This is a genomic window from Streptomyces sp. NPDC050439, assembly GCF_040655335.1.
In the GTDB taxonomy this organism is placed as follows: Bacteria; Actinomycetota; Actinomycetes; order Streptomycetales; family Streptomycetaceae; genus Streptomyces.
Map to the genome: position 1 here is coordinate 267270 of NZ_JBFAJT010000006.1, position 228106 is coordinate 495375.

The window sequence follows — 228106 nt, forward strand, 5'->3', positions numbered from 1 at the left end:
TGTCTCGGTTTGTCTTCCCATTATTTTTTTGTGTACATGTTGTTGTTGTTGTTTTTGGTGTTGTTGGGGGGGGGGGGGGGGGGCCGGGGCCGCCCCCCCCCCCCCCCCCCCCCCACCGGTTCACAGACCCTGCAAAACCCCTACAAGGGCAGCCCGCGCCACCCCTCCGGGTCCACGCCACCCGGCACAGGAGCCCCCGCCTCGTACGGCTCCCGGGTGAAGAAGAACGAACCGAGGTCGAGATGGCTCACCGTCCCGTCGGGCCGCCGCACCGCCCGCAACTGCTCCCCGGCGAAGTAGCCGTCGAGTCCGGTCCAGGTCCCGTCACCGTTCGGCCGGAACCCCGATCCGCGGCCCCGGCCCGCAAGGGGCGCCAGCTCGAGCGCGCCGTCGCCCTTGGGCCGCAGCACGAAGGTGTTCGTTCCCCAGTACCAGGGCCCCGCCAGCTCCAGCAGGCCCTTGTCCAACGCGGGCAGGGGGCGCCACGCCTCCGGGATACGAGGCTCGGCCTCGGCCACGATCTTCAGGAGGTCGAAGGCCAAAGCCGTCACAGCGGGGCCCGAGGTGCAGTTGGTCAGCGTGACCGCCACCAGGCCGTCCTCCGCGCTCGCCCACAGTCCGGCCATGAAGCCCGGCAGCGACCCGCCGTGCCCGACCAGGGTGCGGCCGTCCCCGCGGATCAGCTGCGTCCCCAGGCCGTACGTCACGTCCCAGTCCCCCGGCGGCAGGGGCGACGCGGGCTCCCGCATCTCCCGCACCGAGTCGGCGGACAGCACCCGGTCGTCGCCCTCCAGGAGGAAGGCGGCAAAGCGCCCCAGGTCCGCCGTCGTGGACCACAGCTGCCCGGCCGGAGCCATGAGGCCCAGGTCCTCGGCGGGTTCGGGCATCATCACGTCCGCCCACGGGTGAACGGCCCAGCCACCCGCGTGCGGGGCCTGCGGCTGCGCGCTCGTACGGTCCAGGCTCAGCGGCTCCAGGATCTCGCGGCGCAACACGGCTTCCCAGGGCTCTCCCCGCAGCGCCTCGATCAGCGAACCGAGCAGCGTGTAGCCGGGGTTGGAGTAGTGGAACCGTCGCCCGGTGGGGTGCTTGAAGGGCTGCTCACCCAGCACGTCCCCGAGCTCGGGGCGCTGCGAACCGGGCGTACGCTCCCACCATTCGCCCGGGGTCTCCGCCGCCAACCCGCTGGTGTGCGCGAGAAGTTCCGCGATGGTCACGTCGCCCGCGTCCGTTCCCGGAAGGTGCTTCTCCAAGGGGTCGGAGAGGTCGAGGGCGCCCTCGTCGCGCAGCCGCATCACCAGCACGGCGGTGAAGGTCTTGGTGATCGAGCCGATGCGGTACTGGGTGTTCTCGTCCGGCGCGTGCCCCTCGACGCAGGTGCGGCCCTCGGTCAACACCAACTCACCGTCCCTGAGTACTGAGGCGACGAGCGAGGGCGCCCTCCCCTCCGCCTGAGCAGTGGCGACGCGGTGCAACAAGGCTCGACGGGTGGTGGGCAACAACTCTTCACGCGGTGATGTCATGGCCCTAGTCCACCTGCGGAGAAGCCACACGTCGAGCCAATTCCGCTGTCGGCTACACGGGACGCGTACCCGTCGCCTTGAAGAACGTGTAGTGGAAGGTCCCGCCGTCGTCCGCGGTCCTGCGCAGGTCGGCCATCCCGCGGTCCCAGTCGGCCTCGGTGATGAGGGCCGAGGCCAGCGCGTCGTCCCTGACGGATTCGATCATGGCGATGAACGTGCTGCGGGTGAAGCCTTCGACGAGCTCGGGGCGGGTGCGGTCCGCGTAGACGGTGCGGGGCCGCACCCGGACGCGGTCGTAGCCGGCCTCCGCGAGGAGCGGTTGCAACTGTCGCCCGACCAGAGCGTTCCCCCCGCCGTCGGCCTGGAGCCGGACCAGGCAGTCGATCGCCGCGCGGGCGTAGGCGCTGTCGGGATGGAAGAACGCCGACCCGTGGTCCCCTTCGATCACGGTGATGGTCCCGCCCGGTCGCAGCAGCCGCCGCAGTCCGGCGAGCGCCTGCCGGGCAGCGGCCAGATGCTCCAGGACGAAGCAGACGAAGATGTGGTCGAACTCGGCATCCGGGAAGGGAAGGGCGAAGAGGTCGGCACGATGCCACCGCACATGCGCTTCGGGCGCGTGTGCCGTCACGCGGGCACGAGCCTTCGCCAGCGAATCCGCCGACCGGTCGACGGCCACGAAGTGGGCTCCGGGACTGGAGTCGATCAGGTGGACGGTCTGGGCTCCGACCCCGCATCCGACCTCCAGGACGCGGCTTCCCGCGGGATACACCGTGCCGTCGTGCAGCAGCGCGGCGAGGGTGTCGGCCTGGTCCCCCAGCCTGCGTGCCTCGCGGCGTGAGTATCCGTGGACGTAGTCAACTGCCGGGCGGGCCGCGGGATCCAGTGACGTGGCGAGGGCGCCGGCGGATGCGGCTGCTGCTGTCTGCATGGCTTCACCCTGCTGCCACTATGGCCCGGTGAACAGGTCCAATGACCCCGCCATCGACCGGTCCATAAAGCACGAGCACATACCGGGTGCGCCCAAACCGCGTGAGCCTGTACCGCGTGCCTCCGAACCGCGTGAGCCCACACCGCGCGGGACCGGATCCTCGGCGCAGGGAGACCCCGGGCACGCGCCTGCGGTCGGCACCGACTTCCTCCAGCTGAACGTCGCCGACGCCCCTGTGGGCGGCCGGGCGGACTGGCTGGCGCGCAGCCTGCGCCTGGCGATAGCGGACGGCCGCCTGCCGGTCGGCAGCAGACTCCCGGCGACCCGCGTCCTGGCGGCCGAACTCCGCGTGTCCCGCGGCGTGGTCACCGAGGCCTACCAGCGCCTGAGCGAGGACGGACACGTCGCCGGCCGCGGGCGGAACGGCACCGTGGTGGTAGCTGCGCCGACGACAGCCCGGCCCGGCCCGGCGGCGAAATCCCGGCCCGGCGCACCGTCGAAGGCCTGGCCCAGCGCACCGGCAACAGCCCGGCCCGCCACTGCCGAGGGCCCTTCTCCCTCGCCGCCGAGCGCCCTGTTCGGCGCCCCGCCCGGCACGGACATCTACGACGCGCTGCGAGCCGCCTCTGCCCGGATCGACCTCTCGCCCGGCATGCCCGACCTCGCCGCCTTCCCCCGCACCGCGTGGCTGCGCGCCGAACGCGCCGTACTCAAAGAGCTCCCGGCGTCCGCCTTCGGGTACGGAGACCCACGCGGGGCCCCGTCGCTGCGGGCCGCCGTCGCCGACTGGCTGGCCCGCAACCGGGGCATCCGCGCCGACCCGGATGAGCTCGTCATCGCCGCGGGGACGGCCCAGACCCTCACCCTGCTCGGCCAAGTGCTGCACGGCGACGGCATCCGTACGGTGGCCGTGGAGGACCCGGGCTCACTCGGCGCCCGCCAGCATCTGCGCCACGGCGGCCTCGACACCCCGCCGGTCCCGGTCGACGCCGACGGCATCCGCGTGGAGGAGCTGCGTGCCACGAACGCCCCCGCGGTGCTGCTGACTCCGGCACACCAGTTCCCGACCGGCGTGGTGCTCGGCGGTGAACGGCGACGGGACCTGATGCGCTGGGCCACCGAGCGCGACGGCCTGATCATCGAGGACGACTACGACGCCGAGCACCGTTACGACCGCTCGCCGGTCCCCGCCCTGCGTTCCCTGCTCGCCGAGCACGTCTGCTATGCCGGGAGCGTGTCCAAGCTGCTCGCTCCGGCGCTGCGCATCGGCTGGGTCCTCGCGCCGCCGAGGTACCGGGAAGCGCTGGTCGCCGCCAAACGCTTCGCCGATCTCGGCAACGCCGTACTGCCCCAGCTCGTCCTGGCCCAGCTGATGGAATCGGGCGCCCTGGAACGCCAGTTGCGCCTCCTGCGCGGGCGCCACCGCCGCCACCGGGACGCGATGATCGCCGCGGTCAGGACGCATCTGCCCCAGGCCGTCGTGCACGGCGCCGCGGCGGGCCTGCACCTGACGATCACCTTCGACGCAGACTTCCGCGACACCGAGCTCGCCGCCGCGGCCCTGGCTCGCGGTGTGAAGGTCCAGCCCCTGTCCTGGCACAGCCAGCGGCCGCACCGCCCCGGTCTGGTCCTCGGCTACGCCGCCCCCACCGCCACCGACATCGCCGAGGGCCTGGCCACCCTCGGCGATGCCTTGCGCCGCCTGACCTGACGTATCGCCAGAACCCCTTGCCGACCGCCGGAAACCCTGCCCGGCACGGCTCACAGGTCACCTCACGCGACGGCAGTGCCCTCCAGTTCGACCATCTGGCCGGGGATCGCCAGCCGCGTCACCCCGAGCATCGTCGTGGTCGGCGCCACCCCTGCAACGCCCAGGCGCGATGCCAGCACGCCGTAGTGCGGGAACAACAGGTCGACGTCGGTGGTGTACACGTTGAGCCGAACCAGGTTCGCGAGGGACATGTCCGCCTCGCCGAGCACGGCCTCCAGGTTGTCGAGGCTCAGCGCCAACTGGGCAGCCATGTCGCCCTCATGCTGTGGCTTGCCGTCATCGCTCATCGCGGTCTGCCCGGAGCAGTACAGGGTCCGGGTGTGCCCGGAGACGACCTCGCCCTGGTTGAATCCCATCTCCACCGACCACGTCACCGGGTTGACTGCCGTTCGTTCCATTGCCACATCAGCTCCATTCGATTCATGACGAGCACGTACGTCCGTCGGCGCACTGAAGGCCATCGGTGACGTCGGTGCTCAGGAGCCTCGCAACAATTCACGACATCCTCGGTCATGTATTTGAGAGGGTTCTCGTATGCGCGCCGACCGACTCGTCTCGCTGGTGCTGTTGTTGCGTCAGCGCGGCCGGCTGACCGCGGACACGCTGGCTCGCGAGCTCGAGGTGTCCACCCGCACCGTGCTGCGGGACATCGAGGCGCTGTCCGCGGCAGGCGTCCCGGTCTACGCCGAACGCGGACGGCACGGCGGTTTCGCCCTGCTGCCCGGCTTCCGGACCGAGCTCACCGGCCTGAATCACGACGAGGCCCTCGCCTTGCTGACCGCCGGAACGGGCCGCGGCGAGCAGACGTTCGGTCTCGGCTCGGCGCTCGCCTCGGCCATGCGCAAGGTGGTCGACGCGCTGCCCGAGAGTCACCAAGCCTCCGCGAGCGACGCGGCCCGGCGGATCCTGGTCGAGCCGGAGACCGACCTGCTCTCACGGCGGCCCGTCACTGAGGAAGTGCCCGACACCACCATGATCGAGGTCCGGCGTGCGGTGCTCGCCGGACACAGGCTGCGCATCCACTACGCGGCCACGGACCAGCCGCCCCGGTGGCGCACGGTGGACCCGATCGGCCTGGTCACCGTGCGCGACCGGGGATACCTCCTGGCCAGGAGATCCGGCGAGGACCGCACCTACCGGCTGTCGCGCATACTGGCCGCCGATGAGCTCCCCGAACCGGCACGGCGACCGAACAGGGTCGATCTGGAGCAGGCGTGGCGGGAACGCTGTGCGCGGTTTCTGTCCGACGGCCATATCGCCGTGCTGGTGCGGGTGAGCCCGGAGCGGCGCGAGGATCTGCTGAGCACCGCGCTGGCGGTCCGCGCCGAAGAGCCCGAGGCGGACGAATGGTTGCGGCTTGAGGTGACGTTCCAGGATGCGCGACATGCCGAATGGGCGCTGTGGCAGCTCAGCACGGACGCGGAAGTCCTGTCCCCGAAGTCGTTGCGCACCGCCCTGCGCGACCGCGCCACCACCATCGCCGCCCGCTACGACGAGTGAGCGGAACCGCTACGTCTGCGCCATGTCCACGAAGCGCGAGTAGTGACCCTGGAAGGCCACCGTGATCGTCGCCGTCGGGCCGTTACGGTGCTTGCCCACGATGATGTCCGCCTCGCCCGCGCGCGGCGACTCCTTCTCGTACGCGTCCTCGCGGTGCAGCAGGATCACCATGTCCGCGTCCTGCTCGATGGAGCCGGATTCACGCAGGTCGGAGACCTGGGGCTTCTTGTCCGTGCGCTGCTCGGGACCACGGTTCAGCTGCGAGAGCGCGATGACCGGGACCTCGAGCTCCTTGGCGAGCAGCTTCAGGTTTCGCGACATGTCCGAGACCTCTTGCTGACGGCTCTCGGCGCGTTTGGAACCACCGGACTGCATCAGCTGCAGATAGTCGATGATCACCATCTTGATGTCGGCGCGCTGCTTGAGACGGCGGCACTTCGCGCGGATCTCCATCATCGACAGGTTCGGGGAGTCGTCGATGTAGAGCGGGGCCGCCGAGACCTCGGGCATCCGGCGCGCGAGCCGGGTCCAGTCCTCGTCCGTCATCGTGCCGGAGCGCATGTGGTGCAGCGCCACCCTGGCTTCCGCGGACAGCAGGCGCATCGCGATCTCGTTGCGCCCCATTTCCAGGGAGAAGATGACGCTGGGCAGGTTGTGCTTGATGGACGCGGCGCGCGCGAAGTCGAGGGCCAGCGTGGACTTACCCATGGCGGGCCGGGCCGCGATGACGATCATCTGGCCCGGGTGCAGGCCGTTGGTCAGCGAGTCGAAGTCGGTGAAGCCCGTCGGCACACCGGTCATCTCGCCGCTGCGCGAACCGATCGCCTCGATCTCGTCGAGCGCGCCCTCCATGATGTCGCCGAGCGGCAGATAGTCCTCGCTGGTGCGCTGCTCGGTGACCGCGTAGATCTCGGCCTGGGCGCTGTTGACGATCTCGTCGACGTCGCCGTCGGCCGCGTATCCCATCTGTGTGATGCGCGTGCCCGCCTCGACGAGGCGACGCAGGACCGCCCGCTCGTGGACGATCTCCGCGTAGTACTCGGCGTTCGCCGCGGTCGGCACCGTCTGCACCAGCGTGTGCAGATACGAGGCCCCGCCGACCTTGGTGATCTCACCTCGCTTGGTGAGCTCGGCCGCCGCGGTGATCGGGTCGGCCGGCTCCCCCTTGGCGTACAGGTCGAGGATCGCCGTGTAGATCGTCTCGTGCGCGGGCCGGTAGAAGTCGTGGCCCTTGAGCACCTCGACGACGTCGGCGATGGCGTCCTTGGAGAGCAGCATGCCGCCGAGCACCGACTGCTCGGCGTCGAGATCCTGCGGCGGTACGCGCTCGAAGGCGGTGCCACCGCCGTCCCAGCCACCGCTTTCGCGGCCGCGCTCGTGCTGCTCGTCGCGGCCTCTGCCTCCGTCGCGGCGCTGTCGGGAGGCGGGCAGACGGTCACTGGGACCGCTGTCGGCCCAGGGGTCGTCCAAGGGCTCGGAAATACTCACCGGGCCACCTCCCTCACGTCCGCCGCGCGGACCTCGCCGTGCCCTTCTTTCTTACGGCACGACACTGACAAATAAGCGGCCCGACTCCGGTTCTGACGCGTCGGTTTTACGGGCTTTCCGAGGCCGGATCACGAGGGGGGCGCCGCCCCACGGTAGGCCCGTGGGCACCGTCAGCCAATCTGGTTATCCACAGGCGGTGTGGATGACGGGCGCGTTGCTGTGGAGAACCCCGCCAAACCTGTGTACGGCTCGGTGGACAGCCCTGTGAACAAGCACTCAGCGTTCTCCAGAAACCATCCCTGACCTGCACCTTTCCCATCCACCGGCTGTGCAGAAGAAAAACTTCCCCAGTCGGACCAAGTTCCTGCCGAACAGCGCGCCGAAGAGTGTCCGACTCGAGACCAGGTAAGGGTCTTAAGGGCATTGCATCTCTTACCTGTGGAAGATTAGATTGGTGCCCATGACACAGGCTCCCGCGGCGCCCAAGGCCGCTCGGCGACAGCATGACCGAGAGATCATCGCCCTCGCCGTTCCCGCCTTCGGCGCGCTCGTCGCCGAGCCGCTCTTCGTGATGGTCGACAGCGCCGTCGTGGGCCATCTCGGCACCGCCCAACTGGCCGGGCTCGGCGTCGCCTCGGCGCTCCTCACCACCGCCGTGAGCGTCTTCGTCTTCCTCGCCTATGCGACCACGGCCGCCGTCGCCCGCCGGGTGGGCGCCGGAGATCTCCAGGCCGCCATCCGCCAGGGCATGGACGGCATCTGGCTCGCCCTCCTGCTCGGCGCCGCAGTCATCGCCGTCGTCCTTCCCACCGCGCCCGCGCTCGTGGAGCTCTTCGGTGCATCCGACACCGCGGCGCCGTACGCGATCACGTATCTCCGCATCTCCTCGCTCGGCATCCCCGCCATGCTCGTCGTACTGGCCTCCACCGGTGTCCTGCGCGGGCTCCAGGACACCAAGACCCCGCTGTACGTGGCGATCGGCGGCTTCATCGCCAACGGCGTTCTCAACGTCGCCCTCGTCTACGGCGCCGGCCTGGGCATCGCCGGCTCCGCCTGGGGCACCGTCATCGCCCAGTGCGCGATGGCCGCCGTGTATCTCTTCGTCGTCGTCCGCGGGGCCAGACGCCACGGCGCCTCCCTGCGTCCCGACGCCGCGGGCATCCGGGCCTGCGCCCAAGCAGGCGCCCCGCTTCTCGTCCGTACGCTCTCACTGCGGGCGATCCTCATGATCGCGACCGCGGTGGCGGCCCGCCTCGGTGACGCCGATGTGGCCGCCCACCAGATCATCCTGTCCCTGTGGAGCCTTCTGGCCTTCGCACTCGACGCCATCGCCATCGCAGGCCAGGCCATCATCGGACGCTACCTCGGCGCGAACGATCCCCAGGGAGCGCGCGACGTCTGCCGTCGCATGGTGCAGTGGGGCATCGCCTCGGGCGTCGCCCTCGGTGTGCTGGTCGTCGTGGCCCGGCCACTGTTCGTCCCGCTCTTCTCCAGCGACTCCGTCGTCCAGGACGCGGCCCTGCCCGCACTCGTGGTGGTGGCGATCTCCCAGCCCATCTGCGGCATCGTCTACGTCCTCGACGGCGTCCTGATGGGTGCCGGAGACGGCCCGTATCTGGCGTGGGCCATGCTCGCCACCCTGGCGGTCTTCGCTCCGGTGGCACTCCTCGTGCCCACCCTCGGGGGCGGACTGACCGCCGTCTGGGGAGCGATGACCCTGATGATGGCGGTCCGCATGGTGACCCTCTGGCTGCGTACGCGGTCCGGCCACTGGATCGTCACCGGCGCCACCCGCTGACGCTCGTCCCGCTCCCTCATCCCGCTGTTTCACGTGAAACAACGCGTCTGCAGAACAGCACGCCCGTGAAACACGTTGGGCCGCACCCTGAGGGTGCGGCCCAACGGTTTGCTTCAGCCCTGCCAAGCGCAGTGCTTAGGCGGAGACGACCTCGATGTTGACCTGAGCGGCAACCTCGGGGTGCAGACGCACGGACGTCGCGTGGGCGCCCAGCGTCTTGATCGGCGAGCCCAGCTCGACGCGGCGCTTGTCGATCTTCGGGCCACCAGCAGCCTCGATCGCCGAAGCGACGTCAGCCGGGGTGACGGAACCGAAGAGACGACCGGCGTCGCCGGAGCGGACGGCCAGACGGACCTTGACGCCCTCGAGCTTGGCCTTGACCTCGTTGGCCTGCTCGATGGTCGCGATCTCGTGGATCTTGCGAGCACGACGGATCTGCTCGACGTCCTTTTCGCCACCCTTGGTCCAGCGGATCGCAAAGTTCCGCGGGATCAGGTAGTTGCGGGCGTAGCCGTCCTTGACGTCTACGACCTCGCCGGCGGCACCGAGGCCGGAGACCTCGTGGGTGAGGATGATCTTCATTTGTCGGTCACCCTTCCCTTATCGCGCGGTGGACGTGTAGGGCAGCAGCGCCATCTCACGGCTGTTCTTCACGGCCGTGGCGACGTCACGCTGGTGCTGCGTGCAGTTGCCGGTCACGCGGCGGGCACGGATCTTGCCGCGGTCGGAAATGAACTTCCGCAGCATGTTCGTGTCCTTGTAGTCCACGTACGTGACCTTGTCCTTGCAGAATGCGCAGACCTTCTTCTTAGGCTTGCGCACAGGCGGCTTCGCCATGTGTTCTCTCCTGTTTGATCAAGAAGTGTGGGAACGGCCCACCCTTGGCCCTGAGGGCTAGAAGGGGGGCTCGTCCGAGTAGCCGCCGCCAGAGCCGCCGGAGCCGCCGGAGCTTCCGCCCCAGCCACCGCCGCCGCCCTGCTGGCCGCCGCCGGCCGGCGCACCGGTCGCCCAGGGGTCGTCGGCGGGAGCACCGCCGCCGCCCTGCTGCTGACCGCCGCCACCGGGGCCGCCGCCCCAGTTGCCGCCGCCCTGCTGCTGGCCGCCACCGCCACCGCCGCCGTAACCGCCCTGGCCGCCTCGACCGGTGGTCTTGGTGACCTTGGCCGTGGCGTTCTTCAAGCTGGCGCCCACTTCCTCGACGTCCAGCTCGTAGACCGTGCGCTTGACGCCCTCACGGTCCTCGTAGGACCGCTGCTTCAGCCGGCCCTGCACGACTACGCGCATGCCTCGCTGAAGCGACTCCGCGACGTTCTCCGCCGCCTGACGCCAGACCGAGCAGGTGAGGAAGAGGCTCTCGCCGTCCTTCCACTCATTGGTCTGACGGTCGAAGGTGCGGGGAGTGGACGCGACACGGAACTTCGCGACCGCCGCACCGGACGGGGTGAAGCGCAGCTCGGGGTCATCGACAAGATTGCCGACGACCGTGATGACGGTCTCGCCTGCCATGGGGGAACCTCTCGGCGGGTTTGCTGCTGGCTGCTTTTGCTGCTGCTACTCGGATCCCGAATACCGCTGAGCTAGGAAGCTCAGTGGGTCTCGGGACGGAGGACCTTGGTCCGGAGGACCGACTCGTTCAGGTTCATCTGGCGGTCGAGCTCCTTGACGACCGCAGGCTCGGCCTGCAGGTCGATGACCGAGTAGATGCCCTCGGGCTTCTTCTTGATCTCGTACGAGAGACGACGACGGCCCCAGGTGTCGACCTTCTCGACCTTTCCGTTGCCCTCACGGACGACGGAAAGGAAGTTCTCGATCAACGGGGAGACAGCGCGCTCCTCGAGATCGGGGTCGAGGATGACCATCACTTCGTAGTGACGCATGTGGAACCCACCTCCTTTGGACTCAGCGGCCACGGTCGTTCCGTGGCAGGAGGGTCGTGATGCGTACGCAACGGTATCGGCAGCCACTGACAATCGGGCTCCCCGATCATTAGGCCGATCGAGAGTCCCTGCCATGGCCTGGGCAGACACCGGTGCAGACGGTACAGAGTACCCGCACCTAGGCTTCCGGTTGAAATCCGGCCGCGGACGGGCAGAATCTGTACACATCGGGTGTGTATGGCGCTACGATGCGCCGCCTTCCGCAGGAGGTGCCTTATGGCACAGACATTGCGACCGAATACCGCGGGCTCTCTCTTTGCCACGGACGGCAAGGCCCATCCCATGCAGGACGCGCTCCTCGGCGTGACCCTGGTCCTGGGTGCCATCGCCTTCGTCTCGGCGATGTTCCACAACCTCCACCTGCTCAGCTCATGGGCCGGTCTCGTGGGGATCGCCACGGGTGCGTGGGGCCAGTTCATCTCCGAGACGACCCGCGAGCGCTTCGGCCTGATCCTCGGCCTGGGAGCCTCGGCAGTCGGATTCTTCCTGGGTATGGCCCACGGCGGACTCTTCGGCGGGCTCTGGTAGCCACCCTCGAAGGCCCCCGCCGCACCTGGGCCGGGGGCCAAGGTTCCGTACGCCCAGACGGGGCGCTCTCGGGGCACAGTAGGCTTCGGCGCGAGAGCCGGAGCCCCTGTACCCATGGGGACACACCAGCCCGAGGAGCGCCCCGAATGAGTCTGACCCTGAGGACCATCAGTCGCGAGCAGCATCTGGCGTATATCCAGAGCCTGCCGTCGGCAAGTCATTGCCAGGTCCCGGCATGGGCGGATGTGAAGAGTGAATGGCGTTCGGAGAACCTGGGCTGGTTCGACGACCGGACCGGCGAACTCGTCGGTGCGGGCCTGGTGCTCTACCGACAGCTGCCCAAGGTGAAGCGCTACCTCGCCTACCTTCCCGAGGGCCCGGTCATCAATTGGTACGCGCCGAACCTGGACGACTGGCTGCAGCCGATGCTCGCGCATCTGAAGCGGCAGGGCGCCTTCTCCGTGAAGATGGGCCCGCCGGTCGTCATCCGGCGCTGGGACGCTCCCGCGATCAAGTCGGGCATCCAGAACCCTGACGTGAAGCGCCTGCGGGACGTCGAGGCCTCGCACATCGAGCCGCGTGCCTTCGAAGTCTCGGACCGGCTGCGGAAGATGGGCTGGCAGCAGGGCGAGGACGGCGGCGCCGGCTTCGGTGACGTACAGCCGCGATACGTCTTCCAAGTGCCGCTGGCCAACCGCTCCTTGGACGAGGTCCTCAAGGGCTTCAACCAGCTGTGGCGACGCAACATCAAGAAGGCCGAGAAGGCCGGCGTCGAGGTCGTCCAGGGTGGTTACGAGGACCTCGCCGAATGGCAGCGCCTCTACGAGATCACCGCGATCCGAGACAAGTTCCGTCCGCGGCCGCTGGGTTACTTCCAGCAGATGTGGCGGGCCCTCAACTCCGAGGACCCCAACCGCATGCGGCTGTACTTCGCACGGCACAACGGCGTGAACCTGTCCGCGGCGACGATGCTCGTCGTCGGTGGGCACGTCTGGTACTCCTACGGCGCCTCGGACAACATCGGCCGTGAGGTCAGGCCCTCGAACGCGATGCAGTGGCGGATGCTCCGGGACGCCTACGCGCTCGGCGCCACCGTCTACGACTTGCGGGGCATCTCCGACTCTCTGGACGAGACGGACCACCTCTTCGGACTTATCCAGTTCAAGGTGGGCACGGGTGGAGAGGCTGTCGAGTACATCGGCGAGTGGGACTTCCCGCTCAACAAGCTGCTCCACAAGGCACTCGACATCTACATGTCGCGCCGCTGACCGCATCGCCCCGGCACAATTCGCGTAACCCCGAATAGTCTTCATACCTCTGATACACCGCAGCCACGAGAAAGGTTCCGGGATCCGGCCATGGCGCTCACGCTCTATGTCGACACCGCGCGCTGGCGGGCACACCACAAGCACGTGCTGGAGCAGTTTCCGGGAATCGTCCCGGTCTGCAAGGGCAACGGCTACGGCTTCGGTCATGAGCGCCTCGCGGAAGAAGCGACCCGCTTCGGCTCCGACGTCCTCGCCGTCGGCACCACGTACGAAGCCGCCCGGATCAAGGACTGGTTCAGCGGCGATCTGCTGGTCCTGACCCCGTTCCGGCGGGGCGAGGAGCCCGTGCCGCTGCCCGACCGCGTCATCCGCTCCGTGTCGTCCCTGGACGGCGTACACGGCCTCGTGGGCGCCCGCGTCGTCATCGAGGTCATGTCCTCGATGAAGCGGCACGGCGTGAGCGAGCAGGAGCTCTCACAGCTGCACGCGGCCATCGAGGACGTACGGCTCGAGGGCTTCGCGATCCACCTGCCGCTGGACCGCACCGACGGCTCGGACGCCGTCGAGGAGGTCATCGGCTGGATGGACCGGCTGCGTGCCGCACGTCTTCCGCTGCACACGATGTTCGTCAGCCACCTCAAGGCCAACGAACTCGCCCGCCTGCAGCAGCAGTTCCCGCAGACGCGTTTCCGCGCCCGCATCGGCACGCATCTGTGGCTGGGGGACCACGAGGCCACCCAGTACCGCGGCGCCGTCCTGGACGTCACGCAGGTGACCAAGGGCGACCGCTTCGGCTACCGCCAGCAGAAGGTCGCGTCCGACGGCTGGCTGGTCGTCGTCGCGGGCGGCACCTCGCACGGCGTCGGCCTGGAGGCGCCGAAGGCGCTGCACGGCATGGTGCCGCGGGCGAAGGGCGTGGCCCGCGCGGGCCTCGCGACCGTCAACCGCAACCTCTCGCCGTTCGTCTGGGGCGGCAAGCAGCGCTGGTTCGCGGAGCCGCCGCACATGCAGGTCTCCATCCTCTTCGTGCCCTCGGACGCGCCCGAGCCGAAGGTGGGCGAGGAGCTGGTGGCCCATCTGCGGCACACCACCACGCAGTTCGACCGCATCGTCGACCGCTGATCACGGGCGGACCGACCACAGACTGAAGGGCCGGGAGCGACGATGGTCGCTCCCGGCCCTTCAGTCGTTCCCGGCCACCTCTGCGGCCTGTTCGCTCAGGGCGAAACGTCGGTCGGCTTCGCTCCCCATCGCACGTGGGGCCCCTCGGTGATGTGCACCGCGTGCCTCGGCGGGTGGGCCGCCTGACCGAGGACGAAGACGTCCGGCGCACCGTCCAGGACGCCCCCTGAGGGGTCGTCGTCGCCGGACCGCCGCACCGGGTCCCTCTCCGGCATGAGGATGTCGCGCACGATCACGGCACACAGGTACAGCGTCCCCAGCAGGTGGACCACGATGGCGAGTTGATAGCCCTCGGTCGGCAGGCCCTTATGGGCGTCTCCGCTTGTCGTGTACGCGAGGTACAGCCAGATCCCCAGGAAATACGCGACCTCGCACGCCTGCCAGATCAGGAAGTCACGCCACCGCGGGCGGGCCAGCGCGGCGAGAGGGATCAGCCACAGTACGTACTGCGGTGAGTAGACCTTGTTGGTGAGGATGAACGCGGCGACGACCAGGAAGGCGAGCTGCGCGAAGCGCGGGCGGCGCGGCGCGGTCAGGCCCAGCGCGCCGACCCCTAGGCAGGACAGGAGCATCAGCGCCGTCGCCAGGGTGTTGACCGTGTCCGTGGACAGCGGGTCGTCCATGCGCTGCGAGAGGATCAGCCAGAACGATCCGAAGTCGACGCCCCGTTCCTGGCTGAAGGTGTAGAACTTCGCCCAGCCCTCGCGGATGTGGAAGCCCGTCGCGTCGTGCGTGATCATCACGGGCAGGTTCACCACCAGCCAGGCACCGACCGCGGCCCCGGCCGTCACCCAGAAGGCCCGCCAGCGCCCCGCTCGCCAGCACAGGATGAGCAGCGGACCCAGGAGAAGGGCCGGGTAGAGCTTCGCTGCTGTCGCCAGGCCCAGCAGGACGCCCGCGGAGAGCACCCCGCCCCGCGCCCACATCAGCATCGCGGCGGCCGTGAGAGCGACGGCGAACAGGTCCCAGTTGATGGTGGCCGTCAACGCGAAGGCGGGCGCCAGGGCGACCATCAGGCCGTCCCAGGGGCGGCGCCTGTGGGTGCGGGCGACACAGACGGCGATGACCGCCGTACAGGCCATCAGCATCCCGGCGTTGACCATCCAGTAGAACTTCTCCTGGTGCTGGATACTGCCGCTGCCCGGGGTCAGCCAGGAGGCCACCTCCATGAACACGCCGGTCAGCACCGGGTATTCGAGGTACTCCATGTCGCCGGGCAGTTTGTCGAAGTAGGGGACCAGCCCGTCGGCGAATCCGCGCCCCTGGTAGAGGTGCGGGATGTCGGAGTAGCAGGCGTGCGTGTACTGCGAACTCGCACCCTGGAACCAGGCGCCGTCGTAGCAGGGCATCTTCTGCACCATGCCGAGCGCGAACATCCCGATGGCCACGAGCGCGATGACGCGTACCGGAGTCCACCATGTCGCCGCGTACAGCACTCTGCGGCCGATGGGTCCGCCGATCAGCTCGCTGCCGGCCGCTGCGACCTCATCCTCCCGGGTCGGCCGTACGGGCTCCGGCTCTTGTGCACTAGTGGTCTTGTGCACGCTCGTGCGCGTCGTCTCTGCACTGGGCATGCCGCACATCCTGCCGTATGCACCTGAGAACACGGCGAGGGCCGCCACACCAGTGCGGTGTGGCGGCCCTCGTCAGCGCTCGGTAGCGCATGTTTCACGTGAAACAGTGCGTTTCACGTGAAACACACTCACAGGGATCGGTCAGTCTCCCGGGCCCCCTAGCCAGCCTCCGTTGCCGCTCCCGTTGTTGCCTCCACCGCCGGTCGGTTCATCCGTGGTCGGTGGCGACTCCCCGCCAGTGCCGCCCTCGGTGTCCCCGCCTTCCGACGTACCGCCGTTGTTGTTGCACTGCCAGTCCCAGTCGGCACAGGACTCATCGGGATCAGGGGTGTCCGACGGGGTGGGAGACGGGCTGGTCTCCGACTGCGTCGGCGAGGGAGTCTCCTCCGGCTCCTCGGTCTTCGAGGGGGTCGGGCTCGGGGCCGGGGGCGGAGTCTCGCCGACGACCCTACCGATCGGTGCCGGGACCGGGAAGTTCATCACGCGCTCGCCCTTCAGGGCCTGCTCCATGTAGCTCTTCCAGATCTGCGCGGGGAACGAGGCGCCGTGAATCTTCTCCTCGCCGCCCGTGCCGAACATCTCCAGGAACTCGCGCTTCTTGTTGCTCTCGTTGTCGTCGAGGCGGTACATGCTGATCGCTGTCGAGAGCTGCGGGGTGTACCCGACGAACCAGGCGGACTTGTTGCCGTCGGTCGTACCGGTCTTGCCCGCCACCTGACGGCCGCTCAGCTGTGCCGCGCTGCCCGTGCCCTTGTCGACAACGGTCCGGAGCACGTCAGTGACGTTGTCGGCGACCTCATCATCGAAGGCCCGCTTGGGCTGCGCTTCATGCTGGTAGACGGTGTTGCCCTTGTACTCGACTTCCTTCACCGAGTACGGATCGTTCTGCTTGCCGCTGGCCGCGAAGGTGGAGTACGCGCCGGCCATACGGATCGCACTGGGAGAGGACGTGCCGAGCGAGAAGGAGGGGTAGTTGGCGCTGGCCAGGCTGTTCTCCTTGATGCCGGAGGCGATGGCCGCCTCCTTCACCTTGTCCAGGCCGACATCCATGCCCAGCTGCACATAGGCCGAGTTCACCGACTCCCGCATCGCCTCTCGGAGGTCGATCTGGTAGGTCGGCGCGTTGTACGACGCGTCACCGTCGTTCGTCTGCAGCCACTCCTTTCCTTCGCGGTCCTTCCAGACGGAGCCGTCGAAGTTCTGGATCTTGAGCTTGTTCTTGCCACTGTAGAGGCTCTTGGGGTTGACGATGGTGCGCTGGTCCTCGCCCTGCTCCGCCACCCCGTCCGGGTCTCGCGTTCCGTCCTTGAAAGCCGCTGCCAGCACGAAGGGCTTGAACGTCGAGCCGACCTGCGCACCGGTCTGGTCCGCGTTGTTGGTGAAGTGCTTGGTCGCGTCCACACCGCCGTAGATGGCTTCGATCGCCCCGTCCTTGGGATTCACGGACGCGCCACCGAACTGGACGTGGGTGTCCTTGTCCGGCCGCTGCTTGGGCTTGATCTTCGCCTTGCGGACCTTCTCCACGGACTTCTCGAGCTTCAGCACCTTGCTCTTGTCGAAGGTCGTGTGGATCTCGTAGCCGCCCTGCTGAAGATCAGTGGCCGTGATCTCACCATTGCTGTTGTTGATCACATAGGCCTTGGCCAGGTCGACCAGATAACCGATCTGACCGCCCAGCTGAGCGTTGGAACGGGGGTTCTCCAGCCTCGGGAAGTCCTTGTACTTGTCCCGGACTTCTGCGGTCAGGTGACCGTCCTTGACCTCTTCGTCGAGGATCCAGCTCCAGCGCTTCTTGGCTCGCGCTGTGTTGGCGTCCCGAGAAGCCGCAGGGTCGACCTCAGGAGAGCCCGCCGGGTCGTAGTACGTGGCGCCCTTGAGCACCGTTGCCAGGAGAGCGCACTGGCTCGGGTTCAGGTCTTGGGCGTCCTTGCCGAAGTAAGCACGGGCGGCGGCCTGGATGCCGTAGGCGCCACGACCGTAGTAGGCGGTGTTGAGATACCCCGCCATGATCTTCTCCTTGGACTCCGTCCGGCCCACCTTTATGGAGATGAAGAGCTCTTTGAACTTACGCGTGAACGTCTGCGACTGGTCGCCCAGGCGCGCGTTCTTCACGTACTGCTGGGTGATGGTCGAGCCACCCTGGGTCTCGCCGCCCTTGGCCATGTTGACCACGGCCCGCGCGATGCCCATGGGGTCGACGCCCTTGTCGTCCTCGAACGTCTTGTTCTCGGCCGAGATGACGGCCGTGCGCATCGCTTCGGGGATCTTGTCGTAGTCGATGATCTGGCGGTTCGTCTCACCGCCGGTCGCGACCATCTGCTTGCCGTTGGCCCAGTAGTAGACGTTGTTCTGCGCCTTGGCCGCTTCGTCGACCTTCGGCACCTCCACCAAGGCGTACGCGATCCCGGTGACCGCCATCAGGCCACCGAGGAACCCGACGAACAGGCCGGTGACAAGACGCCAGGACGGAACCCAGCGGCGCAGACCGTCCTTGTCCGCGCGCGGGTAGTTGATCAAGCGCTTCTTGCCGGGCTCATGGCCGCCACGGCCTCGGCCTCGGCCGGGTCCGTTCGGGCCACCGCCACCACGTCGGCCGCCGCCTCCGGCGCCTCCGCGCCCGGCGCCGGCTCCGTCGGCCGCTCTGCGGCGGCCTCCACCCGAGCCGACAGCGCCACTGCGCTGCGCGGCACGGCGGGCCTCGGCACGGCCGCCGTAGGAACGGTCCCCGTCATCGGGGGCCCCCGCTCCGTGCGAGCCGGTTGAGGAAGTGGGCGATCCAGTGGCGCCACGCGGTGCCGCGCGGCGACCCGAAGACGCGCCTGGGACGCCGCGTCTGGCCGCGGCGCGTCCGCCGCCCTGCGGCTGCGGCGGTTTGCGACGGTGCTCGCTCATCGAACGATTACTCCTCGGGCAGGCGCAGGTATCCGCGCCTGGAAACGGCGGCTGGTTTCCGGTCCCCCCGAAGTACGGATGCGCCGTCGTCGGCACTCATCCGCACTACACCAGGGTCAACGACGCCCTCATGCGTCACTTGGTTCCCGGCGGTCTGCATGGCGCACAGACTACGCACCGTCAAAACCCTCTTAGCGCAGAAGTTCACCCCAAATCAGGCAAGTTACTTCCTACGAATCGGTGATGTGACGCCGTTCACCGATTCCCCTCTTGTCTCAACAGGCGGGCCGTTCTATCGTCTCGATGTATCGAGTCGATACATCAGCTCGGCATAAAGACCGTGTCGACAGACGCTGGCAGGCAGGAGGCGAAGATGAGCAGACGCTCCGGCATCCTCGAGTTCGCCGTCCTCGGCCTGCTGCGCGAGTCCCCGATGCACGGCTATGAGCTGCGTAAACGGCTCAATACTTCGCTTGGAGTGTTCCGCGCCTTCAGCTACGGGACGCTCTACCCCTGCCTCAAGACGCTGGTCGCCAACGGCTGGTTGATCGAGGAAACGGGTGGCACCCCCGAGGAGGCCCTTACGGCGCCTCTCTCCGGGCGTCGCGCCAAGATCGTCTATCGGCTGACGGCGGAAGGTAAGGAGCACTTCGAGGAGCTGCTCTCCCAGACCGGCCCCGACGCGTACGAGGACGAACACTTCGCCGCCCGCTTCGCCTTCTTCGGGCAGACCTCGCGGGACGTGCGCATGCGGGTGCTCGAGGGGCGGCGCAGCCGCCTCGAGGAACGTCTGGAGAAGATGCGCGCCTCCCTGGCCCGTACCCGGGAGCGCCTGGACGACTACACGCTTGAGCTGCAGCGGCACGGAATGGAGTCCGTGGAGCGCGAAGTGCGCTGGCTGAACGAGCTCATCGAGAGCGAGCGCGCGGGGCGGGACCAGCAACGGTCCGCCCCGGACGACTCCGCTCAGCACGACAGCACATCTGGGGAGTCGGGCGGCCTGCCCCGGCGGCGGGACACGAACCCGCCGCCGGATCCGTCCGATGACACCGCCAAGTGAGGTCCCGCGGTCCGCGGGGTCTCATCCGGAATACACAGATCACACAGGGAGCAACCGGAATGGGTTCGGTTCGCGTAGCCATCGTCGGCGTGGGCAACTGCGCCGCCTCGCTGGTCCAGGGCGTCGAGTACTACAAGGACGCAGACCCGGACGCCAAGGTCCCGGGCCTGATGCACGTCCAGTTCGGCGAGTACCACGTCGGCGATGTCGAGTTCGTCGCCGCGTTTGACGTCGACGCCAAGAAGGTCGGGCTCGACCTCTCGGACGCCATCGGCGCCAGCGAGAACAACACCATCAAGATCTGCGACGTGCCGAGCGCGGGCGTCACCGTCCAGCGCGGCCACACCCACGACGGCCTGGGCAAGTACTACCGCCAGACCATCGAGGAGTCCACCGAGACCCCCGTCGACGTCGTCCAGATCCTCAAGGACAAGCAGGTCGACGTTCTCGTCTGCTACCTGCCGGTGGGTTCCGAGGACGCCGCGAAGTTCTACGCGCAGTGCGCCATCGACGCCAAGGTCGCCTTCGTCAACGCCCTCCCGGTCTTCATCGCCGGCACCAAGGAGTGGGCCGACAAGTTCACCGAGGCGGGCGTCCCGATCGTCGGCGACGACATCAAGTCCCAGGTCGGCGCCACCATCACGCACCGCGTGATGGCGAAGCTGTTCGAGGACCGCGGTGTCCGTCTCGAGCGCACCATGCAGCTCAACGTCGGCGGCAACATGGACTTCAAGAACATGTTGGAGCGCGACCGCCTCGAGTCCAAGAAGATCTCGAAGACGCAGGCCGTCACCTCGCAGATCCGTGACCGTGAGCTGGGCGAGAACAACGTCCACATCGGCCCCTCGGACTACGTGGCGTGGCTCGACGACCGCAAGTGGGCGTACGTCCGCCTCGAGGGCCGTGCCTTCGGTGACGTCCCGCTGAACCTGGAGTACAAGCTCGAGGTCTGGGACTCCCCGAACTCGGCCGGTGTCATCATCGACGCCCTGCGCGCCGCGAAGATCGCCAAGGACCGCGGCATCGGCGGCCCGATCCTCTCCGCGTCCTCGTACTTCATGAAGTCCCCGCCGGTGCAGTACTTCGACGACGAGGCCTACGAGAACGTCGAGAAGTTCATCAAGGGCGAGGTCGAGCGCTAAAGCTCGCCCCTTGAACGGCTGTTGAGGGTCCCCGGGCAATCCGCCCGGGGACCCTCCTCGTATGTGAGGCTGGGGATCATGGCTGTCGTCGGTGACCTGCGCGTACTGCTGCGCCTGCGGGACTTCCGGCGGTTGCTCGCCGTGCGGCTGCTCTCCCAGGGCGCGGACGGCGTCTATCAGGTGGCCCTCGCCACGTATGTCGTCTTCTCGCCGGAGAAGCAGACCTCGCCGGGAGCGATCGCCTCCGCGATGGCGGTGCTGCTCCTTCCGTACTCACTGATCGGCCCCTTCGCCGGCGTGCTCCTCGACCGCTGGCCACGCCGTCAGGTTTTTCTGTACGGCAACCTGCTGCGGACCGCTCTCGCCTCGCTGACCGCGGTGCTGATGCTGAGCGGTGTGCCGGACTGGCTGTTCTTCGCCTCCGCGCTCTGTGTCACGGCCGTGAACCGTTTCGTCCTCGCCGGGCTCTCCGCGGCACTGCCGCGTGTGGTCGACGCCGAGCGCCTGGTGATGGCCAATTCCCTCTCGCCGACCGCGGGGACGCTGGCCGCCACCGTGGGCGGTGGTCTCGCGTTCGTCGTGCGCCTGGTGGGCTTCGACTCGGACGCGGCGGTCGTCCTACTCGGGGCCGCCCTGTATCTGTGCGCGGCACTCGCCTCACTCCGGATGGCGCGCGAACTGCTGGGCCCGGACCCGGAGGTGGTGCAGCCTCGCCTCGTCGTGGCGCTCTCCGGTACGGCGCGGGATCTGGTGGCCGGGGTGAGGCATCTGTCGCAGAGGCGCCCGGCCGCTCGTGCGCTGCTGGCGATGACGTTCATGCGGTTCTGTTACGGCGCCCTGTCGGTCATGGTCCTGATGCTCTGCCGGTACGCCTGGTCGTCCTCGGAGTCCGACGGCCTTGCCCTGCTCGGGCTCGCCGTGGGGGTTTCGGGGGCGGGCTTCTTCGCTGCGGCCGTGCTGACTCCCTGGGCGGTGAGCCGCCTGACGGCCGCCGGTTGGATCGTCACCTGCGCGGGCGCCGCGGCGGTCCTGGAACCGGCGCTCGCCCTCCCCTTCACCCCGGCCCCGCTGCTCATTGCCGCGTTCCTGCTGGGGCTGACGACGCAGGGCGCGAAGATCGCCACGGACACGGTGGTTCAGTCGTCGGTGGACGACAGATTCCGTGGCCGGATCTTCTCGGTCTACGACGTCCTGTTCAACGTCGCTTTCGTCGCCGCGGCCGGAGTGGCCGCACTGATGCTGCCGCCTGACGGCCGATCGGTTCCCCTGGTGGTCACGGTGGCCGTTATCTACGCAGCGATTGCTGCCGCTATGGCCAGGTTTGGCGCGCAGTAAGTGTCACATCAGTGACACAGAGCACCTCTGGACTTCAGAGATGTCCCTGCCTCCCGATAACTTACGGACGTCGTATCCGCGCCATCGCGCTTTCGTTCGAGGGGGACCCCCAAAGTGACTACTCCGCCCCAGGGCCAGAATCCGTACGGCCAGGGCGTGCAGCCGCACCCCGGGCAGCCGGGCCAGCCCGGCCAGCCCACCGCGCCGCAGCCCTACCCGCCGTACAACCAGGGGGCGCCGGTCCCTCCTCCGGCCGCTCCGAGTGGGGGCCGCGGCAAGAAGCTCATGCTGCGCATCGGCGGCTTCATAGTCGTCGCCGTCCTCATCGCCGCCGGCAAGTGGTACTTCGGCCAGAGCGACGCCGAGACGACGGCTGTCGGTGACTGCCTGCACAACAAGGGCACGCAGTCCGCGCCGGACCTCAAGAACACCGACTGCTCCTCGAGCGACGCCGAGTTCGAGGTCATCGAGAAGTTCGACAACACCAGCAGCGTCAGCAAGTGCGAAGCGGTCAAGGGGACCGAGGTCTCCTACTACCAGACCGGCAGCGGCCACGACGTGGTGCTTTGCCTGAAGAACAAGTAGCGGCACATGCGAAGAGGGCACTGTTTCACGTGAAACAGTGCCCTCTTCGCATGTCCGGATCGGGCGCGTTGTTTCACGTGAAACAACGCGCCTCGCTCGGTCTCACTCCTGCGCGGCCCACCACTCCTTGAGCGCCGCGACCGCCGCGTCGCGCTCCATCGGACCGTTCTCCAGGCGCAGCTCCAGCAGGAACTTGTAGGCCTGGCCGATCGCCGGGCCCGGCCGTACGTCCAGGATCTCCATGATCTCGTTGCCGTCGAGGTCGGGGCGGATTGAGTCCAGCTCCTCCTGCTCCTGGAGCCGCGCGATGCGCTCCTCCAGGCCGTCGTACGCGCGCGACAGCGCATTGGCCTTTCGCTTGTTGCGCGTCGTGCAGTCGGACCGGGTCAGCTTGTGCAGCCGGTCGAGGAGAGGGCCCGCGTCGCGTACGTAGCGGCGCACGGCGGAGTCCGTCCACTCGCCCGTCCCGTAACCGTGGAAGCGCAGGTGCAGCTCCACCAGGCGCGAGACGTCCTTCACGAGCTCGTTGGAGTACTTGAGCTCCGTCATCCGCTTCTTGGTCATCTTGGCGCCCACCACCTCGTGGTGGTGGAAGGAGACGCGGCCGTCGTCCTCGAAGCGCCGCGTCCGCGGCTTCCCGATGTCGTGCAGCAGCGCCGCGATCCGCAGCGTGAGGTCCGGACCGTCCTCCTCCAGCGCCATCGCCTGCTCCAGGACGATCAGCGAGTGGTCGTAGACGTCCTTGTGACGGTGGTGCTCGTCACTCTCCAGACGCAGCGCCGGAAGCTCCGGCAGCACGCGGTCGGCGATGCCTGTGTCGACAAGTAGAGCCAGTCCCTTCGCCGGGTACGGCGAGAGGATCAGTTTGTTCAATTCGTCACGCACACGCTCTGCGGAGACGATGTCGATGCGATCGGCCATCGCCTTCATCGCGGCGACGACCTCCGGAGCCACCTCGAAGTCGAGCTGCGCGGCGAACCGGGCGGCCCGCATCATCCGCAGCGGGTCGTCGGAGAAGGAGTCCTCCGGGGTGCCAGGGGTACGCAGGGCGCGCTCCGCCAGGTCCTCAAGGCCTCCGTGCGGGTCGATGAACTCCTTCTCCGGGAGAGCGACGGCCATCGCGTTGACGGTGAAGTCGCGACGCACGAGGTCTTCCTCGATGGAGTCGCCGTACGACACCTCGGGCTTGCGCGAGGTCCTGTCGTAGGCCTCGGACCGATATGTCGTGACTTCGATCTGGTAGCCGTCCTTCTGGCTCCCGACCGTGCCGAAGGCGATCCCGACCTCCCAGACCGAATCCGCCCACGGCCTGACGATCTTCAATACGTCCTCGGGGCGGGCATCTGTCGTGAAGTCCAGGTCATTGCCGAGTCGGCCAAGGAGCGCGTCTCTGACCGATCCGCCGACCAGGGCGAGAGAGAACCCGGCCTCCTGGAAACGGCGGGCAAGGTCGTCCGCGACAGGGGACACCCGCAGCAGTTCACTGACCGCGCGGCGCTGCACCTGGCTCAGTGCGCTGGGATTTTCTTCATTGGCGTTCGGCACAACAGAAAAGGGTACGTGCCCCGGACGCCCCCAGCCGCCCCGTTTTCGGCGGGGCCTCCAGGGCCGCGCGCCCCTCTCCGGCCAGGTCTTCCGATCATGTGGAGCAGTCCGCGGCACTTCGTCACAGCGCACCTCGTTACCATGCGTGGACGCACAACCGACGACCACTGACGACGACGAGGACGGGCAACGCGTGGCCGAGGCGGCAGACTTCCCGGGGACCAGTCCCTCACCTGCCCGCCGGTGGCTGCGGCGTACGGCAGCGTTGCTGGCTGGGGCCCCATTGCTGGCCGGCATGCTGCAGCTGTCGGCCGGGCCGACCGCGCACGCCGCGACGCCGAGCGCGCCGGCAGACGCCACCGGTTCGAGCACCGTCGACGTCTCCCTGAACAAACTCACACCCACCGCGCCGACGGACGGCGACACGCTCACGATCTCCGGCACCGTCACCAACGACAGCAAGCAGCCGGTGACAGGAGCCGAGGTCGGGCTGCGCCTGGGGCCGGTCCTGAACGGCCGGAGCCAGATCGACTCCGCCGCCAAGCGCACCGGCTACCGGCCGGGAGCCGACGGCACCGAGGTGGGCGGCAAATACGTCAAGAAGTTCTCCAAGCTCGCCCCCGGCATCCGCCAGGACTTCAGCATCTCCGTCCCGGTCAAGGCCCTGGACCTCGGCGCCGACGGCGTCTACCAGCTGGGCGTCTCACTCACCGGCCGGACCTCAGCCCAGCCGTGGACCCAGGTACTCGGCTTCGAGCGGACCTTCCTGCCGTGGCAGTCGGGCGCCGCCGACACCAAGACCAAGACGACCTACCTGTGGCCGCTCATCTCCACCTCGCACCTCACGGCGGAGACCGGCTCGGACGAGCAGCAGACTCCCGTCTTCACGGACGACGACCTGGCCAAGGAGCTCGCTCCGGGCGGTCGCCTGGAACAGATGCTGTCCCTGGGCCGCCAGCTCGACGTGACCTGGGTCGTCGACCCCGACCTGCTGGCCTCGGTCGACCACATGACGCGGAACTACCGGGTGCAGACCGCCGACGGCAAGGGCACCACGGCGGGCAAGAACCAGGCGCTCGCCAAGGACTGGCTGAACAAGCTCGAGCAGACCGTAAAGAACAAGAAGGTCGTCGCGCTGCCCTTCGCCGATCCCGACCTGGCTTCGCTCGCCCATAACGGCAGGACCGTCACCGGCTCCCTGGGCCAGCTGAAGGACGCCACCGACGCGGGGGCGATGGCCGTGGATTCCATCCTCCACGTCAAGCCGCAGTCGGACTTCGCGTGGCCCGTGGACGGCGCTCTCGACCCGTCGATCGTCGACGTCTCCACCTCGGCGGGCGCCCACACGGTGATCGCCCGGAGCGACAGCCTGCGTGAGGGCAACGCGCTGCCGTACACGCCCAACGCCGCCCGGCCCATCGGCGGCGGCACGACGGCCGTGGTGGCCGACGCACGCCTCTCCACGGCCTTCCAGGGCGACATGACGGGGGCCGAGGACTCCACGCTCGCCGTGCAGCAGTTCCTCGCCCAGAGCCTGATGGTCACGCTGCAGGATCCGGACAAGCAGCGGAGCATCGTGGTGGCCCCGCAGCGCATGCCGTCCGCCAGCCAGGCCCAGTCGATGGCCAAGGCCCTGACCGCTCTCTCGGAAGAGCGCTGGTCCGAGCCGCAGGATCTCTCGGCTGCGGCCAAGGCGAAGCCGGACCCGGCGGCCACGACCCAGGTTCCGTCGGCCAGGTCCTACCCGGCGGCGCTGCGCAAGCAGGAGCTGCCGAAGTCGGCCTTCACGTCGATCCAGGGCACCCAGAACAAGCTCAACCGTTTCCAGACGATCCTCACCGAGCCCGACCGCGTCATCACGCCCTTCGGGCGGGCCATAGACCGCGAGATGTCGACGTCCTGGCGGGGCAGGGCCGCCGAGGCAGCCACATTCCGCCAGGGCGTGGCGGAATACCTGACCACGCTCGTCGAGCAAGTGGCGCTGATCGACAAGTCCGACGCGAAGCTCTCGGGCCGCAGCGCGACGATCCCCGTGACTGTGCAGAACAACCTGGTCCAGGGCGTCGACCACATGGTTCTGCGCCTGACGTCGGAGAATCCCACCCGTCTGAAGATCGGTGGCAAGTCCTACTACGAACAGCCGGTCAAGATCTCGGGCGGGCACGCCCAGTCGGTGAAGTTCACCACCACGGCCAACGCCAACGGCCCGGTCCCGGTCTACGCCCAGCTCTACACCGAGGACGGGCAGCCGTACGGCAAGAGGGTCCAGTTCGATGTGAACGTCACCGAGATCACCCTCACGGTGATGCTGGTCATCGCGGGCGGCGTACTGCTCCTCGTCCTCGCCGGATTCCGGATGTACACCCAGCGCAAGCGGGCCGCCCGCAAGCAGGCGGAGGAGGGCCCGGAGGACGGGCCGGAAGACGGACCGGACGGCGAGTCCGGCACAGAGCCCGGGGAGGACGACCCCGAGCAGCCGAGTGACCCGACACCGGACACCGCTCCGGAAAGCACCGACCCGTCGGACACGGGTGAGAGAGTGGACCGTTGAGCGATGTCGTGGCCGGTGGGCCCGGGGACGATGAGGTGGGGTAATCCATGAACGCGCCGTACGACGGTGACCGTGGCCAGGGCGCGGGCGGTTCCGGTCCTCCGGAGGACGGGCAGGTGCCACCCCAGCCTGCGCCGGACGTGTACCTCCAGGATGCCTACGACCAGGACCCCTACCGGGCACAGGACCTCGCCGCCCAGGACCCGGTGACCGAGGCGCTGTACGACCGCGCCGCGCACCCCCCGCCGCCGCCCGGCTATTACCAGGACCCTCAGCCGCTCTACGCCCAGCCGCCCTCCCCTCAGCACGCCCCGGATCCTCGCGTATGGGCGCAGACCCCGGCTCCCGAACCCGAAGGTCCGACCCGGCACCTCCCGTACGGCGACGACGCCCGAACGACGCAGTTCGTGGGCGTCGACGACCTGGTCACCCAGGCCGGCGAGGAACGCCACGAGCCGGACGCCTTCGCCCATCTCTTCCGGGACCAGCAGCCCGGCGGCTACCGCGAGCAGTCCGGCGGCTACCAACAGGACGGCTACCCCCAGAGCAACGGCTACCCCCAGGGCAACGGCTACCCGCAGAGTCCTGGCTATCCCCAGGGCGACGGCTATCAGCAGCAGGGCGGCTACCAGCCTGCCGAGCCCCCGATGGTCCCGGCACCGGCAGCTCCCCCGGCCCCCGCACCGGCCCCGAAGTCGGGCGGCGGCGGACGGGCCTCGAGCCTGCTGAAGTCGAGCGCGGTGATGGCCGCGGGCACGATGGTCTCCCGCCTCACCGGCTTCGTGCGCACCATGGTGATCACCGCGGCTCTCGGCGCCGCGACACTCGGTGACGCCTGGACGGTCGCGTACACGCTGCCGACGATGATCTACATCCTGTCCGTCGGCGGCGGCCTCAACTCGGTGTTCGTGCCGCAGCTGGTGCGCGCCATGAAGGACGACAAGGACGGCGGCGAGGCCTACGCCAACCGTCTGCTGACCCTTGTCATGGTCGCCCTCGGCCTCATCGTCGCCCTGGCCGTCTTCGCGGCGCCACTGCTGGTCAAGCTGATGTCGACCCCCATCGCGAACGACGAGGCGGCCAACAACGTCGCTGTCACCTTCGCCCGCTACTGCCTGCCCACCATCTTCTTCATGGGCGTGCACGTGGTGATGGGGCAGATCCTCAACGCCCGCGGCAAGTTCGGCGCGATGATGTGGACCCCGGTCCTCAACAACATCGTCATGATCTTCACGTTCGGCCTGTTCATCTGGGTCTACGGGACATCCGGCGACTCCGGCATGGACGTGCATACGATCCCGGCGGACGGCGTACGTCTCCTCGGCATCGGCACTCTGCTCGGCCTCGCGGTCCAGGCACTGGCGATGATCCCGTACCTGCGCGAGACGGGTTTCCGGTTCCGGCCGCGCTTCGACTGGAAGGGCCACGGCCTCGGCAAGGCGGTCAAGCTCGCCAAGTGGACGGTGCTCTTCGTCCTCGCCAACCAGGCCGGCGTGCTCGTCGTCACCCAGCTGGCCACCGCCGCGGGCAAGGCCTCCGGCAAGGACGGCTCGGGCATCATGGCCTACTCCAACGCCCAGCTGATCTGGGGCATGCCGCAGGCCATCATCACCGTCTCCGTCATGGCGGCCATGCTGCCCCGCATCTCGCGGTCGGCCCACGACAACGACGCCGGCGCGGTGCGCGACGACATCTCGCAGGGGCTGCGCACCTCCGCGGTGGCGATCGTCCCGGTCGCCTTCTCGTTCGTCGCCCTTGGCGTCCCGATGTGCACCCTGCTCTTCGCCTCCAGCGGCAGCCAGGCCGCCCAGTCCATGGGCTTCGTCCTGATGGCGTTCGGCCTGGGGCTGATCCCGTACTCGGTGCAGTACGTCGTCCTGCGCGGCTTCTACGCCTACGAGGACACCCGGACGCCCTTCTACAACACGGTCATCGTGGCTGCCGTCAACGCGGCGGCGAGCGTCCTGGCCTACGTCCTCCTGCCCGCGGAGTGGGCCGTGGTCGGCATGGCCGCCTCGTACGGCCTCGCTTACGCGGTCGGCGTCGGTGTCGCCTGGCGCAGGCTGCGCAACCGCCTCGGCGGCGATCTGGACGGCACCCAAGTCCTGCGTACGTACGCCCGGCTCGCCATGGCGTGCATCCCCGCGGCCCTTCTCGGCGGCGCCGCGGGTTACGGAATCCTCAAAACTCTGGGCGACGGTGCGGGGGGTTCGCTGATCGCTCTGGTGGTCGGTGGAGTCATTCTCGGTGGTGTCTTCTTCGTGGCCGCCCGAAAGATGCGGATTGCGGAGCTCAATTCGATGGTCGGGATGGTGCGCGGCCGTCTCGGACGGTGAGATACAGGGGTTCGCACAACCATCACCGGCCACCGCGTGTCGTGCATAGCGCCGGACTGTGGGCACAATTGGCTTTGGCGTCTGACGAAGCGCGATGGATGGGGAGGCAGGAACGACGGTGGCGGAACGGAGCACGGCTGCCGTCGACGTGGCAGACAACAGCGGCGATGAGCCGCTGACCGCGAAGGCGGACGAGGCCACGGCCGACGGGGTGGCCCAGACCCGGGAGCGGGAAACGGCAGAAGAAGGCGCAGCGGAGATTGATGAGCCCATGGGCGCGGGGGCGGCATCACCCCCCGAGCTGCACAGTGGCCACAAGCTCGCCAGACGCTACCGACTCGAAGAATGCGTCACCCGTCTGGACGGTTTCAGCAGCTGGCGTGCGGTGGACGAGAAGCTCCGCCGGGCTGTCGGCGTGCACCTGCTGCCCGCCGACCATCCGCGCGCACGATCAGTGCTCGCCGCGGCCCGTTCGTCGGCGTTGCTCGGCGATCCTCGATTCGTCCATGTCCTGGACGCCGTCGAGGAGAACGACCTCGTCTACGTGGTTCACGAGTGGCTGCCGGACGCCACGGAGCTGACCGCGCTGCTCGCCGCGGGCCCTCTTGAGGCGCACGACGCGTATCAACTCGTCAGCCAGGTCGCCCAAGCCATGGCGGCCGCTCACCGCGAAGGGCTCGCCCACCTGCGGCTGACCCCGAGCGCGGTGCTGCGGACGTCCTCCGGCCAGTACCGCATCCGCGGCCTCGCCGTGAACGCGGCGCTGCGCGGCATCAGCTCGGACACCCCGCAGCGCACGGACACTGAAGCGGTCGGTGCGCTCCTGTACGCCTCGCTGACCCAGCGCTGGCCGTACGAGGACGACGCGTACGGCCTCTCCGGGCTCCCCAAGGGCGTCGGCCTCATCGCTCCCGACCAGGTGCGCGCAGGCGTGCACAGGGGCCTCTCCGAGCTCGCCATGCGCGCGCTCGTCAACGAGGGTGCGACGGCCTCCCGCCAGGAGCCCCCGTGCACGACCCCCGAGGAGCTGGTGAAGGCGATCGGTGAGATGCCGCGCATCCGCCCGCCGGAGCCCGCCTTCACCGCACCGCCCGAGTACCAGCGAACGACCTACCAGCAGGGCACCTACGGCCGCACCACGCCCCGCCCCGGTGTCACCCAGGCCGTCCCCACCCCGCCACCCCCGCTGCAGAGCCGTACCGGCAAGGCCCTCAAGTGGGCCGTGTCCGCACTGCTCATCGCGGCTCTTGGTCTCGGCAGCTGGCAGCTCGCGGACGCGTTGATGGACCGAGGGAACTCCGAGGACCCGGGCAGCGCCGACACGTCAGACGAGGGCGACAAGAGCGAGCCGAAGACCGCGCATCCGATCAAGATCGTGAACGGCGAGGAGTACGTGCTCAAGGGCGGACCGCAGGATCTCGCGGGCGTCCCCAACACGTACGACGGCGACGCCTCTACGTACTGGCGCTCCAAGAGCTTCATAGAGGGCCCGAAGCTGGCCCCGTACAAGCCCGGCGTCGGTATCGTCTACGACCTCGGCAAGGAAGAGGACGTATCGGCCGCGTCGCTCGGGCTCCGCTACGGCGGCGACCACACGACGGTCGAGCTGTACGCCGCGAACTCGATGTCCTCCTCCACGCCCCCGAGCTCCATGAAGAAGATCGGGACCGTCACGACCACCGGACAGACCGCGAAGATCAAGGCGAAGAAGCCGGTCGCCACGCGGTACGTACTGGTCTGGCTCACCGACGTACCGCAGTCACCACGTGACGAGTTCAGCGGCGCCGGGTACAAGCAGGCCATCACGGACGTGAAGTTCACGGGCTGACCGAAGCTCATCGGGGGAGGGGGTTCGACGGTGGACGACACCACGCACGGCGAGATGAGCGACAAGGACCTCCTGGCCCGCCACGTGGCGGGGGACAAGGACGCCTTCGGCGAGCTTGTCCGGCGCCATCGCGACCGTCTGTGGGCAGTGGCCCTGCGCACACTGGGCGACCGCGAGGAAGCTGCTGACGCCGTCCAGGACGCCCTGGTGTCCGCCTACCGCGCCGCCCACACGTTCCGCGGGCAGTCGGCCGTCACCACGTGGCTGCACCGGATCACCGTGAACGCCTGCCTCGACCGGGCCCGCAAGGCTGCTTCCCGTAAGACCTCCCCCATCGACGACACCGAACGGCTCGAGCAGCTCCTCGAACCGCACGAGTCGGCCGAAGCACCCGTCGAGCGCGGCGATCTCCACCGCGAGGTCATCGAAGCTCTGGGCACCCTGCCGCACGACCAGCGCGCCGCCCTCGTCCTCGTGGACATGCATGGCTACCCGGTGGCCGAGGCCGCCAGCGTGCTCGAGGTACCCACCGGCACCGTGAAGAGCCGCTGCGCTCGCGGCAGAGCCAGACTGCTGCCGCTGCTCACCCACCTGCGCACGGAACCCCGTAAGCAGAGCGGAGACGGCGGCGAGGACGACGAGGAAGGAAAGAAGACTGGCCCGGGAAGGAACCGGACGCAGGGGACATCCGTCCCACCTGCAGCGGGACCACGGGACGCGGGACCAAGCGATTCAGCTGCTGTGAAGGGCGGAGGTGGGCGAGCGTGACAACCACGACCGATTCGGCCGGGCACCCAGAAGTCGCCGAGATCTCCGACCTCACGGAGGGGCTGCTGCCTCCGTCCCGCACCGTCGATGTCCGGCAGCACCTGGACGACTGCGAGCTCTGCGCCGATGTCTACGACTCCTTGGAGGAGATCCGGGGGATTCTCGGCACTCTGCCGGGGCCGCCACGGATGCCGGCCGATGTCGCAGGACGGATCGACGCCGCGCTGGCGGCCGAAGCGCTCCTTGACTCCGTCGCACCCGGATCCGTCGAAGCGATCGATCCGGATCCAGCACCGGAGCCGACGGCTGCCGCACGTGTTTCACGTGAAACATCGCCCCCTTCCGTGCAACGCGGCGAGCCCGCCAACCGTCCCGCGGGTCACTCCCGCGCTGCGACTGGGCCTGGACGACGCAGCCGCTTGCGGAGCGGCCGTCGGCGCAACGTAGTACTCGGTGCCGTTTTCACGGCGGCCGCCATCGGCCTGGGCTCCTTGTTGCTGCAGAACGTGGGCAGTGACTCTGACGGTTCGGGCGAGACTGCTTCGGGGCACAGCGATTCCGCACATGCCTTCTCCGAGGACAAGCTCAAGGGCCAGGTGACGGACCTGCTCGCCAAGGCGCCCACCACGAGCCCCGAGTCGGGCAGCGACAAGCCGTCCTTCGACGTGCGGTCCAGCCCGGAGTCCCCGAAGGAACAGAAGAAGATGCGCGAGTCCACGGTCACCGTCCCGTCGTGCATCCAGCTCGGCATCGGCGACAAGGCACCGCTGGCTGCCGAGAAGGGCACCTACAAGGGGAAGGACGCCTACCTCGTCGTGGCGTCCCATGACTCCGACACGGCGAAGGTCTCCGCGTACGTGGTCGACGCGTCGTGCGTCGACAAGGCGTCGTCGGCCTCCGCTGCGGGCAAGGTGCTGCTGACCAACTCCTACGCGCGGCCCTGACCTTCTGGCCGCTGCGGCGGGAGACTCGGCTCAGCGTGGCATCCTGGCGTCCCCTGACATGCTTCCGTGCGCTCGGACACGTCGGGAATGCATGCCCCGTAGGATCCGTTGGGTGGGATGAGAGACCTGATACAGGCACCCACCAGCAGTACGCAGCAGTCTCCAGAGACGAGGAATCAAGCCGTGACCGACGTCCGTAACGTGATCATCATCGGCTCCGGGCCCGCCGGCTACACGGCGGCGCTCTACACCGCGCGAGCGTCGCTGAAGCCCCTGGTGTTCGAGGGCGCCGTCACCGCAGGCGGTGCGCTGATGAACACCACCGAGGTGGAGAACTTCCCCGGCTTCCAGGACGGCGTCATGGGCCCCGAGCTCATGGACAACATGCGGGCCCAGGCCGAGCGCTTCGGCGCCGAGCTGGTGCCGGACGACGTCATCTCCGTCGACCTCACCGGTGAGATCAAGACCGTGACGGACACGGCGGGCACCGTGCACCGCGCGAAGACCGTCATTGTCACGACGGGCTCCCAGCACCGCAAGCTCGGTCTGCCGAACGAGGACGCGCTCTCCGGCCGTGGCGTCTCCTGGTGCGCGACCTGCGACGGCTTCTTCTTCAAGGACCAGGACATCGCCGTGATCGGCGGCGGCGACACCGCGATGGAGGAGGCCACCTTCCTCTCGCGCTTCGCCAAGTCCGTGACGATCGTGCACCGTCGCGACAGCCTGCGTGCGTCCAAGGCGATGCAGGAGCGCGCGATGGCCGACCCGAAGATCAGCTTCGTCTGGGACAGCGAGGTCGCCGAGATCAAGGGCGAGCAGAAGCTCTCCGGTCTGACGCTGCGCAACCTGAAGACGGGTGAGACCTCCGAGCTGCCCGTGACCGGCCTCTTCATCGCGATCGGCCACGACCCGCGCACAGAGCTCTTCAAGGGCCAGCTCACCCTGGACGACGAGGGCTACCTGAAGGTGGACGCCCCCTCGACCCGGACGAACGTGCCCGGCGTCTTCGGCGCCGGCGACGTCGTCGACCACACGTACCGCCAGGCGATCACAGCGGCCGGCACCGGCTGCTCCGCCGCCCTGGACTCCGAGCGGTTCCTCGCTGCCCTCGTGGACAGCGAGACGGCCGCCGCCGCCGTCTGACATCCCATCCTCCCCACCGCATCACCGAGTTAAGGAGCCCGCCGTGGCCGGCACTCTGAAGAACGTGACTGACGCCTCCTTCGAGGAAGACGTCCTGAAGAACGACAAGCCCGTCCTGGTGGACTTCTGGGCCGCTTGGTGCGGACCGTGCCGCCAGATCGCGCCGTCCCTCGAGGCGATCGCGGCCGAGCACGGCGACAAGATCGAGATCGTCAAGCTCAACATCGACGAGAACCCGGGCATCGCGGCCAGGTACGGCGTCATGTCCATCCCGACCCTGAACGTGTACCAGGGTGGCGAGGTGGCCAAGACGATCGTCGGCGCCAAGCCGAAGGCGGCCCTGGAGCGCGACCTCGCGGACTTCATCGCCGAGTAACGAGCGACGCCATCAGGCGACGCGTTGTTTCACGTGAAACACGAATGGGCCAGCCCACCAGGGCTGGCCCATTCGCATGAGAAGGGTGAGTCGACGCCGCCCAGGATCAGAGCGGCCGGAGCACCGGCTCCTTCTGTACCGCCCCCAGCAACCGGTCGAGCGCCATCTCGACGTCTTCCTTCCAGGAGAGCGTCGTCCGCAGCTCAAGCCTCAGCCGTGGATATGAGGGATGCGGGCGGACCGTCTTGAAGCCCACCGCCAGCAGGTGATCGGCGGGCAGCACACAGGCGGGCTTCTCCCACCGGGCATCGCCGAAAGCTTCGATCGCCTTGAATCCCCGTCGCAGCAGATCCTTCGCGACTGTCTGGACGATGACACGGCCGATCCCCTGGCCCTGGTAGCCCGGCATGATCCAGGCGGTCATCAGCTGCACGGCATCGGGGGACACCGGGCTCGTCGGAAAGGCGGTGGCTCGAGGCACATACGCCGGCGGGGCGTACAGCACGAAGCCCACCGGAAGATCATCGACGTAGACGACCCGACCGCAGGATCCCCACTCGAGCAGGACCGCGGAGATCCACGCCTCTTTCTCGAGCTCCGGCGTACCGGCCTTTACCGCGGCCTGGCCGCTGACCGGGTCCAGCTCCCAGAAGACACACGTCCGGCAACGCTGGGGAAGGTCCGGAAGGTTGTCCAGCGTGAGCGGTACGAGCCGACGCCCCATGAAGGCTGTTCCTCACTTCCTTCGCCCGCCGCATCACGGGCGGCGGTCAGAGCGCTCCGTTCCTTCAGCAGGCTGCCGACGAATCCGCCGACAGCTCCCAGCCCAAGGCCCGCAGTCATCAATCCGGTCCGGCTCACCGATCGCATGGCCCTCCCCTCCCCAATGAGGTGCCGCCAGCTGGATGTGCCATACCCAATCGCATCGTATCCACGATGCGATTGCACCGAAACCGTAGGAAAGCAAAGAGCGAGCCGTGTTCCGGTACACACCGGACACGGCCCGCTCTCGGCGGACTGGCTGAAGAGGCTCAGGCCTCTTCGCCCTCGGTCGTGTCGTCCTCGGCGGAGTCCTCGGCGAGCCCGTTCTTCAGGACCGGCCCCTCGCCCGGAGCGAGCGTCGCGAGGATGCGCTCAAGGTCCTCCAGCGAGGCGAAGTCGACGACGATCTTGCCCTTCTTCTGCCCCAGGTCCACCCTCACCCGGGTTTCGAACCGGTCGGAGAGACGCGTGGCAAGGCTGGTCAGCGACGGCGACACCCGAGCACCCGCACGCGGCCCCTTGGCCCGCGGAGTGCTCTGCGGCCGCGAACCCATGAGGGTCACGATCTCCTCTACGGCTCGCACCGAAAGCCCCTCGGCCACGATCCGGTGCGCCAGGCGGTCCTGCTCCTCCGAGTCCTCGACGGACAGCAGAGCGCGAGCGTGGCCCGCGGAGAGCACCCCGGCGGCAACCCTGCGCTGAACCGCCGGCGACAGCTTCAGCAGCCGCAGCGTGTTCGAGACCTGCGGGCGCGAACGCCCGATCCGATCCGCGAGCTGGTCGTGCGTGCAGTTGAAGTCCCTGAGCAGCTGGTCGTAGGCGGCAGCCTCTTCCAGCGGGTTCAGCTGTGCACGGTGCAGGTTCTCCAGGAGTGCGTCCAGGAGGAGCTTCTCGTCGTCCGTGGCACGGACGATCGACGGGATGCGCTCGAGTCCTGCCTCACGGCAAGCCCGCCAGCGCCGCTCACCCATGATGAGCTCGTAGCGCGAGGGCCCGACCTGCCGCACGACGACAGGCTGGAGAAGTCCGACCTCCTTGATGGAGGTCACCAGCTCGGCGAGGGCGTCCTCATCGAAGACCTCACGGGGCTGCCTCGGGTTGGGCGTGATGAAGTCGAGAGGCAGCTCGGCGAAGTGCGCACCGACCGGGCTCTCCTCGATCTCCACCGTCTCGTGCGGCGCCTGCTCCGTTTCATGTGAAACAGGGCTCTGCGGGAGCGCAGCCACCTTCGCGGCCGCCACACCCCGCTCGGCCGTAAGCACTGGTACGGCACTCGGCGAAGCCGAAGCTCCGTTCATGGCCTGGGCGGTCGACTTCTCCGTCGGGGCCGCAGGGATCAGGGCGCCGAGGCCACGGCCCAGCCCTCTACGTCGCTCGCTCACTGCATCCCCTCCGTCGTGCTGTGCTGATCATTCTGAGCGCCCAGGTGGGCGTGCTGTACGTCGTAGCGAATGCCGACGCCACGGAGCGCGATCTCCCGCGCCGCCTCGAAGTACGAGAGGGCACCGCTCGACCCCGGATCGTAGGTGAGCACGGTCTGGCCGTAGCTCGGCGCCTCGGAGATACGGACCGAGCGGGGAATGCTCGTCCGCAGGACCTCCTCGCCGAAGTGGGTGCGCACCTCGTCCGCCACCTGTGAAGCGAGCCGGGTGCGGCCGTCGTACATGGTGAGCAAGATCGTCGAGACGTGCAGATGAGGGTTGAGGTGCCCTCGGACCAGGTCGACGTTGCGCAGGAGCTGACCGAGGCCCTCCAGTGCGTAGTACTCGCACTGAATGGGGATCAACACCTCCGCGCCGGCAACCAGGGCGTTGACCGTAAGGAGGCCGAGCGAGGGCGGGCAGTCGATGAGGACGTAGTCCAGCGGCTGCTCGTACGCCTGGATCGCCCGCTGCAGTCGGCTCTCCCGCGCCACCAGCGACACCAACTCGATCTCCGCACCGGCGAGATCGATGGTGGCCGGGGCACAGAAAAGTCCTTCGACATCGGGGACCGGCTGCACGACTTCGGAAAGCGGCTTGCTGTCGATCAGCACGTCGTAGATGGACGGCACTTCCGCGTGGTGGTCGATACCCAGCGCCGTGGAGGCGTTGCCCTGCGGGTCGAGGTCGATGACCAGGACGCGCGCGCCGTGCAGAGCAAGTGAAGCGGCGAGGTTGACGGTTGTCGTCGTCTTGCCCACTCCACCCTTCTGGTTGGCAACCACCATGACGCGGGTCTGCTCGGGTCGTGGCAGGCCCTCGCCTGCTCGGCCCAGGGCTTCCACCGCCAGTTGGGCAGCACGACCGATGGGGGTGTCGTCCATCGGGGGCGGTGTTTCACGTGAAACATCCTCCCCCGCCGACTCGGTACGGGGACCGGGGACCGGATCGGTCATCGGTCCCGCGATGTTGGCGTCGGACCGCAAGGATTCACTCTCCTCGACTTCAGGCTCGCAATGAACAGAGCCTCCCATGCTTTGAGGGTCGTGAACCAGCGAGGCCCGGTCTTCTGTGGACGAATCCACCTCTGTGGACAACTCCGTTCCCTTATCGAGGGAACCGAGTGGCCGACGCTCGCGAGGTTCCGCAGCGCGGCCGCGACTGATGATGCCATGCAGCAGTGAGCGACGTTTCACGTGAAACACGATGCACGGCAGCCGGGGTGCCGCATGCGCGACACCCCGGTATGCGTACGTTTGGCAGCTTGTGTGGAGTACGGCTCGTCGTCAGGACGGATCAACGACGAGGGCGGGACTGCTCAGCGACGACGCCTGGTACGACCAGTCCGAGCAGCCTTCGCGCGCTTGGCCGCGAAACGCACACCGCCGGGGCTCTCCCCGACCTCGACCCGCACGACCGTGGACAGCGGATCCACCACGCCCTCACCGACATGCAACACGGAGGTCGTCACGGCGCCGAGCTTGCTCAGTGCAGCCCCGGCGGCCTTGACCTCTTCCTCAGCCGTGTCCCCCTTGAGCAGAAGCATCTCCCCGTAGGGACGCAAGAGCGGCACGCCCCAGGCCGCGAGGCGGTCCAGTGGTGCCACGGCCCGCGCGGTCACCACGTGGACGGGAGGCAGCTTGCCAAGGACCTCCTCGGCGCGCCCCCGCACGACCGTCACATGGTCGAGCCCGAGCAGCTCGACCACTTCGGTGAGGAAGTTGGTCCGCCGCAGCAGAGGTTCAAGCAGCGTGATCTTGAGATCCGGGCGGACGAGAGCCAGCGGAATACCCGGCAGGCCCGCCCCCGAGCCGACGTCGCACACCATCACGTTCTCGGGCACGACCTCGGAGAGGACCGCGCAGTTCAGCAGGTGCCGCTCCCACAGCCGGGGCACTTCGCGGGGGCCGATCAGGCCGCGCTGCACTCCCGCGTCGGCCAGCAACTCCGCGTACCGGACCGCGTCCGAGAAGCGCTCACCGAATACCGCCCGGGCCTGCTCGGGCGCCGAGGGGAGCTCCGCTGCCTCCGTCACGGGGACCGTCCTTCCGTACCGCACTGGGGTGGCTGACTATCAGGCTGACAAAGACCGGCCCCGCCTGCGAACAGACGGGGCCGGGGAAACGGCGTGCGATCAGGCGGGAAGCACGACGACGAAGCGCTGCGGCTCCTCGCCCTCGGACTCGCTGCGCAGACCGGCGGCCTTGACCGCATCATGCACGACCTTGCGCTCGAAGGGCGTCATCGGCTTGAGGTTGACCGGCTCACCCGAGCTCTTCACCTCGGCCGCGGCCTTGGCACCCAGCTCGGAGAGTTCCTCGCGCTTCTTGGCGCGGTAACCCGCGATGTCCAGCATGAGGCGGCTGCGGTCGCCGGTCTCGCGGTGCACGGCGAGACGGGTCAGCTCCTGGAGCGCCTCCAGGACCTCACCGTCACGGCCGACGAGCTTCTGCAGGTCGCGGCTGTGCGAGTCGCTGATGATCGAGACAGCGGCGCGGTCGGCCTCGACGTCCATGTCGATGTCGCCGTCGAGATCGGCGATGTCCAGCAGACCCTCGAGGTAGTCCGCCGCGATCTCACCCTCCTGCTCAAGGCGGGTGAGGGTGTCGCCGGCCTCGACCTCGGCCTCGGCGGGGGCGGTGGTGCCTTCCGTCACGGGATGGACTCCTTCTACTTCTTGGACGGGTGCTTGGGCCGCTGCTGGCCCTTGCGCTGCCCCGACTTGGCTTGGCGTGCGTTACCTGACCCGGACTTGCCGCCCGCGGGCTTGCCCTGGGGAGCGGCGTCCTCAGGCTCGTCCTGAGTCTTCTCCAGTGACGTCTTCGCGTCCGAAGGGGCCTCTGTGTCGCTCTCCGCCTTGCCGTGTGTGGCGGCGGACTGGCGCTGCGACTTGCTCTGGCGCTTGGGCTGCTGCCGCTTCGGGGTGGCACCGGCTGCGGGAGTGCCGTCCTCGGTCTCCGTGGCGACAGCGGAGTCGCTCGGCGCGACGGAGCCGTCGGTCTGGGCCACGAGACCCGCCTTGCTCAGGCCATTGATGAACTTGCGCTCGAACTCGTTGCGGTCACGTCCCTTGGCGACGATCGCCTTCATGACGTTCACGTTGCCGCGGCCCCGCACCTTCTTGTGGTGCGTGATCTGCTTCTGCAGACGCTCGAGGTACGCGGCCTGAGCCTTGGAGCCCGGAGTCGGGTTACGGCGGATGACGAACATCTGCTGACCCATGGTCCACACGTTGGTGGTCAGCCAGTAGACGAGAACACCGACCGGGAAGTTGATGCCGAACACGGCGAACATGATCGGGAAGACGTACATCAGCATCTTCTGCTGCTGCATGAACGGCGTCTTGACCGTCGTGTCCACGTTCTTCGTCATCAGCTGGCGCTGCGTGAAGAACTGCGACGCCGACATCAGGATGATCATGATCGCGGTGACAACGCGGACGTCGGTCAGCGAGGCGTGGAGCGCCTCGACCTTCTCCTGGCTGTCCATGAACTTCGCGGCGAGCGGGGCGCCGAAGATGTGCGCCTTCTGCGCGCTCTCGAGCAGCGGCTTGTCGATGACGCCGATGGTGTCGTTCGACGCGATGCCGGAGAGCACGTGGTAGAGCGCGAAGAAGAACGGCGACTGCGCCAGGATGGGAAGGCACGAGGAGAGCGGGTTCGTACCCGACTCCTTGTACAGCTTCATCATCTCTTCGGACTGACGCTGCTTGTCGCTCTTGTAGCGTTCCTGGATCTTCTTCATCTCGGGCTGCAGCGTCTGCATCGCCCGGGTCGCCTTGATCTGCTTCACGAAGAGCGGGATCAGGCAGATACGGATCAAGATCACCAGGGACACGATGGACAAGCCCCAGGCCCAGCCCGTGTCAGGACCGAAAATGGCCCCGTACAGCGAGTGGAACTGGACGATGACCCAGGAAACGGGTGTCGTGATGAAGCTGAACAGACTGGCAATCGTGTCCACTAATCAGGCTCCTTGAGCATGGGACGGGGTCTCGGCGGCCGGGCTCGGGGTATCCGGGGACATCTCCTCGGAGGGCACGCCAGCGGCGGAGGGCCCGCCCTTGCGCTCGCGCCACATGGCGCGCAGCATCTCGTGCCACCGCGGACGCTTGCGCGGCGGGACATGGTCGACACCACCGAGCGACCACGGATTGCACCGCAGGATGCGCCAGGCCGTCAGCGCCGTTCCCTTGATCGCACCGTGCCGGTCGATGGCCAGGTAGCCGTAGCGGGAGCACGACGGGTAGTACTTGCACACCGGACCAAGCAGCGGACTGATCGTCCACTGATACAGCTTGATCAGAGCCAGCAGTGGGTACTTCATCGAGCGCCCCCTCCCAGCAGCCGCTGAAGAGCGGCGTCCAGGTCTTGGGCCAGCTGTGCATGGGCGGCGTCACCCGATCCGGGCAACGCTCGTACGACTACCAGGCTACCGGGGGGCAGCTGGCCCACCCGGTCGCGCATCAGATGGCGAAGCCTGCGCTTCACCGTATTGCGTACGACTGCTCCGCCAACGGCCTTGCTCACGACGAAACCCGCACGCGTCGGGGGAACGCTCTCCCCAGGCGCGTGCGGGTCCGTTGCACCGCTACGAAGATGGACGACGAGAAGCGGGCGTCCGGCCCGTCGTCCTCGGCGTACCGCGGTCGCGAAGTCTTCGCGCCGCCTCAGCCGATGCTCGGTAGGCAGCACGACGTCATGACCTAAACGATTAGGCGGAAAGGCTGGCGCGACCCTTGCCACGACGGTTCGCGAGGATCGCGCGGCCGGCACGGGTGCGCATCCGCAGGCGGAAGCCGTGGGTCTTGGCGCGGCGACGGTTGTTCGGCTGGAAGGTGCGCTTGCTCACTCGGGGGCTCCAGAAATGATTGTGTGGTGGCGGGACATCGCCTGGCTGTCACCGTGCGCCCACGAGAAGCTCGCGAATACGCACCGAGTGCACCGCTTCACAATCACAGATCGTGATCTTTGCCCATCGGAGGCAGGCGGCAGCAGCCATCGACAACTCGACCTGGTCACGGTACGCGGGGCTACGCCATCCGGTCAAACCGACCGTCAGGGAGAGACACTGTGCACAGCCTGTGGACAACAACTTGAACCGCAGCCGTTGCCCTGACTACCGTGGCCAAACTCCGATTCATTCCCTTCTCCCTGCCCATCCCGATTTCCGTCCCAAGAACCACACCTTCGTGGGACCCCGTGAGAGAGCGTGCCTTGTGGCTGACGTACCTGCCGATCTTGCCGCAGTGTGGCCACGAGTTCTGGAGCAGCTGCTGGGTGAGGGGCGGGGACACGGAGTAGACGCGAAGGACGAGCGCTGGATCAAGCGCTGCCAGCCGCTGGCACTCGTCGCCGACACCGCCCTGCTGGCCGTGCCGAACGAGTTCGCCAAGGGCGTGCTCGAGGGCCGCCTCGCCCCCATCGTCAGCGAGTCGCTGAGCCGCGAGTGCGGCCGCCCGATCCGTATCGCCATCACGGTGGACGACTCGGTCGGCGACCCCATGGACCGGCCCGGCCCCACGGCGCCGCCATACCAGCAGCAGCCCGGCCAGCAACAGCAGCAACGTTACGAGGAGCCGGAGCAGCACCCGGGCCCCAATCAGGGACATGAGCAGTACGACGGTTACGGCCGCCGCACCTCGGACGACCATGCACCGGGCCACGGGCCCGACCAGCTGCCGACCGCCCGCCCCGCGTACCCCGACTATCAGCGCCCCGCGCCCGGCGCCTGGCCGCAGCAGCAGCCGCCCCAGCAGGACGACTACGGCTGGCAGCAGCAGCGGCTGGGCTTTCCCGAGCGGGACCCGTACGCGAGCCCCCAGCAGCAGCCCCAGCACGACTACCGGTCGCAGCCCCCGCAGGGGCACTCCCCGTATGAACAGCACCGCCAGGACCGGCAGGACCAGCAGGACCGCCACGACCGGCACGACCGCCACGACAGACGTGAGCGTCACGACCAGTCGCAGGGATCCGGCGGACACGACCCCCGGGGCGGCGGCCACGGCAACGGCCACGGTGTCCACGGCAGCGGCACCCCCGGCCCGCTGGCCGCTCAGCCGGCCCCGGCGTCGGCGCCCGGCGAGCCCACCGCGCGTCTCAACCCGAAGTATCTTTTCGACACCTTCGTGATCGGCGCTTCCAACCGCTTCGCGCACGCCGCGGCCGTCGCCGTGGCCGAGGCGCCCGCCAAGGCGTACAACCCCCTCTTCATCTACGGAGAGTCCGGGCTCGGCAAAACGCACCTGCTGCACGCCATCGGTCACTACGCCCGAAGCCTCTATCCCGGCACGCGCGTGCGCTACGTGAGCTCCGAGGAGTTCACGAACGAGTTCATCAACTCCATCCGCGACGGCAAGGGCGACACTTTCCGCAAGCGGTACCGCGAGATGGACATCCTGCTCGTCGACGACATCCAGTTCCTCGCGAGCAAGGAGTCGACGCAGGAGGAGTTCTTCCACACCTTCAATACGCTTCACAACGCGAACAAACAGATCGTGCTCTCCAGCGACCGGCCGCCCAAACAGCTGGTGACGCTGGAGGACCGGCTGCGCAACCGCTTCGAGTGGGGACTGATCACCGACGTCCAGCCGCCGGAGCTCGAGACGCGTATCGCCATCCTTCGTAAGAAGGCGGTGCAGGAGCAGCTCAACGCCCCGCCGGAGGTCCTTGAGTTCATCGCGTCCCGCATCTCACGCAACATCCGTGAGCTCGAGGGCGCGCTGATCCGGGTCACGGCCTTCGCCTCGCTCAACAGGCAGCCGGTGGACCTGGGTCTGACGGAGATCGTCCTGAAGGACCTGATCCCGGGCGGCGAGGACGCCTCTCCGGAGATCACGGCTCCGGCCATCATGGCCGCGACCGCGGACTACTTCGGTCTGACGGTGGACGACCTCTGCGGATCCTCGCGCAGCCGCGTCCTGGTGACGGCCCGCCAGATCGCGATGTACCTCTGCCGCGAGCTGACGGACCTCTCCCTGCCCAAGATCGGCGCGCAGTTCGGCGGCCGCGACCACACGACGGTCATGCACGCGGACCGCAAGATCCGGGCCCTGATGGCCGAGCGGCGCTCGATCTACAACCAGGTCACCGAGCTCACCAACCGCATCAAGAACGGCTGACAGAGGCCGGCAAACACCTCCGAAGGGCGCCCCGGGACAACTTCCGGGGCGCCCTTCGGCGTTGTGCACGCGCGCGTGGAGCCCGTCAACGCCTCCCGACTGTTCGATTTCCCCAGCTGAGAGGCCTGTTCTCCACAGATGTGCGCACTTTTTCCCCTCCACACCCTGGGGACCGAGAAGTTGTCCAGACGCTGTCCACAGGGGACCCTGCTGAAGGATCATCAAGCCAGGTCAAGTGGTTGTGGATTGGTGGACGACGGTCCTCCACAGGCTGTGGAGGAAAATCTCGTCCACAGGGTGTGCATGAACTTGTCCACCGGCAACCCACAGGCTCGGGCCGGTTGTCCCCAGCTTTCCCCAGCTTCTCCACACGGCTGTCCACTGTTCGGCAACGCAACGCGCCCCGTCACCGTGCCGAGTGAAAGGCGTCACACCAAGGTGGTCGGTTGGCCTGTGGGGAAGGTGGGTAAAACTGGGGACAGCGTTGGGGAGAAGTACCCCCTGCCTGTGCATCGGGTGTGCAGAACTTTCGCCCGTCCACAGAAACCACCGGTTGTCCACCGCCTCCGCCCACAGGCGCGGTGGATAAAAAACCGGCACTGACCTGCGCATACGCGGTTATCCACGGTTTCCACAGGCCCTACTACTACTGCCCCCTAGAGTCACCGGGGAATTGGCTTCGAAGAGGGGCCTGTGCACAACTCGCGCTCCGGACCTCAGGCGCCGCTCGTCACGACTTGACCCCGACGGGCACCCACTGTCAGTGCGGTGCGTCAGACTGGTCCCCAGTGCCAGCAACAGCAGGAGGGCGGCTAAGTGAAGATCCGGGTGGAACGCGACGTACTCGCGGAGGCAGTGGCGTGGGCGGCGCGCAGTCTCCCGGCCCGGCCACCGGCACCTGTCCTCGCGGGCCTGCTGCTGAAGGCCGAGGAAGGCGCACTCAGCCTTTCCAGCTTCGACTACGAGGTCTCGGCGCGTGTCTCCGTGGACGCCGAGATCGACGACGAGGGCACGGTCCTCGTCTCCGGCCGGCTGCTCGCCGACATCTGCCGCGCCCTTCCCAACCGTCCGGTGGAGATCTCCACAGACGGTGTGCGGGCCACGGTGGTCTGCGGCTCCTCGCGATTCACACTCCACACACTCCCTGTGGAGGAGTACCCCGCGCTGCCGCAGATGCCCACCGCGACCGGCACGGTCCCCGGTGAGGTCTTCGCCTCGGCCGCCGCGCAGGTGGCCATCGCCGCGGGCCGCGACGACACGCTCCCCGTCCTGACCGGCGTACGCATCGAGATCGAGGGCGACACGGTCACGCTGGCCTCCACCGACCGCTACCGCTTCGCGGTCCGCGAGTTCCTGTGGAAGCCGGAGAACCCCGAGGCGTCCGCGGTCGCCCTGGTGCCCGCCAAGACGCTCCTGGACACCGCCAAGGCGCTCACGAGCGGCGACACGGTCACCCTGGCGCTGTCCGGCTCCGGTGCCGGTGAGGGCCTGATCGGTTTCGAGGGCGCCGGTCGGCGTACGACCACGCGTCTCCTCGAGGGCGACCTGCCGAAGTACAAGACGCTCTTCCCCACGGAGTTCAACTCGATCGCGGTCATCGAGACCGCCCCGTTCGTCGAGGCCGTGAAGCGCGTGGCCCTGGTGGCCGAGCGGAACACCCCGGTGCGGCTCAGCTTCGAGCAGGGCGTGCTGATCCTGGAGGCCGGCTCCAGCGACGACGCACAGGCTGTGGAAAGGGTCGACGCCCAGCTCGAGGGCGACGACGTCTCGATCGCCTTCAACCCGACGTTCCTGCTCGACGGCCTGAGCGCGATCGACTCCCCGGTCGCCCAGCTGTCGTTCACGACGTCGACGAAGCCGGCGCTCCTGAGCGGCAGGCCGGCCGTGGACGCGGAGGCCGACGAGGCCTACAAGTACCTGATCATGCCCGTACGTCTGAGCGGCTGAGCCCACAGGTGTGAGCGGGCGTCCGGGCGTAGGCTCGGACGCGGGTACGAAGGTGCCTCCACGCCACATCGCTACTTAAGGAACCACTGATGGAGCTCGGTCTCGTCGGCCTCGGCAAGATGGGCGGCAACATGCGCGAGCGCATCCGCCGCGCAGGCCACACCGTCATCGGATACGACCGCAACCAGGACGTCGCGGATGTCCACAGCCTCGAAGAGCTTGTGGGCAAACTCAAGGGTCCGCGCGTCGTCTGGGTGATGGTTCCGGCCGGAGCCGCGACCCAGTCCACCGTCGACGAGCTCGCCGAGCTGCTCCAGCCCGGCGACGTCGTCGTGGACGGCGGCAACTCCCGCTGGACGGACGACGAGAAGCACGCCGAGGAGCTCGCCGCCAAGGGCATCGGCTTCGTCGACTGCGGCGTCTCCGGCGGCGTCTGGGGCCTCAAGAACGGCTACGCGCTGATGTACGGCGGCGACGCCAAGGACATCGAGAAGGTCCAGCCGATCTTCGACGCGCTCAAGCCCGAGGGCGACTTCGGCTCCGTGCACGCCGGCAAGGTCGGAGCGGGCCACTTCTCGAAGATGGTCCACAACGGCATCGAGTACGCCATGATGCAGGCCTACGCCGAGGGCTGGGAGCTCCTGGAGAAGGTCGACTCCGTCACGGACGTACGCGAGGTCTTCCGCTCCTGGCAGGAGGGCACGGTCATCCGTTCCTGGCTGCTCGACCTCGCGGTCAATGCCCTGGACGACGACGAGCACCTGGCGAAGCTGCGCGGCTTCGCGCAGGACTCCGGCGAGGGCCGGTGGACGGTGGAAGCCGCCATCGACAACGCCGTGCCGCTGCCCGCGATCACGGCCTCGCTCTTCGCCCGGTTCGCCTCGCGGCAGGACGACTCCCCGCAGATGAAGATGATCGCGGCGCTGCGCAACCAGTTCGGTGGCCACGCGGTCGAGTCCAAGAGCGAGAACTGATCCACAGCCTGTGGGGAACATCAGCTGTTTCCCACAGGCCTCTCAGCAAGAGAAGCAAGCCGGGGGAGGTCGGCGCACACCATGCACGTCACGCATCTGTCGCTGGCCGACTTCCGCTCGTACGCCCGGGTCGAGGTCCCTCTCGATCCGGGCGTCACCGCGTTCGTGGGCCCCAACGGCCAGGGCAAGACGAACCTCGTGGAGGCCGTCGGCTATCTCGCCACGCTCGGCAGCCACCGGGTCTCCTCGGACGCCCCACTGGTGCGCATGGGCGCCGAGCGCGCCGTCGTCCGGGCCGCGGTCCGCCAGGGCGAGCGCCAGCAGCTGGTCGAGCTCGAACTCAATCCGGGCAAGGCCAATCGCGCCCGCATCAACAGGTCCTCGCAGGTCAAGCCCCGTGACGTGCTGGGAATCGTGCGTACGGTGCTGTTCGCTCCCGAGGATCTGGCGCTGATCAAGGGCGACCCGGGTGAGCGCCGACGGTTCCTGGACGAGCTGATCACGGCCCGCTCCCCGCGCATGGCGGGCGTGCGCTCCGACTACGACCGGGTGCTGAAGCAGCGCAACACCCTCCTGAAGTCGGCGGCCCTGGCACGGCGGCACGGCGGGCGTTCCATGGACCTGTCCACACTCGACGTCTGGGACCAGCACCTCGCCCGCGCGGGCGCCGAACTGCTCACCCAGCGGCTGGACCTGATCGCCTCGCTGCAGCCGCTCGCCGACAAGGCGTACGAACAGCTGGCGCCCGGCGGCGGACCCGTCACCCTTGAGTACAAGCCCTCCGCGCCGGGCGACGGCCATACGCGCGAGGCTCTGTTCGAGCAGCTGATCGCCGCCCTCGAAGAGGCCCGCAAGCAGGAGATCGAGCGTGGGGTGACGCTGGTCGGCCCGCACCGCGACGACCTGCTCCTCAAGCTGGGCCAGCTCCCCGCCAAGGGGTACGCGAGCCACGGCGAGTCCTGGTCGTACGCCCTGTCGCTGCGCCTCGCCTCGTACGACCTCCTGCGTGCCGAGGGGAACGAACCCGTGCTCGTCCTGGACGACGTGTTCGCGGAGCTCGACGCGCGCCGCCGGGAGCGGCTCGCGGAGCTGGTGGCGCCGGGCGAGCAGGTCCTGGTCACGGCCGCGGTGGAGGACGACGTGCCGGGCGTGCTCGCCGGGACGCGGTTCGCGGTGTCGGACGGCGCGGTGGAGCGCGTATGAGCGGCGAAGAGTCCGCCAAGGGTGCTCCTCAGGACGCCCCCAAGGAGAGCCCGAAGACGCCCGAGCCCTCCGGTGTCGACCTCGCCCGGGTCGCCCTGCGTGCCGCCAAGGAACAGGCACGCGCGCGTGGAGACGCCGCCCAGCAGAAGAAGCAGGCCCGTAGAGGCGGTCTTCGCTCCGGCGCGCGCGCCGACGGGCGTGACCCGCAACCGCTCGGCTCCGCCATCAACCGCCTGATCACCGAGCGCGGCTGGGAGACACCGGCCGCGGTCGGCGGTGTGATGGGCCGCTGGCCGCAGATCGTCGGCGAGGACCTGGCCAAGCACTGCGTGCCCCAGAGGTACGACGAGAACGAGCGCGTCCTGACCGTCCAGTGCGATTCCACGGCCTGGGCGACGAATCTGCGCCTCCTGGCCCCGCAGCTGGTCGCGCGCCTCAACGAGGACCTCGGCCACGGCACCGTGCGCCTCATCAAAGTCCTTGGTCCCAGCGGCCCCACGCGGCGCTTCGGACCCCTGCGCGCACCGGGCAGCACGGGCCCCGGGGACACCTACGGCTGAGGCCGTACCGGTTGGTAGCTCAAGGTTGACACCCCGAAGCGCTGAGTGCCGCTGTGAGCCTCTTAGAGCCCCGGGCCGCATATGGGGAGTCGGATGATGCCGGTTCAGGACGGCACATGCGGACTCAGGTACCGGCAAACCCCCATCACTGTCGGCGCTACCGGTAGACTGGAAGCTAATCCCGCCCCACTTGTGGGTCGCACCGAGCAACGCTGACTATCGCTGAACGACGCAGCCGCTCCGGCCACCGCCGGGTGCTTGGCTTGTGCTGTGCCAGAAAGGGCGCTTCGTGGCCGATTCCGGCAACCCCAACGAGAACATCCCGTCCACCGCCGCCGGCGAGAACGGCGAGGTCACAGCCTCGTACGACGCCAGCGCGATCACCGTCCTCGAGGGTCTGGACGCGGTCCGCAAGCGACCTGGCATGTACATCGGGTCGACCGGTGAGCGTGGCCTGCACCACCTCGTGCAAGAGGTTGTCGACAACTCCGTCGACGAAGCCCTCGCGGGGCACGCGGACACCATCGACGTGACGATCCTCGCCGACGGTGGCGTACGCGTCATCGACAACGGCCGTGGCATCCCGGTGGGCATCCACCCCGTCGAGAAGAAGCCGGCCGTCGAGGTCGTGCTCACCGTGCTGCACGCGGGCGGCAAGTTCGGCGGCGGCGGGTACGCCGTCTCCGGTGGTCTGCACGGCGTCGGTGTCTCCGTCGTGAACGCCCTGTCCACCAAGCTCGCCGTCGACATCAAGACCGACGGCTACCGCTGGACGCAGGACTACAAGACGGGTGCCCCGACCGCCCCCCTGGAGCGGCACGAGGCGACCGAGGAGACCGGCACCACGGTCACCTTCTGGGCCGACCCGGACGTCTTCGAGACGACCGTGTACTCCTTCGAGACGCTCGCACGGCGCTTCCAGGAGATGGCGTTCCTCAACAAGGGACTGACCATCAAGCTCACCGACGAGCGCGAGTCGGCGAAGGCGACGGCGGGTGCGGACTCCACCGAGGCCACCGACGACGAGGCGGCCCCCGAGGCCCGCACGGTGACGTACCACTACGAAGGCGGCATCGTCGACTTCGTGAAGTACCTCAACTCCCGCAAGGGCGAGGTCATTCACCCGACCGTCATCGACGTCGAGGCCGAGGACAAGGAGCGCATGCTCTCGGCCGAGATCGCGATGCAGTGGAACTCGCAGTACACCGAAGGTGTCTACTCCTTCGCGAACACGATCCACACGCACGAGGGCGGCACGCACGAAGAGGGCTTCAGGGCCGCTCTGACGGGCCTGGTCAACCGGTACGCGCGCGAGAAGAAGCTGCTGCGCGAGAAGGACGACAACCTCACGGGCGAGGACATCCGCGAGGGTCTGACGGCGATCATCTCGGTGAAGCTCGGGGAGCCCCAGTTCGAGGGCCAGACCAAGACCAAGCTGGGCAACACCGAGGCGAAGACCTTCGTACAGAAGGTCGTGCACGAGCACCTCACGGACTGGTTCGACCGGAATCCGAACGAGGCCGCGGACATCATCCGCAAGAGCATCCAGGCCGCCACGGCCCGCGTCGCCGCCCGCAAGGCACGCGACCTGACCCGCCGCAAGGGCCTGCTCGAATCGGCCTCGCTGCCCGGAAAGCTCTCCGACTGCCAGTCGAACGACCCGACGAAGTGCGAGATCTTCATCGTCGAGGGTGACTCCGCCGGTGGTTCGGCGAAGTCCGGCCGTGACCCGATGTACCAGGCCATCCTGCCCATCCGAGGCAAGATCCTGAACGTCGAGAAGGCGCGGATCGACAAGATCCTGCACAACCAGGAGGTCCAGGCCCTCATCTCGGCCTTCGGCACGGGAGTGCACGAGGACTTCGACATCGAGAAGCTCCGCTATCACAAGATCATCTTGATGGCGGACGCCGACGTCGACGGTCAGCACATCAACACCCTGCTCCTGACGTTCCTGTTCCGCTTCATGCGGCCGCTCGTCGAGTCGGGCCACGTGTACCTCTCGCGCCCGCCGCTCTACAAGATCAAGTGGAGCCGGGACGACTTCCAGTACGCGTACTCGGACCGCGAGCGCGACGCCCTCATCGAGATCGGCCGCCAGGCCGGCAAGCGCGTCAGGGACGACTCGGTCCAGCGCTTCAAGGGTCTCGGCGAGATGAACGCCGAGGAGCTGCGCGTCACGACGATGGACCAGGATCACCGCGTTCTCGGCCAGGTCACCCTGGACGACGCGGCACAGGCCGACGACCTCTTCTCGGTGCTGATGGGAGAGGACGTCGAGGCACGGCGCTCGTTCATTCAGCGCAACGCCAAGGACGTCCGTTTCCTCGACATCTGAGTCGGCCCGTACAAGCCGCACCTCGAAAGGACTTTGACCAGCGATGGCCGACGAGAACACCCCTGTGATGCCCGAAGAGGAGCCCGCCGTTCCCGGCGTGGGCATGCGTGTCGAGCCCGTCGGGCTCGAGACGGAGATGCAGCGCTCCTACCTCGACTACGCGATGTCCGTCATCGTGTCGCGTGCGCTGCCCGACGTACGGGACGGCCTGAAGCCCGTGCACCGCCGCGTCCTGTACGCGATGTACGACGGCGGATACCGCCCCGAGAAGGGCTTCTACAAGTGCGCCCGCGTCGTCGGCGACGTCATGGGCACCTACCACCCGCACGGCGACTCCTCCATCTACGACGCCCTGGTCCGCCTGGCCCAGCCGTGGTCGATGCGGATGCCCCTGGTGGACTCCAACGGCAACTTCGGCTCTCCGGGCAACGACCCGGCGGCCGCCATGCGGTACACCGAGTGCAAGATGGCGCCGCTGGCCATGGAGATGGTCCGTGACATCGACGAGGACACCGTCGACTTCACGGACAACTACGACGGCCGCAACCAGGAGCCGACGGTCCTGCCGGCGCGCTTCCCGAACCTGCTCATCAACGGCTCGGCGGGCATCGCGGTCGGCATGGCCACCAACATCCCGCCGCACAACCTCCGCGAGGTCGCGGCAGGCGCGCAGTGGGCCCTGGAGCACCCGGACGCCTCGCACGAGGAGCTGCTCGACGCCCTCATCGAGCGCATCAAGGGCCCCGATTTCCCCACCGGCGCACTAGTAGTGGGCCGAAAGGGCATCGAGGAGGCGTACCGCACGGGCCGTGGCTCCATCACCATGCGCGCGGTCGTCGCGGTCGAGGAGATCCAGAACCGCCAGTGCCTGGTGGTCACCGAGCTCCCCTACCAGACCAACCCCGACAACCTCGCGCAGAAGATCGCCGACCTGGTCAAGGACGGCAGGGTCGGCGGCATCGCCGACGTCCGCGACGAGACGTCCTCGCGCACCGGACAGCGCCTCGTCGTCGTCCTGAAGCGGGACGCGGTCGCCAAGGTCGTCCTGAACAACCTCTACAAGCACACCGACCTCCAGTCGAATTTCAGCGCCAACATGCTGGCCCTGGTCGACGGCGTGCCGCGCACCCTCTCCCTGGACGCGTTCATCCGCCACTGGGTGACGCACCAGGTCGAGGTCATCGTCCGGCGCACGAAGTTCCGGCTGCGCAAGGCCGAGGAGCGGGCCCACATCCTGCGTGGCCTGCTCAAGGCCCTGGACGCCATCGACGAGGTCATCGCCCTCATCCGGGCCAGCCAGACCGTCGACGTCGCGCGTGAGGGCCTGATGGGCCTGCTCTCGATCGACGAGATCCAGGCCAACGCCATCCTCGAGATGCAGCTGCGCCGCCTCGCCGCCCTGGAGCGCCAGAAGATCGTCGCCGAGCACGACGAACTGCAGGCGAAGATCAACGAGTACAACGCGATCCTGGCCTCGCCCGAGCGGCAGCGCCAGATCATCAGCGAGGAGCTCGCGGCGATCGTCGACAAGTTCGGCGAGGACCGTCGATCGGCGCTCGTCCCCTTCGACGGCGACATGTCCATGGAGGACCTGATCGCCGAAGAGGACATCGTCGTCACGATCACGCGCGGTGGCTACATCAAGCGCACCAAGACGGAGGACTACCGCTCGCAGAAGCGCGGCGGCAAGGGCGTGCGCGGCACGAAGCTGAAGCAGGACGACATCGTCGACCACTTCTTCGTGTCGACGACGCACCACTGGCTGCTGTTCTTCACGAACAAGGGCCGCGTCTACCGCGCGAAGGCGTACGAGCTGCCCGACGCCGGCCGCGAGGCCCGCGGCCAGCACGTGGCGAACCTGCTCGCCTTCCAGCCGGACGAGCAGATCGCCGAGATCCTCGCGATCCGTGACTACGAAGCGGTGCCCTACCTGGTTCTCGCCACCAAGGGCGGCCTCGTGAAGAAGACGCCGCTCAAGGACTACGACTCGCCTCGTTCCGGTGGCGTCATCGCCATCAACCTGCGCGAGACGGACGACGGCAAGGACGACGAGCTGATCGGCGCCGAGCTGGTCTCCTCCGAGGACGACCTGCTGCTCATCAGCAAGAAGGCGCAGTCGATCAGGTTCACCGCGACGGACGAGGCGCTGCGTCCCATGGGCCGCGCGACGTCGGGCGTCAAGGGAATGAGTTTCCGCGGTGGCGACGAACTGCTCTCGATGAATGTCGTCAGGCCGGGTACTTTCGTCTTCACCGCAACCGACGGCGGTTACGCGAAGCGGACCAACGTCGACGAGTACCGCGTCCAGGGTCGTGGTGGCCTCGGAATCAAGGCCGCCAAGATCGTGGAGGACCGCGGCGAACTCGTGGGGGCGCTGGTGACGGAGGAGACCGACGAGATCCTCGCCATCACCCTCAGCGGCGGTGTGATTCGTACGCGAGTCAACGAGGTCAGGGAGACGGGCCGTGACACCATGGGCGTCCAACTGATCAACCTGGGCAAGCGCGATGCCGTGGTCGGTATCGCTCGTAACGCCGAGGCCGGGCGCGAGGCTGAGGAAGTCGACGGAGACATCGTCGTCGAATCGGCCGACGGCGAGCCGGCCGTCGGTACGGACGAGGGCACGGAGTCCGCGGCCGAGTAGCGCGAGGAGAGAGTCATCGTGAGTGGAGCCACGGGCGCCGGGGCAAGTGGAACCGGCCCAGCCGGTACAGACGGTGTCCGTGGCTCCGCCACTGATTCTCCCGACTCGCATGAGTCCCGTGGATCCCAGGGGGGAACCGTGACCGACACCCGAGGGCCGCAGCCGGCTCAGTCAGCGCAGTACGCAGACGGGTCCCAGGGGGGCCAAGGGTCCCCGAACGCCACCGGTGCTCTGCCCGGTGAGCGCCAGCCCCAGCAGCAGGGGTCGCAGCCGTACCACCCGCCGCAGGCCTATCAGCAGAACTCCCAGACGGGTTCCGTGCGCAGGCCGCGGACGGGGGCGCGCACGACGCCTCGTACGCGCAAGGCGCGGCTGCGGGTGGCCAAGGCCGACCCGTGGTCAGTGATGAAGGTCAGCTTCCTGCTCTCCATCGCGCTCGGCATCTGCACGATCGTCGCGGCCGCCGTGCTGTGGATGGTCATGGACGCCATGGGCGTCTTCTCCACGGTGGGCGGCACGATCTCGGAGGCGACGGGCTCGAACGAGTCCAACGGCTTCGACCTGCAGTCCTTCCTGTCGCTGCCGCGCGTCCTGATGTTCACGACGATCATCGCGGTCATCGACGTGGTCCTCGCCACGGCGCTCGCGACGCTCGGCGCCTTCATCTACAACCTCTCCGCGGGCTTCGTGGGCGGCGTCGAGCTGACGCTGGCCGAGGACGAGTAATCCTTTCTTTGGGTCTCTTCTTGTAGCCGCCGGTTCGTAGCCAGCGGTTCCTTCGAGTCCGCGGCGGTTTCCTTTTGGCTCCACCGGCCCTCCGGCGCCCAGCGCCGGAGGGCTTTCGCGGTCAGGGCCCCGCCCGATCAGGGCGGGGCCCTGACGTGTGCATCGGCCTGTGCGGTGCCCACGGAGGTATCGATTTTGGGACTGGCCCGCACGTGCGCTAATCTTCAGAGGTCAGCGCGCGGGACACACCGCAGCGCGGCGGGGCTATAGCTCAGTTGGTTAGAGCGCATCCCTGATAAGGATGAGGCCACAGGTTCAAATCCTGTTAGCCCCACAGACACGAAGAAGACCCCCAGCCGATACGGGCTGGGGGTCTTCTTCGTGTCTGTGGGGCTTGTGTCTGTGGGGGTCCCTGGGGGACGGCGGCCTGGGGGGCCGGGGTGTGACTACGGCTCCGCGGCGAGCCCGCCCGGATGGGCCTCGGCCTCAACGGCCGTCTCCGTGTCGTCCGTGGGGAGGTGGCGGCAGCTGGGGGACGATCCGTGGGCCTCTGCGCGGATGCGCTGCTTCATCGTGGGCGGCAGGGACCGTTCGTACGCTGCTGCCCAGTAGGCCGCGAGTGGGGCCGTCATGGTCGGCGCGCTCTTGCACGTTTCCGTGGTCTGCTGCGCCGGCGTGGCCGCCGTTGCCGTCGTGGTGAATCCCAGCGTGGCGAAGAGTGCGAGGAAGGCGGTGATGAGCGTGGTCCACAGCTTCATGGCCTTGGAGCCGGTCATGGCTTCTCACTTTCGGGTTGGGCGATTTGCGTACTTTCCTCATCATGTGTATGTCGAGCCGAGAGTGGGGGACCAACGCTCGTGGCGCGTCGATGTTCAGATGAACACCACCCGTATGGCCGTAAATGGCCTCTGGAGGGCCTGGGAGAGGCCCGGGTGGGGTCGGGAGCGGTGAATGGCGCGGCGAGCCGTGAGGCGGCGGAGAGCGGCGGCGCCCGATTCGACTGCTGTGATCGGGGCGGGAGTTGGGGTGGATCCAGGTCACCGATCGGTATCGATCGGTGTGTATAGTCGGGCGCCAGAGGTCCCTTACGTCAAGAAAGACGAGGTCGCGCGGTGAAGAAGCTTCTCCTGGTCGCACTGGCCGCCATCGGCGGGCTCCTCGTGTACCGCCAGATCCAGGCGGATCGCGCCGAGCAGGATCTGTGGACGGAGGCGACTGACTCCGTGCCCACGGGTTCGTGAGTACCGACAACAGTCTCTTAACAGGGCCCCGGCCGCTTCTGCGGCCGGGGCCCTGTGCTGTCCGGGCTGTCCGGCTGTCCGAATCTTTTGGGTCGCCTGTCGCTCGGGTTTGCGTGCGCAAGCCCTCACCTTGCGTGAGCAAAGGTTGTCGTGTTCTCGCGTGGGCATAGTGCGCGGGACGACTGGGGCTCAGGGGGAGGGGTGGCACGTGATGGGGCGGCTGCGCGGAGGCCGGGCGATGCCGGGGGCGGCGCTGTGTGTGGTGCTGTGTGCGGTGTTGTGCGCGGTTCCGGTGTCTTCGGGAGTGGCGGTGGCTGCCGTGGAGGGGCCGTCGGACCCGGCACCTGGCCCGTACGTCTTCTCCGAGCGGGCCGTGGCGGTCGACGGTGCGCGGACCAGCGTGAACAGCGCGCGACTTACGCCCGGATCGACGTACAAGAGCTCTCTCGCACGCGGCGCAAAGCTCTACTACCAGCTGCAATTGGACGCCCGCGAGACCGTGTACGTGTCCGCCACCGCCGTCCCGGGGCTCGACGCCAAGGTCGCCTACGGGGACGGCCTAGAGGTGTCCTTGCAGGACGCGAACGGCAACAACTGCAACTCCGGAGACGCCCGGTTCGGTACGTCGCAGAGCCCGCGGCCCATCTCCGCCTCGGCGGTACGAGCGGTCGGCCCGACTGACAACCGGTGCAAAGTGGCCGGAACGTACTACGTGGTGGTCGAGCGGTACAGCGACCCGGGCTCCAGTACGGAGACGTGGGACACGGAGCTTCGCGTCGTGTCGGAGCCCGGCGTGGACAAGAGTGCCCCCACGGCGCCGCCCGGAGCGTGGAACTCCGCCTCGCCCACGCCGCCCGGTGGCACGCGCAAGGAGCGCAGGGGCGGCACGGGCTTCAACGACGCACGGGCGCTGCGGACAGGCGTCTGGGGCGACCGGATCAAGCCCGGCCAGACCCTCTTCTACCGGGTGCCGGTCGACTGGGGGCAACAGATCTCGGCCAGCGCCGAGCTGGGCAGTGCGAGCGGGGAAGGGGGCGAGTACGTGACGTCGGCGCTCGTGATGTCTCTGGCCAATCCGGTGCGCGAACGCATTGATGACGCCACCACGGCCTACGACGGCCGGCAGAAGACGACGGCGCTCGACCCGCTGCCGCCCGTGGCCCACGAGAACCGTTACTCCCCGATCGACGGCGTGGCCGGAACACGGTTCGCCGGGTGGTACTACCTCTCGGTCCATCTGAATCCGCAGGTCACCCGGGAGTTCGGCGACGGACCGCTGGACCTGACGCTGCGGGTGAACGTCGACGGCGCGGCCAAGGCGGGGCCCGCGTACGTGGGGACGGCGCGGCCCGCCGATGAGTTCAGCGTCTCGGGTGAGGACAAGGACGCGGCGTTGCGGGGGGAGACGGGTGCCGGGGGCGAGAGCGGGGGCGGGGCCGGTCACCGTGACGGCGGCAGCGACGTCATGAAGGTGGTCGCCGCCGGTGGGTTCGGGGCCGGGACCGTGCTGCTGATGGTCCTTGGCGCGTGGACGCTCATCGGGCGGCGGAGGGCGGCTTCGTCATAACGGGCTCTCTGGCTGGTGCCGCCTCCGGTGTGGGTCAGATCTGAGTCAGGGCCCAGATGCCCACCGCGAAGCACGCCAGAGCCGCCAGCAGCATCGGGATTGCCACCTTCGCGGGCGGCCCAGGTCGCTTCTGCCGGTGCGCGATCGGCCGGCGCTGGAGTGGAACCTGCGGGGCTTGAGCGGTGTATGGATAAGTAGGGGCGGAAGCGTGGTGCGCTGTCGCCATTACGGACGGTGAGGCTGCGTACGCCGGGAGTTGTGCCGGGTGGTGCTGCGCCGGAACGTGAATAGGGGCCGGAGCGGGGACTGGAGCCGGGGCTGGCGCCGGAGCCGGTGCCGGAGATGAAATCGGGTGGGGGGAAGGGACATGAGGGGACTGAGCAGGGGGCGAAGGGGGCGGTGGTGGCGTCGCGGGCTGCTGCTCCTGCGCGGGTGTCGCCTGCGCAGGCGTCCCATGCGAGGGAGTGGCCTGCGATGGCATGGCCCGCGGGGGCGTCGGCGGCTGTGGCGGTGGGGTCAGCGGGAAGCTGCCGGTCTGGGGCGCCGAGCGGGGCTGGGGTGGAACGGGAGGCGGAGCCGAGGGCTGGCCCGAGGGTGGAGCGAAGCCAGGCTGTGGCAGGGCCGTGAGGGGCCCGTCGGGTCCGAAACCCTGGGGCAGCGGCCCCAGTTGATCGAAGATCTCCACGATCTCGTCGTCGGGCCCCGGCTCGGGGAGCAGCTCGACGGCGGAGTTCAGCGCCTTGCGCGCTCCCGTGGCGGTGCGGAACCGCGCCTGTGGATCCGGCTGCAGAAGCGTGGCGACGACCTGCCACAGCGGCTCCGGAACACCCCGTGGCGCCCCAGGTGTGCCGTGCGAGGCGAAGCGCTCGATCAGGGCCTTGGCATCCGGCTTGGCGCCTTGCAGCAGATAGAGGGCGACGAGGCCCACGGCGAAGAGATCGGCGGTGAAGTCCGGCTCGGCGCCCAGCATTTGCTCGGGCGCGAAGTAGCCGGGCGTCCCCACGACATAGTTGGTCTCGGTCAGTCGCGGCTCGCCCATCCGCATCGAGATGCCGAAGTCGGAGAGCCGCAGATGCGGGCGCGCGGTGCCGGTGGCCTCGAGCAGGATGTTGGCGGGCTTGATGTCGCGGTGCACGACCCCCTCGGCGTGCACCGCGGCGAGCCCGGAGAGCAGCTGGTCCAGGAGCGTGCAGACCAGGCGGGGCGGCAGCGGGCCGTAATCCCCGATCACATGGGCCAGCGAGCCGCCGGCGACCAAGGCCATGGTGAACAGGACCTTGTCGTCGTCGGCGGCCCAGCTGGCCGGCGCGAGCACATGCGGGTGGTCGATCCGAAGCGCCTGCTCCCGCACGAAGCGCAGCAGTGCGTGCGCGTCGCTCTGTTGCAGGACCTTGGCCGCCACATACCGCCGTCGCCGGTGGTCCCAGGCGCGCCAGACCGCTCCGACTCCCCCACGGCCGACCGGGTCGACCAGTTCGTAGCGGCCTGCGAAGACCTCACCCATGGTCGCGCACTGCTCCCCCTCCGGGCCGCCCGGTGGCCCGGCCGACGGCTCAGTTCTGGTGCGCCTCGTAGTGGGCGACCGCGTCCGCGGTGCGTCCGGCGCCGTATACCCGGAGGAACTCTGCCAGTTCCGGGTGGGTCGGGGCGAGGGAGTCCGCCGCATCGATGATGTCGCCCGCCGCAGCGACGGAGCGCAGCAGCGACTGGATTTCGCGCACCACGCGCTTCACCGTGGGAGCACCCGAACTCGTCGTCGACTGCGAGGTGTTGGTCAGGACGGAGCCGCCCTGGGACTTCTTGATCTCGTCCATGCGGTCGGTGGCCTCGGCGGCGCTCACACTGCCGTCGGCGACCTGGCCCGCCAGCTCCTGGAGGAGCTGGACGCGCTGGACGACCGCGGGGTTGCCGATCTTGGCGCGCTGCCCGCTCATCAGCTGCGACAGCATGGGCGCGGACAGACCGAGCACGCCGGCGAGGCGTGCCTGGTTGAGGCCCAGATCATCGATGAGACGACGGAAGAGCGCCCCCAGCGGCTCCCCGTACCAGTTCCGCTGGAGCTCTCGTGCTCTCGCGGTCGTCTCTTGTTGTGCGGCGTCCATTGCGTCTCCCCATCGCTTCCCCAAAAACCGTGGTTCGCTGCCGCGAACCACGCCGAGCATCTTACGGAGCGTGGTCGTTCACCGGGACCCCCAATCCTTTTGCGAGATCCGGGGGGAGACCCGGTACTCTGGTCTCGCGTTGCCCACCGGAGCGAGATCCTTCCGGCTGGGTGCACCGTTTTCGGGGCCTTAGCTCAGTTGGTAGAGCGCTGCCTTTGCAAGGCAGATGTCAGGAGTTCGAATCTCCTAGGCTCCACAGAAACGCCGTAGGGCGGGTCCACCTCAACTGAGGTGGACCCGCCCTACGGCGTTCTACGGGTGTTGCGGTGGCGTCAGCGCAGCTCGTCGCCGTTCGCGGCCTCGGACTCGGCCTGCTTGGCCTGGACCTCGGGGTCGAGGGAGGCCTGACCGCTGCCGTCGACCGAGGTCAGCGGCGCGCTGTCGGGGACCTCCGTCGCCGCCGGCGGCTCGACGAGCCAGTCCGGGTTGGCCTGCTTGTCCCACCACTTCCAGGCGGCGACCGCGCCGCCGGCCAGGACGCCCAGGACCACGAGGCCCTTGGCGAGACGACCGGCGCGGGCCCGGCGGTTGTGCTTGCGGGCCAGCCGCTGGATCTCCTTGGGAGAGACCTCGCCGCGCAGTGCGGAGATCGCCGCGGAACCGCGGGACGCCGCCTCCTCACGGACGGGCTGGGCCGCGGCCATGGCCTGCTCGATCCGCGGCTTCGAGTAGTCGGCGGCCTGCTGAGCTGCCTTGCGGGTCTGCTTGGCTGCCTTACGGGTGCGGACAGCGGCCTCGTGTGCGGCATGGTCGACCTTCGGCGGCACATGCGCACGGGCCTGCTCGATGCGCGGGCCGACATGAGCGCCGTACTGCACACGGGCTTGCTCGGCGGCCTGCGACACCTTGGGCGCGAGGCGTGCACGGCTTTCGTGCGCGTAATGAACGGCCTGCTCCTTGGCCGTTCCGGCGTAAGGGGCCACCGCCTCCGCGGCATGCCGCACGCTGTCCTTAGCCGAACCGGTCGCGGCGCGCACGCTGTCGATGCGGGTCACAGGATCCTCCTCCTCGGTGGCTTATAGGTATGTCACCTTTCCACCCTTTCAAGGATCATGCCTTCCGGATGGCTCCGAGGCATGACGCAGCCGGGCATCCGGGTGCGATCATTCTGATCAAATCGGTACAAGGAGAGTGCTTTGCCGACAATGCCACGGATCGTCGCGGCGCGCGCCCACTCGGTGACTACTCGTCGGAATCCGGTCCGTGCGAGGATCGGCACGTCATAGAAGACAACGGAAGGCAGACCGTGGCCGAGCAGCTTTACGCCACCCTGAAGACCAACCGAGGCGACATCGAGGTGCTGCTGCACCCCAACCACACGCCGAAGACGGTCAAGAACTTCGTCGAGCTCGCCCAGGGCGAGCGCGAATGGGTTCACCCGGAGACCGGAAAGAAGACGACGGACCGGCTCTACGACGGCACGGTCTTCCACCGCGTCATCAGCGGCTTCATGATCCAGGGCGGCGACCCGCTGGGCAACGGCACGGGCGGCCCGGGCTACGAGTTCGAGGACGAGTTCCACCCCGACCTCGCCTTCGACAAGCCCTACCTGCTCGCCATGGCCAACGCGGGCCCGGGCACCAACGGCTCCCAGTTCTTCGTGACGGTTTCCCCGACTGCCTGGCTCACGCGCAAGCACACCATCTTCGGCGAGGTCACGAACCCGGCGAGCCAGAAGGTCGTCGACGAGATCGCCGCCACGCAGACCAACCCGCGCACCGACCGCCCCGTGAACGACGTGGTCATCGAGTCCGTCGTGATCGAGACCCGCACCGCCTGACACCGGCGCACCCCGCGAGGGAACCAAACCGCCCCGCCCATCCGTAAGGAAGGGCGGGGCGGTGCGTTCGCCACGCGCGCGTAGCTGTGCCTTCGTACGGACATTGAGGGGACCCCATGGACCAGGCACCAGGAAGCCCGCAGGGGCCACAGGACGCAGCGAACCTGCCCGGCTGTTACCGGCATCCGGATCGCGGGACCGGCATCAGCTGCACCCGCTGCGAACGGCCGATCTGCCCGGAGTGCATGATCAGCGCTTCGGTCGGCTTCCAGTGCCCCGAATGTGTGCGCGAGGGCTCGGGCACGGGGCACTCGCCCGCGGCGAACCAGCCGCGCACCATCGCCGGTGGCTCGATCGCCACGGATCCGCGTCTTGTCACCAAGATCCTGCTCGGCCTCAATGTCGCGGTGTTCATCGCCGTGCTCGCCATGGGCGACCGCCTGGTCAATGAGCTCTTTTTGCTCGGGGCCTGGCCGCCCGAGCCCTGGGTGCCGACGGAAGGCGTCGCGGGAGGCCAGTGGTACCGCCTGGTCACGTCGATGTTCACGCACCAGGAGATCTGGCACATCGCGTTCAACATGCTCGGCCTGTGGTGGCTCGGCGGGCCCCTGGAGGCGGCGCTCGGCCGCGCCCGCTATCTCGCGCTGTACTTGCTGTCCGGCCTGGCGGGCGGCGCATTGACCTACGTCATCGACTCCCCGAGCCAGGCCTCGCTCGGGGCATCCGGCGCGATCTTCGGCCTGCTCGGCGCGACCGCGGTCCTGATGCGGCGCCTGAACTACGACATGCGCCCCGTCATCGCGCTGCTCGCGCTGAACATGCTCTTCACCTTCACCTGGAACGGCATCGCCTGGGAGGCGCACGTCGGCGGTCTGGTCGCCGGTGTCGCGATCGCGTACGGGATGGTGCACGCGCCCCGCGAGCGGCGGGCACTCGTGCAGTGGGGGACCTGCGCGGTGGTGCTTGTCGTGGTCCTCGCGGCTGTGCTCATCAGGACCGCCCAGCTCGTCTGACGGTCGCATATGACGGGCGTTGGCCGAGGTTGTCCACAGCGTGTGCTCGCGCTTGTGCATTCCGTGGGGAACAACAGTGCCCCTTGTCGCTGACCTGGGTTTCCCCAGGAGGGACAAGGGGCCTGTGAGGGCGTGCGGGCGATCAGCCAGTCATACCGGCGTCAACACCATGAGAGTTATCCACAGATCGTCTTTCTTTTCCCCAGACAGCGCCGGGATGTGGATAGCGCTGTGGATAACTCAGGGCAAGGCTTGCGTTCAGCCCTGCGGGAGGGGCGCTACTTCCACTGTGTGGAGACGCCGAACCCCGCAGCGATGAAGCCGAAGCCGACCACGATGTTCCAGTTGCCCAGCGGGTCGATCGGCAGCTTGCCGTCGGTGACGTAGAAGACGACGATCCAGGCGAGTCCGATGAGGAACATCGCGAGCATCACCGGAGCCACCCAGCTGCGACTGGTCAGCTTGATGTTCGTCGCCTTCTTCGCGGGCGGCGTGTAATCGTCGGCCTTCTTGCGGATCCGTGACTTCGGCACGAGGGTCTCTCCTGTCGATACGGGGAGCTGAGCCCTCCCCCGGGCGTCCGTTAGCGTAGTGCTTCCGCGGCGCTGAAGGAGATAAGGGTACGTTGAGCAATTCCGCCGACTCCCCCGCAGGTCCGGGTCGCCGTCCTCGCTGGCGGCCGGTCCGGTTGCTGACGGCCGCCGTTTTCGCGCTCGCGGGCCTCCTCTTCTTCACCAGCTTCAACACGGCCAAGGGCACGAACATCCGCACCGACGCCTCGCTGCTGAAGCTCTCCGACCTGATCGAGGAGCGCAGCCACAAGAACGGCAAGCTGGACGAGTCCAACGGCACGCTGCGCGACGACGTCGAATCCCTGGCCGAGCGCGACAACGGCGGCACGAAGGCCGACGACGCGCGGCTCAAGGCCCTGGAGAAGAACGCGGGCACCAAGAAACTCAGCGGTGAGGCGGTCTCCGTCACCCTCGCCGACGCCCCGCCGAACGCCACCGCCAAGCTCCCCGGCTACCCCGAGCCCCAGCCCAACGACCTGGTCATCCACCAGCAGGACCTCCAGGCCGTGGTCAACGCGCTCTGGCAGGGCGGCGCCAAAGGCATCAAGGTCATGGACCAGCGGCTCATCTCCACCAGCGCCGTCCGCTGCGTGGGGAACACCCTGATCCTCCAGGGCCGCGTCTACTCGCCCCCGTACAAGGTGACCGCGGTAGGCGACCCGGAGAAGCTCAAGACGGCGCTCGCCGCGTCCCCGGAGATCCAGAACTACATGCTGTACGTGAACGCGTACGGCCTCGGCTGGAAAGTCGACGACGACGGGGCGATGACTCTTCCCGGCTACTCGGGCACAGTGGATCTCCACTACGCGAAGCCCGTGGAATAACCCGTGGAGTAAGCCGCTGGGGGAGCCTGTGTCGGTGCGAGTGCTCGTCAGGACGTTCAGCGAACTGTGCATCACCGTCGGCACGTTGATCGTGCTCTTCGTGGTGTACGTCCTGTTCTGGACCGGCGTGAAGGCCGACAACGCCATGGACAGCCAGATCGACACGCTGCAGGACCAGTGGGCGCAAGGGTCGGTGCCGGCGCACACGGACGACGCGCCCTCGAAGGCGACGTCCCCGAAGAAGCCCGCCCCCTACGAGGACGGCAAGCCCTTCGCCGTCATGTACATCCCGCGGCTTGGTTTCACGTGGAACAAGCCGGTGCTCCAGGGCACCGGCACCGAGACCCTCAAGAAGGGCCTCGGCCACTACGGGGACACCGCGCAGCTCGGCCAGCGGGGCAACTTCTCGGTGGCGGGCCATCGCCGCACGTACGGAGACCCGTTCAAGGACTTCCCGAAGCTGCGGCCGAACGACGCCGTGGTCCTGACCGACGGCACCACGTGGTTCACGTACCGCATCGACAACAAGCCCTACAAGACGCTGCCGGGCGACACGGGGGTCATCGACGCGGTCCCCCGCAAGTCCGGATACGACGGGCCGGGCCGTTACCTCACCCTTACGACCTGTGAACCAGAGTGGGGACACAGCCACCGGTTGATCGTCTGGGCGCACCTCGATGCCACCCAGCCCGTAGAGGCCGGGAAACCGGAGGCACTACGCCGTTAGTCTGGTGCCGTACGGCTACGGAAGGGACGGCATGTACGGCTGGATCTGGCGGCATCTGCCGGGAAACGCATGGGTAAGGGCGCTGCTTTCGCTGGTGCTCGTCTTCGCTGTGGTCTACGTGCTCTTCCAGTACGTCTTCCCCTGGGCCGAGCCGCTGCTTCCCTTCAACGACGTGACGGTGGACGGCCAGTGAGCATCGACGCACGGCCGGGCCGCATCCTCGTCGTCGACAACTACGACAGCTTCGTCTTCAACCTCGTCCAGTACCTCTACCAGCTCGGCGCCGAGTGCGAGGTCCTGCGCAACGACGAGGTCGAGCTGCGCCACGCGCAGGACGGCTTCGACGGCGTCCTGCTCTCGCCCGGCCCCGGCACGCCCGAGCAGGCGGGTGTCTGCGTCGACATGGTGCGGCACTGCGCCGACACCGGAGTGCCCGTGTTCGGCGTCTGCCTCGGCATGCAGTCGATGGCGGTGGCGTACGGCGGAGTGGTGGACCGTGCGCCGGAGCTGCTGCACGGCAAGACCTCTCCCGTGGTCCACGAGGGCAAGGGTGTCTTCGCGGGACTGCCGTCGCCGTTCATCGCGACGCGCTACCACTCGCTCGCCGCCGAGCCGGCCACCGTCCCCGCGGAGCTGGAAGTCACCGCGCGCACGGAGGACGGCATCATCATGGGTCTGCGCCACCGTGAACTGCCGGTCGAAGGCGTGCAGTTCCACCCCGAGTCGGTGCTCACCGAGCACGGCCACCGCATGCTCGCCAACTGGCTGGTGGAGTGCGGGGACGCGGGGGCCATCGGCAGGTCGAGTGGGCTGGCCCCGGTGGTGGGCAGGGCCACGGCGTGACCGCGGTGCGTCCCGAGCGCGATTCCTCCGGAGTTCCGTACGACGAGCAGTACGCGTCGTACGGGGAGCCTGGGGCGTTTGAGGAGCCCGGGGCGTTCGAGGCGGCTGTCGATCACCTTGCCGATCCGCTGACGGACCCGTTGCCGGGCCAGCCGGGCCAGCGGGGTCAGCATCCTTCGCCGTGGTTCCGCAGCGGGCCCACCGAGCCGGAGCCGCAGCCCGCGCCCGAGCCCGTGCCGCAGCCCGTGCCCGAGCCCGTACGGGAGCAGCCCCAGGAGCAGGAGTGGTACGACCCCGAGGGGTACGCCCGCGATTGGTACGGGCCGCGGGAGCCGACGTACGAGGAGCTGTACGGGGCGTACGCCCCCCAGCAGCCTCAGCCTCAGCAACCCCAGCCCCCGGTGGACGACGAAACCGTAGGCCTGCGCACCGCGGACACGCGCCGAATAGCCGAGCCGGAACCGACCACCCCCGCTTCCCACGACGGACCACCGGAAGGCGGAGGCCGGGCCGCCCGCCGCAAGGCCGCCAAGAAGGGCCCCGCGCGCACCGCGAGCACCTCCAGCGCCTCGGCAGGATCAGCCGCCCCCCTGTCCCGCGTGGAGGCCCGTCGCGCCGAGCGGGCCCGCAAGCCCTCAGCGGGCGCCGTGGCGAGCCGAGGCATCGGTGAACTGTTCATCACGGTCGGCGTCCTGATGCTGCTGTTCGTGACCTACCAGCTGTGGTGGACGAACATCCGCGCCCACCAGCAGGCCAACGGCGCCGCCAGCGACCTCCAGGAGAAGTGGGCCAAGGGCAAGGGCAAGCCCGGCGCCTTCGAGCCCGGACAGGGCTTCGCGCTCCTGCACATCCCGCGCCTGGACGTGGTCGTGCCGATCGCCGAGGGCATCGACAAGTCGAAGGTCCTGGACCGCGGCATGGTCGGCCACTACAACGAGGGCGGCACCAAGACGCCCATGCCGGACGCCAAGACGGGCAACTTCGCGGTCGCCGGGCATCGCAACACCCATGGCGAGCCGTTCCGTTACATCAATCAGCTCGAACCGGGCGATCCCATCATCGTGGAGACGCAGGACAAGTACTTCGTCTACAAGATGGCGAGCATCCTGCCGCAGACCCAGCCCAGCAACACCGCGGTGATCGGACCCGTACCGCCGGGGTCGGGCTTCACCAAACCGGGCCGGTACATCACACTGACCACCTGCACCCCGGAATTCACGAGTAAGTATCGAATGATCGTCTGGGGCAAGATGGTCGAGGAACGAGCGCGCAGCAAGGGCAAACCGAGCGCACTCGTCAACTAGCACGGTGAGAACGGGGCAGATCCAGTGGCAGCCACGACCGACCACGACGAGGAGCAGGCGGAGGAGCAGGCCGAGGCGCCCGCGCCCGCGCGCACACCACGGCCACGGGGGCGAGGTCCTGTCGCCACGGCGGTCAGCGTCTTCGGTGAACTCCTCATCACCGCGGGCCTGGTGCTTGGCCTCTTCGTCGTCTACTCGCTGTGGTGGACGAACGTCGTCGCGGACCGCGAGGCGCACCAGCAGGGCGACAAGGTGCGCGACCGCTGGGCGGGCGGCCCGGGGAACCTGAACACCAAGGACGGCATCGGCTTCCTGCACGTGCCCGCGATGGGCAACGGCGACATCCTGGTCACGAAGGGCACCAGCAGCAAGGTGCTCAACCACGGTGTCGCGGGCTACTACGAGGACCCCATCAAGTCGGCTCTCCCCCAGGACAAGGAAGGCAACTTCACGCTGGCCGCGCACCGCGACGGCCACGGCGCGAAGTTCCACAAGATCGACAAGATCAAGAAGGGCGACGCGATCGTCTTCGAGTCCCGGGACAAGTGGTACGTGTACAAGGTGTACTCGACCCTCCCCGAGACGTCGAAGTACAACGTGAAGGCCCTGAACCCCATCCCGAAGGAATCCGGCGCGAAGAAGCCCGGCCGCTACATCACCCTTACGACGTGCACGCCGGTCTATACGTCGAACTACCGCTACGTGGTATGGGGCGAGCTGGAACGCATCGAGAAGGTCGACAACAAGAGGACGCCCCCGGCGGAACTGCGCGACTAACCGCCGCAGGAGAGAACCGAAGGGTCCGCTCAGGCCCGCTCATCGCCCCGGCCGAGGCGATGAGCGGACGAGGAGACCCTCAGGTCACGGCCTTGTAGCTCCGGAACGGCATAAAGCCGTCCTTGATCTTCACGCCCCAGTTCATCGACGCGACAGAGCCCTTGCAGTTGGGCTTGCTGTAGACGTTGATCATGTGCGGAGTGTGGTTGTTGACCGACCGCACCTTGAAGTGGGTCTCCCGCACGCACACCCCCTTGGGCGCGATGCCGCCAAAGCTCCGGCCCTTGTAGTTCTCCTTCGACCAGCCGCAGATCTTGTTCTTCTCGCAGAATCCGCTCGCCGCCTGCGCGGGCGCGGCGAAGGTCGTGACACTGACGCACGTGGCGGCGATGGCCACGCCGATGGTGAGAGCTCTGCTCCTGTACGAGCGCATAGGTGTTCCCCCAGCTCGGGTATGTAAAAGATCTTGGTCGAGATCGATCTTAGTGCTGGGCCGCAGCTGAGCTGCCGGGAGGTCATCCAGGTACGACGTTCCCGGGTACGACGGAGCCTGGATACGACAAAGCCCCGGACCGCGTCTCTGCGGTCCGGGGCTCCGTCGTACATACGGCCGGGTCAGTCCTCGCTGTTGCGGGAGAACCCTGCGTTGCCTCCGAGGAAGCCACCGCCGTCCCCGCCGCCTCCGTTGTCGCCGCCTCCGTTGTCGCCCGGGTTGCCGCCTGCCGTGGTCAGGTTGATCGCGGTGTCGGGTGCGACCTGCTGGCCTGCCGGCGGGTCCGAGAAGACGACGAGGGCTCCGTCGTCCTGCGGGCCGGTGATGGTGCCGACCGTGAGGCCGGCATCCTCGATGGCCTTGCGGGCGTCCTTGAGCTTTTGGCCGGTGAGGGCCGGAACGGATGTCTGCTCGGGCTTCTTGGCGACCTTCAGGGTCACGGTCGAGCCGGGGTCGGCCTGGCTCTGCGCGGGGAGGCTCTGCGAGATGACCTTGCCGGCCTCCACGGAGTCGCTCTCCTCTTCCTCGCACGTGCCGACGAGGTCGTTGGTCTTCAGCTGGGCCTTGGCCTCTTCGCAGGTCTTGCCGCTGACATCGGGGACCGTGGTCTTCTCGGCCGCCTTGGCGACCTCAAGGGTGATCTTGCTGCCCTTTTCCACCTCGGTGCCGGCGAACGGGTCCTGGTCGAGAACCTCACCCGGGGTGCCCGAGGACTCCACGGGCTTGGTGTCGACCTCGAACTGGTACTTGTCGCCCTCGAGCTTCTTCGTGGCGGCGTCGACGTTCAGGCCGATGACCTTCGGGACCGCCACCTTCCGCGCGCCCGTGGAAACGACCACCGAGATCGTGTCGCCCTTGTTCACCGTCGCGTTCGCGCCCGGGTCCTGGGAGCAGATCTCGCCCGCGGGGAACTTGTCGCAGGGCTTCTTCTCGGAGGCGTCGAGGACGAGGTCCACGTTCTTGGCGGACTTCTTCGCGTCCGCGAGCTTCTCGCCGACGAAGTTCGGCGCCTTGATCGAGTCGTCGCCGCCACCGCCCCCGGTGAACGCCCACTTGCCGATCAGGATCGCGCCCACCAGGACGAGGAGCCCCGCCAGGACCAGCAGGATCGTCGAGGTGTTGCTCTTCTTCTGGCGGCGCCGCGAGTGATCGTCGTAACCGTCGTCAGGGCCGCCGACCGGCGGCATCATCGAGGTCTGGCCGCCGCCGTTCTGCGGGCGCAGCATCGCCGTCTGCTGGTCGTCCGGGTGGCCGCCGTAACCGACCGCCCCCATGGCCGCGGTGGCCTGGACGGGCTGGCCGTCGAGGCAGGCCTCGATGTCGGCGCGCATCTCGTCGGCCGACTGGTAGCGGTAGTCCGGGTCCTTGGTGAGGGCCTTCAGGACGATCGCGTCCATCTCCGGCGTGATCTCGCCGTCGAAGACGCTCGGGGCCTGCGGCTCTTCCCGTACGTGCTGGTAGGCGACCGCCACCGGGGAGTCCCCGACGAAGGGCGGGCGCACCGTGAGGAGCTCGTAGAGCAGACAGCCCGTGGAGTAGAGGTCGGAGCGCGCGTCGACCTGCTCGCCCTTGGCCTGCTCCGGCGAGAGGTACTGCGCGGTGCCGATGACCGCCGCGGTCTGCGTCATCGTCATGCCGGAGTCACCCATGGCGCGGGCGATGCCGAAGTCCATGACCTTGACCTGGCCGTTGCGCGTCAGCATGACGTTCGCGGGCTTGATGTCGCGGTGGACGATGCCGTTGCGGTGGGAGTACTCAAGGGCCTGGAGGATGCCGATGGTCATCTCCATGGCGCGCTCGGGCAGCAGCTTGCGCCCGGAGTGCAGCAGCTCACGCAGGGTGGAGCCGTCGACGTACTCCATCACGATGTACGGGATGGAGACCCCGTCCACGTAGTCCTCGCCGGTGTCGTAGACCGCGACGATCGCAGGATGGTTGAGCGAGGCGGCCGACTGGGCCTCGCGGCGGAACCGGGCCTGGAATGACGGGTCGCGCGCGAGGTCAACGCGCAGCGTCTTCACCGCCACGGTGCGTCCGAGGCGGGTGTCGTGCGCGAGGTAAACCTCCGCCATCCCGCCTCGGCCGAGCACCTGGCCCAGCTCGTACCGCCCGCCGAGGCGACGCGGCTCTTCCATAGCTAATCCAGCCCTCTCCGTCAGTCCCGACCGCACCCTTGTGTGGTCCGGCGGTGTGCTGTCCGGGCATACCGTACCCGGCCCGCCTTACGTGACCCGGCCACGACCGTCACCCGATACAGGACCGGTATCGCAACGTGCACTGATGTGGAGAGGCCGTGACGGGGGTCACTTCTTGCTGTCGAGCACCGCCTGCATCACGTCCTTGGCGATGGGGGCGGCCAGACCACCACCGGAGATGTCGTCGCGGCTGGCCTTGCTGTCCTCGACGACCACGGCGACCGCCACCGGCGAACCGTTGTCGGTCTTGGCGTAGCTGATGAACCAGGCGTAGGGGTTCTCGCTGTTGTCGACACCGTGCTGGGCCGTACCGGTCTTGCCGCCGACGGTGACACCGGGGATCTTGGCGTTCGTGCCGGTGCCCTCGTTGATCACCGTCTCCATGATGTCCTGGAGCTTCTGCGCGTTCTCCTCGGACAGCGGACGGCTCATCTCCTTGGGCGCGTGCTTCTCGATCACGTCCAGGTTCGGGGCCTGCAGCTCGCTGACCATGTACGGCTCCATCAGCTTGCCGTCGTTGGCGATGGCCGAGGCGACCATGGCCATCTGCAGCGGCGTCGCGGCCGTCTCGAACTGGCCGATGGAGGAGAGCGCGGTCTGCGGCCGGTCCATCTTCTCGGGGAAGACGGAGGCGTTAGAACGGACCGGCACGAACTGCTCTTCGTTGAAGCCGAACTTCTCGGCCGTCTCGAGCATCTTGTCCTTGCCGAGGTCCGAGCCGATCTTGCCGAAGACGGTGTTGCAGGACACCCGCAGCGCCTCGCGCAGCGTGGCGTTCTTGCAGGGGATGTTGCCCTCGTTCTTCAGCGGCGTCTGGGTGTCGGGCATCGTCCAGGGCAGCGGCGACTTGGTCGGCGCGTCGACGTCGGTGACGAGCTCGTGCTCCAGGGCCGCCGCTGCCGTCACCGCCTTGAAGGTGGAGCCCGGCGGATACGTCTCGCGCAGCGCGCGGTTGAGCATCGGCTGGTCTTTGTCCTTGTCCAGCTTCCCGAACTGCTCGGCCTCCTCGTTCGTGTTGCCCGCGAAGGTCGAGGGGTCGTACGAAGGAGCCGACGCCAGCGCCAGGATCGCGCCCGTGGACGGGTCGATCGCGGCGACGGCACCCTTGCCGCGGCCCTTGAGACCGTCGTACGCGGCCTTCTGGGCGGCCGCGTTCAGGGTCGTGACGGCGTTGCCGCCCTCCTTCTTCTTGCCCGTGATCATGTCCAGGCTGCGGGTGAAGAAGAGCCGGTCGTCGTTGCCGGTGAGGATGCCGTCCTCGATGGACTCGATCTGCGTGGCGCCGATGCGCTGCGAGGCGAAGCCGGTGACGGGGGACCACATGGGCCCGTTCTTGTACGTCCTCTTGTACTTGTAGTCACCGCTGCCGGCCTCTTTGGACCCGGTGATGGCCTTGCCGTCGACGATGATGTCGCCGCGCGGCTGGGCGTACCGCTCGATGGAGACGCGGCGGTTCTTGTCGTGCTCGGCCAGCGTGTCGGCCTGTACGTACTGAAGCCAGTTGTCCCTGGCGAGCAGGGCGAGGACGAGCAGCCCGCAGAAGACCGCGATCCGGCGCAGGGGCTTGTTCACGGTCGGACCACCTGCGTCATTTCGGCGTCGGGGTTGGGGGCGGGAGCCGGCGCCGGGCGGCGCGCGGTGTCACTGATGCGGATGAGGATGCCGATGAGGGCCCAGTTGGCGATCACGGAGGAACCGCCGTTCGCGAGGAACGGCATGGTCATACCGGTCAGCGGGATCAGGCCCATGACGCCGCCGGAGACGACGAACACCTGGATGGCGAAGGCACCGGACAGGCCGATCGCCAGGAGCTTGCCGAACGGGTCGCGGGCGGCCAGCGCCGTACGCACACCGCGCTCCACGATCAGCCCGTAGATCAGCAGGATCGCCATGACGCCGGCCAGACCGAGCTCCTCGCCGAAGGTGGCGAGGATGAAGTCGGAGTTGGCGGCGAAGCCGATCAGGTCGGAGTGACCCTGGCCGAGGCCGGTGCCGAGCACGCCGCCCGAGCCGAACGCCATCAGGGACTGGGCGATCTGGTCGCTGCCCGTGGAGGCGATGACGGCGTCGGAGAACGGGTTCAGCCAGGCGTCCACACGCTCCTGCACGTGCGGCTCGAACGTGGCCACACCGACGGCGCCGACCGAGGACATCACCAGACCGAACACGATCCAGCTGGTGCGCTCCGTGGCGACGTACAGCATCACGACGAACATGCCGAAGAACAGCAGCGACGTACCGAGGTCGGTCTCGAAGACCAGGATCAGGATGGACATCGCCCAGACCACGATGATCGGACCGAGGTCACGGCCACGCGGCAGGTAGAGCCCCATGAAGCGGCGGCTGGCCAGGGCGAGCGCGTCGCGTTTCACCATGAGATAACCGGCGAAGAAGATCGCGATGACGATCTTCGCGAACTCACCCGGCTGGATGGAGAATCCGCCGACGCTGATCCAGATCCTGGCGCCGAAGACGTTCATGCCCAGACCCGGCACGAGCGGCAGGAGCAGCAGGACGAGCGCGGCCACCATGGAGATGTACGTGTAGCGCTGCAGGACGCGGTGGTCCTTGAGCAGCAGCAGCACGCCCACGAAGAGCGCGATACCGATGGCCGAGTACATCAGCTGCTTGGGCGCGGACGCGCTGAAGGAGCCCGTCGCCGCCTTGGCGAGGTTCTGCAGCTTCTCCGACTGGTCCAGACGCCAGATGACCACCAGACCGAGGCCGTTGAGCAGCGTCGCGAGCGGCAGCAGCAGCGGGTCCGCGTAGGGCGCGAACCGGCGCACCACGATGTGGCCGACGGCCGCGAGCAGCCCGATGCCACAGCCGTAGCCGAGCATGCCGGGCGGCAGCTTGCCGTCGAGCGCGAGGCCCACGTTGATGTAGGCGAACAGCGGGATGACGACGGCGAACGCGAGGAGCGCGAGCTCGGTGTTGCGCCTGCTCGGCGCCCCGATCGCGCCGATGGTCGACGTGTGTGTAGTGCTACTGCTCATGGCGTGCAAAGGCCCCCAACGGCTGCTTACTGCTTACCGCACAGCGGGACCAGCTTCTCCTCGTCCTCGGAGAGGCTGGGGCCGGGTGTGGGAGTCGGTGCGGTCTTGGACTTGTTCTTGTCGGTCGAGCTGTTCTTGTCGTTCGTGTCGTTCTTGTCCGTCGGATCCGTCGGATCATCGGTGGGAGCCTTGGCCGACAGGCCGGTCGTGCCGCCCGCCTCACCCTCACCGGGCTTGGCGTTCTCGCGCTCGGCCTCGCGGCGCTTGGCGTCCTTCTCGCAGGCCGAGGCCTGCATGCTGAGCTCCTCGATCTTGCTCTTGGCGTCGTCGAGATTGCCCTCGGGAATGGTCCCCTCGACCTGCTTGCGCTGATACGGCGGCAAGTACTTGAGTTCGATCTTGGGGTAGTCCTCCTCGACCTTCGACAGGCTGACCCACGCCAGATCCTGGTCGATGCCGCGGTACAGGGCGACGTTCTTGTCGTTCGTGCCCACGTAGTACTGAGTCTGCGTCCAGCGGTAGCCGCCGTACAGGCCGCCGCCGATGACCGCCAGGGCGAGCACCGTGTAGAGCGATCTCTTCAGCCACTTGCGGCCACCGCCGGGCTTGACGAAGTCCTCGTCGCTGTACGCCCCGAAGTTCCCCTCGGGCACGTACCCCGTCGTGTCACCGCTCCCGGGCGGCCCGAAGCCGCCCCCGGAGGGCTGCGGCGGCACCGGACGGCCCAGGCCCGACGCGCGGCCCGCAGGCGTCTGCATGGCGCCGTCGTCCTGCGCCTGGAGCTGGTTCTCGGCGACAGCGCCGACGACCACGGGGGTGTCGGAGAGCTGACCGGCGAGGGTGTCACCGCTGTCGATGTCCAGGACATCGGCGACGATCACCGTGATGTTGTCGGGGCCACCACCGCGCAGCGCGAGCTGAATGAGCTCCTGCACGGTCTCCTGAGGGCCCTGGTAGCTCGCGAGGGTGTCTTCCATCGTCTGGTGCGAGACGACGCCGGAGAGACCGTCCGAGCAGATCAAGTAGCGGTCGCCGGCGCGGACTTCACGGATGGAGAGATCCGGCTCGACATGCTCACCACTGCCCAGCGCGCGCATCAGCAAGGAGCGCTGCGGGTGAGTGGTGGCCTCCTCTTCGGTGATCCGGCCCTCGTCGACCAGACGCTGCACCCACGTGTGGTCCTGGGTGATCTGCGTCAGGACACCGTCCCGCAGGAGATAGGCGCGCGAGTCGCCCACGTGTACGAGACCGAGGCGCTGCCCCGTCCACAGCAGGGCCGTCAGGGTCGTCCCCATGCCCTCGAGCTGGGGGTCCTCCTCGACCATCAGGCGCAACTGGTCGTTGGCGCGCTGCACGGCGGTGCCGAGCGACGTGAGGATGTCCGAACCCGGCACATCGTCGTCGAGAGTGACGAGCGTCGAGATCACCTCGGAGCTCGCCACCTCACCCGCGGCCTGGCCCCCCATGCCGTCGGCGATCGCGAGGAGCCGCGGACCGGCATAACCCGAGTCCTCGTTCCCCTCCCTGATCATGCCTTTGTGCGATCCGGCGGCGAAGCGCAAAGACAGACTCATGCGCACCTCGCCCGTCGGCTCCGGGTACATCCGCACGGTGCCCACCCTCCGGTCGGGAGCGCGCTGGCGTCCAGTGTGTGGACCGCGTCGGCTCGCTCGCTCCGCTCGCTCATTTTCGTACTACTTCCGCAGCTCGATGACGGTCTTGCCGATGCGGATCGGCGCGCCCAGCGGAACAGGCGTCGGGGTGGTGAGTCGGGTCCGGTCCAGATACGTGCCGTTGGTGGACCCGAGATCCTCGACGATCCACTGGCCGTCACGGTCCGGGTAGATCCTGGCATGCCTGCTGGACGCGTAGTCGTCGTCCAGCACGATCGTCGAATCGTGCGCCCGGCCCAGCGTGATCGTCTGGCCCTGCAGGGCGACCGTCGTGCCCGCGAGGATCCCTTCGGACACGACCAGCTTGCTGGGGGCGCCACGGCGCTGCCGCCCGCCGCCCTGCTGCTGGCGCTGGGGAGGTGGTGTGGCCGCCTGCTGTTGCTGGCGGGCGGCCTGCTGCGGTCGCGCGTTCTCACGGCGCGAACCGCGCTGTGTGACACGTGTTCCGAACAGGTCGCTACGGATGACCTGGACGGCCACGATCACGAACAGCCACAGAACGGCTAGGAAACCCAGCCGCATGACCGTCAGGGTCAGCTCTGACATTGCCCCCGCTTCACCCTTCGGCTTGCCGGTAAACGATGGTGGTTTGGCCCACGACGATCCGCGAGCCGTCGCGGAGCGTAGCGCGGGTGGTGTGCTGCCCGTCTACCACGATGCCGTTGGTAGACCCGAGATCCTGGATCGTCGAGGGCGTTCCGGTCCGGATCTCACAGTGCCGGCGCGATACGCCGGGGTCGTCGATCCGCACATCGGCGTCGGTGCTGCGTCCCAGCACCAGCGTCGGGCGGGAGATCTGATGGCGATTGCCGTTGATCTCGATCCAGCGCCGCACCTGCGCACCCGGAAGAGGTCCGGCGCCGGGCCCCTGAGGACGGTTCGGCACCGGTGCGGGTCCGCCCGGACGGCCGCCGGGAGGCGGCGCGGCGGGCATGGGAGGAGGGCTGGAGGGCTGAGCGGGCTGTGGGTAGCCATAGCCGCCACCCGCGCCGCCCGCAGGGGGCCTGGCGGGGCTGTGACCGGCGCCCGCGGGGCCCGAGGGGCCGGCCGGGGCGCTGTCGGGACTCTGGGAGGTGCTGGACGCGAGCGTGCGGCTGCGCACCCGGTACAGGCCCGTGTCGAGGTCCTCGGCCTTCTCCAGGTGCACCTTGATGGGGCCCATGAAGCTGTACCGCTGCTGCTTGGCGTACTCCCGCACCATCCCGGACAGCTCGTCGCCGAGCTGCCCCGAGTAGGGGCTCAGGCGCTCGAAGTCGGGCGCGCTGAGCTCCACGATGAAGTCATTGGGGACAACGGTCCGATCGCGGTTCCAGATCGTCGCGTTGTTGTCGCACTCGCGCTGCAGGGCGCCGGCGATCTCGACGGGCTGGACCTCGGACTTGAACACCTTGGCGAAGGTGCCGTTGACGAGACCTTCGAGTCGCTGCTCGAACTTCTTCATGACTCCCATGGGGCACCTCCTCCGTCGTAGTCATCCTGGTACTGCTTACTGATCGTATCCACGCGCCGGGAAATCGGCTGGTTCCCCCTGTCCGCCCAGTCGATGAGTGTCGCCTCTCACAAGGCATGCCCGCACCAGGGTTCCGGGATCCGTCCGGGCTCCTCTCAGGCTCCTCTACCAGGGATCGTAGAGGGGGCCTCAAACCAGTGTCGCGCACCCGACTGCGGAGCTTCGCCGGGTACGGCGCAAGTCGGTCGGTCGGACGGTCGGCCTCACCCGGTTCTCTCCGGATCAACAGGGCAGGTGCCCCCGAATAGGGATGTGAATCCACCCCTGCCAGCGTGCTAATCTTCTGGATGTCGGAAGGCGCTCGCACCAAACAGTGTTCGCACACAGTGTTCACACCAGACGGTGAGAGACCCAGGACAACACCCATGCGCGGGTGGCGGAATAGGCAGACGCGCTGGATTCAGGTTCCAGTGCCCGAAAGGGCGTGGGGGTTCAACTCCCCCCTCGCGCACCATGTGGAGCGGGTCTCCACCAGGACGAGAGTCCTGGTGGGGGCCCGCTTCTCGTTGTGCTCCAAGTTGCGTTCCGGGGCAAGGGTCCTGGCCGACTGCTGGGTGATGATCATGGTGATCTATGTCACCGGCCGCCGGGTCGGTGCGCCGAGTTGTCCACAGCTCGTGGGTTGTCCACAGGCTCTGCCGCCGCCCGGCACCCGGCGGTACCTTCATGCCAGGTGAGCCCGCGGGGGGCGCCCGGACGGTGGGGGTGAACATGACGGAGTTCAAAGGTGCGCGACTGCCGTACGTGGAGGGGTTCGCGCGGTGGCCCTCACAGCGAGGCGAGGCGCGTGCGGCGACCTCGGAGGGTGCGGCTGCTTCGGAGGGTGTGACTGCTTCGCAGGGTGCCGCCGGGGTGGCGGTCTCGCCGAAACGGGAGGGCAAGGCGTTGCGGGCGAGCGTCAGCCGTGCCTCGCACGAGTGGTTCGTCGAGGACGACGGCCGCCCCGATCCGGTCGACGCCGTGCAGGAGACCAACCGCAGCAGACTCCCGGAGCTCACACCGATCCGGACGGGCAGGATGACCGCCTCGCCCTTCGCCTTCCTGCGCGGAGCAGCCGGACTGATGGCGTACGACCTCGCGCGGACACCCGTGACGGGGATCGGCGCCCAGATATGCGGCGACGCCCACGCGGCGAACTTCGGCCTGTACGGGGACGCGCGGGGCGGGCTCGTCATGGACCTGAACGACTTCGACGAGACGGGACACGGCCCCTGGGAATGGGACGTGAAACGGCTCGCGGCCTCCCTCGTGCTCGCCGGGCGTGAGGCCGGTGCGAGCGACGACATCTGCAAGGAAGCGGCGTTCGACGCGGTGGGGGCGTACCGGCGCACGATGCGGCTGCTCGCGAAGCTCCCCGCGCTCGACGCGTGGAACGCCATCGCGGACGAGGAGCTGGTCTCCCACACGGACGCGAAAGACCTGCTCGGCACCCTGGAGAGCGTCTCCGAGAAGGCACGGCACAACACGAGCGCCCGGTTCGCCGCCAAGTCCACCGAGCGCACCGAGGACGAGTCCGGCTTCACGGGCCGCCGCTTCGTCGACGCCCCACCGGTGCTCCGCCGAATACCGGACGCGGAAGCGGCCGAGGTCGCGGCCGCCCTCGCGGACTACGTCGGCACGCTGCCCGAGGACCGGCTGCCGCTCCTCGCGCGGTACGCCGTCCAGGACGTGGCCTTCCGCGTCGTGGGCACCGGCAGCGTGGGCCTGCGGTCGTATGTGGTGCTGCTGCTCGACCACCGGGGCGAGCCGCTGGTGCTCCAGGTCAAGGAGGCAAGGCCCTCCGCTCTGCTGCCGCATCTGCCCACGGTCGGCTTCACGGTGCCCGAGGTCGCGCACGAAGGGCACCGGGTGGTGCTCGGGCAGAAGCGGATGCAGGTGGTCAGCGACTTCCTCCTGGGATGGACGACCGTGGCCGGGCGGGCCTTCCAGGTGCGGCAGTTCAGGAACCGCAAGGGCAGCGTGGACCCGGCGGCACTGGCCGCCGACCAGATCGACGACTACGGCCGCATGACCGGAGCCCTGCTGGCCCGCGCGCACGCCCACAGCGCCGACCCACGGCTCATCGCCGGCTACGTCGGCAAGAACGACGAGCTGGACACGGCGATGGCGGCGTTCGCGGTGACGTACGCGAACCGCACGGAGGCGGACCACGCGGAGCTGGTGCGTGCGGTTAAGGAGGGGCGGGTGGGGGCTGAGGTGGGGGTTTGAGGGTGAGGGGGGTGGGTTGAGGGGGTGGGGGAGGGAGGGGGTGGGGGAGGCCCCCTCCCTCCCCTCCCCTTCGATTGCGGGAAGTGTGGGGAGAGGGTTCGGCAGGCTCCTGCAAGGCCTCCTGCAAGGCCTCCTGGGCAAGGCCTGGCTGCCGCTCCGTCGGGGTGGGGGCACGGTGGCCTAGGCTGGTCGGGTGACGACCCCGGAAGCCGAGCCTACGCAGCCTCAGACGCCCGATCCCGAGCCCGATCCCGTGACCGCTGGTCGCGAGGGGCCTGACGGGGCGGCGGGGCAGGGCGGCGGCGCCGCGCGGCCGGAGGACCGGCTGGAGAAGGCCGTACGGGCGGCGGAGCAGGCGCTGATCGAGTACGAGATCGCCGTCGAGACGTTCCGGGTCGAGGTGGAGAACTTCTCCCGGCTGCACCACCAGAAGCTCGGCCCGATGTACGCGCGCCTCGACGAGCTGGACGCCGAGATCGCCGAGGCCCTGGCCGCCCGCAGCGGTGACCCCGAGGACCGGCGCAAGGCGGACGAGGCGCGGGCGCGGGTCATGCCGATGCCGGGGGTCGAGGAGCTGTTCCACGGCTGGATGGACGGTGAGGGCCTCTATCCGGAGGCCGCCGCGATGCTGACCGATCAGTCGGTGCGGCCGCCGCAGCGGGTGCGGCCCAGTGACGAGGCCCGCAAGCTCTACCGCGAGCTCGTCCGCAAGTCCCACCCCGACCTCGCTCAGGACGACCAGGAGCGTGGCCGCCGCGAGGAGTTCATCACGCGGGTGAACGCCGCGTACGCGCGTGGCGACGTCCCCTTGCTGCGGGAGCTGTCCGAGGAGTGGGCCGCGGGCCCGGTGCCCGAGCAGCAGTGGCCGAGCAAGAGCGAGGAGCTCTACGCCCGTCTTGAGTGGCTCTCCCAGCGCAAGGAGCTGCTCTCCGTGGTCGCGCGGGAGCTGGAGGAGGGTGCGATCGGCGCGATGCTGCGGATGGCGCCGGACGATCCGGATCAGCTCCTGGAGGAGATCGCCGAGCAGTTGCTCGCGCAGGTCACCGAGCGTGAGGCGGAGCTGGCGCGGCTGACCGCCTAGCGGGTCGGGTAGCGTCGGACGCATGGCTTTCGGATCTCATGTGCCCACGGTCGGTGTCGACGACCTCGCGAGCGGCGACTTTCTCCTTGACGTCCGTGAGGACGAGGAGTGGCAGGCGGGTCATGCCGCGGGTGCGCTGCACATCCCGATGAGCGAGTTCGTCTCCCGTTACGGCGAGTTGACCGAGGCCGCCCCGCAGGACGGCAAGGTCAATGTCATCTGCCGGGTCGGCGGTCGTTCGGCGCAGGTCGCCATGTATCTCGTCCAGCAGGGGGTCGACGCGGTGAACGTCGACGGTGGCATGCAGAGCTGGGAGGCCGCGGGCCGGCCCGTCGTGGACGACAAGGGCCAGCCGGGCGTCGTGATCTAGTTTCAGCCGAGGGGGTGGGCGGCCAGTAGGTCGCCGAGGGCCTCTTCGTGTGCTGCTGCCGGGCCGAGGGACAGCTCCAGTTGCTTGGCCCACGCGTGGTAGCGGTGCAGGGGGTAGTCGGTGTCGGAGCCGAAGCCGCCGTGCAGGTGCTGGGCTGTCTGCACCACCCTTCGTACGCCGTCGGCTGCCCAGATCTTGGCGACGGCGACGTCTCCCGTGGCGGGCAGGGCGCCGCTCGCGCCGGTGCTGATGCGCCAGGCGGCCTGCCAGAGGGTGACCTCCATGGCGCGCAGGTCGATGTAACGGTCGGCGGCCTGTACCGCCACTGCCTGGAAAGTGGCGACGGGGAAGCCGAACTGCTCGCGTTTGCCGGTGTATTCGGCGGTCATGCTGAGCACGCTCTCGCCGAGGCCGAGTGCGAGGGCGCAGGTTCCGGTGGTGAGCAGGTCGCGCAGCCCGTCCCAGGCTCCGTCGGTCTCGATGACGTCGGTGGCGTCGATCCGTACGCCTTGGAGGCTGATCTCGCCGAGGTGTTCGCCGCTCGTGGACACCTGCTCGGCGAGGGTGAGGCCGTCGTGTTCGCGGGGGATCAGGGCGAGGACGGTGCGGCCTGCGGATGTGTGGGCGGGCACCACGATGAGGTCGGCGTTCTGTGCCCAGGGGACGGCGGTCTGTGTGCCGTCGAGCTGCCAAATGTCGCCGTCCTGGCGTGCGGTGACGGCCAGTTCGGCGGGGTCGTGCCCGCTGCGGCCGTTCGCCGCGACGGTGAGGACGAGCTCGCCGCGGCCTGCCTTGGGCAGGATGCGCTGCTTCAGGTCCTTGCTGCCGTGGGTCTGCACGGCGTATGCGGCGGCGCTGCTCTCCAGGAGCGGCACTCGGGCGAGTTTTTTCGCGGACTCGCGCAGGATCAGGCAGAGGGCGATGGCGTCCAGGCCCGCGCCGCCGTGTTCGGGGTCGAGGAGCAGGCTGAGCAGGTCGGCTGCGGCGAGCTTGGCCCACAGGGGGCGGTCGAAGTCGTCGGCGACGGCGCCTGGTACGAGGGCGGGGCTTGGTACGCCGTCGGGTGTGACGGAGGCGAAGAGCGCCTTCGCCGCTTCGACGGCGGCCTGCTGTTCCTCGGTGAAGGTGAAGTCCACTGCTTGTCCTCCCGCGCACCGGCCCGACGGTTCTGTGTCTGCCACGCCCGCCGTTTCTGACGGGTCGTCAAGATAGAACAGGTTCTACGGGAAGGGAACAGCGAAGGCCGCAGTCGAAGGGGCGGGGCAGCCCCTCTCAGCGGTCGAAGTCCAACTCCACTGTGTCGGTGGCCGGGTGGGACTGGCACGCGAGCACGTATCCCGCCTCGGTCTCCTCCGGCTCCAGGGCGAAGTTGCGGTCCATCCGCACCTCGCCCGAGACCCGGAAGGCCCGGCAGGTCCCGCACACCCCGCCCTTGCAGGCGTACGGCGCGTCCGCGCGGTTGCGCAGCACGGTGTCGAGGAGGGATTCCCCGTCCTGCACCGGCCAGGTGCCGGAGCGCCCGTCGAGCGTCACCGTCACGGTGCTGTGCGCGGGGGCTGCTGTCGTGGTGGTGGGCGTGGGGGTGGCGAGGACGCCGTCCACGTGGAATATCTCCTGGTGGATGAGCTGACGTGGCACGCCGAGGCCGCGCAGTGTCTTCTCCGCGCCCTGTACCAGACCGAGCGGCCCGCACAGGAACCAGCCCGCGATCTCCTGGACGGGCAGCAGTGCCGGCAGCAGTCGGCCGAGCCGCTCCTCGTCGAGCCTTCCGGAGTCGAGCCCCGACTGCTGATCCTCCCGGGAGAGCACGGTGACCAGCTGGAATCGGTCCGGCCAGCGGTCCTTGAGGTCGGCAACCTCCTCCAGGAACATCGTCGACGCGGCGGTGCGATCGCTCCGTATCAGGCAGAACGTGGCGTGTGGTTCGCGTTCGAGGAGGGTCGTGACGATGGAGAGCACCGGGGTGATGCCGCTGCCGCCGACCACGGCGGCATAGCGGCCGGGTGCCGGTTCCAGCGTGAAGCGCCCGGCCGGGGTCATCACCTCGAGAAGGTCGCCGACGGCGATTTCCTTCAGGGCGTACGTCGAGAAGGCACCGCCTTCGACGAAGCGCACCCCGACCCGCAGCGTCCGCGGCTCCGAGGGGCTTTCGGGGTGGGGCGCGGGTGCGCAGATCGAGTACGTGCGCCGGATCTCGGTGCCGTCGGCGAAGCGGCGGAGGGCGAGATGCTGGCCCGGCACGAAGCGGTACTCCTCGCGCAGGGCGGGGGGCACCTCGAAGGTCAGTGTCACGGAGTCGTCGGTGAGCCGCTCGACCGCCGCTACCCGGAGCTGGTGGAAGCGGGCCATCACAACTCCTTGAAGTGGTCGAAGGGTTCGCGGCAGTCGACGCATCGGCGCAGGGCCTTGCAGGCCGTCGACGAGAAGCGGCTGAGCAGTTCGGTGTCGGTCGAGCCGCAGTGCGGGCAGCGGACGGAGAGGGTGAGGGGTATCGGACCGCCGGCGCTGTGCGGGCGCGGGGGTGCGATGCCGAACTCCGCGAGTTTGCGGCGGCCCTCGGCGCTGATGTCGTCCGTCGACCAGGCGGGGGAGAGCACGGTGCGCACGGAGATCTCCGCCATGCCGCGCTCGCGCAGGACCTGCTCGATGTCGGCGGTCATGGTCTCTATGGCCGGGCAGCCGGTGTACGTGGGGGTCAGCTCGACGTCGACCTTGCCGATGCCGCGGACGTGCACGCCGCGCAGCACTCCGAGCTCGGCCAGGGTGATGACCGGCAGCTCCGGGTCGGGCACGGAGCCGGCCAGGGCGAGGAGCTCCTCTTCGAGGGCGGTGGTCACCATGACGCCCCCGGGTGGCTGCGATGCAGGTGCTGCATCTCGGCGAGCATCCGTCCGAAGGATTCGGTGTGCAGGCCCTGGCGGCCCGCGCCGGCCGCCCAGGCGCCTTCCTGGGGGCCGGTGGGCACGATCAGGGTCGCTTTCTCGATGACGGTGGTCACCGAGGCCGTCCAAGTCGTGCGCAGCGCCGGCCAGTCGACGCCTGCCGAGCCGGCCGTCGTGCCGTCGAGGCCTTCCACCGGTCGGAACATCTCGCCGGTGAACCGCCAGAGTGCGTCGAGTCCGCGCTGCATCCGCTCATGGCTCTCCGCGGTGCCGTCTCCGAGCCGCAGCGTCCACTGCTCCGCGTGGTCCTGGTGGTAGGCGACTTCCTTGACCGCTTTCGCGGCGAGGGGGGCGAACGTGCTGTCGCCGCTCGCCAACGCGCCGTACAGCAGCGTTTGGTACGTGGAGAAGTACAGCTGGCGGGCGATGGTGTGGGCGAAGTCGCCGTTCGGCTGCTCGACCAGCTGGAGGTTGCGGAAGGCGCGTTCCTCGCGGAGGTAGGCCAGTTCGTCCTCGTCCCCGGCGAGGGAGAGCAGGACGCGTGCCTGGCCGAGCAGGTCGAGGGCGATGTTCGCGAGGGCGACCTCTTCTTCGAGGACGGGCGCGTGGCCCGCCCACTCCCCCAGCCGGTGCGAGAGCACCAGGGCGTCGTCGCCCAGGGCGAGGGCGGTGGCGGTGGCCGTCGGGGCCAGGGGCGCGGTCACAGGTGCTTCACCCCGTCCGGGATGTCGTAGAAGGTCGGGTGGCGGTAGGGCTTGTCGCCCGCCGGTTCGAAGAAGGAGTCCTTCTCGTCGGGCGATGAAGCGGTGATCTGGGTGGACGGCACGACCCAGATCGAGACGCCTTCGCTTCTGCGGGTGTATAGGTCGCGGGCATTGCGAAGAGCCATTTCCGCGTCCGGCGCGTGCAGGCTGCCGGCGTGGGTGTGGGAGAGCCCGCGGCGGGAGCGCACGAACACCTCCCACAGCGGCCATTCGGTCGAGCTGCTCATGCCTTCGCCTCCCCGTGCTTGGCGGCGAACGCCGCTGCTGCCTCGCGCACCCACGCGCCGTCTTCATGTGCGCTCTTGCGCTGCGTGATCCGCTGGTCGTTGCACGGGCCGTTGCCCTTGAGGACCGCCCAGAACTCCGTCCAGTCGATCGGGCCGAAGTCGTGATGTCCCCGCTCCTCGTTCCACACGAGGTCCGGGTCGGGGAGCGTGAGGCCGAGGGACTCGGCCTGGGGGACGCAGATGTCGACGAAGCGCTGGCGCAGCTCGTCGTTCGAGTGGCGCTTGATCTTCCAGGTCATCGACTGTTCCGAGTGGGACGACTCGTCGTCGGGAGGGCCGAACATCATCAGGGAGGGCCACCACCAGCGGTCCACCGCGTCCTGTGCCATGGCGTGCTGGGCTTCGGTGCCCTGGCTGAGGGCGAGCAGGGATTCATACCCCTGGCGCTGGTGGAACGACTCCTCCTTGCAGACGCGGACCATCGCGCGGGCATAGGGGCCGTACGAACAGCGGCAGAGCGGGACTTGGTTGGTGATCGCGGCGCCGTCCACCAGCCAGCCGATCGCGCCGACGTCGGCCCAGGTCAGCGTGGGGTAGTTGAAGATCGACGAGTACTTCTGGCGGCCCGAGTGCAGTTTGTCGAGGAGCTCGTCGCGGCTGGTGCCCAGGGTTTCGGCCGCGCTGTAGAGATACAGGCCGTGGCCGGCTTCGTCCTGGACCTTGGCCATCAGGATCGCCTTGCGCCGCAGGGACGGGGCGCGGGTGATCCAGTTGGCCTCCGGCTGCATGCCGATGATCTCGGAGTGGGCGTGCTGTGCGATCTGCCTGACGAGTGAGGCGCGATAGGCGTCGGGCATCCAGTCCCGGGGCTCGATGCGCTCGTCGGCCGCGACCGCGGCGTCGAATGCCGCTTCGTGCGCCGCGGTGCGTGCGGCGTCGGCCGCTGCCTGGTCCGGCCCGGACCGGGCCGTCTGGTGCTCGGCTGCTGTCGCCATCGCGGTCCCCCTCGACCTTTAGCTAGCTACCGACCGATCGTTCGGTTCGTGGAATTCAATGGTGCGGCTCAGCGCCATAAGGTGTCAACCCTGTGGATAACTTCACGGAAGCTGTGCCTGGCGCGCAGGCATGAGTACCGTTCCGCTGCGACGGGCGGTAGAGAGCCGTGTGACGGGCGGCCGACGGGCGCATCACCGTGCGGGATCGGAATCGGGGCCAAATGGACGCGAACGACAACAACGCGCACGAGTCGCCGTCCCCACCCGTCGACGTCGTCGACGCCGTCCCCTCGCCCGACGAGGGCGCCCCCGCCGCCCCGCCCGAGCCCCGTACCGGCATCGCAGCCCTCTCCCCGCGCTACCAGGCGGTGGCCGCGCTCGCGCTCGCGCTCATCGCCGTCACGGCCTGTGTGCACGTCGGGATGCTGTTCCTGCATGTCGCCCCCGCGAACACCATGACCAAGCAGCACGGGCAGGCCGTCGACGACTGGATCTATCCCGAGTTCGAGCAGAACTGGAAGCTCTTCGCGCCCAACCCGATGCAGCAGAACATCGCGGTGCAGGCCCGCGCCGAGATCCGTACGGCCGACGGCTCAACCCGGACCACCGGCTGGTACGACCTCTCGGCCCGCGACGGCGCCGCCATCGACGGCAATCTGCTGCCCAGCCACACGCAGCAGAACGAACTGCGCAGGGCCTGGGACTTCTACGTGGGCGCGCACGACGCGCAGAATCGTCCCCGCGGCCTGCGCGGGCAGCTCTCGGAGCGCTACGTCCGCCGCATCGTGGTGATGCGGGTCGAGCGTGAGGAAGCCCTGGGCCGGGGCGCGGGCATAGAGCGCATCCAGGTCCGCTCCAGGACCACGAACGTGCCGCCCCCCGAGTGGAGCGACGAGAAGGTCTCGACGAAACCGGTGATCCGCCAGCTGCCGTGGTGGTCCGTGACACCCGACGACATGCCCCTGGGCAAGGCCCGGGAATCTGAGGTGGACGCCCGATGAACCACTTCGTCTCCCTGCTCGGGCGCGGCATCGAGCGGGTCACCGCATCCGCTCTCGGCCCCTACCAGACCGCCGTGATCCGCATCGGGTTCGCCGCCACCTGGCTGCTCTTCCTGCTGCGCGAACTCCCCCACCGCCGGGAGCTCTATGGCCCCGACGGCCCGTGGAGCTGGGACATGGCCCAGCAGCTCATCGCGGAGAACGACGCCTTCACGGCCCTGATGTGGTCCGACGGGCGCGTCTGGTTCGAGGTCGTCTACGCGCTCGCCGTCCTCAGCAGCGCCCTGCTGATGCTCGGCTGGCGCACGCGCACGATGTCCGTGCTCTTCATGATCGGCGTGCTCTCGCTGCAGAACCGCTCCATCTTCATGGGCGACGGCGGCGACAACGTCATCCACCTCATGGCCACCTACCTGGTGTTCACGCGCTGCGGCCAGGTCTGGTCGCTCGACGCCCGCCGAGCGGCACGCGCGCGTGCCGCGTCCGTAGAGCCGGGGAAGACACCGGTCGACCTGTCGAAGACGGCCCAGCCCACCGACAAGACCGGGCCCGTCCTGTGGTGGGTCCTCGGGCTCGGGCTCTCCGTGGTCACGTTCATGGGGGAGCTCAGCGGGGGCTGGCTGCTGGTCTTCTGGGGGCTGTGGTGCGCGCACGCCTTGTGGTGGGCCGTCGGACGGCGCGCGCCCGACGGTGAGGCGCGCAAGCTGCTCGACGTCATCGTCAGGCTCGCGCACAACGCCGCACTCTTTGTGATCATGGTCGAGGCGTGTCTGATCTACGCGACGGCCGGCTGGTACAAGATCCAGGGCAGCCGTTGGCAGGACGGCACGGCCGTCTACTACCCGCTGCGTCTCGACTACTTCTCCCCCTGGCCGGCGCTCTCCGACCTGCTCGTCTCGCACGGCCTGATGGTGATGCTGGTGACATACGGGACGGTCGCCGTGCAGGTCGCCTTCCCCTTCACCCTCTTCAACAGGCGGGTCAAGAACGTCCTCCTCGCCGCGATGATCTTCGAGCACGCGGTCATCGCGGTCCTTCTCGGCCTGCCGTTCTTCTCGCTCGCGATGATCGCGGCCGACGCGGTGTTCCTTCCGACGTCGTTCCTGCGCCGCGTCGGTGGGTGGGTGGCACGCGCGCGTGGAGCGCTGTTCTCGCGCCTGCCGCGCCCCGGCGCGGTGCCGGGGCAGCGCGGGACGGGCGAGGAATCGGCCCCGGAATCCACCGAGCACGCGCGCGTAGGCTTTCCCTCATGAACGGGACGTACGGGGGATGAGCGGGACGCACCAGCGTGATCCGGACGGTGCCGTGCGGGCCTGGCGGGAGATCGCCGAGACGTCCGTGCTGCTCGACGGCTTCCACGCCATCAAGCACGCGCTGCGCTTCGAGGCGCTCGTCCCCGCGGCGCTGACCAGTGACAGGGCGGCCGTTCTCGCCCTCGCCGACGAACTCGCGCCTGACGTGCGGGACGCCCTCGACGCGCTTCTCGTCCAGGTCCCGGACAGCACCCTGCGCGCCCTTGTGCCGCGTCTGCATCCCACGGGAGTGGCGGCTCTGGCGGTACGCCCTTCCCGCACGGCCAACCTCGACGCGCTGGCCCGCATGCCGAGAAGCACGCCGGTCGTCGTCCTCGACGATCCCCGCAATCTGGGCAACGCCGGGGCCGTGATCCGGCTCGCCGCGGGGTTCGGGGCGACGGGAGTCGTCACCACCGGCACGCTCGACCCCTGGCATCCCACGGTCGTACGCGGTGGCGCGGGCCTGCACTTCGCCACGGCCGTCGAGCGGATGGACGTCGCCGCACTGCCGCCGGGGCCGGTGTTCGCGCTCGACGCGGAGGGCGAGGACATCCGCGGTCTCAAGCTGCCGGACGACGCCGTGCTGGCCTTCGGGTCCGAGCGCAGCGGTCTGTCGGCGCCGCTGCGGGAGCGCGCCGATCACTTGGTGTCCCTGCCGATGCGGCCCCAGGTCTCCAGCTACAACCTGGCCACCAGCGTCGGCATGACGCTCTTCCACTGGTCGGCGGGCAGGCCTCCGGGCGCGGAGGCCTGAACCCGCCGCCGGGCGTCAGGCGTCCCTGCGGATCTCCACCACACGGAAGCGGTTGGCCACGAACGCGCCGTCACACAGGGCGGCGTTCGCGGCGGGGTTGCCGCCCGAACCGTGGAAGTCCGAGAAGGCCGCCGTCTGGTTCACATAGACGCCGCCCGTGAGGTTCAAGGAGAGCTGGGCGCACTCCTCCAGGCAGGTCTCCTCCACGGCGCCGGACACCTCGTCCGAGGTCGTGTACGCGCCGACCGTCATCGCGCCCTTGTCGCGCACCGTGCGGCGCAGCAGCTCCACGGCGTCCGCGGACGAGTCGACCGCGACGGCGAAGGAGACCGGGCCGAAGCACTCGTCCAGATAGACCGCCTCGGCGTCCGGCTTCGCGCCGTCCAGCTTGACGATGACCGGGGTGCGGACCACGGCGTCAGGAAACTCGGGGTTGCTGATCTCCCGTGAGGGGAGGGCCACTTCGCCGAGTCCGGTTGCCGCCTCCAGGCGGGCCTTCACGTCCGGGTTGACCAGGGCGCCGAGGATGCCGTTCGCCCGGGCGTCGTCGCCGAGCAAGCCGTTCACCGACGCGGCCAGGTCGGACACCACGTCGTCGTACGACTTCGCTCCGGCGTCCGTCGTGATGCCGTCCCGGGGGATCAGGAGGTTCTGCGGCGTCGTGCACATCTGGCCGCTGTAGAGCGACAGGGAGAAGGCCAGGTTGGACAGCATCCCCTTGTAGTTGTCCGTCGAGTCGACGACGACCGTGTTCACGCCGGCCTTTTCCGTGTAGACCTGCGCCTGGCGGGCGTTGGCCTCCAGCCAGTCACCGAAGGCGGTCGACCCCGTGTAGTCGATGATCTTGATCTCGGGGCGGACGGCGAGGGTCTTGGCGATGCCCTCGCCCGGCCGTTCGGCGGCCAGGCACACCAGGTTCGGGTCGAAGCCCGCGTCGGCGAGGGCCTCGCGCGCGATGCGCACCGTCAGCGCGAGCGGGAGCACCGCGCGCGGGTGGGGCTTGACCAGGACGGGGTTGCCGGTGGCCAGCGAGGCGAACAGGCCCGGATAGCCGTTCCACGTCGGGAAGGTGTTGCAGCCGATCAGGAGCGCGATGCCGCGGGCCACGGGCGTGAAGCGCTTCTCCAGGCCGATCGGGTCCCGCTTGCCCTGCGGCTTGGACCACTCCGCGTTGTCGGGGGTGCGGGCCTGCTCGACGTACGCGTACGCCACCGCTTCGAGGCCGCGGTCCTGGGCGTGCGGGCCGCCTGCCTGGAAGGCCATCATGAAGGCCTGGCCGCTGGTGTGCATGACCGCGTGCGCCATCTCGTGCGTGCGGGCGCTGATGCGCGACAGGATCTCCAGGCAGACCATCGCGCGCACTTCCGCGCCCGCCTCGCGCCAGGCGCGCATCCCGGTGCGCATCGCGGGCAGCAGCGTGTCGATGTCCGGGTGGGGGTACGTGATGCCCAGCTCGGGCCCGTACGGAGAGACTTCCGCGCCTGTCCAGTCGTCCGTGCCCGGTTGGTCGAGCTCGAAGCGGCTGCCCAGGAGGGCGTCGAAGGCGGCTTTGCCGTCGGGCAGGCTCAGGCTGCCGTTCTCCCCGTACGCCTTGGGGTGTTCGGGGTGCGGCGACCAGTACGCGCGCGTGCGGATCGTCTCCAGCGCCTGGTCGAGCGTGGGCCGGTGCGTGGCGATCAGCTGGTGCGCGGTGAGTTCGGCGGCCATATCGGACCAACTCCTCGTCGAGCCGGCTCTTCGTCGAGCCGGCGAGCTGGGCAGGGCAGGGCAGTGCGGGAACGCACGGACAGAGCTAGAGTAACCGAACGATCGGTCGGGACAAGGGGGTCCGCCGAACCTGTGGACAACTTCTCGCCGGGCACCCCCGCACCCTCCGGCGGACACCTCGTGCGGGAGGATCGCGAGCATGACAGCACTCGAGCTCAGCAGCCCCGTTGCCGTCGTCGGCACCGGAACCATGGGCCAGGGCATCGCCCAGGTCGCCCTGCTGGCGGGCCACCCCGTGCGGCTGTACGACGCCGTGGAGGGCCGGGCGAAAACCGCGGCCGCCGCCATCGCCGCACGCCTTGACCGGCTCGTCGAGAAGGGCAGGCTCACGGCGGAGGACCGGTCAGCCGCGGGGGACCGGCTCGCACCGGTCGCCGGTCTCGCCGAGCTCACCGGGTGCGGACTCGTCATCGAGGCCATCCTGGAACAACTGCCGGTCAAGCAGCGCCTCTTCGAGGAGCTGGAAGAGATTGTCGACGAGAACTGTCTCCTCGCCACGAACACGTCCTCCCTCTCCGTCACCGCCATCGCGGGCAGCCTCAAGAAGCCCGGCCGCTTCGTCGGCCTGCACTTCTTCAACCCCGCGCCGCTGCTCCCCCTCGTCGAGGTCGTCAGCGGCTCCGCGACCGACGAAACGGCCGCCACGCGCGCGTACGGGACGGCGCGGGCCTGGGGCAAGACACCGGTGCGCAGCGCGGACACCCCCGGCTTCATCGTCAACCGCGTCGCCCGCCCCTTCTACGCCGAGGCGCTGCGCCTGCACGAGGAGCGGGCCGCCGACCCGGCCACCATCGACGCCGTCCTGCGCGAGTGCGGCGGCTTCAAGATGGGCCCCTTCGAGCTCACCGACCTCATCGGCCAGGACGTGAACGAGGCCGTCACCCGCTCCGTGTGGGAGTCCTTCTTCCAGGACCCCAGGTTCACGCCGTCACTCGCCCAGCGCCGCCTCGTGGAATCGCGCCGCCTGGGCCGCAAGTCGGGTCAGGGCTGGTACGCGTACGGAGACGACGCCCCGCGCCCCGAGCCGCACACCGCGGCGCCCGCACCGGCCCCGGCGTCCGTCGCGGTGCACGGGAGGCTGTTCCAGGCGCACGACCTCATCGAGCTGATGACCGGCGCCGGGATCGACGTCGCGTACGAGGAGCCCATCGACCCCGACCACCCCGGCTGGATCGAACTGCCCGCCGGTGGAAAGCTCTTCCTCGCCGACGGCTCCGCCGCGGACGACGCCGATGTACCGGTCATCCACTTCGATCTCGCGCTGGACTACAGGTCGGCCACCAGGATGGCCCTGGCGCCCGCCGCGAAGGTGAGCGACGACCAGCTCCGCGAGGCCGTGGGCCTCTTCCAGGCGCTGGGCAAGCAGGTCAGCGTCGTCGCCGACGTCCCGGGGCTGATCGTGGCCCGTACCGTCGCCATGCTCGTCGACTTCGCCCAGGACGCCGTCGCGCGCGGAGTCGCCGACAAGGAGGACGTCGACACGGCGATGCGGCTCGGCGTGAACTACCCGCGCGGGCCGCTCGCTTGGGGCGAGGAGCTCGGCGCGGGCTGGGTCCGCGAAACGCTGGAGAGCCTGCACCTGGAGTACCCCACCGGCCGCTACGCGCCCTCCCAGGCGCTGCGCCGCGCGGCAGCGCGAGAGGACCACCGTTCATGACCACCACCAGGCGCGACACGTACACCCCGGAGACCCTCCTGACGGTGGCGGTCCGGGTCTTCAACGAGCGCGGTTACGACGGCACGTCCATGGAGCACCTCTCCAAGGCCGCCGGCATCTCCAAGTCCTCGATCTACCACCACGTGTCCGGCAAGGAAGAGCTGCTGCGCCGCGCGGTGAGCCGCGCGCTCGACGGGCTCTTCGGGATCCTCGCCGAGGACCACGCGCGCGTGGGCACCGCGGTGCAGCGCCTGGAGCACGTCACGCGGCGCACCGTCGAGGTGCTCATCGCGGAACTGCCCTACGTGACGCTGCTGCTGCGCGTGCGCGGCAACACCGACACCGAGCGGTGGGCCATGGAGCGGCGCAGGGAGTTCGACCAGCAGGTCGCCGACCTGCTCAAGGAAGCCGTGGCCGACGGCGACCTGCGCTCGGACGTCGAGCTGCGCCTCGCCACCCGGCTGCTCTTCGGGATGATCAACTCCATCGTGGAGTGGTACCGCCCGGACGCCCGTGGGGCCTCGTCGGGCGAGCAGGTCGCCGACGCCGTCGTCCAGATGGCCTTCGCGGGGCTGCGCAGCGGCGGCTGACGGGCCCGGCTCGCAGGCCCGGTCAGCCAGGCCGTTCCGGTCAGTTCTCCGGCTCCAGGTCGTCCTCCTCGAAGACCAGCAACGTACGCGTGCTGAGCACTTCGGGGATGGACTGCAGCCGGGTCAGGACCAGCTCGCGCAGCGCCCGGTTGTCCGGCGTGTGCACCAGGAGCAGTACGTCGAAGTCGCCGCTGACCAGCGCGATGTGCGAGGCGCCCGGCAGCGTGCGCAGATGTTCGCGGACCGTGCGCCAGGTGTTCTGGACGATCTTGAGCGTGATGTAGGCGGAAGCGCCCTGGCCCGCCCGCTCGTGGTCGATCCGGGCGCCGAAGCCGCGGATGACGCCGTCGTCGATCAGCCGGTTGATGCGCGCGTACGCGTTGGCCCGTGACACATGGACGCGCTCGGCCACGGCGCGTATCGACGCGCGACCGTCCGTGTGCAGGATCTGCAGGATGTCGCGGTCGATCGAGTCCAGCGGACGGGGCAGGGGTTCCTGGCGGCCGCCTGCCGGGTCCCTCGGGCGGGGCAAGCTCTCCTGCCGGTCGCCGGGGCGGCCTTCCGGACGATCACCGTCGCGTCCGTCGGCCATTCGTTCAGATGCCATGTCCCCCCGCCTCCCTACCATGGACGTACTGCATCCATCCCAGGCTGTGCAGAACCGTTTGTCCACAGCCTGGAGGTGCCTGTAGCCAAAATGTGCCGACGACCGAACAATCGGTAGGTGAGGCGCCTCACATTCTTCGCGCCTCCTTTGCCGCTCCCACGAGGAGACCGCTTCCACATGGAGGTGCCGACATGACGGTCATGGAGCAGCGGGGCGCCTACCGGCCCACCCCGCCACCCGCATGGCAGCTCAGGACCGATCCCGCGCCCCTGCTGCCCGACGCCGAGCCGTACCGCGTCCTGGGCACGGATGCCGCCGGCAAGGCCGACGAGGAGCTCCTGGCCCGTCTGTACGCCCAGCTGGTGCGCGGACGGCGGTACAACACGCAGGCGACCGCCCTGACGAAGCAGGGCCGACTCGCCGTCTACCCCTCCAGCACCGGTCAGGAGGCGTGCGAGGTGGCCGCCGCGCTCGTTCTCGAGGAGCGGGACTGGCTCTTCCCGAGCTACCGGGACACGCTCGCCGCGGTCGCCCGCGGCCTCGACCCCGTCCAGGCGCTGACCCTGCTGCGCGGCGACTGGCACACCGGTTACGACCCGCGCGAGCACCGCATAGCCCCCCTGTGCACCCCTCTCGCGACCCAGCTCCCGCATGCCGTGGGGCTCGCGCACGCCGCACGCCTCAAGGGCGACGACGTGGTCGCGCTCGCCATGGTCGGCGACGGCGGCACCAGCGAGGGCGACTTCCACGAGGCGCTGAACTTCGCCGCCGTCTGGCAGGCGCCCGTCGTCTTCCTGGTGCAGAACAACGGCTTCGCGATCTCCGTACCGCTCGACAAGCAGACGGCGGCCCCGTCCCTGGCCCACAAGGCCGTCGGGTACGGAATGCCGGGACGCCTGGTGGACGGCAACGACGCCGCCGCGATGCACGAGGTGCTGAGCGAAGCGGTCTCCCGCGCGCGGGAAGGCGGCGGACCCACGCTCGTCGAGGCCGTGACCTACCGCATCGACGCCCACACGAACGCCGACGACGCCACGCGCTACCGCGGGGACGCCGAGGTCGAGGCCTGGCGTGCGCACGACCCGATCCTGCTCCTGGAACGGGAGTTGACCGAGCGCGGTCTCCTCGACGAGGACCGGGTGCGGGCGGTCCGCGACGATGCCGAGGCCATGGCCGCCGACCTGCGAGAACGCATGAACCAGGACCCTGAGCCGAACCCCATGGACCTCTTCGGCCATGTGTACGCCGAGCAGACCACGCAACTGCGCGAGCAGGCAGCACAGTTGCGGGCCGAGCTGGAGGCTTCGGACGAAGACCGCGAGGAGAACGCGCGATGAGTACGGTCGCGGCCGAACGGGCCACCAAGAAGGCAGCCAAACCGGCCACCATGGCGCAGGCGCTCGGACGCGCGCTGCGTGACTCCCTGGCCGAAGACCCGGCCGTGCACGTCCTCGGAGAGGACGTCGGGGCGCTCGGCGGGGTCTTCCGGGTCACCGACGGACTCACCAAGGAGTTCGGCGAGGACCGCTGCACGGACACACCGCTCGCCGAGGCGGGCATCCTGGGCACGGCCGTCGGCATGGCGATGTACGGGCTGCGGCCCGTCGTCGAGATGCAGTTCGACGCGTTCGCCTACCCCGCCTTCGAACAGCTCATCTCCCACGTGGCGAAGATGCGCAACCGCACCCGGGGCGCGATGCCGCTGCCCATCACGGTCCGCGTGCCCTACGGCGGTGGCATCGGCGGAGTCGAGCACCACAGCGACTCCTCCGAGGCGTACTACATGGCGACCCCGGGGCTGCATGTCGTCACGCCCGCCACGGTCGCCGACGCCTACGGCCTGTTGCGTGCCTCCATCGCCTCCGACGACCCGGTCGTCTTCCTGGAGCCCAAGCGCCTCTACTGGTCCAAGGCCGACTGGAACCCGGAAGCGCCGCAGGCCGTTGAACCCATAGGCAAAGCCGTGGTGCGACGCCCCGGGCGCAGCGCCACGCTCCTCACGTACGGGCCGTCCGTCCCGGTCTGTCTTGAGGCCGCCGAGGCCGCGGTAGCCGAGGGGTGGGACCTCGAAGTGGTCGACCTGCGCTCCCTCGTCCCCTTCGACGACGAGACGGTGGCCGCCTCCGTGCGCCGGACCGGGCGCGCTGTCGTCGTGCACGAGTCGAACGGATTCGGCGGACCCGGCGGGGAGATCGCCGCTCGTGTCACCGAGCGGTGCTTCCATCACCTGGAGGCGCCGGTCCTGCGCGTCGCCGGGTTCGACATCCCGTATCCGCCGCCGATGCTGGAGCGGCATCACCTGCCGGGCGTGGACCGGATCCTGGACGCGGTCGCGCGGTTGCAGTGGGAGGCGGGCAGCTGATGGCGCCGGGTCTGAACGTGAACAGCCTTGAGTTCAAGCTGCCGGATCTCGGCGAGGGGCTCACGGAGGCGGAAATCGTCCGCTGGCTGGTGCAGGTCGGCGACTTCGTCGCGGTGGACCAGCCCGTCGTCGAGGTCGAGACGGCCAAGGCCATGGTCGAGGTGCCTTGCCCGTACGAGGGCGTGGTGACGGCCCGCTTCGGCGAGGAGGGCGTGGAACTGCCGGTGGGAGCGCCCTTGTTGACGGTCGCCGTCGGCGCCCCGGCCGGAGCGGCGGACACGTCCGCGGCCCCGGAGGAACCCGCGGAGCGGGCCCTTCAGGTGGCTGCCGCCGAGGAGTCGTCCGGCAACGTACTGGTGGGGTACGGCACGGCGGCGGCGCCCGCGCGGCGCAGGCGGGTGCGATCGGTCGGGTTCGGCACGAAGACCGCACCGAGGCCTGCCGCACAGCGGCCTTCACCGCGGACCGTCCCACGGGACGAGCCCACCACGGCCAGCACGGTCAGCACGGCCACCACGGCCCCGGGCACCCTTCCGCGCCCCGACGGCCCGATACCGGTGATCTCGCCGCTCGTGCGCAAGCTGGCCCGTGAGAACGGCGTGGAGCTGCGGGAGCTGACGGGCACCGGGCCGGACGGGCTGATCATGCGGGCCGACGTGGAGAGCGCCATCGCGGCGGAGCGGACGGCCGCGGACACGGCACCGATCACGCGCACGCCGGTGGGGCCGGCGAGCGAGGCGACGCATGGCGCGTCTGTGGGGGCGCAGGAGCGCTATCCGCTGACCGGCATCCGCGGCCTCGTCGCGGACAAGATGTCCCGCAGCAGGCGCGAGATACCGGAAGCCACCTGCTGGGTCGACGCCGACGCGACCGAACTGCTCGCGGCGCGCGCCGCGATGAACGCCGCGGTGAAGGACGGCGCCGGCAAGGAAGGCGCCGGCCAGAAGATCTCGCTGCTCGCCCTGTTCGCCCGCATCAGCGTGGCCGCACTGGCCCGGTACCCGATGCTCAACTCCACCGTGGACATGGAGGCGCGCGAGGTGGTCCGGCTCGCCGACGTCCACCTCGGTTTCGCCGCGCAGACCGACCGCGGCCTGGTCGTCCCCGTGGTGCGCGACGCCGGCACGCGGACCACCGAATCGGTCAACGCCGAGCTGATCCGTCTCACGGAGTCGGCGAGGGACGGAAAGCTGACGCCGGGGGAACTCACGGGCGGCACGTTCACGTTGAACAACTACGGGGTGTTCGGGGTCGACGGCTCCACGCCGATCATCAACCACCCCGAGGCGGCCATGCTCGGCGTCGGCCGGATCGTGCCCAAGCCATGGGTGCACCAAGGGGAGTTGGCCGTGCGGCACGTCGTGCAGCTCTCGCTCACCTTCGACCACCGGGTGTGCGACGGAGGCACGGCGGGCGGGTTCCTGCGGTTCGTGGCGGACTGCGTGGAGCAGCCCGCGATGCTGCTGAGGTCGGTGTGAGAACGGCCGGGGCGGCGGTGCGGGCGGCGGCGCCGTGATGTGAGTCTGCGTACAGAGGTGATGTGAGACCCCGTATGAGGGGTGGCATTGATCCTTCGTGCGCCCATACTCGGGGCATGACCGCGCAGAGGGCTCCGGGCGGCGCCGATTCCGCCGCCTCGGACGCCGCCCCGAACGATCTTCGGCATGCCGACCCGCCCGATCCTCGGCATGCCGCCGCCCCGACCGCCACCGCGTACGACGCACAGAACACCTCCCCGAGCGCCGCCCCGGACACCTCCCCGAGCGCCCTTCCGTACGACGCCGTGGTGCTCGCGGGCGGCGGCGCCAGGCGGCTCGGCGGTGCGGACAAGCCGGGGCTGCGGGTGGGCGGCCGCACTCTGCTCGACCGGGTGCTCGGCGCGTGTTCCGGCGCGAGGACGACCGTGGTGGTCGCCGCGCCCCGCCCGACCGTCCGCCCCGTGCAGTGGGCGCGCGAGGAACCCGTCGGGGCGGGACCGCTCGCCGCGCTCGACGCGGGGCTGCGGTGTACGCAGGCGGAGCAGGTGATGGTGCTCTCCGCAGATCTGCCGTTCCTGGAGGAGCGGACGGTGGGCGGCCTCCTCGCCGAGCTGCGGGAGAGCGGCGCCGACGGCGCGGTCCTGACAGATCCCGGCGGCCGGGACCAGCCGCTGGTCGCCGCCTATCGCAGTGCCGCGCTGAGACGTGAGATCGCGCGGCTCGCCGCCGAGCACGACGGTCTGACGGGACTTCCGCTGCGGTCACTCACCGCGCGGCTCGAACTCACCCGGGTCACCGACGCGGTGGCGTCCTTCGACTGCGACACCTGGGACGACATCGCGGCCGCTCGGGCCCGCATCAGGGAGCATGGGCACGTGTTGGATGAATGGATTTTCGCAGTCAAGGACGAACTGGGCATCGAGCTCGACGTCGACACCAGCTTGCTGCTCGACCTCGCGCGTGACGCCGCACACGGCGTGGCCAGGCCTGCGGCTCCGCTGACCACCTTCCTGGTGGGGTACGCGGCGGCGCGGGCCGCGCAGGGCGGCGGGCCCGAAGCAGTGGCCGACGCGGCCCGCAAGGCGGCGGCGCTGGCCACGCGGTGGGCGCAGGAGGGCGGCTCCGACGCGGGGCCCGGCGGAGCGCCTGCTGTGGCACCGGAGGCGGTCCCCGGCGAAAAGCCGGCCACCGCGCCCGACGCCGCCCGGCAGCCCGCGAGCCCCACCCCCAATCGGCAGCCCGCGAGCCCCGCCCCCAACCGGCAGCCCGCGAGCCCCGCCCCCACCCAGCCCGACGCCACGCCTCAGGACGCCCGCCCCGACCCGGGGCAGGGCGCGAGGGACGACATGCGGCCGGACGCCGGATGAGTGGGCAGCCCGCGCCGGACGCCGAGCTCGACGAGGCTCTCGCCCTGGTGAACGACGACCACGACCGCAGGACCGCCAGGCGCGCCGACGCCGGGCCCGCAGGCGGCGACCCCCGGAGCGCCCGGAACACCTCGGGCGACCTGGGTGAACCGGTTGAGCCTGGCGACCAGCGCGGCCCCGGGCACGCCACCGTGCCCCAGCCCCCCACCGCGGCTGCGCCCACCTCCACCCCCACCACATCCACCCACCCCCAGCACCACGACATCACCCCCTGGCCCGCAGCCCGCACCGCTGCCGAGCGTGCCCCCCGGCCCATGCCCTCCGCCGCCGTGCCCGCCACCGTCCCCCTGGGACAAGCGCTCGGCCTCGTTCTGGCCGCGCCCCTGGTCGCCCTCACCGATCTGCCCTCCTTCGACACCTCGGCGATGGACGGCTGGGTCGTCGCGGGCCCCGGCCCCTGGGATGTCCGGGCCGAGGGGATCCTCGCCGGGCACGGACGGCCCGAGCCGCTCTCCGACGGGGAAGCCGTGCGGATCGCGACCGGGGCGCGGATCCCGCAGGAGGCCACCGCCGTCATCCGCAGCGAGCACGGCCTCACCGACGACAAGGGGCGGCTGCACCCCCGGCGCGATGTCACCCAAGGGCAGGACATCCGGCCCCGGGGCCAGGAATGCCGCTCCGGTGACCACCTCCTGCCGAGCGGCTCCATGGTGACCCCGGCGGTGCTCGGTCTCGCGGCAGCCGCCGGGTACGACGAACTGCCCGTGATCCCCCGGCCCCGCGCCGAAGTGCTGATCCTGGGCGATGAGTTGCTGACCGAGGGGCTCCCCCACGAGGGGCTCATCCGTGACGCGCTCGGACCCCTGCTGCCGCCCTGGCTGCGCTCGCTCGGCGCCGACGTCATCGCCGTACGCAGGCTCGGTGACGATGCCGAGGCGCTGCATCAAGCGCTCACCGGCTCCGCGGCGGACCTCATCGTCACGACCGGCGGCACCGCCTCCGGCCCCGTCGATCACGTCCACCCCATCCTGCGCCGCATCGGCGCCGAACTCCTCGTGGACGGCGTCGCGGTCCGCCCGGGGCACCCGATGCTGCTCGCCCGCATCCGCCCCGATCAGCACCTCGTCGGCCTGCCCGGCAATCCGCTGGCCGCGGTCTCGGGCCTGCTGACCCTGGCCGAGCCCCTGCTGCGTACGCTCTCGGGACGCCCCTCCCCGTCGGCGTACACCGCCGCCCTGCGCGAGGACGTGCACGGGCACCCGCACGACACCCGTCTCGTCCCCGTCACCCTCAGCGCCGACCACGCCGTGCCCCTGCACTACAACGGCCCGGCGATGCTGCGTGGGATCGCGGTGGCCGACGGGCTCGCGGTCGTTCCGCCGGGCGGCGCTCGGCGCGGTCAGGAGCTGGAGGTCCTCGACCTCCCGTGGGCCGGGCCGGACCTGCACACCGACACGGCCGGGGAGTGTTTCACGTGAAACTTCCCGGCCATGACGCCATCGCCCGCAACCCCGACGAGCACCTCGTCACCCACCGCATCAAGCTGCCGCGCCAGATCGTCGAGCGGCCGCTGCGGCAGGTCGCCAAGCGTCTCCTCATGGCGCTCGCGGTGCTCGCCCTGACGACCTTCATCGTCTGGATCGACCGCGACGGCTACCACGACAACTCGGACAACCGGCTCGACTTCCTCGACGCCGCCTACTACTCCACCGTCACGCTCTCGACCACCGGGTACGGCGACATCGTCCCGTACAGCGACAGCGCGCGGCTCTGCAACATTCTCCTGATCACGCCCCTGCGCGTGCTCTTCCTGATCATCCTGGTCGGCACCACTCTCGAAGTGCTCACGGAACGTACGCGCGAGGAATGGCGTCTGAACCGCTGGAGGTCCAACTTGCGTGAACACACCGTCGTCGTCGGCTTCGGCACGAAGGGTCGCTCGGCGATCCAGACCGTCTGCGCGACCGGTCTGAAGCCCGAACAGATCGTGGTCGTCGACCCGAGCGCGAAGGTCGTCGACGCCGCCACGGCGGAGGGGTACGCGGGCGTCATCGGTGACGCGACGCGCAGCGATGTGCTGCTGCGTGCCGAGGTGCAGCGCGCCCGGCAGATCATCATCGCGACCCAGCGGGACGACACCGCCGTACTGGTCACGCTCACCGCCCGGCAGATGAACCGCGGGGCGAAGATCGTGGCCGCGGTGCGCGAGGAGGAGAACGCACCGCTGCTGCGCCAGTCCGGCGCCGACGCCGTGATCACCAGTGCCAGCGCGGCAGGACGGCTGCTGGGTCTCTCCGTGCTCAGCCCCAGCGCGGGCATGGTCATGGAGGACCTGATCCAGCAGGGCAGCGGGCTCGATCTCGTCGAGCGGCCGGTGATAAAGGCCGAGGTGGGGATGGGGGTCCGCGAGACGGACGACCTCGTCGTGAGTGTCGTACGCGGGCACCGGGTGCTCGGTTACGACGATCCCGCCGTCGGAAAGCTGCAGTTGATGGACCGTCTGATCACCATCGTGCGGGCGACACCGACGTCACCGACGGCGCCCGACACCAAGTCGAATCCGCCGCGCGGAGGTCTGCGCACGTAATCGGACCGTCGGGAAAGCGCAGAGAGTAGCCTCGCCCGCATGCATGCGATCACGATCCCCGAAGCCGGCGGACCCGAAGCGCTCGTGTGGGCCGAGGTCCCCGATCCCGTACCCGGCGAGGGCGAGGTGCTGGTCGACGTCGTGGCCAGCGCCGTGAACCGCGCCGACCTGCTCCAGCGCCAGGGCTTCTACAACCCGCCACCCGGATCGTCGCCCTATCCGGGGCTCGAGTGCGCGGGCCGTGTCACCGACATCGGCCCGGGCGTCTCCGGCTGGAAGATCGGCGACGAGGTGTGCGCGCTGCTCGCCGGCGGCGGCTACGCCGAGCAGGTCGTCGTCCCCGCGGGCCAGCTGCTGCCCGTGCCCGACGGCGTCGACCTCGTCACGGCGGCCGCGCTGCCCGAGGTGACCTCGACCGTCTGGTCCAATGTCTTCATGATCTCCCACCTGCGCCCCGGCGAGACGTTCCTCGTGCACGGCGGCTCCAGCGGTATCGGCACCATGGCGATCCAGCTGGCGAAGGCCGTCGGTGCCAAGGTGGCGGTCACGGCGGGCACCAAGGAGAAGCTCGACTTCTGTGCGGAGCTCGGCGCCGACATCCTCATCAACTACCGCGAGCAGGACTTCGTCGAGGAGATCAAGAACGCCACGGACGGCGCGGGCGCGGACGTCATCCTCGACAACATGGGCGCCAAGTACCTGGACCGGAACGTGCAGGCCCTCGCCACCAACGGCCGCCTCGCGATCATCGGCATGCAGGGCGGCGTCAAGGGCGAGCTGAACATCGCCGCGCTCCTCAACAAGCGCGCCGCCGTCACCGCGACATCGCTGCGGGGCCGCCCCGCGGAGGAGAAGGCGTCGATCGTCGCCGCCGTACGCGAGCATGTATGGCCGCTGATCGCCACCGGTCACGTACGCCCGATCGTCGACCAGACCGTGCCGATGAGCGACGCGGCGACCGCCCACCGCGTCCTGGAGGAGAGCAACCACATCGGGAAGGTGCTGCTCGTGCGCTAGGCGCGCCGCGGGACGACCGGGGTGACCGGTACGACCGGTGAGCACTCGAGATGCCGGACAAGCGTCACCGTGTGACGCTTGCTCCAGTTTCAGTGATCTCTCCGACCCGGAAACGGGAGGGAGCCGGCGCGGTGACCCCATGGCTTCGCCCCTTGTTGATCCTGACGGTGCTGATGGCCGTCTCCCCTGTCTCCCTCTCGTACGCGGTCGAGCCCTCTCCCGGCGAGACCCGCGCCGGCAGCGTCTTCGGCGAGGGCCGTGCCAGGCCCGGCCGGGACGAACCCCCGCCGTCGGCCGCGGCGTCCGAGCCGCCCCGCAGGCCGCCGCGGCAGACCCCCGCGCCCGCCGTCACCCCGGCCCCCGAGGTGTGGCCGCGGGGCCGGGCGACCACCGCGTCCGACGTCACCCGGCGGACGGCCGCCGAACCCGTCGTACCCACCCTTCGCGTCCTGCCGCTCGGCAGCGGCCTGGTCCTCATCGGCCTCGGCCTCGCGTTCTTCGCCGTACGACTGCGCCGCGGCTGACACGGTCGGGCTGACACGGACGGACCCTTCGTACACGGTGGATCAGTGGCAAATGGGGGCACCACCGATGTGTGATGTACGGGTGCGAGAGAATGGCGGCATGGAGATGCCGAGGAACGAAAGGTCGCCCGAGAGCCCGCAGGTCCTGGTCGTGGGCCAGGACGGAATGGCACTCGGCGGCGGCGGAGACGACGAATCCCGCGAGGTCCCGGTGACGGACATGGTCGAACAGCCGGCGAAGGTCATGCGCATCGGCAGCATGATCAAGCAGTTGCTCGAGGAGGTGCGGGCGGCACCTCTCGACGAGGCGAGCCGCGTGCGCCTCAAGGAGATCCACGCCAGTTCGGTCAAGGAGCTCGAGGACGGTCTCGCCCCCGAGCTCGTCGAGGAACTGGAGCGGCTCTCTCTCCCCTTCACCGACGAGGGAGTACCCAGCGACGCCGAACTGCGCATCGCGCAGGCTCAGCTGGTGGGCTGGCTCGAGGGGCTCTTCCACGGGATCCAGACGGCCCTCTTCGCGCAGCAGATGGCGGCGCGGGCGCAGCTCGAATCGATGCGGCGCGCGTTGCCGCCCGGTGTGGGCGGCGGCGAGGAGGAAGAGGACGGCGGCATCGCGGGACGGACCGGAGGGCCTTACCTCTAGGCGGTGGCAGCACAGGACCACGTGAGGGGCCCGGTCACTTTGGTGACCGGGCCCCTCACGTCGAGTGCCGCTGAAAGCAGCTGGGTTTGCCGCTGAAGATCAGGCCGGGTTGCCCGTGGAGATGGTGAACTCGATGTCCACGTCGTCCGGGTCGACGTCGGAGCCTTCCTTGGGGGACTGCTGCATGACCATGTCCTCCCCGTAGGTGTTCTCGTCGATCGTGCGCTTGTCGTACTGCCAGCCGGCCGCCTGCAGGCACTTCTGCACCGAGCGCCAGTCCTTGAACGTGAAGTCAGGGACCTTGATCTTGTTCTCGTCGTTGTACGCCGTGTCGGGTTCGAGGCACTCTTCGGTCTCGATCGTCTGCGACCGGTCCGGCCCTCGGTGCCCCGCGACCGGCGCGGCCGACTCCTTGTCCTTGTCGCCCTTGCCGTCGTCGTCGCCACCGCTCATCGACATCGCCGTGACCAGACCGCCGATGGCGAGCAGCGCGACGACGATCGATCCGACGATCACCGGCATGTTCCGCTTGCCGCCGCCCGAGCCGGAGCCGCCGCCCTGCACCGAGGTCTGCGACTGCTGCGGCGAGAGCGTGTACGGAGGCGGGGTCTGCGAGGCCTGCGGGGCGTACGCGTTGGTGGGCGCCGGGGTCGGGTAACCGCCCTGCTGCGGGTAGCCGTAGCCCGGGGTGACGGGGCCGGGGGCCGGGGTGGGCGGGCCGTACGGACCCGACTGGTGGCCCGTTTGGTACGGCGTCTGGACGCCGCCCTGCTGCGGGAGCGAGGAGTCGACCGGCGGGAAGACCGCGGCGCCGACGCCCGCGCCGCTCGCTGTCTGGGCGCCCGGCACGATGCTCGGCGCGGCCGCCTGGAGGGACTGGGCGACGCGCAGGCATTCGTCGCGCATCGCCTCGGCGGTCGGGAAGCGCTCGTTCGGGTTCTTCTTCAGCGCGCGGGCGACGATCGCGTCCACCGCGGGCGGCAGCGAGCGGTTGATCGAGGACGGAGCGACCGGCTCCTCCTGGACGTGCGCATACGCGATGGCCAGCGGCGAGTCCGCCTCGAAGGGCAGCCGTCCGGTCGTCAGCTGGAACAGCATGATGCCGACGGAGTAGAGGTCGGACCGGGCGTCCACGCCGCGGCCGAGCGCCTGCTCCGGGGAGAGGTACTGGGGGGTGCCGACGACCATGCCGGTCTGCGTCATGGAGGTGACGCCGGACTGCATGGCGCGGGCGATGCCGAAGTCCATGACCTTGACGACGTTGCGCTTCGTCATCATCACGTTGCCGGGCTTGATGTCGCGGTGGACCAGGCCCATCTCGTGGCTGATCTCGAGAGCGGCGAGCACATCGGCGGTGATCTTCAGCGCCTGGTCGGTCGGCATCGCGCCGAACTGGGTGACGGACGCGTCGAGCACGGAGCCGAGCGGCTTGCCCTCCACGTACTCCATGACGATGTACGGCATCGTCGCGCCGTCAAGATCGTCCTCGCCGGTGTCGAAGACCGAGACGATGTTCGTGTGCGTGAGCTTGGCCACCGACTGGGCCTCGCGGCGGAAGCGCTCGCGGAAGGACTGCTCGCGGCCGAGCTCGGTGTGAAGCGTCTTGATCGCGACTTGACGGTCGAGCACGGAGTCGTACGCCAGGTGAACGGAGGCCATGCCGCCTTCACCGAGAAGATCGCGCAGCTGGTACCGGCCACCGGCCAGCGAGCGCCCCGCATACCGTCCCTGTGCGCCGTCCTGGCTGCTCATGTCGTGCGTCCCCCATCGGCGCGGTGTGCCGGACGGCTCCGCGATCGGTGATCGATTCCCGCTATTCCTGGCCAAGTCTGCCCGAGGGCACCGACACGTCAAGCTCGATGCCCGTTCCGTGACCGTACGCGCAAGAAGCGTCTCGGAAGCGTTACAAGTTTGCGCGCGGGGGCACTCGGCGGGTTTGATGTCCGGTCCACCTCGAACCGCCGTGCCGCCCGAAGGCTGTAGCGTGGCCCGGCGGGGTTCCCCCGGTACCACCGAGCACCACGACCAGAAACGACGGCGAGGACTGATGGCACAGACGCAGCGCGCTCAGGGCCCGTCCGACCCCGAGGCGACTGGCGGCGGTATGTCAGATGCGCCGGAGTTGTGGGGCAACGGCGGGCTTGTAGGGGATGGCCGGTATCGGCTCACCCACAGACTCGGCCGGGGCGGCATGGCCGAGGTGTTCGCGGCCGAGGACGTCCGGCTCGGTCGTACGGTCGCGGTCAAGCTGCTCCGCTCCGACCTCGCCGAGGACCCGGTCTCCAAGGCCCGCTTCACGCGCGAGGCCCAGTCGGTGGCGGGGCTCAACCACCACGCGGTGGTGGCGGTCTACGACTCCGGCGAGGACGTCGTCGGGCCGAGTGTCGTCCCGTACATCGTCATGGAGATCGTCGAGGGCCGGACGATCCGCGATCTGCTGCTCAACGCGGAGGCGCCGGGTCCCGAGCAGGCCCTGATCATCGTCTCCGGGGTGCTCGAGGCGCTGGCGTACTCGCACCAGCACGGCATCGTGCACCGCGACATCAAGCCCGCGAACGTGATCATCACCAACACCGGCGCGGTCAAGGTGATGGACTTCGGCATCGCCCGTGCGCTGCACGGCGCCCAGTCGACGATGACCCAGACCGGCATGGTCATGGGCACGCCCCAGTACCTCTCCCCGGAGCAGGCGCTCGGCAAGGCCGTCGACCACCGTTCCGACCTGTACGCGACCGGCTGTCTGCTCTACGAACTCCTCGCGCTGCGGCCCCCGTTCACCGGTGAGACGCCGCTCTCCGTCGTGTACCAGCACGTCCAGGACATCCCGGTCCCGCCGTCCGAGACCTCGGACGCGGCGCCGCCGGAGCTCGACGGCCTCGTGATGCGTTCGCTCGCCAAGGACCCGGACGACCGGTTCCAGACGGCCGAGGAGATGCGCGGCCTGGTCCAGTACGGGCTCCAGATGCTGCACGAGCAGGGCAGCCACACCGGGACCTGGAACACCGGCCCCGTCGATGTCGCGGGCATGCACGAGGGCGGCAGCACCCCGGCGATGGGCGTCGCGGGCGCCGCGGCGATGCAGCACCCGGGCGACTCCGGCACCGCGCAGATCCCGGGCGCCATGCTGCGTCCCCCGGGCGGCGACGACGGCGGCTTCGAGGGCGGTCAGCGCGACGGCAAGGGCGGCGGCCGGGGCAAGGTGTGGATCCTCGTCGTGCTCGCGATCATCGCGATCGCCGTGGGTGTCGCGTTCGCGCTGTCGGCGGCCGACAACAAGACGAAGGACAAGGACACCCCGACCAAGGAGCCGACGAAGCAGTCGGAGACGAAGAAGCCGAGCAAGAGCGCGGACGAGGAGACCTCGGACGAGACCGCGACGCCCGGCGACGGGTCCGGCGGCCAGGGCGACTGGACGCCGGAGCAGCCGAACACCACCGGCCCGACGACTCCCACGACGCCCACCGAGAGCCAGCCGACGGACGAGCCGACGGAGCCGACGGACGAGCCCACCGAGCCGACGGACGACCCGACGACGCCGACCGGGGAGCCCAGCGACCCGGACACCGAGGACCCGCCGGTGACGAACGGCGGCACGGAGGGCGGCGACCCCGCCGGCGCCGAAGGCTGAGCCGAGCCGCACGGCCCGTAGACGAGACGCACGCGCGCGTGGAGCCCCGAAAGGGCGCCACGCGCGCGTGCTCGTTTTTTTGAGGCTCTACCCGCTTTTGCAGGCGCTACCTGTTTTTGCAGGCGCTACCTGGCGGGTGCGCTCGTCGAGAAGCTGCGCCGGGGCTCCTGCCGCCGGCCGCCGTGCAGGGTGTGCACCGTGGCCAGCTGCGGCTCGACGCGCATGTAGACCGGGTCGTAGAGCTCGCCGTCCACGTAGTGCGGGCCCGGGCCGAAGAGCTCCAGCTCGGCGGTGGTCGGCTCGATGGCCTCGCACAGGCCGACGAACTGGACGGTCCACTGTCCGGTGCGCGCGGTCTCGGCGCTGAGGTTGTCCGCCCCGTAGGCGATGACGCTGCCGATGCAGGCCTCGTGGTACCCGTACCCCTTGTGCATCCGCAGCAGAATCCGCCCGTCCACGACGACGTGACGGGCCGCGGCGAGGAAGGGCAGCGCGCGCATGCTGGTCGCGACCCGGCCGTAGTCGGTGCGGCCGAGCAGTTCGAAGGCGAGCCGTTCGTCCTGTTCCTGAGCGTCGGAGGGCATGCGTCCACCCTCTGGCACCGGCGGGGGGCCGGGGAAGGGGATCCCGCCCCTAGGCGACGGGGACGTAAGTCCCGAATGCGGTCACGGAAGGGTCACGCAATGTGACCGGTGACATCGGGGCGGCTGTTCCGCCCGCGAACGGTGCTGCATTCAGTGCTGCTGTTCCGCCTGCATACGGGCCACATACGCGGCTGCCTGGGAGCGACGCTCCATGCCGAGCTTCGAGAGCAGGCTGGAGACGTAATTCTTGATCGTCTTTTCGGCGAGGTGCAGCCGTTCGCCGATCACCCGGTTGGTCAGACCCTCGCCGATCAGGTCCAGGATCTTGCGCTCCTGGTCCGTGAGGTTCGACAGGCGGTCGTCGCCCTTGGGGGTGTTTCCGTCGCGCAGCCGCTCCAGGACGCGGGCCGTGGCGACGGGGTCGAGCAGGGACTTTCCGGCTGCCACATCACGTACGGCGGAGAGGAGTTCATTGCCGCGAATGGCCTTCAGGACATAGCCGGAAGCGCCCGCCATGATCGCGTCGAAGAGAGCCTCGTCGTCCGCGAACGAGGTGAGCATCAGGCATTTGATGTCCTCGTTCTGGGAACGGATCTCGCGGCATACCTCCACGCCGCTGCCGTCCGGGAGACGCACGTCGAGAACGGCCACGTCCGGCCGTGTCGCCGGGATCCTGACCAGGGCGTCCGCCGCTGTTCCGGCCTCTCCGACCACTTCGATGTCGGATTCCACGGAGAGCAGCTCATGGACTCCTCGCCGCACCACTTCATGGTCGTCGAGGAGAAATACCGTAATTTTTCCGTCTTCGCGCACGGAGTCAGTCTCACACACGATCTCTCCCGCTGCCTGAGCTGAACCCTTCCCGTGCGTGGGGTGGCCGGGATAACGTGCCGGTGTTCCGGCCCCCTGCCAGGCTGTGATCAGTGCTGTGACCAGGAACTGTTCCCGACTTTCTGGATTTACTCGGTAATCCAAGCAGTCAGATACTTGGAAATCCAAGCAAATTCGCAGGTCAGATGGGGTTTCACAGAAATGGGAAGCACTGGGTAACGTGCATTGTGCAGGGCGCTCGCCGGGGCACCTGTCACGCCTGTTCCCGGCCGAGTCGCACCCACCCCGTGCGCGGGCACGGATCAGGCGAGCCGCACTGGCTTACCCGGTAATCCCGGGGGCCGGACCGACGGAGGAGCACACGTGACCGTGGAGAGCACCGCCGCGCGCACACCGCGCCGCAGCACGACCAGCGGCGGGAAGCGCGCCAGCGCCAAGAAGGCCGCGCCGAAGAAGAGCACGGGGAGCGCGGGGAGCACGGAACCCCAGCTGATTCAGCTGCTGACCCCTGAGGGCAAGCGGGTCAAGAATTCCGAGTACGACGCCTACGTCGCGGACATCACCGCCGACGAGCTGCGCGCCCTGTACCGCGACATGGTCCTCACCCGCCGCTTCGACGCCGAGGCCACCTCCCTGCAGCGCCAGGGCGAGCTGGGCCTGTGGGCGTCGCTGCTCGGCCAGGAAGCCGCCCAGATCGGCTCCGGCCGGGCCACCCGCGACGACGACTACGTCTTCCCCACCTACCGCGAGCACGGTGTCGCGTGGTGCCGCGGGGTGGACCCGACGAACCTGCTCGGCATGTTCCGCGGCGTCAACAACGGCGGCTGGGACCCGAACACCAACAACTTCCACCTCTACACGATCGTCATCGGCTCGCAGACCCTGCACGCCACCGGCTACGCGATGGGCGTGGCCAAGGACGGCGCGGACTCGGCCGTGATCGCGTACTTCGGGGACGGCGCCTCCAGCCAGGGCGACGTCGCCGAGGCGTTCACCTTCTCCGCGGTCTACAACGCGCCCGTGGTGTTCTTCTGCCAGAACAACCAGTGGGCGATCTCCGAGCCCACCGAGAAGCAGACCCGGGTGCCGCTCTACCAGCGCGCGCAGGGCTTCGGCTTCCCTGGTGTGCGGGTCGACGGCAACGACGTGCTCGCCGTGCTCGCCGTCACCAAGTGGGCCCTGGAGAGGGCGCGTACGGGCGAGGGTCCGGCGCTCATCGAGGCGTTCACCTACCGCATGGGCGCGCACACCACGTCCGACGACCCGACCAAGTACCGCAACGACGACGAGCGTGAGGCCTGGGAGGCCAAGGACCCGATCCTGCGCCTGCGGACCTATCTCGAGGCCGAGGGTCACGCTGATGAGGGATTTTTCGCGGAACTCGAGGCGGAGAGCGAAGCGTTGGGAAAGCGAGTGCGAGAGGTGGTGCGGGCGATGCCGGATCCGGATCTGATGGCGATCTTCGAGAACGCGTATGCGGACGGGCATGCGCTGGTCGACGAGGAGCGCGCGCAGTTCGCCGCCTACCAGGCGTCCTTCGCCGAAGAGGGCGGTAAGTGACCATGGGCGTACAGAAGCTTCCCCTTGCCAAGGCGATCAACGAATCGCTGCGTACGGCGCTCGACACCGACCCCAAGGTCCTCATCATGGGCGAGGACGTCGGCAAGCTCGGCGGCGTCTTCCGTGTCACGGACGGGCTGCAGAAGGACTTCGGCGAGGACCGTGTCATCGACACCCCGCTCGCCGAGTCGGGCATCGTCGGCACGGCCATCGGCCTGGCCCTGCGGGGCTACCGCCCGGTGGTGGAGATCCAGTTCGACGGCTTCGTCTTCCCGGCGTACGACCAGATCGTCACGCAGCTCGCGAAGATGCACGCTCGCGCGCTCGGCAAGATCAAGATGCCGGTCGTCATCCGCATTCCGTACGGCGGCGGCATCGGCGCCGTCGAGCACCACAGCGAGTCGCCCGAGGCGCTGTTCGCGCACGTGGCGGGCCTCAAGGTCGTCTCGCCGTCGAACTCGTCCGACGCCTACTGGATGATGCAGCAGGCCATCCAGAGCGACGACCCGGTGATCTTCTTCGAGCCGAAGCGGCGTTACTGGGACAAGGGCGAGGTCGACACGGACGCCATCCCGGCGCCGCTGCACAAGGCCCGGGTCGCCCGCGAGGGCACGGACCTGACGCTCGTCGCGTACGGCCCGATGGTGAAGGTCTGTCTGGAGGCAGCGGCGGCCGCCGCCGAAGAGGGCAAGTCCCTCGAGGTCGTGGACCTGCGCTCCATGTCGCCGATGGACTTCGACGCGGTGCAGGCCTCGGTCGAGAAGACGCGGCGGCTCGTCGTGGTCCACGAGGCCCCCGTCTTCCTGGGTGCGGGCGCGGAGATCGCGGCGCGCATCACCGAGCGGTGCTTCTACCACCTCGAGGCTCCCGTGCTGCGGGTCGGCGGCTTCCACGCGCCGTATCCGCCGGCGCGGTTGGAAGAGGAGTACCTGCCGGGCCTCGACCGGGTGCTCGACACTGTCGACCGCTCGCTGGCGTACTGAGGGAGAGGGTCGTGACGACGATGACAAGTGCCGCGCTCGCCGAGTTCAAGATGCCCGACGTGGGCGAAGGGCTCACCGAGGCAGAGATCCTCAAGTGGTTCGTCGCTCCCGGTGACACGGTCACCGACGGGCAGGTGGTGTGCGAGGTCGAGACGGCCAAGGCCGCCGTCGAACTCCCCATCCCGTTCAACGGTGTGGTGAGCGAACTGCGCTTTCCCGAGGGCACCACGGTCGATGTCGGCCAGGTGATCATCTCGGTGGACGTGTCCGGCGGAGGCGCCGGAAGCGCACCCGCTGAGGCCCTCGCCGCGCCCGCTGAGGCCGCAGCCCCGGCTCAGGAAGCTCCCGCCGGGGAAGCCCCCGCCGCGGAAGCTCCTGCCGAGGAGGCCGCTCCCGAGGGCCGGCAGCCTGTGCTCGTGGGTTACGGGGTCGCCGAGTCCTCGACGAAGCGCCGGGCGCGCAAGGCCGCTTCGGAGCAGGCGGAGGCCGCGGGGACGTACTACGCGGCAGCGGTCCAGGCCGAGCTGAACGGCTCCGGTGCGGCAGCCGCCGCAGCGCCCGCCGCCCCCGCGGGCAGCAGGCCGCTGGCGAAGCCGCCGGTGCGCAAGCTCGCCAAGGACCTGGGAGTTGACCTCACGGCCATCGTCCCGTCGGGCCCCGACGGGATCATCACGCGCGAGGACGTGCACGCTGCGGTGGCCCCGGCCTCCGCCCCGGCCACCGCCTCCGCCCAGGCGCCCGCGCCGGAGCAGGCGCCTGCCGAGACCTCCGCTCCCGCCGCCGAAGTCGCGGCCACGGCCGGTGCGGGTGCCCGCGAGACCCGTATCCCCGTCAAGGGCGTGCGCAAGGCCATCGCCCAGGCCATGGTCGGCTCGGCCTTCACGGCACCGCACGTCACGGAGTTCGTGACGGTGGACGTGACGCGGACGATGAAGCTGGTCGAGGAGTTGAAGCAGGACAAGGCGTTCGCGGGCCTGCGCGTGAACCCGCTCCTGCTCATCTCCAAGGCGCTGCTCGTGGCGATCCGGCGCAACCCGGACGTCAACGCGGCCTGGGACGAGGCGAACCAGGAGATCGTCCAGAAGCACTATGTGAATCTGGGCATCGCCGCGGCCACCCCGCGCGGCCTGATCGTGCCGAACATCAAGGACGCGCAGGCCAAGACGCTGCCCGAACTGGCTGAGTCCCTCGGCGAGTTGGTGTCCACGGCTCGCGAGGGCAAGACGTCGCCGGCCGCGATGCAGGGCGGCACGGTCACGATCACGAACGTCGGCGTCTTCGGCGTCGACACCGGCACGCCGATCCTGAACCCCGGCGAGTCCGCGATCCTCGCGGTCGGTTCGATCAAGCTCCAGCCCTGGGTCCACAAGGGCAAGGTCAAGCCGCGCCAGGTGACGACGCTCGCGCTCTCCTTCGACCACCGCCTGGTCGACGGCGAGCTCGGCTCCAAGGTGCTCGCCGATGTGGCGGCGATCCTGGAGCAGCCCAAGCGGCTCATGACCTGGGCGTAGACCCGGGAGTACGACAGCAGTACGTCAGCAGTACGTCAGCAAGTACGTCGAAGGGGGCCCGCCGCGTTGTGCGCGGCGGGCCCCCTTCGACGTGAGTCCGGCGAGAACCTACTTCTTGAAGCCGTAGTCCATCAGCTTCTTCGCGTCCTTCGTGCGGTTGGTCGACGAGGTCGAGGTGAGGACCGTGCCGATGACCGTCTTGCCGTTGCGCGTCGCGGCGAAGACCAGGCAGTACTTGGCCTGCGGGCCGGAGCCGGTCTTCACGCCGATCGCGCCGCTGTAGCTGCCGAGCAGGGTGTTCGTGTTCGACCACGACATGTAGCGGTAGCCGCCGCTCTTCGTGGTGACCTTCTGCTTCGTCGACTTCGTCTTCACGACCGTACGGAACGTGGAGCTCTTCATCGCGCTGCTGGCGAGCTTCGTCAGGTCGCGGGGCGTGGAGTAGTTGCTTCCGTTGCCGATGCCGTCGAACGAGTCGAAGTGCGTGTTCGTCATGCCGAGGCTCCTGGCCTGCGCGTTCATCTTGCCGATGAACGACTTCACGCGGGCGGAGCGGGTGGAGCCCTTGCCGAATTTGTCCGCGAGTGCGTACGCCGCGTCACAGCCGGACGGCAGCATCAGGCCGTAGAGGAGCTGGCGGACGGTGACCTTGTCGCCGACGATCAGCCGGGCGGACGAGGCGGTGTTCCTGACGATGTAGTCGCTGTAGGCCTTTTCGACCTTGACCTTGGAGTTGAGGTTCAGGTTCGTCTGCGAGAGCACCACCTTCGCCGTCATGATCTTGGTGGTCGAGCCCGTCGAACGGCGGGTGTCCGCGGCCTTGGTGAAGAGCGTCTTGCCCGTGCCGTTGTTCATGACGAAGCCGCCCTTGGCGGCGATCGACGGCTTGGGCAGTGCGGCCGCATGGGCCGGGGTCGTGAGGGCTCCGCCCGCGATGACCGCACCCGCGGTGACGATTACGGCCGATACGCGTCGAATGCCCTTAATGGGGGTGTTCAAGTTGAATGCTCCAAATGCCCCTGGAATGCGGCCACATGAGGGTGCCGCTCGATAGTGAGACACACGAGAGAGGCAAATGGATGCGCCTGAACGCCGTCAATTAAGGGTGATGTGGGTGATGTCCGGATCGTGGAATGGACGACCTCATGGGTACGTGTTGTATCTATGCTGTGCGCATGCCAGTCGCACCCGCCTCGTCCCCCTCCCGAGCCCCGCAGGCTCACGCCACGAAGACGCAGACCCTGAAGCAGCCGCCCGCGGCCGAGCGCGTGTACGCGCACGTCAAGCAGGGCGTGCTCGACCGCCGGTACGAGGGCGGCACGCTGCTCACCGAAGGTGAGCTCGCCGAGGCCGTCGGGGTGTCCCGCACCCCGGTGCGCGAGGCCCTCCTGAAGCTGGAGGTGGAGGGGCTCCTTCGGCTCTACCCGAAGAAGGGCGCGCTGGTCCTGCCGGTCTCCGTGCAGGAGATCGCCGATGTCGTCGAGACGCGGCTCCTGGTCGAGACGCACTCGGTGCGCAAGGCGGTGCCCGCGCCTTCGGCGTTGATCGCCCGCCTTGAGGAACTGCTGGCCCAGCAGCGGGAGCAGGCCGCCGCCGGGGATCTTTCCGCCGCCGCCGTCACCGACCGGTGCTTTCATGCCGAGATCGTGCGGAGCGGGGGGAACGAGATCCTCGCCCGGCTGTACGACCAGCTTCGTGACCGGCAGCTGCGGATGGGCGTCGCCGTGATGCACTCCCATCCCGACCGGATCGCCAAGACGCTCGCCGAGCACGAGGAGATTCTTGAGGCGTTGCGTTGCGGCGACGCGGACGGGGCGGTTGCCGTGGTCACCCGGCATGTCGGGTGGTTCCAGAATCTTGCTCGGGGTGAGGTTCGGTGACGGTGCGCTTTGACGGGTCGCCGTCCGTCGGTGGGGGTTCTTCTTTTGCCGCTTCGCGGCGTTTTTCCCGCCCACCCACCCGAAACTCCGCAGCACACCAGCCCCGTAGGAGCCCCTCGGCAGCCCGGAGGTTCTCCCGATGAGTGCGGCCTCCGCCCCCCTCTCCCTCCCCGGCGATCCCCCCGGCGGCAAGAAGGCCATGCTCGTCTGGGGGATCGGTGTCGCCGTCTACTTCGTCGCCGTCATCTTCCGGACCTCGCTCGGCGTCGCCGGGCTCGATGCCGCCGACCGGTTCCACGTCAACGCGTCCGCGCTCTCGACCTTCTCGATCCTTCAGCTGCTCGTCTACGCGGGCATGCAGATACCCGTCGGCCTGATGGTCGACCGGCTCGGCACCAAGCGCGTGCTGACCATCGGGGTCGTGCTGTTCACGCTCGGCCAGCTCGGCTTCGCCTTCTCCCCCTCGTACGGCATGGCGCTCGCGTCCCGCGCGCTGCTCGGCTGCGGTGACGCGCTGACCTTCATCAGCGTCCTGCGCCTGGGCACCCGCTGGTTCCCCGCCCGGCGCGGCCCGCTGGTCGCCCAGCTCGCCGGCCTGGTCGGCATGGCGGGCAACCTCGTCTCCACCCTCGTCCTCGCCCGGCTCCTGCACTCCGTCGGCTGGACCGCGGCCTTCGCGGGCAGCGCGCTCTGCGGAGTCGTCGTCCTCGTCCTGATGACGCTGTTCCTCAAGGACCACCCCGAGGGGCACGAGCCGGAGCCGGTGCGGCACACCGGCGGCGCCTTCGTGCGCAAGCAGATCGCCCTGAGCTGGCGCGAGCCCGGCACCCGGCTCGGCCTGTGGGTGCACTTCACCACGCAGTTCCCCGCGATGGTCTTCCTGCTCCTGTGGGGCCTGCCGTTCCTCGTCGAGGCGCAGGGGCTCACGCGCGGGACGGCCGGGGCGCTGCTCACCCTCGTCGTGCTGTCCAACATGGTGGTGGGTTTGGTCTACGGGCAGATCGTCGCCCGGCACCACGCGGCCCGCACCCCCCTGGCCATCGGCACCGTCGCGGCGACGGCGGCGATGTGGGCGGTCACCATCCACTACCCGGGCGACCACGCCCCGATGGGGCTGCTCATCGCGCTGTGCACGGTGCTCGGCGCCTGCGGCCCCGCATCCATGATCGGCTTCGACTTCGCGCGGCCCGCGAACCCGCCGGAGCGCCAGGGCACCGCCTCCGGCATCGTCAACATGGGCGGCTTCGTCGCCTCCATGACGACGCTCCTCGCCATCGGCGTGCTCCTGGACGCGACCGGCGACAACTACCGGATCGCCTTCTCGGCCGTCTTCGTCGTTGAGGCGGTGGGCCTCAGCCAGATCCTGCGGCTGCGGACGCGCGCGGTGCGCAGGGAGAAGGAGCGTCTGGTCGCCAGCCGCGTCGAGGCGGTCCATGTACCCGTCTGAGCCCATGTACCCGTCCGACCACTCAGGGGCGGCGGCAGATGCCTACGGTGTGACCGCGAACTCCCGCAGGATCGCCTCGCCCAGGCCGTGATCGCCCTCGACCTTGATCCGGTCGGCCACCGAGGCGTGCGTGACGCGGCCGCACGCCAGGCGGAAGTACGTCTCCCAGTCCAGGCTCAGCGTGGCGAGCGGGCCGAGCGAGGGGGCGCTGTCGACCGTGGCGTGGCCGTCGGCGTCGACGCGGACCGTGCGCAGGAACTCGACGGGGCCGCTCACGTCGAAGACGACCGCGGAGTTCGCCGGGGCCGCGGCCTTCTTGGCGACGACCTTGGGCAGCCCCTGCAACAGGAGGTCCCGCGCCACCAACGCCCCCTGGGAGTCCAGGTCGCCGGGCTTCTTCAGCGTCGTACGCAGATCCTGCTCGTGCACCCAGACGTCGAACGCCCGCATGCGCATGGCCAGTTCGAGGGTCTGCTCGGTGCCGAGCGGCCCACGGATCTTGTGGGAGGGGTCACGCGACTCGTTCCGCAGCTGCCGTGAGCGGCGGATGATCGTGTACTCCAGCTCGGAGGTCATCTCGGGCGCGGTGTGGTGGCGCCGGACGTCGACCTGCACCTCCATGTACCGCTGGCCCTCGGTCTTCACGTGGTAGAGGTCGCGGGGCAGGGTGTGGATGGGACGCGGGTCGCCCAGCATCTCGCAGTCCAGGCCTATGACGTGGGAGACGACATCCCGCACCGACCAGCCGGGGCAGGGCGTGGCCCAGTTCCACTCTCCCTCGGCGAGCGGTGACACCAGCTCGGATATGGCTGATACGGATTGGGTCCAGGCGTCGGCGTAGGTTTGCAGGCTGGGATGGAGACTCACGGGACCCCTCGACGGTCGTACGCGGGCGGTGGGTGTCTGGGACGCTAAGTTACGCTGCCCGCAGGCACCCCGGCAGTGCTTTCGTGTGACGATCGTAGGCCTGCATTGACGGCTCGAATGCCAGGACGGTGGTAGTGTGCGCGCCTCCCTCATCCAGATCGCCGTAGACGAGGGCGAATCGGTCAATTCCCGCCGCTCGCGGGTCTCTTCACTGGTGCGTGAGGTAGCCGGGCGTGAGCGGCCGGATCTCGTCGTTCTTCCCGAACTGTGGACCACGGGCGCTTTCGCGTACGAGTCGTTCGCGAGCGAGGCGGAGCCGCTGGAAGGGCCCACGTACGAAGCGATGGCCAAGACCGCTAGCGACGCGGGCGTCTGGCTGCACGCGGGGTCCATTCCGGAGCGGGACGCCTCGGGGGACCTCTACAACACCTCGCTCGTCTTCTCGCCCGAGGGCGAACTCGCCGCCTCGTACCGGAAGATCCACCGGTTCGGCTTCGACAAGGGCGAGGCCGTCCTGATGGGCGCGGGCGGCGAACTGGTCGCCGTGCGCACGTCCGAGACCACGATCGGGCTCGCCACCTGTTACGACCTGCGCTTCCCCGAGCTCTTCAGGGGGCTCGTCGACGCGGGCGCCGAGATGTTCGTCGTCCCCGCGGGCTGGCCCGCGCGGCGGCGTGAGCACTGGACGCTGCTCGCACGGGCGCGGGCGGTCGAGGACCAGGCGTTCGTCCTCGCGTGCGGAACGGGCGGCACGCACGCGGGAGTTCCGCAGGCCGGGCACAGCATCGTCGTCGACCCGTGGGGCGAGGTGCTCGCCGAGGCGGGGGACGGCGAGGAGATCCTCACCGTCGAGCTCGACCCGGCGAAGGTCGCGGCCACGCGCGAGCAGTTCCCCGCGCTGAAGGACCGGCTCCTCGGAATGGACGCCCCGCGGCGCTGAGGCCGCGTCAGGCCCGTTCGGTCGTCCGGCCCGCTCAGTCGTCGTCGCCCCTCTCCTTCTCGGCCAGGCGGATCACGCAGACCGCGACGGCAAGGAGGAGGGACGCGTCGGCGTCGTCCCGGACGATCTGCAGGCCGTACGTGTCGCGGACCCGGAACCAGCGCCGGGAGATGTCGGCCAGGAGTTCGCCGTCGTACTCGATGGCGAACTCGCGGTCCAGGATCTTGCCGCTCACGTCGAGCTCGGTGCCGTCGACCAGGTCCACGCGGTAGTGGTTGCGCAGGAGCGAGAGGCGTTTGCGCTTGACCGTGGCCAGCGGTTCGTCGCCCCTCTCGATCACCATGGTGTCGCGCAGCGACAGCATCTTGGCGTGGATGTCGATGAGGACGCGGCCCTCCATGTCCTTCAGCTCGAAGGTCTCGCGCAGGCGCATCGCCTTGCCGTCGACGAGGAAGACCTTCTGGCCCTGGTCGTCCTCGATCCAGTAGTCGTCACCGATGCCGAGCAGCCGGTCGCGTACGAGAAGTTTCATGCGGCGATGCCTACCCCGTGGCGGGCATGACACAGCCGGCCCGTGCCACTCGGGGGAAAGTGGGACACAGACCGGCTGTGGATCAGGGGAGGACGCGAAGGCGTCGCGGCATGCCGTCGTCCTTACGACATGGCGTCCTCAAGGTTGTTCTGCCAGTACGTGACGCGCGAGCCCGCGTCGAGCAGCAGGCCCGCCGCGCCGGGGGAGTTCACCGTGACGTGGCCGTCCGTGGCCTTGCCGCCCTTGGTGACGAGCGTGACGCCGAGCTTCTTTGAGCGGTGGGTCCTTTCGGCGTCGATGCTCGCGAGGTTGACCGCGGCGTAGGCGGACCGGTCCGGCGCGAGGCGGACGACCGACCTCGGGCGGGTTTTCTGGGCCACCGGGAGGTTCTTGCCCGCCGTCGGGTCGCTGACGAGGGGGGCGCCGAGGACCGCGCAGGCCTTGCCGCCGTTGTTGGTGATCTTGAGCAGGACGACGGGTGCGGTGCCGCCGGTGTCCTCCATGCTGATCTCCGCGGTGCGCGGCGTGCAGTCGCCGTCGGCGGCCGGAGCGGGGGATTCCGATTCCGGGCCGCCGGACGCGGTGGCCGACGCCTTGCCCGCGCCGGACGCTCCGTCGCCGCCGCTTCCGCTCCGGGCCCCGTCCGCTCTCCCCTCGGCGCTCCCGCTGTCGCCGTAGCAGGCCGTGAGCGAGAGGGAGAGTGCGGCGAGCGCCGCGACGGCGAGCGCGGCACGCGTGGTGCGAGCGGTGGTGCGCATGGCGGTGACTCCCCCGTGATTGGTGGTCGCTCGGGCTTGCTCCACTGAGCCTGCCGCCCGCCACTGGCGTTCCGCTAACACCTGGCTAATGACTCGTTGGCCGCCGCAGCTCCTCGGGACGGGGCCTGCGGAACGTCGTGGTCGCGGAGCCGTCCAGACCGCGGGCGAAGAGCCGCACCAGATCGGGCAGGACGTAGCGCCCCGCGCCCTCCTCCTGGACCAGGTGCGCCGCTGCAAGGCGGTCGAGTCCCTCGCGGGCGGCGGACACGTTCACCCCCGCGAGGTCGGCGGCCCGGTGCGCGTCCACGTCCGGGGTGGAGGCGCGGGCCAGCGCGGCGAGCAACCAGGAGTCGCTGCCCGGCAGTTGGGCCACCGAGGTGCGCAGCGCGGCCGCGACACCGGTGTCCTCGGCGGAGAGCAGGGCCAGCCGCTGCTCCTCGTCGGCGAGTTCGGCGGCCAGGCCGGCCACGGAACGCTGGGGGCGCCCGATGAGCCGGGCGGCCGCGGTGCGCAGGGCGAGCGGGAGGCCGTCGCAGAGGCGGGCGATCCGGCGTACGTCCTCGGAGTCGGTGTCCGGGCCGGCGCTCTGCCCGAGGGCGCGCAGGAACAGCTCGGCGCCGTCGCGCTCGCTGAGCGCGCCGATCGGCACGGGGCGCGCGCAGTCCGACGCGACGAGGCCGTCGAGGCGGTTGCGGCTGGTGATGAGGGTGGTGCAGTGGGGCGCGCCGGGCAGGAGCGGGCGGACCTGGGCGGAGTCGTGGGCGTTGTCGAGTACGACGACGATGCGCCGTTCGGCGAGGAGCGAGCGGTAGAGGGCCGCCGCCGGTTCGATGCCGCCCGGCACGTCCTGCTGCCGCACGCCCAGGGCGAGGAGGAACTCCCGCAGGACGCGCTCGGGGTGGGCGGGGTCGCCGCCGCTGAAACCGCGCAGGTCGGCGAAGAGGTGGCCCTCCGGCTGCGGGTCCGGGTGGTGGTGCGCCCACTGCAGGACGAGGGCGGTCTTGCCCACGCCCGCGGGACCGGTGAGCAGGACGATCGGCGCCTCCGTCTCCTCGGCGAGCACGGTCTCCAGGGCGGCGAGCTCCTCCTCGCGGGCGGCGAAGGCGCGCGGCGCGCGGGGCAGCAGGCGGGGGATCGCGTTGCCCGGCAGGGGCCCGTCCGCCGGGGCGTCGGGGGCGGAGGTGCCGGAAGTGACGGCTGCGGCGACCCCCGCGTCCTGGGCACCGGCTCCCGGCGCCGCGGGCTGCGTCCGCCCGGCCGCGGGCCCCCGGCCCTGACCCTGACCGGCCGGGCCCGTCCCCGCGTCCAGCGCGGCCCGGCTTCCCGCGACGGCGGCGGGAGGCCCGGCGGGTGGGGCGGATGCGGCGGAGGTGGCAGGGGCGGCCGGTCCAGGAGAGCCCCCCGCCCCACGGGAGCCGGCGGATGCGGCGGCGGGAGCAGCACCGCCGCCCCCGAGGCCCATGTCGTACCGCCCGCGCCGACGCGGCGGCGGGGCGCCCAGCATCGGGTGGGCGCCGGTGTCGGGCTCGCCGTTGAGGATCTCCTCGTACGCCCGGCGCAGCTTCTTGCCGGGGTCCACCCCCAGCTCCTCGGCGAGGAGTTCGCGCGTCCGGTGGTAGAACTCCAGCGCCTCGGACTGCCTGCCGCACCGCTGAAGGGCCCGCATCAGGGCCGCCACCAGGGCCTCCCGCAGCGGGTGCTGGACCGACTCCGCGCGCAGCAGCCCCACGGCCTGGCCGTGCGAGCCGAGCTTTCCGTACGCCTCGGCGAGCTGCTCGACGGTGACGAGGCGGCTCTCCTCCAGGCCCCGCGCGGCGGCCAGCATCGGCTCCGTGGCGACGGTGCCGGTCAGCGCGGGCCCGTTCCACAGCGCGAGCGCCTCGCGCAGCATCAGCGCCGTGTCCGAGGGCTCCCGCTGTCGGCCGGCCAGTTTGACGAGGTCCTCGAAGCGGCTGACGTCGAGCAAGGTCTCCGGGAACTGAAGGGCGTACGCACCGCCCTGGGTGGCGAGCTCCACGCCGTACGCGTCCAGGCCCGCCTCGACGAGCAGGGCGCGCAGCCGGGAGATGTGGCCCTGGATGACGGTGCGTGCGTGCAGCGGCGGTTCGCCGTCCCACAGGGTCTCGGTCAGGGCGTCCACCGAGACCGGCGTGCCCGCCCGCAGCAGCAGCGCCGCGAGCAGGCTGCGGCGCTTGGCCGGGCCGAGGGGGACGGGTCCGCTGCCTCCGGCGACGCTCACCGGTCCGAGCAGCTGGAACTCCACCTGGCCTCAACTCCTCTGCCGCGCTTGCGCTTCGTGCCCGCGCCTCGCGCCTCGCCTCATGATTCGAACAAGGCCCAAGAGTATCGCCGGGCCCGGCGGCCACGAAGGTGGCCACCGGGCCCGGCGACGAGGAGCGGCTGAAAACGTCGGCCCGCGAGCGGGGCGGCCGTCAGTAGCGGTGGTGGTGGTCGTTGTCCGTCTCGACCACGGTCGCGCCCGGGGGCACGACCGTCTTGCGACGAGCGTTGGTGAACGCGGCGACGCCGATCACGCCCACAGCCATCATGATCAGACCGGTGACGGTGAGGTTGATGCCTTCCATCTCCCAGTCGGTGGCGAACGCGAGGATGGCGCCCGCGGCGATCAGAATGATGCATCCGCCCAGGCCCATGAGGACCGCCTCCCTAAGTCGTGGCAGGGCACCCGGGTACCCGGACCCGGCACGGACACACGGATAAGCGGAAAACGGCCTTCAGTTCTGCTGGTTCAGCCTTCGGTCACGCGACTTCAGCCTTCGGCCACGCGGCTTCAGCCTTCGAGGAAGGCCACCAGCGCGTTGGCGAGAAGATGCGGGTCGTCGGCGCCGCACAGCTCGCGCACGCTGTGCATGGAGAGGATCGCGACGCCGATGTCGACGGTCTTGATGCCGTGCCGGGCCGCGGTGATCGGCCCGATGGTGGTGCCGCAGGGCATCGCGTTGTTCGAGACGAAGCTCTGGAAGGGCACGCCGGCCTTGTCGCAGGCGGCGGCGAACACGGCACGGCCCGCGCCGTCCGTGGCGTACCGGTTGTTGACGTTGACCTTGAGGATCGGGCCGCCGTTGGCGCGCGGGTGGTGCGTCGGGTCGTGCCGCTCCGCGTAGTTGGGGTGCACGGCGTGGCCCGTGTCGGAGGAGAGGCAGACCGTGCCGGCGAAGGCGCGGGCCCTGTCCTCGTACGTGCCGCCGCGGGCGAAGACGGAGCGTTCGAGGACGCTTCCGAGCAGCGGGCCGTCCGCGCCCGTGTCGGACTGGGAGCCGTTCTCCTCGTGGTCGAAGGCGGCGAACACGGGGATGTACGGCAGGGAGTCGGCGCCGTCCGCCGTGGCGACGGCGGCGAGCGCCGCCGTACAGGCGTGCACGGACAGGAGGTTGTCCATCCGCGGGCCCGCGATGAGGTCGCGGTCGCGGCCGAGGTATGCGGGTGCCTCGATGGGGTGCGTCATCAGGTCCCAGCCGGTGACGTCGCCGGGGGCGAGCCCCGCCTCTTCCTCCAGGAAGCCGATGAGGTCGCCCTCGTGGACGTCGTCGCCCAGGCCCCAGATGGGCTGCATGTGCTTCTGCTTGTCGAGCTTGAGGCCGTCGGCGACGACGCCGCGGTCCATGTGGATGGCCAGCTGCGGCACCCTCAGGAGCGGCCGGTCGATGTTCACCAGGCGCGTCGAGCCGTCCCGCAGGGAGAGCCTGCCCGCGAGGCCGAGGTCGCGGTCGAGCCAGGAGTTGAGCAGCGGACCGCCGTAGATCTCGACGGCGACCTGCCGCCAGCCGTGCGCGCCGGCGTCCGGCTTCGGCTTCACGCGGAGGTTCGGTGAGTCGGTGTGGGCCCCGACGACGCGGTACGGGGTGTGCGCCGATGCCCCTTCGGGCACGAACCAGGCCACGATCGCGCCGCCGCGCTGCACGTACTTCCCGCCGGTCGATCCGTCCCAGGCGTCGGTCTCCTCGACCTGCCGGAAACCGGCCTTCTCCAGCCGCTCCGCGGCGGATGCCACGGCGTGGTACGGCGAGGGGCTTGCCGCGAGGAAGGTCAGCAGGTCGTCGGAGTGGCCGCGGTCGAAGCGGGCAGGTGTGCTCATGGCTTCCAGCCTAGCTAGCGGTTTCCCCCGGGCGCGGGGGCCCGTTTCCGGGAGGTTCTGTACCGGATCTGCCCGTATCCGGGGGACGTGTACCGCCGCGTCACCTGCCGGGCCTGCCCCGCCGCTTCGCGCCGGATTTCTCCCGCCCACCCACCCGTTTACCCGGCGTCCTGCCCTGACCGGCCTTCGTCCGCGCCTACCACGCCGCTTCGCGCCGGATTTTTCCCGCCCACCCGCCCGTTTACCCGGCGTCCTGTCCTGACCGGCCTTCGTCCGCGCCTCCGTCCGGGCCTGGCCCGCCGCTTCGCGCCGGATCTCTCCCGCCCACCCGCCCGATTGCCCGGCATCCTGCCCTGACCGGTCCCTGGATGACGCGGGGTGATCGGGTGGGTGGGCGGGAAAGTCTGCGCCGCGAAGCGGCGATCCGGGACTGCCGGTGGAGAGGGGAGGTGGCCCGCCCCCATGGTCTGCGCCGCGGAGCGGCGGGTCGGGGCTGCCGGTGGTGAGCGGAGGTGGCCTGCCCCCATGGTCTGTGCCGCGAAGCGGCGGGTCGGGACTGCCGGTGGTGAACGGAGGTGGCCCGGCCCCAAAGTCGGCGCCGCGAAGCGGCAGGTCGGAGCGGGCAGCCGGAAACGGCAGCGGCCCGCCCCATGGTCTGTGCCGCGAAGCGGGCGGCCGGAAACGGCAGCGGCCCGCCCCCCGGATTCCGGGAGCGGGCCACAGCAAAGCGTCGCGGAGGTCAGATCAGAACGCCGACTCGTCCAGTTCCATCAGGTCCAGTGCCACGCCCTCCGAGAGCTTCCGCTCGGTCGCGACGCCCGGCAGGACGTTCGCGGCGAAGAACTTGGCCGCAGCGATCTTGCCCTCGTAGAAGGGCTTGTCCTTCGCGGAGGCCGTCGCCAGCTTTTCGGCCGCCACCGCCGCGCCACGCAGCAGCAGGTAGCCGACGACCACGTCGCCCGAGACCATCAGGAGGCGGGTCGTGTTGAGGCCGACCTTGTAGATGGACTTCACGTCCTGCTCGGTGCCCGCGAGGTCCGTCAGCATGACGCCGACGATGGCCTCGAGGTCGACCGCGGCCTTGGCCAGCTCCTCGCGGGCCCCGGCCAGCGTGTCACCGCCCGTGCCGACCGCGAGGAACTTCTTGATCTCCTCGGCGAGGCCGTTGAGGGCGGCACCCTGGTTGCGGACGATCTTCCGGAAGAAGTAGTCCTGGCCCTGGATGGCCGTCGTGCCCTCGTAGAGGGTGTCGATCTTGGCGTCACGGATGTACTGCTCGATGGGGTACTCCTGGAGGTACCCCGAGCCGCCGAACGTCTGGAGCGACTGCGCCAGCTGCTCGTACGACTTCTCCGAGCCGTAGCCCTTGACGATCGGGAGCAGGAGGTCGTTCAGGGCGATCAGCGCCGACGCGTCCTCGCCCGCCGCCTCCTTGATCTGGATGTCGTCCTGGACGGCCGCGGTGTGCAGCACCAGGGCGCGCATGCCCTCCGCGTACGCCTTCTGCGTCATGAGGGAGCGGCGCACATCGGGGTGGTGGGTGATCGTCACCTTCGGCGCCGTCTTGTCCATGAACTGGGCCAGGTCCGGGCCCTGCACGCGCTCCTTGGCGTACTCCAGGGCGTTCAGGTAACCCGTCGAGAGCGTCGCGATGGCCTTCGTGCCGACCATCATGCGGGCGAACTCGATGATCATGAACATCTGGCGGATGCCGTCGTGCTTGTCGCCGATCAGCCAGCCCTTGGCGGGGTGCTGGTCGCCGAACGTCATCTCGCACGTGTTGGACGCCTTGAGGCCCATCTTGTGCTCGACGTTCGTCGCGTACACGCCGTTGCGCTCGCCGAGCTCGCCGGTCTCCCAGTCGAACTCGTACTTCGGGACCAGGAAGAGCGAGAGGCCCTTCGTGCCGGGGCCGTGGCCCTCGGGGCGGGCGAGGACGTAGTGGAGGATGTTCTCCGACATGTCGTGCTCACCGGACGTGATGAAGCGCTTCACGCCCTCGATGTGCCAGGAGCCGTCCTCCTGCAGAGTCGCCTTCGTGCGGCCCGCGCCCACGTCCGAACCGGCGTCCGGCTCGGTCAGGACCATCGTCGAGCCCCACTGCTTCTCGACGGCGATCGCGGCGATCTTCTTCTGCGCCTCGTTGCCCTCGTCGTGCAGGATGCCCGCGAACGCCGGACCGGAGGAGTACATCCACACGGCCGGGTTGGCGCCGAGCAGCAGCTCCGCGTAACCCCAGATCAGGGAGCGGGGCGCGGTCGTGCCGCCGATGCCCTCGGGCAGGCCCAGGCGCCAGTACTCGGAGTCCATGAAGGCCTGGTAGCTCTTCTTGAAGGACGCCGGTACGGGAGCGGTGTTGGTGGCCGGGTCGAAGACCGGCGGGTTGCGGTCGGCGTCCTCGAAGGACTCGGCCAGCTCGTTCTCGGCGAGGCGGCGCAGCTCCTCGAGGATGCTCTTGGCGGTGTCGACGTCCATCTCGGCGAACGGGCCGGTGCCGTACAGCTTGTCGCGGCCGAGCACCTCGAAGAGGTTGAACTCGATGTCGCGGAGATTCGACTTGTAGTGCCCCATGGCGACGGCTCCGTAAGCAGAAAGGGATCAACAGGATCAGTACCAGCAAGTAGCTACGATGATGCTACCCGCCAGTAATAAGAAGCAACCCCTAATAGGGCATCTGTGACTCAGTCCTCGTGCGGGCTCAGTACTCTTGCGGGCATGTACGGCTACGACCAGAGCCCAGGCGCCCAGCAGCAGTACGCCCCGCCCGGGGCCCAGCCACCGCCGCAGCAGATGCCGGGCGGCGCGCAAGGGTACGCACAGCAGCCTCCGCTCTACCCCGAGCCGTCGCCCCCGTCCCTCGCGGACGCGGTGCGCGCCTTCACCACGGGCTCGATGTCCGCCGAGGACTTCCAGCAGGCCTTCGCCACCTCGAAGGTCTACTGCCCGCGTGGCGACAACCCGGGCTTCCTCGCCCTGCACAACACCCAGCAGCCGGTCATCCCGATGTTCACCTCCCTCAAGGAGCTGCGCCGGTACGCGGGCAAGGAGTCCAAGTACTTCGTGATCACGGGCGCCGAGGTCATCGACCTCCTCCCCACCGGTTACGGCTTCGTCCTCGACATGGAGGGCGAGCACCGCATGGTCTTCGACGCCAAGGCCGTCGAGCAGATGGTCGACTTCGCCATGCGCCGGATGTATGGCTAGACGCCATTGCTGCGCAGACGGCCGGCCGCCGCCCGCGGAATCAGGCCACCCCGGACGCCCGGAGGGAATTCCCTCCGGGCGTTCCGCGTTCCCGGTGGCAAGAAGTTCTACGTTCAACTAAAGTGAGCGTACGAAGAAGGAGGCACCGACATGCCCGCTGTGACCGTCGAGAACCCGCTGACCCTGCCCCGAGTGGCCGCGTCCGGCGACGCCGTGGCCCGCCCCGTGCTCGCCGTGACGACCGCGCCCAGCGGTTTCGAGGGCGAGGGCTTCCCGGTGCGCCGGGCGTTCGCCGGGATCAACTACAAGTACCTCGACCCGTTCATCATGATGGACCAGATGGGTGAGGTGGACTACGGAGCCGGCGAGCCCAAGGGCACGCCCTGGCACCCCCACCGCGGCTTCGAGACCGTCACGTACCTGATCGACGGCACCTTCGTGCACCAGGACTCGAACGGTGGCGGCGGCACCATCCAGAACGGCGACACCCAGTGGATGACCGCGGGCAGCGGCCTCCTGCACATCGAGGCGCCGCCGGAGTCCCTCGTCCAGTCCGGCGGCCTCTTCCACGGCCTCCAGCTCTGGGTGAACCTGCCCGCGCGGGACAAGATGATGGACCCCCGCTACCAGGACATCCGCGGCGGCCAGGTCCAGCTCCTCACCTCCCCCGACGGCGGCGCGCTCCTGCGCGTCATCGCCGGTGAGCTCGACGGACACCAGGGCCCCGGCATCACGCACACGCCCATCACGATGATCCACGCGACGGTCCGCCCCGGCGCCGAGGTCACCCTGCCCTGGCGCGAGGACTTCAACGGCCTCGCGTACGTCCTCGCCGGACGAGGCACGGTCGGAGCCGAGCGCCGCCCGGTCCACATGGGCCAGACGGCCGTCTTCGGCGCCGGTGGCTCGCTGACCGTCCGCGCGGACGAGAAGCAGGACGGGAACACCCCCGACCTGGAGGTCGTGCTGCTCGGCGGACAGCCGATCCGTGAACCGATGGCGCACTACGGACCGTTCGTGATGAACAGTCAGGCCGAGCTCCAGCAGGCGTTCGAGGACTTCCAGAAGGGCCTGCTCGGCACGGTCCCCGCCGTGCACGGCATGTAGCGACCGGCTGTTCGGCGTACACGACATGCGGGGCCACGCGGCCCATGCTCGGGTAGGAGGGTGAGCACCCTTCTGCCCGAGCCCGCACGCCGTACCGCCGCCTGGTGCGTGGTCCTTCTGCTCGTCACGGGCGTGGCCGCCGTGGCGATCTGGCTCTTCGTCACCTTCAAGACCGCCGCGACCCCGGTGCTGCTCGCCCTCCTCGGCACGGCCCTCCTGGGACCCGTCTACCGCTGGCTCCTGAAGATGAAGGTGCAGCGGTCGCTGGCCGCCGGGCTCACCTGTGCGGCCGTCGTCGCGGTCGTGGGCGGCGCCATGTACATCGTGGTCAAGGCCCTCATCGACACCGGCGACCAGATCGTCGCCTCCCTGAAGCAGGCCGCCACCGACCTCTCGAAGCACTTCGGCGCCGCGGGCACCTCCCTGGACGACATGGCGTCCAACGCCAAGGAGCTGTTCGGCAAGTTCGGCGGGTCCGCCGCGTCCGGAGTGATCAGCGGGCTCAGCGTCGTCGGCGAGATGATCGCCATGGCCGTCCTCGCGCTGCTGCTCGTCTTCTTCTTCCTGCGCGACTCCGACCGGGCCCTCGGGTCCATGCGCTCGCTCGCGCCGCGCGGCACCGCCGACACCGTCGAGGCCATGGGGCGACGCGCCTTCGAGGCCGTCGAGGGCTTCATGCGCGGAACCACGTTCATCGCCCTGATCGACGCCCTCTGCATCACCGTCGGGCTCCTGATCCTGCGGGTGCCCGGGGCGTGGGGGCTCGGCGCGCTCGTGTTCATCGGCGCCTACATCCCCTATCTGGGTGCCTTCATCTCCGGCGCCGTCGCCGTCCTGGTCGCGCTCGCCGACCGGGGCTTCGTCATCGCGCTGTGGGTGCTGGGTGTCGTGCTCGCCGTGCAGGTCCTGGAGGGGCACGTGCTCCAGCCGGTGATCCAGTCGCGGACCGTGCAGATGCACCCCGCCATCGTCATGCTGGCCATCGCCGCGGGGGCGTCCGTGGCGGGAGTCCTGGGGATGCTCCTTGCCGTGCCCGTCACGGCGGCGGCCTTCGGGGTGATCGCCGAGCTGCGCGAGCGGAACGCGGCGACGGAGGCGGGCGCCGACCCACCCCGCGTCTGATCAGTCGCCCGCGGCCCCCTCGTACAGCTCGAACCAGATGCTCTTGCCCTCGCCCCGCGGCTCCACCCCCCACTCGTCGGCGAGCAGCTCCATCAGGACCAACCCCCGCCCCGACGAGGCCAGTTCACCGGGGTGGCGCTTGTGCGGCAGGTCGTCGCTGCCGTCCGAGACCTCGGCCCGCAGGCGCCGCGAGCCCGGCTCCCCGATGACCTCGGCGACGAGCAGCGCGTCGCCGTCCGTGTGCACCAGTACGTTCGTGATCATCTCGGAGACCATCAGGACCGCCGAGTCGACCTGGTCGGGGACCGCCCAGTCGTGCAGCAGCTCCCGCACATGGCGCCGCGCCCCCGCGATCCGCTCCGGCTCGGCCTGCGCGACCGTCAGGACGGTGCGCCGGGCGGGCGTGCGATGGGCGGGGTGGCCGGCCCTGCGAAGCAGCAGGACCGCGATGTCGTCCTCGCGCCGGTCAACCAGGGGACCCGTGGTGTGATGCGAGGAAGGCCCGTGCACCGCCTGTACGAGGGTGTCGGCGAGCTCTTCGAGGCCGTCGTCGTCCCCGTCGCCCCCGTGCTCCTCCAGGATCTTGCGGATTCTCGTCCAGCCGCTGTCCAGGTCGTGGCCGCCGGTCTCGATGAGGCCGTCGGTGCAGATCAGCATCGTCTCACCGGCCTCCAGGACGAGCCGGGTCGTGGGGTAGTCCGCGTCCGGGTCGATGCCGAGCGGCAGGCCGCCCGCCGTGGGGCGCAGCAGGACCGTCCCGTCGCTCATCCGTATCGCCGGCTCCGGATGGCCCGCGCGGGCGATCTCCAGGATGCCGGTAACGGGGTCGGCCTCCACGTAGAGGCAGGTCGCGAAGCGCGGGTCGGCGGGGTCGCCGCCCGCGTCGCCGTCCGAGCCGATCGTGATGCCGTCCGTGATCCCCGAGAGGAAGCGGGTGGCCCGGGAGAGCACGGCGTCCGGACGGTGCCCCTCGGAGGCGTACGCGCGCAGGGCGATCCGCAGCTGGCCCATGAGCCCGGCCGCGCGCACGTCATGCCCCTGTACGTCGCCGATGACGAAGGCGATGCGGCCGCTGGGCAGCGGGATCATGTCGTACCAGTCGCCGCCCACCTGGAGCCCGCCCCCGGTGGGCACATACCGCGCGGCCACCGTCATCCCCGGGATGCGCGGCCCGAGCAGCGGCAGCATCGAGCGCTGCAGCCCCTCCGTGAGCTCCCGCTCCGACTCGGCGACCCCGGCCCGCGACAGGGCCTGGGCCAGCATCCGGGCCACCGTCGTCAGGACGGAGCGCTCGTCCGGCGTGAACGAGACGGGGTAGGCGAAGGCCGCGAGCCAGGCGCCCATCGTGCGGCCCGCGACGGTCAGCGGCAGGAACGCCCACGACTGCCGGTCGAAGGGGCGGGCAAGGGGCCACGTGGCGGGATACCGGCGGTGGTACTCCTCGGGGGAGGACAGATAGACCGCGCGGCCCGTGCGGACCACCTCGGCGGCCGGGTAGTCCGTGTCCAGGGGCATCGCCGAGAAGGGCAGGTCGTCCCCCGGCTGATGCCCGTAATGCCCGATGATCTTCAGCCGGTCGCCCTCGACCCCGAAGACACCGAGCCCGTCCGGCGAGAACCCCGGCATGGAGAGCCCGCTGGCGACCCGCAGCACTTCCTCGGTGGACCGCGCCTCGGCGAGCGCGCGCCCCGCGTCGAGCAGGAAGGCCTCGCGGGAGCGCCGCCAGTCGCCCGTGACGGGGGTACGGGCGGCGGCGCCCGGCGGGGGCTCGGTGACCTCCTGGAGGGTGCCGATGAGCTCGTACGCATGCGTGACCTCGTCCACGACCGGCTTGGAGCGGCTGCGCACGATGCGGATCACGCGCCCCTGGTCGTCCATGATCCGCAGGCGGGCCTCGGCGAGCGTGCCCTCGGCGACGGCGAGCTGGACGATGCCGTCGATCTCGTTCCAGTCGACGGGGTGGAAACGGGAGCGCACGCCGGCCTCGGTGAGGGCCTGGGGGTGCGGCGGAAGGCCGAGCAGCCGGGCCGCCTCGGCGTCGAGCGTCACGGTGCCCGCCGAGTTGTCCCAGCGCCACAGGCCGGTGGCGATGGCGGCAAGGACGTCCCGGACGGGAGGCAGGGGCTCGTCCCCGGCCTGCCCCGCCTGCTGCAAGGGATCGTCGGTGCGCATTGACCCACTTTAGGAAGATCGGTGGACAAGCCGCCACCGCCGGAGACGACGGGGAGGCCTTCACGGGTGATCCTGCACGGGTGATCGCCGAAGTAATCCGGAAAGCGATCTCCGCCCGGACGGTAGCCTTAAGGCTTGTCTGCTCTCTCCCCTATTCGCGAAGACTGGATGAACGAAGATGCATCGGTACAGGTCCCACACCTGCGGCGAGCTCCGCGCCTCTGACGTCGGCTCCGACGTCCGGCTGAGCGGCTGGCTGCACAATCGCCGAGACCTGGGTGGCATCCTCTTCATCGATCTGCGCGACCACTACGGCATCACGCAGCTGGTGGCCCGCCCCGGCACGGCCGCCGCCGAGACGCTCGACAAGCTCTCCAAGGAGACGGTCGTCCGCATCGACGGCAAGGTCGTCTCGCGCGGCGCGGAGAACGTGAACCCCGAGCTGCCCACCGGCGAGATCGAGATCGAGGCCGCCGAGGTCGAGGTGCTCGGTGCCGCCCAGCAGATCCCCTTCACGATCAACGCGGACGACGGCGTGAACGAGGAGCGGCGCCTGGAGTACCGCTTCCTCGACCTGCGCCGCGAGCGCATGCACCGCAACATCATGCTGCGCTCGTCCGTGATCGCCTCCATCCGCTCCAAGATGGTGGCCCTCGGCTTCAACGAGATGGCGACGCCGATCCTCGCCGCGACGTCCCCCGAGGGCGCCCGCGACTTCGTCGTCCCGTCCCGCCTGAACCCGGGCAAGTTCTACGCGCTCCCCCAGGCCCCGCAGCAGTTCAAGCAGCTGCTGATGATCTCGGGCTTCGACCGCTACTTCCAGATCGCGCCCTGCTTCCGCGACGAGGACGCGCGCGCCGACCGCTCGCCGGGCGAGTTCTACCAGCTCGACGTCGAGATGAGCTTCGTGGAGCAGGAAGACGTCTTCCAGCCCATCGAGAAGCTCATGACGGAGATCTTCACGGAGTACGGCGGCGGCCGCGAGGTCACGTCCCCGTTCCCCCGCATCCCGTTCCGCGAGTCGATGCTGAAGTACGGCAACGACAAGCCGGACCTGCGCGCGAAGCTCGAACTGACCGACATCACGGACATCTTCGCGGACTCGGAGTTCAAGGCGTTCGCGGGCAAGCACGTCCGCGCCCTCCCGGTCCCGGACACGGCGTCGCAGTCCCGCAAGTTCTTCGACGGCCTCGGTGACTATGCGGTCGAGCAGGGCGCGAAGGGCCTCGCCTGGGTGCGCGTCGCCGAGGACGGCTCGCTGACGGGCCCGATCGCGAAGTTCCTGACGGAGGCGAACGTAGAGGAGCTCACGAAGCGCCTCTCCCTGGCCCCCGGCCACGCGGTGTTCTTCGGCGCGGGCGAGTTCGACGAGGTCTCCAAGATCATGTCCGCCGTCCGCGTCGAGGCCGCGAAGCGCGCCGGCCACTTCGAGGAGGGCGTCTTCCGCTTCTGCTGGATCGTCGACTTCCCGATGTACGAGAAGGACGAGGAGACCGGCAAGATCGACTTCTCCCACAACCCCTTCTCGATGCCGCAGGGCGGCATGAAGGACCTGGAGGAGAAGGACCCGCTCGACATCCTCGCCTGGCAGTACGACATCGTCTGCAACGGCATCGAGCTCTCCTCCGGCGCGATCCGTAACCACGAGCCCGAGGTCATGCTGAAGGCCTTCGCGATCGCGGGCTACGAGGCCGAGACGGTGGAGCGGGAGTTCGCGGGCATGCTCCGCGCCTTCCGCCTCGGCGCCCCGCCGCACGGCGGCATCGCCCCCGGCGTCGACCGCATCGTGATGCTCCTCGCGGACGAGCCGAACATCCGCGAGACGATCGCCTTCCCGCTCAACGGCAACGCCCAGGACCTGATGATGGGCGCGCCGTCGGAGCTGGAGGAGTCCCGCCTGCGCGAACTGAACATCCAGCTCCGCAAGCCGGTCGCGTCCGGCAAGGGGGACGCGGACAAGTAGCCGCTCGCCGCTGAGGCGGGGCGTGGCCGAGGGCGTGGGCGGGGGCGTGCGCCCGGGTCTTCGTCTGGGCCTGCGTCTGGGCTGAGTCGCAGAAAAATCCCGGCCCGCACCTCGATCTGAGGTGCGGCGCCGGGATTTTTCTGCAATCGGACCTCGACTTGAGCGACGTACCGACGTACCGACGTACCGACGCGCCGGGTCAGCCGGTCCGCGTGTGCGGGCCGTCGATCGTCGTCGCGATGGCCCGGCCGCGGAGGCCGGCCGCGATCAGTTCCATCTCGACGAGAGTGCCGACGAGCCCGGCGTCCCGGAGTTCGTCGGCCATCGCACGTGCCTGGCCCAGGGGCAGTTGCAGCACCTCGCGCAGGACGCGCAGCACCGGGGTGAGGCTCGGCACGGTGTCCGCGAGGCGGAGCCGGGCGGGCCCGTGCCGGTCGAGCAGGGCGAGCCGGATGTACGCGGGGGTCGGGCCCCCTGTGTCCTGCTCGCACCACGCGGAGGAGCAGGAGGCGCACGTGCTGTCGTCGGCCCACCACAGGCGGCCGTCGTCGATGAACTGGCCGAGGTCGCGCGTCACTACGCCACCGCAGTCCCCGCATCGCGCGTCGACGGCGGTGACGGTCACTCCTTGGGTGAACACCGGGCTCCTCGGCGGCGTGGCGCCGCATCAGTTCGTGGGGGTCTCCTGGCCCAAGAGTTCCACGATGCTGGAGAAGCTGTCCTTCGCGTGGCCTGCCTCCATTCCGCGGCGGAACAGGTCCGCGACCGCCGACGGGAGGGCCGCGTCCACCCCGGAGTCGGTGTGGGTGTCCACCACGTGCTCCATGCTCGCGAGGCCCATGGCCAGGCGGTCCACGTCGCCGTCGTGGTTGCCCGCGTCGATGCGCGACGAGTAGAAGGACAGGAAGTCCGGCATCCCGGTCATGTTCTGCGAGGCGTACGGGAGGATGTCCGCCGCCGAGAGGCCGTTGGCCTTGGCGAGGGCGACCGCGTACCAGTAACTGGACACGCTCGTCCAGAAGATGACCATGTTGAGCTGGTACATCAGCGCCGCGAGCCCCGGGTCCTCGCCCCGGTAGTCCGTCTCGCCCGTCAGCACCTCAAGAGTCGACCGGTGCTTGTCGTACGCCTCCCGCGGGCCGCTGTAGAAGGTGGACGCGTCGGGGGTCCCGATGCCGGAGGGCGGGGTGAGCACGCCGCCCGTGAGGTGCGTGGCGCCGTGGCCCGCGGCCCAGCTCGCCGCCTCGCGGGCCTTCTTCGGGGTGTCCGAGCTGAGGTTGACGATGACCCGGCCGGAGAGCACGCCCGCCGCCGGTTCCAGTACGCGGTACACCGCGTCGTAGTCCGTGAGGCTCAGGATCACCAACTTGTTGGCGGCAACCGCCTCTTCGGGGGTGGCGGCGAGGACCGCCCCGCGCTGCACCAAGTCGTCCGCGCGGGACGCCGTGCGGTTCCAGAGGGTGACCTGGTGGCCCTTGTCGAGCAGCGCCAGGGCCATCGCGTGGCCCATGGGGCCGAGACCGATGAGGGTGAGAGGGGTTGCAGGAGCCGCAGGGGTGGCGTTCATGAGTGCCTCCACGTCTAGAACGAGCGCTCTATCTAGAGCGTCGGCACAACGTAGCACGGCTCTGGAACGAACGCTCTAATTAGGCTCAAGGTAAAGTGACCGCATGGCCAAGACCAGCGCAGCCGCGACCACCGGCACCCGCGACCGCATCGTCGTCGCCGCCGCACGCCTCCTCCAGCGCCAGGGGTACGTCGGCACCGGCATCAAGCAGATCGCGAAGGACGCGGAGGCCACGCTCGGCTCCGTCTACCACTTCTTTCCCGGCGGCAAGGAAGCCGTCGCGGTGGCCGCGATCACCTACAGCGGCGAGGAGTTCGCCGACATGCTGCGCGCCGCGCTCGCCACGGCCGACGACCCGGGGGCCGCGATCGAGGCCTGCGCGGGGGAACTCGCCGTGGGGCTGCGGGAGTCGGGCTGGGTCGACGGCTGTCCCGTCACCGCCGCCGCCCTGGAGACGTTGGGCACGGACTCGGAGATCCAGCGGGTGTGCGCGGCCGCGCTGGGGAGTTGGGAGCGCCTGGTCGAGGAGAAGCTGCTCGGCTCGGGCTTCGCCGCGCCGGACGCACGGGACCTCGCGACCACCGTGATCAGCGCCCTGGAGGGCGCGGAGGTGACCGCCCAGGTCAACCGCAGCGAGGAGCCGCTACGGGCCGCAGGGCGCCAACTGGCGCGCCTCGTGGGGTCGTACGGGGTACAGGGCGAGGGGGAGCGTGCGGGGGCCGTGGGACGCTAGCTCGCGTGGCGGGCGGGCGGCCGGGAGATGTGCGCCACGGGCGCTGCTGCCGGCTGTTGCCCCCGCTACTGCTGGTTCGCTGTTGTTGGAACGCGTCGGCAGTGGCTCATGAGAGACCGCTCAGTTGTTGAATCGCGTCGCGGCCGGAGCGTGCTGTCCGCTCAGACGGCCGGTGAGTGCGAGGCCGACGCGGCTGTCGCCTCGGCCCACTCCGCCACGAGCTTCTCGTACTCAAGGTGTTGTTCGGGACGAAGATATCCGCCCGTCCGCAGCCAGAGCGCGCGTATCTCCTCGTTCACCTCGGCCGCGGGGCGCGGCCGGTCGGGGGTGTCGGGAGTCGTGGTCATACAGTGAAGCGTACGTACGAAGATGTGAAGACGGCGTGAGTTCTGGTCGAATGTGATCGGTATCGCTATGAGACCCGCATGATCCAGCCAAGTTGGGCAAGAAGCGGGGGCCCGTGACCTGAATCACGAGCCCCCGCGGGTCAGTTCAAGTCCGGCGGTCATAGCCGGACAGTTCAGCCGATTACGACTGCCTAGGACCGCCTACGACGACTGCTTCGGCTCCTCCAGGCGCGTTCTTTCCCCGGATCGCTGACCTGGGGCTTCGTGCACTGATGGTGGGTGGTCCACAAGCCCGGATCAGCCGTCGGCCAGCGTGGTCGCCACGGACTGGAACCAGGCGCCGTAGGAGAACGGCTCGGGCGGGCCGACCTCCATGCCGAGTTCGGCGGCTGCCAAGGCGTAGTCCCCCTCGTCAAGGGAGAGGGCGAGCAACTCGTGGAGTTCGCCCACAAGGCGTGCGGTCAGTTGAGTCTCGGTGGTGGCTGCGTAGTCGGCGACAGCGGCGTCGTGGTCAGGGAACTCGTCGACGATGTCCTGCGAGAACCAGCCGCCGAGCAGTTGCGCGGTTTCCGGGAAGCGTGCGTGCCACTCCCAGTGAGTCTGCGGGAACGACGGTTCCGGGACGTCGCCCTCATCGACGCTCTTCTTCAGATGGTCGGCCAGCATCGTCAGCCAGTCGCCGATCGCCGACTCGGCGATCCCGGTGTCCGGGGTCGCGTAGAACTCGCCGAGCCTGTGCCGGATGCGGCCCGGTGGGTTGCGGCTGTACTCGCGCAGCTGGCGCTCCGCCTCCGCGATGGCCCAGGGGCGAGTGTGCCAGGTGTGACGGAGATACGCGTCCAGCGCGCGGCTGCGCCGTTCCGGGGTGTCGTCGGCAGACTGCCCCAGGTATGCGCGCATCACCTGATCCAGCTCACCGTAACGGCGGTCATGTTCGAGGGGCTTCATGGACATGTGCGTGCGGCCCCTACAGGTAGAACGGGACGGTCGTGCGGACGACGAAGCCGTGTGGACTCGACGGCTCGCGGCGCAGCACCACGCGCGCCGCGCGGACGTCGACAGGCCCCCGCCCGGCCAGCAGGTCGCCCTTCAGCTGAACCCGGCCCACGGGCTCCTCGCGGGAGGGCCAGGCGGCCTCGAGGGTGAGGCGGGCCCGGGTTCCCTGGGCGAGCCAGCGGTGGATGACCTGTTCGTTGGCGGTCACCACCTGCTGCGTGGCCCAGTGGGCGGTCTCCCGGTCGGGGTACGTCGCGGATCGCGTCAGCATGGTCACCTTCCTCCAAAACACCGGGCACGGTTGATTCCCGGTCCCTCTGCGTATCTCTCAGTTTGCGTTGAACGACCAGAAGACCCCGACCTCGTCCGCGGTCACGGCGATCAGTCCGAGGTCCATCATGTAGTCGGTGAAGGCCCGGCCGCCGGCGAGTTCGCTGACGAGGAAATCCGGCGAGGCGGTGGTCCGGGCCAGGCCGGAAGAGGTACGGAAGACGGCGTCGGCACCGAACCGGCCGAGCACCGTCCGGGCGTCGGCCAGCACATCGTCCCTGTCTGCCCGCGTCCGGACGGGGCGGGTCTCGAAGAACCACTCTTGGGTCAGAGAGGCGAGCAGATCAGCGGCGGCACAGGCCGTGACGGGATACGTCCACGCGTGCACCTGCTCGGCTGTGAGCGGCAGGAAGGGATAGGAAGGACGGATGTTCTCACGTCCCTCCTTGTCGATCTGCCACTCCAGCGTCCGCCGACCCTGCGGGTCGGTGACCGACCGGCTCATGACGGCCAGGACGTCCCGCGCCCAGTCGTCGTGCCGCCGGGGCCCGATCATCGCGAAGGTGTACACGTCGTCGAGGAGCCGCTCCAGCGCGGCGTCCCAGGCAGTGCTGTCAGCGCTGTCGGTGGGGTGCATTCGTCTTCCGGTCGGTCGGTCACGGGGCGGGCATGGAGGTGTAGATCACGTAGGGCGGATCGAGCCTGGAATCGTACTTCACGATCGTTTTCACGTTCTTGACCTCGACCGCCTTCGCGTCGAGTCCGTGGTCCTTGTACCCGGTCCCCGGGAGGTTCTTGGTCGGGTCATTCGGATCGGGGGTGGGCTGTTTACCCACGTACGTGCCGCTGACCTCGTTGTTGGGGGCCGGGCTCGTGAACGCCTCCGTCTTGCCCTCCGGAGGATTGGAGGCCAGCCACGCGTTGATCTCGGACTGCTTGGCCCGCAGGTTGTGCTCCGTCAGTCGCTGGGCGCTGGCCATGTCCGTGAAGGACGACGAGCCGCCGATCGTGGGCCTGCGCTGCTCCGGCCAGTTGTTGTGATCTTGGGCCTGGTCACGCAGGCGTTGGGCGAGCTGCTCGTCGGTCTTGCCGACGTGTTTGTCCAGCGTGTGGCCACCCCCCAGATACTCGTTGCTCGCCAGGTCGAAGGCGTGATTGCCGTGGGAGCCGGCTTCAGTCCAGCGCTGCTCGTGTTTGAACTCGTCCAGGGCCCGCATGCCGAAGCCGTGCGCACGTGCCTCCTGGGCCTTGAATTTTGGAGCGCTCAGGTGCGCTTCGTCCAACGGGGCCATGAGGGCGTCGAGTCGCGGAACGAGCGCGTCGACCCGTTGGTTGTACGTGGTGACGATCGCGTTCAACTTGCCGGTGTCCATGTTCAAAACGATGCCCTGGCTCAACTGGCCCGCGCCCTTGGCGACACCCTTGACCACGCCTTTGACCAGCCCCGTGACGTCGTCCATGCCCACGCCGTCCTTGAGGTTGACCTCAACCTTGGGGATGGCCTCGCGTACGGCCTCGTCGTAGACGTCCGACACCTCGCGATTGAGGTAGACGGCTGCCTCGGCGAATTCGTAGAGGAGATCGCCGACCTTCTTGGCCGTGTCGAACAGCACGGTCATCACGGGGTGGGTGGAGGTCTGCGAGGAGGAGCTGTCGTGCTTCCACTCGTAGTTCACGCGGCTGGTGCCCCACGTCGTCGTGCCCCACAGCGAACTGCAGAACTGGCGCATCGCGTCGTGCCACTCGCTGTTGGTCTGCTGAGTGATGCTGCTGACATTCCCGGTCAGCCCGCTCTCCGCCATGGAGAGCGAGGCGGTCGTCGCCATCCAGGCCTTGGACAGTGAGTTCAGGTAGTGCTGCTGTGGAAACGGGTAGACGTCGGCGACCTTGCCCATCCGGAAGGCGTGCTTCACCACCGGCCTCAGCACGTCCCGGACGGGTTCGGGCACCCACTCGAGGACTCGGCGGATGAAGTCGTCGCCGCCGTCGTTGTCGCCCCACTTGAGATTCGGCACGGATCCGTAGGCGGGCGGCTCCTCGATGACCTTGGGCAATGGCTGGACGACCGGCTTCGCCTTCCCCTTGGGGTCGTTGGCCGCTTCCGCCTTCGCATAAGCATTGGCCGTCGACGTGAAGCCGACTGCCGCACCCCCGATACTGACGATGCTCTTGGCCCATACATCGAGGAAGCGGTTGCCCACCTTGACGTACGACGTCGCGAACGCCTGGGGCGATGTCCCGTAACCGCCGGCGTCCGGGTACTCACGCAGGTCTTCGAGCAAGCTCTTGGCGCCTCTGTCCATCACGGTCTGCTGGCTCGCCACACCGCCGGAGACGCGGTGAAGGTCGCTCGGCTTGACGTCGATGGTCCCGTTCTGGCCCGGCGATGGGGTTCCCATCAGCCGGCCCCCCAGCCGCGCAGCACGGCCTGGTGCGCTGCCGCATAGTTGATGTGGCTCGTGGTCGCGCACGCGTGGAGCCACTTCTGGGCGGCTTGAAGATCCTGGGCCGAGCGGTCCCACTCGTCGAGTTTGTCGACGAAGACCTCGCGAGTCTCCCCCTCCCAGGACAACACGACCGGCACCACCCGGTCGTGGAGGTCGTCCAGACTGCCGTTGAGCTTCTTGAGGATGTCCTCCAGATCGCCGGCGAGGTCGTGGAGGGAGGCGAAGGCGACGGTTATGTGCTCGTCGTCCGCACTTCCGGTCGGCATGGTTCCCCGTTTCGTAGGTGTCGTCGTGGTCGCGGCAGGACCCCGGGAGAGGCCGTCAGAAAGAGTCGAGGCTGCTGCGCGGATGGGAGGGCCCGGCCGTCTCCGGGCCAGGTGTCGACAGTTTGTCGACCTCGCTGTCGATGTCCACCGGGATACTCCGCAGTTGGGCCATCACGTCCAGCTCCTGTTCCGTGAAGCCATCCCGGCTCAGGCGTACGGCCTGCTCGATATGCCGGATCACTTCACGGATGCGCACGGCGTCCTCGGCCGCCGCCCGGTGGAACTCGCGGTATGCCGTCGCCGCCGGTCCTCGCCAACCCGCTTCGATGCGGTCGACGATCGCGTCCATCCGCCTGACCTGCTTGTCCAGATGGTCCTGCATGGCGTCGAGGTCCTCGGTCAGTTTGGTGAGGTCCTTGCTCGACACCTTCAGATCGACGCCGCTCTCTTGGCCCGCGCCTGCTTCACGTACACCCATACTCCGCACCTCCCCCTCCGTGACTTTGGCATGACAAACCGTGCCTGCGCGATGATCCTAATCTCGCGCTCTTCCGAAGCCGACGCCCGGCTTCGGGTCCGGGGAGGGCAACCGGCGGGCAGGTATGGCACCTCGGCCTGACCTCTGTAGGGGCCTCTTACGTGATGGGGTTCGGTCCCTTGCCGGAGCCCGGTGCCACGTCGCGAGAAAGTCCCGGCAGCACGCCGTAGGACACGGTGTGCTGCCGGGACTTTTCTGCAATCCGCCGCGTACCGCTACGCGCTCGGTTTGTCCTCCAGGCGGGGGAAAAGCACCGCGCCCTTCGTCACCGTCGAACCGATCGGCAGCTGACCCCACGTACCCGCGTCCTGGACCTTCTGCTCCGTGAGCGCGCCCAGTGTGGCCTCCGCGCCGAGCGAGTCCCACAGTTTCTGCGAGGTCTCCGGCATGACGGAGTTGAGGAGGACGGCCACCGCGCGCAGCGACTCCGCCGCCGTGTAGAGGATCGTCGCCAGGCGGGCCTTGCCCTCCGGGGACTCGTCCTTGGCCACCTTCCACGGCTCCTGCTCCGTGATGTAGCCGTTGACCTGCTTGACGAACGCGAAGACCGCCAGGATGCCGGCCTGGAAGTCCAGCTCCTCGCCGATCTTCAGGTCGGCCGTCGCGACCGCCTTGGCCAGGCCTTCCTGGACCGCCTGCTCAGCGGCGCCGACCGCCGTCGCCTCGGGCAGCGCGCCGCCGAAGTACTTGCCGACCATGGCCGCCACGCGTGAGGCGAGGTTTCCGTAGTCGTTCGCGAGTTCGCTCGTGTAGCGGGCGGTGAAGTCCTCCCACGAGAACGAGCCGTCCTGGCCGAACGCGATGGCGCGCAGGAAGTACCAGCGGTACGCGTCGACACCGAAGTGCGAGGTGAGGTCCTGCGGCTTGATGCCCGTCAGGTTCGACTTCGACATCTTCTCGCCGCCGACCATCAGCCAGCCGTTCGCCGCGATGCGGCCCGGCAGCGGGAGGCCCTGCGCCATCAGCATCGCGGGCCAGATGACCGCGTGGAAGCGGAGGATGTCCTTGCCGACCAGGTGCACGTCGGCGGGGAAGGTTGACTTGAACTTTTCTTCGTCCGCGCCGTAACCGACGGCCGTCGCGTAGTTGAGGAGGGCGTCGACCCAGACGTAGATGACGTGCTTGTCGTCCCACGGGACCTTGACGCCCCAGTCGAACGTCGAGCGCGAGATGGAGAGGTCCTGAAGGCCCTGCTTGACGAAGTTCACGACTTCGTTGCGGGCCGACTCGGGCTGGATGAAGTCCGGGTTCGCCTCATAGTGGGCGAGGAGCCTCGGGCCGTACTCGCTCAGCTTGAAGAAGTAGTTCTCCTCCTTGAGGAGCTCCACCGGCTTCTTGTGGATCGGGCAGAGCTTCTGGCCCGCGAACTCGCCGTCCTCGGCGCCGTCGATGAGATCGCCGGGGAGCTTGTACTCCTCGCAGCCCACGCAGTACGGGCCTTCGTACCCGCCCTTGTAGATCTCGCCCTTCTCGTAGAGATCCTGGACGAACTCCTGGACGCGGTCCGTGTGACGCCTCTCCGTGGTGCGGATGAAGTCGTCGTTCGCGATGTTCAGGTGCTCCCAGAGAGGCCGCCAGGCCTCGTCCACGAGCTTGTCGCACCACGCCTGGGGCGTGACGTCGTTCGCCTCGGCAGTGCGCATGATCTTCTGACCGTGCTCGTCCGTGCCGGTGAGGTACCACACCTTCTCGCCGCGCTGACGGTGCCAGCGCGTGAGCACGTCCCCTGCAACGGTCGTGTAGGCGTGGCCCAGGTGAGGAGCGTCGTTTACGTAGTAGATGGGGGTCGAGACGTAGAACGCCTTTGCGTTCTCGCCCGCTCCCTGCTTCTCGGATCCAGTGGCCGCCATGGTCGAAATCCTAACGGCCCCGGAGCGGGCGATTCACCTCGATTCCAGGGGGTGGACCCAGGGGGTCCATCCCCTGGGTCCACCTCGTGGGTCCACCTCGTGGGTCCCCTTGTGAGGGTTACGGGCGCCAGGCCGCCAGCAGGCCCTCGTACAGCTCCGCGTCCGTGAGCTCGCGGGGGGTGGGGCCCGCGTGGAAGAAGGCGGCGTTCTCCGCCTTCAGCTTCCGGAGGTAGTCGAAGCCCTTCGCCTCGTGCTCGCCGAACGCGACGAACTGGAAGAAGAGGGGGTGCTTGGCCGCGTCCGCGAGGGCCTGGTTGGCGGGGCCCTTCGCGTCCGGGGGGCCGTCCGTCTGGAAGACGACGAGGGCGGGGCTGCCCTTGTGCTTCGACTTCTCGTAGTGGGACACGACCTCTTCGATCGCGGCGTGGTAGCTCGTGCGGCCCATGCGGCCCGCTGCCGCGTGCAGCTCGTCGATACGGCCCTCGTGCTCGGGGAGGGTGAGGGTGCCGGTGCCGTCGATCTCGGTCGAGAAGAGGACGACGTGCACGGTTGCCTCGGGGTCCGTGTGCGCGGCCAGGGCGAGGACCTGCTCGCCCAGGCTCTGGGCGGAGCCGTCCTTGTAGTACGAGCGCATGGAGCCGGAGCGGTCCAGTACGAGGTATACGGGGGCGCGGACGCCGCCGAGCTTCCGCTTTTCCAGCGCGGCACCGGCGGCCTTGTAGGCGGTGGCGAGGGCGGGGTGGTCCAGGGCTTCGGGTTGCGCGGGTTCCTCGGCGAGGGGGGCTTCGGGCTGCGCGGGGGCTTCGGCAGCCGGCGGTTCCTCGGCTACGGGGGCCTCCGGCTCCGCCGGGGTTTCGGGCTGCGCGGGTTCCTCGGCGAGGGGGGCTTCGGGCTGCGCGGGGGCCTCGGCAGCCGGCGGTTCCTCCGCCACGGCGGCTTCCGGCTCCGCCGAGGTCACTTGTACTTGCGCCGCTTCATCGGCACCCGGCGTCGAGGGCTGTGCCCACCCGTCCCGCCCAGCGGGACGATTGCCCACAGCGGCGGCGTCCACATCCTCGGCCTCTGCTTCGGGCGAAGCCACGGCAGCGGCGGTGGCATCCTTCGCCCCAGTCTTGGGCTCGGCAGCGGCGGCAGCCTTGGTGTCCTCCGCCTCCGCCTCGGTGTCCGCGGGGGTCGCCTGTTGTGGGCATTCGTCCCGCTGGGCGGGACGGGTGGGCACAACTGACGGTTCCGATTCAGCGGCGTCGGCGACAACTGCCTCGGGGGCGGCAACCTCGGGGGTCACGTTCTCGGCCTCCGGGGCGGCAACCTCGGGCTCGGCGGCGACCTCCGGGGCGGCAAGCTCCGCCTCCGGCTCCACCGCCTCGGGGGCGACGGCCTCGGGGGTCACGTCCTTGGCCTCCGGGGCGTCAGCCTCGGGTTCGGGGGCCACCTCCGGGGCAGCACTCTCCGCCTCGGGGGCGGCAGGCTCAGGAGCCAGGTCCGGCTCGGGCGAAGGCGAAGGAACCGACACCCGGTCCCGGTCGAACGCCGCCGCGACGAGATCATCCACCGCCGAAGGCGAAGGCTCGGACGAAGGCGACGGAACCGTCGCCTTCGGCTCGGACGCCGGAGGCACCCGCTCGGACGAGGGCGCCGGCACCGAGGCGGAAGCGGAAGCGGAAGCGGCAGCCGCCGGAGCCTCGGCGGACTCCGAAGCCTCCGGAGCCACCGCCTCAGGCTCCGGAGCCTGATCCCCCTTGCGTGAAGACCGTCCGAACGCGTTCCGCAGGACACTCAGAATGCCCATGGGTGCACCCCTTCGCGTGAGTTGATTCCCGATAACCCCTGGCCAGGGCGGACACGTAAGGTTAGCCGTCGCGGCAGGCGATCTTGGTGAGGGTTGCCCAAGCGTCACCCGCGCCCGCCTACCGCCCCGCACCCGCAGCTCAACTGCCCTCTGTGCGCCCTCGGTTCACCTCCCGTTCACCCTCAGGCCGTCGCCCTGCCGACCTCCGCGCCTAGCGTCACGGCGGAATCAAGCCACGCCAGGCACACGCCAGGCACACGCCTGGCACGCGCCAGGCACGCGCCAGGCACACGCCAGGCTCACGACAGACCCACGCCACACAACGGAGGAACCCGTGCGCAAGCTGCTGCCGATCATCACCTCGCACCAGGGGAGCGGCAACCGGTCCGCCCTGACCTGCCGGTTCCGTTGTGGTGACGCCTGCTTCCACGAGGTGCCCAACACCAGCGACAACGAGTACGTCGGCGACGTCATAGCGAGCGCGCTCAGCCGCCGCTCGGTGATGCGCGCCGCCGCGGTCGTGACCGTGGCGACCGCTGCGGGCAGCGCCGTCGTCGCGGGCCCCGCCGCCCCCGAGGCGGCCGCCGTGCCCCAGAAACCGGCGTCGCACAAAAGCAAAAAGGGGGCGCGCGGTCTTCGCTTCACGCCCGTCGCACCCAACAAGGCCGACTCCGTGACGATCCCGGACGGCTACGCCCAGAACGTCGTCATCCGCTGGGGCGAGCCCATCCTCCGCGGCGCCCCGGCCTTCGACCCGGACAAGCAGACCGCGAAGGCGCAGGCAGGACAGTTCGGCTACAACAACGACTTCCTCAGCCTCCTGCCGCTGCGCCGCGAGCGCGGCCGCCAGGTCCTCGTCGCCAACCACGAGTACACCGACGAGATCCTGATGTTCAAGGGATACGACGCCGCCAACCCCACCCGCGAGCAGGTCGAGATCGCCTGGGCCGCCCACGGCCTCTCCGTGGTGGTCGTCGAGGAGGAGCGCAGGAGCGGCAAGCTGACCGCCGTCAGCCGCCACCAGCTCAACCGCCGCCTCACCGCCACCAGCGAGTTCCGCCTCACCGGCCCCGCCGCGGGCAGCGAGTACGTCCGTACGAAGGCCGATCCGCGCGGCACCAAGGTCCTTGGCACGCTCAACAACTGCGCGGGCGGCACCACCCCGTGGGGCACGACCCTGCACGGCGAGGAGAACTTCAACCAGTACTTCGCCAACGCCGAGAAGGTGACGGACCCGGCCGCCGCCGCGCGTCTCAAGCGGTACGGCGTCATCGGCGCCGCCTCCGAGCGGAAGTGGGAGCGCTTCGACGACCGCTTCGACCTCGCCAAGGAGCCCAACGAGGCCAACCGCTTCGGCTGGGTCGTCGAACTCGACCCGTACGACCCGGACTCGACCCCGCGCAAGCGCACCGCGCTCGGCCGCTTCAAGCACGAGGCCGCGCAGCCGCGCCTCACGCACGACGGCCGCCCGGTGGTCTACATGGGCGACGACGAGAAGTTCGACTACTTCTACAAGTTCGTCAGCAGCAAGCGCGTCGCCAAGGGCACCTCACGCGCCGCGCACGAGCACAACCTCACGCTCCTCGACGAGGGCACGCTGTACGTCGCCAAGCTGACCGGCGACTCCCCGGCCGCCGACATCGACGGCACCGGCAAGCTGCCCGCCGACGGTGAGTTCGACGGCAGCGGCGTCTGGATCCCGCTCGCCACCGCGGGCCCCAAGGGCCACGCCGTCTCGCACGTCGACGGCATGAGTGCCGAAGAGGTGTACGTCTTCACGCGCCAGGCCGGTGACAAGGTCGGCGCCACGAAGATGGACCGTCCCGAGGACGTCGAGCCGTCGCCGCACAGCGGCAAGGTCTATGTCGCGCTCACGAACAACTCCGACCGCGGCAAGACGGGCAAGGCCGGTGCCGACGAGGCCAACCCGCGCAACCTGAACAAGCACGGGCAGGTCCTTGAGCTGACCGAGCGCCGCAACCGGGCCGAGGCGACGTCGTTCGCCTGGTCGCTCTTCCTCGTCGCGGGCGACCCCGAGGACCCGGCCACGTACTTCGCGGGCTTCCCGAAGGAGAAGGTCAGCCCCATCTCCTGCCCGGACAACGTCGCCTTCGACCCGCACGGCAACCTGTGGCTCTCGACGGACGGCAACCAACTCGGCTCGCACGACGGCCTGTTCGGGGTGGCGACCAAGGGGGAGCGGCGCGGTGAGCTCAAGCAGTTCCTGACCATGCCGAACGGCGCGGAGACCTGCGGCCCGATCATCCAGGACAACCGCGTGCTCGTCTCCGTGCAGCACCCGGGCGAGGTCGACGGCGCGTCCGTCGAGAAGCCCGCGAGCGCGTGGCCCGACGGGCCGGGCAAGATCGTCCGGCCGTCGGTCGTCTCCGTGTGGCGCAAGGACGGCTGCGACATCGGCGTCTGAGCGGCGGTTCCATCGGACGCCGGACGTACGTGAGGGGGGCATCCCGCGCCTGCGGGGTGCCCCCCTCCGTCGTGTCGCCGCCCTCGCGGGGCGACGTCAGTCGTTCTGCTTGCGGCGGTACAGCGCGAAGCCCAGGCCGGCCGCGCCCAGCGCCGCCATGCCGCCGCCCGCCGCCATCAGCGGGGCGCTGTCGCCTGCCGGGGACATGCCGTCGGCCCCGGCCTTGACGCCGCCCTTCGGGACGACCTGAGAGGTGCCGTTCTTCTGCTGGGTGTGCGGCTGGGGCTTGGGCTGCGGCTTCGGCGGGGTCTGCTTGGCTCCCGTCCGGGTGATGGTGCCGTCGGCGGTGAGCTTGAAGGTGTTGCCGTCGATCTTGGTGGTGCTCGGGTTGATGTAGGCCTTGAGGGTGCCCTTGGCCTTGCCGTTGTGGGTGAGGGCGGCCTTGGCGGTGCGTGCGGACGCGTTGACGTCGACCTTCGCTGCCCAGCCCTTGCCGAGGTCGGTGGTGCCCTTGGAGACCCAGCCACCGGGGACGGGCTTCGGCGGGGTCGGCTTCGGGGTGGCTCCGGTCCGGGTGATGGTGCCGTCGGCGGTGAGCTTGAAGGTGTTGCCGTCGATCTTGGTGATCTGCGGGTCGACGTACGCCTTCAGGGAGCCCTTGGCCTTGCCGTGCAGGGTGATGGCAGCTTTGGCGGTGCGTGCGGACGCGTTGACGTCGACCTTCGCGGACCAGCCCTTGCCGAGGTCGGTGGTGCCCTTGGAGACCCAGCCACCGGGGACGGGCTTGTCCTTGTCTTTGTCCTTGTCCGTCGTGTCCTTGAGCTTCGCGGTGACCGTGCCGTCGGGCGTCAGCGTGAAGGTGTTGCCGTCGATGGTGGTGCTCGCGGCCTTCTCGTACGCGGTGAGCGAGCCCTTGGCGGCGCCGTCGAGGGAGATCGCGGCCTTGGCGGTGCGTGCGGACGCGTTGACGTCGACCTTCGCGGCCCAGCCCTTGCCGAGGTCGGTGGTCCCCATCGACTCCCAGCTGCCGGGCTCCGGCGTATCCGTGCCGGTGTCCTGGCCGGTGTCCTGGCCGGCGTCCGTGTCCGTGTCCGTGGACTTGTCCTGATCCACCTGGCCCTGCGGGTTCGGCGGGTTCGGCGGAGTGTCGGCGGCGAAGGCTGCCGTCGTCGGGACGGCGAGAGCGGCGATCGCTCCGGTGGCGATGGCGGCGGTGCGGAAGGTACGGCGGGTGGCGCGCATAGCGGATCCCTTGTGACTGGTCGGTCGAACTGTCCGTCTTTGTGCCTCTTTGCGGCGGCGACAGACATGAAGCTACGGGCGCTGTGTGTGCGTCATCCGTAGGGAACGTAACAACCGGCCGCACAAGGTGACGCGGGACCGTGAAACAAGAAAAAGCCCAGGTCAGGGCTGGTCAGGCCGAAGGTCACCAGTTCCCCGGGACCTACGTCACGCCGCCGACGAGCATCCGACGAGCATCCGACGAGCAGCCCTCACGCCGCCCTCGCCCGCCCGTCGAGCCACTCCCCGTAAGCGGGCGACTGGCGTGCCGCCTCCCAGTACGACGCCTCAAGATCCCCGTACACCGCGTCCAGCGCCTGCTCCGTACGCGCCGCCACCAGCAGCCGCACCCCGAGCGGATCGCCGTACAGCGGCCTGACCGCCATGTCGGGTCTGTCGTGCGAGGTCGGCTGGCAGACCGTGACGACCTCACCGGTGGCGACGAGCGAGGACGCGGTGAGGTAATCGCCGTGCAGGACACGGGGGTTGAGCCCGGCGGCCCGCAGCACCCGGAGCAGTCCGTCCCACTCGCCGTCCACCGTCGGGTCCACCATCCACCGGTCGGCGGCGAGGTCGGAGAGGTGGACGACGGGCTGTGCCGCCGCCGGATGGTCGGCCGGCAGGAAGACGAACTGCGGCTCGCGCTCGACCAGTACGCGCCACCGCAGCCCCTCCGGCATTCGCAGCGGGCTCCCCTCCACCTCGTGCACGAAGGCCACGTCGAGCTGCCCGCCCGCGACCATGCGCAGCAGCGCGTTGGCGGAGACGTCCATCTGGAGCGAGGTCTCGGTGGCGGGCAGGCGCACCCGTAGCCGCCGCAGCCAGCCCGGTATGGCACGGCTCGCGGTGGACCCGATGCGCAGTTGCGGCCCCTCGGTGGCGCGCGCGGCGGCCGCCTTCGTCTCGCTGACCAGCGCCCGCATCTCGCTGACCAGGGGGCGGGCCCGGCTGAGGGCGACGCGGCCGAGCGGGGTCGGGCGGCAGCCGGTGCGCTCGCGGGCGAAGAGCTGGCCGCCGATCTCCTGCTCGATGCGGCGCAGCTGCGTCGTCAACGAGGGCTGACTCATGCCGAGTTGGCGCGCAGCCTTGTGCAGGCTGCCGGTGTCGGCGATGGCGCACAGCGCGCGGAGGTGCCTCACCTCTAGCTCCATGGCCGTGAGCGTAGAGCGGTAAGGGGCGCCGCACCAGACTCACAAACCCCACGGGAACCACCTGAGTTGGGCACGCGTACAACCCCGCGGAAGGTTGGCGGACGGCGGGCGATAGCCCCGTGCTATCGCCACTTGCCATCATCCGCTGAGGCCCCTGGCTCCCTGACACTCCCGTTACCGAACCGTTCACCTTTCACCGAACGAGTAGGGAGCCCCCCACATGAACAAGCGTTACCTGTCCGTCGCGGCCGTCATCGGCCTCGCGGCAGCCGGTCTCGGCTCGACGTCCGCGACGGCAGCGACCCCCACCGCGCCGTCCGCCACCTCCGCGTACGCCAACTACGCGGGGTCCGGCGAGGAAGCCGCGGCCAACAAGGCGTTCTTCGACGCCGTCCTCAAGTCGGTCGCCGAGAAGCGCGCGGCCAACCCGGGCGCGAAGCAGGTCACCGTGGTGTACGACGCCTCCGGTGCCCCGACCTTCGCGCAGCAGATAGCCAGCAGCACCTCCATCTGGAATGGCGCGGTGTCCAACGTGAAGCTCCAGGAGGGGAGTGGCGGTGCGAGCTTCGAGTACCGCGAGGGCAATGACCCGCGCGGTTCGTACGCGAGCACGGACGGCCACGGCCAGGGCTACATCTTCCTGGACTACGCGCAGAACCAGCAGTACGACTCGACCCGTGTGACCGCGCACGAGACGGGTCACGTCCTCGGCCTGCCGGACCACTACGAAGGGCCGTGCAGCGAGCTGATGTCAGGAGGCGGGCCGGGCACTTCGTGCACCAACTCGCAGCCGGACGCGAACGAGCGGGCCAAGGTCGACCAGTTGTGGGCCAACGGTCTCGCGAAGGCGCTGGACAAGCTGGACAGAATGGAGAAGGTCGGCTGAGGTGAGCGGACCTCCTGCCTGACCTCCTGCCTGACCTCCTGCTGAACGACCACTGTGCCCATCGGCGCGCTCGACGCCGGTGGGCACAGTGCTTGACGGATGACGGGCGTCCCGTCATTCGCGCGTGTAGTAGCGGTAGAACGCCGCGGCGAACACGCCGCCCGTCACCGCGAGCGCCATGAACACGGACCGCAGGATCGTCGCGTCCGTCAGGCTGTAGATGTAGCCGAAGGAGATTCCGGCGAACGCGGCCCAGGCCGCCGCGCGCAGCTCGCGCGGCAGGCCGGGCGCGGCCTTCCACAGGCCCATGAAGACCGCGGCGAAGACGATTCCGGCCACCACGCCGAGCATGACGTTGCCGGTGGTGATGGGGCCGGCGTCCCGCGCGATCTGGGCCGCCCAGACGCCGTAGACGAGGCCGAGGACCAGCGCGACCGGTGCGATCCCGGTGACGTGGGAGCCCCCGCGGACGCGGGGTACGGATGGCGTGGATGCCACGTGAGCCATGACGGTTCCTCCAGACTCCTCCGCCCCCGGTCGCCCCCGGTCCCGCGTTTCACGCCCGCCCCACCATCCAGGGCACACCCGCCGGCGCCGCCCGGCAACTCGGCGGCCTCAGTGGTCGCGGTTGTAGCCGCCCTCGCAGGTGTTCCAGCAGGGCTTGTACTCCTGGCACGGGTCCGCGGTGGCGCAGCTGGGCACGTGCTTTCCGCCGGTGTCGACGTACGCGGCGCTCGCCCAGCCCCGCACCCCGCCCAGCCAGTACCAGTACGAGTTGCCCCAGACGCTCGAACCCCGGGTCTGGCACTCGACGCGGTCCTGGCTCTCGCCCGGGAGCTTCGCGACGATCGAGGCGCTGGTGGAGGGCGCGTCCCGGATCTTCAGGTCCTTGGGGGCGACGATGGTCCCCCAGACCACGTCGTGGTCGTTGTGCGTGGGTGGCGCGGTGGCGGATGCTGGTGCGGCACCTCCGAGGGACAGCGCTCCCGCGGTCAGGAGCGCGGTGACGAGAGTTCCCAGGACGGCCGGAGTGGTTCTCAGGGCCGGAGCGGTCCGCATGATCGACCTCCTCTTTCCGGAATTTCCCCGATTTCCCCCGTTTCCCACCCTCTTCTCCCCTCTCCAGCAAACACCCGTTCGGGCTAAGGCTCCACCGGACGATGAGTTTGCGCCGCGCGGACGGTCTGACCTCGTGACGGAACAAGACGTACTACACGTACTGACCACACGTACTGACGTGAGAGGGCGTACGACATGAACAGCGTGGCCATCGAGACCGCGGGCCTGGTGAAGACCTTCGGTGACAACCGCGCCGTCGACGGCGTGGACCTCACCATCCCGGCCGGCACGGTCTACGGTCTGCTCGGCCCGAACGGCGCGGGCAAGACCACCACCGTGAAGATGCTCGCCACCCTGCTGCGCCCGGACGGCGGCGACGCCCACGTCTTCGGCCACGACGTCGTGCGCGAGGCCGACGCCGTACGCAGCAGGGTCAGCCTCACCGGGCAGTACGCCTCGGTCGACGAGGACCTGACCGGCACCGAGAACCTGGTGCTCCTGGCCCGCCTCACCGGCCACGGCAAGAAGGCGGCGTACGGCAGGGCGGCGCAGCTCCTGGAGGCGTTCGGGCTGACCGACGCGGCCGCCCGCCAGGTGAAGAACTACTCCGGCGGCATGCGCCGCCGCATCGACATCGCGGCGTCCATCCTCAACACCCCCGACCTGCTCTTCCTCGACGAGCCGACGACGGGCCTCGACCCCCGCAGCCGCAACCAGGTCTGGGACATCGTCAGGGCGGTCGTCGCACACGGCACGACGGTCCTGCTCACCACGCAGTATCTGGACGAGGCCGATCACCTCGCGTCCCGCATCGCCGTCATCGACGACGGCAAGGTCATCGCCGAGGGCACCAAGGGCGAGCTGAAGGCTTCGGTCGGCGCCGGTTCGGTGCACGTACGGCTCCGGGACGCCGACCAGCGCGAGGAGGCGGCGCGTGCGCTGCGCGCCGCACTCGACGCCGAGGTCCAGCTCGAACCCGACCCGGTGGCCCTCACCGCCCGCGTCGGCAACGGCGGGACGAACGGCTCGGACGCCGCGGAGAAGGCATCCCGCGCCCTGGCCGAACTGGCCCGCGCGGGCATCGTCGTGGACAACTTCTCCCTCGGCCAGCCCAGCCTGGACGAGGTGTTCCTCGCCCTCACCGGCACCCCCCATCACGCGACGGACATGGCGGAGAAAGAGAAAGAGGCACAGGCATGAGCACCGCGACCACCACATCCGAGGCCCAGGACCTGGCGCCCGTCAGCACCGAGTCCCTCGCCGAACTGCTCGTCTCCGGTGACCGGCCGCGGCGTCCGAGCGCGCTCTCCGCGTCCCTCACGTTCGGCTGGCGGGCCATGCTGAAGATCAAGCATGTGCCGGAGCAGCTCTTCGACGTGACGGCGTTCCCGATCATGATGGTGCTGATGTACACGTACCTCTTCGGGGGCGCGCTCGCCGGATCGCCGAGCGTGTACATCCAGTACCTGCTGCCCGGCATCCTCGTGATGTCCGTCGTCATGATCACGATGTACACGGGCATCTCGGTGAACACCGACATCGAGAAGGGCGTCTTCGACCGCTTCCGCACGCTGCCGATCTGGCGCCCGTCGGTGATGGTCGGCTACCTCCTGGGCGACGCCCTGCGCTACGCGATCGCGTCCGTCGTCATGCTCACCGTCGGCATCATCCTGGGCTTCCGGCCGGACGGCGGCGTCCTCGGCGTGGTGGGCGGCGTCCTGCTGCTGCTCGTCTTCTCGTTCGCCTTCTCGTGGGTGTGGACGATGTTCGGTCTCCTGCTGCGCACCGAGAAGTCCGTGATGGGCGTCAGCATGATGGTGATCTTCCCGCTGACGTTCCTCAGCGACATCTTCGTGAAGCCCGAGACGATGCCGGGCTGGCTGCAGGCCTTCGTCAACAACAACCCCATCACGCACCTCGCGTCGGCGGTCCGCGACCTGATGGCGGGCACGGCGCCGGGCTCGTCGCTCGTGTGGGCGCTGGGCTGGGTGGTGCTGCTCGTGGCGGTGTTCGGCCCGGTGACGATGCGGCTCTACAACCGCAAGTAGGAAGTTCCTGAACCGCAAGTGGGAAGTTCCTAAACCGCAAGTGGGAAGTTCTTGCCCCGTATGCAGGTGTCCCGGTCGCGCCCCGCGTGACCGGGACTTCTGCTTGGGTGCGTGTTCAGACGCCCGCTGTCCGCCGTCCTCCTCGTCCTCGCGGTCCTCCTCGTCCCCCTCGGCGCGCTCTCCACCTGGGCGAAGTACGAGATCGAGGACGCCGATCGGTACGTCGCCACGATGGCGCCGCTCGCCTCCGACCCCGACGTGCGCGACGCGGTGGCCGCGGCGGTCACGGACTCGGTGACGCAACAGATCGACGTGGGCCCGCTGCAGGGCACCGTCGAGTCGTTCCTCGAGGACGCGGTGCGGTCCTTCACCGGGACGAAGGCCTTCAGGACGGCCTGGGACGCGGCGAACCGTGCCGCGCACGACGCCGTGCAGCGCGCGCTCAGCGACCAGTCGGACGGCGGCGCCGTCACCATCGACCTCGCGCCGATCACAGAGCAGATCAAGCGCCAACTGGACGCCGACGGCGTGCCGTTCGCCGACAGCATCCCCGTCACGCACACCGAGGTGACGCTCATGGAGTCCTCGGACCTCGGCCCCTTCGGGAAGGGATTCCACATGCTCCAGATGGCGGGCCTCTGGCTCCCGGCGGCGGCGGTGCTCCTCGCCGTGGCCGGCATCTACCTGGCGGTCCACCGCCGCCGCGCGATCATCCGCACGGCGCTGGGCGCCGCGCTGGCCGGGGCGGCGCTCGCCGTGGCGGTCATGGTGGGCCGGGGCCTGACCCTGGACGACCTCCCGAAGGACGTCTCCCGCCCTGCCGCGGAGGCGGTCTACGACGCGTTGACGCATTCGCTGAGCGTGGCGGGGTGGGTGATTCTGGGGGCGGGGCTGTGCGTTGCGCTTGCCGCGTGGCTGCTCCGGCGCCGGGGGTCAGCTGGCAGGTCCAGCCCGTCCGGCGATTGAGGACATCTTTTTTCGGGGGCCCAGGGGGCGGAGCCCCATGGTTTCGGGAAGGGGCGGGGTGGGGGAATGCAACCCTCAACCCCACCCCGCCGTCTCTAGGGGAAGATTCGCGCAGGACCCCAGACGGAGAGGCTGGCCTTGGACAGCGCAACGGCAGCGAGGACGGCCCCCCACGAGGACCGGCCGGAGCCGCGGGCGAAGCGGCGGCCTCGCCAGAAGCCCTCCGCCTGGCTCGCGGCCCTCCTCCTGGCAGGCGTCAGCGCACTCCTCGGTTTCCGCGTCGCCGACTCCGACGGCATCACCCCCGTACCGCAGTTGCTCGCCTTCCTGCCCTGGCTCCTGGCCCCGGCGATCGCCGCCCTGCTGCTCGCGGCGCTCGCCCGCTGGCGTGTCGGACTGGTCTGGGGCGTCGTCGCGCTCGGCGGTGTCGCCTGGTTCCTGGAGCCGTACGGGAAGACGGACGAACCGGCGGGACCGGCCGTCGCCGAGATCCGCGTCATGGCGTCGAACGTGGAGTACGGCAGGGCCACCGAGGGGCTGCTCAAGGCGGTCCGCAAGGAGGAACCCGACCTCCTCTTCGTCCCGGAGTGCGACTACACCTGCTCGGACACCCTGCGCGACGAACTGCCCCGCTCCGACTACCCCTACCGCACCGCCAGCGAGGCAGGCGGCGCCGAGGGCTCGGTGATCGTCAGCAAGCTGCCCCTGAAGAAGGCGAGCGGCCTCGCGGGCACCCTGGGCATGCCCGGCGCCGTCGCCGAGCTGAAGAGCGGCCACCAGATCCGCGTCCAGCTCGCCCACCCGATGCCGCCGCTGCCCAAGCAGCTCTCCACCTGGCGCACCGAACTCGCCGAACTGCGCGACTACGCCGCCGAGGGCAAGCGCGCGAAGCGGTCCACCATCATCGCGGGCGACTTCAACGCCACCCAGGACCACGCGGCCTTCCGCGACATCCTGGACACCGGAGGCGTTCGCGACGCCGCCCGCCTCGCGGGATCGGCCCGCACCCCGAGCTGGCCCGCCGACCTGATGAAACCGCTGGGCACCCAGATCGACCACGTCCTGGCCACCCCGGACTTCGCGGCCCGCGACGCCCGCTTCCTGGACATCGGCGACACGGACCACCGGACGCTGGTGGTGGACCTGACGCTGCACGAGCGGAAGCGGTAGGACGCCGATAATGGCCGCATGCCCCGCCGCGACGCCCCCGCACCACCGGGCCCTCTGAGCGCACTCGCCCCGCCTCCCTGGCTGGTCAGGACGCTCAAGCCGCAGACGGCGCCGGTCCCGTGGGCCGCGGTGGCGCGCGCGTCGATCGGACTGACCCTGCCCCTTCTCGTCGGCCTCGCGGCGGGTCAGCCCGCGTACGGGGCTCTCGCCTCCATGGGCGCCCTGTCCGGGGTCATCGGCGACACCGCCGACGCGTACCGCATGCGGATCTTCAACATCGCCGTGCCGCAGCTCTTCGGGGCGCTCGGCGTCACCATCGGCTCGCTCGTCTTCGGGCACGGCTGGGTGGCGGTCGGCGTGGTCACGCTGGTGGCGCTGGTCTCCGGGATGATGTCCACGATCGGCGCCGTGGCGTCCGTGTCCGGCCTGCTCCTGCTGCTCAACTCCGTGGTGGGGGCCGGGCTTCCGATGCCGGGGGAATGGTGGCTCGCCCCCGTCCTGATGACCGGCGGCGGCCTCCTGGTCCTCACCCTCGCCCTGCTCGCCTGGCCGCTCAGATCCGGCGTCCCGGAGCGCGCCGCCGTCGCGGCGACCTACCGCAGCGTGGCCGCGCTGCTCGAAGCGGCGGGCACCGAGCGGTACGGCGAGGCGCGCACGGCCGTCACCACCTCCCTGAACCAGAGTTACGACCTCGTCCTCGCCCGGCGCACCCGCGCGCACGGCCGCAACCCTGACCTGGTCCGTCTGGTCGCCCAACTCAACGCGATCACACCGGTCATCGAGGCCGCGCCGGCGGCGCACCAGTGCGGGGTCCCGATGCCGCCGGAGTTCCCGGCGGAGGTGCGGCGCCTGGCGGACGCGGTGGCGGCTCCCGGCCCCGCCCCGGTCCCCGACCCCGTGCTCCCCGAGCCCCTCGACCCCTCCGCGGACGCCGTCGACCACGCCCTGCGGCACGTGGCCGAGCTCCTCAACGACGCGGACCCGCACGGCGTCGTGAGCACCGACGACCGCCTCGGCCGTCCCGCCGCCCTGCGCGTCAGGGCCCGCAGGGCCGCCCGCAACGTGATCCTGTCGAGCGCGTCCTGGCGCTACGGCCTGCGCCTCGCCCTGTGCATCGGCATCGCGCAGTCTCTGGTGTCCCTGGTCGAGGTGCCCCGCTCGTACTGGGTGGCGCTCACCGTCACGTTCGTCCTCAAGCCGGACTTCGGCTCGGTCTTCTCCCGGGCGGTGCTGCGGGCGCTCGGCACGGCGGCGGGGCTCGTGGTGGCGGCCGCGGTGCTCTCGCAGGTGCCGCGGGGGTGGTGGGACGTGCCGGTGATGCTGGTCCTCGCGGCGCTGATCCCGGCGCTCACACCGCGGGGTTACGGCTACCAGACCGCGGCCATCACCCCGGTGATCCTCCTCCTCTCCGACGTACTGAACCACCAGGGCTTCGGGCTCGTCGTGCCACGCCTGGTGGACAGCCTCATCGGCTGCGCGATCTCGCTGGTGGCGGGGTACTTGCTGTGGCCGGAGAGCTGGCACACGCGGATCGGCGACCGTCTCGCGGACGCGGTCGCCGACACGGCCTCGTACGTGGAGAGCGCGTTCGGCACGGCGGTGGACGTGGGGGCGCGGGCGCGGATGCGGCGCGGTCTGTACCGGGACCTTTCCGTCATCCGCACCGAATTCCAGCGCGCCCTGACCGAACCGCCCCCGATGGGGGCGAGGGCCGCGGCGTGGTGGCCCCTGGTGATCGCGGTCGAACGCATCGTGGACGCGACGACTGCTGCGCGGGTGCGGATTCGGCTCGGGGTGGGGGAGCCGAGTCTCACTGAGGTGGGGGAGGTGGCGCGGCAGCTTCGTGAGCTTTCGCAGGGTCTACGGGGCTCGGAGATCCTGGAGGAGGTCTCCGCCTCCTTCACCGGCCCCCAGGAGAGCGTCCTGGAACCTTTGCGCCAGGAGGTGGCCGCGGCGAGGGCGATTGCGTCGCCGCCGCGGGGGTGAGGGTTCGTGCGTCCCCTGCGGGGCTCTCCCCAATCCCACCCCTCCCCGAAACTGGGGCTCCGCCCCAGACCCCGTACAAGATGGCCTCAAACGCCGACCGGGCTGAGATTTCCCCGAGCCGGGGAAATCTCCAGCCCGTCCGGCGTTTGAGGACGAACTCGGCGAAGCCGGTGATGGACGGCACCCAAGGCCCTCGCGCCAGAGCGAGTTTTCGGGAAGGGGCGGGGTTGGGGATTAAAGCGCTTCCAAGCTCACCGCCTGGGCCATCGCCCGATACCCCGCGTCATTCGGGTGCAGGTGATCCCCGCTGTCGTACTGGGGAGCAATCCGCTCCGCGTCCGCCGGATCAGCCAGCGCCCGGTCAAAGTCCACGACCGCGTCGTACTCCCCAGACGTCCGCACCCACTCATTGAACTCATCACTCACCTTCGCCGCCCGCTCCCCGTAGTGATCAGAACCCCCGAGCGGCAGCAAAGTGGCCCCCACCACACGCACCCCCTTCGCCTTCGCGGCCCGAATCAACTTCCGGTGCCCCGCAATGAGTTCATCGGCACTCACCTCCGGTGCAGGCTTGTACGTAGGCGTATCGCTCTCGCTGAACCCGATGTCATTCAGGCCCTCAAGGACGATCACGGTCCCCACCCCCGGCAGGTCCAACGCGTCCCGCCCGAAGCGGGCCGTGCCCCGCTCCCCGTACCAGGCCGAGTCGTTGAGGACGAGATTGCCGCCGATGCCCGCGTTCAGGACGGGCCGGGGCGTGCCCGCCTTGGCGAGGCGTTCGGCCAGGGCGTCGGACCAGCGGCGGTTGAGGTCGGTGGAGGAGGCGAAGCCGTCGGTGATGGAGTCGCCGAAGAGGACGACGCCGCCCCCGCCGCGCCGAGCACCCCCACCGGAAACGCCCACATCCACGCCCGACAGGAAGTACCAGGACTCCGTCGACTCGTCGAACGCCCCCGCCCCGGCCTCCCCGAGCCGATCCCCCTCCGCCCGGTAACTCGTCGCGAAGGACTGGGCGTGGAAGGTCGCCGGCCCTGTCGTACGGGCCAGATGCAGCGTCACGGTCACCGACTCGAACGGCTTGAGACGCAACCCGGCCGCATCACTGGAGAGTTGACCGTGCGCCGGGATCGCGACCGACCGCCTCCCCTCGAACGTGAGGCGCCGCACCGACCCCTCCTCGACCGCCGCTCCCTTCTTCGTCCGCGCGATGGTCGCCCCCGCAATGTGCAGCGGCGACGTGCCGTACGCGTTGGAGAGCCGGATACGGGCTCTGTCGCCGCCCTCGGTGACGCGGACGACCTGGCGCAGGGTCTGGCCCGAGAAGCCGTCCTCCGACCAGTTGGGCTTGAAGCCCGTGCTCGCGCGCTGCGGCGACGCGGCCCAGGCGGCGGTCCAGGCAGACCCGGAAGACCCGGAGCCCGGCTTCGAGCCCGAGGCATGGGCCCCCGTCACCGCGAGACCGGCAGTCAGGGCGAGCGCGGCGGTGGCGGCGACAACGGAAGTACGCGTACGTGAAAGCATCGGAATCTCCGGGGAGTTGAGGGGAATGGAGAGTGGTGGAGGCGTCCGTCGACCGGACTCCTCAAAGATCCGCCCCCGCCAGCCCCCGATCAACGACGATCCGTGAAACGATTGCTGCGCTCAGGCTTATAGATGCAGGTCAGAGGCGGACGGGGTGGCGCTGGACCATGGAACGGCAAGAGCTTGAGACCTTTCTGACCCTCGCCGAGGAACTCCACTTCGGCCGCACCGCCGAACGCCTCCTCCTCTCCCAGGCCCGCGTCAGCCAGACCGTCAAGAAGCTGGAGCGCAAGATCGGCGCCCCGCTCTTCGAGCGCACCAGCCGCAAGGTCGAGATGTCCCCGCTGGGACGGCAGTTGTACGAGGACCTGGCGCCTCTGCACGTGCGGATGGAGGCCGCGGTCGCCCGCGCCAAGGACTTGGCGCGTGGCGTCGACGGCGAACTGTCCGTCGCTTTCCTCGGCTCGGGCGCGGGCTCGCTGACCTCGGCGATCCTGGGCACGTTCCGCGAGCGCTGCCCGCGCTGCGACGTGCGGATGCGGGAGACCCAGTTCGGCGACCCGCTCGGCGCGCTGCGCGGCGGTGAGGCGGACGTGCTGTTCACCTGCCTGCCCGTCGAGGAGCCGGACCTCACGGTCGGACCCGTCGTCATCAACGAACCGCGCAGGCTCGCCGTGCCGCTCGGCCACCGTTTCGCCCAGCGCGACAGCGTCTCCCTCGAAGAGTGCGCGGGCGAGACGTTCTTCGGTGTCGTGAACGGCGCGCCCGCCTACTGGTGGGACTTCCACGTCCCGCCCCGCACCCCCAGCGGCCTCCCGATCCGCCGCGGCCCGTCCGTCGCCGGCTTCCAGGAGCTGATGACGCTGGTGGCCACCGGGCAGGGGGTGTCGCCGGTCGTCGCGTCCGTGGAGAAGTACTACGCGCGGCCGGACATCGTCTTTGTGCCCCTCGTCGACGTCGCGTCCGCCGACGTCGCCCTGATCTGGCGTACGGCCGCCGCGGGCACCCCGCGTATCGACGCGTTCGTGCGCGCGGTGCGTGACGCCGTCGCGGCGAACGGAGGCCCGGCGCCGTTCTGACGACGCTCAGCTCTCCTTCGTCTCCTCGATCAGCATCTCCGGGCGTCCCGTCACCAGCAGCCACGCGGGCAGGGCCGCGACGCACAGCAGCGGCAGCACCGCGAGGTCCATCACCACGACGGCCGCCGTGAACAGGCTCAGCCAGCCCTGCCGCGTCGTGGCGAGCAGCACGCCGAGGATGGCGCAGGTGATCGCGAGGGCGGGCGGCACCGCGTCGACGAGCGCGTGCGCGAACATGCCGAGCGCCACGCCCACGAAGACCGCCGGGAAGATCCGCCCGCCCCGGAAGCCGCAGGTGGCGGCCACGCAGAGCGCGAGCAGCTTGACCAGGGCGAGCAGCAGCAGATTCCCCGCGTCGTGGTCGGGGGCCTCCGCGGTCAGCTCCTTCATCTCCTCCAGGCCCTTGAAGAGCGTGAGATGACCGCCGAGCGCGCCCAGGGCGCCGAGCACGAGCCCGCCCACCGTCAGCATCAGCAGGGGGTGCCCGAGCTGGCGGAAGGCGCGGTGCAGGTAGGGGAACGCGTATACGGCGCACAGACCGATGGCCGCCGCCGCGGTGCTGATGATCATCGCGGAGAGGATGTCGCCCCAGTGCGGCCCGTCGTACGGCGCGATGTCGATCTGGAACGTGGGGTGCGCGATGAGCACGGTGGTCAGCGCACCCGCGCCCGCCGCGACCAGTGGCGCGAACAGCCGGTCCCACAGGGGGCGCGGGTCGTTGCCGATCACGATCTCGGAGAGGACGAGCGCCGCAGCGACCGGTGTACCGAAGAGGGCGCCGATCGTGCCCGCCGCGGCGAGCATGATCCAGTCCGTCGCGGGCGTACGCGGCATGGCCGCCATGCCGAGCGTGTACGCGAGGGCAATGTTGATCGCCGTGATCGGGTTCTCCGGGCCGAGGCTGACCCCGCCCGCGAGCCCGACGATGACGGCGAGCGCGATGCCGGGCAGCATCCGCAGCGGCAGCGGCGGGTCGACCAGGCCGAGCGTGGCGGGGTCGGGTCCGGCGTGCCCGGGGGCCTTCCACACGATCAGCCCGACGACGAGGCCCGCCAAGGTGAGGACGGCGATGATCCACCCGGCCGACGTGCCGGACACCCCGACCGCGTCCGGCAGCACGTCCCACAGCAGATCCTGCAGCCGCTCGGCGATGAAGCTGAGCAGCAGCAGGATCAGGCTGGACCCGACACCGACGAGCAGGGCGGGCAGGACGAGCGGAAGCAGGGCGCGGGCCTGCGGCGTCCAGAAGGAGGGCCCGCGGCCGGACGTGGTCGTGTCGGTCATGGGCCCTCCGGGGCAGCTCCCGCCGTGCTGTTCGGTCAGGTGGTGGGAGGCGGGGTGCGGCCGGGACCGCCGGGAGGACCGGGGTCGGCGCCGGCGGAGCCCTCGGCGAACGGGCCGGGGCCGCTGGAGGTCTTGCGGGCCTCCCAGCCGCCCGGAGCCCCCGGACCGCCATGGCGGTCGTCACGGTCCGAGCGGTCCGTGCACAGCGCCCAGATGACGAAGGTGCCGATCGCGATGGCGATCAGCGCCCAGATCGGCTGGTACGGCAGCCACATGAAGTGCAGGACGACATAGATCGAGGCGAGTGCGACACCGAACGCCCTGGCCCAGGTCGCGCCCTTGAGGATGCCGACGCCGACGATCACGACCAGGATGCCGAGGATCAGATGGATCCAGCCCCACGTCGTGAGGTTGAACTTGTAGACGTAGTCCCCGATGCGCGAGTAGACGTCGTCCTTGGCAATGCCCGCGATGCCTTCGAGGATGCCGAAGATGCCGCTGACCAGCATCAACACACCCGCGAACGCCGTGCCGCCCGTAGCCCAGGGGCTCGCGCCCCGCGGGTTGCTCGCTCCGCTGCTCATGGGCACCCTTTCTTCGTCGTACAGGAGTTCACAGCGTGTGACAGCTCTACGGGCCTCGCGAGCGGGCTTAGGCCGAACGGGTGGGCCCCGCGTCCGCGGCATCGCACGTGCCGTCGCCCTTGGCGTCGCACTCGAACCAGGCCGTTTTCCCGGCGCCGTCCGCCCACGGCTCGAAGCCGCAACGATCGGTGACGGCCTCGACGATGAGCAGGCCCCGGCCCCCTTCGTCCAGCTCCTCGCCCCCGCCGCCGCCCTGCCGGGGGAGCCTCGGACACCGGTCCGCGACCTCCACCCGCAGGCCCTGCGGGCGCCGCAGGATGAGGAGGTCACAACGGCGGTCCGGCACGTGGCGCACAACGTTCGTGCCGAGCTCCGTGAGGGCCAGCTCGGCACAGTCGCGCAGCTCGCCCATGCCCCAGCTCCCCAGATAGGCGCGCAGGATGAACCGAAGATGCCGGGCCGAGTGCTCACCGAGCGTGAGGCTCATCCGGTACGTGCCGCGAACGGGCAGGGGCGGAGGGGGAGTTACGTGATTCATGTCACCAGCGTGGAGTCGACTGATTACGCTGGGCTACGACTTGAACTGAACGCCGTGAGGCGTTGGTTATGGGGGTGGCCCGAGCATGGTCAACATCCGCGACCTCGACCCCAGCGCGTCACCGCTGGACTACTACGGCTCGGAATTGCGCCGCCTACGGGAAGCGGCGGGCCTGAAGCAGGGGCAGTTGGGCGGCTGCATCTTCTGTACGGCGTCCTTGATCGGCCAGATCGAGACAGCGAAGAAGGTGCCGACGCGGGATTTCTCTGAGCGGGTGGATGCGGCGCTGGGGACTGACGGGGTGTTTTCGCGGTTGGTGGGGCTGGTGCTGAAGAGCCAGCTGCCTACGTGGTTTCAGGCGTACGCGGAGATGGAGGCGCGGGCGAGTTTTATCTCCACGTACCAAGCTCAGGTGATTTACGGCTTGCTGCAGACGGAGTCGTACGCGAGGGCAGTGCTGGGAGCCGATCGTCCGGACAACCTCGATGAACTCGTGGCGGCACGACTGGACCGTCAGCGCATCCTGGCGAAGGACCAGCCTCCGGCGCTGTGGGTGATCCTTGACGAGGCGGTTCTTCACCGGGAGGTCGGCGGCCGAGGGATCATGCGGAACCAACTCCGTCACTTGTTGCGTTTCCGCGAGCACCGGTGGGCGCAGATCCAGGTTCTCCCCTACACAACCGGTGCACACTGCGCCACGCGTGGGTCGTTCAACCTCCTACGGTTCGATTGCGACCCAGACCTGTTCTACGCCGAGAGTTACGACGTGGCGCATCAGACTGCCAATCCGCAAGTGATCAGGGAGCGTTCGCTCGGTTACGCTCGCTTGCAGGCCGCTGCGCTCTCCGTAGAGGACACGGCGGTGGTGATCGCCCGTGTATTGGAGGAGCGCTATGGAGATCAACCAGAGCCTGGCGAAGGTGCAGTGGCGTAAGTCGTCCTATAGCGGCAGCGGAGGCGGCGATTGCATCGAATGCGCCCCCCTCAACGGCGCCGCGTGGCGTAAGTCGTCCTACAGCGGCAGCAGCGGCGGGGAGTGCGTCGAGTGCGCCCCGCTCAGCGGCGCCGCGTGGCACAAGTCGTCCTACAGCTCGGACACGGGCGGCGACTGCGTCGAATTCGCCCCCCACCATGGCGCAATAGCTCTGCGCGACAGCAAGAACCCCGAGGGCCCCACCCTCACCGTCTCCGAAGGCGCCTTCGCCCGCTTCGTGCGGGCTGCTGCCGCGGCTGACGGCGGGCTCACCGCGCCCTGAAGGGGCGCGGGGCCCTGACATTTGCGGCTCCGCCGCGTGGGCGCGACAAGCCACCACGCACCCGCGGCAAAGGCACTACCCGGCTGAGCCCACGGCCCGGACAATCTCCGCCGCCATTCGGCGGATGCCCGGCGAACGGGCAGGGCAGGGCCGGGACTTGGGCGTGGTCGGTGCCAAGCAGAAGTGCAGGTAGTCGTCCCCCCGGTGCAAGGCCGCGCGGCCAGATCCCGTGCAGTAGGCCGAGTGGGACCTCTCCCACGCCGTGCACGGAAGCTTCTCCACCCAGGTGTAGCGCCCCGCGGCAGGGGCGACAGTTCGACCCGCGTCGGCTACGACGTCCCCCGAGGCCTTGGCCTGCGCCGCGTAGATTCCGTTGACGCGCCGTACGCGGTCGGGCGTGATCGGGTCGGGGCCCTGGAGGACCCACACGATGCGGGGCCCGCCGGCCCCGGCCCCGGCCCCGGACCCGCCCGCACCATGGATCTGCGCGGCCAGCGCCTTCGCGTCGGCGGCGTAGCGGTCGAAGTACTTCTGTTGCGCCTTGTCGTAGGTGATGCCGTCCATGCAGGGCGTGTAGCCCCACGCGTTGCCCCAGAACTGGAGCACGACATAGTCGGGCCGCTCCTCGCGGACCAGCGCGGCGGCCTTGTCCTTGTCGGGGACGAGGGAGTCGTCGCCGGAGCCGTCGAGGTAGTCGCAGAGGGTGGTGCCGGAGTAGGGCGCGCTGCGATAGCGCGCGCCGAGGTCGGCGCGGAACAGGTCGCCGAGGACGTTCTGGTTCTCCATGGCGAGGGAGTCGCCGAGGTAGAGCACCTTCGGGGCGCCCGCGCCCGCGCCAGCACCCGCGCCCGCGCCCCCGCGCCGTGGCTTCTTCGCGGCGCGCTGCCGGGCGGTGGAGGAGGGCGGCGACGAGGGCCGGGAGGCGGACGGCTCGGCGGCGGGCTCGTCCCGCCCGGCACGCCCGGCGTCGGAGCTCCGCGCGGCGGCGGGAGGCTCCGGGGCGTCGGCGGACGTACCCCCGGAACCGGGGTCACCGCACGCGCCGAGAAGCAGCACAGCGGCCAGCACCCCACCGATCCACGGCTTGCGCATTCGCCAACTCCCGTTCAGGTGACCGAAACAGCCCCTTAGGCAAGCACAGTCGCCCGCGCGTGAGAAGGCGGCGCGTGCCGCTCGTGGCCCGTCATTACCCCTGACGTAATCGACCCGAAAAGCGCCGCAGGCCAAGCTCAAGTCATCGAAGGAACGATCCGGATGACAGAGCCATAGGAGGCCCGCAATGTCCGCCCACGCACACGACGCATCCGCGTACGAGACCGCTGTCGCCCGCTACTTCGAGGCCTGGAACGCGCAGGACGCCGCCGAGCTGGCCAAGGCCGTCGCCACGGCCTGGAGCGAGGACGGCAGCTATACGGACCCGCTGGCCGACGTGGCCGGGCACGAGTCCCTCGCCGCGGTGATCGCGGGAGCGCACGAGCAGTTCCCCGGCTTCGAGTTCCGGCAGACGGGGGCGGTCGACGGCCACCACCACATCGCGCGATTCGGCTGGGAACTGGTGTCGTCGGCCGACGGCTCCGTGCCCGTCGCCGGCTTCGACGTCATCACGCTGGCCGAGGACGGCCGTATCCGTACCGTGCACGGCTTCCTGGACCGCGTGCCCACGGCCTGAGACCGGGCTGGGGACGCCCTGCGAGCCACGGCGGCGGCTCGCAGGGCGAACGGCGTCAGCGCGCCACGTACTGCGTGAGGATCGCCTGCACCTCGTAGATGTCGACGCCCTTGGTGAAGGTCTTCTGGATGGGCTCGGGGGTGCCGGAGATCCAGATCTTCAGCTCGGCGTCGAGGTCGAAGTGCCCGGCGGTCTCCACGGCGAAGTGCGTGATGCTGCGGTAGGGGACCGAGTGGTACTCGACCTTCTTGCCGGTTATCCCCTGCTTGTCGACGAGGACGAGGCGGCGGTCGGTGAAGAGCATGGTGTCGCGGATCAGCAGGAACGCGGCCTGGACCTGCTCGCCGTGGCCCAGCAGACGCGCGTAGTCCTGCTGCGCGGTCATCGGATCGATCGTGTGCGCGTTTCCGAACAGTGCCATGAGAAAACCCCCCATTTAGTTGAACTCACAGGAAAACCCGACTGTAACGCGCACCGGTCCCCCGCCGGGGTGCCTCCTCCTGTCACATCTTGCCGAGCGCATCCGTCATAGGGGTGGAAGCATCGGCATCGGCATAGGAGATCACCATGGAAGCTCGTCTGAACCTGTTCGGCAGCCCGCTCGCGGGCAAGGTCCTCAAGCACATCAACGCGGCGGGCAAGGTCGTGTCCGACTCGGCGCTGCCCCCGGCGACACAGGAACTGGTGAAGATCCGCGCGAGCCAGATCAACGGCTGCGGGTTCTGCACCGACATGCACACGAAGGACGCCACGCACGCGGGCGAGACCTCGACGCGGCTGAACCTCGTCGCGGCCTGGCGCGAGGCGAAGGTGTTCACCGAGGCCGAGCGGGCCGCGCTGGAGCTCACCGAGCAGGGCACGCGTATCGCCGACGCGGCGGGCGGGGTCACGGACGAGGCGTGGGCGAACGCGGCCAAGCACTACGACGAGACCCAGCTGGCGGCTCTCGTGTCCCTCATCGCGCTGATCAACGTCTACAACCGGGTGAACGTGATGGTGCAGCAGCCGGCGGGGGACTACCAGCCGGGTCAGTTCGGCTGATCCGGCTGACGGGTCCCCCGATAGCATCCCTGCCGGGGAGTGGTCCCCGTTTGGCAGGGAGAGTGACGATGACCGGCGGCTCACACCGTGCGACGCCCCCACGGCGACGCGATGCGCGACGCAACTGGGATCTTCTGGTGGGGGCGGCGCGTGAGGTCTTCGCGGAGCAGGGGCTAGAGGCGCCGCTGGACGTGATCGCGCGCCGGGCGGGCGTGGGGAACGCGACGCTGTACCGGAATTTTCCCACGCGCGCCGCTCTCGTCGACGCCGTGTTCCGCGATCTCCTGACGGGCACGATGACCGCCGGGGAGGAGGCGCGGAAGGCGCCGGACGCGTGGGCGGCGCTGAACGAATACCTCCGGGCCGTCTTCGTCACGCTGGCCGCGGACCGCGGCGCCAACGACCTCATGACCACGCACCTGGAGGGCGTCGAGGCGCTGCAGGCCGTGCACGCCCACAACCGCGAGACGATGGACGTCCTGCTGAGCCGGGGCCGCGAGCAGGGCACGATCCGCGCGGACGTCACCACGGAGGACGTCCTGTTCGCACTGGCGGCCCTGGGCCGAGCCATCCCGGCCCTGACGACAGCGACCACCCCCGAGGCCTGGCACCGCCCCCTGACCCTCCTCCTCTCCGGCCTCCGCGCCCAGCCGACGACCACACCCCGGCTCCCCGCCCCGGCACTGACCGCCGAGCAGCTGGGCTCGGTCCTGCAGGAATTGGGCGCGCAAAAAGGCCCAGGTCGCTGACCTGGGCCTCAACTGTGGAGCGGGTGACGAGAATCGAACTCGCACTCTCAGCTTGGGAAGCTGATGTTCTACCACTAAACTACACCCGCGAAAGACACCGTCTGTGGCGGTGTCGTAACGTCGCACACTCTACCTCATCCCAGGCCCCGGGCGCTTTTGCCGTGGGGCCTGTGTGCTGTCCGGGGCGTGGATGGCGGTGCGGGGCGCGGGAGTTGAGGCGTACCGTGAGTGGCCGGAGTGCCGCCTGGAGGGGCGCCCTATTCGTCCCGTAATGTGGCCTTTCGTCGCCGTCCCGCTCGCGAGCGGAGCACGGCGAGCCACGAGCGCAACCACGGCTTTGGGGAAGGGACTCAAGGACTTGATGGACCACACCGTCGTCCGATGTGCCGAAGGGCACGTGTTCAGCACTGCTTCGTTCCCGATGCAGAAGGCCGACCGGCTCGGACCCGGCCGGCTCATCCGCTGCCCACGATGCGCCCGATTGCGGCATGCCGTGCCGGTCGCGTCGCAGAAGCGGTAGCGGCGGTAGCAGCGGTAGCAGCGGGAACAAGGAAGAGAACCGGAGCGCGCGGGGCCGTCCGATTGGGGCGGGCCCGCGCGCTCTGCGTATCCTCGGTGCGTGCTTCTCTCAGACAAGGACATCCGGGCCGAGATCGACACCGGACGAGTACGGATCGATCCGTACGACGAATCCATGGTGCAGCCCTCAAGCATCGACGTGCGGCTCGACCGCTACTTCCGGGTGTTCGAGAACCACCGTTACCCCCACATCGACCCCTCCGTGGAGCAGGCCGACCTCACACGGCTCGTGGAGCCCGAGGGCGACGAGCCGTTCATCCTGCACCCCGGCGAGTTCGTGCTGGCCTCGACGTACGAGGTCATCAGCCTGCCCGACGACCTCGCGAGCAGGCTGGAGGGGAAGTCCAGCCTCGGGCGGCTCGGCCTCGTGACACATTCCACGGCCGGGTTCATCGACCCCGGCTTCTCCGGGCACGTGACGCTCGAGCTCTCCAACCTCGCGACGCTGCCCATCAAGCTCTGGCCGGGCATGAAGATCGGGCAGCTCTGCCTGTTCCGCATGACCTCGCCCTCCGAGGCGCCCTACGGCTCGGAGCGCTACGGATCGCGATACCAGGGGCAGCGAGGCCCCACCGCCTCCCGCTCCTTCCTCAATTTCCATCGGACACAGGTGTGACATCCAGCATGAGTGACGTGCGCGAGAACCTTACGTACGAGAAGTTCGGCGGCGCGGTGCGCGAGCTCGCGCAGATGATCGCCGACGACGGCTACCAGCCCGACGTCATCATCTCCATCGCCCGAGGTGGCGTCTTCGTCGCGGGCGGGCTCGCGTACGCGCTCGACTGCAAGAACATCCACCTGGTCAACGTGGAGTTCTACACCGGGGTCGGCACGACCCTGGAGATGCCGGTCATGCTGGCGCCGGTGCCCAATGTCATCGACTTCACCGACAAGAAGGTGCTCATCGCCGATGACGTCGCCGACACCGGCAAGACGCTGAAGCTCGTGCACGACTTCTGCCTCGACCACGTGGCGGAGGTGCGGTCCGCCGTCATCTACGAGAAGTCGCAGTCGCTCGTGAAGTGCGAGTACGTCTGGAAGCGCACCGACGAGTGGATCAACTTCCCGTGGAGCGTCGAGGCGCCCGTCGTGAAGCGTGCCGGGCAGGTCCTCGACGCCTGAGCAAGGCCAGAAGGCGAAGAGAAGGGCCCCGGCGGATGCGATGCACCGCCGGGGCCCTTCTCCGTCTCACGTACTAGAACGTGCCCAGCTTGATGATCGCGAGCAGCGCGAGCAGCTGGATCGACGCCGCGCCGAGCGCCTTCGGCCACGGCAGGTCGTGCGACTTGCTCACCATCGCGGTGAGCAGCGCGCCCGCGGCGACCCAGGTCACCCAGCCGAGCAGCTGGACGAAGGGCTGGCCGCCGCCGAGGAACATCGCGACGACCACGCGGGGCGCGTCCGTGATGGACATGATCAGCATGGAGAGGCCGACCGTCGGCTGCCACGCGCCGTCGCCGCCGAGCTGGCGGGCGAGGGTGTGCGTGACCACGCCCAGGATGAAGGCACTGATCGTGATGGCGACGGCCGTCGTCAGGACGTACGGCACGGCCGTGGAGAGCGTGGCGCTGATGGCGTCCTCGCGGGCGCCGTCGAAGCCGAAGATCGCGAGCAGGCCGTAGAGGAACGTCACGATGACGGCCGGGGCCCACATCGCGTAGTCCCGCATCTGGAGGAAGGTCGGGCCCGGGCGCAGCACGATGCCGCGCAGCAGGTCCTTCCAGTGCAGGCGCGGGCCCACCGGCGCGGGAGCCTGGCCCGCGCGATAGGTGTCGCCTTGGTTGTACGGGTCCTCGCCCACGGAGAAGGCCTGGGTGTGACCGGGGTTGTTGGCGGCGTACGGATCGAAGCCGCCCTGACCGCCCTGCCCCGGGCCCGGCTGCCCGCCGAAGTACTCCGGCTCCCCGTGGTTGCCGTGGTTGCCGCCCGCCTGCGGCCACTGCTGTCCGCCGTATCCGCCCTGGCCGCGGCCGCCCTGGGGCTGTCCGCCCTGGGCCCGGCCGTACGGCGGCTGCTGCCCGCCGTACTGCTGCGAGGACGGCTGAGGGTAGCCGTACGGGGGCTGCTGGCCCTGGGGGGCCTGCTGCCCGTACGGCTCCTGCCGCGGTCGTTGTTGGGGTCGCGCTTGCGGGGTGCGGTTGTCCCGGCCGCGTCCGATCCTGAATCCAGCCACGAATCGAACGTACCTGGTCTGGAGGGCCCGGGTCGTCCCTCCCCGGGAGGAGAGAGGCTTTGCCGCTGACCTGTGACAACCCCTAGGGGGACCCTGAGGGGTTTGCCCCAGGGTCCCTGGTGCTGCTGAGGCCCGTCAGCGGCCGAGCACCGCTCCGTACGCGTACGGGTCCAAAGAGGCGGGAAGGCCCAGGGAGTTAGGGGTGACGACCGAGCCGCCCGCCTTGGCGCCGGGCAGGTCCCAGACGCCGCCCGCGGCGGAGTTCTCGCCGGGCGCGGCGACGGACAGGTCGGGGACGCCGTCGCCGTTGTGGTCACCGAAGGCGAGGGCGGCCCCGAAGAGATCGCCCGCCTGGGCGACGCCCAGGATGTCGGGGGAGTTCTGCTGGTACGCGACCGTGCCCGGGTTCGCCGCGCCCGCCGGGTCGAGCAGGCCCATCTCGTCGCCCTTCAGGACGGTGACGCTGCCGGCCTTCGCCGCGCTGCCGATGGCCTCACCGGGGGCGCCCGCGATCAGGTCGTCGTGGCCGTCGGCGTCGATGTCCGCCACGGCGAGCGCGTCGCCGAAGCCGTCACCGGTCTCGGCGACGCCGGGCATGCCCGCGGTGTCCTGGTTGAACGTCTGGTGCTCCCAGCCGAAGCTGCCGTTGGCGTCGCCGAAGCGGATGTGGATGCCGCCGCCCTTGGCGAGTTCCTCGGGGCCGCACGGGTCGTCGATGTTCTCGTCGGCGATCTCGCGGCAGTTGCCGACGGCGAGGTCGTCGAAGCCGTCCCCGTTGAAGTCGCCGGACGCGAGGGCGTTGGCGGCGCCGTTGGAGTTGTTCCAGAAGTTGCCCATCGCGCCCTCCTCCTTGTTCCAGCCGTAGAGGCGGAGGTGGGACTGGGTGTAGGGCTGGTTCTTCGTGTAGTAGCCGAGGGCCAGGTCGGGGCGGTTGTCGTTGTTGAAGTCGCCGGTGGTCATGACGGGGGCGCGGCCGCCCATGCGGTCGGCCATGACCGGCTGGGTGTCGGCGGTGAGCGGATTGAAGTTGGCGACGACCTGGTCCTTGCCGCCGATGGCGAGGTCGACGTCCGTGTCACCGGTGAAGTCGGCTGCGGCGAGGGCGTTTCCGTACACGTCGCCGGTCTTCGCGCCGCGGGCGGCGGTGTTGGCCACGGAGAAGCCGTCGCCTGCCCCGTAAAGGACGGTGACGGAACCGGCGTCGGTCTTGGCGTCGATGTCCTCGCCGGGGGCGCCGATGACGAGGTCGGCGTACTCGTCGTCGTCGACGTGCGCGGCGACGACGGAACCGCCGAACCGGTCACCGGACTCCGGGGTGCCGGGCACCTCGACGGTGGCCTGGGTGATCCGCCGCACGCCGTGCGGCCCGGGCCCGTACTCCCCACCGAACACCACGCTCACGTACCCCGCCTTGGCCTTGCCACTGACACTGCCGCTGGGCACGCCGACGAAGAGGTCGTCGTATCCGTCCCCGTTGAAGTCGGCGGTGAGGCGAGCGGGAGCGGGGGCGGCGGTGGCGGTGGCCGCGAGGGGGAGGGCGAGGCCGGTGGCGGCGAGGGCTGTGGTGGCGGCCAGGGCTATGGTGCGGGCGGGAGGGCGCAGGGGCACGAGGGACTCCAACTGATCTATGGGTGCGCGGAGTTGGCGGAAGACCGAACAAGGCGAGTCAGCTGCTCTGGTTCACCTGTGTGACATCTGGGGTTGGGCAAGGGTTGCCCTGCGCACACGCCCCGGTCGCTCCTCACTCATTGACCGCGTCGCCCAGTTGCGATCGGGCCGCGAGGCCGTAGTCCGCCGCGCTGAAGACGTCGGCCCCGGACGTCGAGAGACTCGCGCCTGCCCCGTGCAGCTGCCAGACCGCGCCGCTCCCGGAGTCCTCGTACGGAGCCGTCGCAGCGAGATCGGCCTTGCCGTCGCGGTCGAAGTCGGCGAGCCGGACCTGCGCGCCGAACTCGTCGTTCGACTCCGCGGCGCCCGGCACCCCCGCGGTGTTCTGCGAGAAGCGCTTCGCGCCGGACGTGGTCACGCCGGTGGCGGCGCCGCGCAGCACCAGGACGTCGCCGGCGCGGGTGCGGCCGTCCAGGGTCTCGTACGAGACACCTACCGCGAGCTCCGCACGGCCGTCTCCGGTGACATCGGCGATGGAGAGGTCGGCGCCGAACTGGTCGCCGGCCTCATTGTCACCCGGGATGCCTGCGGTGCCCTGGTGGTAGGTGTGGCGGGTGCGGCTGAGCCCGCCGGTGGCGTCGGCTTCCTCGACGCCGTGGAAAACCATGACGTAGCCCGCCTTGCGGCTCGGGTCCGTGACGCCGTTGCCGTTCAGGTCCGGACTCGCCAGGGCCACGGCGAGGTCGTCACAGCCGTCGCCGTTCAAGTCGCCTGCCGCCGAGGTGGTTCCGCCCGCGAGGGCCGCGCGGTCGTAGAACTCCGAGGCCTCGCCCGTCGGACCGCTGCCATAGATCACGGTCGTGCCGGGAACGGTGACGGCGAGCTCGTCCTTGCCGCCGCCCGAGAAGTTTCCTACCGCCAACGTGCCCCAGCCCACTTGGTTGTTGCTTCCGCGGGTGTCCATCGGCACCGGTACCGGAAGTGACGTACGGCTGAAAGCCCCGTCGAGCAGCCAGAGACCTGACGCGTCCGCGACCACCACCTCGGGTGCGGCGTCGCCCACAAAGTCGCCGACCGCGGTGTCGGAACCGAAGAACTGTTGGTCGTAGGCGCCCGGGTCGGCGAGGTTCGTGCCGCTGCCGAGGGGCTTGGGGCCGCCCCACAGGACGGTGACGGCACCTCGAAGGGAGAGGTCGCCGACGCTCTCGCCCTCACTGGTGACGAGCAGGTCGGCGTATCCGTCGCCGTCCAGATCGCCGCTGGAGAGCTCCGCCCCGAACAGGTCCTCCGTCTCCGCGTCGCCGGGAACACCGGCCGAGTTCTGGGTGACGTACACCCGCTTGTCCGTGAGCCCGGAGGCCGAGCCGAAGGTCACCAGAACGGCTCCGGCGCGCTTCTTGCCTCCGATGGTCTTCTCCGGCATGCCCACGGCGAGGTCCCGATAGCCGTCGCCGTTGAAGTCGTCGGTGTGTTTGGCGGGGGCCGCTACCGCCGTGGTGGCGGGCAGGGACAGGAGGCCGGTGGTTGCCAGGGATGCGGCCAGGACGAAGGTGCGTATGCGCACGGAAGCTCCGGGGGAAGGGCCGGGCCCGCACGGAGGGGTGCGGGCCCGGTGTATTGAGAGGGGGGAGAGAAGGGCGGGGTCAGTCCGCGAAGTTGGCGCCGAAGCGGGGGGTGCCCGCCGAGGAGACGCCGACCGTGGACGTGTAGACGCCCGAGGTGCCCGCGAGGGAGCCGTCCGGGAGGGAGTCCAGGACGTAGACCGCGCCGTTGGAGCCGTTCTCGCCGTAAGCGCCGACGGAGACATCGCCCCGGCCGTCCGCGTTCAGGTCGTCGATGTGGACGTCCGACCCGAAGAAGTCGTTCTTCTCGTTGGAGTTGGGGACGCCGGGGGTGTTCTGGCTGTAGAGCACGGAATCCTGCGTGGAGAGGCCGGAGCCGTCCGCCGCCCCGTAGATGACGGTGATCGAGCCCGCGTCGGAGACGCCCTCCAGGTCCTCGCCGGGGGAGCTCGCCACGAGGTCGAGGTGGCCGTCGCCGTTGATGTCGCCGAGGTCCAGCTCCGCGCCGAACGAGTCGCCGTTCTCGCTGCCGCCCGGGACACCCGCCGTGTCCTGCGTGATGGCCTGGCTGTCGCCGTACGGGCCGTTCGCGTTGCCCTTCACCACGTACACCGTGCCGCCCTTGTTGGCGCCCGCGATGCCTTCGTCCCAGGTGAGGCCGATGATGACGTCGCCGTAACCGTCGCCGTCCGTGTCACCCACGTCGGTGATGTGGCCGGCGGGCAGCCGCTGGACGCCGTTCGTGGTGACGCCGTTCGCACTGCCCGGCAGCCAGAGGTTGGCGTTGTAGTCGTCGGCGGTGGAGAAGCCGTTGACGATCAGGTCGTCCTTGCCGTCGCCGTTGACGTCCCCGGAGTGCAGGTTGAAGGGGCCCCCGTCCTCGCCGCTGTGGATGGGCGGAAGCACGGTGTAGCGGCCGCCGGTGGCGCCGCTGCGGGAGATCCCGCCGTCGAGGATGTCGATGGTGGCGGCGCCCGACGAGGAGCCGACGGCGAGGTCGTCCTTGCCGTCGCCGTCGAAGTCACCCGCCTGGAGGGGGCCGCCGAAGAGGTCGTGCTTGGTGGGCCGCGGGTCCTTGATCGTGGCGCCGCCGGACAGACCGCTCGGGGAGCCCCACAGGACCTGGACCGTGCCGCCGTCGACGTCCGAGCCGACATCCTCGCCGAGAGCGCCGACGGCGAGGTCGTCGTAGCCGTCGCCGTCGAAGTCCCCGTACGCGGTGTCGGCGCCGAAGACGTCGCCCTTCTCGGCGGTGCCGGGCACGCCCGCGCTGTTCTGGCTGTAGGTGACGTGGCGCTGCTCGGCGCCGCCGTACGTGACGACGACCTGACCCGCGCTGTCCTTGCCGCCGACGGTGGCGCCCGCGGCGGAAGTGGCGAGGTCGGCCGCGCCGTCGCCGTTGAAGTCGGCGTCGTCCGGCTGGGTGGCCGCGGCGGGCGCGGCGGGCGCGGCGGTCGCCGTGGTGGCCGTGAGAGTGAGGAGTCCGCCCGTCAGCGCGGCGGCCGTGGCCGTGGCCGCCGCGAGGCGGCCGCGTCTGGATCGGGCGAGCGGGGAAGTGCGCTTGTGCTTGGCCATTCCGTTGGTCTCCTGCTGCATGCGGGGATGTCTGGCGGACATCCGCAGTCGATGGGGTGCCGACAAGGCGTGTTTGCCGGGCCTTGGCCCTGGCGTCACGCCTTGTTGGCGAACGGGAGACTCACGGAAGGGGGCAAGGGTTGTATGGGGTACGGGTGTTGGGGGTGTTGGGGATGGTGTGGGTGGTGTGGGTGGTGTGGGTGTTGCGGCGGCGATAGGGGGGTTCGGGCGGTTCCACCCTTCCTGTCCGCCGGCGTCCCTCAGCTCCGCCCGCGTCCCTCAGCGCAGCGTCTCGCCGAAGCTCGATGCGCCGAGGCCGAAGTCCGTGCCGTTGAAGGACGCCGCGTACGACGACGTCAGGCCCGTCGTCGTGCCGCGCAGGACCCACACGGCGCCGACGTCCACCTTCGTGCCGATGTCCTCGCCGATCGCGCCGGTGGCCAGGTCCGCCTTGCCGTTCCTGTTGATGTCCTTGAGGCGTACGGACGCGCCGAAGCTGTCGCCCGCCTCGGCGACACCGGGTACGCCCGCGGTCTCCTGGTGCCAGGCCTTGCCCGAGGCGAAGGTGCCCGCGCCGGACTTCAGGAGCGTCACGCTGCCGGTGCCGTCCACCGTGCCGACCTCCTCGCCGGGCGCGCCCACCGCGAGGTCCGCGAGGCCGTCGCCCGTGACGTCACCCGCGGCCACGGACCAGCCGAAGCCGTCGTCCGCCTCGTCGGCGCCGGGGATGCCGCTGGAGGACTGGTCGTACGTCACGGGGGCGCCGAACTTGCCGTTGCCGCCGAACCGCACGGTGACCGAACCGCCCTTGGCGTCACGGGGGTTGCCGGTGACCAGGTCGGCGTAACCGTCGCCGTTGACATCGCCGGTGGCGGCGGCGTCGCGGGTGGCCGTCGGGTCGGCGCCCTCGCCGAGGATCTCGGCCTGGTAGCCGTAGTCGCCGGCGCCGCCGTTCATGTGCGCGGTCCAGGCGCCGCCGTCCGCGCGCTCCCCGTACAGGACGAGGCCGATGCCGTCCTTGCGCTTGAAGTTGCCCGAGACCATGCCGTCCAGATGGGCGCCCTCGGGGATGAAGTCGACCTCCAGGCCGAACGACTGGCCCTGCGCACCGGAGTAGTACCACCAGTTGTCGCCGCTGATCACGGCCAGCTGGGGCGCACCGTCGTCGTCGAAGTCGCTCCAGGTGGTGGCCTCGCCGAAGCGTCCTGCGGTGTCCTCGGGGGCGTTCAGGACGTGCCCGCCGGAAGTGAAGGCGTTCTTGCCGCCCTTGATGACGGTGACGGAGCCGGAGGGCTTGCCCTCGACCTGCTCGCCGGGGGCGCCGACGATCAGGTCGGCGTAGCCGTCGCCGTTCGTGTCGCCGCTGGTGACGTTCTCGCCGAACTCGTCCTCGTCCTCCATGACTCCGGGCACTCCGGCCGTGTCCTGGGTGACGGTCACGGAGCGGCCCTCGGAGAGACCGGAGGCCGAACCGAACGTCACGGTGACGGAGTTGGAGCGGGACGTCCCGACGGCCAGGTCGCGGTAACCGTCGCCGTTGTAGTCGTCCTTGAGCGTGGACGCGGCGCTCGCCGTGCCCGCGAGGGGCAGCGTCAGACCCGTGGCGGCGAGGGCCGCGACGCTCGCGGCGATGGCCAGATTACGTACGCGCACGTGGGACTCCCGGGAGTGGAGGACTGCGTGGAGGACTGCTTCCGGGGGTGTGACATGCGGGGCGTACGAATGGTTGTGCGACGGGGGAGGCCAGGCGTCCGGCGGGTGAACGCCGGACCCCTCAGCCCCCGTCCCCCAGCGCCAGGAACTCCGCGGTGGAGAAGGTCACGCGCGGCTTGCCCGAGACCAGGTTGTCCCGCACGCCCGGGTACACCCCCACCGTGTCCTCCCCGTCCCCGCGATACGTCCGCAGCACGAGATCGGCCCGCTTGTCCCCGTCGAAGTCCGCGATGGCGAGGACCTGTGTGGTCCCCTTCGCGGACGGATTGACCAGCCTCGACGCGTTCTTGTCGAGCCCCGTCGTACGTCCTCTGAAGACCCGCACCTCGCCTGCGGCGCCCCCGCTGCCGCTGCCACCGCCGCTCAGGACGAGCTCGCTCAGGCCGTCCCCGTCGAGGTCACCCGTGTCCACGGCCACGTTCCTGGCCTCCATCGTGGACCGCAGGGTGCCGGGCACGTCGTAGCGCAGGGCGACGCCGTTCGGGCCCGCGACGGCGGCGTCCGTGCCCTTGCCCCTGCCGAAGCGCCCGAACGCCGTGTCCGTGCCCGCGGGGAAGAGCACCCCGGTCTCGACGGGCCCCTTCGGGCCGCCCAGGACGAGGGCTCCGGCGGCGGCGCCGGACGCGTTCGCCGCCTTGCGGACGAGGACGTCGTCGTAGCCGTCCCGGTCGACGTCCACGGCCTTGCCGGTCACTAGGTCGTTGCCGGGCGCGGCAAGGGGCTTGCCCGCGGCGCGCGGGGCGCCGGTCCGCTTGAAGGGGCCGCGCAGGAAGGTGAGCCGGGCGCCGCTCGCGTGCAGGACGAGGTCGCTCGCGCCGTCCCCGTCGAAGTCACCGCACACCGGCTGGTCGGACCAGTCGTTGCCGATGCGGGACTGCTTGGGCACCTGCACCTTGACGGCCTTGCCCGACAGGCCCTTGGGCGAGCCGAAGAGGATCTGAAGGGGCACGGGCGGCTGGCCCTGTCCGTCGTAGGGCGGGTCGGTGGAGACAAGGAGGTCGGTGAACCCGTCCTTGTCGAGGTCGCAGGCGGCCTCGGACTCGAAGGCGGCGGGCAACTCGCCCTTTGTACGCGCACCGTTGGTCCGCGCGCTCAGCAACTGCCGCGCGCCGGGCCGCAGCCCGCTCTTCGACCCGTAGACGACACCGATGCCCGCGTCGTCGCCGTGGCCGCTGTGCACCAGGTCGTCCAGTACGAGGTCGGGTGCGCCGTCCCCGTTGAAGTCGTCGTCGGCCTTGCTGCCCTTGCCCTGGGGGACGGGCTGCTGGGGAGCGCCCTTGCCGGCCATGCTGACGGGCTTGTGCCGGGCGTCGGGCCTGGCCGCCCCGTCATCGCCGCCGCCGCACCCGGCGAGCAGCAGCGCACAGCTGACGGCGGCTGCCGTGCCCATGACACTCCGGCGCCTCGCGGCACCACCGCGTCTGCCGCCACGTATGCCATGCATCCCGGCACTCCGCATGCCCAACTCCCGACCCGACCGCCCCACCCGACAACAACCAGCACATGATGCCCCCCTTCCGCAGGACACGAAAGGCCGGTCCCGCCCTGAGGGCGGAACCGGCCTCGCGTACGCCAGGGGCCGTTACTTCACCGGCTCGGGCTCCGGCTCGTCCGCGGTCTCGGCCTCACCGGCGGGGTCCACCGGGGTCTTCACGGAGTCGAGCAGCAACTGCGCGACGTCCACGACCGTGAGCGATTCCTTGGCGGCACCGTCGTTCTTCTTGCCGTTGACGGAGTCGGTGAGCATCACCAGGCAGAACGGGCAGGCGGTGGACACGATGTCGGGGTTGAGGCTGAGCGCCTCGTCCACGCGTTCCGTGTTGATGCGCTTGCCGATCCGCTCCTCCATCCACATCCGCGCGCCACCCGCGCCGCAGCAGAAGCCGCGCTCCTTGTGGCGGTGCATCTCCTGCTGACGCAGGCCGGGGACGGCGGACATGATCTCGCGCGGCGGCGTGTAGATCTTGTTGTGCCGGCCCAGGTAGCACGGGTCGTGGTAGGTGATGAGGCCCTCGACGGGCGTCACCGGGATCAGCTTGCCCTCGTCGATGAGGTGCTGGAGCAGCTGCGTGTGGTGGATGACCTCGTAGTCGCCGCCGAGCTGCGGGTACTCGTTGCCGAGCGTGTTGAGGCAGTGCGGGCAGGTCGCGACGATCTTCTTCGCGGTCTTCGGCTTGGCCGACTCGGGCGTGACCTTGCCGTCGTCGTCGAGCTCCTCGCCGAACGCCATGTTCAGCGCCATCACGTTCTCCTGGCCGAGCTGCTGGAACAGCGGCTCGTTGCCCAGGCGGCGTGCGGAGTCGCCGGTGCACTTCTCGTCGCCGCCCATGATCGCGAACTTGACGCCCGCCATGTGGAGCAGCTCCGCGAAGGCCTTGGTGGTCTTCTTGGCGCGGTCTTCGAGGGAGCCGGCGCAGCCGACCCAGTACAGGTACTCGACCTCGGTGAGGTCCTCGATGTCCTTGCCGACGACCGGCACCTCGAAGTCGAGCTCCTTGAGCCACTCAAGACGCTGCTTCTTGGCCAGGCCCCAGGGGTTGCCCTTCTTCTCCAGGTTCTTGAGCATCGTCCCGGCCTCGGACGGGAACGCGCTCTCGATCATCACCTGGTAGCGGCGCATGTCGACGATGTGGTCGATGTGCTCGATGTCCACCGGGCACTGCTCGACGCAGGCGCCGCAGCTGGTGCAGGACCACAGGACGTCGGGGTCGATGACGCCGTTCTCCTCGGCGGTGCCGATGAGGGGGCGCTCGGCCTCCGCGATCGCGGCGGCGGGAACGTCCTTGAGCTGCTCGGCCGTGGCCTTCTCGTTGCCCTCCATGTCCTTGCCGCCGCCCGCGAGGAGGTACGGGGCCTTGGCGTGCGCGTGGTCGCGCAGCGACATGATCAGGAGCTTCGGGGAGAGCGGCTTGCCGGTGTTCCAGGCGGGGCACTGCGACTGGCAGCGGCCGCACTCGGTGCACGTACTGAAGTCGAGGAGACCCTTCCAGGAGAACTGCTCGACCTGGCTGACTCCGAAGACGGCGTCCTCGGCCGGGTCCTCCCAGTCGATCGGCTTGCCGCCGGACGTCATGGGCTGCAGCTCGCCGAGGGTCGTGGAACCGTCCGCGTCTCGCTTGAACCAGATGTTCGGGAAGGCGAGGAAACGGTGCCAGGCGACGCCCATGTTCGTGTTGAGCGCGACGGTGATCATCCAGATGAACGAGGTCGCGATCTTCACCATGGCGAAGAAGTACGTGAGGTTCTGCAGCGTGGAGAGATCCATGCCGCCGAACCACGAGACGAACGGGTACGAGATGAAGAACGACGCCTCGTAGCTGTCCACGTGGTGCTGGGCACCCTCGAGGGCGTGCAGCGTGAAGATGCAGATGCCGACGATGAGGATGACGGCCTCGACGAAGTACGCCTGGCCCTTCTTGGAGCCCGCGAACCGGGACTTGCGGCCCGGATTGTTGTCGGGCTTGCTCAGCTGCCGGATGACGATGAGCGTCAGGATGCCGACGATCGTCATCGTGCCGATGAACTCGACGAACATGTTGTACGGCGCCCACTCACCGATGATCGGCAGCATCCAGTCGGCCTTGAAGAGCTGGCCGATGGCGTTGACGATGGTGAGGAGGAGCGAGAAGAAGCCCACCGCCACGAACCAGTGCGCGACGCCGACGACGCCCCAGCGGTTCATGCGGGTGTGGCCGAGGAACTCCCTGGCCACGGTGACGGTGCGCTGCACGGGCTGATCGGTGCGGGTACCGGCGGGAACGGGCTGGCCGAGCCGCATGTACTGGTAGATCTGCACGATGGCACGGCCGAACAGCGCGACGCCGACCGCGATTAGGACCAGCGACACGATGATCGCGGCGAGTTGCATTTGGGGGCTCCTCGGGCCTGCGAGGCGAACTATTACTAAGCGGTAACTTATGCAGTCCGTCTGAGACTACCCACTTACTCAGCCGCACTGTAGCCAGCAGGGCGGTGATCTGCGTCGCTCAGGCAACCCTTGCCGCGTCGCGCCCTGTCAGGGCCTTGTTGCGCGTAAGGGCTGGATAAGAGTTGAGCCCCCTCGACTCAGCTCTGTTGACGCAAGCGCAGCGGTCATGCATTGTTGAGTCAGATCCACTCAAGAGTTACATCTGGAGGAACCGAAATGGCACGTGCGGTCGGCATCGACCTGGGCACGACTAACTCTGTCGTCAGCGTTCTTGAAGGCGGCGAGCCCACCGTCATCACCAACGCCGAGGGCGCCAGGACCACGCCGTCCGTCGTCGCCTTCGCGAAGAACGGCGAGGTGCTTGTCGGCGAGGTCGCGAAGCGCCAGGCGGTCACGAACGTCGACAGGACCATCCGCTCGGTCAAGCGCCACATGGGCACTGACTGGAAGGTGGACATCGACGACAAGGGGTTCAACCCCCAGCAGATCTCGGCGTTCATCCTGCAGAAGCTGAAGCGCGACGCGGAGTCCTACCTGGGCGAGAAGGTGGCCGACGCGGTCATCACCGTCCCGGCGTACTTCAACGACTCGGAGCGCCAGGCGACGAAGGAGGCCGGCGAGATCGCGGGCCTGAACGTCCTGCGCATCGTCAACGAGCCGACGGCCGCCGCTCTCGCGTACGGCCTCGACAAGGACGACCAGACGATCCTCGTCTTCGACCTCGGTGGCGGCACCTTCGACGTGTCCCTCCTGGAGATCGGCGACGGCGTCGTCGAGGTGAAGGCCACGAACGGCGACAACCACCTCGGTGGTGACGACTGGGACCAGCGCGTCGTCGACTACCTGGTCAAGCAGTTCAACAACGGCCACGGCGTGGACCTCTCCAAGGACAAGATGGCGCTCCAGCGCCTGCGCGAGGCGGCCGAGAAGGCCAAGATCGAGCTGTCCTCCTCCACGGAGACCACGATCAACCTGCCCTACATCACGGCGTCCGCCGAGGGCCCGCTGCACCTGGACGAGAAGCTCACGCGCGCCCAGTTCCAGCAGCTCACGTCCGACCTCCTGGAGCGCTGCAAGACGCCGTTCCACAACGTCATCAAGGACGCGGGCATCCAGCTCTCCGAGATCGACCACGTCGTTCTCGTCGGTGGCTCGACCCGTATGCCCGCCGTCGCGGAGCTCGTCAAGGAGCTGACCGGCGGCCAGGACGCCAACAAGGGCGTGAACCCGGACGAGGTCGTCGCCATCGGCGCCGCCCTGCAGGCCGGTGTCCTCAAGGGCGAGGTCAAGGACGTCCTGCTCCTCGACGTCACCCCGCTGTCCCTCGGCATCGAGACCAAGGGAGGGATCATGACCAAGCTCATCGAGCGCAACACCACGATCCCGACCAAGCGCTCGGAGATCTTCACGACGGCCGAGGACAACCAGCCGTCCGTCCAGATCCAGGTCTACCAGGGCGAGCGCGAGATCGCGGCGTACAACAAGAAGCTCGGGATGTTCGAGCTCACCGGTCTGCCGCCCGCCCCGCGCGGTGTCCCGCAGATCGAGGTCGCCTTCGACATCGACGCCAACGGCATCATGCACGTGACGGCCAAGGACCTCGGCACCGGCAAGGAGCAGAAGATGACCGTCACCGGCGGCTCCTCGCTGCCGAAGGACGAGGTCGACCGCATGCGCCAGGAGGCCGAGCAGTACGCGGACGAGGACCACAAGCGCCGCGAGGCCGCCGAGTCCCGCAACCAGGGCGAGCAGCTCGTCTACCAGACGGAGAAGTTCCTCGCGGACAACGCGGACAAGGTTCCGGGTGACGTGAAGACCGAGGTCGAGTCCGCCGTCGAAGAGCTGAAGGAAAAGCTCAAGGGCGAGGACACCGCGGAGATCCGCACGGCCACCGAGAAGGTCGCGGCCGTCTCGCAGAAGCTCGGCCAGGCCATGTACGCGGACGCGCAGGCCGCCGGCGGCGAGGGCGCTGCCCCCGGTGCCGAGGGTGGCGAGGCCCCGAACATGTCCAAGGACAAGGACGACGACGTCGTCGACGCCGAGATCGTCGACGACGAGAAGCCCGGCGACTCGAAGGGCGGCGCCGCATGACCGAGGAGACTCCGGGCTTCGGCGACAACGCCGAGCAGCCTGACGTCCCCTCCGGCGCCACCCCTGATGACGCGGCGCCGCAGGCCGCCGAGCCCTCCGTCGAGGAGGGCACGGCGGCCCCGGCCGGGGACGCAAGCAAGGCATCCGCTCAGTCGGGCCAGTCGGCTCAGTCCGGCCCGTCCGCCCAGGACGTCGGTCTGATCGCCCAGCTGGACCAGGTGCGTACGGCGCTCGGCGAGCGCACGGCGGACCTCCAGCGACTGCAGGCGGAGTATCAGAACTACCGCCGTCGTGTGGAGCGGGACAAGGTCACGGTCAAGGAGATCGCCGCGGCGAACCTCCTGTCCGAGCTCCTGCCGACCCTGGACGACGTCGGCCGCGCCCGTGAACACGGCGAGCTGGTCGGCGGCTTCAAGTCCGTCGCCGAGGCGCTGGAGACAGTCGTCGCGAAGATGGGCCTCCAGCAGTTCGGCAAGGAGGGCGAGCCCTTCGACCCGACGATCCACGAGGCCCTGATGCACTCGTACGCACCGGACGTCACCGAGACGACCTGCGTCGCGATCCTGCAGCCGGGGTATCGCATCGGCGAGCGCACCATCCGCCCCGCGCGGGTGGCCGTGGCCGAGCCGCAGCCGGGCGCGCAGACGGTCAAGGGCGACTCCGAGACCGCCGCATCCACGGACTCCGCCGACAAGGCGGAGGACAAGGAGACCGGTGGCGGCCCGGACGAGGGCTGACACATCGGAATCGTCGTGAAGCGAGAGGAGGGACGTCGGGGATGAGCACCAAGGACTTCATCGAGAAGGACTACTACAAGGTCCTCGGCGTCCCCAAGGACGCCACCGAAGCCGAGATCAAGAAGGCGTACCGGAAGCTCGCACGCGAGAACCACCCGGACGCCAACAAGGGCAACACCAAGGCGGAGGAGCGCTTCAAGGAGATCTCCGAGGCGAATGACGTCCTCGGCGACCCCAAGAAGCGCAAGGAGTACGACGAAGCGCGTGCTCTCTTCGGCAACGGCGGCTTCAGGGCCGGTCCCGGAGGCGCGGGCGGCGGCGGTTCGTTCAACTTCGACCTGGGCGACCTCTTCGGAGGCGGCGCCCCGGGCGGCGGTGGAGCGAGCGGCGCCGGCGGCGGCTTCGGGGGCGGCCTGGGTGACGTCTTCGGGGGCCTGTTCAACCGAGGCGGCACGGGCGCGGGCGGCGCGGGCACGCGTACGCAGCCCCGGCGCGGCCAGGACATCGAGTCCGAGGTCACGCTGAGTTTCACGGAGGCGGTGGACGGGGCCACGGTCCCGCTCCGGATGTCCTCCCAGGCGCCCTGCAAGGCCTGTTCCGGCACCGGCGACAAGAACGGCACACCGCGCGTGTGCCCGACCTGCGTCGGCACGGGCCAGGTCACGCGGGGCGGCGGCGGCGGTTTCTCCCTGACCGACCCCTGCGTGGACTGCAAGGGCCGTGGGCTCATCGCCCAGGACGCCTGCGAGGTCTGCAAGGGCTCCGGCCGGGCGAAGTCGTCGCGCACGATGCAGGTGCGGATTCCGGCGGGCGTCTCGGACGGCCAGCGGATCCGGCTGCGCGGAAAGGGCGGCCCCGGTGAACGGGGCGGCCCGGCGGGCGACCTGTACGTCGTCGTGCACGTCGACACCCACCCGGTCTTCGGCCGCAAGGGCGACAACCTGACGGTGACGGTGCCGGTGACGTTCGCCGAGGCGGCACTGGGCGGCGAGGTGAAGGTCCCCACCCTGGGCGGCCCGCCGGTCACCCTGAAGCTGCCTCCGGGCACCCCCAACGGTCGTACGATGCGGGCGCGGGGCAAGGGCGCGGTCCGCAAGGACGGCTCGCGGGGCGACTTGCTGGTGACGGTGGAGGTATCGGTCCCGACCGAGCTCTCCGACGCGGCGAGGGAAGCCCTGGAGACGTACCGCGAGGCGACTGCGGACGACGATCCGCGGGCAGAACTGTTCCAGGCCGCGAAGGGAGCATGAGATGGACGGCCGTCGTCGACAGTCCAATTTCGGGCGGGCGTACCAACTGACCGACGAGACGCCGGTCTACGTCATCTCGGTGGCCGCCCAGCTTTCGGGCCTCCACCCGCAGACCCTGCGGCAGTACGACCGCCTCGGTCTGGTCTCCCCGGACCGCACGGCGGGCCGTGGCCGCCGCTACTCCGCCCGCGACATCGAACTGCTGCGCACGGTGCAGCAGTTGTCGCAGGAAGAGGGCATCAACCTCGCCGGCATCAAGCGCATCATCGAGCTGGAGAACCAGGTCGCGGCGCTGCAGGCGAGAGTGGTGGAGCTGTCCAGCGCCGTGGAGGGCGCGGCTGCCGCGATGCAGCAGCGCGAGGCGGCGGTCCACGCGTCGTACCGCCGCGACCTGGTCCCGTACCAGGACGTGCAGCAGGCGAGCGCGCTGGTGGTGTGGCGTCCCAAGAGGACGACGGAGCAGTAGCCGCACCTGTTAGTCATGTGACGCGCAGGGGCCGGGAGGCAGGACCTCCCGGCCCCTGCGCGCTGTTCTACCGTCCGTACCGGGGGAGTTGAGCTGACGATGGCCATGGTGGGCCTGTTCTGGATCGCCGAGGGCGATGTGTACGTGGGAGCGAAGCCGTCGGGCCTCGCGGCGGGGGTGCGGCTGACGCCGGAGGGCGTGGTGGCGCTGGGCGACAAGCAGTCGGGACTGTGGCTCTGGGAGGACGTCCACGCCTTGGCGGCGCGGGACGTCCCCGTGACGTCCATGAAGCGCCGGGTGGGCGTTCTGGTGGACATGGCACTGACCCTCGGCCTGGGAGGGGAGGACGAGGCCCCGACGATGACGCTGCGGATCACGGGCGAGGAAGACGAAACGGACCTGACGGTCTACACGGCGGCGGCATCGGGCTACTCACAGACGGAACACGACCTGTCCCAGTCACTCCTGACCCACATGACGCAGGGCGAGGCGACCCTGCGGACCACGCTGGCGGCGATGGCGGAGTGGGGTAGACGCCACGAGGGCGGCACCCCACGGCTCGCGGAGCGCGAGGGGCTGCTGCGGGCTTGGACGGGGTCCTGAAGGGCTGAGGGCGTCACTTCTGCGGGTCGAGGATGCCTGAACGGCCTATGAGGTAGCCGAGTTGCGCCCGGCTCTCGCTTCCGAGGAGGGCGGCGAGCTTTGCGATGTGAAGGCGCGTGGTGCGCACGTTCATGCCGAGACGCGCCGAGATCTCGGCGTCGGTCAGCCCCTCGGTGAGGAAGGCGGCGATGGCCCTCTGCCGGGCGGTGATGCCGTTCTCCGCGGGCTCCGGGGCCGCCTGGGGCCACATGGGGGTGGCCAGGCGCCAGAGGCGGTCGAAGGTCGTGGCGAGGTAGTCGACCACGGCGGGGTGGCGCAGTTCCAGGGCGAGACTGCGGTCTTTGCTCGCGGGAATGAACGCCACGGTCCGGTCGAAGACGAAGAGCCGCTCGGTGACCTCGTCGAGGGTGCGTACCTCGACGTCCCCTTCGAGCTGTTCGAAATGGGCGAGCGCCGGCAGCGAGTGACGCGTCGTGTGCTGGTAGAGCGTCCGCATCCGGCAGCCCCGGCTGAGCAGGGCCTGCTCGCGCGGCAGGATGGCCTCCAGCACTTCGGGAGGGCGGCCTCCGCCGGGCTGGACGGTGAGCACTTCCCGGGTGGCCGCTTCCACGGCCCGGCCGACGGCTTCGTCGATCCGGGGGATTCCCCGCAGCTCCGTGATGATGGGCGCGCTCGTCGGGAGGACCGCGCCTTCCGCCATCACTCTCAGTGCTCCTTTTCCAGGATTCCGGACTGGGCGATCAGATAGCCGAGCTGGGCCCGGCTGCCGCTGCCCAGGGCGGCGGCGATCTTGGCGATGTGGGCGCGGCACGTGCGGACGTTCATGCCGAGGCGCCGGGCGATCGCCTCGTCGACGTGCCCCTCGATGAGCATTCTGGCGATGGTGCGCTGAACGCCGGTGATGCCGTTGGTGGGCGGCGCGTAGGGCACGTCGTCGACCAGGGGAGTGGCCCGGTCCCAGAGTTGCTCGAAGACCTTGGCGAGGTACTCGATCAGGCCGGGGTGACGCAGCTCCAGGGCCGCGTCCTGACGGGTGTGCGCGGGGATCAGGGCGACGGTGCGGTCGAAGATCATGAGCCGGTCGACCAGCTCCTCCAGCGTCCGTACCTCGACGTTTCCCTGGGCCATCCGCGCCGCGTAGGCCAGCGTTCCCTGGCTGTGCCTGACGGTGTGCTGGTAGAGGGTGCGCATGGTGATGCCGCGGTCGATGACGGTCTGCCCGCGCTTCATCGCCAGATTGAGCACGTTCTCGCTGCGTCCGCCGCCCGGCTGGATCGTGAGGATCTCCGAACGGCACTCGGCTGTGGCCCTCTCGATGGCCGCGCCGATGCGGGTGTCGCCTTCCAGCACGGTGAACCCCTGGGTGGTGGGTTCCATCCGCGAGGTGATCGCCATGAATGGCTCGAAGGCATCGGTTAGTTCAACGGCGATCCTTCGCCGTTCCTGAATTTCGCGCTCGATGGGGTGGAGGCGCTGGGCGAGCGCGGCGGACGGCGGGACGGGACGCAGCCAGTCCGCGTCGTCGGGGTCCGGGTGCACGAGCCCGGATTCCACTAGGCAGGGAACCTTCTCGGCCTCGGCCCGCGTCAGTCGACCCGTACGCAGAGCAGTGGCATACAGCTCCGAACCCTCGGCGCAAAGGGGGGTTGCGGGGTGAGGATGTGTCGGTATTGCGCCTGTTGTAAGCAAATCTCCACCCCCCAGGGTCCTGAACGTGCAGGAACATGATGCATCCACCCTGTGGCTTTGACGTGCTGAATTGAGACATCGTCTTGTTGAGCCGGGGGAGAGGAACCTACCAAGTGAGGACGAAGCCGACCATGTTTAAGCGCATGCTTCGCTCGGTGCTTGTCGCCACCTTCTCCGCAGGGCTGGCCCTGGGCGCGGTGAGTACGTGTGATCTCGTCTGGGGGTCCGCGCCCGCGAAGGCGACTTCCGTTTCGGCCTTGCCCGGGGATCTCGTCTGGGGCGTGGCGCCGGCAGGGGGCGGAGCATGAGCACCCCTCCCGACGACCGCACCTTCCGCCGAGAAATGGCCACTGCCTACCGATCCGGCTGGCACTTCATCGATCTCGCCACCGCGATACCCCACGCCGGCGACTCCTTGATGGTCACGCTTCTCGGTGAGCCCGTGGTCGTCACCCGGGACGACGAGGAGGAGATCCGGGCCTACCGGTGCCTCCGCAAGCCGCGTGGAGCCCCCCAGCCCGTGCGGTGCGCCATCCGGTACGGGATGGTCTTCGTCAATCTTGACCGGCGCGATCACCAGCTGGTCGGTGAGCCGGGGCAGCCGGGCGGCCGGCAGCAGCAGGACCAGCAGAGCCCCACCACTACAAGAGCCATCACAGCCACCCCCCGCAGCGCCTGACGCGATCCCCCGTCGTTGTACATCGCGCAGGTGCTTCCCCCAGCAGCGGCGCCACCGTGGACCTGAACACGGTGGCGCCGCTGTGGTGTGTGCGGGGAGTTCCGGGGGCGGGGTTCAGGGGGTTCAGGGGGTGAGCAGGGCCTTCTGGCCCATCGCCCGCGTCAGCGTGATCTCGATGACGGCCCGGCGCGGATTCGGCCGCGGCGGATGCCCGTACCGCTCCTCGTAGCGACGCTCGCCCTCCGCGATCTCCGCCGCCTCCACGCGCACGCGCGCGTGCCCCTCCAGCGTCGCCCAGCGCCGCCCGTCGACCTGGCAGACCGCCACCCGCGCCCCTGCCCCGTCCGGGCCCTCCGCCGCCAGGATGTGGCGGACCTTCGCGCTCGTCCTGCTCGCGAGCACGCGGGCCACCCCCGCCTCCGGGTCGTACGTCACGCCGACCGGCACCACGTGCGGCGTGCCGTCGGGGCGTGGCGTCGTCAGCGTGCAGAGATGCCGTTCACGCCAGAAGCTGAGGTAGGCGGGGGTCGGGTGATGTGGGTCCATGGCCATGTACGGGAACCTAACCGCTCGGACGCCCAGCTCCTCCGTCGACCTCCCTCGACTCCCCTTGAGTGGAATAGACTCAACTTTATGTACGCTGTTTAAGTCAGGTGGGACGGGAGACCCGCCGGACATACGGATCGCAAGGAGGAGACGACACCCGTGGACGCCGAGCTGACCAACAGGAGCCGGGACGCGATCAACGCGGCCAGCAGCCTGGCCGTGAAGGACGGGCATCCCGACCTGACCCCCGCGCATCTGCTGCTCGCGCTGCTGGAGGGGCAGGACAACGAGAACATCACCGACCTGCTCGCCGCGGTCGAGGCCGACCAGGCCGCCGTCCGTGCCGACGCCGAACGGGCGCTGAGCGGCCTGCCCAGCGTCACGGGTTCCACCGTCGCGCCGCCGCAGCCCAACCGCGACCTGCTCGCGGTCATCGCCGACGCCTCACAGCGGGCCAAGGAGCTGGGCGATGATTACCTCTCCACCGAACATCTGCTGATCGGCATCGCCGCCAAGGGCGGCCCCGCCGCCGAGGTCCTGGGCAAGCACGGGGCCACCGCCAAGAAACTGCTCGACGCGTTCGAGAAGGCAAGGGGAGGACGTCGGGTGACCACACCGGACCCGGAGGGTCAGTACAAGGCCCTGGAGAAGTTCGGCACCGACTTCACCGCTGCCGCCAGGGAAGGCAAGCTCGACCCCGTCATCGGGCGGGATCAGGAGATCCGGCGCGTCGTGCAGGTCCTGTCCCGGCGCACGAAGAACAACCCCGTCCTCATCGGCGAACCCGGCGTCGGCAAGACCGCCGTCGTCGAGGGGCTCGCGCAGCGCATCGTGAAGGGCGACGTCCCCGAGTCGCTGAAGAACAAGCGCCTCGTCTCCCTCGACCTGGGCGCCATGGTCGCGGGTGCGAAGTACCGCGGTGAGTTCGAGGAGCGCCTCAAGACCGTCCTCTCCGAGATCAAGGAGAGCGACGGGCAGATCATCACCTTCATCGACGAGCTGCACACCGTCGTAGGGGCCGGTGCGGGCGGCGACTCCGCCATGGACGCCGGCAACATGCTCAAGCCCATGCTCGCCCGCGGCGAGCTGCGGATGGTCGGCGCCACCACCCTCGACGAGTACCGCGAGCGGATCGAGAAGGACCCCGCCCTGGAGCGCCGCTTCCAGCAGGTGCTCGTCGACGAGCCCACCGTCGAGGACTCCATCGCGATCCTCCGCGGGCTCAAGGGGCGCTACGAGGCCCATCACAAGGTTCAGATCGCCGACAGCGCCCTCGTCGCCGCCGCCGCGCTCTCCGACCGGTACATCACCTCGCGCTTCCTGCCCGACAAGGCCATCGACCTCGTCGACGAGGCGGCCTCCCGGCTGCGCATGGAGATCGACTCCTCCCCCCTGGAGATCGACGAACTCCAGCGCTCCGTCGACCGCCTGAAGATGGAGGAGCTCGCGCTCAGCAAGGAGACCGACCCCGCGAGCAAGGAGCGCCTCGAAAGGCTGCGGCGCGACCTCGCCGACAAGGAGGAGGAGCTGCGCGGGCTCAACGCGCGCTGGGACAAGGAGAAGCAGTCCCTCAACCGCGTCGGTGAGCTGAAGGAGAAGCTCGACGAGCTGCGCGGCCAGGCCGAACGCGCCCAGCGCGACGGCGACTTCGACACCGCGAGCAAGCTGCTCTACGGCGAGATCCCCACCCTCGAACACGACCTGGAGGTCGCCTCCGAGGCCGAGGAGGAGGTCTCCAAGGACACCATGGTCAAGGAGGAGGTCGGCCCCGACGACATCGCCGACGTCGTCGGCGCCTGGACGGGTATCCCCGCCGGGCGGCTCCTCGAGGGCGAGACGCAGAAGCTGCTCCGCATGGAGGACGAGCTCGGCAAGCGGCTCATCGGCCAGACCGAGGCCGTGCGCGCGGTGTCCGACGCCGTGCGCCGCACGCGGGCCGGGATCGCCGACCCCGACCGCCCCACCGGCTCCTTCCTCTTCCTCGGCCCGACCGGCGTCGGCAAGACCGAGCTGGCGAAGGCCCTCGCGGACTTCCTCTTCGACGACGAGCGCGCCATGGTCCGCATCGACATGAGCGAGTACGGCGAGAAGCACAGCGTGGCCCGCCTTGTCGGCGCCCCGCCCGGGTACGTCGGCTACGAGGAGGGCGGCCAGCTCACAGAGGCGGTGCGGCGGCGCCCGTACAGCGTGGTGCTGCTCGACGAGGTGGAGAAGGCGCACCCGGAGGTCTTCGACGTCCTGCTCCAGGTGCTCGACGACGGCCGCCTCACCGACGGACAAGGCCGGACGGTGGACTTCCGCAACACCATCCTCGTCCTGACCTCGAACCTCGGCAGCCAGTATCTGGTCGAGCCGACGACCTCGCCCGAGGAGAAGAAGCAGCAGGTCCTGGACGTCGTACGGTCCTCTTTCAAGCCGGAGTTCCTGAACCGGCTCGACGACCTCGTGGTGTTCTCCGCGCTCGACAAGGACGAGCTCGCGCACATCGCCAAGCTGCAGATCGACCGCCTCGCGAAGAGGCTCGCCGAGCGGCGACTCACGCTGGACGTCTCCCCGGAGGCGCTGGCGTGGCTGGCGGACGAGGGCAACGACCCGGCGTACGGCGCGCGGCCGCTGCGGCGTCTCATCCAGACGTCCATCGGTGACCGGCTCGCCAAGGAGATCCTCTCGGGCGAGGTGAAGGACGGGGACACCGTCCGCGTGGACACCTTCGAGGACGGTCTGATCGTCGGTCCCGCGGCACGCGGGACGACATAACCCGGACACATCTGGGGCGGGGGTTGCGGGCCCCCGCCCGACATGGGGCAGGATGGCGGAATCCGTACGAAGGGACTAAGCACGTGAGCATCGACCCGTCCTCGATTCCGAATTTCGGGGGACAGCCCGAACCGCAGCAGGGCGATGGACCGGCGGGCCCCGTTGTCCCCGACCAGGACCTGGTCAAGCAGCTCCTGGACCAGATGGAGCTCAAGCACGTCGTCGACGAAGAGGGAGACCTCGCGGCGCCGTGGGAGGAGTTCCGCACGTACTTCATGTTCCGCGGCGAGGACGACCAGCAGGTCTTCTCGGTGCGGACGTTCTACGACCGTGCGCACGGCATCGAGGAGAAGGCCCAGATCCTCGAGGCCATCGACGACTGGAACCGCCGCACCCTGTGGCCGAAGGTCTACACGCACACCCACGACGACGGCACCGTCCGCCTCATCGGCGAGGCGCAGATGCTGATCGGCACGGGCGTCGCGCTCGAGCACTTCGTGTCGTCCACGGTCAGCTGGGTGCGCGCCGCGATCGAGTTCGACCGCTGGCTGGTCGAGCAGCTCGGCCTGGAGGCCGAGGTCGACGGCACCGAGGGTGAAGAGAAGCCCGGCGACGACCAGGCCTGAGCCACGCCACGACGAGAGCCCGGCAGGACGCCCACCACTGGGTGTCCCGGCCGGGCTCTCGTCGTACCCGGGGCTAGAGCGTCTTGAGCCGCGAGACCGCCTCGGCGAGGACGTCGTCCTTCTTGCAGAACGCGAAGCGTACGAACGGGGCGCCCGCCTCGCGGTGGTCGTAGAAGACCGCGTTCGGGATGGCGACCACGCCGACGCGTTCGGGCAGGGCCCGGCAGAAGGCGAAGCCGTCGGACTCTCCCAGGCGGCGGATGTCGGTCGTGACGAAGTACGTGCCCGCCGGGCGGTAGACGTCGAAGCCCGCGGCCGTCAGGCCCTCGCTCAGCAGGTCCCGCTTGGCGCGCATGCCTTCGGCGAAGGACGTGAAGTACGAGTCCGGCAGGGCCAGCGCCTCCGCGATCGCGTACTGGAACGGGCCCGCCGACACATAGGTGAGGAACTGCTTCGCCGAGCGGACCGCCGTCACGAGCTCCGGTGACGAAGTGATCCAGCCGACCTTCCAGCCGGTGTACGAGAACGTCTTGCCGGCCGAGCCGATCGAGACCGTCCGCTCGCGCATGCCGGGGAAGGAGGCGAGGGGAATGTGCTCCGTGCCCTCGCCGTCGTCGAAGACCAGGTGCTCGTACACCTCGTCCGTGACCACGAGCAGGTCGCGCTCGACCGCGAGCCGCGCGATCTCGGCGAGCTCCGAGCGGGTCAGGACCGTGCCGGTCGGGTTGTGCGGGGTGTTCAGGAGCAGCAGCCGGGTGTGGGGCGTGATCGCGTCCCGCAGCTCGTCCAGGTCGAGGCGGAAGCGGCCCTCGGCGGCGTCCGGGCGCAGCGTCACGGGGACCCGCTTGCCGCCGGCCAGGGCGATCGACGCGGCGTACGAGTCGTAGTACGGCTCCAGGGCGATGACCTCGTCACCGGGCTCGACCAGGGCGAGCAGGGACGCGGCGATCGCCTCGGTGGCGCCCGCCGTGACCAGGACCTCGCGGTCGGGGTCGTACGCGAGGCCGTACCTGCGCTGCTGGTGCGCGACGATCGCCGCGCGGAGCTCGGGGACGCCGGGGCCCGGTGGGTACTGGTTGCCGCGGCCGTCGCGCAGGGCGCGCACCGCGGCCTCGCGGATCTCCTCGGGGCCGTCCGTGTCGGGGAAACCCTGGCCGAGGTTGATGGCCCCCGTCTTCACCGCCAGCGCGGACATCTCGGCGAAGATCGTCGTGCCGAATTCGGCGAGGCGGCGGTTGAGCAGCGGGCGCCCGCTCCCGGATGTGGAGGTCATGACCGCCATCCTGCGCCGAACCTCTGGATTCGCTCAACTCTGCTTTGGGCCGGGTTACGCGAGGGCATTCCCCTTTCACACGAGAACAACATGCACGAGCAGTACAGAAAAGGCGGACCCACGGGGGGCCTGCTTCGGGGGAACGAAAGGGGCGTGAAGGTCATGGTCTTGGTCTTCGTGTTGGTCGCGGTGGTCCTGGTCCTCGCACTCGCGGTGTACGCAAGGCGCGGGAGCGCAAGGGGTTCGCACCACGGGGCGGCCGGTGCCGGCGGTGCCGGCACCGCCGGTGGCGGTTGGTGGGCCGGCGGCGGTGACAGCGGCGGCAGTTCCTGCGGTGGCGGTTCGTCCTGCGGCAGCAGCTCTTCGTGCGGCGGCGGCGGTGGCGGTTGTGGCGGTGGCGGAGGCAGCTGACACGGGGCAGCTGGTCCGTCCATCTGTTGAAGTGCCCGGCAGGAGACAACTCCTGCCGGGCACTTCGTCGTTGACCCATTGAACAGTTGAACTGTGCAGCCCCCGCGGGGGTGGAAACCCTCCGAAGTTGGGTAAAAGCGCTGTGGCAGGGCAGCAGTCCATGATTCCCTCTTAACCGTCAGCACCGCCCTCGAACGGACGACTTGGACACCAGGGACGTTCTCGTGGGCACGAGCCGGCATACCGACCACCCGTTCTCCGACCGGGTGCGCCGGCACCCCCTCCATTGCGTGTTAGCGGAGCCGACCCATGCTCACGACCCTGAAGACTGTCTATACCGACACGTGCGCCACGGACCTCGCCTGGACCCTTGGGCGTGAGCCGCTGCCCGCACTGGCCACACTCGAACTGGAGCTCGCCGACGCGAGAATGGAGCTGAGACTCCTCGGGGCCTCGCACCAGGTGCTCCTCGAAGAGGAACAGGGCACCTGTTCCGAGACCGTCGCCTGCATCCCCGGCAGCAGTACGCCGCTCCCGCTCGGTGTCTCCAAGCGCCTCGGCGCGTGGGAGTACGAATTCGCGGCGCGCGTCGAGACCCTCTCGCGCGGCCAGTTCGCGGGCCGCGCACAGGAGTTACTCGCTCTGGTGGCCGAGCACCCGCACGGCCTCGCCGGGGTCTTCCCCGGCAGTCCGCACGCGTTCACGGCCATGCTGGCGCAGCGGCACGAAGGCGCGGTGCAATGGCGCACCTGGCACGCCTACCCGCAGGACGGGCAACTCGTGGCGACCCGCACCCGCGTGGGTGTGCGCATGCCGGCCGTGCTCTGACGGTCGCGCCCCATATACACCTCTGACGCCGAGATGCACCCTTGTGGGTGACCAGGTGTGCGAGTCCGGTGACGTAGCGTTCCCAAGATGATCGAGCCGTCAACGGATTTACCGGTGACACCCAGGACGGGACGGTTCTTCGTCCTGCTGGGCGTCTTCGTCTGCGCGGCCTGCGGTCTGGTGTACGAACTCGAACTCGTCGCCCTCGCCTCGTACTTGATCGGCGACTCGGTCACCCAGGCGTCGGTGGTCCTCTCGGTGATGGTCTTCGCCATGGGCATCGGCTCGCTGCTCGCCAAGCACCTGAGGTGCCGGGCCGCCGCCGGATTCGGCCTGGTCGAGGCGGCGCTCGCGCTGGTCGGCGGACTGAGCGCGATGGCGCTGTACGCGGCGTTCGCCTGGACCGGCGATCAGGGCGAGGTCTGGGCGGGCGGCTCGCGGTATCTGCTCGTCGCCTTCTCGCTCGCCATCGGCCTGCTCATCGGCGCCGAAGTGCCGCTGCTCATGGTGCTCATGCAGCGGATCAGACGGCAGGACCCCAGCGGCGCCGTGTCCGACCTCTTCGCCGCGGACTACGTGGGCGCGCTGGTGGGCGGACTCGCCTTCCCCTTCCTCATGCTCCCCCTGCTCGGCCAGTTGACCGGTGCGCTGATCACCGGCGCGGTCAACGTGATCGCGGGGAGCGCGCTCGTGTTCGGGCTGTTCTGGCGCGACCTGAGCGTGCGCGGCCGCTGGGTCCTCCTCGTCGCGAACGTCACGGTCCTGGGCGTGCTCGCCTCCGCCGCCGTCCTCGCCGGCGACTTCGAGGCGGCGGCCCGCCGGGCGGTCTACGGCAAGGACGTCCGGGTCGCGGTGCAGACCGACGTCCAGGAAGTCGTCCTGACCGGCGGCAGGCACGATTCTTTAGATCTCTACCTCGACGGGCGTCTGCGCGTCAGCGGCCGTGACGAGCACCGCTACCACCGGGCGCTCGTCGGCCCCGCGATGACCGGACGCCACGCGCGCGTGCTGGTACTCGGCGGCGGCGACGGCCTCGCGGCGCGCGAGGTGCTGCGGCATCCTGGGGTGCGGCGGGTGGACGTCGTCGAACTCGATCCGGGGGTCGTGCGGTTGGCGCGCCGCGACCCGGCGCTGAGCGAGCTGAACGAACACGTCTACCGCGACCGCCGGGTGCGGGTCGTGCACGCCGACGCGTTCCACTGGCTGCGCTCGCCCCCTCGTACGTACGACGTGGTGATCTCCGATCTGCCCGACCCCGGCATCACCGCGAGCGCCAAGTTCTACTCCCAGGAGTTCTACGGTCTGGCGTGGCGGGCCCTGGCCGAGGGCGGGCGCCTCGCCGTGCACGCGGGGCCGATGGCCGACCGGCCCCGCGTCTTCTGGACGGTGGAGGCCACGCTCCGGGCGGCCGGGCTGCGGACCGCGCCCTATCGCGTGGACGGCAGGATCTCCGGGTTCGCGGCGGGCCCCGAACGGGAGCCGGCCGGTGCGTCCGCGCCCCGCGACTGGGGCTTCGTCCTGGCGGCCAGATCCCGCCCGGTCCTCGCGCCGCCCGGGACGGCGGCGCTGCTGCGGGTGAGCGTGGAGTCCGCCGAACGGACGCGGATGCCGGGGTTGACTCCCTCCACACTGGTGCACCCGCGGTACGCGAACTGACGAACTGACGTACATGTTCTCGGCCACGTGGGTAGGCTCGACTGCCATGGAGCATGAGGTGTTCGTTCCGGTTACCGTCGACCGCCTTCAGCAGGTGCTGAACGACCCCGAGCAGGTCGCCGGGGCGGTGCCCGGACTGCAGCGCGACGCCGACGAGTCCGCGTCGCCGCTCTCCGGCCGGCTCAAGGTGCGGGTCGGCGGGCACACGATCACGTACCGGGGCGCGGCGCGGGTCGCGCCGCGCGGCGACGGGTCCTTCGCGATCGAGGGCGAGGGCGTGGAGGTGCGGGGCGGCGGCACCGTGAAGCTCTCGCTGACGGTGCGGCTCGAATCCGCCGAGGAGGGCGACGCCGGGACCCGGCTGGTCTTCGCCGGGACGGGTGCGGGGGAGGGGCGCGTCACGGAGGCTTCTCCCCAGGCTGTGGAGGGGGCCGTGCGCAGACTTCTCGAGCGGTTCGCGGAGGGGCTCGGCCGGGCGGGCGAGCCGGAGCCCGCGGCGCCTGAACCCGAGCCCGTCGAGGTGGCCTCCGTCTTCGAGACGGATGTGCCGCCGTCGTCGTTCGACGCAGAGGACGCGGAGGACTCGGAGGACTCGGACGGGGTCGAGGAGATTCTGGTGCCGCCTGCGGAGGCGGCGCATGCGCGGCGGACGATGATCGGGCGGAGTGCGGAGGAGGTCGATCACGCGCCCCCGCGTGGGCGGTACGCCCCCGCTCCGGCGGCCGAGTCGCTGTCCACCTCCGCCACGCTGCGGTGGGCGGCGCCTGCGGCTGCGGTGGTGCTGGCCTCGGCGATTGTCGCGGGGCGCGTGCTTCGCCGTAGGCGCTGATTCTTTATCCCCAACCCCGCCCCTTCCCGAAAACTCGCTCGGCGCGAGGGCCCTCCTCAATCGCCGGAGGGGCTGAAAGATTCAGCCCTCCGGCGATTGAGGAGCGGGGTCTGGGGCAGAGCCCCAGGTAGGCCCGGGGAGCCGTAGGGTCGATCCCGTGAGTAGCGACGAAGACGTGACGCTGGCCGCGGGTGACGCGGAAGTTATCGTGCAGGCCGGGAACGGCTGCCGAGTGGGGAGCCTCAAGCTCGGCGGCAGGGAACTGTTGAGGCAAGGGGCGCGCTACGGCTGCTTCCCCATGGCCCCCTGGGCCGGCCGCATCCGCGAGGGCAAGTTCCGCAACGGCGGCACGACCCACCAGATGCCCCTCAACTCCCCGCCCCACGCCATCCACGGTTTCGCGCGGGACGCCGCATGGCGCACGGCCCGCGTCGGCAAGAGCGAGGCCGTGTTCACGTACGACCTGACCGACCCCTGGCCCTACGAAGGCCGCGTCACGCAGATCGTCGCCCTCACCGAGGACTCCCTCACCCTCACACTCGGCATCGAGACGTACGGCGACAGCTTCCCCGCCCAGGTGGGCTGGCACCCCTGGTTCAACCGAAGCCTCGGGGGAGGGGGCGAGGACGTGCAGATCGACTTCGCGCCCGCCTGGCAGGAAGAGCGCGGCGGCGATCACCTCCCCACCGGCAACCGCATCGCGCCCCTCCCCAGCCCCTGGGACGACTGCTTCGGGATGCCCGACGGCGTCGACGTCACCCTGACCTGGCCGGCGGAGATCGAGCTCAAGGTGCGGAGCCGCGAGCCGTGGGTCGTCGTGTACGACGAGCAGGAGGCCGCCGTGTGCGTGGAGCCGCAGACCGGCCCGCCGAACGGGCTCAACACCCTGCCCCGCCTGGTCACCCCCATCGACCCCCTGGAGGCGTCGACGACCTGGACCTGGACGCGGCTTTAAGCTGGCAGGCATGACTGACGACGTACGTGGCGCGCTGCTGCAGCAGATCAAGGACAAGGCCGTGGTGCACGGCAAGGTGACCCTCTCCTCGGGTCTCGAGGCCGACTACTACATCGACCTGCGCCGCATCACCCTCGACGGCGAGGCCGCGCCCCTGGTCGGCCAGGTGCTTCTCGACCTCACCGCCGACCTGGACTTCGACGCCGTGGGCGGACTGACCATGGGCGCCGACCCCGTCGCCGGCGCGATGCTGCACGCCTCCGCCGCCCGCGGCAAGCGCCTCGACGCCTTCGTCGTGCGCAAGGCCGCCAAGGCGCACGGCATGCAGAGGAGGGTGGAAGGGCCCGACATCAAGGGGCGCCGCGTACTCGTCGTCGAGGACACCTCCACCACCGGTGGCTCGCCGCTCACCGCCGTCGAGGCCGTGCGTGAGGCGGGTGCCGAGGTCGTGGGCGTCGCGACCATCGTGGACCGCGCCACCGGCGCCGGCGAGAAGATCACCGACGGTGCCGGGGTGCCGTACCTCTTCGCGTACTCCAAGGACGATCTCGGCCTCAGCGACTGAGGACCCACGTTCGGCCCGAGCCGACCGGCGGATCTGGAAAGATGGGGGCGACGATGACGTCGCCCCCTAGGTCAGGGCCAAGCACACACCCGCACATCACAAGGAGCGGACACATGCCCATCGCAACCCCCGAGGTCTACGCCGAGATGCTGGACCGGGCGAAGGCAGGCAAGTTCGCCTACCCGGCCATCAACGTGACCTCCTCGCAGACGCTGCACGCCGCACTGCGTGGTTTCGCGGAGGCCGAGAGCGACGGCATCATCCAGATCTCCACCGGTGGTGCGGAGTTCCTGGGCGGCCAGCACAACAAGGACATGGTGACGGGCGCCGTGGCCCTCGCCGAGTTCGCGCACATCGTCGCCGCGAAGTACGACATCACCGTCGCGCTGCACACCGACCACTGCCCCAAGGACAAGCTGGACACCTACGTCCGTCCGCTGCTCGACGTCTCCGCGGAGCGCGTCAAGGCCGGCCGTAACCCGCTCTTCCAGTCGCACATGTGGGACGGCTCCGCCGAGACCCTCGCCGACAACCTGGCCATCGGCCAGGAGCTGCTCGCGAAGGCCGCCGCCGCCAAGATCATCCTTGAGGTCGAGATCACCCCGACCGGCGGCGAGGAGGACGGCGTCACGCACGAGATCAACGACGAGCTGTACACGACGGTCGACGACGCGCTGCGTACGGCGGAGGCCCTCGGCCTCGGCGAGAAGGGGCGCTACCTCCTCGCCGCGTCCTTCGGCAACGTCCACGGCGTCTACAAGCCGGGCAACGTCGTCCTGCGTCCCGAGCTCCTCAAGGACCTCCAGGAAGGCGTCGCCGCCAAGCACGGCAAGACGGCCGGTTCGCAGCCGTTCGACTTCGTCTTCCACGGCGGCTCCGGCTCCACCGCCGAGGAGATCGCGACCGCCCTGGAGAACGGCGTCGTGAAGATGAACCTCGACACGGACACGCAGTACGCCTTCACGCGTCCCGTCGCGGACCACATGTTCAAGAACTACGACGGCGTCCTGAAGGTCGACGGCGAGGTCGGCTCGAAGAAGACGTACGACCCCCGCACCTGGGGCAAGGCCGCCGAGGCGGGCATGGCCAAGCGCGTCACCGAGGCGTGCGCGAACCTGCGCTCCACGGGCACGAAGCTGAAGTAGCCGCACCGGCTCCGCTCCGTACGGGCCCGGCACCCTTCCCTGGGTGCCGGGCCCGTACGCGTATGCCGCAGACTTGAACCCATGGCCATTCACAAGGATCTGCTCGGGGGACCGCCCCCGACCCACCTGCCCGACGACCCGGAGCCGCGCGAGCTGCTCGCCAACGGGGCGGCGCCCGCGGACGTCGCGGCGAAGTACCCCACCTCCTCCCTCGCCTGGGCGCAGCTCGCCGACGAGGCGTTCGAGCGGGGCAGCGTCGTCGAGTCGTACGCGTACGCCCGCACCGGCTACCACCGCGGCCTGGACTCGCTGCGCCGCAGCGGCTGGAAGGGCCACGGCCCGGTGCCGTGGGAGCACGAGCCGAACCGCGGCTTCCTGCGGGCCCTGCACGGCCTCGCCCGCGCCGCGCAGTCGATCGGCGAGCAGGAGGAGTACGAGCGCTGCGCCGGCTTCCTGCGGGATTCCTCCCAGACGGCGGCGGACACCCTGGGTTAGCCCCCGCACGTGCGTGACCTGCCTGGACGCCGCTGTGACCAGGCAGGTCTTGCCGTTTTGTGGGATGTTGCGGAGGATGCCGGTGGGGACCGGGGCCCCCGTGTCGGTAACGGCAGGGGCGGACCGCTACCCGGAGTACGTATCAAGGAGATCGCGATGTCCCAAGACGTGGACACCCCGAACCTCGACTTCGCAGGGACCACCCCGTATGAGGACTACGTCCAGGCGGACGTCCTCACGCACCTGCAGCACCTGCGCTCCGATGACCCCGGAGAGATGGTCTTCCTGGTCACCACCCAGGTCATGGAGCTGTGGTTCACGGTCATCGTGCACGAGTGGGAGACCGCGTCGCACGCCCTGCGCCGCGACGACATCCCCACCGCCGTGGCCGCCCTCAAGCGCAGCCTGCGCGAGCTGGAGGCGCTGAACGCCTCCTGGCGCCCGCTGGCGCAGCTCACTCCCGCCCAGTTCAACTCCTACCGTGGTGCGCTCGGCGAGGGGTCCGGATTCCAGTCCGCGATGTACCGCCGCATGGAGTTCCTGCTCGGCGACAAGTCCGCGTCCATGCTGGTGCCGCACCGGGGCGCGCCGCGCGTCCACGCGGAGCTGGAGAAGGCGCTCCAGGAGCCGAGCCTGTACGACGAGGTGCTCGCCCTGCTCGCCCGCCGCGGCCACGCCGTCCCGGACGCCGTCCTTCAGCGCGACCTGACGAAGAAGTACGAGCCGTCGCCCGAGGTCGAGAAGGTGTGGACGGACCTCTACGCAGGCGACGAGAGCGCTGAACTGGCGCGCCTCGGCGAGGTGTTGACGGATGTCGCCGAGCTGGTGTGGCGCTGGCGCAACGACCATCTGGTGGCGACCCGGCGCGCGATGGGCTCCAAGACGGGCACGGGCGGTTCGGCCGGTGTCGCCTGGCTGGAGAAGCGCGCGCAGAAGAACGTTTTCCCCGAGCTGTGGACTGCGAGGAGCCATGTCTGAGGCCGGCCTCAAGGCACAGGCGGCGAAGCGGGACGCCGACGACGAACTCGGCGCCAAGCGCGCGGAGTTCGTCCTGGACGACACCGTCTATCTGGACGGGAACTCGCTGGGGGCCTTGCCGGCACACGTGCCGGAGCGGGTCGCCGACGTCATCTCCCGGCAGTGGGGGCAGCTGCGCATCCGCTCCTGGGACGAGAGCGGCTGGTGGACCGCCCCCGAGCGCATCGGCGACCGCATAGCCCCGCTCGTGGGCGCCGCCCCCGGCCAGATCGTCGTCGGCGACTCCACGAGCGTGAACGTCTTCAAGGCGCTGGTGGCCGCCGTACGCATGGTGGGTGACCCGGGCGAGGGGCGGGACGAGATCGTCGTTGACGCGACGACCTTCCCCACGGACGGGTACATCGCCGAGTCCGCCGCGCGGATGACGGGCTGCCGTCTGGTGCCGGTCGCCCCGGGCGAGGTGCGCGACGTCCTCGGGCCGCGTACGGCCGTGGTCCTGCTCAATCACGCCGACTACCGCACGGGACGCCTGCACGACCTGCCGGGACTGACGGCGGCCGTGCACGACGCGGGCGCGCTCGTGGTCTGGGACCTGTGCCACACCGCGGGCGCGCTGCCCGTCGGGCTCGACGAGCACGGCGTGGACCTCGCGGTCGGGTGCACGTACAAGTACCTGAACGGGGGGCCGGGCTCACCCGCGTACATCTACGTACGGGCGGATCTGCAGGCCCGCTTCGACTCCCCGCTGCCCGGCTGGAACTCGCACGCCGAGCCCTTCGGGATGCGGCCGGAGTTCGAGGCGGCGGACGGTGCCCTGCGGGGGCGGGTCGGCACGCCGGACATCCTGTCGATGCTGGCGCTCGACGCGGCGCTCGACGTCTGGGACGGGGTCTCCGTCGAGGCGGTGCGGGCCAAGTCCCTCGCCCTGACGGACTTCTTCGTCGAGTGCGTGCGAGCCTACGTCCCCGAGGGGCGGGTCGAGGTGCTCACCCCGGAGGCGCACGCCGAGCGGGGCAGCCAGGTCGCCCTGCGGTGCCATGACGCCGGTGACGTGATGCGGCGCCTCGTCGAGCAGGGCGTGGTGGGCGACTTCCGGGCGCCGGACGTGCTGCGGTTCGGCTTCACGCCGCTGTACGTCGGCTTCGCCGACGTGGAGCGGGCGGCGGGCGTGCTGGCCCGGACGCTGGGCGACTCCGCGAGCTGACGGCGACAGCCGTTACCGGGCAGGGGCGGGGTAGGGGAAGATCACACGGACACCGTGCCGGGAAGATCGAACGAACACCCCGCCCCAGCTCCTGGCACCCAACCCCGCAGAGAGGCCCTCGCATGCCGGACGACGCCGCCGTGGCCCGCGATGCCGCCGAGGCCGACGCCGCCTTCTCGCACCCAGCGGTGACTCCCGACACCACCGCCGCGTATGGCGAACACGCCGACCAGGTGATCGACTTCTACGAACCCCGGACCGGCGGCGGCGCCCCGGCCCCGCTGGTCGTCGTGCTGCACGGCGGCGCCTGGCGTGCTCCGTACGACCGCCTGCACATCACGCCCTTCGCGGACTTCCTCGCCCGGCGCGGTTTCGCCGTGGCCAATGTCGAGTACCGCCGCGGCAGTTCGATCCCCGCCCAGGGTGAGGGACCCGTCGCGGGGCGCTGGCCCGAGACCTTCGACGACGTGGCCGCCGCCTTCGACGCGCTGCCGGGTCTCGTACGGGAGCATCTGCCGGTGGCCGACACGCGCCGCACCGTCGTCACCGGCCACTCCGCGGGCGGGCACCTCGCCCTGTGGGCCGCCGCCCGCCATGTCCTGCCCGAGGGTTCCCCGTGGCGCATCGGCCGTCCGGCGCCCTTCCGAGGTGTCGTGGCCCTGGCGCCGATCGCCGACCTGCGGGCGGCGCAGGAGCTCGGCGTCTGCTCGGACGCGTCCCTGCAACTACTGGGCGGCGCCGCGAAGTTCGATGAGCGGCTGCCGCACGCCGACCCGGCGGCCCTGCTGCCGACCGGCATCGCCACGACCGTCGTCCAGGGGCGCACCGACATCGTCGTGCCGCAGGCCGTCGCCGAGGCGTACGCGGACGCGGCGGCCAAGGCGGGCGAGGTCGTCGGGGTGACGCTCCTCGAAGAGGTGGGGCACTTCCCGCTGATCGACCCGGCAGCCGACGCGTGCGCGGTGGTGGCGGAGGAGATCGCGCAGCTGGCGTTCTGAGAGGAGCTACGGGACCTCCACGAGCAGCTCCCGCAGCCCCCGGATCACGAAGTTCGGCCTGCGTTCCGGCTTCGCGGCGAGCGTCAGGCCGGGCGCCCGGCGCAGCAACGCCTCCAGCGACGCGGCGAGTTCGATGCGGGCCAGGGGTGCGCCGATGCAGTAGTGGATGCCCGCGCTGAACGAGATGTGCGGGTTGTCGGCGCGGGCCAGGTCCAGTTCGGCGGGGGCGGTGAACACCGCGGGGTCGTGGTTCGCGGAGCCGAAGAGGAGGGCGACCTCGCTGCCGCGCGGGATGACCGTGCCGTCGATCTCGATGTCGTCCAGGACCCACCGTTCGAAGAGCTGGAGCGGGGTGTCGTAGCGCATCAGCTCCTCCACGGCGGTGGGGATCAGGCGCCCGGGGTCCGCGCGCAGGGCGGCCAGTTGGCCGGGGTTCTCGAAGAGCGCGTACCAGCCGTTGACGGTGGCGTTGACCGTCGCCTCGTGCCCCGCGTTGAGCAGCAGCACGCAGGTGGAGATCATCTCCTGCTCGCTGAGGGACTCCCCTTCGTCGTGTGCGGCGATGAGCCCCGAGATCAGGTCGTCGCCCGGCTTCTCGCGGCGCACGGCGATGAGTTCGCGCAGGTACGCCGAGAATTCGAGCGAGGCCCTGACCGCCCTCCCCGCGGTCTCCTCGGACGGGTTCAGCTCGTACATCCCGCAGATGTCCGCCGACCAGGGCCGCAGCTGGTCCCGGTCGCTCTCCGGGATGCCCAGCATCTCTGCGATCACCGCGACGGGCAGCGGCTCGGCGACGCGGGCGGCGAGGTCCCCGCCCCCGTCGTCCACCAGATCCCGTACGAGCCGGTCGGCCAACCCCTCGACGTAGGGCTTGAGCTGCTCGACGGTGCGCGGCGTGAACGCCTTCGACACCAGGCGCCGGATGCGGGTGTGGGTCGGGGCCTCCAGGTCGAGCATGCCGTTGTCGTTCAGGACGTGGAACGGCTCGTGCTCGGGCGGCGGGGCCTGCCGCCCGAACTCCTCGTGCGTGAAGCGGTGCAGATATGTGCGCCCGAGGCGCCGGTCCCGCAGCAGCGCGGACACGTCGGCGTGGTGCGGGATCAGCCACTGGTCGGTGGGTTCGAAGTAGTGCGCGCGTCCGGTGGCCCGCAGGTGCGCGTAGGCGGGGTACGGGTCGGCGATGAACTCCGGGGCCCAGGGGGCGAAGGGGTGCTCGGGCGCGTCCATGGAGGGACGGTAGTGGCGCTCAGCCCGGTGTGACCAGCCTTGCCTCGTACGCGAACACCGCGGCCTGGGTGCGGTCCCGCAGGCCCAGTTTCACCAGGACGCGGCTCACATGGGTCTTGATGGTCGACTCGGCGACGACGAGGCGCGAGGCGATCTCGCCGTTGGACAGGCCCTGCGCGATGAGGACGAGCACCTCCGTCTCGCGCTCGGTGAGCTCGCCGTACTGCTGCGCCTGCACCGTCGCCGAGAGGCGCGGCGTCTCGCCCAGCTTGGAGAACTCCGTGATGAGGCGGCGCGTCACGGAGGGCGCGAGCAGGGCCTCACCGGCGGCGACCACCCTTACGCCGTCCGCCAGTTGGCGGGCGGAGGCGTCCTTGAGCAGGAAGCCGGAGGCCCCGGCCCGCAACGCCTGGTAGACGTACTCGTCCAGGTCGAACGTGGTCAGGACGAGGACCTTCGACGTGACGTCGGCCGCGACGATCTCGCGGGTCGCCTCGATGCCGTTCAGCTCGGGCATGCGGATGTCCATCAGGACGACGTCCGGGTTGAGCTCGCGGACGCGGTCGACCGCCTCGCGGCCGTTGACGGCCTCGCCCACGACCTCGAAGTCCGGCATCGCGTTGAGCAGGACCGAGAAGCCCTCGCGGACCATCATCTGGTCGTCGGCGATCAGTACGCGGATCGTCATTCCTGGCCTCCGGTGGGTTCCGGCGCGTGCGCGACCGGCAGGAAGACGGTGACCTCATAGCCCCCGTCGGCTGTCTCCGCGGTCGTCATCTCGCCGTCCAGCATCGTGACACGCTCGCGCATGCCGGTCAGGCCGTGGCCCGCGCCGGGCGATGGCTTGACCAGGCCGGTCGCGGGCCCGTTGACGACGCGCAGGCCGAGGCCGCCGAGGACATAGCCGACCTCGACGCGTGCCGTGGCGCCGGGCGCGTGCCGCAGGGTGTTGCTCAGCGCCTCCTGGACGATGCGGTACGCGGAGAGCTCGACGCCCTGCGGGAGTTCGCGGACGGCTCCGGTGACGATCTTCTCGACGTCGAGGCCGGTCTCGCGGACGTTCGCGATGAGCCGGTCGAGGTCGGCCAGCGTGGGCTGCGGGGCGTCGGGTGCCTCGTAGTCCTCCGCGCGTACGACGCCGAGGACGCGGCGCAGCTCCGTCAGGGCGGCCACGGCGTTCTCGCGGATCGTGACGAACGCCTGCTCCAGTTCCGGGGGCGGGTTCTCGACGCGGTAGGGCGCGGCCTCCGCCTGGATGGCGACGACGGACATGTGGTGCGCGACCACGTCGTGCAGTTCGCGCGCGATGGTCGTCCGCTCCTCGAGGAGCGTGCGCCTGCCGCGCTCCATCTCGGTGACGGTCCGCTGGACGCTGACCTCGTGCTTGGCCTCGCGGCGGATGTGCACGAGGGAGGCGGCGAGGAGGGCGAGCGCGGAGAGGAAGAGCATCTCCGGGGTGTTCGAGCCGTAGCCGCGGCTGAAGGAGACCTCTGCGGCGGTCCCGTAGAGCGCCGTGCCGACCCACATCCACGCGGCGGTGCGGGGGCGGGTCCGCAGGGTGATGACCGCCATCACGACGAGGTGCGCGAAGAAGATGCTCGCGGGCCACGGGTACTCGCCCCAAGCACCGCCGAGGGCGCCGGCGAAGGGCGTGACGGCGACCATGAGCCACCAGGCGCCGATGGGCCTGAGCAGCGTCATGAGGATGGCGGCGGCCGGAACGAGACCGCTGATCACGTAGTCGAGGCCGACGGGGTCGTCCGCGTACGCGAGCAGGACGGTGAAGAAGGCGGCCGCGGCGGCCGCTGCGTGCGGGGCCCAGCCCGCGTACGGGCGTATGCGGGCGGGGAGGCGCCGGATCAGCGGGCTGTCCGTGCGCAGCGCCTTCAGCGGGCGGTAGGCGAAGGCATCCCGGAAGAGGTCCTGCCGAAGTCCTCCGAGCGCCCCCGCGGCCATACGGAACTCCGGGCTGCGGTTGCCGCTGGTCGCGGTCTTGGTCGCATCAGTCACGCTTACGAAGGTACGGGGGCCGGAGGCAGGGGTCGTCCCGCCAGGGAGGGGTCCTCGGGGGTCCGTCGCAGGTACTACGTGGGGTGACCGGACGGCTGCCCCGGGGTCATGACGCGAGGTCCCTGCGGCGCAGGCCCGCCAGGCCGGTGGCCACCAGGATCGCCGCCAGGGCGAGGAGTGCACCCACCGGCCCCCAGGCCATCGTGGAGCCCGGCAGCTTCGGGAGGTGGCCGAAGGGGGAGACGTTCAGTGCCGCCTGTGGAAGGTCGAGCGCGGGGCCGATCCAGCCGATCGCCAGGCAGAGCCCCGCCACCCCCCACGCCCCCACCGCCGCCCGAGGGAAAGCCCCGACGAGCAGTACGGCGAGTCCCCCCAGCGCCCAGACCGCCGCCACCTGCACCAGGCACGCCCCCAGGATCGGCCCGAGATCCTTGCCGTGCCCGAGGAAGAGCCCGAACCCGCCCACCAGCATCAGCAGCACCGCACCGCCGAAGGCGATCACCAGGTGGCCCCCGGCCCACCGCAGCCGCCCCACCGCACCCGCGAGGACCGGCTCCGCCCGCTGCGAGGTCTCCTCGCCGTGCAGCCGCAGGACGCAGGCGACGACGTACAGCGAGGCGATCATCCCGAGCAGGCCGACCATCGTGGCGAGGAAGGCGTCCGTGAGGCCGGACGGGCCGCCCATCCGCTCGATGATGTCCCGGGTGTTCCGGTTGTCGCCGACGATGTCCGCCGCCCCCTCGACCATCCCGCCGAAGACGACACCGGCCAGCAGATATCCGAGCGTCCAGCCGAGCACGCTGCCCCGCTGCAACCGCCACGCGAGCCCGCCCGCCGTGCCGATGCCGCCCTTCGCGGGCCCCGGCCGGGTCGGCAGGAAGCTCATGCCGACGTCACGCCGCCCCGCAAGGCCGTAAGCGACCGCGCCCTGCGCCACGATCGCCCCGGCGGTCAGGAGCAGCACCCACCACCGCTCACCGGCGTAGGCCCGCAGGTTCTCCGTCCAGCCGAGGGGCGAGAGCCAGGTCAGCACGGACTCCCCGCGCTCGCTTCCCGCGTCACCGGCCGCCTTGAGCACGTAGGCGGCCCCAAGGACCCCGGACGTCAGCCCCTTGGCGAGCCGCGCGCTCTCCGTGAGCTGGGCGACGATCGCCGCCATGGTGGCGAAGAGCATGCCGGCCCCCGCGACAGCGAGCCCGAGCGCGAGCGCCCCGGCCGAGCCCTGCCCGGCCATCCCGCCGGCGACGAGCAGCCCCACGGCCGCGTTCGCGGTGAACGCGGCGAGCAGCGCGGCGGTCAGCGGCGCACGCCGTCCCACCATCCCGGCGGAGAGCATCTCCTGGCGGCCGGTCTCCTCCTCCTCGCGCGTGTGCCGTACGACGATGATCAGGCTCATCACGGCGGCGAGGATCGCGGCGTACACCCCGATGCGCCAGGCGGACAGCGCGCCGACGGAGTCCCCGAACACCGGCGAGTACAGCGCCCGCATTGAGGAGTTGGCGTTCATCGACCGCATGGCGTCGGCCCGCTCGGCGGCGGTGGCGTACGTCTTCTCCAGGGAGGCCGGCATCGCGAGGACCATGCCGGCGACGACGACGATCCAGACGGGCATCATGACGCGGTCGCGGCGCAGGGCGAGCCTCAACAGGACGCCTGTGCCCGCGAGTTGACGGGAGCGGCGGGGAGCGAACCTCGGCGCCCCGGTGACGGCGGTCATCGCGCGACCGCCCCCGCGTCGTCCTGGTAGTGCCGCAGGAAGAGCTCCTCCAGCGTCGGCGGCGTGGAGAGGAGCGAGCGGACCCCGGACTCGGTGAGCGAACGCAGCACGGCGTCCAGCTTGTCGGTGTCGACCTGGAGCTTGACGCGATGCCCGCCCGCGTCACCCTGCCCGGACACGTCGACGTCGTGGACGCCGGGCAGCCGAGCCAGCCCGTTGGGCGGCCCCGCGAGCTCGGCGGTGACGCTGGTCCGGGTCAGATGGCGCAGGTCGGCGAGCGAGCCGGACTCGACGGTCCGCCCCTTCCTGATGATGCTGACGCGGTCGCAGAGCGTCTCCACCTCGCTGAGGATGTGCGAGGACAGGAGGACGGTGCGGCCCCGGTCGCGCTCCTCCTCGACGCACGCCTGGAAGACCTCCTCCATGAGCGGGTCGAGCCCGGAGGTGGGCTCGTCGAGGATCAGCAGGTCGACGTCGGACGCGAAGGCGGCGACGAGGGCGACCTTCTGCCGGTTGCCCTTGGAGTACGTGCGGCCCTTCTTCGTCGGGTCGAGTTCGAACCGCTCGACGAGGTCCGCCCTGCGCCCCCGGTCCAGGCCGCCGCGCAGCTTCCCGTACAGGTCGATGACCTCGCCCCCGGAGAGGTTGCGCCACAGGGTGACGTCGCCGGGGACGTACGCCACGCGCCGGTGCAGGGCGACCGCGTCGCTCCACGGGTCCCCGCCGAGGAGCTGCGCCGCACCGGAGTCGGCGCGGAGCAGGCCGAGGAGTACGCGGATGGCCGTGGACTTCCCGGCGCCGTTGGGGCCGAGGAAACCGTGCACCTCACCGGCCTCGACATCGAGGTCGAGACCGTCGAGCGCGTGTGTCCGGCCGAACGACTTGTGCAGCCCGGAGACGGTGATTGCCTTCGTCATGTTTCAGAACGTACGCGACTTTCACAAACTTGTGAAGTTAAGGAAGCGTATAAACTCGTCGACGGAGGACCGCACGACCGCGCAAGGGAGATGATCAGCAGATGCCCAAGGAGTCAGCGCCGCCGCCGAGCGAGCGTGACAGCGACCGCGAGAGCGACCGTGACGGCGAGCTCGTCGGCCGCTTCGTCGAACAGTTCGCCGCGCAGCTGGTCGAGGCCGGAATGCCGAGGATGCCCGCCAGGATCTTCGCGGCACTCCTCGCCGCGGACTCGGGCGCGCTGACATCGGCGGAGCTCGGCGAGCGGCTCCAGGTGAGCCCCGCGGCCGTCTCGGGGGCGGTCCGCTATCTCACGCAGCAGCACATGGTGTCCCGGGAGCGCGAGCCCGGCTCGCGCCGTGACATCTTCCGGGTGCACAGCAACCAGTGGTACGAGGCGCTGGCCAACCGTGACGGCATCCTCAAGCGCTGGGAGAGCGCCCTGAGCGAGGGTGTCACCAGCCTGGGCCCCGACACCCCGGCGGGCCGCCGCCTGGCCGAGACGCTCGCCTTCTTCGAGTTCGTCGAGCACGAACTGGCCGAAATGCTGGAACGCTGGCGGGTGCACCGGGAGACCTTGTTCGGCAAGTAGGACCCGGCAGGCAGGACATCGTGGGCCGCGCCGCGCGCCGCCCTCAGCGAGGCAGCGTCAAGCCCCACGCACCGGCCCGCACCGACCACGTCCGCGTGCGCACCGGACCCCCCACCACCGCGTCCGCCCGGTAGCGGAAATCCGCCCCCGACACCGTCACCGTCCGGGCCCGCACCCGCAGCGGCGACGCCTCGGCGCCCACCGACGAGGGGCGCACCTCCACCTCCGCGAAACCGTCGTCGGCGGGGTTCACCGCGACCCGCTCGACCGGCTGGTCCAGGTCCACCACGACGACCCCGTCGGCCTCCACCCGCAGCCGCGCCGGAGCGGGCCCCGGCGCCGAAGCGACCCGCGAGGGCCGCGCGGCGAGCGTGCGCACGAAGGACTGGCAGGTCCGCAGCCACGGGTGGCCGTCCATCGGTATGCCCCCGGTGGCCGAGGCGGCGACCGGCGGGATGCGCAGCTCCCCGAGGACCACGCCGTCCCGGTCGTCGACGAGCAGATCCAGCCGCCGCTCGGCCCCTTCGAGCACGGCCCGCGCCGCCGCGACCGCCCCGGCGGGCACTCCGAGCGCCCGCGCGAGCGTCTGTGTGGCACCCACCGGAACTACGGAGAGTGCGCATCGCGCGAGCTCCCGCTCCCGGTGGAGGACCTCCACGGCCCGCGCCAGAGCACGGTCGTCGCCGATCACCACAGGGCGCCGCGTACCCCGTCTGGCCAGGGCTTTCGCGAAATCCTCGGGGCCTTCGGGCAGGCAGACGCGCACGGATGCGCCCGCGCCGAGCACGTCCTTCGCGATCCGTACCGACTCACCGTCCGTGCGCCGGGCGACCGGGTCGATGACGACTAGCAGCTGGTCGCGAGCCGACAACGTGCGCCCCTTTTCTGAGTCCTCGGGTAGCATCTTTGTGCAAGAGCCCCTTGCGCTATTGCGCCAGGGGCTTCGTCTATTCCGGGGCAGCATCCAAGGCACACCCATATGGCGGCTACGGCCCCTGACCTTGGACATGCCCCGCCCGGAAGGGGTGTACGCCTGTGCCCGCACTTGTGCTGCTCGGTGCTCAGTGGGGTGACGAAGGCAAGGGAAAGGCCACCGACCTGCTCGGTGGCTCCGTGGACTATGTGGTGCGATACCAGGGCGGCAACAATGCCGGCCACACGGTCGTCGTAGGCGACCAGAAGTACGCGCTGCATCTCCTCCCTTCCGGGATTCTCTCCCCGGACTGCGTGCCTGTCATCGGCAACGGAGTCGTCGTCGACCCGTCGGTCCTGCTCTCCGAGCTGAGCGGTCTGAACGAGCGCGGCGTCGACACGTCGAAGCTGCTGATCAGCGGTAACGCGCACATCATCACGCCGTACAACGTGACCGTCGACAAGGTGACGGAACGCTTCCTCGGCAAGCGCAAGATCGGCACGACCGGCCGCGGCATCGGCCCGACGTACGCCGACAAGATCAACCGCACCGGCATCCGCGTCCAGGACCTCTACGACCAGTCGATCCTGGAGCAGAAGGTCGAGGCGGCCCTCGAGGTCAAGAACCAGCTCCTCACCAAGCTCTACAACCGCCGCGCCATCGAGGTCGGCCAGATCGTCGAGCAGCTCCTGGAGCACGGCGAGAACATCAAGCAGTACGTCGCCGACACCACGCTGATCCTCAACGACGCGCTCGACGAGGACAAGGTCGTCCTCTTCGAGGGCGGCCAGGGCACCCTCCTGGACGTGGACCACGGCACGTACCCCTTCGTCACCTCCTCGAACCCGACCGCGGGCGGCGCCTGCACGGGTACGGGCGTCGGCCCGACGAAGATCAGCCGCGTCATCGGCATCCTGAAGGCGTACACCACGCGTGTCGGCGCGGGCCCGTTCCCGACCGAGCTCTTCGACCAGGACGGCGAGGACCTGCGCCGCATCGGCGGCGAGCGCGGTGTCACCACCGGCCGTGACCGCCGCTGCGGCTGGTTCGACGCGCCGATCGCCCGCTACGCGACCCGCGTGAACGGCCTGACGGACTTCTTCCTCACGAAGCTGGACGTCCTGACGGGCTGGGAGCAGATCCCGGTCTGCGTGGCGTACGAGATCGACGGCAAGCGCGTCGAGGAACTCCCGTACAACCAGACGGACTTCCACCACGCGAAGCCCGTCTACGAGTACCTCCCCGGCTGGTCCGAGGACATCACCAAGGCCCAGACCTTCTCCGACCTGCCGAAGAACGCGCAGGGTTACGTGAAGGCCCTGGAGGAGATGTCCGGCGCCCCGATCTCCGCGATCGGCGTGGGTCCGGGCCGCACGGAGACGATCGAGATCAACTCGTTCATCTAGCGGTTCTCATCCGGCGGACCCGCACATCCGCAGTCCCACGGGCGTCTGGCACGGCAGATGCCCGTGGGTGCGGACCACGTCCTGCCCGTTCCCGCGGATCGCGTACGCGAGGAAGCTCGACGCGAGGGAGTCGGCGGGCGGGCTGCCGTAGGTGTAGGCGTACTCGATCTCGCGGTACGGGTAGCCGCTGGACTGGATGTGGTCGACGGACGGCGTGTGGCCGTCCAGGCTCACGCGGTGCACGCCCTTGAGGGCGGACGTGTCGCGCAGCTCGCTGTAGCCGGCCGCGCCCGGGGTGGCGGCGACCGTGTCCAGGACCTGTTCCGTGGAGTCGAGTTCGCAGCGGATCACCGGAGCCCGGGGGCCGATGTCCCTCGTCAGGCAGTCGCTGGAGGACTCCTGGATCTCCGGGGCGCCCCCCAGGACCCGCTGCTGGAGGGTGACCCGCGTGCCGGAGCTCGACCCCCGGCTGACCAGGACCACCGGCAGGTCGGGGCCGCCCCGCAGCTCCTTCCAGTTGCGGATCTCGCCGGTGAAGAGACGGCGTACGTCCCTCATGGAGAGGTTCTTGACCGGCACCCTGTCGTTCAGGACGACCGCGAACAGGGAGACCGCCACCCGCGTCTCGCTCAGCTGCGTGTAACTGCCGGGGCGCGGCCCGTCGGAGAAGGCGATCACCGCCGGTGAGCCCTCGCCGGGCCCGGTGTCCGTCGCGGCCAGCTCCCTGACACCGCCCCGGCTCCCGTGCGCGCTCACCTCGATGTCGGAGCCCTCACAGGCGTCCATGTACTTCTCCGCGAGCTCGGTGGCCACCGGCTCGAACGCGGTCGACCCGGTCAGGGTCAGGCTGCCCGTCTCGCAGTACGACGGCGGCGGCTCGGCGTCGGGGCGCAGGATCAGGCCCGCGAGGCCGAGGATCACCAGGCTCAGCGCGATGGCCACCCGCTGCGACAGCCTGCTGAACACGGGCGGCTTCTCGTCGGGCGCGGCGCTGTGGTTCTCGTGCGTCTCGCCGCCCTGGATACCGCCGATGACCGTGTAGCCGCTGTCCACGGGGCCGCCGGTGAGCAGGACCAGGAGCTTGTAGTACTCGCCTCGGTTGAGCGGCACGCGCGGGACGTGCAGCCTGCCTGACTCGTAGCCGAGGCCCGTGCCGGGCGCGAAGTGCTCCATCAGATGGTCCGCTTCGGGCGGCAGCGTCACCGCCACGGCGCGGATGATGCGGTTCTCGAAGACCGCGGTCAGGCCGTGCGGCGAGCGGCCCGTGTAGTCGGCCACGTCGATCGGCAGCGAGCCGTCGTTCTCGACGCGCAGCAGCACGAGCGTCGCGTCCGACATCTCGGGGGCCTCGTCGAAGAGGCCGAGCCGCGCGTTGGCGTCGCCCGTGCGGACGTTGTCGCCTATCGCCGTGTCCATCTGCTTGCGGTAGCCGATGCGCTTGCGGCGCGGTACGCGGCGTTCGAGCGCCACGGGGACGAACGCGCCGGCGATGCCGACCAGGATGGCGAGCACGGCGATGACGTTTTCGGTGCTCAACCAGTTCATGGGCGGCACGGTAGGCGGCGGTGCCGACGTCCGGACGGCGCTTGTCCGTCCGGACGTGATCTGTTCGCCGGGGGTTCAACTAGCCGCGTGGCGCGGCTGGTTCAGCCCTCCTTGTCATACGTGAGCCCCTTGTCCGTGCCCGTGTTCTCGCGGTGCAGCCTGCCGTTCGAGAGCAGCGTCACCGTGCTCGCCTGGCCCGGCTTGCACGAGCTCGCGGGCTGACCGACGATCACGTCCGTCGGCCCGATGCGCAGGGTGTTGCCGCTCGCCGACTCCAACTTGCCCTGGAACACGCAGTGATACGTGCCGCCCGTGTCGGTCGGGCCGTCCGCCGTGATCGAGATGACGGTGTCGCCGACCTCGCCCTGCTGAAGGACGAGCTGACGGGAGTTGCTGCCCAGGTCGTTCTGGATGGACCCGCTCCAGGTGCCGAGGAACTTGTCCGGGACCGTGCCCTCGTCGTCCTTGTTCTTGTCCTCGGAGGCCGGGGACGTGGCCGGGTCATCGGGTTCCGACGATCCGTCGTCGGAGGGTGTGCCCGGTGTCGAAGGCGCGCTGTCGGAGGGGGAATCGGAGCTCGTGCCGCCCGCCTTCGTGCTGCCCTCGCCCTTCATCACCGCGTACACCGTGCCGCCCGCTCCTATGGCCACTATGACGGCGACCGCGATGAGCGCGGCGGTGGACCGGCCGCTGCGGCGCGGGGGCTCGCCCTGGGGGTGGACGAGGGGGCCGTACGGAGGTGTGGGTCCGTAGGGAGGCGTGGGGCCGTACGGACCCTGCTGGGGGTAGCCGTAACCGGGCGGCGGCGGTTGCTGGGGGTGCTGCTGGGGCTGGGGGTGCTGCTGGGGGTAGCCGTACGCCTGTCCCGGCGGGGGAGTCGGCGGCGGTGTCTGCCCGGTGATCATCGTGGGGAGGTGATCCAGGGGGGTCGCCTCGCCGGGCCTGCCGGGCGGCGGCGGGGTGTCATCGGCGGCGGGTCCCGGCCCGGCGCCGTTCCCCTGGGAGGCAGCGGCGGAGGCGGAGGCTGCCGCGGCGCCCCCGCTGCCCGCGGCCAGCTCCTTCGGCGGCGCGAGGGACACCGGCGCACCGGGACCCTTCGCCGCAGGGTCCTTGGTCGCGGCGTCCTTGGTCGCGGCGTCCTTCGCGGACGGCGTCTCCGCGCCGCCCTCGTCCGGATTCTCCGTGTCCAGCAACTGCACGGCGTGCCGGCCCAGTTGAGCCACCAGCGCGCCCGGCAGCCACGGGTCCCGCGTCCGGCCGCCGTCGCCGAGCGTGTCCTCGGCTCCCGTCCGCTCAAGGAGCTGCTGCAGCGTCGGCCGGTCGGCGGGGTTCTTGCGCAGGCAGTCGCCGACCAGCTCGGCCAGCTCCTCCGGCAGCCCCTGGAGGTCCGGTTCCTCCTGCGCGATGCGGAACATCATCGCGTGCACGCCGCTGTTGGCCGTGCCGAACGGCAGCGAGCCCGAAGCCGCGTACGCGAGGACCGAACCCAGGCAGAACACGTCGCAGGCCGGGGTGATCCGGTCGCCCCGCACCTGCTCGGGCGCCATGAAGCCGGGCGAACCGACGAGCGCCCCGGTGCGGGTCAGGCCGCCGTCGGTGACCGTTTCGAGGGCGCGGGCGATGCCGAAGTCGATGACGCGCGGTCCGTCGATGGTCACGAGCACGTTCGACGGCTTGAGATCGCGGTGGATGAGGCCCGCCGCGTGGATGTCCTTGAGCGCGTTGGCGAGCCCCGCCGCCAGTATCTTCACGGACCGCTCGGGCAGCGGCCCGTGGTCCTGCGAGATGACGCTCTGCAAGGAGGGGCCCGCCACATATCCCGTGGCCAGCCAGGGGATCGTCGCCTCGGTGTCCGCGTCGAGCACCGGCGCCGTCCACGCGCCGCCGACCCGCCGCGCCGCGAGCACCTCCTGCCGGAAGCGGTTCCTGAACTCCTCCTGCTCGGCGAGCTCTTCCCGCACGAGCTTCACCGCCACCGTCCGCCCTCGGTCGGACCGCGCGAGATAGACGTGCCCCATGCCGCCCGCGCCGAGTCGCGCGAGCAGTCGATAGGCGCCTATTCGCTGTGGATCCCCGGACCCCAGTTTCTCCATCGCCGCGCCGACCTCCCCCGTTGGTGTGCAACAGATCGAGGATAGTGGGGCGGCAGGACATCGGGGTGCGGACTGCCTGCTACGGCTCCGTAACGGGTTGTTCCGTATCCGCCGCGGTGCCCTCTGCCGTATCCGCCGCATTTCCTTCCATGGCGGGAAGGACTTTCGCGGCAAGCACTTCGGAAAGCCGCTCCAATACCCGTACGGTCTCCGCGAATTCCTCCTCGCCGAGAGCTTCGGCCAGCCGCCCGGCCACGTCCGCGTGGCCGGGACTGATCCTGCGGACGGCCGCGAGCCCCTCGTCGGTGGGGCGCAGGAGCTTGGCGCGGCGGTGGGCGGGGTTCGGCACGTACTCGGCGAGGCCGCGCCGCACGAGCAGATCGGCGATGCGCTGCACGCTCTGCCGGGTGATGCCCATGGAGCGGGCGATCCCGGCGACGGGCAGGGGCTCGCGCAGGACGGCGCCGAGCACCTGCCACCAGGCGGCGGTGAGCCCGCCCGGTTTCGCCAACTCGTCGGCCACGGAGAGGAACTGTCCGTTGAGCCTGAAGACCCCGAGGGCGGTGCGGGAGAACAGCTCCTGCTGCTCCCGCACCGCGCGGGCCGCGTCGGCGTCGCTCACGATTCGAGCACCTCGTAGGCCGACGCGTCCGAGTCGTGGAACAGGCGGTACCAGGCGTCGAGCTTCTCGCCCTCGAAGGCGCCGAGCCGCCCGAGGATCTCGCGGGCGAAGGCCACGGGCTCGGTCGGCCCCGCCGTGGTCAGCCCGCCGTCGGTGACGGCGTCCACGTCCACGTACCGCTCGCCGCCCTTGTAGCCGGTGGCCGCGAGGTAGAACGACACCGCGCTGGTGTGCGCGCGGTCGTCGAGCAGCCCCTCCTTGGCGAGGCCCGCGGTGGCCCCGCAGATCGCGGCGACCGGGACGTCCGCGTCGAGGAAGGCGCGGGCCGCGCGGCCGAACGGGGCGAGGTCGTCACCCGCGTCCCACAGGTCGGCGCCCGGCAGTATCAGCAGCGCGCTGTCCTCGGGCCGCAGGTCGGCGAGGGCCACGTCGGGCTGGATGCGGACGCCGCCCGCCGTGGTGACGAGGGCCGACGCGTCGGCGGCGACGGTGCGGATCTCGTACCCGGCGCGGGCGAGGAACGCCGTGGCGAATCCGGTCTCCCAGTCGGCGAGCGTGTCGTAAACGGCGAGGTGCACGGGCTTGCGGGACATGGCTGCCTCCGTTGGCTGGGCTCCGTCGTGCTGTGATGTAAGTATGCTGTCATCTCGACAGCATGCTGTCAATGGCTTTGTGGGTGTCGGCCTCGGGCTTGGCCCCGGCTCCCGCTCCGGCCCCACCTCGTTAACCCTCACCGGGGGCGCCCTTAACCCGCCGGTCCCTAGCGTCCTGGTCATGGACAGCGCAGAGAACCTCGGACAGATGGCCGCCCATCTCGGCCTCGACCTGGTGGCCGTGACCCTCCTGACCTTCGGGGTCTTCTATCCACGGCACCGCAGAAGGGAGTTGGTCCCCGCCTATCTCGCCCTGAACGTCGCGCTCTTCGCGGTCGTCTCCGCCCTCGCGAGCGCCGGCGGCAACGGCGGTCTCGCGCTCGGCTTCGGGCTCTTCGGGGTGCTGTCGATCGTGCGGCTCCGCTCGGACGCGCTCCAGCACCAGGAAGTGGCGTACTACTTCATCACCCTCGTCCTGGGCCTCCTCTGCGGGCTTCCGGGCCTGGATCTGCCGGTCGCCGCAGGGCTCGCGGCCGTGCTCCTCCTGGTGATGTACGGCGCCGACCATCCGCGCCTCTTCGCCGCCGACCGGCGCGCGGTCGTCACCCTGGACGCCGTGTACCGCGAGGAGACCGCGCTCCGCGCCGAGCTGGCGCGGCGCCTCGGGCAGCCGCTCGGCTGGAACGTCCGGGAGGTCGACTACGTACGGGACCTGATGGTTCTGGAAGTCCGTTTCCGGCAACCGGAACCTTCCGAGCGGGCCGGGGAGTTCGTACGTACAGCACCACGACGCCGCACGACCCGGTCCCGCACGCCTGCCGTCCCCCACCAGAAGGAGACCGTGTGAACCCCGCCGTACGCGCCATCGGACGGGCCGCGCTCGCCGCGCACCCCATCTCGCTCGACGAGGTCAACGCGCGAGCCGAACTGCTCGCCCGCTACGACAACAGCTACCTCGTGCCGGTGGAGATCTTCGACGACCTGGCGGCGCTGCTCACGGACCCGCGCCGCGCCTCGGGCCCCTTCCGGGCCCTGAGCATCGGCGGAAAGCGTTGGTTCAGCTACCACTCGACGTACTACGACACCCCCGAGCTCCTCACCTACCACCACCACCGGCAGGGCAGACGGCTGCGCTACCGCATCCGGGAGCGGGTCTACCAGGACAGCGGCGAGCGGCAGTTCGAGATCAAGCTGAAGAGCGGCCGCGGCGAGACCGTCAAGCACCGCCAGCGCCTTCAGGGCGAGGACCGTGTGCTCGACGCCGAGCGGCAGGGGTTCCTCGCGGGGGTGCTGAGCGGGTCGTACGGGATCGAGGCGCCCGGCGGGCTGACCACGGCGCTGGTCACCGAGTACCAGCGGGCGACCTTCGTGGCCGACGGCCAGCGGATCACGTGCGACGCGGGGCTCGTCGTGCGGGACGTGGCCACCGGGCGGTCGGTGGCGGCGGACTCCGGCCTTGTCCTGGTGGAGACCAAGACGCAGGGCCATCTGACGGAGGCGGACCGGGTCCTGCACCGGTACGGGGTGCGGGCCGCGGAGTTCACGAAGTACTGCGGCGGGTTCGCGGCGCTGCGGCCCGAGTTGGGGGTCAACCGGTGGGCCCGGGCTGTCCGGGTCGCGTTTCCGCGGGCCGCGGGGGCGCAGGCGGGAAGGTGAGGGTCACGCGGGTGCCCTGGGTGGCGTCCGACGTGATGGCGAAGGTGCCGCCCGCGTCCTCGGCCGTCCGGCGCGCGATGTCCAGGCCGAGCCCGGTGGAGCCGCCGCCGCTGGTGCCGCGTTCGGCCGCGTACGTGGGCGGGAGGCCGGGGCCTTCGTCGGCGACGGTGAGCTCGGCGCCGCCCGCCGGGGCGGTGCGGACGGTGACGCGGAACGGGGTGCCCTGGGGGGTGTGGTCCAGGACGTTGCCGATGAGGGCGTCGATGGCGGCGGCAAGGTCGTCCTCGGGAACGGACACGGGAACAGGCACGGGGTGCGCGTCCTCCCCCGCCGCGATCTCGGTCGTACGCCCCTGATCCTCGGCCAACGGCAGCCAGAACGTGGCACGTTCGCGGGCCACGGCCGCCAGGTCCGCGTAAGGGGCGTCCCGGAAGGTCCTGCGGGCCTTGCGGATCACGTCGTCGACGCTCCGTTCCAGGGCGGCGACGTCCGCGGCGATGCGGTGCGCCTCCTCGGAGTCGCTGCGGGCGAGGAGGGTCTCGGCGTCCAGGCGCAGGGCGGCGACGGGGGTGCGCAGGCGGTGGGCGAGGTCGGCGGCGTTCTCGCGCTCGGCGGCGAGGAGTTCGTCGATGCGGGTGGCGAGGCGGTTCAGCTCGCCCGCGACCAGGCGCAGCTCGGGCGGGCCCTCGGGTGTGGCGCGTGCGGTGAGGTCGCCCGCGGCGAGACGGTCCGCGGTGCCGGCCAGGCGGCGGGTGGCGCCGACCAGACGGGCGCCGAGCCGGTCGGCGAGGAGCAGCCCGATGAGCACGAGGCCGACCCCGATCCCGGCGAGCACGAGCCAGGACGTCATGGTGCCCGCGTACAACTGCCGCTCGGTCACCGTGACCTGCACGACCGCGGTGCCGCCGGTCGCGCCCTGGACGGGGACGAGGACCTGGCGGCCGCCGGTGGAGGGCTCGTAGGTGAAGGCGCGACCGGTGCGGGCCAGGCGGACGGCGTCCGATACGCGCCCACGGGGGCCCGGCCCGATGACGGTGCCGTCCCCGAGAACGATCGAAGTGGTGGGCAGCTCCTGGGTGTTGACGCTCTCCACGGTCTGCTCGGCGGTCTCGCGCTCGCCGGGTCCCGCGAGGGCGGGTCCGAGCGCGTGTGCCACCCACTGGGCGCGGGCGGTGGCCTCGGCGGTGGTGCGGTCGGCGGCGTGGGTGCGGGTGAGGAGGGTGAGGGGCACGAGGAGAGCGGTGAGCACGAGGGCGGTGGTGGCGGCGGTGAGGAGGAGAAGCCTGCGCCGCATCAGCGGGCCCCGGGGCCTTGGGCGGGGGGTGCCGCGGGTGCCGCGCCGTCGGACGCCTCCGGCGGGGTCAGCTTCACGCCCACCGTGCGGACCGTGTGGAGGTAGCGGGGAGCTTGCGCCGTCTCGCCTAGTTTTCTGCGGAGCCAGGAGAGGTGGACGTCGACCGTCTTGTCGGCGCCGCCCAGGGGCTGTTGCCACACCTCGGCGAGGAGCTCGCGGCGGGATATCACCTGGCCGGGGCGGTGCGCGAGGTAGGTGAGTAGGTCGAACTCACGCGGGGTGAGGTCCAGGGGGTGCTCGTCCAGGGTGACTTCGCGGGAGGCGGGATCGATGGCAAGACCTCCCACTCGCAGGGGCTCCTCCGCCACGTCGGCCGCACCGAGCCGCCGCAGGACGGCCTTGACGCGGGCGTCCAACTGGGCGGCGCCGAACGGCTTGACGATGTAGTCGTCGGCCCCGTCCTCAAGGATCGCCACCATCTCCGGTTCGTCGTCGCGCGCGGTCGCGACGATGACGGGTACGTCACTGACGGCGCGGAGCATGCGCAGCACCTGCCCGCCGTCCACGTCCGGAAGGCCCAGGTCGAGCACGACGAGGTCGGGGCGGTGGGTGACCGCCGCGTTCAGGCCCGCCATGCCGCTGGGCGCGGTGGCGACGGCGTGCCCTTTGTCGCGCAGGGCCCGCACCAGGGCGCCGCGCAGCTGGGGATCGTCCTCCACGACAAGAAGATGCGCCATACATCCACCGTAGTCAGGTGCTTTGGGCAGCCCTTAACCGGGCGTTAGGAAACTGTGCGGCACAGTGGCCGGATGAGGAAGTGGCGGAGCGCGGTGGTGACCGCGGCATGGGTGGGCGTCGGCACGGCCGCCGGGGCGCTGGGCGCCTGGCAGTTGGCCACTGCGGACAGCGGGGGCGCGGCACACAGCCGTCCGCTGGACGAGGCCGCGGTGGAGAGGGCGCTGGCGGCGACGTCGGCGTCACCCCGGCCGTCCCCGACTTCGGCCACACCGAGCGCCCCCGCGAAAACGCCCTCCGACCGGTCGACCCTGCGGTTCACGGGCGGCACGGCGACGGTGGAGTGCCGCCCCGACGGCACGGTGTACCTCGTCTCATGGAGCCCGGCGGACGGCTTCCACATCGACGACGACGTGGAACGGGGCCCGGCCGCGGTGGCCCGCCTGGAGGCGGAACCGAGCGACGACGACGAGAACCGGGACGACCTGCCGTACGAGATCCGCTGCGGGAAGGGGGGCGAGCCGCGGGCGAGGGTGGTGGCGGACGCGGACGACTGACGCAGCCCGTCCGGCGGCTGCTTTTTCAGCCCGTCCGGCGCTCCCCTTCTCGGCCCGGCCGGGGATTCCAGCCCGTCCGGCGTTTGAGGACGAACTCGGCGAAGCCGGTGACGAGGGCACGCAAGGCCCCCGCGCCGGAGCGGCCCGCGGCGCAGCCGCAATCAGATGCAGTCGGGAAGGGGCGGGGTTGGGGAGAAACCAGCCGGCCCACCCAAGGCCCAGGGGCCAGAGAAGGCCAGACACACTGTCCAGTCCCCCCGACCCCCGCAAAACACACCGCCCATGTCCCATCCGCATCGTGGACATTTACCCTCGCCCACATGACCCCTCAGCCGAACCCGAACCCCCAGGTCGGCGCCGCCGTCAAGGCAGCAGACCGCGCGCACGTGTTCCACTCCTGGTCCGCACAGGAGCTGATCGACCCCCTCGCCGTAGCCGGCGCCGAGGGCTCGTACTTCTGGGACTACGACGGCAACCGCTACCTCGACTTCACCAGCGGCCTCGTCTTCACCAACATCGGATACCAGCACCCCAAGGTCGTCGCCGCCATCCAGAAGCAGGCGGCGGAGATGACGACCTTCGCCCCCGCCTTCGCCGTGGAGGCCCGCTCCGAGGCCGCACGCCTCATCGCCGAGCGGACCCCCGGCGACCTGGACAAGATCTTCTTCACCAACGGCGGCGCCGAGGCCGTGGAGAACGCGACCCGCATGGCGCGCCTGCACACCGGCCGCCCCAAGGTCCTCTCCGCCTACCGCTCGTACCACGGCGGCACCTCCACCGCGATCAACCTCACCGGCGACCCCCGCCGCTGGGCCTCCGACAACGGCACGTCGGGCGTCGTCCACTTCTGGGCGCCGTTCCTCTACCGCAGCCCCTTCTACGCCGAGAACGAGCAGCAGGAGTGCGAGCGCGCCCTCCAGCACCTCGAGGACACCCTCGCCTTCGAGGGCCCGCAGACGATCGCGGCGATCATCCTGGAGTCCGTCCCCGGGACCGCCGGCATCATGACCCCGCCGCCGGGCTACCTCAAGGGCGTACGCGAGATCTGCGACCGGTACGGCATCGTCTTCATCCTGGACGAGGTCATGGCGGGCTTCGGCCGCACCGGCAAGTGGTTCGCCGCCGACCACTTCGACGGCGGGATCGTGCCCGACCTGCTGACCTTCGCCAAGGGCGTGAACTCCGGTTACGTCCCGCTCGGCGGTGTCGCGATCTCCTCCGCCATCGCCGAGACGTTCGCCCGCAGGCCCTACCCGGGCGGGCTCACGTACTCCGGGCACCCCCTGGCCTGCGCCGCCGCCGTGGCGACGATCAACGTCATGGAGGAGGAGGGCGTCGTCGAGAACGCGGCCCGCGTCGGGTCGGAGATCATCGCCCCCGCCCTCGCGGACCTCGCCGAGCGGCACCCGAGCGTCGGCGAGGTCCGCGGCCTCGGCATGTTCTGGGCGCTCGACCTGGTCAAGGACAAGGAGACCCGCGAGCCCCTGGTCCCGTACAACGCCACGGGCGAGGCGAACGCCCCGATGGCCGCGTTCGGCGCCGCCGCGAAGAAGCAGGGCCTGTGGCCCTTCATCAACATGAACCGCACCCACGTGGTCCCCCCGTGCAACATCACGGACACGGAGGCCAAGGAGGGCCTCGCGGCGCTGGACGCCGCGCTGAGCGTGGCGGACGAACACGTGTCCTGACCCCGGAGGGCCTGTGCCCGCCCTCACAGGACCCTGACCGCTGCTTCGCGGTGGATCTCCCCGACCCGGGAAAATCCGCCGCGAAGGGGCGGCGCAGGAAGAAACGGCCCGCACCCGGAAAACGGCCCCGCCCCAGGAGAACGGCCTCCTGCCCGGAAGAACGGTCTCCGGCCCCGGGAACCCCGACCGCGTAGTCTGACGTGCTCGTAAGCGAACGACGACCGCCAAGACGACTCCGCGAGGGAACCCAGATGCCCGGCACCGACGGCTCCGCCGTCATCCGCAGCACTCTGCGCCAGCAGATCGCCGACGCGCTGCGCGACGAGATCCTCGGCGGCCGTCTGGAGCCGGGGCAGGAGTTCACCGTCAAGGAGATCGCCGAGCAGTACGGCGTCTCCGCGACCCCGGTCCGCGAGGCCCTGGTGAACCTCGCCGCGCAGGGCCTCCTGGACGCCGACCAGCACCGCGGCTACCGCGTCCACGAGCACTCCCTCGCCGACTACCGCGGCATGCTGGAGGCCCGCGGCCTCGTCGCCGACGGCATCTTCCGCGACCTCGCGAAGAACGGCACTCCGCTGGGCCCCAAGAGCCAGAAGGAGACCACCGCCGCGCTGATCTCCGTACGCCGCCGTGGCGAGGAGGCCGCGCGTGCCGCCTGCGCGGGCGACCTGAACGTCCTCATCGGCTACGACCTGCGGTTCTGGCGCGAGCTCAGCGCCCTCTTCGGCAACCCCTACCTCTCGGACTTCCTGCACCGCATCCGCGTGCAGTCCTGGGTCTGCGCCGTCACCTACCTGCGCCGCGCCGTCGAACGCGGCGACGGCGACCTGCGCGGCACCCTGTGGGCCCGGCACACCGAGCTCGTCGACGCCCTCGCGCACCGCGACCCCAAGGCCGCGCACGCGATCATCGACGAGTACAACGCCCACTCGCTCGCCCTCATCGAGCGGCTGGCCGCTGCATGAGCGTGGATCTGACCGTCGTCGTCCCCGCCTTCGACGAGGAGCGGCGCCTGGCCCCCACGCTCGCCGCGATCCGGGCGTATCTCGACCAGGAGTACGCGGACGGCGACCGCACCCGGTGGGAGCTGATCGTCGTGGACGACGGCTCCACCGACGGCACCCTCGACATCGCGGCCGACGCCGAGGCCGCCGACCCCCGCGTCCGGCTCATCCACTCCGGCCGCAACCGCGGCAAGGGCCACGCCCTGCGCCTCGGCGTCCTCGCCTCGCGCGGCGCCCGCGTCCTGATCACCGACGCCGACCTGGCCACGCCCATCGAGGAGCTGGAGTGCCTCGACAAGGCGCTCACCGACGGCCACGCGGCCGCGATCGGCTCCCGCGCGGGCGCCGGGGCCACGATCGAGGCCCACCAGCACCGCCTGCGCGAACTCCTCGGCCGTACGGGCAACTTCCTGATACGCACGGTCGCCGTCCCCGGAGTCCGCGACACCCAGTGCGGCTTCAAGCTCTTCGACGGCGACCGTGCCCGCGAGGCCTTCGCCGCGTCCCGGCTGCGCGGCTGGGGCATAGACGTCGAGATACTGCAGTACTTCCGCCGCTCCGGCTGGCCGGTCGCCGAGGTGCCGGTGCGCTGGGCGCACCAGGAGGGCTCGAAGGTCCGCCCGTTCGACTACGTGAGGGTCCTTGCCGAACTGACCACGCTCAAGGCCCGTACGGTCCGTCCGAAGGACCTGCTCGTGGTGGCGCTCTTCCTGGCCATGGCGGTCACCCTCTACTCGGGCCGCTTGATCGCACCGGGCGCCCGCTACCTCCCGGACTCCCTCCAGGACCAGAATCAGTGGGAGTGGTTCTTCGCGGTGACGGCGGACAACGTCCGCCACCTCCACAACCCACTCTTCACGCACCTTCAGAACTTCCCCGACGGCGTGAACCTCATGGCCAACACGGTCATGCTCGGCCTCTCCGTCCCCTTCGCCCCCGTGACCTGGCTCTTCGGCCCGGCCGTCGCCCTCAACGCGGCGATGACGGTGGGCCTGGCCGCGACCGGCGTCGCCTGGTACTGGCTGATCCGCAAGCGCCTCGTGCGTCACCGGGGCGCGGCAGCCGTCGGCGCGGCCCTGGCGGCCTTCGCGCCACCGATGATCAGTCACGCGCACGCGCACCCGAACTTCATGGTCCTGTTCATGATCCCGCCCATCATCGACAGGGCGCTGCGGCTCTGCGAGGGCACCAGGGTCGTACGCGACGGAGTCGTCCTCGGGCTCTTCACGACGTACCAGATCTTCCTCGGCGAGGAGCCGCTGCTGCTCGCCGCGGTGGGCATGCTGCTGTTCGCCGCGGCGTACGGAGTGGTGCGCCGTGACGTGGCTAGGGAAACGTTCCGCCCCTTGGCGCGCGGCCTCGCAGTGGCGGTGGCGGTGACCCTGCCGCTGGTCGCGTTCCCGCTCTACTGGCAGTTCTTCGGGCCGCAGAGCTACACGAGCGTGCTGCACGGCGACAACGCGGGCAACAGCCCGCTGGCGCTCATCTCCTTCGCGGAACGCTCGCTCGCGGGCAACGAGGAGACGGCGTCCGCCCTCTCCCAGAACCCGACCGAGCAGAACGCGTTCTACGGCTGGCCCCTGGTCGCGCTGGCCTTCGCGATCGTCGTACGTCTCTGGGAGCGGACGGTGGTCAAGGCGCTGGCCTTCACCGTCCTCGCGGCGGCCTTCCTCTCCCTGGGCCCGAAGTTCCGCATCCCGCTCACGGACATCGTGCTGCCAGGACCCTGGGCACCCCTCGCGCACGCACCCCTCTTCGAGTCGGTCATCGAGTCGCGGGTGGCCATGGTGTGCGCCCCGGCGCTCGGCATGCTGGTGGCGCTCGCGCTGGCCGGCCTCCTCACCTCCGCGCGCCCCATGACGGCCGCGCGGTGCGCGGGCGTGGCCGCGGTCGCCCTCGCGCTCCTCCCGATCGTGCCGGCGCCGCTGAAGGCGGTGGAGCGGTCACGGCCCCCGGAGTTCATCGCCGACGGGACGTGGCGGAAGTACGTGGGGGAGGGCGAGACCCTCGTGCCGATACCGCTGCCGGACCCGGCGGGCGCGGAGGCGCTGCACTGGCAGACCACCGCAGGCCTCGGCTTCAGCCTGCCCGGCGGCTACTTCAACGGGCCGTGGGGCCCGGACCGCATCGGCATCTACGGCGCCTCGCCCCGCAACACCTCCAACCTCCTGCGGGACGTCCGCTCCTCGGGCCGTGCCCCGCAGATCACGGACGCGTGGCGCGGGGCGGCCCGCGAGGATCTGGCGTACTGGAAGGCGGGCGTCCTGGTCCTCGCGCCGCAGGAGCACGACGCCGAACTGCGGGAGACGGTGGAGGAACTCCTTGACCGCCCCGGAAAGTGGGTAGACGGGGTGTGGATCTGGGATCTGCACAAGGGGAGCTAGGGGCGCCCGCCCGGACTACGCTGCCTGCACGCGAGGAACATCCGACGTCCGATATGCCGCCCGAGTATGAGCCTTTGAGCCTGACCTGAGGAGCACCCTTGGCCTGTGACCTGTGGCTGGTCCCGCTCGTCGACGTGCTGTGCCACAGCCCCGACAATCCTTTCGCGGAGGAGATCGCGACGTACGACAAGGCGCTGCACGAGGCCGGTCTGCCGCCCGTGCCCGTCTTCGCCTACATGCCGGGCCTCTCCGGCGACGTGGCCCCGGTCGCGGGCTTCGACTACGACGCGCTGCATTTCCTGCGCCGGGCGTATCTGCTCCAGGTCTGCGGCCTGGAGGTCACGCCGGTGGACGAACTGGGCGGGGACTACGAGCAGTTGCTGGAGATGTTCGACGCGACGGCCCAGCAGTCGCATCTGGTCTGGCACTACGACCACGCGGGGGCGTACGTCCCCGTCGACTTCGCCGCGCCGCTCTCGAACGACGAACTTCTCTCGGGCGGCGGGCCGTTGGGCTCGTCCCAGGCGCTGCTCCGGGAGTTGGAGTTCGTGGCCCCGTCCATCGGCATCGACGCGGCCAACCCCCCTCGCCCGCCGACCCCGCCCGAGGCCCCCACGTCCCTGGAGGAACCGGCGGCCCCGGCCCCACCGGACGCCAGCCCCTTCGCAAGGGAACGCCACGTATGGCTGGGCCTGCACGCGGCAACGACCCGAAGCCTGGCCCAGGGCTCAATGATCATCTACAGCTGACTCCTGGCCCCTGGGCCCTGCGTCGAGCCCGCCGGCCCACCCCACCCGGCTCGGCGGGCCCACCCTTGTCCCACCCACCCGACACCCCGAAGCCCGCCCCCGGGGGGGAATCTTTCAACTCGAGCCCGTCGGCAGCCGCCCTACCCGGCCCGGCGGGCCCCTTCTCCTGCCTGCCCCGGGGGGAAATCTTTCAGCCCCTCCGGCGTTTGAGGAGCGGGGTCTGGGGCGGAGCCCCAGTTTCGGGAAGGGGCGGGATTGGGGAGAGCCCCGCAGGGTCCCGCCCCTACCGAGGCTCAGGCGGCCGCTGCCGAGGCATGTTCGGCCGCGCCCCCGGCGGCAGGGCGGCCCGCACAGGAGAGACACCCGCCTCCCCCCGGGAGGCCGGAACCACCGCCTGCACGGCCAACGGCGCGGGACCCGACCGGAACTCCACCATCCAGTCCGCCGTCTCGGCCCGCACGAGCTCCGTCACATCCTCCGAGAACCGCCGGAGCACCCCGAGGCATCGCTCGGCGGCCTCACTTGCGGTCCCCTCGGTGGGCCCGAGAACCTCCCGCACACTCTCCGACGCCCAGTCGAACTGCAGCACCTGAAGCCGCCGCTGCACGGCCTGCGCGGTGGCCACGTCCCGCATCCACCCGGACGTCAGCCCGAAGAACCGGTCGCACGCCACGCACGCCGCCCCCGCGAGCAACGAGACGAACCCCCAGGTGGCGACGCCCGCCACCGCCCCCGCGAGGTCGAGCAGCGGAAGCACCCCCGCGCCCACGGCCCCCGCCGCCGCCCCCACCCGCGCGAGCCGCGCCCCGCGCCGCTTCCAGGCCCGGTCGGAGAGGTACCACTCGGCGGTGTCGAGCGCCCCCCGCTCCACCCACCGGTACAGCTCGTCGAGCCGCTGGGCGGGCTCGCCCCAGTCGCCGACAGGAAAGGCCCGCCCCATCAGATCCCCGGTCCGAGAGCCTTGGTGCGCACCCGCCCCGGCACCCTGCCCCTCCTGGGGCACCCCCTCGGGCTGCATCTCCGGCTGGCTCACCCGGCACTCCCTCTTACCTCTACGAGATCCCTGACTGTCACCTGCGGCAGTTGCGTACGGTGTTCGCACTGTGACAGTTGGTGCGCATGCGCAGTCCCAGTCCTACCGCCCAATGGGTGGCCATGAGCCCGTTTTCACGGTATTTCCGCCCGGAAGAGGTGCTTGATCAGGTATAGGAGGACGGCTGGTCTCACTCGAAAGAGTGCTGGGGCGAGGGCACCCTCGACCACGTAGGCTCATTCCAGGTGGAAAAAGCACTGCCAGACCCACCAGCAGACCTGCCGACAGACCAAACAGAACAGGAGTTGATCGTGATCCCCGGTGGTGGCCAGCCCAACATGCAGCAGCTGCTCCAGCAGGCCCAGAAGATGCAGCAGGACCTCGCGACCGCGCAGGAGGAGCTCGCGCGCACGGAGGTCGAAGGCCAGGCGGGCGGCGGCCTCGTCAAGGCGACGGTCACCGGTTCCGGTGAGCTGCGCGGCCTGGTGATCGACCCCAAGGCGGTCGACCCGGAGGACACCGAGACCCTCGCGGACCTGGTCGTCGCGGCGGTCCAGGCGGCGAACGAGAACGCGCAGACGCTCCAGCAGCAGAAGCTGGGCCCGCTCGCACAGGGCCTGGGCGGCGGAGGCATCCCGGGCCTTCCCTTCTAAGAGGGCCACGGGCCAACTACCGTACGTATCAAAGCTCCATACTCGGCAAAAGCAGGAACAGGAAAGGGAAAGGCACCCCGTGTACGAAGGCGTGGTTCAGGACCTCATCGACGAGTTGGGCAGGCTGCCCGGCGTCGGTCCCAAGAGCGCGCAGCGGATCGCCTTCCACATCCTGCAGACGGAGCCCACGGACGTACGCCGCCTCGCCCACGCCCTTCTTGAGGTGAAGGACAAGGTCCGCTTCTGTGCGACCTGCGGGAACGTCGCGCAGGAAGAGCTCTGCAACATCTGCCGCGACCCGCGACGCGACCTCAGCGTCATCTGCGTGGTCGAGGAGCCGAAGGATGTCGTGGCGATCGAGCGTACGCGCGAGTTCCGGGGGAAGTACCACGTACTGGGCGGAGCGATCAGCCCGATCGAAGGGGTCGGCCCGGACGACCTGCGCATACGAGAACTCCTCGCACGCCTGGCGGACGGCACGGTCACCGAGCTGATCCTGGCCACGGACCCGAACCTGGAGGGCGAGGCGACGGCGACGTACCTCGCACGGATGATCAAGCCCATGGGCCTGAAGGTCACCCGCCTGGCCAGCGGGCTCCCTGTCGGGGGAGATCTGGAATACGCGGACGAGGTCACCCTGGGCCGCGCCTTCGAGGGGAGACGACTCCTAGATGTCTAAGAAGCAGCAAGAGAAGTCCACGCATCCGGCCCAGACCCCGGCCCAGGCCGCGGTCCTGGCTCCCGAGCCAGCCGTCCTGCTGCACGCCTCCGCCCAGGACCCGGACTCCTTCGCGGTGCAGATCTCGGACCAGATCGAGAGCTTCATCGTGGCGGTGACCGAGGTCGCCAAGGGCGACGAGCCGGACTCGGCCGTGCCCTTCCTCCTCCTGGAGGTCTCCCAGCTCCTCCTCGCCGGCGGCCGCCTGGGCGCGCACGAGGACATCGTCCCCGAGGAGCGCTACGAACCGGACCTCGGCCCGGAGCGCGACGTGGACGACCTGCGCGAGCGCTTGGCCGTCATGCTGGAGCCGGTGGACGTCTACTCCGAGGTCTTCGATCCGTACGAACCGCGCAAGGCCCCGGTGCCGGCCCGCATCTCGGACGACCTCGCGGACGTCGTCGCGGACCTCTCCCACGGCCTGGCCCACTACCGCGCGGGCCGCACGACCGAGGCCCTGTGGTGGTGGCAGTTCTCGTACTTCTCGAACTGGGGCTCCACGGCCTCGGCCACCCTCCGCGCCCTCCAGTCCCTGGTGGCCCACGTCCGTCTGAACCAGCCCCTGGAAGACCTCGACGGCCTGGACACGGACGAGGACCTGGCGGAAGAGGCCCTCGCGGAGGCGGCGGGCAAGGTCATGGCGGAGGAGATCGCCGGGCCCCTGGGGCTCAGGACGGTCAAGTAGTCCCCGGGAGGAGCCGGGGCGGGGCCATCGCCCTGCCCGCTCCCCGCGGCTCGCTGTGACCCGCCCCACTTTCCGGAGTGTCCGACTCCCCGCTGGGCATGTGCCAAGCCGAGCGGTCGAAACGTACGTCCCGAGCAGCGGGAGCGTATGCCGATGGATGATCACCTGGTGGGCGGGACATCTCACCATGTGATATCTGTGCGGCGAATTTCGGCCGCTCGTTAGACTGAGCCGACCGCAGCAGTGCGGTGAAGACGGACTGAGCGAGGAGCGCACGTGAGCCTTGTCGTGCAGAAGTACGGAGGCTCCTCCGTAGCCGATGCCGAGGGCATCAAGCGGGTCGCCAAGAGGATTGTCGACGCCAAGAAGAACGGCCATCAGGTCGTTGTCGTGGTGTCCGCCATGGGTGACACGACGGATGAGTTGATCGATCTTGCCGGGCAGGTATCCCCGATCCCTGCCGGGCGTGAATTCGACATGCTGCTGACCGCCGGGGAGCGGATCTCCATGGCCCTCCTGGCCATGGCGATCAAAAACCTGGGTCACGCGGCCCAGTCGTTCACGGGCAGCCAGGCCGGTGTCATCACCGACTCCGTCCACAACAAAGCGCGGATCATCGATGTCACGCCGGGCCGCATCCGGGCCTCCATCGACGAGGGCAACATCGCCATCGTCGCGGGGTTCCAGGGTGTCAGCCAGGAGGGCAAGAACATCACCACGCTGGGCCGCGGCGGGTCGGACACGACCGCTGTCGCCCTCGCCGCCGCGCTCGACGCAGAGGTCTGCGAGATCTACACGGACGTGGACGGCGTTTTCACCGCCGACCCCCGTGTGGTGAAGAAGGCCCAGAAGATCGACTGGATCTCGTTCGAGGACATGCTGGAGCTCGCGAGCTCCGGGTCCAAGGTGCTGCTCCACCGCTGCGTGGAGTACGCCCGCCGTTACAACATCCCGATTCACGTGCGCTCGTCCTTCAGCGGACTGCAGGGCACGTGGGTCAGCAACGAACCGCAAGGGGACCGCAAGGTGGAGCAGGCCATCATCTCCGGTGTCGCGCACGACACCTCGGAGGCCAAGATCACGGTCGTCGGCGTGCCGGACAAGCCGGGTGAGGCCGCCTCGATCTTC

206 protein-coding genes, 4 tRNA genes and 2 pseudogenes (1 of these 212 running past the window's edge) are annotated in these 228106 nt (G+C 69.8%); 113 read left to right on the forward strand and 99 right to left on the reverse strand.

What is annotated here, in order from left to right; all coding sequences use genetic code 11:
- Positions 1 to 140: 140 nt before the first annotated feature.
- Positions 141 to 1523, reverse strand: coding sequence for a serine hydrolase domain-containing protein (locus tag AB0I66_RS25745; RefSeq protein ID WP_363210307.1), 1383 nt, complete (start codon positions 1521 to 1523; stop codon positions 141 to 143).
- Between the two features lie 52 nt (positions 1524 to 1575).
- Complete coding sequence (locus AB0I66_RS25750) at positions 1576 to 2451, reverse strand: methyltransferase domain-containing protein (RefSeq protein ID WP_363210308.1); 876 nt, start codon at positions 2449 to 2451, stop codon at positions 1576 to 1578.
- A 214-nt stretch (positions 2452 to 2665) separates the two neighbouring features.
- On the opposite strand from AB0I66_RS25750, the gene AB0I66_RS25755 reads away from it, so the two are divergent.
- Positions 2666 to 4162: a PLP-dependent aminotransferase family protein gene (locus AB0I66_RS25755; protein WP_363210667.1), complete on the forward strand. Its 1497-nt coding sequence runs from the start codon at positions 2666 to 2668 to the stop codon at positions 4160 to 4162.
- Positions 4163 to 4224: 62 nt separating this feature from the next.
- Here AB0I66_RS25755 and AB0I66_RS25760 read toward each other — a convergent pair whose 3' ends face one another.
- Positions 4225 to 4620 (reverse strand): RidA family protein, encoded by a 396-nt coding sequence (locus tag AB0I66_RS25760; protein ID WP_363210309.1) that lies wholly within the window; start codon positions 4618 to 4620, stop codon positions 4225 to 4227.
- 136 nt (positions 4621 to 4756) lie between these two features.
- On the opposite strand from AB0I66_RS25760, the gene AB0I66_RS25765 reads away from it, so the two are divergent.
- A complete protein-coding gene (locus tag AB0I66_RS25765; protein ID WP_363210310.1) occupies positions 4757 to 5722 on the forward strand; it encodes a WYL domain-containing protein in 966 nt (321 codons plus the stop codon).
- Positions 5723 to 5731: 9 nt separating this feature from the next.
- Here AB0I66_RS25765 and dnaB read toward each other — a convergent pair whose 3' ends face one another.
- Positions 5732 to 7210 (reverse strand): replicative DNA helicase, encoded by a 1479-nt coding sequence (gene dnaB / locus AB0I66_RS25770; protein WP_363210311.1) that lies wholly within the window; start codon positions 7208 to 7210, stop codon positions 5732 to 5734.
- A gap of 460 nt (positions 7211 to 7670) precedes the next feature.
- On the opposite strand from dnaB, the gene AB0I66_RS25775 reads away from it, so the two are divergent.
- On the forward strand, positions 7671 to 9008 hold the full coding sequence (locus tag AB0I66_RS25775; RefSeq protein ID WP_363210312.1) for an MATE family efflux transporter: 1338 nt from the start codon (positions 7671 to 7673) through the stop codon (positions 9006 to 9008).
- A gap of 135 nt (positions 9009 to 9143) precedes the next feature.
- Here the strand turns inward: AB0I66_RS25775 and rplI are convergent, their stop codons facing one another.
- The 4 genes from rplI to rpsF form a co-directional block, all read right to left on the reverse strand.
- Positions 9144 to 9590, reverse strand: a complete 447-nt coding sequence (gene rplI, locus AB0I66_RS25780) for a 50S ribosomal protein L9 (RefSeq protein ID WP_190082966.1) — start codon at positions 9588 to 9590, stop codon at positions 9144 to 9146.
- An 18-nt stretch (positions 9591 to 9608) separates the two neighbouring features.
- The gene (rpsR, locus tag AB0I66_RS25785; protein ID WP_003949403.1) at positions 9609 to 9845 is read right to left on the reverse strand and encodes a 30S ribosomal protein S18; all 237 of its coding nucleotides are present in this window, start codon (positions 9843 to 9845) and stop codon (positions 9609 to 9611) included.
- Positions 9846 to 9902: 57 nt separating this feature from the next.
- Entirely contained in the window at positions 9903 to 10514 is a 612-nt protein-coding gene (locus AB0I66_RS25790; RefSeq protein ID WP_363210313.1) for a single-stranded DNA-binding protein, read from the reverse strand.
- A gap of 80 nt (positions 10515 to 10594) precedes the next feature.
- Positions 10595 to 10885, reverse strand: a complete 291-nt coding sequence (gene rpsF, locus AB0I66_RS25795) for a 30S ribosomal protein S6 (protein ID WP_006604399.1) — start codon at positions 10883 to 10885, stop codon at positions 10595 to 10597.
- Between the two features lie 276 nt (positions 10886 to 11161).
- On the opposite strand from rpsF, the gene AB0I66_RS25800 reads away from it, so the two are divergent.
- From AB0I66_RS25800 to AB0I66_RS25810, 3 genes are all read left to right on the forward strand, one after another.
- On the forward strand, positions 11162 to 11473 hold the full coding sequence (locus tag AB0I66_RS25800) for a hypothetical protein (RefSeq protein ID WP_363210314.1): 312 nt from the start codon (positions 11162 to 11164) through the stop codon (positions 11471 to 11473).
- A 146-nt stretch (positions 11474 to 11619) separates the two neighbouring features.
- A complete protein-coding gene (locus AB0I66_RS25805) occupies positions 11620 to 12741 on the forward strand; it encodes a peptidoglycan bridge formation glycyltransferase FemA/FemB family protein (RefSeq protein ID WP_361828908.1) in 1122 nt (373 codons plus the stop codon).
- 90 nt (positions 12742 to 12831) lie between these two features.
- Positions 12832 to 13863, forward strand: a complete 1032-nt coding sequence (locus tag AB0I66_RS25810) for an alanine racemase (protein WP_363210315.1) — start codon at positions 12832 to 12834, stop codon at positions 13861 to 13863.
- 95 nt (positions 13864 to 13958) lie between these two features.
- Here the strand turns inward: AB0I66_RS25810 and AB0I66_RS25815 are convergent, their stop codons facing one another.
- The 3 genes from AB0I66_RS25815 to AB0I66_RS25825 form a co-directional block, all read right to left on the reverse strand.
- Complete coding sequence (locus AB0I66_RS25815; RefSeq protein ID WP_363210668.1) at positions 13959 to 15506, reverse strand: glycosyltransferase 87 family protein; 1548 nt, start codon at positions 15504 to 15506, stop codon at positions 13959 to 13961.
- 132 nt (positions 15507 to 15638) lie between these two features.
- Complete coding sequence (locus tag AB0I66_RS25820) at positions 15639 to 18014, reverse strand: transglycosylase domain-containing protein (RefSeq protein ID WP_363210316.1); 2376 nt, start codon at positions 18012 to 18014, stop codon at positions 15639 to 15641.
- On the reverse strand, positions 18011 to 18229 hold the full coding sequence (locus tag AB0I66_RS25825; protein ID WP_363210317.1) for a hypothetical protein: 219 nt from the start codon (positions 18227 to 18229) through the stop codon (positions 18011 to 18013). Before AB0I66_RS25825 ends, AB0I66_RS25820 begins: the two co-directional genes overlap by 4 nt.
- 533 nt (positions 18230 to 18762) lie before the next feature.
- On the opposite strand from AB0I66_RS25825, the gene AB0I66_RS25830 reads away from it, so the two are divergent.
- The 4 genes from AB0I66_RS25830 (at position 18763) to AB0I66_RS25845 (ending at position 22511) form a co-directional block, all read left to right on the forward strand.
- A complete protein-coding gene (locus AB0I66_RS25830; RefSeq protein ID WP_363210318.1) occupies positions 18763 to 19449 on the forward strand; it encodes a helix-turn-helix transcriptional regulator in 687 nt (228 codons plus the stop codon).
- Positions 19450 to 19508: 59 nt separating this feature from the next.
- On the forward strand, positions 19509 to 20591 hold the full coding sequence (locus AB0I66_RS25835; RefSeq protein ID WP_363210319.1) for an inositol-3-phosphate synthase: 1083 nt from the start codon (positions 19509 to 19511) through the stop codon (positions 20589 to 20591).
- 78 nt (positions 20592 to 20669) lie between these two features.
- Positions 20670 to 21926 (forward strand): MFS transporter, encoded by a 1257-nt coding sequence (locus tag AB0I66_RS25840; RefSeq protein ID WP_363210320.1) that lies wholly within the window; start codon positions 20670 to 20672, stop codon positions 21924 to 21926.
- A 114-nt stretch (positions 21927 to 22040) separates the two neighbouring features.
- Positions 22041 to 22511, forward strand: a complete 471-nt coding sequence (locus AB0I66_RS25845; protein WP_363210321.1) for a hypothetical protein — start codon at positions 22041 to 22043, stop codon at positions 22509 to 22511.
- A gap of 102 nt (positions 22512 to 22613) precedes the next feature.
- Here the strand turns inward: AB0I66_RS25845 and AB0I66_RS25850 are convergent, their stop codons facing one another.
- Positions 22614 to 24056 carry a CCA tRNA nucleotidyltransferase gene (locus AB0I66_RS25850; protein WP_363210322.1) on the reverse strand — a complete coding sequence of 481 codons (1443 nt, stop codon included), beginning with the start codon at positions 24054 to 24056 and terminating at the stop codon, positions 22614 to 22616.
- A gap of 193 nt (positions 24057 to 24249) precedes the next feature.
- On the opposite strand from AB0I66_RS25850, the gene AB0I66_RS25855 reads away from it, so the two are divergent.
- The 7 genes from AB0I66_RS25855 to trxA all read left to right on the forward strand — a co-directional run bounded on the left by AB0I66_RS25855 (position 24250) and on the right by trxA (position 34002).
- Positions 24250 to 26607, forward strand: a complete 2358-nt coding sequence (locus AB0I66_RS25855) for a DUF6049 family protein (RefSeq protein ID WP_363210669.1) — start codon at positions 24250 to 24252, stop codon at positions 26605 to 26607.
- A gap of 47 nt (positions 26608 to 26654) precedes the next feature.
- Positions 26655 to 28943, forward strand: coding sequence for a murein biosynthesis integral membrane protein MurJ (gene murJ / locus AB0I66_RS25860; RefSeq protein WP_363210323.1), 2289 nt, complete (start codon positions 26655 to 26657; stop codon positions 28941 to 28943).
- Between the two features lie 118 nt (positions 28944 to 29061).
- Positions 29062 to 30771, forward strand: a complete 1710-nt coding sequence (locus tag AB0I66_RS25865; RefSeq protein ID WP_363210324.1) for a protein kinase family protein — start codon at positions 29062 to 29064, stop codon at positions 30769 to 30771.
- 30 nt (positions 30772 to 30801) lie between these two features.
- Positions 30802 to 31539 (forward strand): RNA polymerase sigma factor SigM, encoded by a 738-nt coding sequence (sigM, locus tag AB0I66_RS25870; protein ID WP_363210325.1) that lies wholly within the window; start codon positions 30802 to 30804, stop codon positions 31537 to 31539.
- On the forward strand, positions 31536 to 32483 hold the full coding sequence (locus tag AB0I66_RS25875; RefSeq protein ID WP_363210326.1) for a hypothetical protein: 948 nt from the start codon (positions 31536 to 31538) through the stop codon (positions 32481 to 32483). The genes sigM and AB0I66_RS25875 overlap by 4 nt, the downstream gene beginning before the upstream one ends.
- A gap of 183 nt (positions 32484 to 32666) precedes the next feature.
- The gene (trxB, locus tag AB0I66_RS25880; protein ID WP_363210327.1) at positions 32667 to 33626 is read left to right on the forward strand and encodes a thioredoxin-disulfide reductase; all 960 of its coding nucleotides are present in this window, start codon (positions 32667 to 32669) and stop codon (positions 33624 to 33626) included.
- A 43-nt stretch (positions 33627 to 33669) separates the two neighbouring features.
- Positions 33670 to 34002 (forward strand): thioredoxin, encoded by a 333-nt coding sequence (gene trxA / locus AB0I66_RS25885; RefSeq protein WP_363210328.1) that lies wholly within the window; start codon positions 33670 to 33672, stop codon positions 34000 to 34002.
- A gap of 106 nt (positions 34003 to 34108) precedes the next feature.
- Here the strand turns inward: trxA and AB0I66_RS25890 are convergent, their stop codons facing one another.
- The 9 genes from AB0I66_RS25890 to rpmH form a co-directional block, all read right to left on the reverse strand.
- Entirely contained in the window at positions 34109 to 34726 is a 618-nt protein-coding gene (locus tag AB0I66_RS25890) for a GNAT family N-acetyltransferase (protein ID WP_363210329.1), read from the reverse strand.
- 307 nt (positions 34727 to 35033) lie between these two features.
- A complete protein-coding gene (locus AB0I66_RS25895; RefSeq protein ID WP_363210330.1) occupies positions 35034 to 36146 on the reverse strand; it encodes a ParB/RepB/Spo0J family partition protein in 1113 nt (370 codons plus the stop codon).
- On the reverse strand, positions 36143 to 37219 hold the full coding sequence (locus AB0I66_RS25900; protein WP_363210331.1) for a ParA family protein: 1077 nt from the start codon (positions 37217 to 37219) through the stop codon (positions 36143 to 36145). The genes AB0I66_RS25895 and AB0I66_RS25900 overlap by 4 nt, the downstream gene beginning before the upstream one ends.
- Before the next feature lie 284 nt (positions 37220 to 37503).
- Positions 37504 to 38220: a 16S rRNA (guanine(527)-N(7))-methyltransferase RsmG gene (gene rsmG / locus AB0I66_RS25905; RefSeq protein ID WP_363210332.1), complete on the reverse strand. Its 717-nt coding sequence runs from the start codon at positions 38218 to 38220 to the stop codon at positions 37504 to 37506.
- A gap of 99 nt (positions 38221 to 38319) precedes the next feature.
- The gene (locus AB0I66_RS25910) at positions 38320 to 38841 is read right to left on the reverse strand and encodes a R3H domain-containing nucleic acid-binding protein (RefSeq protein ID WP_363210333.1); all 522 of its coding nucleotides are present in this window, start codon (positions 38839 to 38841) and stop codon (positions 38320 to 38322) included.
- A 14-nt stretch (positions 38842 to 38855) separates the two neighbouring features.
- Complete coding sequence (yidC, locus tag AB0I66_RS25915; RefSeq protein WP_363210334.1) at positions 38856 to 40148, reverse strand: membrane protein insertase YidC; 1293 nt, start codon at positions 40146 to 40148, stop codon at positions 38856 to 38858.
- 3 nt (positions 40149 to 40151) lie between these two features.
- Positions 40152 to 40511 (reverse strand): membrane protein insertion efficiency factor YidD, encoded by a 360-nt coding sequence (gene yidD, locus AB0I66_RS25920; RefSeq protein WP_363210335.1) that lies wholly within the window; start codon positions 40509 to 40511, stop codon positions 40152 to 40154.
- A complete protein-coding gene (rnpA, locus tag AB0I66_RS25925) occupies positions 40508 to 40879 on the reverse strand; it encodes a ribonuclease P protein component (RefSeq protein ID WP_363210336.1) in 372 nt (123 codons plus the stop codon). Before rnpA ends, yidD begins: the two co-directional genes overlap by 4 nt.
- 19 nt (positions 40880 to 40898) lie before the next feature.
- Positions 40899 to 41036, reverse strand: coding sequence for a 50S ribosomal protein L34 (gene rpmH / locus AB0I66_RS25930; protein ID WP_006381191.1), 138 nt, complete (start codon positions 41034 to 41036; stop codon positions 40899 to 40901).
- Positions 41037 to 41403: 367 nt separating this feature from the next.
- On the opposite strand from rpmH, the gene dnaA reads away from it, so the two are divergent.
- The 9 genes from dnaA (at position 41404) to AB0I66_RS25975 (ending at position 54031) form a co-directional block, all read left to right on the forward strand.
- On the forward strand, positions 41404 to 43305 hold the full coding sequence (gene dnaA, locus AB0I66_RS25935; RefSeq protein ID WP_363210337.1) for a chromosomal replication initiator protein DnaA: 1902 nt from the start codon (positions 41404 to 41406) through the stop codon (positions 43303 to 43305).
- Positions 43306 to 44121: 816 nt separating this feature from the next.
- A complete protein-coding gene (dnaN, locus tag AB0I66_RS25940) occupies positions 44122 to 45252 on the forward strand; it encodes a DNA polymerase III subunit beta (RefSeq protein WP_344518427.1) in 1131 nt (376 codons plus the stop codon).
- 89 nt (positions 45253 to 45341) lie between these two features.
- A complete protein-coding gene (gene gnd, locus AB0I66_RS25945) occupies positions 45342 to 46226 on the forward strand; it encodes a phosphogluconate dehydrogenase (NAD(+)-dependent, decarboxylating) (RefSeq protein WP_363210338.1) in 885 nt (294 codons plus the stop codon).
- Between the two features lie 81 nt (positions 46227 to 46307).
- The gene (recF, locus tag AB0I66_RS25950) at positions 46308 to 47429 is read left to right on the forward strand and encodes a DNA replication/repair protein RecF (RefSeq protein WP_363210339.1); all 1122 of its coding nucleotides are present in this window, start codon (positions 46308 to 46310) and stop codon (positions 47427 to 47429) included.
- Positions 47426 to 47989: a DciA family protein gene (locus tag AB0I66_RS25955; RefSeq protein ID WP_363210340.1), complete on the forward strand. Its 564-nt coding sequence runs from the start codon at positions 47426 to 47428 to the stop codon at positions 47987 to 47989. Before recF ends, AB0I66_RS25955 begins: the two co-directional genes overlap by 4 nt.
- A 265-nt stretch (positions 47990 to 48254) precedes the next feature.
- Complete coding sequence (gene gyrB / locus AB0I66_RS25960; protein WP_363210341.1) at positions 48255 to 50327, forward strand: DNA topoisomerase (ATP-hydrolyzing) subunit B; 2073 nt, start codon at positions 48255 to 48257, stop codon at positions 50325 to 50327.
- A gap of 43 nt (positions 50328 to 50370) precedes the next feature.
- A complete protein-coding gene (gene gyrA, locus AB0I66_RS25965) occupies positions 50371 to 52971 on the forward strand; it encodes a DNA gyrase subunit A (protein WP_363210342.1) in 2601 nt (866 codons plus the stop codon).
- 18 nt (positions 52972 to 52989) lie between these two features.
- Entirely contained in the window at positions 52990 to 53697 is a 708-nt protein-coding gene (locus tag AB0I66_RS25970) for a DUF3566 domain-containing protein (protein ID WP_363210343.1), read from the forward strand.
- 260 nt (positions 53698 to 53957) lie between these two features.
- A tRNA-Ile gene (locus AB0I66_RS25975) sits at positions 53958 to 54031 on the forward strand.
- A 112-nt stretch (positions 54032 to 54143) separates the two neighbouring features.
- Here AB0I66_RS25975 and AB0I66_RS25980 read toward each other — a convergent pair.
- Positions 54144 to 54473: a DUF6344 domain-containing protein gene (locus AB0I66_RS25980; RefSeq protein WP_363210344.1), complete on the reverse strand. Its 330-nt coding sequence runs from the start codon at positions 54471 to 54473 to the stop codon at positions 54144 to 54146.
- Between the two features lie 336 nt (positions 54474 to 54809).
- On the opposite strand from AB0I66_RS25980, the gene AB0I66_RS25985 reads away from it, so the two are divergent.
- A complete protein-coding gene (locus AB0I66_RS25985; RefSeq protein ID WP_003999697.1) occupies positions 54810 to 54938 on the forward strand; it encodes a DLW-39 family protein in 129 nt (42 codons plus the stop codon).
- Positions 54939 to 55248: 310 nt separating this feature from the next.
- Entirely contained in the window at positions 55249 to 56505 is a 1257-nt protein-coding gene (locus AB0I66_RS25990; protein ID WP_363210345.1) for a hypothetical protein, read from the forward strand.
- Positions 56506 to 56539: 34 nt separating this feature from the next.
- On the opposite strand, the gene AB0I66_RS25995 is transcribed toward AB0I66_RS25990, so the two are convergent.
- Positions 56540 to 58009, reverse strand: a complete 1470-nt coding sequence (locus AB0I66_RS25995; protein WP_363210346.1) for a serine/threonine-protein kinase — start codon at positions 58007 to 58009, stop codon at positions 56540 to 56542.
- A gap of 49 nt (positions 58010 to 58058) precedes the next feature.
- Positions 58059 to 58607, reverse strand: a complete 549-nt coding sequence (locus AB0I66_RS26000; protein WP_160506124.1) for a DNA-binding protein — start codon at positions 58605 to 58607, stop codon at positions 58059 to 58061.
- A 183-nt stretch (positions 58608 to 58790) separates the two neighbouring features.
- On the opposite strand from AB0I66_RS26000, the gene AB0I66_RS26005 reads away from it, so the two are divergent.
- Positions 58791 to 58863, forward strand: a tRNA-Ala gene (locus AB0I66_RS26005).
- 76 nt (positions 58864 to 58939) lie between these two features.
- On the opposite strand, the gene AB0I66_RS26010 is transcribed toward AB0I66_RS26005, so the two are convergent.
- Positions 58940 to 59662: a DUF5324 family protein gene (locus AB0I66_RS26010; RefSeq protein WP_363210347.1), complete on the reverse strand. Its 723-nt coding sequence runs from the start codon at positions 59660 to 59662 to the stop codon at positions 58940 to 58942.
- A 251-nt stretch (positions 59663 to 59913) separates the two neighbouring features.
- Between AB0I66_RS26010 and AB0I66_RS26015 the strand changes: the two genes are divergently transcribed.
- Both AB0I66_RS26015 and AB0I66_RS26020 read left to right on the forward strand, forming a co-directional pair.
- Positions 59914 to 60447: a peptidylprolyl isomerase gene (locus AB0I66_RS26015; protein ID WP_363210348.1), complete on the forward strand. Its 534-nt coding sequence runs from the start codon at positions 59914 to 59916 to the stop codon at positions 60445 to 60447.
- Between the two features lie 116 nt (positions 60448 to 60563).
- Positions 60564 to 61460 carry a rhomboid family intramembrane serine protease gene (locus tag AB0I66_RS26020; protein ID WP_363210349.1) on the forward strand — a complete coding sequence of 299 codons (897 nt, stop codon included), beginning with the start codon at positions 60564 to 60566 and terminating at the stop codon, positions 61458 to 61460.
- Positions 61461 to 61738: 278 nt separating this feature from the next.
- Here AB0I66_RS26020 and crgA read toward each other — a convergent pair whose 3' ends face one another.
- Positions 61739 to 61993 carry a cell division protein CrgA gene (gene crgA / locus AB0I66_RS26025; RefSeq protein ID WP_160506128.1) on the reverse strand — a complete coding sequence of 85 codons (255 nt, stop codon included), beginning with the start codon at positions 61991 to 61993 and terminating at the stop codon, positions 61739 to 61741.
- Positions 61994 to 62085: 92 nt separating this feature from the next.
- Here crgA and AB0I66_RS26030 point away from each other — a divergent pair, with 92 nt between their 5' ends.
- The 6 genes from AB0I66_RS26030 to AB0I66_RS26055 are packed head-to-tail and all read left to right on the forward strand — an operon-like array spanning position 62086 to position 66507.
- Positions 62086 to 62856: a DUF881 domain-containing protein gene (locus AB0I66_RS26030; protein ID WP_363210350.1), complete on the forward strand. Its 771-nt coding sequence runs from the start codon at positions 62086 to 62088 to the stop codon at positions 62854 to 62856.
- Between the two features lie 34 nt (positions 62857 to 62890).
- Positions 62891 to 63583, forward strand: a complete 693-nt coding sequence (locus AB0I66_RS26035; RefSeq protein WP_363210351.1) for a class E sortase — start codon at positions 62891 to 62893, stop codon at positions 63581 to 63583.
- Positions 63584 to 63614: 31 nt separating this feature from the next.
- Entirely contained in the window at positions 63615 to 63776 is a 162-nt protein-coding gene (locus AB0I66_RS26040) for a hypothetical protein (RefSeq protein ID WP_190083025.1), read from the forward strand.
- Positions 63777 to 63778: 2 nt separating this feature from the next.
- Positions 63779 to 64426 carry an aminodeoxychorismate/anthranilate synthase component II gene (locus tag AB0I66_RS26045; protein ID WP_363210670.1) on the forward strand — a complete coding sequence of 216 codons (648 nt, stop codon included), beginning with the start codon at positions 63779 to 63781 and terminating at the stop codon, positions 64424 to 64426.
- Positions 64423 to 65730, forward strand: a complete 1308-nt coding sequence (locus AB0I66_RS26050; RefSeq protein WP_363210352.1) for a class E sortase — start codon at positions 64423 to 64425, stop codon at positions 65728 to 65730. The genes AB0I66_RS26045 and AB0I66_RS26050 overlap by 4 nt, the downstream gene beginning before the upstream one ends.
- A 24-nt stretch (positions 65731 to 65754) precedes the next feature.
- Positions 65755 to 66507 carry a class E sortase gene (locus AB0I66_RS26055; RefSeq protein WP_363210353.1) on the forward strand — a complete coding sequence of 251 codons (753 nt, stop codon included), beginning with the start codon at positions 65755 to 65757 and terminating at the stop codon, positions 66505 to 66507.
- Positions 66508 to 66586: 79 nt separating this feature from the next.
- Here AB0I66_RS26055 and AB0I66_RS26060 read toward each other — a convergent pair whose 3' ends face one another.
- The 7 genes from AB0I66_RS26060 to AB0I66_RS26090 form a co-directional block, all read right to left on the reverse strand.
- On the reverse strand, positions 66587 to 66940 hold the full coding sequence (locus AB0I66_RS26060; RefSeq protein ID WP_363210354.1) for a peptidase inhibitor family I36 protein: 354 nt from the start codon (positions 66938 to 66940) through the stop codon (positions 66587 to 66589).
- A 182-nt stretch (positions 66941 to 67122) separates the two neighbouring features.
- Positions 67123 to 69135, reverse strand: a complete 2013-nt coding sequence (pknB, locus tag AB0I66_RS26065) for a Stk1 family PASTA domain-containing Ser/Thr kinase (protein ID WP_363210355.1) — start codon at positions 69133 to 69135, stop codon at positions 67123 to 67125.
- 168 nt (positions 69136 to 69303) lie between these two features.
- Entirely contained in the window at positions 69304 to 70767 is a 1464-nt protein-coding gene (locus AB0I66_RS26070) for a penicillin-binding protein 2 (RefSeq protein ID WP_363210356.1), read from the reverse strand.
- On the reverse strand, positions 70764 to 72191 hold the full coding sequence (locus tag AB0I66_RS26075) for an FtsW/RodA/SpoVE family cell cycle protein (protein ID WP_363210357.1): 1428 nt from the start codon (positions 72189 to 72191) through the stop codon (positions 70764 to 70766). The genes AB0I66_RS26070 and AB0I66_RS26075 overlap by 4 nt, the downstream gene beginning before the upstream one ends.
- A 26-nt stretch (positions 72192 to 72217) precedes the next feature.
- Entirely contained in the window at positions 72218 to 73765 is a 1548-nt protein-coding gene (locus AB0I66_RS26080) for a Stp1/IreP family PP2C-type Ser/Thr phosphatase (protein WP_363210358.1), read from the reverse strand.
- A gap of 120 nt (positions 73766 to 73885) precedes the next feature.
- Positions 73886 to 74410: an FHA domain-containing protein gene (locus AB0I66_RS26085; RefSeq protein ID WP_361828992.1), complete on the reverse strand. Its 525-nt coding sequence runs from the start codon at positions 74408 to 74410 to the stop codon at positions 73886 to 73888.
- Between the two features lie 10 nt (positions 74411 to 74420).
- On the reverse strand, positions 74421 to 75314 hold the full coding sequence (locus AB0I66_RS26090) for a DUF3662 and FHA domain-containing protein (protein WP_363210359.1): 894 nt from the start codon (positions 75312 to 75314) through the stop codon (positions 74421 to 74423).
- 427 nt (positions 75315 to 75741) lie between these two features.
- Here AB0I66_RS26090 and AB0I66_RS26095 point away from each other — a divergent pair.
- From AB0I66_RS26095 to AB0I66_RS26110, 4 genes are all read left to right on the forward strand, one after another.
- Positions 75742 to 75828, forward strand: a tRNA-Leu gene (locus AB0I66_RS26095).
- Positions 75829 to 76085: 257 nt separating this feature from the next.
- Positions 76086 to 77582, forward strand: a complete 1497-nt coding sequence (locus tag AB0I66_RS26100; RefSeq protein WP_363210360.1) for a DUF2252 domain-containing protein — start codon at positions 76086 to 76088, stop codon at positions 77580 to 77582.
- 253 nt (positions 77583 to 77835) lie between these two features.
- Entirely contained in the window at positions 77836 to 78663 is an 828-nt protein-coding gene (locus tag AB0I66_RS26105; RefSeq protein WP_363210671.1) for a J domain-containing protein, read from the forward strand.
- A 22-nt stretch (positions 78664 to 78685) separates the two neighbouring features.
- Positions 78686 to 79033, forward strand: a complete 348-nt coding sequence (locus tag AB0I66_RS26110) for a rhodanese-like domain-containing protein (RefSeq protein WP_363210361.1) — start codon at positions 78686 to 78688, stop codon at positions 79031 to 79033.
- A gap of 2 nt (positions 79034 to 79035) precedes the next feature.
- Here AB0I66_RS26110 and AB0I66_RS26115 read toward each other — a convergent pair whose 3' ends face one another.
- The 6 genes from AB0I66_RS26115 to paaA form a co-directional block, all read right to left on the reverse strand.
- On the reverse strand, positions 79036 to 80169 hold the full coding sequence (locus AB0I66_RS26115; protein WP_363210362.1) for an acyl-CoA dehydrogenase family protein: 1134 nt from the start codon (positions 80167 to 80169) through the stop codon (positions 79036 to 79038).
- A gap of 136 nt (positions 80170 to 80305) precedes the next feature.
- Complete coding sequence (paaE, locus tag AB0I66_RS26120) at positions 80306 to 81382, reverse strand: 1,2-phenylacetyl-CoA epoxidase subunit PaaE (RefSeq protein ID WP_363210363.1); 1077 nt, start codon at positions 81380 to 81382, stop codon at positions 80306 to 80308.
- Positions 81382 to 81873: a 1,2-phenylacetyl-CoA epoxidase subunit PaaD gene (paaD, locus tag AB0I66_RS26125; RefSeq protein WP_363210364.1), complete on the reverse strand. Its 492-nt coding sequence runs from the start codon at positions 81871 to 81873 to the stop codon at positions 81382 to 81384. Before paaD ends, paaE begins: the two co-directional genes overlap by 1 nt.
- Positions 81867 to 82619 (reverse strand): 1,2-phenylacetyl-CoA epoxidase subunit PaaC, encoded by a 753-nt coding sequence (gene paaC / locus AB0I66_RS26130; RefSeq protein WP_363210365.1) that lies wholly within the window; start codon positions 82617 to 82619, stop codon positions 81867 to 81869. The genes paaD and paaC overlap by 7 nt, the downstream gene beginning before the upstream one ends.
- The gene (gene paaB, locus AB0I66_RS26135) at positions 82616 to 82906 is read right to left on the reverse strand and encodes a 1,2-phenylacetyl-CoA epoxidase subunit PaaB (protein WP_363210366.1); all 291 of its coding nucleotides are present in this window, start codon (positions 82904 to 82906) and stop codon (positions 82616 to 82618) included. The genes paaC and paaB overlap by 4 nt, the downstream gene beginning before the upstream one ends.
- Positions 82903 to 83901 (reverse strand): 1,2-phenylacetyl-CoA epoxidase subunit PaaA, encoded by a 999-nt coding sequence (gene paaA, locus AB0I66_RS26140; protein ID WP_363210367.1) that lies wholly within the window; start codon positions 83899 to 83901, stop codon positions 82903 to 82905. The genes paaB and paaA overlap by 4 nt, the downstream gene beginning before the upstream one ends.
- A gap of 221 nt (positions 83902 to 84122) precedes the next feature.
- Between paaA and AB0I66_RS26145 the strand changes: the two genes are divergently transcribed.
- The 3 genes from AB0I66_RS26145 to AB0I66_RS26155 are packed head-to-tail and all read left to right on the forward strand — an operon-like array spanning position 84123 to position 86951.
- Positions 84123 to 84902, forward strand: a complete 780-nt coding sequence (locus AB0I66_RS26145; RefSeq protein ID WP_363210368.1) for a DUF5819 family protein — start codon at positions 84123 to 84125, stop codon at positions 84900 to 84902.
- Positions 84899 to 86155: an HTTM domain-containing protein gene (locus AB0I66_RS26150; RefSeq protein WP_363210369.1), complete on the forward strand. Its 1257-nt coding sequence runs from the start codon at positions 84899 to 84901 to the stop codon at positions 86153 to 86155. Before AB0I66_RS26145 ends, AB0I66_RS26150 begins: the two co-directional genes overlap by 4 nt.
- 16 nt (positions 86156 to 86171) lie before the next feature.
- Complete coding sequence (locus AB0I66_RS26155) at positions 86172 to 86951, forward strand: TrmH family RNA methyltransferase (RefSeq protein ID WP_363210370.1); 780 nt, start codon at positions 86172 to 86174, stop codon at positions 86949 to 86951.
- Between the two features lie 15 nt (positions 86952 to 86966).
- Here AB0I66_RS26155 and paaN read toward each other — a convergent pair whose 3' ends face one another.
- Positions 86967 to 88658, reverse strand: coding sequence for a phenylacetic acid degradation protein PaaN (paaN, locus tag AB0I66_RS26160; protein ID WP_363210371.1), 1692 nt, complete (start codon positions 88656 to 88658; stop codon positions 86967 to 86969).
- A 199-nt stretch (positions 88659 to 88857) separates the two neighbouring features.
- Here paaN and AB0I66_RS26165 point away from each other — a divergent pair, with 199 nt between their 5' ends.
- Together AB0I66_RS26165 and AB0I66_RS26170 are read left to right on the forward strand one after the other, a co-directional pair.
- Positions 88858 to 90375, forward strand: coding sequence for a 3-hydroxyacyl-CoA dehydrogenase (locus tag AB0I66_RS26165; protein ID WP_363210372.1), 1518 nt, complete (start codon positions 88858 to 88860; stop codon positions 90373 to 90375).
- Positions 90372 to 90965 (forward strand): TetR/AcrR family transcriptional regulator, encoded by a 594-nt coding sequence (locus tag AB0I66_RS26170; RefSeq protein WP_363210373.1) that lies wholly within the window; start codon positions 90372 to 90374, stop codon positions 90963 to 90965. The genes AB0I66_RS26165 and AB0I66_RS26170 overlap by 4 nt, the downstream gene beginning before the upstream one ends.
- Before the next feature lie 40 nt (positions 90966 to 91005).
- Here the strand turns inward: AB0I66_RS26170 and AB0I66_RS26175 are convergent, their stop codons facing one another.
- Entirely contained in the window at positions 91006 to 91572 is a 567-nt protein-coding gene (locus AB0I66_RS26175; protein ID WP_363210374.1) for an Lrp/AsnC family transcriptional regulator, read from the reverse strand.
- Between the two features lie 191 nt (positions 91573 to 91763).
- On the opposite strand from AB0I66_RS26175, the gene pdhA (AB0I66_RS26180) reads away from it, so the two are divergent.
- The 9 genes from pdhA (AB0I66_RS26180) (at position 91764) to AB0I66_RS26220 (ending at position 101550) form a co-directional block, all read left to right on the forward strand.
- The gene (gene pdhA / locus AB0I66_RS26180; protein WP_363210375.1) at positions 91764 to 92909 is read left to right on the forward strand and encodes a pyruvate dehydrogenase (acetyl-transferring) E1 component subunit alpha; all 1146 of its coding nucleotides are present in this window, start codon (positions 91764 to 91766) and stop codon (positions 92907 to 92909) included.
- Entirely contained in the window at positions 92906 to 93934 is a 1029-nt protein-coding gene (locus AB0I66_RS26185) for an alpha-ketoacid dehydrogenase subunit beta (RefSeq protein WP_363210376.1), read from the forward strand. Before pdhA (AB0I66_RS26180) ends, AB0I66_RS26185 begins: the two co-directional genes overlap by 4 nt.
- Complete coding sequence (locus tag AB0I66_RS26190) at positions 93934 to 95412, forward strand: dihydrolipoamide acetyltransferase family protein (protein ID WP_363210377.1); 1479 nt, start codon at positions 93934 to 93936, stop codon at positions 95410 to 95412. The genes AB0I66_RS26185 and AB0I66_RS26190 overlap by 1 nt, the downstream gene beginning before the upstream one ends.
- Positions 95413 to 95717: 305 nt before the next feature.
- Positions 95718 to 96779, forward strand: a complete 1062-nt coding sequence (locus AB0I66_RS26195) for an NTP transferase domain-containing protein (protein ID WP_363210672.1) — start codon at positions 95718 to 95720, stop codon at positions 96777 to 96779.
- Positions 96776 to 98257 (forward strand): molybdopterin molybdotransferase MoeA, encoded by a 1482-nt coding sequence (locus tag AB0I66_RS26200; RefSeq protein WP_363210378.1) that lies wholly within the window; start codon positions 96776 to 96778, stop codon positions 98255 to 98257. Before AB0I66_RS26195 ends, AB0I66_RS26200 begins: the two co-directional genes overlap by 4 nt.
- Positions 98245 to 99366 carry a potassium channel family protein gene (locus AB0I66_RS26205; protein ID WP_363210379.1) on the forward strand — a complete coding sequence of 374 codons (1122 nt, stop codon included), beginning with the start codon at positions 98245 to 98247 and terminating at the stop codon, positions 99364 to 99366. Before AB0I66_RS26200 ends, AB0I66_RS26205 begins: the two co-directional genes overlap by 13 nt.
- A 39-nt stretch (positions 99367 to 99405) precedes the next feature.
- Positions 99406 to 100383 carry an NAD(P)H-quinone oxidoreductase gene (locus AB0I66_RS26210; protein ID WP_363210380.1) on the forward strand — a complete coding sequence of 326 codons (978 nt, stop codon included), beginning with the start codon at positions 99406 to 99408 and terminating at the stop codon, positions 100381 to 100383.
- A 131-nt stretch (positions 100384 to 100514) separates the two neighbouring features.
- A complete protein-coding gene (locus tag AB0I66_RS26215; RefSeq protein ID WP_363210381.1) occupies positions 100515 to 100907 on the forward strand; it encodes a hypothetical protein in 393 nt (130 codons plus the stop codon).
- Positions 100908 to 101007: 100 nt separating this feature from the next.
- Positions 101008 to 101550, forward strand: coding sequence for a bacterial proteasome activator family protein (locus AB0I66_RS26220; RefSeq protein WP_361829027.1), 543 nt, complete (start codon positions 101008 to 101010; stop codon positions 101548 to 101550).
- Between the two features lie 99 nt (positions 101551 to 101649).
- Here the strand turns inward: AB0I66_RS26220 and AB0I66_RS26225 are convergent, their stop codons facing one another.
- Entirely contained in the window at positions 101650 to 103302 is a 1653-nt protein-coding gene (locus AB0I66_RS26225) for a protein kinase (protein ID WP_363210382.1), read from the reverse strand.
- A 295-nt stretch (positions 103303 to 103597) separates the two neighbouring features.
- Here AB0I66_RS26225 and AB0I66_RS26230 point away from each other — a divergent pair, with 295 nt between their 5' ends.
- Positions 103598 to 105178 (forward strand): protein kinase, encoded by a 1581-nt coding sequence (locus tag AB0I66_RS26230; protein WP_363210383.1) that lies wholly within the window; start codon positions 103598 to 103600, stop codon positions 105176 to 105178.
- A gap of 125 nt (positions 105179 to 105303) precedes the next feature.
- Here AB0I66_RS26230 and AB0I66_RS26235 read toward each other — a convergent pair whose 3' ends face one another.
- Together AB0I66_RS26235 and AB0I66_RS26240 are read right to left on the reverse strand one after the other, a co-directional pair.
- Complete coding sequence (locus AB0I66_RS26235; protein WP_363210384.1) at positions 105304 to 105762, reverse strand: pyridoxamine 5'-phosphate oxidase family protein; 459 nt, start codon at positions 105760 to 105762, stop codon at positions 105304 to 105306.
- A gap of 150 nt (positions 105763 to 105912) precedes the next feature.
- Positions 105913 to 106575, reverse strand: a complete 663-nt coding sequence (locus tag AB0I66_RS26240) for a response regulator transcription factor (RefSeq protein WP_160506163.1) — start codon at positions 106573 to 106575, stop codon at positions 105913 to 105915.
- 381 nt (positions 106576 to 106956) lie between these two features.
- On the opposite strand from AB0I66_RS26240, the gene pdhA (AB0I66_RS26245) reads away from it, so the two are divergent.
- Genes pdhA (AB0I66_RS26245) through AB0I66_RS26255 form a run of 3 tightly spaced genes read left to right on the forward strand, consistent with a single transcriptional unit; the run spans position 106957 to position 110647 of the window.
- The gene (pdhA, locus tag AB0I66_RS26245) at positions 106957 to 108153 is read left to right on the forward strand and encodes a pyruvate dehydrogenase (acetyl-transferring) E1 component subunit alpha (protein ID WP_363210385.1); all 1197 of its coding nucleotides are present in this window, start codon (positions 106957 to 106959) and stop codon (positions 108151 to 108153) included.
- 2 nt (positions 108154 to 108155) lie between these two features.
- Positions 108156 to 109136 (forward strand): alpha-ketoacid dehydrogenase subunit beta, encoded by a 981-nt coding sequence (locus tag AB0I66_RS26250; protein WP_363210673.1) that lies wholly within the window; start codon positions 108156 to 108158, stop codon positions 109134 to 109136.
- 11 nt (positions 109137 to 109147) lie between these two features.
- A complete protein-coding gene (locus AB0I66_RS26255) occupies positions 109148 to 110647 on the forward strand; it encodes a dihydrolipoamide acetyltransferase family protein (RefSeq protein WP_363210386.1) in 1500 nt (499 codons plus the stop codon).
- Positions 110648 to 110755: 108 nt separating this feature from the next.
- Here AB0I66_RS26255 and AB0I66_RS26260 read toward each other — a convergent pair whose 3' ends face one another.
- Positions 110756 to 111646 (reverse strand): D-alanyl-D-alanine carboxypeptidase, encoded by an 891-nt coding sequence (locus AB0I66_RS26260; protein ID WP_363210387.1) that lies wholly within the window; start codon positions 111644 to 111646, stop codon positions 110756 to 110758.
- A gap of 176 nt (positions 111647 to 111822) precedes the next feature.
- Here AB0I66_RS26260 and AB0I66_RS26265 point away from each other — a divergent pair, with 176 nt between their 5' ends.
- Together AB0I66_RS26265 and AB0I66_RS26270 are read left to right on the forward strand one after the other, a co-directional pair.
- Positions 111823 to 112527, forward strand: a complete 705-nt coding sequence (locus AB0I66_RS26265; RefSeq protein WP_363210388.1) for a GntR family transcriptional regulator — start codon at positions 111823 to 111825, stop codon at positions 112525 to 112527.
- A gap of 139 nt (positions 112528 to 112666) precedes the next feature.
- Positions 112667 to 113974: an MFS transporter gene (locus AB0I66_RS26270; RefSeq protein ID WP_363210389.1), complete on the forward strand. Its 1308-nt coding sequence runs from the start codon at positions 112667 to 112669 to the stop codon at positions 113972 to 113974.
- A 42-nt stretch (positions 113975 to 114016) separates the two neighbouring features.
- Here the strand turns inward: AB0I66_RS26270 and AB0I66_RS26275 are convergent, their stop codons facing one another.
- Complete coding sequence (locus AB0I66_RS26275; RefSeq protein ID WP_363210390.1) at positions 114017 to 114841, reverse strand: maleylpyruvate isomerase family mycothiol-dependent enzyme; 825 nt, start codon at positions 114839 to 114841, stop codon at positions 114017 to 114019.
- A gap of 136 nt (positions 114842 to 114977) precedes the next feature.
- Here AB0I66_RS26275 and AB0I66_RS26280 point away from each other — a divergent pair, with 136 nt between their 5' ends.
- Positions 114978 to 115781: a carbon-nitrogen family hydrolase gene (locus AB0I66_RS26280; RefSeq protein WP_363210391.1), complete on the forward strand. Its 804-nt coding sequence runs from the start codon at positions 114978 to 114980 to the stop codon at positions 115779 to 115781.
- Positions 115782 to 115815: 34 nt separating this feature from the next.
- Here the strand turns inward: AB0I66_RS26280 and AB0I66_RS26285 are convergent, their stop codons facing one another.
- The 6 genes from AB0I66_RS26285 to AB0I66_RS26310 all read right to left on the reverse strand — a co-directional run bounded on the left by AB0I66_RS26285 (position 115816) and on the right by AB0I66_RS26310 (position 123738).
- Complete coding sequence (locus AB0I66_RS26285; RefSeq protein ID WP_363210392.1) at positions 115816 to 116313, reverse strand: LURP-one-related family protein; 498 nt, start codon at positions 116311 to 116313, stop codon at positions 115816 to 115818.
- A gap of 122 nt (positions 116314 to 116435) precedes the next feature.
- Entirely contained in the window at positions 116436 to 117071 is a 636-nt protein-coding gene (locus AB0I66_RS26290) for a DUF4232 domain-containing protein (protein WP_363210393.1), read from the reverse strand.
- A gap of 85 nt (positions 117072 to 117156) precedes the next feature.
- Positions 117157 to 119334, reverse strand: a complete 2178-nt coding sequence (locus AB0I66_RS26295) for a BTAD domain-containing putative transcriptional regulator (protein ID WP_363210394.1) — start codon at positions 119332 to 119334, stop codon at positions 117157 to 117159.
- A 169-nt stretch (positions 119335 to 119503) separates the two neighbouring features.
- Positions 119504 to 119725 (reverse strand): DUF6458 family protein, encoded by a 222-nt coding sequence (locus AB0I66_RS26300; protein ID WP_363210395.1) that lies wholly within the window; start codon positions 119723 to 119725, stop codon positions 119504 to 119506.
- 137 nt (positions 119726 to 119862) lie between these two features.
- Positions 119863 to 121167, reverse strand: coding sequence for a M18 family aminopeptidase (locus AB0I66_RS26305; protein ID WP_363210396.1), 1305 nt, complete (start codon positions 121165 to 121167; stop codon positions 119863 to 119865).
- A 744-nt stretch (positions 121168 to 121911) separates the two neighbouring features.
- Positions 121912 to 123738, reverse strand: coding sequence for an acyl-CoA dehydrogenase (locus AB0I66_RS26310; protein WP_363210397.1), 1827 nt, complete (start codon positions 123736 to 123738; stop codon positions 121912 to 121914).
- Positions 123739 to 123882: 144 nt separating this feature from the next.
- Between AB0I66_RS26310 and AB0I66_RS26315 the strand changes: the two genes are divergently transcribed.
- From AB0I66_RS26315 to AB0I66_RS26325, 3 genes are all read left to right on the forward strand, one after another.
- Positions 123883 to 124371 carry an SseB family protein gene (locus tag AB0I66_RS26315; protein WP_363210398.1) on the forward strand — a complete coding sequence of 163 codons (489 nt, stop codon included), beginning with the start codon at positions 123883 to 123885 and terminating at the stop codon, positions 124369 to 124371.
- 150 nt (positions 124372 to 124521) lie between these two features.
- A complete protein-coding gene (locus AB0I66_RS26320) occupies positions 124522 to 125478 on the forward strand; it encodes a pirin family protein (RefSeq protein ID WP_363210399.1) in 957 nt (318 codons plus the stop codon).
- Between the two features lie 60 nt (positions 125479 to 125538).
- Positions 125539 to 126600 carry an AI-2E family transporter gene (locus tag AB0I66_RS26325; RefSeq protein WP_363210400.1) on the forward strand — a complete coding sequence of 354 codons (1062 nt, stop codon included), beginning with the start codon at positions 125539 to 125541 and terminating at the stop codon, positions 126598 to 126600.
- Here the strand turns inward: AB0I66_RS26325 and AB0I66_RS26330 are convergent, their stop codons facing one another.
- Positions 126601 to 128772, reverse strand: coding sequence for a SpoIIE family protein phosphatase (locus tag AB0I66_RS26330; RefSeq protein ID WP_363210401.1), 2172 nt, complete (start codon positions 128770 to 128772; stop codon positions 126601 to 126603).
- Between the two features lie 178 nt (positions 128773 to 128950).
- Here AB0I66_RS26330 and aspS point away from each other — a divergent pair, with 178 nt between their 5' ends.
- Entirely contained in the window at positions 128951 to 130735 is a 1785-nt protein-coding gene (aspS, locus tag AB0I66_RS26335; RefSeq protein WP_363210402.1) for an aspartate--tRNA ligase, read from the forward strand.
- Positions 130736 to 130934: 199 nt separating this feature from the next.
- Here aspS and AB0I66_RS26340 read toward each other — a convergent pair whose 3' ends face one another.
- On the reverse strand, positions 130935 to 131375 hold the full coding sequence (locus tag AB0I66_RS26340; RefSeq protein WP_363210403.1) for a hypothetical protein: 441 nt from the start codon (positions 131373 to 131375) through the stop codon (positions 130935 to 130937).
- A 27-nt stretch (positions 131376 to 131402) separates the two neighbouring features.
- A complete protein-coding gene (locus AB0I66_RS26345; RefSeq protein WP_363210404.1) occupies positions 131403 to 132302 on the reverse strand; it encodes an NAD(P)-binding domain-containing protein in 900 nt (299 codons plus the stop codon).
- Between the two features lie 103 nt (positions 132303 to 132405).
- Between AB0I66_RS26345 and AB0I66_RS26350 the strand changes: the two genes are divergently transcribed.
- Positions 132406 to 133035: a TetR/AcrR family transcriptional regulator gene (locus tag AB0I66_RS26350; protein WP_363210405.1), complete on the forward strand. Its 630-nt coding sequence runs from the start codon at positions 132406 to 132408 to the stop codon at positions 133033 to 133035.
- A 161-nt stretch (positions 133036 to 133196) separates the two neighbouring features.
- On the opposite strand, the gene AB0I66_RS26355 is transcribed toward AB0I66_RS26350, so the two are convergent.
- From AB0I66_RS26355 to AB0I66_RS26395, 9 genes are all read right to left on the reverse strand, one after another.
- Positions 133197 to 133382 carry a hypothetical protein gene (locus tag AB0I66_RS26355; RefSeq protein ID WP_363210406.1) on the reverse strand — a complete coding sequence of 62 codons (186 nt, stop codon included), beginning with the start codon at positions 133380 to 133382 and terminating at the stop codon, positions 133197 to 133199.
- Positions 133383 to 133679: 297 nt separating this feature from the next.
- Positions 133680 to 134336, reverse strand: coding sequence for a contact-dependent growth inhibition system immunity protein (locus AB0I66_RS26360; RefSeq protein ID WP_363210407.1), 657 nt, complete (start codon positions 134334 to 134336; stop codon positions 133680 to 133682).
- Between the two features lie 13 nt (positions 134337 to 134349).
- Positions 134350 to 134649: an RNase A-like domain-containing protein gene (locus AB0I66_RS26365; protein WP_363210408.1), complete on the reverse strand. Its 300-nt coding sequence runs from the start codon at positions 134647 to 134649 to the stop codon at positions 134350 to 134352.
- Positions 134650 to 134706: 57 nt separating this feature from the next.
- Complete coding sequence (locus AB0I66_RS26370) at positions 134707 to 135285, reverse strand: hypothetical protein (protein WP_363210409.1); 579 nt, start codon at positions 135283 to 135285, stop codon at positions 134707 to 134709.
- Positions 135286 to 135304: 19 nt separating this feature from the next.
- A complete protein-coding gene (locus AB0I66_RS26375; protein WP_363210410.1) occupies positions 135305 to 137047 on the reverse strand; it encodes an RNase A-like domain-containing protein in 1743 nt (580 codons plus the stop codon).
- Positions 137047 to 137361 carry a WXG100 family type VII secretion target gene (locus AB0I66_RS26380; protein WP_363210411.1) on the reverse strand — a complete coding sequence of 105 codons (315 nt, stop codon included), beginning with the start codon at positions 137359 to 137361 and terminating at the stop codon, positions 137047 to 137049. The genes AB0I66_RS26375 and AB0I66_RS26380 overlap by 1 nt, the downstream gene beginning before the upstream one ends.
- A 55-nt stretch (positions 137362 to 137416) precedes the next feature.
- Positions 137417 to 137839 carry a WXG100 family type VII secretion target gene (locus tag AB0I66_RS26385; RefSeq protein WP_363210412.1) on the reverse strand — a complete coding sequence of 141 codons (423 nt, stop codon included), beginning with the start codon at positions 137837 to 137839 and terminating at the stop codon, positions 137417 to 137419.
- A gap of 275 nt (positions 137840 to 138114) precedes the next feature.
- On the reverse strand, positions 138115 to 139749 hold the full coding sequence (metG, locus tag AB0I66_RS26390; protein WP_363210413.1) for a methionine--tRNA ligase: 1635 nt from the start codon (positions 139747 to 139749) through the stop codon (positions 138115 to 138117).
- Positions 139750 to 139867: 118 nt separating this feature from the next.
- The gene (locus AB0I66_RS26395; RefSeq protein WP_363210414.1) at positions 139868 to 141301 is read right to left on the reverse strand and encodes a VWA domain-containing protein; all 1434 of its coding nucleotides are present in this window, start codon (positions 141299 to 141301) and stop codon (positions 139868 to 139870) included.
- Positions 141302 to 141872: 571 nt separating this feature from the next.
- On the opposite strand from AB0I66_RS26395, the gene AB0I66_RS26400 reads away from it, so the two are divergent.
- On the forward strand, positions 141873 to 143963 hold the full coding sequence (locus tag AB0I66_RS26400; RefSeq protein ID WP_363210415.1) for a PhoX family phosphatase: 2091 nt from the start codon (positions 141873 to 141875) through the stop codon (positions 143961 to 143963).
- A gap of 96 nt (positions 143964 to 144059) precedes the next feature.
- On the opposite strand, the gene AB0I66_RS26405 is transcribed toward AB0I66_RS26400, so the two are convergent.
- The gene (locus AB0I66_RS26405; protein WP_363210416.1) at positions 144060 to 145205 is read right to left on the reverse strand and encodes a hypothetical protein; all 1146 of its coding nucleotides are present in this window, start codon (positions 145203 to 145205) and stop codon (positions 144060 to 144062) included.
- A 251-nt stretch (positions 145206 to 145456) separates the two neighbouring features.
- A complete protein-coding gene (locus AB0I66_RS26410; RefSeq protein ID WP_363210417.1) occupies positions 145457 to 146395 on the reverse strand; it encodes a LysR family transcriptional regulator in 939 nt (312 codons plus the stop codon).
- Between the two features lie 220 nt (positions 146396 to 146615).
- On the opposite strand from AB0I66_RS26410, the gene snpA reads away from it, so the two are divergent.
- Positions 146616 to 147281 carry a snapalysin gene (gene snpA, locus AB0I66_RS26415; protein ID WP_363210418.1) on the forward strand — a complete coding sequence of 222 codons (666 nt, stop codon included), beginning with the start codon at positions 146616 to 146618 and terminating at the stop codon, positions 147279 to 147281.
- A 114-nt stretch (positions 147282 to 147395) separates the two neighbouring features.
- Here snpA and AB0I66_RS26420 read toward each other — a convergent pair whose 3' ends face one another.
- Positions 147396 to 147788 (reverse strand): hypothetical protein, encoded by a 393-nt coding sequence (locus AB0I66_RS26420; RefSeq protein ID WP_363210419.1) that lies wholly within the window; start codon positions 147786 to 147788, stop codon positions 147396 to 147398.
- Between the two features lie 108 nt (positions 147789 to 147896).
- Positions 147897 to 148340 (reverse strand): SH3 domain-containing protein, encoded by a 444-nt coding sequence (locus tag AB0I66_RS26425; RefSeq protein ID WP_363210420.1) that lies wholly within the window; start codon positions 148338 to 148340, stop codon positions 147897 to 147899.
- A 195-nt stretch (positions 148341 to 148535) separates the two neighbouring features.
- Here AB0I66_RS26425 and AB0I66_RS26430 point away from each other — a divergent pair, with 195 nt between their 5' ends.
- The 5 genes from AB0I66_RS26430 to AB0I66_RS26450 all read left to right on the forward strand — a co-directional run bounded on the left by AB0I66_RS26430 (position 148536) and on the right by AB0I66_RS26450 (position 154510).
- Positions 148536 to 149540, forward strand: coding sequence for an ATP-binding cassette domain-containing protein (locus tag AB0I66_RS26430; protein WP_363210421.1), 1005 nt, complete (start codon positions 148536 to 148538; stop codon positions 149538 to 149540).
- Positions 149537 to 150388, forward strand: a complete 852-nt coding sequence (locus tag AB0I66_RS26435; RefSeq protein WP_363210422.1) for an ABC transporter permease — start codon at positions 149537 to 149539, stop codon at positions 150386 to 150388. The genes AB0I66_RS26430 and AB0I66_RS26435 overlap by 4 nt, the downstream gene beginning before the upstream one ends.
- Before the next feature lie 111 nt (positions 150389 to 150499).
- Entirely contained in the window at positions 150500 to 151354 is an 855-nt protein-coding gene (locus AB0I66_RS26440) for a hypothetical protein (RefSeq protein WP_363210423.1), read from the forward strand.
- A gap of 138 nt (positions 151355 to 151492) precedes the next feature.
- A complete protein-coding gene (locus AB0I66_RS26445; RefSeq protein WP_363210424.1) occupies positions 151493 to 152524 on the forward strand; it encodes an endonuclease/exonuclease/phosphatase family protein in 1032 nt (343 codons plus the stop codon).
- An 18-nt stretch (positions 152525 to 152542) separates the two neighbouring features.
- Complete coding sequence (locus AB0I66_RS26450) at positions 152543 to 154510, forward strand: FUSC family protein (protein WP_363210425.1); 1968 nt, start codon at positions 152543 to 152545, stop codon at positions 154508 to 154510.
- Positions 154511 to 154744: 234 nt separating this feature from the next.
- Here AB0I66_RS26450 and AB0I66_RS26455 read toward each other — a convergent pair whose 3' ends face one another.
- On the reverse strand, positions 154745 to 156031 hold the full coding sequence (locus AB0I66_RS26455; protein WP_363210426.1) for an SGNH/GDSL hydrolase family protein: 1287 nt from the start codon (positions 156029 to 156031) through the stop codon (positions 154745 to 154747).
- 167 nt (positions 156032 to 156198) lie between these two features.
- Between AB0I66_RS26455 and AB0I66_RS26460 the strand changes: the two genes are divergently transcribed.
- Positions 156199 to 157110, forward strand: a complete 912-nt coding sequence (locus tag AB0I66_RS26460; RefSeq protein WP_363210427.1) for a LysR family transcriptional regulator — start codon at positions 156199 to 156201, stop codon at positions 157108 to 157110.
- Between the two features lie 6 nt (positions 157111 to 157116).
- Here the strand turns inward: AB0I66_RS26460 and AB0I66_RS26465 are convergent, their stop codons facing one another.
- The 3 genes and pseudogenes from AB0I66_RS26465 to AB0I66_RS26475 form a co-directional block, all read right to left on the reverse strand.
- Positions 157117 to 158394, reverse strand: coding sequence for an ion channel protein (locus AB0I66_RS26465; protein ID WP_363210428.1), 1278 nt, complete (start codon positions 158392 to 158394; stop codon positions 157117 to 157119).
- Between the two features lie 188 nt (positions 158395 to 158582).
- Positions 158583 to 158978, reverse strand: a pseudogene (locus tag AB0I66_RS26470) (hypothetical protein); the annotation flags it as partial.
- Between the two features lie 67 nt (positions 158979 to 159045).
- Positions 159046 to 159516 carry an ATP-binding protein gene (locus AB0I66_RS26475; protein ID WP_363210429.1) on the reverse strand — a complete coding sequence of 157 codons (471 nt, stop codon included), beginning with the start codon at positions 159514 to 159516 and terminating at the stop codon, positions 159046 to 159048.
- 85 nt (positions 159517 to 159601) lie between these two features.
- On the opposite strand from AB0I66_RS26475, the gene AB0I66_RS26480 reads away from it, so the two are divergent.
- Both AB0I66_RS26480 and AB0I66_RS26485 read left to right on the forward strand, forming a co-directional pair.
- On the forward strand, positions 159602 to 160450 hold the full coding sequence (locus AB0I66_RS26480; protein ID WP_363210430.1) for a helix-turn-helix transcriptional regulator: 849 nt from the start codon (positions 159602 to 159604) through the stop codon (positions 160448 to 160450).
- A complete protein-coding gene (locus AB0I66_RS26485; RefSeq protein ID WP_363210431.1) occupies positions 160410 to 160772 on the forward strand; it encodes a DUF397 domain-containing protein in 363 nt (120 codons plus the stop codon). Before AB0I66_RS26480 ends, AB0I66_RS26485 begins: the two co-directional genes overlap by 41 nt.
- Before the next feature lie 75 nt (positions 160773 to 160847).
- Here AB0I66_RS26485 and AB0I66_RS26490 read toward each other — a convergent pair whose 3' ends face one another.
- A complete protein-coding gene (locus AB0I66_RS26490) occupies positions 160848 to 161864 on the reverse strand; it encodes an SGNH/GDSL hydrolase family protein (protein ID WP_363210432.1) in 1017 nt (338 codons plus the stop codon).
- Positions 161865 to 162051: 187 nt separating this feature from the next.
- On the opposite strand from AB0I66_RS26490, the gene AB0I66_RS26495 reads away from it, so the two are divergent.
- The gene (locus AB0I66_RS26495) at positions 162052 to 162441 is read left to right on the forward strand and encodes a nuclear transport factor 2 family protein (protein WP_363210433.1); all 390 of its coding nucleotides are present in this window, start codon (positions 162052 to 162054) and stop codon (positions 162439 to 162441) included.
- Positions 162442 to 162496: 55 nt separating this feature from the next.
- On the opposite strand, the gene AB0I66_RS26500 is transcribed toward AB0I66_RS26495, so the two are convergent.
- Positions 162497 to 162862, reverse strand: coding sequence for a PH domain-containing protein (locus tag AB0I66_RS26500; protein ID WP_160506205.1), 366 nt, complete (start codon positions 162860 to 162862; stop codon positions 162497 to 162499).
- Positions 162863 to 163008: 146 nt separating this feature from the next.
- Between AB0I66_RS26500 and AB0I66_RS26505 the strand changes: the two genes are divergently transcribed.
- The gene (locus tag AB0I66_RS26505) at positions 163009 to 163482 is read left to right on the forward strand and encodes a carboxymuconolactone decarboxylase family protein (RefSeq protein ID WP_363210434.1); all 474 of its coding nucleotides are present in this window, start codon (positions 163009 to 163011) and stop codon (positions 163480 to 163482) included.
- A gap of 68 nt (positions 163483 to 163550) precedes the next feature.
- Positions 163551 to 164231: a TetR family transcriptional regulator gene (locus AB0I66_RS26510; RefSeq protein WP_363210435.1), complete on the forward strand. Its 681-nt coding sequence runs from the start codon at positions 163551 to 163553 to the stop codon at positions 164229 to 164231.
- 15 nt (positions 164232 to 164246) lie between these two features.
- Here the strand turns inward: AB0I66_RS26510 and AB0I66_RS26515 are convergent.
- Positions 164247 to 164320: transfer RNA gene (locus tag AB0I66_RS26515), tRNA-Gly, on the reverse strand.
- Positions 164321 to 164850: 530 nt separating this feature from the next.
- Here AB0I66_RS26515 and dcd point away from each other — a divergent pair.
- On the forward strand, positions 164851 to 165426 hold the full coding sequence (gene dcd / locus AB0I66_RS26520) for a dCTP deaminase (RefSeq protein ID WP_363210436.1): 576 nt from the start codon (positions 164851 to 164853) through the stop codon (positions 165424 to 165426).
- A gap of 8 nt (positions 165427 to 165434) precedes the next feature.
- Positions 165435 to 165932 (forward strand): phosphoribosyltransferase, encoded by a 498-nt coding sequence (locus AB0I66_RS26525; protein ID WP_363210437.1) that lies wholly within the window; start codon positions 165435 to 165437, stop codon positions 165930 to 165932.
- Between the two features lie 73 nt (positions 165933 to 166005).
- Here AB0I66_RS26525 and AB0I66_RS26530 read toward each other — a convergent pair whose 3' ends face one another.
- From AB0I66_RS26530 to AB0I66_RS26560, 7 genes are all read right to left on the reverse strand, one after another.
- Positions 166006 to 166983: a Yip1 family protein gene (locus tag AB0I66_RS26530; RefSeq protein ID WP_363210438.1), complete on the reverse strand. Its 978-nt coding sequence runs from the start codon at positions 166981 to 166983 to the stop codon at positions 166006 to 166008.
- A gap of 135 nt (positions 166984 to 167118) precedes the next feature.
- Positions 167119 to 168591, reverse strand: a complete 1473-nt coding sequence (locus AB0I66_RS26535) for an FG-GAP and VCBS repeat-containing protein (protein ID WP_363210439.1) — start codon at positions 168589 to 168591, stop codon at positions 167119 to 167121.
- Positions 168592 to 168724: 133 nt separating this feature from the next.
- On the reverse strand, positions 168725 to 170155 hold the full coding sequence (locus tag AB0I66_RS26540; RefSeq protein WP_363210440.1) for an integrin-like protein: 1431 nt from the start codon (positions 170153 to 170155) through the stop codon (positions 168725 to 168727).
- A gap of 79 nt (positions 170156 to 170234) precedes the next feature.
- On the reverse strand, positions 170235 to 171728 hold the full coding sequence (locus AB0I66_RS26545; RefSeq protein WP_363210674.1) for an FG-GAP repeat protein: 1494 nt from the start codon (positions 171726 to 171728) through the stop codon (positions 170235 to 170237).
- Between the two features lie 279 nt (positions 171729 to 172007).
- Positions 172008 to 173381 carry an FG-GAP repeat protein gene (locus AB0I66_RS26550; RefSeq protein WP_363210441.1) on the reverse strand — a complete coding sequence of 458 codons (1374 nt, stop codon included), beginning with the start codon at positions 173379 to 173381 and terminating at the stop codon, positions 172008 to 172010.
- A gap of 121 nt (positions 173382 to 173502) precedes the next feature.
- Complete coding sequence (locus AB0I66_RS26555) at positions 173503 to 174831, reverse strand: VCBS repeat-containing protein (RefSeq protein ID WP_363210442.1); 1329 nt, start codon at positions 174829 to 174831, stop codon at positions 173503 to 173505.
- A 192-nt stretch (positions 174832 to 175023) separates the two neighbouring features.
- Positions 175024 to 177309, reverse strand: a complete 2286-nt coding sequence (locus tag AB0I66_RS26560) for a (Fe-S)-binding protein (RefSeq protein WP_363210443.1) — start codon at positions 177307 to 177309, stop codon at positions 175024 to 175026.
- 276 nt (positions 177310 to 177585) lie between these two features.
- Here AB0I66_RS26560 and dnaK point away from each other — a divergent pair, with 276 nt between their 5' ends.
- From dnaK to AB0I66_RS26585, 5 genes are all read left to right on the forward strand, one after another.
- Complete coding sequence (gene dnaK, locus AB0I66_RS26565; protein WP_363210444.1) at positions 177586 to 179460, forward strand: molecular chaperone DnaK; 1875 nt, start codon at positions 177586 to 177588, stop codon at positions 179458 to 179460.
- On the forward strand, positions 179457 to 180197 hold the full coding sequence (gene grpE, locus AB0I66_RS26570) for a nucleotide exchange factor GrpE (protein WP_363210445.1): 741 nt from the start codon (positions 179457 to 179459) through the stop codon (positions 180195 to 180197). Before dnaK ends, grpE begins: the two co-directional genes overlap by 4 nt.
- A 41-nt stretch (positions 180198 to 180238) precedes the next feature.
- Entirely contained in the window at positions 180239 to 181447 is a 1209-nt protein-coding gene (gene dnaJ, locus AB0I66_RS26575; RefSeq protein WP_363210446.1) for a molecular chaperone DnaJ, read from the forward strand.
- 1 nt (position 181448) lies between these two features.
- Complete coding sequence (locus tag AB0I66_RS26580) at positions 181449 to 181913, forward strand: helix-turn-helix domain-containing protein (protein WP_363210447.1); 465 nt, start codon at positions 181449 to 181451, stop codon at positions 181911 to 181913.
- Between the two features lie 99 nt (positions 181914 to 182012).
- Positions 182013 to 182516, forward strand: coding sequence for a hypothetical protein (locus AB0I66_RS26585; protein WP_363210448.1), 504 nt, complete (start codon positions 182013 to 182015; stop codon positions 182514 to 182516).
- Positions 182517 to 182529: 13 nt separating this feature from the next.
- Here the strand turns inward: AB0I66_RS26585 and AB0I66_RS26590 are convergent.
- Together AB0I66_RS26590 and AB0I66_RS26595 are read right to left on the reverse strand one after the other, a co-directional pair.
- Positions 182530 to 183153, reverse strand: a pseudogene (locus tag AB0I66_RS26590) (helix-turn-helix transcriptional regulator); the annotation flags it as partial.
- A 68-nt stretch (positions 183154 to 183221) separates the two neighbouring features.
- Complete coding sequence (locus AB0I66_RS26595; protein WP_363210449.1) at positions 183222 to 184205, reverse strand: helix-turn-helix transcriptional regulator; 984 nt, start codon at positions 184203 to 184205, stop codon at positions 183222 to 183224.
- Positions 184206 to 184509: 304 nt separating this feature from the next.
- Here AB0I66_RS26595 and AB0I66_RS26600 point away from each other — a divergent pair, with 304 nt between their 5' ends.
- A complete protein-coding gene (locus AB0I66_RS26600) occupies positions 184510 to 184884 on the forward strand; it encodes a hypothetical protein (RefSeq protein ID WP_363210450.1) in 375 nt (124 codons plus the stop codon).
- A 123-nt stretch (positions 184885 to 185007) separates the two neighbouring features.
- Here the strand turns inward: AB0I66_RS26600 and AB0I66_RS26605 are convergent, their stop codons facing one another.
- Positions 185008 to 185436, reverse strand: coding sequence for a pyridoxamine 5'-phosphate oxidase family protein (locus AB0I66_RS26605; RefSeq protein ID WP_363210451.1), 429 nt, complete (start codon positions 185434 to 185436; stop codon positions 185008 to 185010).
- Positions 185437 to 185589: 153 nt separating this feature from the next.
- Between AB0I66_RS26605 and clpB the strand changes: the two genes are divergently transcribed.
- Together clpB and AB0I66_RS26615 are read left to right on the forward strand one after the other, a co-directional pair.
- Entirely contained in the window at positions 185590 to 188187 is a 2598-nt protein-coding gene (clpB, locus tag AB0I66_RS26610) for an ATP-dependent chaperone ClpB (RefSeq protein ID WP_363210452.1), read from the forward strand.
- An 83-nt stretch (positions 188188 to 188270) separates the two neighbouring features.
- Positions 188271 to 188813, forward strand: coding sequence for a YbjN domain-containing protein (locus AB0I66_RS26615; RefSeq protein ID WP_363210453.1), 543 nt, complete (start codon positions 188271 to 188273; stop codon positions 188811 to 188813).
- Between the two features lie 73 nt (positions 188814 to 188886).
- Here AB0I66_RS26615 and AB0I66_RS26620 read toward each other — a convergent pair whose 3' ends face one another.
- Positions 188887 to 190086 (reverse strand): pyridoxal phosphate-dependent aminotransferase, encoded by a 1200-nt coding sequence (locus tag AB0I66_RS26620; RefSeq protein ID WP_363210454.1) that lies wholly within the window; start codon positions 190084 to 190086, stop codon positions 188887 to 188889.
- 720 nt (positions 190087 to 190806) lie between these two features.
- Here AB0I66_RS26620 and AB0I66_RS26625 point away from each other — a divergent pair.
- The 10 genes from AB0I66_RS26625 (at position 190807) to AB0I66_RS26670 (ending at position 200150) form a co-directional block, all read left to right on the forward strand.
- Positions 190807 to 191325 carry a DUF2617 family protein gene (locus AB0I66_RS26625; RefSeq protein ID WP_363210455.1) on the forward strand — a complete coding sequence of 173 codons (519 nt, stop codon included), beginning with the start codon at positions 190807 to 190809 and terminating at the stop codon, positions 191323 to 191325.
- Positions 191326 to 191412: 87 nt separating this feature from the next.
- Positions 191413 to 192981, forward strand: a complete 1569-nt coding sequence (locus AB0I66_RS26630; protein ID WP_363210456.1) for a polyamine aminopropyltransferase — start codon at positions 191413 to 191415, stop codon at positions 192979 to 192981.
- Positions 192982 to 193027: 46 nt separating this feature from the next.
- Entirely contained in the window at positions 193028 to 193810 is a 783-nt protein-coding gene (locus AB0I66_RS26635; RefSeq protein WP_363210457.1) for an SRPBCC domain-containing protein, read from the forward strand.
- 157 nt (positions 193811 to 193967) lie between these two features.
- Positions 193968 to 194765, forward strand: a complete 798-nt coding sequence (locus tag AB0I66_RS26640; RefSeq protein ID WP_363210458.1) for an aldose 1-epimerase — start codon at positions 193968 to 193970, stop codon at positions 194763 to 194765.
- Between the two features lie 10 nt (positions 194766 to 194775).
- Positions 194776 to 195330 (forward strand): orotate phosphoribosyltransferase, encoded by a 555-nt coding sequence (pyrE, locus tag AB0I66_RS26645; RefSeq protein WP_361466389.1) that lies wholly within the window; start codon positions 194776 to 194778, stop codon positions 195328 to 195330.
- Between the two features lie 113 nt (positions 195331 to 195443).
- A complete protein-coding gene (gene fbaA / locus AB0I66_RS26650) occupies positions 195444 to 196475 on the forward strand; it encodes a class II fructose-bisphosphate aldolase (protein WP_363210459.1) in 1032 nt (343 codons plus the stop codon).
- 81 nt (positions 196476 to 196556) lie between these two features.
- Entirely contained in the window at positions 196557 to 196970 is a 414-nt protein-coding gene (locus tag AB0I66_RS26655; protein ID WP_361829148.1) for a DUF3151 domain-containing protein, read from the forward strand.
- A 156-nt stretch (positions 196971 to 197126) separates the two neighbouring features.
- A complete protein-coding gene (locus AB0I66_RS26660) occupies positions 197127 to 197948 on the forward strand; it encodes a tryptophan 2,3-dioxygenase family protein (protein WP_363210460.1) in 822 nt (273 codons plus the stop codon).
- Positions 197941 to 199152, forward strand: coding sequence for a kynureninase (kynU, locus tag AB0I66_RS26665; RefSeq protein WP_363210461.1), 1212 nt, complete (start codon positions 197941 to 197943; stop codon positions 199150 to 199152). Before AB0I66_RS26660 ends, kynU begins: the two co-directional genes overlap by 8 nt.
- Before the next feature lie 122 nt (positions 199153 to 199274).
- Positions 199275 to 200150: an alpha/beta hydrolase gene (locus AB0I66_RS26670; protein WP_363210462.1), complete on the forward strand. Its 876-nt coding sequence runs from the start codon at positions 199275 to 199277 to the stop codon at positions 200148 to 200150.
- 6 nt (positions 200151 to 200156) lie between these two features.
- Here AB0I66_RS26670 and AB0I66_RS26675 read toward each other — a convergent pair whose 3' ends face one another.
- The 5 genes from AB0I66_RS26675 to AB0I66_RS26695 all read right to left on the reverse strand — a co-directional run bounded on the left by AB0I66_RS26675 (position 200157) and on the right by AB0I66_RS26695 (position 206021).
- Positions 200157 to 201377 (reverse strand): cytochrome P450, encoded by a 1221-nt coding sequence (locus tag AB0I66_RS26675; RefSeq protein WP_363210463.1) that lies wholly within the window; start codon positions 201375 to 201377, stop codon positions 200157 to 200159.
- A gap of 19 nt (positions 201378 to 201396) precedes the next feature.
- Positions 201397 to 202065: a response regulator transcription factor gene (locus tag AB0I66_RS26680; RefSeq protein WP_363210464.1), complete on the reverse strand. Its 669-nt coding sequence runs from the start codon at positions 202063 to 202065 to the stop codon at positions 201397 to 201399.
- Positions 202062 to 203333 (reverse strand): histidine kinase, encoded by a 1272-nt coding sequence (locus tag AB0I66_RS26685; RefSeq protein ID WP_363210675.1) that lies wholly within the window; start codon positions 203331 to 203333, stop codon positions 202062 to 202064. The genes AB0I66_RS26680 and AB0I66_RS26685 overlap by 4 nt, the downstream gene beginning before the upstream one ends.
- A gap of 160 nt (positions 203334 to 203493) precedes the next feature.
- Positions 203494 to 205104 (reverse strand): ABC transporter permease, encoded by a 1611-nt coding sequence (locus AB0I66_RS26690; protein WP_363210465.1) that lies wholly within the window; start codon positions 205102 to 205104, stop codon positions 203494 to 203496.
- Positions 205101 to 206021 carry an ABC transporter ATP-binding protein gene (locus AB0I66_RS26695; protein WP_363210466.1) on the reverse strand — a complete coding sequence of 307 codons (921 nt, stop codon included), beginning with the start codon at positions 206019 to 206021 and terminating at the stop codon, positions 205101 to 205103. The genes AB0I66_RS26690 and AB0I66_RS26695 overlap by 4 nt, the downstream gene beginning before the upstream one ends.
- Before the next feature lie 101 nt (positions 206022 to 206122).
- Here AB0I66_RS26695 and AB0I66_RS26700 point away from each other — a divergent pair, with 101 nt between their 5' ends.
- Positions 206123 to 206650 (forward strand): MarR family transcriptional regulator, encoded by a 528-nt coding sequence (locus tag AB0I66_RS26700; protein ID WP_363210467.1) that lies wholly within the window; start codon positions 206123 to 206125, stop codon positions 206648 to 206650.
- Positions 206651 to 206693: 43 nt separating this feature from the next.
- On the opposite strand, the gene AB0I66_RS26705 is transcribed toward AB0I66_RS26700, so the two are convergent.
- Positions 206694 to 207521 (reverse strand): diacylglycerol kinase family protein, encoded by an 828-nt coding sequence (locus AB0I66_RS26705; RefSeq protein ID WP_363210468.1) that lies wholly within the window; start codon positions 207519 to 207521, stop codon positions 206694 to 206696.
- A 164-nt stretch (positions 207522 to 207685) separates the two neighbouring features.
- Between AB0I66_RS26705 and AB0I66_RS26710 the strand changes: the two genes are divergently transcribed.
- Positions 207686 to 208969: an adenylosuccinate synthase gene (locus tag AB0I66_RS26710; RefSeq protein WP_363210469.1), complete on the forward strand. Its 1284-nt coding sequence runs from the start codon at positions 207686 to 207688 to the stop codon at positions 208967 to 208969.
- Positions 208970 to 208975: 6 nt separating this feature from the next.
- On the opposite strand, the gene AB0I66_RS26715 is transcribed toward AB0I66_RS26710, so the two are convergent.
- The 4 genes from AB0I66_RS26715 to AB0I66_RS26730 all read right to left on the reverse strand — a co-directional run bounded on the left by AB0I66_RS26715 (position 208976) and on the right by AB0I66_RS26730 (position 213822).
- Entirely contained in the window at positions 208976 to 210514 is a 1539-nt protein-coding gene (locus tag AB0I66_RS26715) for a substrate-binding domain-containing protein (protein WP_363210470.1), read from the reverse strand.
- A 101-nt stretch (positions 210515 to 210615) separates the two neighbouring features.
- Complete coding sequence (locus AB0I66_RS26720) at positions 210616 to 212607, reverse strand: serine/threonine-protein kinase (RefSeq protein WP_363210471.1); 1992 nt, start codon at positions 212605 to 212607, stop codon at positions 210616 to 210618.
- A 79-nt stretch (positions 212608 to 212686) separates the two neighbouring features.
- Positions 212687 to 213229: a helix-turn-helix domain-containing protein gene (locus AB0I66_RS26725; RefSeq protein ID WP_363210472.1), complete on the reverse strand. Its 543-nt coding sequence runs from the start codon at positions 213227 to 213229 to the stop codon at positions 212687 to 212689.
- On the reverse strand, positions 213226 to 213822 hold the full coding sequence (locus tag AB0I66_RS26730; protein ID WP_363210473.1) for a DJ-1/PfpI family protein: 597 nt from the start codon (positions 213820 to 213822) through the stop codon (positions 213226 to 213228). The genes AB0I66_RS26725 and AB0I66_RS26730 overlap by 4 nt, the downstream gene beginning before the upstream one ends.
- A 181-nt stretch (positions 213823 to 214003) precedes the next feature.
- Between AB0I66_RS26730 and AB0I66_RS26735 the strand changes: the two genes are divergently transcribed.
- On the forward strand, positions 214004 to 214669 hold the full coding sequence (locus tag AB0I66_RS26735) for a DUF4956 domain-containing protein (RefSeq protein ID WP_363210474.1): 666 nt from the start codon (positions 214004 to 214006) through the stop codon (positions 214667 to 214669).
- Entirely contained in the window at positions 214666 to 215478 is an 813-nt protein-coding gene (locus AB0I66_RS26740; RefSeq protein ID WP_363210475.1) for a VTC domain-containing protein, read from the forward strand. Before AB0I66_RS26735 ends, AB0I66_RS26740 begins: the two co-directional genes overlap by 4 nt.
- Here AB0I66_RS26740 and AB0I66_RS26745 read toward each other — a convergent pair.
- On the reverse strand, positions 215411 to 216772 hold the full coding sequence (locus AB0I66_RS26745) for a HAMP domain-containing sensor histidine kinase (RefSeq protein WP_363210476.1): 1362 nt from the start codon (positions 216770 to 216772) through the stop codon (positions 215411 to 215413). The two genes, AB0I66_RS26740 and AB0I66_RS26745, sit on opposite strands and share 68 nt — an antisense overlap.
- Positions 216772 to 217509, reverse strand: coding sequence for a response regulator transcription factor (locus AB0I66_RS26750; RefSeq protein ID WP_363210477.1), 738 nt, complete (start codon positions 217507 to 217509; stop codon positions 216772 to 216774). The genes AB0I66_RS26745 and AB0I66_RS26750 overlap by 1 nt, the downstream gene beginning before the upstream one ends.
- A 72-nt stretch (positions 217510 to 217581) precedes the next feature.
- Here AB0I66_RS26750 and AB0I66_RS26755 point away from each other — a divergent pair, with 72 nt between their 5' ends.
- The 5 genes from AB0I66_RS26755 (at position 217582) to AB0I66_RS26775 (ending at position 223889) form a co-directional block, all read left to right on the forward strand.
- The gene (locus tag AB0I66_RS26755; protein WP_363210478.1) at positions 217582 to 218064 is read left to right on the forward strand and encodes a hypothetical protein; all 483 of its coding nucleotides are present in this window, start codon (positions 217582 to 217584) and stop codon (positions 218062 to 218064) included.
- Between the two features lie 320 nt (positions 218065 to 218384).
- Positions 218385 to 219752: an aspartate aminotransferase family protein gene (locus AB0I66_RS26760; protein ID WP_363210479.1), complete on the forward strand. Its 1368-nt coding sequence runs from the start codon at positions 218385 to 218387 to the stop codon at positions 219750 to 219752.
- 251 nt (positions 219753 to 220003) lie between these two features.
- Positions 220004 to 220717, forward strand: coding sequence for a GntR family transcriptional regulator (locus AB0I66_RS26765; protein ID WP_363210480.1), 714 nt, complete (start codon positions 220004 to 220006; stop codon positions 220715 to 220717).
- Positions 220714 to 223140, forward strand: coding sequence for a dolichyl-phosphate beta-glucosyltransferase (locus tag AB0I66_RS26770; RefSeq protein ID WP_363210481.1), 2427 nt, complete (start codon positions 220714 to 220716; stop codon positions 223138 to 223140). Before AB0I66_RS26765 ends, AB0I66_RS26770 begins: the two co-directional genes overlap by 4 nt.
- 98 nt (positions 223141 to 223238) lie before the next feature.
- Entirely contained in the window at positions 223239 to 223889 is a 651-nt protein-coding gene (locus AB0I66_RS26775) for a hypothetical protein (RefSeq protein ID WP_363210482.1), read from the forward strand.
- 283 nt (positions 223890 to 224172) lie between these two features.
- Here the strand turns inward: AB0I66_RS26775 and AB0I66_RS26780 are convergent, their stop codons facing one another.
- Complete coding sequence (locus tag AB0I66_RS26780; RefSeq protein ID WP_363210483.1) at positions 224173 to 224922, reverse strand: SLATT domain-containing protein; 750 nt, start codon at positions 224920 to 224922, stop codon at positions 224173 to 224175.
- A 311-nt stretch (positions 224923 to 225233) separates the two neighbouring features.
- Here AB0I66_RS26780 and AB0I66_RS26785 point away from each other — a divergent pair, with 311 nt between their 5' ends.
- From AB0I66_RS26785 to AB0I66_RS26800, 4 genes are all read left to right on the forward strand, one after another.
- The gene (locus AB0I66_RS26785; RefSeq protein WP_125514106.1) at positions 225234 to 225575 is read left to right on the forward strand and encodes a YbaB/EbfC family nucleoid-associated protein; all 342 of its coding nucleotides are present in this window, start codon (positions 225234 to 225236) and stop codon (positions 225573 to 225575) included.
- Between the two features lie 79 nt (positions 225576 to 225654).
- Entirely contained in the window at positions 225655 to 226254 is a 600-nt protein-coding gene (recR, locus tag AB0I66_RS26790; RefSeq protein WP_125514107.1) for a recombination mediator RecR, read from the forward strand.
- Entirely contained in the window at positions 226247 to 226978 is a 732-nt protein-coding gene (locus AB0I66_RS26795; protein WP_363210484.1) for a DUF5063 domain-containing protein, read from the forward strand. The genes recR and AB0I66_RS26795 overlap by 8 nt, the downstream gene beginning before the upstream one ends.
- Positions 226979 to 227254: 276 nt before the next feature.
- Positions 227255 to 228106, forward strand: the 5' portion of a protein-coding gene (locus tag AB0I66_RS26800) for an aspartate kinase (protein WP_249588720.1). The gene runs 420 nt beyond the window's last position; the window shows 852 of its 1272 coding nt (coding positions 1-852); its start codon is at positions 227255 to 227257; its stop codon lies beyond the right edge, outside the window.

Bases quoted from the DNA above. Each gene is read 5' to 3' on its own strand.
- AB0I66_RS25745 (WP_363210307.1), bottom strand. From the start codon at position 1,523: ATGACATCACCGCGTGAAGAGTTGTTGCCCACCACCCGTCGAGCCTTG.
- AB0I66_RS25750 (WP_363210308.1), bottom strand. From the start codon at position 2,451: ATGCAGACAGCAGCAGCCGCATCCGCCGGCGCCCTCGCCACGTCACTG.
- AB0I66_RS25760 (WP_363210309.1), bottom strand. From the start codon at position 4,620: ATGGAACGAACGGCAGTCAACCCGGTGACGTGGTCGGTGGAGATGGGA.
- AB0I66_RS25765 (WP_363210310.1), top strand. From the start codon at position 4,757: ATGCGCGCCGACCGACTCGTCTCGCTGGTGCTGTTGTTGCGTCAGCGC.
- AB0I66_RS25775 (WP_363210312.1), top strand. From the start codon at position 7,671: ATGACACAGGCTCCCGCGGCGCCCAAGGCCGCTCGGCGACAGCATGAC.
- rplI (WP_190082966.1), bottom strand. From the start codon at position 9,590: ATGAAGATCATCCTCACCCACGAGGTCTCCGGCCTCGGTGCCGCCGGC.
- rpsR (WP_003949403.1), bottom strand. From the start codon at position 9,845: ATGGCGAAGCCGCCTGTGCGCAAGCCTAAGAAGAAGGTCTGCGCATTC.
- AB0I66_RS25790 (WP_363210313.1), bottom strand. From the start codon at position 10,514: ATGGCAGGCGAGACCGTCATCACGGTCGTCGGCAATCTTGTCGATGAC.
- rpsF (WP_006604399.1), bottom strand. From the start codon at position 10,885: ATGCGTCACTACGAAGTGATGGTCATCCTCGACCCCGATCTCGAGGAG.
- AB0I66_RS25800 (WP_363210314.1), top strand. From the start codon at position 11,162: ATGGCACAGACATTGCGACCGAATACCGCGGGCTCTCTCTTTGCCACG.
- AB0I66_RS25805 (WP_361828908.1), top strand. From the start codon at position 11,620: ATGAGTCTGACCCTGAGGACCATCAGTCGCGAGCAGCATCTGGCGTAT.
- AB0I66_RS25810 (WP_363210315.1), top strand. From the start codon at position 12,832: ATGGCGCTCACGCTCTATGTCGACACCGCGCGCTGGCGGGCACACCAC.
- AB0I66_RS25815 (WP_363210668.1), bottom strand. From the start codon at position 15,506: ATGTGCGGCATGCCCAGTGCAGAGACGACGCGCACGAGCGTGCACAAG.
- AB0I66_RS25825 (WP_363210317.1), bottom strand. From the start codon at position 18,229: ATGACGGGGACCGTTCCTACGGCGGCCGTGCCGAGGCCCGCCGTGCCG.
- AB0I66_RS25830 (WP_363210318.1), top strand. From the start codon at position 18,763: ATGAGCAGACGCTCCGGCATCCTCGAGTTCGCCGTCCTCGGCCTGCTG.
- AB0I66_RS25835 (WP_363210319.1), top strand. From the start codon at position 19,509: ATGGGTTCGGTTCGCGTAGCCATCGTCGGCGTGGGCAACTGCGCCGCC.
- AB0I66_RS25840 (WP_363210320.1), top strand. From the start codon at position 20,670: ATGGCTGTCGTCGGTGACCTGCGCGTACTGCTGCGCCTGCGGGACTTC.
- murJ (WP_363210323.1), top strand. From the start codon at position 26,655: ATGAACGCGCCGTACGACGGTGACCGTGGCCAGGGCGCGGGCGGTTCC.
- AB0I66_RS25890 (WP_363210329.1), bottom strand. From the start codon at position 34,726: ATGGGGCGTCGGCTCGTACCGCTCACGCTGGACAACCTTCCGGACCTT.
- AB0I66_RS25900 (WP_363210331.1), bottom strand. From the start codon at position 37,219: ATGGGAGGCTCTGTTCATTGCGAGCCTGAAGTCGAGGAGAGTGAATCC.
- yidD (WP_363210335.1), bottom strand. From the start codon at position 40,511: ATGAAGTACCCACTGCTGGCTCTGATCAAGCTGTATCAGTGGACGATC.
- gnd (WP_363210338.1), top strand. From the start codon at position 45,342: ATGGAGCTCGGTCTCGTCGGCCTCGGCAAGATGGGCGGCAACATGCGC.
- recF (WP_363210339.1), top strand. From the start codon at position 46,308: ATGCACGTCACGCATCTGTCGCTGGCCGACTTCCGCTCGTACGCCCGG.
- AB0I66_RS25955 (WP_363210340.1), top strand. From the start codon at position 47,426: ATGAGCGGCGAAGAGTCCGCCAAGGGTGCTCCTCAGGACGCCCCCAAG.
- gyrA (WP_363210342.1), top strand. From the start codon at position 50,371: ATGGCCGACGAGAACACCCCTGTGATGCCCGAAGAGGAGCCCGCCGTT.
- AB0I66_RS25980 (WP_363210344.1), bottom strand. From the start codon at position 54,473: ATGACCGGCTCCAAGGCCATGAAGCTGTGGACCACGCTCATCACCGCC.
- AB0I66_RS25995 (WP_363210346.1), bottom strand. From the start codon at position 58,009: ATGGGTGAGGTCTTCGCAGGCCGCTACGAACTGGTCGACCCGGTCGGC.
- AB0I66_RS26000 (WP_160506124.1), bottom strand. From the start codon at position 58,607: ATGGACGCCGCACAACAAGAGACGACCGCGAGAGCACGAGAGCTCCAG.
- AB0I66_RS26020 (WP_363210349.1), top strand. From the start codon at position 60,564: ATGGACCAGGCACCAGGAAGCCCGCAGGGGCCACAGGACGCAGCGAAC.
- AB0I66_RS26040 (WP_190083025.1), top strand. From the start codon at position 63,615: ATGTACGGCTGGATCTGGCGGCATCTGCCGGGAAACGCATGGGTAAGG.
- AB0I66_RS26060 (WP_363210354.1), bottom strand. From the start codon at position 66,940: ATGCGCTCGTACAGGAGCAGAGCTCTCACCATCGGCGTGGCCATCGCC.
- pknB (WP_363210355.1), bottom strand. From the start codon at position 69,135: ATGGAAGAGCCGCGTCGCCTCGGCGGGCGGTACGAGCTGGGCCAGGTG.
- AB0I66_RS26075 (WP_363210357.1), bottom strand. From the start codon at position 72,191: ATGAGCAGTAGCACTACACACACGTCGACCATCGGCGCGATCGGGGCG.
- AB0I66_RS26080 (WP_363210358.1), bottom strand. From the start codon at position 73,765: ATGAGTCTGTCTTTGCGCTTCGCCGCCGGATCGCACAAAGGCATGATC.
- AB0I66_RS26085 (WP_361828992.1), bottom strand. From the start codon at position 74,410: ATGTCAGAGCTGACCCTGACGGTCATGCGGCTGGGTTTCCTAGCCGTT.
- AB0I66_RS26090 (WP_363210359.1), bottom strand. From the start codon at position 75,314: ATGGGAGTCATGAAGAAGTTCGAGCAGCGACTCGAAGGTCTCGTCAAC.
- AB0I66_RS26100 (WP_363210360.1), top strand. From the start codon at position 76,086: ATGACGGAGTTCAAAGGTGCGCGACTGCCGTACGTGGAGGGGTTCGCG.
- AB0I66_RS26110 (WP_363210361.1), top strand. From the start codon at position 78,686: ATGGCTTTCGGATCTCATGTGCCCACGGTCGGTGTCGACGACCTCGCG.
- paaE (WP_363210363.1), bottom strand. From the start codon at position 81,382: ATGGCCCGCTTCCACCAGCTCCGGGTAGCGGCGGTCGAGCGGCTCACC.
- paaD (WP_363210364.1), bottom strand. From the start codon at position 81,873: ATGGTGACCACCGCCCTCGAAGAGGAGCTCCTCGCCCTGGCCGGCTCC.
- paaB (WP_363210366.1), bottom strand. From the start codon at position 82,906: ATGAGCAGCTCGACCGAATGGCCGCTGTGGGAGGTGTTCGTGCGCTCC.
- paaA (WP_363210367.1), bottom strand. From the start codon at position 83,901: ATGGCGACAGCAGCCGAGCACCAGACGGCCCGGTCCGGGCCGGACCAG.
- AB0I66_RS26145 (WP_363210368.1), top strand. From the start codon at position 84,123: ATGGACGCGAACGACAACAACGCGCACGAGTCGCCGTCCCCACCCGTC.
- AB0I66_RS26150 (WP_363210369.1), top strand. From the start codon at position 84,899: ATGAACCACTTCGTCTCCCTGCTCGGGCGCGGCATCGAGCGGGTCACC.
- AB0I66_RS26155 (WP_363210370.1), top strand. From the start codon at position 86,172: ATGAGCGGGACGCACCAGCGTGATCCGGACGGTGCCGTGCGGGCCTGG.
- paaN (WP_363210371.1), bottom strand. From the start codon at position 88,658: ATGGCCGCCGAACTCACCGCGCACCAGCTGATCGCCACGCACCGGCCC.
- AB0I66_RS26165 (WP_363210372.1), top strand. From the start codon at position 88,858: ATGACAGCACTCGAGCTCAGCAGCCCCGTTGCCGTCGTCGGCACCGGA.
- AB0I66_RS26170 (WP_363210373.1), top strand. From the start codon at position 90,372: ATGACCACCACCAGGCGCGACACGTACACCCCGGAGACCCTCCTGACG.
- AB0I66_RS26175 (WP_363210374.1), bottom strand. From the start codon at position 91,572: ATGGCATCTGAACGAATGGCCGACGGACGCGACGGTGATCGTCCGGAA.
- pdhA (WP_363210375.1), top strand. From the start codon at position 91,764: ATGACGGTCATGGAGCAGCGGGGCGCCTACCGGCCCACCCCGCCACCC.
- AB0I66_RS26185 (WP_363210376.1), top strand. From the start codon at position 92,906: ATGAGTACGGTCGCGGCCGAACGGGCCACCAAGAAGGCAGCCAAACCG.
- AB0I66_RS26190 (WP_363210377.1), top strand. From the start codon at position 93,934: ATGGCGCCGGGTCTGAACGTGAACAGCCTTGAGTTCAAGCTGCCGGAT.
- AB0I66_RS26200 (WP_363210378.1), top strand. From the start codon at position 96,776: ATGAGTGGGCAGCCCGCGCCGGACGCCGAGCTCGACGAGGCTCTCGCC.
- AB0I66_RS26210 (WP_363210380.1), top strand. From the start codon at position 99,406: ATGCATGCGATCACGATCCCCGAAGCCGGCGGACCCGAAGCGCTCGTG.
- AB0I66_RS26220 (WP_361829027.1), top strand. From the start codon at position 101,008: ATGGAGATGCCGAGGAACGAAAGGTCGCCCGAGAGCCCGCAGGTCCTG.
- AB0I66_RS26225 (WP_363210382.1), bottom strand. From the start codon at position 103,302: ATGAGCAGCCAGGACGGCGCACAGGGACGGTATGCGGGGCGCTCGCTG.
- AB0I66_RS26230 (WP_363210383.1), top strand. From the start codon at position 103,598: ATGGCACAGACGCAGCGCGCTCAGGGCCCGTCCGACCCCGAGGCGACT.
- AB0I66_RS26235 (WP_363210384.1), bottom strand. From the start codon at position 105,762: ATGCCCTCCGACGCTCAGGAACAGGACGAACGGCTCGCCTTCGAACTG.
- AB0I66_RS26250 (WP_363210673.1), top strand. From the start codon at position 108,156: ATGGGCGTACAGAAGCTTCCCCTTGCCAAGGCGATCAACGAATCGCTG.
- AB0I66_RS26265 (WP_363210388.1), top strand. From the start codon at position 111,823: ATGCCAGTCGCACCCGCCTCGTCCCCCTCCCGAGCCCCGCAGGCTCAC.
- AB0I66_RS26270 (WP_363210389.1), top strand. From the start codon at position 112,667: ATGAGTGCGGCCTCCGCCCCCCTCTCCCTCCCCGGCGATCCCCCCGGC.
- AB0I66_RS26285 (WP_363210392.1), bottom strand. From the start codon at position 116,313: ATGAAACTTCTCGTACGCGACCGGCTGCTCGGCATCGGTGACGACTAC.
- AB0I66_RS26290 (WP_363210393.1), bottom strand. From the start codon at position 117,071: ATGCGCACCACCGCTCGCACCACGCGTGCCGCGCTCGCCGTCGCGGCG.
- AB0I66_RS26300 (WP_363210395.1), bottom strand. From the start codon at position 119,725: ATGGGCCTGGGCGGATGCATCATTCTGATCGCCGCGGGCGCCATCCTC.
- AB0I66_RS26305 (WP_363210396.1), bottom strand. From the start codon at position 121,167: ATGAGCACACCTGCCCGCTTCGACCGCGGCCACTCCGACGACCTGCTG.
- AB0I66_RS26310 (WP_363210397.1), bottom strand. From the start codon at position 123,738: ATGGGGCACTACAAGTCGAATCTCCGCGACATCGAGTTCAACCTCTTC.
- AB0I66_RS26315 (WP_363210398.1), top strand. From the start codon at position 123,883: ATGTACGGCTACGACCAGAGCCCAGGCGCCCAGCAGCAGTACGCCCCG.
- AB0I66_RS26320 (WP_363210399.1), top strand. From the start codon at position 124,522: ATGCCCGCTGTGACCGTCGAGAACCCGCTGACCCTGCCCCGAGTGGCC.
- AB0I66_RS26330 (WP_363210401.1), bottom strand. From the start codon at position 128,772: ATGCGCACCGACGATCCCTTGCAGCAGGCGGGGCAGGCCGGGGACGAG.
- aspS (WP_363210402.1), top strand. From the start codon at position 128,951: ATGCATCGGTACAGGTCCCACACCTGCGGCGAGCTCCGCGCCTCTGAC.
- AB0I66_RS26345 (WP_363210404.1), bottom strand. From the start codon at position 132,302: ATGAACGCCACCCCTGCGGCTCCTGCAACCCCTCTCACCCTCATCGGT.
- AB0I66_RS26350 (WP_363210405.1), top strand. From the start codon at position 132,406: ATGGCCAAGACCAGCGCAGCCGCGACCACCGGCACCCGCGACCGCATC.
- AB0I66_RS26355 (WP_363210406.1), bottom strand. From the start codon at position 133,382: ATGACCACGACTCCCGACACCCCCGACCGGCCGCGCCCCGCGGCCGAG.
- AB0I66_RS26360 (WP_363210407.1), bottom strand. From the start codon at position 134,336: ATGTCCATGAAGCCCCTCGAACATGACCGCCGTTACGGTGAGCTGGAT.
- AB0I66_RS26365 (WP_363210408.1), bottom strand. From the start codon at position 134,649: ATGCTGACGCGATCCGCGACGTACCCCGACCGGGAGACCGCCCACTGG.
- AB0I66_RS26370 (WP_363210409.1), bottom strand. From the start codon at position 135,285: ATGCACCCCACCGACAGCGCTGACAGCACTGCCTGGGACGCCGCGCTG.
- AB0I66_RS26375 (WP_363210410.1), bottom strand. From the start codon at position 137,047: ATGGGAACCCCATCGCCGGGCCAGAACGGGACCATCGACGTCAAGCCG.
- AB0I66_RS26380 (WP_363210411.1), bottom strand. From the start codon at position 137,361: ATGCCGACCGGAAGTGCGGACGACGAGCACATAACCGTCGCCTTCGCC.
- AB0I66_RS26385 (WP_363210412.1), bottom strand. From the start codon at position 137,839: ATGGGTGTACGTGAAGCAGGCGCGGGCCAAGAGAGCGGCGTCGATCTG.
- metG (WP_363210413.1), bottom strand. From the start codon at position 139,749: ATGGCGGCCACTGGATCCGAGAAGCAGGGAGCGGGCGAGAACGCAAAG.
- AB0I66_RS26405 (WP_363210416.1), bottom strand. From the start codon at position 145,205: ATGCGCGCCACCCGCCGTACCTTCCGCACCGCCGCCATCGCCACCGGA.
- AB0I66_RS26410 (WP_363210417.1), bottom strand. From the start codon at position 146,395: ATGGAGCTAGAGGTGAGGCACCTCCGCGCGCTGTGCGCCATCGCCGAC.
- snpA (WP_363210418.1), top strand. From the start codon at position 146,616: ATGAACAAGCGTTACCTGTCCGTCGCGGCCGTCATCGGCCTCGCGGCA.
- AB0I66_RS26420 (WP_363210419.1), bottom strand. From the start codon at position 147,788: ATGGCTCACGTGGCATCCACGCCATCCGTACCCCGCGTCCGCGGGGGC.
- AB0I66_RS26425 (WP_363210420.1), bottom strand. From the start codon at position 148,340: ATGCGGACCGCTCCGGCCCTGAGAACCACTCCGGCCGTCCTGGGAACT.
- AB0I66_RS26430 (WP_363210421.1), top strand. From the start codon at position 148,536: ATGAACAGCGTGGCCATCGAGACCGCGGGCCTGGTGAAGACCTTCGGT.
- AB0I66_RS26435 (WP_363210422.1), top strand. From the start codon at position 149,537: ATGAGCACCGCGACCACCACATCCGAGGCCCAGGACCTGGCGCCCGTC.
- AB0I66_RS26450 (WP_363210425.1), top strand. From the start codon at position 152,543: ATGCCCCGCCGCGACGCCCCCGCACCACCGGGCCCTCTGAGCGCACTC.
- AB0I66_RS26455 (WP_363210426.1), bottom strand. From the start codon at position 156,031: ATGCTTTCACGTACGCGTACTTCCGTTGTCGCCGCCACCGCCGCGCTC.
- AB0I66_RS26460 (WP_363210427.1), top strand. From the start codon at position 156,199: ATGGAACGGCAAGAGCTTGAGACCTTTCTGACCCTCGCCGAGGAACTC.
- AB0I66_RS26465 (WP_363210428.1), bottom strand. From the start codon at position 158,394: ATGACCGACACGACCACGTCCGGCCGCGGGCCCTCCTTCTGGACGCCG.
- AB0I66_RS26475 (WP_363210429.1), bottom strand. From the start codon at position 159,516: ATGAATCACGTAACTCCCCCTCCGCCCCTGCCCGTTCGCGGCACGTAC.
- AB0I66_RS26480 (WP_363210430.1), top strand. From the start codon at position 159,602: ATGGTCAACATCCGCGACCTCGACCCCAGCGCGTCACCGCTGGACTAC.
- AB0I66_RS26485 (WP_363210431.1), top strand. From the start codon at position 160,410: ATGGAGATCAACCAGAGCCTGGCGAAGGTGCAGTGGCGTAAGTCGTCC.
- AB0I66_RS26490 (WP_363210432.1), bottom strand. From the start codon at position 161,864: ATGCGCAAGCCGTGGATCGGTGGGGTGCTGGCCGCTGTGCTGCTTCTC.
- AB0I66_RS26495 (WP_363210433.1), top strand. From the start codon at position 162,052: ATGTCCGCCCACGCACACGACGCATCCGCGTACGAGACCGCTGTCGCC.
- AB0I66_RS26500 (WP_160506205.1), bottom strand. From the start codon at position 162,862: ATGGCACTGTTCGGAAACGCGCACACGATCGATCCGATGACCGCGCAG.
- AB0I66_RS26505 (WP_363210434.1), top strand. From the start codon at position 163,009: ATGGAAGCTCGTCTGAACCTGTTCGGCAGCCCGCTCGCGGGCAAGGTC.
- AB0I66_RS26510 (WP_363210435.1), top strand. From the start codon at position 163,551: ATGACCGGCGGCTCACACCGTGCGACGCCCCCACGGCGACGCGATGCG.
- AB0I66_RS26525 (WP_363210437.1), top strand. From the start codon at position 165,435: ATGAGTGACGTGCGCGAGAACCTTACGTACGAGAAGTTCGGCGGCGCG.
- AB0I66_RS26545 (WP_363210674.1), bottom strand. From the start codon at position 171,728: ATGGCCAAGCACAAGCGCACTTCCCCGCTCGCCCGATCCAGACGCGGC.
- AB0I66_RS26555 (WP_363210442.1), bottom strand. From the start codon at position 174,831: ATGGGCACGGCAGCCGCCGTCAGCTGTGCGCTGCTGCTCGCCGGGTGC.
- AB0I66_RS26560 (WP_363210443.1), bottom strand. From the start codon at position 177,309: ATGCAACTCGCCGCGATCATCGTGTCGCTGGTCCTAATCGCGGTCGGC.
- dnaK (WP_363210444.1), top strand. From the start codon at position 177,586: ATGGCACGTGCGGTCGGCATCGACCTGGGCACGACTAACTCTGTCGTC.
- grpE (WP_363210445.1), top strand. From the start codon at position 179,457: ATGACCGAGGAGACTCCGGGCTTCGGCGACAACGCCGAGCAGCCTGAC.
- dnaJ (WP_363210446.1), top strand. From the start codon at position 180,239: ATGAGCACCAAGGACTTCATCGAGAAGGACTACTACAAGGTCCTCGGC.
- AB0I66_RS26580 (WP_363210447.1), top strand. From the start codon at position 181,449: ATGGACGGCCGTCGTCGACAGTCCAATTTCGGGCGGGCGTACCAACTG.
- AB0I66_RS26585 (WP_363210448.1), top strand. From the start codon at position 182,013: ATGGCCATGGTGGGCCTGTTCTGGATCGCCGAGGGCGATGTGTACGTG.
- AB0I66_RS26600 (WP_363210450.1), top strand. From the start codon at position 184,510: ATGAGCACCCCTCCCGACGACCGCACCTTCCGCCGAGAAATGGCCACT.
- AB0I66_RS26605 (WP_363210451.1), bottom strand. From the start codon at position 185,436: ATGGCCATGGACCCACATCACCCGACCCCCGCCTACCTCAGCTTCTGG.
- AB0I66_RS26620 (WP_363210454.1), bottom strand. From the start codon at position 190,086: ATGACCTCCACATCCGGGAGCGGGCGCCCGCTGCTCAACCGCCGCCTC.
- AB0I66_RS26625 (WP_363210455.1), top strand. From the start codon at position 190,807: ATGCTCACGACCCTGAAGACTGTCTATACCGACACGTGCGCCACGGAC.
- AB0I66_RS26630 (WP_363210456.1), top strand. From the start codon at position 191,413: ATGATCGAGCCGTCAACGGATTTACCGGTGACACCCAGGACGGGACGG.
- AB0I66_RS26635 (WP_363210457.1), top strand. From the start codon at position 193,028: ATGGAGCATGAGGTGTTCGTTCCGGTTACCGTCGACCGCCTTCAGCAG.
- pyrE (WP_361466389.1), top strand. From the start codon at position 194,776: ATGACTGACGACGTACGTGGCGCGCTGCTGCAGCAGATCAAGGACAAG.
- fbaA (WP_363210459.1), top strand. From the start codon at position 195,444: ATGCCCATCGCAACCCCCGAGGTCTACGCCGAGATGCTGGACCGGGCG.
- AB0I66_RS26655 (WP_361829148.1), top strand. From the start codon at position 196,557: ATGGCCATTCACAAGGATCTGCTCGGGGGACCGCCCCCGACCCACCTG.
- AB0I66_RS26660 (WP_363210460.1), top strand. From the start codon at position 197,127: ATGTCCCAAGACGTGGACACCCCGAACCTCGACTTCGCAGGGACCACC.
- kynU (WP_363210461.1), top strand. From the start codon at position 197,941: ATGTCTGAGGCCGGCCTCAAGGCACAGGCGGCGAAGCGGGACGCCGAC.
- AB0I66_RS26670 (WP_363210462.1), top strand. From the start codon at position 199,275: ATGCCGGACGACGCCGCCGTGGCCCGCGATGCCGCCGAGGCCGACGCC.
- AB0I66_RS26675 (WP_363210463.1), bottom strand. From the start codon at position 201,377: ATGGACGCGCCCGAGCACCCCTTCGCCCCCTGGGCCCCGGAGTTCATC.
- AB0I66_RS26680 (WP_363210464.1), bottom strand. From the start codon at position 202,065: ATGACGATCCGCGTACTGATCGCCGACGACCAGATGATGGTCCGCGAG.
- AB0I66_RS26685 (WP_363210675.1), bottom strand. From the start codon at position 203,333: ATGGCCGCGGGGGCGCTCGGAGGACTTCGGCAGGACCTCTTCCGGGAT.
- AB0I66_RS26690 (WP_363210465.1), bottom strand. From the start codon at position 205,104: ATGACCGCCGTCACCGGGGCGCCGAGGTTCGCTCCCCGCCGCTCCCGT.
- AB0I66_RS26695 (WP_363210466.1), bottom strand. From the start codon at position 206,021: ATGACGAAGGCAATCACCGTCTCCGGGCTGCACAAGTCGTTCGGCCGG.
- AB0I66_RS26700 (WP_363210467.1), top strand. From the start codon at position 206,123: ATGCCCAAGGAGTCAGCGCCGCCGCCGAGCGAGCGTGACAGCGACCGC.
- AB0I66_RS26715 (WP_363210470.1), bottom strand. From the start codon at position 210,514: ATGAACTGGTTGAGCACCGAAAACGTCATCGCCGTGCTCGCCATCCTG.
- AB0I66_RS26720 (WP_363210471.1), bottom strand. From the start codon at position 212,607: ATGGAGAAACTGGGGTCCGGGGATCCACAGCGAATAGGCGCCTATCGA.
- AB0I66_RS26730 (WP_363210473.1), bottom strand. From the start codon at position 213,822: ATGTCCCGCAAGCCCGTGCACCTCGCCGTTTACGACACGCTCGCCGAC.
- AB0I66_RS26735 (WP_363210474.1), top strand. From the start codon at position 214,004: ATGGACAGCGCAGAGAACCTCGGACAGATGGCCGCCCATCTCGGCCTC.
- AB0I66_RS26745 (WP_363210476.1), bottom strand. From the start codon at position 216,772: ATGCGGCGCAGGCTTCTCCTCCTCACCGCCGCCACCACCGCCCTCGTG.
- AB0I66_RS26750 (WP_363210477.1), bottom strand. From the start codon at position 217,509: ATGGCGCATCTTCTTGTCGTGGAGGACGATCCCCAGCTGCGCGGCGCC.
- AB0I66_RS26755 (WP_363210478.1), top strand. From the start codon at position 217,582: ATGAGGAAGTGGCGGAGCGCGGTGGTGACCGCGGCATGGGTGGGCGTC.
- AB0I66_RS26760 (WP_363210479.1), top strand. From the start codon at position 218,385: ATGACCCCTCAGCCGAACCCGAACCCCCAGGTCGGCGCCGCCGTCAAG.
- AB0I66_RS26765 (WP_363210480.1), top strand. From the start codon at position 220,004: ATGCCCGGCACCGACGGCTCCGCCGTCATCCGCAGCACTCTGCGCCAG.
- AB0I66_RS26770 (WP_363210481.1), top strand. From the start codon at position 220,714: ATGAGCGTGGATCTGACCGTCGTCGTCCCCGCCTTCGACGAGGAGCGG.
- AB0I66_RS26795 (WP_363210484.1), top strand. From the start codon at position 226,247: ATGTCTAAGAAGCAGCAAGAGAAGTCCACGCATCCGGCCCAGACCCCG.